217 protein-coding genes, 1 other RNA gene and 1 pseudogene (1 of these 219 running past the window's edge) are annotated in these 223,145 nt (G+C 60.3%); 100 read left to right on the top strand and 119 right to left on the bottom strand.

From position 1 onward, the window contains the following. Nucleotides 1-525 carry the 3' portion of a substrate-binding periplasmic protein gene (locus tag AC1RL4_RS05850; RefSeq protein ID WP_018928738.1) on the top strand. It extends 291 nt beyond the left edge of the window, so only the last 525 of its 816 coding nucleotides appear in the window; its start codon lies beyond the left edge, outside the window; its stop codon occupies nt 523-525. Nucleotides 526-747: 222 nt separating this feature from the next. Next, nucleotides 748-2,610 (top strand): RNA helicase RhlE2, encoded by a 1,863-nt coding sequence (rhlE2, locus tag AC1RL4_RS05845; RefSeq protein WP_204124782.1) that lies wholly within the window; start codon nt 748-750, stop codon nt 2,608-2,610. Nucleotides 2,611-2,752: 142 nt separating this feature from the next. On the opposite strand, the gene AC1RL4_RS05840 is transcribed toward rhlE2, so the two are convergent. After that, on the bottom strand, nt 2,753-3,346 hold the full coding sequence (locus tag AC1RL4_RS05840) for a YceI family protein (RefSeq protein ID WP_018928736.1): 594 nt from the start codon (nt 3,344-3,346) through the stop codon (nt 2,753-2,755). A gap of 32 nt (nt 3,347-3,378) precedes the next feature. Further along, nucleotides 3,379-3,930 carry a cytochrome b gene (locus AC1RL4_RS05835; RefSeq protein ID WP_018928735.1) on the bottom strand — a complete coding sequence of 184 codons (552 nt, stop codon included), beginning with the start codon at nt 3,928-3,930 and terminating at the stop codon, nt 3,379-3,381. A 363-nt stretch (nt 3,931-4,293) separates the two neighbouring features. Here AC1RL4_RS05835 and AC1RL4_RS05830 point away from each other — a divergent pair, with 363 nt between their 5' ends. After that, the gene (locus tag AC1RL4_RS05830; protein WP_019650246.1) at nt 4,294-5,142 is read left to right on the top strand and encodes a YncE family protein; all 849 of its coding nucleotides are present in this window, start codon (nt 4,294-4,296) and stop codon (nt 5,140-5,142) included. Between the two features lie 87 nt (nt 5,143-5,229). On the opposite strand, the gene AC1RL4_RS05825 is transcribed toward AC1RL4_RS05830, so the two are convergent. Next, nucleotides 5,230-7,092: a flavin monoamine oxidase family protein gene (locus AC1RL4_RS05825; protein WP_028939063.1), complete on the bottom strand. Its 1,863-nt coding sequence runs from the start codon at nt 7,090-7,092 to the stop codon at nt 5,230-5,232. Between the two features lie 222 nt (nt 7,093-7,314). Between AC1RL4_RS05825 and AC1RL4_RS05820 the strand changes: the two genes are divergently transcribed. Further along, a complete protein-coding gene (locus tag AC1RL4_RS05820; RefSeq protein WP_018928732.1) occupies nt 7,315-8,721 on the top strand; it encodes an adenosylmethionine--8-amino-7-oxononanoate transaminase in 1,407 nt (468 codons plus the stop codon). Nucleotides 8,722-8,931: 210 nt separating this feature from the next. Next, complete coding sequence (locus AC1RL4_RS05815; protein ID WP_019580639.1) at nt 8,932-9,651, top strand: 16S rRNA (uracil(1498)-N(3))-methyltransferase; 720 nt, start codon at nt 8,932-8,934, stop codon at nt 9,649-9,651. A gap of 42 nt (nt 9,652-9,693) precedes the next feature. On the opposite strand, the gene trhA is transcribed toward AC1RL4_RS05815, so the two are convergent. Beyond that, nucleotides 9,694-10,311: a PAQR family membrane homeostasis protein TrhA gene (gene trhA, locus AC1RL4_RS05810; protein ID WP_018928730.1), complete on the bottom strand. Its 618-nt coding sequence runs from the start codon at nt 10,309-10,311 to the stop codon at nt 9,694-9,696. Between the two features lie 156 nt (nt 10,312-10,467). Between trhA and AC1RL4_RS05805 the strand changes: the two genes are divergently transcribed. Continuing rightward, the gene (locus AC1RL4_RS05805; RefSeq protein ID WP_019580637.1) at nt 10,468-11,382 is read left to right on the top strand and encodes a LysR family transcriptional regulator; all 915 of its coding nucleotides are present in this window, start codon (nt 10,468-10,470) and stop codon (nt 11,380-11,382) included. A gap of 137 nt (nt 11,383-11,519) precedes the next feature. On the opposite strand, the gene madM is transcribed toward AC1RL4_RS05805, so the two are convergent. The 9 genes from madM to mdcA all read right to left on the bottom strand — a co-directional run bounded on the left by madM (nt 11,520) and on the right by mdcA (nt 18,803). Beyond that, a complete protein-coding gene (gene madM / locus AC1RL4_RS05800; protein ID WP_018928728.1) occupies nt 11,520-12,284 on the bottom strand; it encodes a malonate transporter subunit MadM in 765 nt (254 codons plus the stop codon). A gap of 1 nt (nt 12,285) precedes the next feature. Further along, nucleotides 12,286-12,702, bottom strand: a complete 417-nt coding sequence (gene madL, locus AC1RL4_RS05795) for a malonate transporter subunit MadL (RefSeq protein ID WP_230173327.1) — start codon at nt 12,700-12,702, stop codon at nt 12,286-12,288. A 66-nt stretch (nt 12,703-12,768) separates the two neighbouring features. Then, complete coding sequence (mdcH, locus tag AC1RL4_RS05790; protein ID WP_230173325.1) at nt 12,769-13,680, bottom strand: malonate decarboxylase subunit epsilon; 912 nt, start codon at nt 13,678-13,680, stop codon at nt 12,769-12,771. Beyond that, on the bottom strand, nt 13,677-14,297 hold the full coding sequence (locus AC1RL4_RS05785) for a malonate decarboxylase holo-ACP synthase (RefSeq protein ID WP_230173314.1): 621 nt from the start codon (nt 14,295-14,297) through the stop codon (nt 13,677-13,679). Before AC1RL4_RS05785 ends, mdcH begins: the two co-directional genes overlap by 4 nt. Further along, nucleotides 14,291-15,094: a biotin-independent malonate decarboxylase subunit gamma gene (gene mdcE, locus AC1RL4_RS05780; RefSeq protein WP_028939069.1), complete on the bottom strand. Its 804-nt coding sequence runs from the start codon at nt 15,092-15,094 to the stop codon at nt 14,291-14,293. The genes AC1RL4_RS05785 and mdcE overlap by 7 nt, the downstream gene beginning before the upstream one ends. Continuing rightward, the gene (locus tag AC1RL4_RS05775; RefSeq protein ID WP_028939070.1) at nt 15,091-15,954 is read right to left on the bottom strand and encodes a biotin-independent malonate decarboxylase subunit beta; all 864 of its coding nucleotides are present in this window, start codon (nt 15,952-15,954) and stop codon (nt 15,091-15,093) included. The genes mdcE and AC1RL4_RS05775 overlap by 4 nt, the downstream gene beginning before the upstream one ends. Then, on the bottom strand, nt 15,947-16,246 hold the full coding sequence (locus AC1RL4_RS05770) for a malonate decarboxylase subunit delta (RefSeq protein ID WP_007941972.1): 300 nt from the start codon (nt 16,244-16,246) through the stop codon (nt 15,947-15,949). Before AC1RL4_RS05770 ends, AC1RL4_RS05775 begins: the two co-directional genes overlap by 8 nt. Then, entirely contained in the window at nt 16,246-17,133 is an 888-nt protein-coding gene (locus tag AC1RL4_RS05765; protein WP_230173312.1) for a triphosphoribosyl-dephospho-CoA synthase, read from the bottom strand. Before AC1RL4_RS05765 ends, AC1RL4_RS05770 begins: the two co-directional genes overlap by 1 nt. Further along, nucleotides 17,133-18,803, bottom strand: a complete 1,671-nt coding sequence (mdcA, locus tag AC1RL4_RS05760) for a malonate decarboxylase subunit alpha (RefSeq protein ID WP_019580630.1) — start codon at nt 18,801-18,803, stop codon at nt 17,133-17,135. The genes AC1RL4_RS05765 and mdcA overlap by 1 nt, the downstream gene beginning before the upstream one ends. 689 nt (nt 18,804-19,492) lie before the next feature. On the opposite strand from mdcA, the gene AC1RL4_RS05755 reads away from it, so the two are divergent. Then, complete coding sequence (locus AC1RL4_RS05755; RefSeq protein WP_019580627.1) at nt 19,493-19,870, top strand: DUF6124 family protein; 378 nt, start codon at nt 19,493-19,495, stop codon at nt 19,868-19,870. A 154-nt stretch (nt 19,871-20,024) separates the two neighbouring features. Here the strand turns inward: AC1RL4_RS05755 and AC1RL4_RS05750 are convergent, their stop codons facing one another. The 6 genes from AC1RL4_RS05750 to pilG are packed head-to-tail and all read right to left on the bottom strand — an operon-like array spanning nt 20,025 to nt 29,903. Next, the gene (locus AC1RL4_RS05750) at nt 20,025-20,480 is read right to left on the bottom strand and encodes a chemotaxis protein CheW (RefSeq protein WP_028939074.1); all 456 of its coding nucleotides are present in this window, start codon (nt 20,478-20,480) and stop codon (nt 20,025-20,027) included. Continuing rightward, a complete protein-coding gene (locus tag AC1RL4_RS05745; RefSeq protein ID WP_230173309.1) occupies nt 20,473-26,376 on the bottom strand; it encodes an Hpt domain-containing protein in 5,904 nt (1,967 codons plus the stop codon). The genes AC1RL4_RS05750 and AC1RL4_RS05745 overlap by 8 nt, the downstream gene beginning before the upstream one ends. A gap of 36 nt (nt 26,377-26,412) precedes the next feature. Continuing rightward, nucleotides 26,413-28,470: a methyl-accepting chemotaxis protein gene (locus AC1RL4_RS05740; protein WP_018928717.1), complete on the bottom strand. Its 2,058-nt coding sequence runs from the start codon at nt 28,468-28,470 to the stop codon at nt 26,413-26,415. Nucleotides 28,471-28,510: 40 nt separating this feature from the next. After that, a complete protein-coding gene (locus AC1RL4_RS05735; protein WP_019650233.1) occupies nt 28,511-29,065 on the bottom strand; it encodes a chemotaxis protein CheW in 555 nt (184 codons plus the stop codon). A 10-nt stretch (nt 29,066-29,075) separates the two neighbouring features. Then, complete coding sequence (pilH, locus tag AC1RL4_RS05730; protein ID WP_019580623.1) at nt 29,076-29,441, bottom strand: twitching motility response regulator PilH; 366 nt, start codon at nt 29,439-29,441, stop codon at nt 29,076-29,078. A gap of 57 nt (nt 29,442-29,498) precedes the next feature. Next, nucleotides 29,499-29,903: a twitching motility response regulator PilG gene (gene pilG, locus AC1RL4_RS05725; RefSeq protein WP_007897954.1), complete on the bottom strand. Its 405-nt coding sequence runs from the start codon at nt 29,901-29,903 to the stop codon at nt 29,499-29,501. 221 nt (nt 29,904-30,124) lie between these two features. Here pilG and gshB point away from each other — a divergent pair, with 221 nt between their 5' ends. The 7 genes from gshB to AC1RL4_RS05690 all read left to right on the top strand — a co-directional run bounded on the left by gshB (nt 30,125) and on the right by AC1RL4_RS05690 (nt 36,103). After that, the gene (gene gshB / locus AC1RL4_RS05720) at nt 30,125-31,078 is read left to right on the top strand and encodes a glutathione synthase (RefSeq protein ID WP_019580622.1); all 954 of its coding nucleotides are present in this window, start codon (nt 30,125-30,127) and stop codon (nt 31,076-31,078) included. 77 nt (nt 31,079-31,155) lie between these two features. Next, nucleotides 31,156-32,055, top strand: a complete 900-nt coding sequence (locus AC1RL4_RS05715) for an energy transducer TonB (RefSeq protein ID WP_026331823.1) — start codon at nt 31,156-31,158, stop codon at nt 32,053-32,055. A 127-nt stretch (nt 32,056-32,182) separates the two neighbouring features. Then, nucleotides 32,183-32,755 (top strand): YqgE/AlgH family protein, encoded by a 573-nt coding sequence (locus tag AC1RL4_RS05710; protein WP_007939365.1) that lies wholly within the window; start codon nt 32,183-32,185, stop codon nt 32,753-32,755. Then, nucleotides 32,755-33,201: a Holliday junction resolvase RuvX gene (gene ruvX, locus AC1RL4_RS05705; protein ID WP_019580620.1), complete on the top strand. Its 447-nt coding sequence runs from the start codon at nt 32,755-32,757 to the stop codon at nt 33,199-33,201. Before AC1RL4_RS05710 ends, ruvX begins: the two co-directional genes overlap by 1 nt. Nucleotides 33,202-33,299: 98 nt before the next feature. Further along, on the top strand, nt 33,300-33,803 hold the full coding sequence (gene pyrR / locus AC1RL4_RS05700; RefSeq protein ID WP_019580619.1) for a bifunctional pyr operon transcriptional regulator/uracil phosphoribosyltransferase PyrR: 504 nt from the start codon (nt 33,300-33,302) through the stop codon (nt 33,801-33,803). Between the two features lie 27 nt (nt 33,804-33,830). Further along, entirely contained in the window at nt 33,831-34,835 is a 1,005-nt protein-coding gene (locus tag AC1RL4_RS05695; RefSeq protein WP_007939362.1) for an aspartate carbamoyltransferase catalytic subunit, read from the top strand. Next, complete coding sequence (locus tag AC1RL4_RS05690; protein WP_018928710.1) at nt 34,832-36,103, top strand: dihydroorotase; 1,272 nt, start codon at nt 34,832-34,834, stop codon at nt 36,101-36,103. The genes AC1RL4_RS05695 and AC1RL4_RS05690 overlap by 4 nt, the downstream gene beginning before the upstream one ends. A gap of 37 nt (nt 36,104-36,140) precedes the next feature. Here AC1RL4_RS05690 and AC1RL4_RS05685 read toward each other — a convergent pair whose 3' ends face one another. Then, entirely contained in the window at nt 36,141-36,572 is a 432-nt protein-coding gene (locus AC1RL4_RS05685; RefSeq protein WP_019580618.1) for an NINE protein, read from the bottom strand. Between the two features lie 250 nt (nt 36,573-36,822). Here AC1RL4_RS05685 and AC1RL4_RS05680 point away from each other — a divergent pair, with 250 nt between their 5' ends. Beyond that, nucleotides 36,823-37,443: a C40 family peptidase gene (locus AC1RL4_RS05680; RefSeq protein WP_019580617.1), complete on the top strand. Its 621-nt coding sequence runs from the start codon at nt 36,823-36,825 to the stop codon at nt 37,441-37,443. A 155-nt stretch (nt 37,444-37,598) separates the two neighbouring features. Here AC1RL4_RS05680 and AC1RL4_RS05675 read toward each other — a convergent pair whose 3' ends face one another. Next, complete coding sequence (locus tag AC1RL4_RS05675) at nt 37,599-38,633, bottom strand: type IV pilus twitching motility protein PilT (protein ID WP_230173307.1); 1,035 nt, start codon at nt 38,631-38,633, stop codon at nt 37,599-37,601. 195 nt (nt 38,634-38,828) lie between these two features. Between AC1RL4_RS05675 and AC1RL4_RS05670 the strand changes: the two genes are divergently transcribed. The 10 genes from AC1RL4_RS05670 (at nt 38,829) to AC1RL4_RS05625 (ending at nt 45,729) form a co-directional block, all read left to right on the top strand. Continuing rightward, a complete protein-coding gene (locus tag AC1RL4_RS05670) occupies nt 38,829-39,527 on the top strand; it encodes a YggS family pyridoxal phosphate-dependent enzyme (protein WP_019580615.1) in 699 nt (232 codons plus the stop codon). 34 nt (nt 39,528-39,561) lie between these two features. Further along, a complete protein-coding gene (gene proC / locus AC1RL4_RS05665; RefSeq protein WP_028939078.1) occupies nt 39,562-40,380 on the top strand; it encodes a pyrroline-5-carboxylate reductase in 819 nt (272 codons plus the stop codon). Between the two features lie 10 nt (nt 40,381-40,390). Continuing rightward, nucleotides 40,391-40,981 (top strand): YggT family protein, encoded by a 591-nt coding sequence (locus AC1RL4_RS05660; RefSeq protein WP_019580613.1) that lies wholly within the window; start codon nt 40,391-40,393, stop codon nt 40,979-40,981. A 4-nt stretch (nt 40,982-40,985) separates the two neighbouring features. Then, the gene (locus AC1RL4_RS05655) at nt 40,986-41,279 is read left to right on the top strand and encodes a DUF167 domain-containing protein (protein ID WP_028939079.1); all 294 of its coding nucleotides are present in this window, start codon (nt 40,986-40,988) and stop codon (nt 41,277-41,279) included. A 96-nt stretch (nt 41,280-41,375) separates the two neighbouring features. Then, on the top strand, nt 41,376-42,515 hold the full coding sequence (gene metX, locus AC1RL4_RS05650; RefSeq protein WP_019580611.1) for a homoserine O-succinyltransferase MetX: 1,140 nt from the start codon (nt 41,376-41,378) through the stop codon (nt 42,513-42,515). Between the two features lie 7 nt (nt 42,516-42,522). Continuing rightward, nucleotides 42,523-43,143: a methionine biosynthesis protein MetW gene (gene metW / locus AC1RL4_RS05645; protein WP_007939351.1), complete on the top strand. Its 621-nt coding sequence runs from the start codon at nt 42,523-42,525 to the stop codon at nt 43,141-43,143. Between the two features lie 26 nt (nt 43,144-43,169). After that, the gene (locus tag AC1RL4_RS05640; protein ID WP_019580610.1) at nt 43,170-43,604 is read left to right on the top strand and encodes a DUF4426 domain-containing protein; all 435 of its coding nucleotides are present in this window, start codon (nt 43,170-43,172) and stop codon (nt 43,602-43,604) included. After that, nucleotides 43,601-44,197, top strand: a complete 597-nt coding sequence (gene rdgB, locus AC1RL4_RS05635; protein WP_007939349.1) for an RdgB/HAM1 family non-canonical purine NTP pyrophosphatase — start codon at nt 43,601-43,603, stop codon at nt 44,195-44,197. Before AC1RL4_RS05640 ends, rdgB begins: the two co-directional genes overlap by 4 nt. After that, on the top strand, nt 44,194-45,396 hold the full coding sequence (gene hemW / locus AC1RL4_RS05630) for a radical SAM family heme chaperone HemW (RefSeq protein WP_230173305.1): 1,203 nt from the start codon (nt 44,194-44,196) through the stop codon (nt 45,394-45,396). Before rdgB ends, hemW begins: the two co-directional genes overlap by 4 nt. Nucleotides 45,397-45,405: 9 nt before the next feature. Then, entirely contained in the window at nt 45,406-45,729 is a 324-nt protein-coding gene (locus tag AC1RL4_RS05625) for a DUF3392 domain-containing protein (RefSeq protein ID WP_018928699.1), read from the top strand. A 122-nt stretch (nt 45,730-45,851) separates the two neighbouring features. Here AC1RL4_RS05625 and trmB read toward each other — a convergent pair whose 3' ends face one another. From trmB to AC1RL4_RS05605, 4 genes are all read right to left on the bottom strand, one after another. Further along, entirely contained in the window at nt 45,852-46,577 is a 726-nt protein-coding gene (trmB, locus tag AC1RL4_RS05620; RefSeq protein ID WP_018928698.1) for a tRNA (guanosine(46)-N7)-methyltransferase TrmB, read from the bottom strand. A 9-nt stretch (nt 46,578-46,586) separates the two neighbouring features. Then, a complete protein-coding gene (locus AC1RL4_RS05615) occupies nt 46,587-47,381 on the bottom strand; it encodes a thiazole synthase (RefSeq protein WP_007939343.1) in 795 nt (264 codons plus the stop codon). Nucleotides 47,382-47,444: 63 nt separating this feature from the next. Further along, the gene (thiS, locus tag AC1RL4_RS05610; RefSeq protein ID WP_007897898.1) at nt 47,445-47,645 is read right to left on the bottom strand and encodes a sulfur carrier protein ThiS; all 201 of its coding nucleotides are present in this window, start codon (nt 47,643-47,645) and stop codon (nt 47,445-47,447) included. Nucleotides 47,646-47,735: 90 nt separating this feature from the next. Next, the gene (locus AC1RL4_RS05605) at nt 47,736-48,107 is read right to left on the bottom strand and encodes a DUF423 domain-containing protein (RefSeq protein ID WP_019580607.1); all 372 of its coding nucleotides are present in this window, start codon (nt 48,105-48,107) and stop codon (nt 47,736-47,738) included. A gap of 74 nt (nt 48,108-48,181) precedes the next feature. Here AC1RL4_RS05605 and mtgA point away from each other — a divergent pair, with 74 nt between their 5' ends. Next, on the top strand, nt 48,182-48,904 hold the full coding sequence (gene mtgA / locus AC1RL4_RS05600; RefSeq protein WP_019580606.1) for a monofunctional biosynthetic peptidoglycan transglycosylase: 723 nt from the start codon (nt 48,182-48,184) through the stop codon (nt 48,902-48,904). 99 nt (nt 48,905-49,003) lie between these two features. Here the strand turns inward: mtgA and rpoH are convergent, their stop codons facing one another. The 4 genes from rpoH to ftsY form a co-directional block, all read right to left on the bottom strand. After that, nucleotides 49,004-49,858, bottom strand: a complete 855-nt coding sequence (rpoH, locus tag AC1RL4_RS05595) for an RNA polymerase sigma factor RpoH (RefSeq protein WP_007897890.1) — start codon at nt 49,856-49,858, stop codon at nt 49,004-49,006. A gap of 113 nt (nt 49,859-49,971) precedes the next feature. Next, nucleotides 49,972-50,997: a permease-like cell division protein FtsX gene (ftsX, locus tag AC1RL4_RS05590; RefSeq protein WP_018928695.1), complete on the bottom strand. Its 1,026-nt coding sequence runs from the start codon at nt 50,995-50,997 to the stop codon at nt 49,972-49,974. After that, nucleotides 50,994-51,665, bottom strand: a complete 672-nt coding sequence (ftsE, locus tag AC1RL4_RS05585) for a cell division ATP-binding protein FtsE (RefSeq protein WP_018928694.1) — start codon at nt 51,663-51,665, stop codon at nt 50,994-50,996. Before ftsE ends, ftsX begins: the two co-directional genes overlap by 4 nt. Further along, entirely contained in the window at nt 51,662-53,197 is a 1,536-nt protein-coding gene (ftsY, locus tag AC1RL4_RS05580) for a signal recognition particle-docking protein FtsY (protein WP_230173303.1), read from the bottom strand. Before ftsY ends, ftsE begins: the two co-directional genes overlap by 4 nt. A gap of 343 nt (nt 53,198-53,540) precedes the next feature. Between ftsY and AC1RL4_RS05575 the strand changes: the two genes are divergently transcribed. The 5 genes from AC1RL4_RS05575 (at nt 53,541) to AC1RL4_RS05555 (ending at nt 58,914) form a co-directional block, all read left to right on the top strand. Next, entirely contained in the window at nt 53,541-54,896 is a 1,356-nt protein-coding gene (locus AC1RL4_RS05575) for a M16 family metallopeptidase (RefSeq protein WP_096479418.1), read from the top strand. Beyond that, entirely contained in the window at nt 54,889-56,379 is a 1,491-nt protein-coding gene (locus AC1RL4_RS05570; protein WP_230173301.1) for a M16 family metallopeptidase, read from the top strand. The genes AC1RL4_RS05575 and AC1RL4_RS05570 overlap by 8 nt, the downstream gene beginning before the upstream one ends. Continuing rightward, a complete protein-coding gene (gene rsmD, locus AC1RL4_RS05565; RefSeq protein ID WP_018928689.1) occupies nt 56,379-56,990 on the top strand; it encodes a 16S rRNA (guanine(966)-N(2))-methyltransferase RsmD in 612 nt (203 codons plus the stop codon). Before AC1RL4_RS05570 ends, rsmD begins: the two co-directional genes overlap by 1 nt. A 73-nt stretch (nt 56,991-57,063) precedes the next feature. Continuing rightward, nucleotides 57,064-58,074: a hydrolase gene (locus tag AC1RL4_RS05560; protein WP_230173293.1), complete on the top strand. Its 1,011-nt coding sequence runs from the start codon at nt 57,064-57,066 to the stop codon at nt 58,072-58,074. Nucleotides 58,075-58,077: 3 nt separating this feature from the next. After that, a complete protein-coding gene (locus tag AC1RL4_RS05555; protein WP_019580601.1) occupies nt 58,078-58,914 on the top strand; it encodes an AraC family transcriptional regulator in 837 nt (278 codons plus the stop codon). A gap of 54 nt (nt 58,915-58,968) precedes the next feature. Here the strand turns inward: AC1RL4_RS05555 and AC1RL4_RS05550 are convergent, their stop codons facing one another. Together AC1RL4_RS05550 and AC1RL4_RS05545 are read right to left on the bottom strand one after the other, a co-directional pair. Further along, the gene (locus AC1RL4_RS05550; protein WP_230173291.1) at nt 58,969-59,823 is read right to left on the bottom strand and encodes a sulfurtransferase; all 855 of its coding nucleotides are present in this window, start codon (nt 59,821-59,823) and stop codon (nt 58,969-58,971) included. Between the two features lie 33 nt (nt 59,824-59,856). Beyond that, the gene (locus AC1RL4_RS05545) at nt 59,857-60,528 is read right to left on the bottom strand and encodes a TetR/AcrR family transcriptional regulator (RefSeq protein WP_018928685.1); all 672 of its coding nucleotides are present in this window, start codon (nt 60,526-60,528) and stop codon (nt 59,857-59,859) included. Nucleotides 60,529-60,674: 146 nt separating this feature from the next. Here AC1RL4_RS05545 and AC1RL4_RS05540 point away from each other — a divergent pair, with 146 nt between their 5' ends. The 5 genes from AC1RL4_RS05540 (at nt 60,675) to AC1RL4_RS05520 (ending at nt 65,276) form a co-directional block, all read left to right on the top strand. Further along, entirely contained in the window at nt 60,675-62,105 is a 1,431-nt protein-coding gene (locus tag AC1RL4_RS05540; protein WP_230173289.1) for a coniferyl aldehyde dehydrogenase, read from the top strand. Nucleotides 62,106-62,133: 28 nt separating this feature from the next. Beyond that, the gene (locus AC1RL4_RS05535) at nt 62,134-62,679 is read left to right on the top strand and encodes a twin-arginine translocation pathway signal protein (RefSeq protein WP_230173287.1); all 546 of its coding nucleotides are present in this window, start codon (nt 62,134-62,136) and stop codon (nt 62,677-62,679) included. Between the two features lie 42 nt (nt 62,680-62,721). Continuing rightward, on the top strand, nt 62,722-64,317 hold the full coding sequence (locus tag AC1RL4_RS05530) for a GMC family oxidoreductase (RefSeq protein WP_230173285.1): 1,596 nt from the start codon (nt 62,722-62,724) through the stop codon (nt 64,315-64,317). A gap of 115 nt (nt 64,318-64,432) precedes the next feature. Then, nucleotides 64,433-64,912, top strand: coding sequence for a pantetheine-phosphate adenylyltransferase (coaD, locus tag AC1RL4_RS05525; RefSeq protein WP_007939322.1), 480 nt, complete (start codon nt 64,433-64,435; stop codon nt 64,910-64,912). Between the two features lie 112 nt (nt 64,913-65,024). Then, complete coding sequence (locus AC1RL4_RS05520; RefSeq protein WP_003195146.1) at nt 65,025-65,276, top strand: YfhL family 4Fe-4S dicluster ferredoxin; 252 nt, start codon at nt 65,025-65,027, stop codon at nt 65,274-65,276. Between the two features lie 57 nt (nt 65,277-65,333). On the opposite strand, the gene AC1RL4_RS05515 is transcribed toward AC1RL4_RS05520, so the two are convergent. The 3 genes from AC1RL4_RS05515 to AC1RL4_RS05505 are packed head-to-tail and all read right to left on the bottom strand — an operon-like array spanning nt 65,334 to nt 67,367. Continuing rightward, complete coding sequence (locus AC1RL4_RS05515) at nt 65,334-65,657, bottom strand: multidrug transporter (protein WP_019580596.1); 324 nt, start codon at nt 65,655-65,657, stop codon at nt 65,334-65,336. 54 nt (nt 65,658-65,711) lie between these two features. Then, nucleotides 65,712-66,524, bottom strand: coding sequence for a bifunctional DNA-formamidopyrimidine glycosylase/DNA-(apurinic or apyrimidinic site) lyase (mutM, locus tag AC1RL4_RS05510; protein ID WP_018928680.1), 813 nt, complete (start codon nt 66,522-66,524; stop codon nt 65,712-65,714). Nucleotides 66,525-66,554: 30 nt separating this feature from the next. After that, complete coding sequence (locus AC1RL4_RS05505) at nt 66,555-67,367, bottom strand: HDOD domain-containing protein (protein WP_172901221.1); 813 nt, start codon at nt 67,365-67,367, stop codon at nt 66,555-66,557. 232 nt (nt 67,368-67,599) lie between these two features. Here AC1RL4_RS05505 and AC1RL4_RS05500 point away from each other — a divergent pair, with 232 nt between their 5' ends. The 5 genes from AC1RL4_RS05500 (at nt 67,600) to ilvD (ending at nt 74,601) form a co-directional block, all read left to right on the top strand. Beyond that, the gene (locus tag AC1RL4_RS05500) at nt 67,600-68,796 is read left to right on the top strand and encodes a class I SAM-dependent rRNA methyltransferase (protein WP_017341306.1); all 1,197 of its coding nucleotides are present in this window, start codon (nt 67,600-67,602) and stop codon (nt 68,794-68,796) included. A 439-nt stretch (nt 68,797-69,235) separates the two neighbouring features. After that, nucleotides 69,236-70,315: a SagB family peptide dehydrogenase gene (locus AC1RL4_RS05495; protein WP_028939087.1), complete on the top strand. Its 1,080-nt coding sequence runs from the start codon at nt 69,236-69,238 to the stop codon at nt 70,313-70,315. After that, nucleotides 70,312-71,289 carry a diiron oxygenase gene (locus AC1RL4_RS05490; protein WP_028939088.1) on the top strand — a complete coding sequence of 326 codons (978 nt, stop codon included), beginning with the start codon at nt 70,312-70,314 and terminating at the stop codon, nt 71,287-71,289. The genes AC1RL4_RS05495 and AC1RL4_RS05490 overlap by 4 nt, the downstream gene beginning before the upstream one ends. Further along, nucleotides 71,282-72,502, top strand: a complete 1,221-nt coding sequence (locus tag AC1RL4_RS05485; protein ID WP_019580592.1) for a multidrug effflux MFS transporter — start codon at nt 71,282-71,284, stop codon at nt 72,500-72,502. Before AC1RL4_RS05490 ends, AC1RL4_RS05485 begins: the two co-directional genes overlap by 8 nt. Nucleotides 72,503-72,759: 257 nt before the next feature. Further along, nucleotides 72,760-74,601 carry a dihydroxy-acid dehydratase gene (ilvD, locus tag AC1RL4_RS05480; RefSeq protein ID WP_018928674.1) on the top strand — a complete coding sequence of 614 codons (1,842 nt, stop codon included), beginning with the start codon at nt 72,760-72,762 and terminating at the stop codon, nt 74,599-74,601. A gap of 92 nt (nt 74,602-74,693) precedes the next feature. On the opposite strand, the gene AC1RL4_RS05475 is transcribed toward ilvD, so the two are convergent. Then, entirely contained in the window at nt 74,694-75,761 is a 1,068-nt protein-coding gene (locus AC1RL4_RS05475) for an HAD family hydrolase (RefSeq protein ID WP_018928673.1), read from the bottom strand. Nucleotides 75,762-75,999: 238 nt separating this feature from the next. On the opposite strand from AC1RL4_RS05475, the gene AC1RL4_RS05470 reads away from it, so the two are divergent. Continuing rightward, nucleotides 76,000-77,391: an L-cystine transporter gene (locus AC1RL4_RS05470; protein WP_230173284.1), complete on the top strand. Its 1,392-nt coding sequence runs from the start codon at nt 76,000-76,002 to the stop codon at nt 77,389-77,391. Nucleotides 77,392-77,435: 44 nt separating this feature from the next. Here the strand turns inward: AC1RL4_RS05470 and AC1RL4_RS05465 are convergent, their stop codons facing one another. Then, nucleotides 77,436-77,948: a dihydrofolate reductase gene (locus AC1RL4_RS05465; protein ID WP_019580589.1), complete on the bottom strand. Its 513-nt coding sequence runs from the start codon at nt 77,946-77,948 to the stop codon at nt 77,436-77,438. Between the two features lie 96 nt (nt 77,949-78,044). On the opposite strand from AC1RL4_RS05465, the gene AC1RL4_RS05460 reads away from it, so the two are divergent. Both AC1RL4_RS05460 and AC1RL4_RS05455 read left to right on the top strand, forming a co-directional pair. After that, nucleotides 78,045-79,424: a DUF2868 domain-containing protein gene (locus tag AC1RL4_RS05460; RefSeq protein ID WP_258612801.1), complete on the top strand. Its 1,380-nt coding sequence runs from the start codon at nt 78,045-78,047 to the stop codon at nt 79,422-79,424. Further along, a complete protein-coding gene (locus AC1RL4_RS05455; protein WP_096479415.1) occupies nt 79,417-80,793 on the top strand; it encodes a GTPase/DUF3482 domain-containing protein in 1,377 nt (458 codons plus the stop codon). The genes AC1RL4_RS05460 and AC1RL4_RS05455 overlap by 8 nt, the downstream gene beginning before the upstream one ends. A gap of 10 nt (nt 80,794-80,803) precedes the next feature. Here AC1RL4_RS05455 and AC1RL4_RS05450 read toward each other — a convergent pair whose 3' ends face one another. The 7 genes from AC1RL4_RS05450 to AC1RL4_RS05420 form a co-directional block, all read right to left on the bottom strand. Then, entirely contained in the window at nt 80,804-81,229 is a 426-nt protein-coding gene (locus AC1RL4_RS05450; RefSeq protein ID WP_064620988.1) for a hypothetical protein, read from the bottom strand. Between the two features lie 144 nt (nt 81,230-81,373). Continuing rightward, complete coding sequence (locus AC1RL4_RS05445) at nt 81,374-82,507, bottom strand: TIGR03364 family FAD-dependent oxidoreductase (protein ID WP_230173280.1); 1,134 nt, start codon at nt 82,505-82,507, stop codon at nt 81,374-81,376. Between the two features lie 138 nt (nt 82,508-82,645). Continuing rightward, entirely contained in the window at nt 82,646-83,671 is a 1,026-nt protein-coding gene (locus AC1RL4_RS05440) for a putative 2-aminoethylphosphonate ABC transporter substrate-binding protein (RefSeq protein ID WP_064620991.1), read from the bottom strand. A 32-nt stretch (nt 83,672-83,703) separates the two neighbouring features. Then, nucleotides 83,704-85,428, bottom strand: coding sequence for a putative 2-aminoethylphosphonate ABC transporter permease subunit (locus AC1RL4_RS05435; protein WP_230173277.1), 1,725 nt, complete (start codon nt 85,426-85,428; stop codon nt 83,704-83,706). Beyond that, complete coding sequence (locus AC1RL4_RS05430; protein WP_230173275.1) at nt 85,428-86,504, bottom strand: putative 2-aminoethylphosphonate ABC transporter ATP-binding protein; 1,077 nt, start codon at nt 86,502-86,504, stop codon at nt 85,428-85,430. Before AC1RL4_RS05430 ends, AC1RL4_RS05435 begins: the two co-directional genes overlap by 1 nt. Nucleotides 86,505-86,779: 275 nt before the next feature. Beyond that, nucleotides 86,780-87,643, bottom strand: coding sequence for a LysR family transcriptional regulator (locus AC1RL4_RS05425; protein WP_018928662.1), 864 nt, complete (start codon nt 87,641-87,643; stop codon nt 86,780-86,782). A 16-nt stretch (nt 87,644-87,659) separates the two neighbouring features. Further along, on the bottom strand, nt 87,660-89,966 hold the full coding sequence (locus AC1RL4_RS05420) for a heavy metal translocating P-type ATPase (RefSeq protein ID WP_493119239.1): 2,307 nt from the start codon (nt 89,964-89,966) through the stop codon (nt 87,660-87,662). A gap of 84 nt (nt 89,967-90,050) precedes the next feature. On the opposite strand from AC1RL4_RS05420, the gene cadR reads away from it, so the two are divergent. Further along, complete coding sequence (gene cadR / locus AC1RL4_RS05415) at nt 90,051-90,500, top strand: Cd(II)/Pb(II)-responsive transcriptional regulator (protein ID WP_007897786.1); 450 nt, start codon at nt 90,051-90,053, stop codon at nt 90,498-90,500. 125 nt (nt 90,501-90,625) lie between these two features. Here the strand turns inward: cadR and AC1RL4_RS05410 are convergent, their stop codons facing one another. The 3 genes from AC1RL4_RS05410 to AC1RL4_RS05400 form a co-directional block, all read right to left on the bottom strand. Next, the gene (locus tag AC1RL4_RS05410; RefSeq protein ID WP_230173271.1) at nt 90,626-91,597 is read right to left on the bottom strand and encodes a thymidylate synthase; all 972 of its coding nucleotides are present in this window, start codon (nt 91,595-91,597) and stop codon (nt 90,626-90,628) included. Nucleotides 91,598-91,661: 64 nt separating this feature from the next. Next, the gene (gene lgt / locus AC1RL4_RS05405) at nt 91,662-92,471 is read right to left on the bottom strand and encodes a prolipoprotein diacylglyceryl transferase (protein WP_019580577.1); all 810 of its coding nucleotides are present in this window, start codon (nt 92,469-92,471) and stop codon (nt 91,662-91,664) included. Between the two features lie 83 nt (nt 92,472-92,554). Beyond that, on the bottom strand, nt 92,555-93,337 hold the full coding sequence (locus tag AC1RL4_RS05400; RefSeq protein ID WP_019580576.1) for a sulfite exporter TauE/SafE family protein: 783 nt from the start codon (nt 93,335-93,337) through the stop codon (nt 92,555-92,557). Between the two features lie 134 nt (nt 93,338-93,471). Between AC1RL4_RS05400 and AC1RL4_RS05395 the strand changes: the two genes are divergently transcribed. Further along, nucleotides 93,472-94,218: an NRDE family protein gene (locus AC1RL4_RS05395; RefSeq protein WP_019580575.1), complete on the top strand. Its 747-nt coding sequence runs from the start codon at nt 93,472-93,474 to the stop codon at nt 94,216-94,218. 95 nt (nt 94,219-94,313) lie between these two features. On the opposite strand, the gene ptsP is transcribed toward AC1RL4_RS05395, so the two are convergent. Continuing rightward, nucleotides 94,314-96,593 (bottom strand): phosphoenolpyruvate--protein phosphotransferase, encoded by a 2,280-nt coding sequence (ptsP, locus tag AC1RL4_RS05390; protein WP_018928656.1) that lies wholly within the window; start codon nt 96,591-96,593, stop codon nt 94,314-94,316. Nucleotides 96,594-96,615: 22 nt separating this feature from the next. After that, the gene (locus tag AC1RL4_RS05385) at nt 96,616-97,095 is read right to left on the bottom strand and encodes an RNA pyrophosphohydrolase (RefSeq protein WP_007897732.1); all 480 of its coding nucleotides are present in this window, start codon (nt 97,093-97,095) and stop codon (nt 96,616-96,618) included. A 143-nt stretch (nt 97,096-97,238) separates the two neighbouring features. Between AC1RL4_RS05385 and AC1RL4_RS05380 the strand changes: the two genes are divergently transcribed. Beyond that, on the top strand, nt 97,239-97,895 hold the full coding sequence (locus AC1RL4_RS05380) for a histidinol-phosphatase (RefSeq protein WP_018928655.1): 657 nt from the start codon (nt 97,239-97,241) through the stop codon (nt 97,893-97,895). Nucleotides 97,896-98,012: 117 nt separating this feature from the next. Here the strand turns inward: AC1RL4_RS05380 and AC1RL4_RS05375 are convergent, their stop codons facing one another. Continuing rightward, nucleotides 98,013-98,441 (bottom strand): DUF2269 domain-containing protein, encoded by a 429-nt coding sequence (locus tag AC1RL4_RS05375; RefSeq protein ID WP_019580573.1) that lies wholly within the window; start codon nt 98,439-98,441, stop codon nt 98,013-98,015. Nucleotides 98,442-98,480: 39 nt separating this feature from the next. Further along, entirely contained in the window at nt 98,481-99,995 is a 1,515-nt protein-coding gene (gene ilvA / locus AC1RL4_RS05370) for a threonine ammonia-lyase, biosynthetic (RefSeq protein ID WP_028939103.1), read from the bottom strand. 310 nt (nt 99,996-100,305) lie between these two features. On the opposite strand from ilvA, the gene rpiA reads away from it, so the two are divergent. Further along, nucleotides 100,306-100,977, top strand: a complete 672-nt coding sequence (rpiA, locus tag AC1RL4_RS05365; RefSeq protein ID WP_493119234.1) for a ribose-5-phosphate isomerase RpiA — start codon at nt 100,306-100,308, stop codon at nt 100,975-100,977. A 124-nt stretch (nt 100,978-101,101) separates the two neighbouring features. Here rpiA and AC1RL4_RS05360 read toward each other — a convergent pair whose 3' ends face one another. The 4 genes from AC1RL4_RS05360 to AC1RL4_RS05345 all read right to left on the bottom strand — a co-directional run bounded on the left by AC1RL4_RS05360 (nt 101,102) and on the right by AC1RL4_RS05345 (nt 105,295). Continuing rightward, nucleotides 101,102-102,007, bottom strand: a complete 906-nt coding sequence (locus tag AC1RL4_RS05360; RefSeq protein ID WP_028939104.1) for an SdiA-regulated domain-containing protein — start codon at nt 102,005-102,007, stop codon at nt 101,102-101,104. An 87-nt stretch (nt 102,008-102,094) separates the two neighbouring features. After that, on the bottom strand, nt 102,095-103,030 hold the full coding sequence (locus AC1RL4_RS05355; protein ID WP_019580570.1) for an SdiA-regulated domain-containing protein: 936 nt from the start codon (nt 103,028-103,030) through the stop codon (nt 102,095-102,097). Between the two features lie 181 nt (nt 103,031-103,211). Further along, nucleotides 103,212-103,877: a fumarylacetoacetate hydrolase family protein gene (locus AC1RL4_RS05350; protein ID WP_019580569.1), complete on the bottom strand. Its 666-nt coding sequence runs from the start codon at nt 103,875-103,877 to the stop codon at nt 103,212-103,214. Nucleotides 103,878-103,900: 23 nt separating this feature from the next. Next, the gene (locus tag AC1RL4_RS05345; RefSeq protein WP_018928648.1) at nt 103,901-105,295 is read right to left on the bottom strand and encodes an FAD-binding oxidoreductase; all 1,395 of its coding nucleotides are present in this window, start codon (nt 105,293-105,295) and stop codon (nt 103,901-103,903) included. A 204-nt stretch (nt 105,296-105,499) separates the two neighbouring features. Here AC1RL4_RS05345 and serA point away from each other — a divergent pair, with 204 nt between their 5' ends. Continuing rightward, entirely contained in the window at nt 105,500-106,729 is a 1,230-nt protein-coding gene (serA, locus tag AC1RL4_RS05340) for a phosphoglycerate dehydrogenase (RefSeq protein WP_018928647.1), read from the top strand. Between the two features lie 77 nt (nt 106,730-106,806). Here the strand turns inward: serA and AC1RL4_RS05335 are convergent, their stop codons facing one another. After that, nucleotides 106,807-107,232 (bottom strand): DUF4399 domain-containing protein, encoded by a 426-nt coding sequence (locus AC1RL4_RS05335; protein WP_018928646.1) that lies wholly within the window; start codon nt 107,230-107,232, stop codon nt 106,807-106,809. Nucleotides 107,233-107,367: 135 nt separating this feature from the next. On the opposite strand from AC1RL4_RS05335, the gene AC1RL4_RS05330 reads away from it, so the two are divergent. Then, on the top strand, nt 107,368-107,955 hold the full coding sequence (locus tag AC1RL4_RS05330) for a transporter substrate-binding domain-containing protein (RefSeq protein WP_019580568.1): 588 nt from the start codon (nt 107,368-107,370) through the stop codon (nt 107,953-107,955). A 29-nt stretch (nt 107,956-107,984) separates the two neighbouring features. Here the strand turns inward: AC1RL4_RS05330 and AC1RL4_RS05325 are convergent, their stop codons facing one another. Then, a complete protein-coding gene (locus AC1RL4_RS05325) occupies nt 107,985-108,470 on the bottom strand; it encodes a 2-thiouracil desulfurase family protein (RefSeq protein ID WP_028939106.1) in 486 nt (161 codons plus the stop codon). Nucleotides 108,471-108,472: 2 nt separating this feature from the next. Further along, nucleotides 108,473-109,105 (bottom strand): 2OG-Fe(II) oxygenase, encoded by a 633-nt coding sequence (locus AC1RL4_RS05320; protein ID WP_018928643.1) that lies wholly within the window; start codon nt 109,103-109,105, stop codon nt 108,473-108,475. A gap of 133 nt (nt 109,106-109,238) precedes the next feature. Here AC1RL4_RS05320 and AC1RL4_RS05315 point away from each other — a divergent pair, with 133 nt between their 5' ends. Next, nucleotides 109,239-109,991 carry a DUF2059 domain-containing protein gene (locus tag AC1RL4_RS05315; RefSeq protein WP_019580566.1) on the top strand — a complete coding sequence of 251 codons (753 nt, stop codon included), beginning with the start codon at nt 109,239-109,241 and terminating at the stop codon, nt 109,989-109,991. Between the two features lie 43 nt (nt 109,992-110,034). Here AC1RL4_RS05315 and bipL read toward each other — a convergent pair whose 3' ends face one another. Beyond that, nucleotides 110,035-110,982: a phospholipase BipL gene (bipL, locus tag AC1RL4_RS05310; RefSeq protein WP_096479404.1), complete on the bottom strand. Its 948-nt coding sequence runs from the start codon at nt 110,980-110,982 to the stop codon at nt 110,035-110,037. Between the two features lie 97 nt (nt 110,983-111,079). Here bipL and AC1RL4_RS05305 point away from each other — a divergent pair, with 97 nt between their 5' ends. Both AC1RL4_RS05305 and AC1RL4_RS05300 read left to right on the top strand, forming a co-directional pair. Continuing rightward, nucleotides 111,080-111,658: a DUF6436 domain-containing protein gene (locus AC1RL4_RS05305; protein ID WP_096479403.1), complete on the top strand. Its 579-nt coding sequence runs from the start codon at nt 111,080-111,082 to the stop codon at nt 111,656-111,658. A gap of 104 nt (nt 111,659-111,762) precedes the next feature. Continuing rightward, nucleotides 111,763-114,165: a penicillin acylase family protein gene (locus AC1RL4_RS05300; RefSeq protein ID WP_096479402.1), complete on the top strand. Its 2,403-nt coding sequence runs from the start codon at nt 111,763-111,765 to the stop codon at nt 114,163-114,165. A gap of 142 nt (nt 114,166-114,307) precedes the next feature. On the opposite strand, the gene AC1RL4_RS05295 is transcribed toward AC1RL4_RS05300, so the two are convergent. From AC1RL4_RS05295 to AC1RL4_RS05260, 8 genes are all read right to left on the bottom strand, one after another. Beyond that, nucleotides 114,308-115,198, bottom strand: coding sequence for an ABC transporter permease subunit (locus tag AC1RL4_RS05295; protein ID WP_018928638.1), 891 nt, complete (start codon nt 115,196-115,198; stop codon nt 114,308-114,310). Further along, nucleotides 115,195-116,076, bottom strand: coding sequence for an ABC transporter permease subunit (locus AC1RL4_RS05290; protein WP_172901220.1), 882 nt, complete (start codon nt 116,074-116,076; stop codon nt 115,195-115,197). Before AC1RL4_RS05290 ends, AC1RL4_RS05295 begins: the two co-directional genes overlap by 4 nt. A 35-nt stretch (nt 116,077-116,111) precedes the next feature. Next, nucleotides 116,112-117,254, bottom strand: a complete 1,143-nt coding sequence (locus AC1RL4_RS05285; protein WP_018928636.1) for an ABC transporter ATP-binding protein — start codon at nt 117,252-117,254, stop codon at nt 116,112-116,114. 61 nt (nt 117,255-117,315) lie between these two features. Then, nucleotides 117,316-118,413, bottom strand: a complete 1,098-nt coding sequence (locus tag AC1RL4_RS05280) for a polyamine ABC transporter substrate-binding protein (protein ID WP_019580561.1) — start codon at nt 118,411-118,413, stop codon at nt 117,316-117,318. Between the two features lie 238 nt (nt 118,414-118,651). Further along, nucleotides 118,652-119,746 (bottom strand): polyamine ABC transporter substrate-binding protein, encoded by a 1,095-nt coding sequence (locus AC1RL4_RS05275; protein ID WP_019580560.1) that lies wholly within the window; start codon nt 119,744-119,746, stop codon nt 118,652-118,654. 182 nt (nt 119,747-119,928) lie between these two features. Next, complete coding sequence (locus AC1RL4_RS05270; RefSeq protein ID WP_018928633.1) at nt 119,929-121,293, bottom strand: aspartate aminotransferase family protein; 1,365 nt, start codon at nt 121,291-121,293, stop codon at nt 119,929-119,931. 72 nt (nt 121,294-121,365) lie between these two features. Continuing rightward, nucleotides 121,366-122,724, bottom strand: a complete 1,359-nt coding sequence (locus tag AC1RL4_RS05265) for a glutamine synthetase family protein (RefSeq protein WP_018928632.1) — start codon at nt 122,722-122,724, stop codon at nt 121,366-121,368. 38 nt (nt 122,725-122,762) lie between these two features. Next, a complete protein-coding gene (locus tag AC1RL4_RS05260) occupies nt 122,763-123,539 on the bottom strand; it encodes a gamma-glutamyl-gamma-aminobutyrate hydrolase family protein (RefSeq protein ID WP_019580558.1) in 777 nt (258 codons plus the stop codon). 278 nt (nt 123,540-123,817) lie between these two features. Here AC1RL4_RS05260 and AC1RL4_RS05255 point away from each other — a divergent pair, with 278 nt between their 5' ends. Together AC1RL4_RS05255 and AC1RL4_RS05250 are read left to right on the top strand one after the other, a co-directional pair. Further along, entirely contained in the window at nt 123,818-125,194 is a 1,377-nt protein-coding gene (locus AC1RL4_RS05255; RefSeq protein ID WP_018928630.1) for a glutamine synthetase family protein, read from the top strand. Nucleotides 125,195-125,456: 262 nt separating this feature from the next. Beyond that, a complete protein-coding gene (locus AC1RL4_RS05250; RefSeq protein WP_096479401.1) occupies nt 125,457-126,095 on the top strand; it encodes a TetR/AcrR family transcriptional regulator in 639 nt (212 codons plus the stop codon). Nucleotides 126,096-126,230: 135 nt separating this feature from the next. On the opposite strand, the gene AC1RL4_RS05245 is transcribed toward AC1RL4_RS05250, so the two are convergent. The 9 genes from AC1RL4_RS05245 to AC1RL4_RS05205 all read right to left on the bottom strand — a co-directional run bounded on the left by AC1RL4_RS05245 (nt 126,231) and on the right by AC1RL4_RS05205 (nt 135,257). Then, complete coding sequence (locus tag AC1RL4_RS05245) at nt 126,231-126,446, bottom strand: TOBE domain-containing protein (RefSeq protein ID WP_003229256.1); 216 nt, start codon at nt 126,444-126,446, stop codon at nt 126,231-126,233. Between the two features lie 34 nt (nt 126,447-126,480). Next, entirely contained in the window at nt 126,481-127,287 is an 807-nt protein-coding gene (ssuB, locus tag AC1RL4_RS05240) for an aliphatic sulfonates ABC transporter ATP-binding protein (RefSeq protein ID WP_096479400.1), read from the bottom strand. Then, nucleotides 127,284-128,066, bottom strand: coding sequence for an aliphatic sulfonate ABC transporter permease SsuC (gene ssuC / locus AC1RL4_RS05235; protein ID WP_204124161.1), 783 nt, complete (start codon nt 128,064-128,066; stop codon nt 127,284-127,286). The genes ssuB and ssuC overlap by 4 nt, the downstream gene beginning before the upstream one ends. Nucleotides 128,067-128,075: 9 nt before the next feature. Then, nucleotides 128,076-129,224 carry an FMNH2-dependent alkanesulfonate monooxygenase gene (gene ssuD / locus AC1RL4_RS05230; protein WP_018928626.1) on the bottom strand — a complete coding sequence of 383 codons (1,149 nt, stop codon included), beginning with the start codon at nt 129,222-129,224 and terminating at the stop codon, nt 128,076-128,078. 25 nt (nt 129,225-129,249) lie between these two features. Next, a complete protein-coding gene (locus tag AC1RL4_RS05225) occupies nt 129,250-130,215 on the bottom strand; it encodes a sulfonate ABC transporter substrate-binding protein (RefSeq protein WP_018928625.1) in 966 nt (321 codons plus the stop codon). A 101-nt stretch (nt 130,216-130,316) separates the two neighbouring features. Beyond that, the gene (gene ssuE / locus AC1RL4_RS05220) at nt 130,317-130,910 is read right to left on the bottom strand and encodes an NADPH-dependent FMN reductase (RefSeq protein WP_019580553.1); all 594 of its coding nucleotides are present in this window, start codon (nt 130,908-130,910) and stop codon (nt 130,317-130,319) included. 317 nt (nt 130,911-131,227) lie between these two features. After that, nucleotides 131,228-131,866 carry a peroxiredoxin gene (locus tag AC1RL4_RS05215; protein WP_230173267.1) on the bottom strand — a complete coding sequence of 213 codons (639 nt, stop codon included), beginning with the start codon at nt 131,864-131,866 and terminating at the stop codon, nt 131,228-131,230. Between the two features lie 290 nt (nt 131,867-132,156). Further along, complete coding sequence (locus AC1RL4_RS05210; RefSeq protein WP_230173265.1) at nt 132,157-133,527, bottom strand: OprD family porin; 1,371 nt, start codon at nt 133,525-133,527, stop codon at nt 132,157-132,159. 398 nt (nt 133,528-133,925) lie between these two features. After that, nucleotides 133,926-135,257 (bottom strand): OprD family porin, encoded by a 1,332-nt coding sequence (locus tag AC1RL4_RS05205; protein ID WP_019580551.1) that lies wholly within the window; start codon nt 135,255-135,257, stop codon nt 133,926-133,928. 468 nt (nt 135,258-135,725) lie between these two features. On the opposite strand from AC1RL4_RS05205, the pseudogene tauA reads away from it, so the two are divergent. Beyond that, nucleotides 135,726-135,842 (top strand): annotated as a pseudogene (gene tauA / locus AC1RL4_RS05200) (taurine ABC transporter substrate-binding protein); the annotation flags it as partial. A gap of 36 nt (nt 135,843-135,878) precedes the next feature. Here tauA and argA read toward each other — a convergent pair. Continuing rightward, nucleotides 135,879-137,177 carry an amino-acid N-acetyltransferase gene (gene argA / locus AC1RL4_RS05195; RefSeq protein WP_019580550.1) on the bottom strand — a complete coding sequence of 433 codons (1,299 nt, stop codon included), beginning with the start codon at nt 137,175-137,177 and terminating at the stop codon, nt 135,879-135,881. A gap of 135 nt (nt 137,178-137,312) precedes the next feature. After that, nucleotides 137,313-138,470: an acetylornithine deacetylase gene (argE, locus tag AC1RL4_RS05190; protein WP_019580549.1), complete on the bottom strand. Its 1,158-nt coding sequence runs from the start codon at nt 138,468-138,470 to the stop codon at nt 137,313-137,315. A gap of 157 nt (nt 138,471-138,627) precedes the next feature. On the opposite strand from argE, the gene AC1RL4_RS05185 reads away from it, so the two are divergent. Next, nucleotides 138,628-139,995, top strand: coding sequence for a CYTH domain-containing protein (locus AC1RL4_RS05185; protein ID WP_019580548.1), 1,368 nt, complete (start codon nt 138,628-138,630; stop codon nt 139,993-139,995). 120 nt (nt 139,996-140,115) lie between these two features. Here the strand turns inward: AC1RL4_RS05185 and AC1RL4_RS05180 are convergent, their stop codons facing one another. Next, a complete protein-coding gene (locus AC1RL4_RS05180) occupies nt 140,116-140,586 on the bottom strand; it encodes an Lrp/AsnC family transcriptional regulator (protein ID WP_018927598.1) in 471 nt (156 codons plus the stop codon). A 126-nt stretch (nt 140,587-140,712) separates the two neighbouring features. Between AC1RL4_RS05180 and AC1RL4_RS05175 the strand changes: the two genes are divergently transcribed. The 5 genes from AC1RL4_RS05175 (at nt 140,713) to AC1RL4_RS05155 (ending at nt 144,934) form a co-directional block, all read left to right on the top strand. Continuing rightward, nucleotides 140,713-141,051, top strand: a complete 339-nt coding sequence (locus AC1RL4_RS05175) for an ACT-like domain-containing protein (RefSeq protein WP_019580547.1) — start codon at nt 140,713-140,715, stop codon at nt 141,049-141,051. A gap of 102 nt (nt 141,052-141,153) precedes the next feature. Further along, on the top strand, nt 141,154-142,938 hold the full coding sequence (gene tfpB / locus AC1RL4_RS05170; protein ID WP_230173263.1) for a type IV pilus assembly ATPase TfpB: 1,785 nt from the start codon (nt 141,154-141,156) through the stop codon (nt 142,936-142,938). A 243-nt stretch (nt 142,939-143,181) separates the two neighbouring features. Then, nucleotides 143,182-144,096: an SPFH domain-containing protein gene (locus tag AC1RL4_RS05165; protein ID WP_007940374.1), complete on the top strand. Its 915-nt coding sequence runs from the start codon at nt 143,182-143,184 to the stop codon at nt 144,094-144,096. Between the two features lie 11 nt (nt 144,097-144,107). Then, complete coding sequence (locus tag AC1RL4_RS05160) at nt 144,108-144,545, top strand: NfeD family protein (RefSeq protein ID WP_019580545.1); 438 nt, start codon at nt 144,108-144,110, stop codon at nt 144,543-144,545. A 68-nt stretch (nt 144,546-144,613) separates the two neighbouring features. Beyond that, nucleotides 144,614-144,934 carry a DUF2388 domain-containing protein gene (locus AC1RL4_RS05155; RefSeq protein WP_019580544.1) on the top strand — a complete coding sequence of 107 codons (321 nt, stop codon included), beginning with the start codon at nt 144,614-144,616 and terminating at the stop codon, nt 144,932-144,934. 76 nt (nt 144,935-145,010) lie between these two features. On the opposite strand, the gene gcvP is transcribed toward AC1RL4_RS05155, so the two are convergent. Further along, the gene (gcvP, locus tag AC1RL4_RS05150) at nt 145,011-147,884 is read right to left on the bottom strand and encodes an aminomethyl-transferring glycine dehydrogenase (RefSeq protein ID WP_230173261.1); all 2,874 of its coding nucleotides are present in this window, start codon (nt 147,882-147,884) and stop codon (nt 145,011-145,013) included. A 153-nt stretch (nt 147,885-148,037) separates the two neighbouring features. On the opposite strand from gcvP, the gene AC1RL4_RS05145 reads away from it, so the two are divergent. Beyond that, nucleotides 148,038-149,177 carry a DegT/DnrJ/EryC1/StrS family aminotransferase gene (locus AC1RL4_RS05145; RefSeq protein ID WP_026331821.1) on the top strand — a complete coding sequence of 380 codons (1,140 nt, stop codon included), beginning with the start codon at nt 148,038-148,040 and terminating at the stop codon, nt 149,175-149,177. A 47-nt stretch (nt 149,178-149,224) separates the two neighbouring features. On the opposite strand, the gene gcvH is transcribed toward AC1RL4_RS05145, so the two are convergent. From gcvH to AC1RL4_RS05105, 8 genes are all read right to left on the bottom strand, one after another. Further along, a complete protein-coding gene (gene gcvH, locus AC1RL4_RS05140) occupies nt 149,225-149,608 on the bottom strand; it encodes a glycine cleavage system protein GcvH (RefSeq protein WP_018927591.1) in 384 nt (127 codons plus the stop codon). A 50-nt stretch (nt 149,609-149,658) separates the two neighbouring features. Next, nucleotides 149,659-150,741, bottom strand: coding sequence for a glycine cleavage system aminomethyltransferase GcvT (gcvT, locus tag AC1RL4_RS05135; RefSeq protein WP_493119221.1), 1,083 nt, complete (start codon nt 150,739-150,741; stop codon nt 149,659-149,661). Between the two features lie 156 nt (nt 150,742-150,897). Then, nucleotides 150,898-152,514: an ABC transporter permease gene (locus AC1RL4_RS05130; RefSeq protein WP_028939119.1), complete on the bottom strand. Its 1,617-nt coding sequence runs from the start codon at nt 152,512-152,514 to the stop codon at nt 150,898-150,900. Between the two features lie 176 nt (nt 152,515-152,690). Next, nucleotides 152,691-153,695: an extracellular solute-binding protein gene (locus AC1RL4_RS05125; RefSeq protein ID WP_096479394.1), complete on the bottom strand. Its 1,005-nt coding sequence runs from the start codon at nt 153,693-153,695 to the stop codon at nt 152,691-152,693. Nucleotides 153,696-153,826: 131 nt separating this feature from the next. Beyond that, the gene (locus AC1RL4_RS05120; protein WP_167331189.1) at nt 153,827-155,044 is read right to left on the bottom strand and encodes a 2-octaprenyl-3-methyl-6-methoxy-1,4-benzoquinol hydroxylase; all 1,218 of its coding nucleotides are present in this window, start codon (nt 155,042-155,044) and stop codon (nt 153,827-153,829) included. Between the two features lie 115 nt (nt 155,045-155,159). After that, entirely contained in the window at nt 155,160-156,347 is a 1,188-nt protein-coding gene (gene ubiH, locus AC1RL4_RS05115; protein WP_230173259.1) for a 2-octaprenyl-6-methoxyphenyl hydroxylase, read from the bottom strand. Continuing rightward, entirely contained in the window at nt 156,344-157,678 is a 1,335-nt protein-coding gene (pepP, locus tag AC1RL4_RS05110; RefSeq protein WP_018927585.1) for a Xaa-Pro aminopeptidase, read from the bottom strand. Before pepP ends, ubiH begins: the two co-directional genes overlap by 4 nt. A 27-nt stretch (nt 157,679-157,705) precedes the next feature. Beyond that, nucleotides 157,706-158,260, bottom strand: coding sequence for a YecA/YgfB family protein (locus tag AC1RL4_RS05105; protein WP_007940361.1), 555 nt, complete (start codon nt 158,258-158,260; stop codon nt 157,706-157,708). Nucleotides 158,261-158,385: 125 nt separating this feature from the next. Here AC1RL4_RS05105 and AC1RL4_RS05100 point away from each other — a divergent pair, with 125 nt between their 5' ends. The 4 genes from AC1RL4_RS05100 to AC1RL4_RS05085 all read left to right on the top strand — a co-directional run bounded on the left by AC1RL4_RS05100 (nt 158,386) and on the right by AC1RL4_RS05085 (nt 159,811). After that, on the top strand, nt 158,386-158,595 hold the full coding sequence (locus tag AC1RL4_RS05100) for a TIGR02449 family protein (RefSeq protein ID WP_007940359.1): 210 nt from the start codon (nt 158,386-158,388) through the stop codon (nt 158,593-158,595). Then, a complete protein-coding gene (locus AC1RL4_RS05095; RefSeq protein WP_018927584.1) occupies nt 158,592-158,909 on the top strand; it encodes a cell division protein ZapA in 318 nt (105 codons plus the stop codon). Before AC1RL4_RS05100 ends, AC1RL4_RS05095 begins: the two co-directional genes overlap by 4 nt. 30 nt (nt 158,910-158,939) lie before the next feature. Continuing rightward, a non-coding RNA gene (gene ssrS / locus AC1RL4_RS05090) (6S RNA) lies at nt 158,940-159,118 on the top strand. An 87-nt stretch (nt 159,119-159,205) separates the two neighbouring features. Beyond that, complete coding sequence (locus tag AC1RL4_RS05085) at nt 159,206-159,811, top strand: 5-formyltetrahydrofolate cyclo-ligase (protein WP_028939122.1); 606 nt, start codon at nt 159,206-159,208, stop codon at nt 159,809-159,811. Nucleotides 159,812-159,846: 35 nt separating this feature from the next. On the opposite strand, the gene AC1RL4_RS05080 is transcribed toward AC1RL4_RS05085, so the two are convergent. Next, the gene (locus AC1RL4_RS05080) at nt 159,847-159,996 is read right to left on the bottom strand and encodes a hypothetical protein (RefSeq protein ID WP_018927582.1); all 150 of its coding nucleotides are present in this window, start codon (nt 159,994-159,996) and stop codon (nt 159,847-159,849) included. 200 nt (nt 159,997-160,196) lie between these two features. On the opposite strand from AC1RL4_RS05080, the gene AC1RL4_RS05075 reads away from it, so the two are divergent. The 4 genes from AC1RL4_RS05075 to AC1RL4_RS05060 all read left to right on the top strand — a co-directional run bounded on the left by AC1RL4_RS05075 (nt 160,197) and on the right by AC1RL4_RS05060 (nt 165,579). After that, the gene (locus tag AC1RL4_RS05075; protein WP_018927581.1) at nt 160,197-160,646 is read left to right on the top strand and encodes an EVE domain-containing protein; all 450 of its coding nucleotides are present in this window, start codon (nt 160,197-160,199) and stop codon (nt 160,644-160,646) included. 129 nt (nt 160,647-160,775) lie between these two features. Continuing rightward, entirely contained in the window at nt 160,776-161,741 is a 966-nt protein-coding gene (locus AC1RL4_RS05070; RefSeq protein WP_019580536.1) for an HlyD family secretion protein, read from the top strand. Beyond that, nucleotides 161,738-164,461, top strand: a complete 2,724-nt coding sequence (gene rbbA / locus AC1RL4_RS05065; protein ID WP_230173257.1) for a ribosome-associated ATPase/putative transporter RbbA — start codon at nt 161,738-161,740, stop codon at nt 164,459-164,461. The genes AC1RL4_RS05070 and rbbA overlap by 4 nt, the downstream gene beginning before the upstream one ends. Then, complete coding sequence (locus tag AC1RL4_RS05060; RefSeq protein ID WP_019580534.1) at nt 164,461-165,579, top strand: ABC transporter permease; 1,119 nt, start codon at nt 164,461-164,463, stop codon at nt 165,577-165,579. The genes rbbA and AC1RL4_RS05060 overlap by 1 nt, the downstream gene beginning before the upstream one ends. A gap of 60 nt (nt 165,580-165,639) precedes the next feature. On the opposite strand, the gene AC1RL4_RS05055 is transcribed toward AC1RL4_RS05060, so the two are convergent. Continuing rightward, the gene (locus tag AC1RL4_RS05055; protein WP_019580533.1) at nt 165,640-166,047 is read right to left on the bottom strand and encodes a flagellar basal body-associated protein FliL; all 408 of its coding nucleotides are present in this window, start codon (nt 166,045-166,047) and stop codon (nt 165,640-165,642) included. Nucleotides 166,048-166,197: 150 nt separating this feature from the next. Between AC1RL4_RS05055 and AC1RL4_RS05050 the strand changes: the two genes are divergently transcribed. Both AC1RL4_RS05050 and glpT read left to right on the top strand, forming a co-directional pair. Further along, nucleotides 166,198-167,175, top strand: a complete 978-nt coding sequence (locus AC1RL4_RS05050; RefSeq protein WP_019580532.1) for an NADPH:quinone oxidoreductase family protein — start codon at nt 166,198-166,200, stop codon at nt 167,173-167,175. A gap of 203 nt (nt 167,176-167,378) precedes the next feature. Further along, nucleotides 167,379-168,728, top strand: coding sequence for a glycerol-3-phosphate transporter (gene glpT / locus AC1RL4_RS05045; protein ID WP_204124173.1), 1,350 nt, complete (start codon nt 167,379-167,381; stop codon nt 168,726-168,728). Here glpT and AC1RL4_RS05040 read toward each other — a convergent pair. After that, complete coding sequence (locus tag AC1RL4_RS05040) at nt 168,704-169,372, bottom strand: gamma-glutamylcyclotransferase (protein ID WP_019580530.1); 669 nt, start codon at nt 169,370-169,372, stop codon at nt 168,704-168,706. The two genes, glpT and AC1RL4_RS05040, sit on opposite strands and share 25 nt — an antisense overlap. 385 nt (nt 169,373-169,757) lie before the next feature. On the opposite strand from AC1RL4_RS05040, the gene AC1RL4_RS05035 reads away from it, so the two are divergent. After that, on the top strand, nt 169,758-170,201 hold the full coding sequence (locus AC1RL4_RS05035) for a hypothetical protein (protein ID WP_019580529.1): 444 nt from the start codon (nt 169,758-169,760) through the stop codon (nt 170,199-170,201). Between the two features lie 14 nt (nt 170,202-170,215). Here AC1RL4_RS05035 and AC1RL4_RS05030 read toward each other — a convergent pair whose 3' ends face one another. The 5 genes from AC1RL4_RS05030 to AC1RL4_RS05010 form a co-directional block, all read right to left on the bottom strand. Continuing rightward, nucleotides 170,216-171,184 carry a CDP-6-deoxy-delta-3,4-glucoseen reductase gene (locus AC1RL4_RS05030; protein ID WP_019580528.1) on the bottom strand — a complete coding sequence of 323 codons (969 nt, stop codon included), beginning with the start codon at nt 171,182-171,184 and terminating at the stop codon, nt 170,216-170,218. Beyond that, nucleotides 171,184-172,650 (bottom strand): 4-hydroxy-3-polyprenylbenzoate decarboxylase, encoded by a 1,467-nt coding sequence (ubiD, locus tag AC1RL4_RS05025; RefSeq protein WP_019580527.1) that lies wholly within the window; start codon nt 172,648-172,650, stop codon nt 171,184-171,186. Before ubiD ends, AC1RL4_RS05030 begins: the two co-directional genes overlap by 1 nt. Nucleotides 172,651-172,788: 138 nt before the next feature. Continuing rightward, nucleotides 172,789-174,048 carry a transcription termination factor Rho gene (gene rho / locus AC1RL4_RS05020; RefSeq protein WP_007899384.1) on the bottom strand — a complete coding sequence of 420 codons (1,260 nt, stop codon included), beginning with the start codon at nt 174,046-174,048 and terminating at the stop codon, nt 172,789-172,791. Between the two features lie 247 nt (nt 174,049-174,295). Beyond that, on the bottom strand, nt 174,296-174,625 hold the full coding sequence (gene trxA, locus AC1RL4_RS05015; RefSeq protein WP_003206727.1) for a thioredoxin TrxA: 330 nt from the start codon (nt 174,623-174,625) through the stop codon (nt 174,296-174,298). Between the two features lie 120 nt (nt 174,626-174,745). Then, entirely contained in the window at nt 174,746-175,453 is a 708-nt protein-coding gene (locus tag AC1RL4_RS05010; RefSeq protein ID WP_019580526.1) for a FadR/GntR family transcriptional regulator, read from the bottom strand. A 257-nt stretch (nt 175,454-175,710) separates the two neighbouring features. On the opposite strand from AC1RL4_RS05010, the gene AC1RL4_RS05005 reads away from it, so the two are divergent. The 5 genes from AC1RL4_RS05005 to ppx all read left to right on the top strand — a co-directional run bounded on the left by AC1RL4_RS05005 (nt 175,711) and on the right by ppx (nt 180,299). Continuing rightward, a complete protein-coding gene (locus AC1RL4_RS05005; protein ID WP_018927568.1) occupies nt 175,711-176,496 on the top strand; it encodes a transporter substrate-binding domain-containing protein in 786 nt (261 codons plus the stop codon). Nucleotides 176,497-176,518: 22 nt separating this feature from the next. After that, nucleotides 176,519-177,199 carry an amino acid ABC transporter permease gene (locus tag AC1RL4_RS05000; RefSeq protein ID WP_019580523.1) on the top strand — a complete coding sequence of 227 codons (681 nt, stop codon included), beginning with the start codon at nt 176,519-176,521 and terminating at the stop codon, nt 177,197-177,199. Further along, nucleotides 177,196-177,846 carry an amino acid ABC transporter permease gene (locus tag AC1RL4_RS04995; protein ID WP_230173255.1) on the top strand — a complete coding sequence of 217 codons (651 nt, stop codon included), beginning with the start codon at nt 177,196-177,198 and terminating at the stop codon, nt 177,844-177,846. Before AC1RL4_RS05000 ends, AC1RL4_RS04995 begins: the two co-directional genes overlap by 4 nt. Continuing rightward, nucleotides 177,833-178,570: an amino acid ABC transporter ATP-binding protein gene (locus AC1RL4_RS04990; RefSeq protein WP_018927566.1), complete on the top strand. Its 738-nt coding sequence runs from the start codon at nt 177,833-177,835 to the stop codon at nt 178,568-178,570. Before AC1RL4_RS04995 ends, AC1RL4_RS04990 begins: the two co-directional genes overlap by 14 nt. 226 nt (nt 178,571-178,796) lie before the next feature. Further along, complete coding sequence (gene ppx, locus AC1RL4_RS04985; protein ID WP_019580522.1) at nt 178,797-180,299, top strand: exopolyphosphatase; 1,503 nt, start codon at nt 178,797-178,799, stop codon at nt 180,297-180,299. Between the two features lie 181 nt (nt 180,300-180,480). Here ppx and ppk1 read toward each other — a convergent pair whose 3' ends face one another. Continuing rightward, nucleotides 180,481-182,703: a polyphosphate kinase 1 gene (ppk1, locus tag AC1RL4_RS04980; protein ID WP_018927564.1), complete on the bottom strand. Its 2,223-nt coding sequence runs from the start codon at nt 182,701-182,703 to the stop codon at nt 180,481-180,483. A gap of 18 nt (nt 182,704-182,721) precedes the next feature. Beyond that, a complete protein-coding gene (hemB, locus tag AC1RL4_RS04975; protein WP_019580521.1) occupies nt 182,722-183,735 on the bottom strand; it encodes a porphobilinogen synthase in 1,014 nt (337 codons plus the stop codon). 208 nt (nt 183,736-183,943) lie between these two features. Here hemB and AC1RL4_RS04970 point away from each other — a divergent pair, with 208 nt between their 5' ends. Beyond that, on the top strand, nt 183,944-184,576 hold the full coding sequence (locus AC1RL4_RS04970) for a DedA family protein (protein ID WP_018927562.1): 633 nt from the start codon (nt 183,944-183,946) through the stop codon (nt 184,574-184,576). On the opposite strand, the gene AC1RL4_RS04965 is transcribed toward AC1RL4_RS04970, so the two are convergent. Then, nucleotides 184,557-185,792, bottom strand: a complete 1,236-nt coding sequence (locus tag AC1RL4_RS04965) for a sterol desaturase family protein (RefSeq protein ID WP_230173253.1) — start codon at nt 185,790-185,792, stop codon at nt 184,557-184,559. The two genes, AC1RL4_RS04970 and AC1RL4_RS04965, sit on opposite strands and share 20 nt — an antisense overlap. Nucleotides 185,793-185,906: 114 nt before the next feature. Between AC1RL4_RS04965 and elbB the strand changes: the two genes are divergently transcribed. After that, on the top strand, nt 185,907-186,575 hold the full coding sequence (elbB, locus tag AC1RL4_RS04960; protein WP_019580519.1) for an isoprenoid biosynthesis glyoxalase ElbB: 669 nt from the start codon (nt 185,907-185,909) through the stop codon (nt 186,573-186,575). Nucleotides 186,576-186,692: 117 nt separating this feature from the next. Here the strand turns inward: elbB and AC1RL4_RS04955 are convergent, their stop codons facing one another. Further along, entirely contained in the window at nt 186,693-187,145 is a 453-nt protein-coding gene (locus AC1RL4_RS04955) for a YaiI/YqxD family protein (protein ID WP_007941612.1), read from the bottom strand. A 132-nt stretch (nt 187,146-187,277) separates the two neighbouring features. After that, nucleotides 187,278-189,176, bottom strand: a complete 1,899-nt coding sequence (locus tag AC1RL4_RS04950; RefSeq protein ID WP_028939131.1) for an FTR1 family protein — start codon at nt 189,174-189,176, stop codon at nt 187,278-187,280. 339 nt (nt 189,177-189,515) lie between these two features. Here AC1RL4_RS04950 and AC1RL4_RS04945 point away from each other — a divergent pair, with 339 nt between their 5' ends. The 4 genes from AC1RL4_RS04945 to AC1RL4_RS04930 are packed head-to-tail and all read left to right on the top strand — an operon-like array spanning nt 189,516 to nt 192,670. After that, nucleotides 189,516-190,910: a COG3014 family protein gene (locus AC1RL4_RS04945; protein WP_096479385.1), complete on the top strand. Its 1,395-nt coding sequence runs from the start codon at nt 189,516-189,518 to the stop codon at nt 190,908-190,910. Between the two features lie 15 nt (nt 190,911-190,925). Beyond that, nucleotides 190,926-191,297 (top strand): YcfL family putative periplasmic lipoprotein, encoded by a 372-nt coding sequence (locus tag AC1RL4_RS04940; RefSeq protein ID WP_018927555.1) that lies wholly within the window; start codon nt 190,926-190,928, stop codon nt 191,295-191,297. 38 nt (nt 191,298-191,335) lie between these two features. Continuing rightward, nucleotides 191,336-191,923: a penicillin-binding protein activator LpoB gene (gene lpoB / locus AC1RL4_RS04935; RefSeq protein ID WP_007941608.1), complete on the top strand. Its 588-nt coding sequence runs from the start codon at nt 191,336-191,338 to the stop codon at nt 191,921-191,923. 3 nt (nt 191,924-191,926) lie between these two features. Beyond that, the gene (locus tag AC1RL4_RS04930) at nt 191,927-192,670 is read left to right on the top strand and encodes a hypothetical protein (RefSeq protein WP_019650133.1); all 744 of its coding nucleotides are present in this window, start codon (nt 191,927-191,929) and stop codon (nt 192,668-192,670) included. 198 nt (nt 192,671-192,868) lie between these two features. Here the strand turns inward: AC1RL4_RS04930 and AC1RL4_RS04925 are convergent, their stop codons facing one another. From AC1RL4_RS04925 to AC1RL4_RS04915, 3 genes are all read right to left on the bottom strand, one after another. After that, entirely contained in the window at nt 192,869-193,501 is a 633-nt protein-coding gene (locus tag AC1RL4_RS04925; RefSeq protein WP_019580514.1) for a LysE family transporter, read from the bottom strand. Nucleotides 193,502-193,618: 117 nt separating this feature from the next. Then, the gene (locus AC1RL4_RS04920) at nt 193,619-194,209 is read right to left on the bottom strand and encodes a mechanosensitive ion channel family protein (RefSeq protein ID WP_018927552.1); all 591 of its coding nucleotides are present in this window, start codon (nt 194,207-194,209) and stop codon (nt 193,619-193,621) included. Next, nucleotides 194,209-196,119, bottom strand: a complete 1,911-nt coding sequence (locus AC1RL4_RS04915; protein ID WP_019580513.1) for an ATP-binding cassette domain-containing protein — start codon at nt 196,117-196,119, stop codon at nt 194,209-194,211. The genes AC1RL4_RS04920 and AC1RL4_RS04915 overlap by 1 nt, the downstream gene beginning before the upstream one ends. A gap of 50 nt (nt 196,120-196,169) precedes the next feature. Between AC1RL4_RS04915 and AC1RL4_RS04910 the strand changes: the two genes are divergently transcribed. After that, nucleotides 196,170-196,634, top strand: coding sequence for a TIGR02444 family protein (locus tag AC1RL4_RS04910; RefSeq protein WP_019580512.1), 465 nt, complete (start codon nt 196,170-196,172; stop codon nt 196,632-196,634). On the opposite strand, the gene AC1RL4_RS04905 is transcribed toward AC1RL4_RS04910, so the two are convergent. Next, nucleotides 196,631-197,821, bottom strand: a complete 1,191-nt coding sequence (locus tag AC1RL4_RS04905; RefSeq protein WP_096479382.1) for an AlgP family protein — start codon at nt 197,819-197,821, stop codon at nt 196,631-196,633. The genes AC1RL4_RS04910 and AC1RL4_RS04905 overlap by 4 nt on opposite strands. Nucleotides 197,822-198,013: 192 nt before the next feature. Here AC1RL4_RS04905 and AC1RL4_RS04900 point away from each other — a divergent pair, with 192 nt between their 5' ends. Beyond that, nucleotides 198,014-198,679, top strand: coding sequence for an FKBP-type peptidyl-prolyl cis-trans isomerase (locus tag AC1RL4_RS04900; RefSeq protein ID WP_028939135.1), 666 nt, complete (start codon nt 198,014-198,016; stop codon nt 198,677-198,679). A 61-nt stretch (nt 198,680-198,740) separates the two neighbouring features. On the opposite strand, the gene AC1RL4_RS04895 is transcribed toward AC1RL4_RS04900, so the two are convergent. The 7 genes from AC1RL4_RS04895 to AC1RL4_RS04865 form a co-directional block, all read right to left on the bottom strand. Beyond that, nucleotides 198,741-199,211 carry an Rsd/AlgQ family anti-sigma factor gene (locus tag AC1RL4_RS04895; RefSeq protein ID WP_019580509.1) on the bottom strand — a complete coding sequence of 157 codons (471 nt, stop codon included), beginning with the start codon at nt 199,209-199,211 and terminating at the stop codon, nt 198,741-198,743. 180 nt (nt 199,212-199,391) lie between these two features. Further along, a complete protein-coding gene (locus tag AC1RL4_RS04890; protein WP_019580508.1) occupies nt 199,392-199,943 on the bottom strand; it encodes a disulfide bond formation protein B in 552 nt (183 codons plus the stop codon). Nucleotides 199,944-200,306: 363 nt separating this feature from the next. Next, nucleotides 200,307-201,545 (bottom strand): heme biosynthesis protein HemY, encoded by a 1,239-nt coding sequence (locus tag AC1RL4_RS04885; protein WP_230173244.1) that lies wholly within the window; start codon nt 201,543-201,545, stop codon nt 200,307-200,309. Then, a complete protein-coding gene (locus AC1RL4_RS04880) occupies nt 201,542-202,696 on the bottom strand; it encodes a uroporphyrinogen-III C-methyltransferase (RefSeq protein ID WP_019580507.1) in 1,155 nt (384 codons plus the stop codon). The genes AC1RL4_RS04885 and AC1RL4_RS04880 overlap by 4 nt, the downstream gene beginning before the upstream one ends. Before the next feature lie 16 nt (nt 202,697-202,712). Further along, nucleotides 202,713-203,480, bottom strand: coding sequence for a uroporphyrinogen-III synthase (locus AC1RL4_RS04875; RefSeq protein WP_019580506.1), 768 nt, complete (start codon nt 203,478-203,480; stop codon nt 202,713-202,715). Continuing rightward, complete coding sequence (gene hemC, locus AC1RL4_RS04870) at nt 203,477-204,418, bottom strand: hydroxymethylbilane synthase (RefSeq protein ID WP_028939136.1); 942 nt, start codon at nt 204,416-204,418, stop codon at nt 203,477-203,479. Before hemC ends, AC1RL4_RS04875 begins: the two co-directional genes overlap by 4 nt. Nucleotides 204,419-204,554: 136 nt before the next feature. Further along, nucleotides 204,555-205,301 carry a LytR/AlgR family response regulator transcription factor gene (locus AC1RL4_RS04865; RefSeq protein WP_007899317.1) on the bottom strand — a complete coding sequence of 249 codons (747 nt, stop codon included), beginning with the start codon at nt 205,299-205,301 and terminating at the stop codon, nt 204,555-204,557. A 462-nt stretch (nt 205,302-205,763) separates the two neighbouring features. Between AC1RL4_RS04865 and argH the strand changes: the two genes are divergently transcribed. After that, nucleotides 205,764-207,158, top strand: coding sequence for an argininosuccinate lyase (gene argH, locus AC1RL4_RS04860; RefSeq protein ID WP_019580504.1), 1,395 nt, complete (start codon nt 205,764-205,766; stop codon nt 207,156-207,158). Nucleotides 207,159-207,266: 108 nt separating this feature from the next. Here the strand turns inward: argH and AC1RL4_RS04855 are convergent, their stop codons facing one another. Next, nucleotides 207,267-207,926 (bottom strand): glutathione S-transferase family protein, encoded by a 660-nt coding sequence (locus tag AC1RL4_RS04855; RefSeq protein WP_019580503.1) that lies wholly within the window; start codon nt 207,924-207,926, stop codon nt 207,267-207,269. 125 nt (nt 207,927-208,051) lie between these two features. On the opposite strand from AC1RL4_RS04855, the gene AC1RL4_RS04850 reads away from it, so the two are divergent. The 3 genes from AC1RL4_RS04850 to AC1RL4_RS04840 all read left to right on the top strand — a co-directional run bounded on the left by AC1RL4_RS04850 (nt 208,052) and on the right by AC1RL4_RS04840 (nt 211,813). Then, a complete protein-coding gene (locus tag AC1RL4_RS04850; RefSeq protein ID WP_018927538.1) occupies nt 208,052-208,336 on the top strand; it encodes a hypothetical protein in 285 nt (94 codons plus the stop codon). A 177-nt stretch (nt 208,337-208,513) separates the two neighbouring features. Beyond that, nucleotides 208,514-208,759: a TIGR02647 family protein gene (locus AC1RL4_RS04845; RefSeq protein WP_007894898.1), complete on the top strand. Its 246-nt coding sequence runs from the start codon at nt 208,514-208,516 to the stop codon at nt 208,757-208,759. A gap of 207 nt (nt 208,760-208,966) precedes the next feature. Beyond that, nucleotides 208,967-211,813: a class I adenylate cyclase gene (locus AC1RL4_RS04840; protein WP_230173234.1), complete on the top strand. Its 2,847-nt coding sequence runs from the start codon at nt 208,967-208,969 to the stop codon at nt 211,811-211,813. Nucleotides 211,814-211,818: 5 nt separating this feature from the next. Here the strand turns inward: AC1RL4_RS04840 and rnk are convergent, their stop codons facing one another. From rnk to cyaY, 3 genes are all read right to left on the bottom strand, one after another. Next, nucleotides 211,819-212,229, bottom strand: a complete 411-nt coding sequence (gene rnk / locus AC1RL4_RS04835; protein ID WP_019580501.1) for a nucleoside diphosphate kinase regulator — start codon at nt 212,227-212,229, stop codon at nt 211,819-211,821. A 299-nt stretch (nt 212,230-212,528) separates the two neighbouring features. Beyond that, nucleotides 212,529-212,747: a DUF1289 domain-containing protein gene (locus AC1RL4_RS04830; RefSeq protein ID WP_081625749.1), complete on the bottom strand. Its 219-nt coding sequence runs from the start codon at nt 212,745-212,747 to the stop codon at nt 212,529-212,531. A 4-nt stretch (nt 212,748-212,751) separates the two neighbouring features. After that, entirely contained in the window at nt 212,752-213,084 is a 333-nt protein-coding gene (gene cyaY / locus AC1RL4_RS04825; protein ID WP_019580500.1) for an iron donor protein CyaY, read from the bottom strand. A 238-nt stretch (nt 213,085-213,322) separates the two neighbouring features. On the opposite strand from cyaY, the gene lptM reads away from it, so the two are divergent. From lptM to AC1RL4_RS04795, 6 genes are read left to right on the top strand one after another with little or no spacing between them, the layout of a single operon-like run. Then, on the top strand, nt 213,323-213,496 hold the full coding sequence (gene lptM / locus AC1RL4_RS04820) for an LPS translocon maturation chaperone LptM (RefSeq protein WP_007941283.1): 174 nt from the start codon (nt 213,323-213,325) through the stop codon (nt 213,494-213,496). Nucleotides 213,497-213,505: 9 nt separating this feature from the next. Beyond that, the gene (gene lysA / locus AC1RL4_RS04815) at nt 213,506-214,753 is read left to right on the top strand and encodes a diaminopimelate decarboxylase (RefSeq protein WP_019580499.1); all 1,248 of its coding nucleotides are present in this window, start codon (nt 213,506-213,508) and stop codon (nt 214,751-214,753) included. A gap of 4 nt (nt 214,754-214,757) precedes the next feature. Beyond that, nucleotides 214,758-215,588 (top strand): diaminopimelate epimerase, encoded by an 831-nt coding sequence (gene dapF / locus AC1RL4_RS04810; RefSeq protein ID WP_018927533.1) that lies wholly within the window; start codon nt 214,758-214,760, stop codon nt 215,586-215,588. A 13-nt stretch (nt 215,589-215,601) separates the two neighbouring features. Beyond that, nucleotides 215,602-216,327: a DUF484 family protein gene (locus AC1RL4_RS04805; protein ID WP_007941280.1), complete on the top strand. Its 726-nt coding sequence runs from the start codon at nt 215,602-215,604 to the stop codon at nt 216,325-216,327. A gap of 2 nt (nt 216,328-216,329) precedes the next feature. Next, on the top strand, nt 216,330-217,229 hold the full coding sequence (gene xerC, locus AC1RL4_RS04800; RefSeq protein ID WP_019580498.1) for a tyrosine recombinase XerC: 900 nt from the start codon (nt 216,330-216,332) through the stop codon (nt 217,227-217,229). Then, entirely contained in the window at nt 217,226-217,933 is a 708-nt protein-coding gene (locus AC1RL4_RS04795) for an HAD family hydrolase (protein ID WP_019580497.1), read from the top strand. The genes xerC and AC1RL4_RS04795 overlap by 4 nt, the downstream gene beginning before the upstream one ends. 80 nt (nt 217,934-218,013) lie before the next feature. Here the strand turns inward: AC1RL4_RS04795 and sutA are convergent, their stop codons facing one another. From sutA to glnK, 4 genes are all read right to left on the bottom strand, one after another. Continuing rightward, nucleotides 218,014-218,337: a dormancy-specific transcriptional regulator SutA gene (sutA, locus tag AC1RL4_RS04790; RefSeq protein ID WP_007941277.1), complete on the bottom strand. Its 324-nt coding sequence runs from the start codon at nt 218,335-218,337 to the stop codon at nt 218,014-218,016. Between the two features lie 102 nt (nt 218,338-218,439). Further along, nucleotides 218,440-218,865, bottom strand: a complete 426-nt coding sequence (locus AC1RL4_RS04785) for a secondary thiamine-phosphate synthase enzyme YjbQ (RefSeq protein ID WP_018927529.1) — start codon at nt 218,863-218,865, stop codon at nt 218,440-218,442. Between the two features lie 213 nt (nt 218,866-219,078). Then, complete coding sequence (locus tag AC1RL4_RS04780; RefSeq protein ID WP_007941275.1) at nt 219,079-220,416, bottom strand: ammonium transporter; 1,338 nt, start codon at nt 220,414-220,416, stop codon at nt 219,079-219,081. A 35-nt stretch (nt 220,417-220,451) separates the two neighbouring features. Next, nucleotides 220,452-220,790 carry a P-II family nitrogen regulator gene (glnK, locus tag AC1RL4_RS04775; RefSeq protein ID WP_002555808.1) on the bottom strand — a complete coding sequence of 113 codons (339 nt, stop codon included), beginning with the start codon at nt 220,788-220,790 and terminating at the stop codon, nt 220,452-220,454. Between the two features lie 416 nt (nt 220,791-221,206). Here glnK and AC1RL4_RS04770 point away from each other — a divergent pair, with 416 nt between their 5' ends. The 3 genes from AC1RL4_RS04770 (at nt 221,207) to AC1RL4_RS04760 (ending at nt 223,140) form a co-directional block, all read left to right on the top strand. Continuing rightward, complete coding sequence (locus AC1RL4_RS04770; RefSeq protein WP_019580496.1) at nt 221,207-221,473, top strand: accessory factor UbiK family protein; 267 nt, start codon at nt 221,207-221,209, stop codon at nt 221,471-221,473. 397 nt (nt 221,474-221,870) lie between these two features. Next, nucleotides 221,871-222,398, top strand: coding sequence for a BRO-N domain-containing protein (locus AC1RL4_RS04765; protein WP_230173225.1), 528 nt, complete (start codon nt 221,871-221,873; stop codon nt 222,396-222,398). A gap of 205 nt (nt 222,399-222,603) precedes the next feature. Continuing rightward, nucleotides 222,604-223,140, top strand: a complete 537-nt coding sequence (locus tag AC1RL4_RS04760; protein ID WP_230173223.1) for an N-acetyltransferase — start codon at nt 222,604-222,606, stop codon at nt 223,138-223,140. Nucleotides 223,141-223,145: the final 5 nt, after the last annotated feature.

Below are 223,145 nucleotides of genomic sequence, written 5' to 3'. Positions count from 1 at the left end.
CTCTACCCCAGCGAACCGCTCTCGCAAGTCGAATTCGTGATGTTCTACGCCAATGAACGGCCGTTCCCGTTTCGCACCCTGGACGACCTGAAAGGCCTGACCATCGGCACCTCGCCGGGCTACCTGTACAGCAAGGACTTCAGCGAATCGACGTTGTTTACCCGGGAACCGGCGCCTACCCATGAAGCCAACTTCGGCAAACTGGTGCGCGGGCGGATCGACCTGTTGATCACCGATCGCCGGGTCGGCCAGCACTTGCTCGATCAACTGGACATCCGCGACAAAATCACCGAGAACCCGACCGTCATCAGCCAGCAGAGCCAGTACCTGGCGGTGCGCCGCAATGCCGGGATGGATTTGCTGGTGCAGCGTTTCGGCGCCGAGCTCAAGCGTTTCAAGCGCGAACCGGCCTACGCCGAACTGAGCGCCCGCTATGGTGCCGGTCCGGCTGCCGAAGCCCGGGCCGCCAGCGCCACCGCAACCGGCGGAAAAACCGTTGAGCAGCAGGAAAGCGGCGCACAGTGATTGCTCTGTTATACTCCGGCCTTCCCGCCAGGCTCACGCCCGGACGCTCGGACTTGTTCAAGGCATCTCGATCCCGCTACAGCGCAGCTTTTCAGCCCGCGCGAGCGCTCCAGACGAGCCTTCGAGGCCCAGCAGGACCGGACGGGATTGCGTCCTCTTAAACGCCATTCGCGCCAGGCAAGACTCCCATTGGGCCAAGCCCTAACTAAAACAGGATTACTCATGTCCTTTGCTTCCCTCGGTCTCTCCGAGGCTTTAGTCCGCGCCATCGAGGCAGCGGGCTATACCGAGCCTACTCCGGTGCAACAGCGGGCCATTCCCGCCGTGTTGCAAGGTCGCGACCTGATGGTTGCGGCTCAGACAGGTACTGGTAAAACCGGTGGCTTCGCCCTTCCGATTCTGGAGCGGTTGTTTCCCAACGGTCACCCGGACAAATCCCAGCGTCACGGCCCGCGCCAACCCCGCGTACTGGTCCTGACCCCAACCCGCGAACTCGCGGCTCAGGTGCACGAGAGCTTCAAGGTCTATGCCCGTGACCTGAAGTTCGTCAGCGCCTGCATCTTCGGTGGCGTCGGCATGAACCCGCAGGTTCAGGCCATGTCCCGTGGTGTCGACGTGCTGGTGGCCTGCCCAGGTCGCCTGCTCGACCTCGCCGGCCAAGGCAGTGTCGATTTGTCCCACGTGGAAATCCTTGTGCTGGACGAAGCCGACCGCATGCTCGACATGGGCTTTGTCCATGACGTGAAAAAGGTCCTCGCCCGCCTCCCGGCCAAACGGCAGAACCTGTTGTTCTCGGCGACGTTCTCCAAAGACATCACCGACCTCGCCGGCAAGCTGCTGCACAACCCGGAACGCATCGAAGTCACGCCACCGAACACCACGGTCGAGCGGATCGAACAACGCGTATTCCGCCTGGCCGCCAGCCACAAGCGTTCGTTGCTGGCGCACCTGATCACTGCCGGCGCCTGGGAACAGGTGCTGGTATTCACCCGCACCAAGCACGGCGCCAACCGCCTGGCCGAGTACCTGGACAAACACGGCCTCACCGCCGTCGCGATCCACGGCAACAAGAGCCAGAACGCCCGCACCAAAGCCCTGGCCGACTTCAAGGCCGGTGAAGTGCGCATCCTGGTCGCCACCGACATTGCTGCTCGTGGCCTCGACATCGACCAGTTGCCCCACGTGGTCAACTTCGAACTGCCGAACGTCGACGAAGACTACGTGCACCGTATCGGTCGTACCGGCCGTGCCGGTCGTTCGGGCGAGGCGATCTCGCTGGTCGCTCCGGACGAAGAAAAACTGCTGAAAAGCATCGAGCGCATGACCAAGCAGAAAATCGCCGACGGAGACCTGATGGGCTTCGACTCCAGCGCTGTGGAAGCCGAGAAACCGGAAGTTCGCGAGCGTCCGGATGTGCGTAACCCGCGCGCCCCACGTGGCCCGCGCGGCGACGGCCCGAACGGCAGCGGTGGTGGTGGCGGTCGTAAAGACAAAGGCAAGGACAAGGGCGGCAAGGAAAAGCCTGCCGCTGGCCGTGGCGAGCGCCCGGCCCGTGAACACAAGCCACGCGAAGGCACTCCGGCCCGCGAGCAACAGCGCCCGGCTCCTCGCGCCGCCGCCGACCGTGCTCCGGACGAGTTCCTGGACGACGATATCGACAACTTCGGTAACCGCGTTGACTACGTGCCTCAAGCCAAACCGGCTCAGGGCCGTGGCCGTCGTCCGGGCGCACCGGCACAAGGCGCTGGTGCTGGTGCTCCGCGCACTGGTCAGCCACAAGGTCGCCAGAACGGTCCGCGCAACAGCAGCGGCGCAACCACCGGCACCCCACCGGCCAAGCGCAGTGGCCCACGCAACGGCGCTCCACGTGACGGCCAGGCCCGTCGCGAAGAGTCCCGCAACCGCCGTCCGGCCCGTGACGACCAGTCTCGTTCGGAACCGGCCGTGCAGAACCCGCGCAGCCCGGCACCGAAGATCATTCACAAGGAGTCGAAAAGCGATCGCTTCCCGACACCTGAGCAACTGGATCAACTGCCAGGCCGTCCGCGCGGCGAAAAACCAGCGTTGCTGACCCGCAACCGCTGAGTTAGCACCGTTATAAAAAATGCCCTGATCTTGCGATCGGGGCATTTTCATTTCAGCTGAGAACATCCCTGCAGATTTTCTCCGACCATAAAAAACGCCCGCGATCGTGAGATCGGGGGCGTTTTTGTGTCAGGTGCGAAGATTATTTCGCTTTGACACCTTCAAACGTCACGTACAGATCGACCGCGTCGGACGCTGGGCCCAGGTCTTTCTGCTTGCCGAAATCGGAACGCTTGATGCTGGTGGTGCCTTCGAAGCCGGCACGGTAGCCGCCCCATGGATCCTTGCCTTCACCCAGGAACGTGGCTTTGACTACGATTGGCTTGGTCACGCCCAGCAGGGTCAGGTTGCCGGTCACGTCGGCAGTGTCTTTGCCTGCGGCGTTTTTACCGGTAGGTTTGACGCTGGTGGAGACGAACTTGGCGTCGGCGAATTTGCCCACGTTCAGGAAGTCACCGCTGGCGATGTGCTTGTCGCGTTCGGCGTGGTTGGTGAACACGCTGGCGGTGCGCACATTGAACTCGATCTTGCTGTCTTCAGGCTTGGCAGCGTCGAAGCTGAACTTGCCGTCGATATCCTTGAAGGTACCGATGATGTAGCTGTAGCCCAAGTGGCTGATCTTGAAGTCAACGAAGGCGTGCTGGCCTTCTTTGTCGACCACGTAATCGGCCGCCATCACGTTAGCGGACAACAGAGCAGAACCGATTGCCAGAGCGGCGAGCGTCTTTTTCAACATGCTTTCTATTCCTTTGGAGTCGAGGTAGAACATCAGGCTTTGCGCCCCAGCATTCGCGTCAGGGTCGCATCACGATCAATAAAGTGGTGCTTCAATGCTGCCAACGCATGGAAACCGGAAAAAATTACCAGCAGCCAGGCCAGGTACAAATGAATCACACCCGCGGTGTCTGCCTGGTCCGGTAGCCCGGAAACCAGTGCAGGAATTTCAAACAGGCCAAACACCGGAATCCCGACACCGTCTGCGGTGGAAATCAGGTAACCGGCAATCATCACAGCGAACAGACTGAGATAAAGGAAGGAATGGCCGAACTTGGCGCCAAGGCGGGTCATGCGGCTATAGCTTGGCAGGAGCGGCGGCGGTGGGCTGATGAAGCGCCACACTACCCGCAGCAACATCACGGCAAATAACACCAGACCAATGCTCTTGTGCAGATCCGGCGCGTCTTTACGCCAGGTGCTGTAGTAATCGAGACCGACCATCCACAACCCCAACGCAAACAGGCCGAAGACGGCCAACGCCACACCCCAGTGCATAAAGATGCTGACCCAACCGTAGCGGGAAGAAGAGTTACGTAGCTGCATTGCCCAAATCCTGTAAGAACTGCGCCCAAGACTATCGAGTTATCTATCGATTTAAAGCGGAAAATTTCGCTCTGAAATATCGAGAAATACGATCAAGACCTTGGGGCCGAGAGGTTAAGAGAGTGTTAACCAAAGGAAAAAACCTTCACGCACCCTCCTTATATTCATTTAAGAGCCGATACCACTCGTCAGAACTGTCACATTTAACAGTGGCTTTCATTGCAAGTCATTGATGAACTTGAACTTGGACGTCAGTCCAAGCGTCTGAACAGGAGTTCTACCATGAGTCACAATTCGAGTTCATCCCCCGTGATAACACGCAATCAATCCAATTCGATACCCGTAGGGGAAGGACCGCGAGGGATGGCCATCAGCAACGATGGATCACGCGTATTTGTTTGCAATTACATGTCGGACAATGTGTCCGTCATCGACACCCGAATCAAAAAGGTAATCCGTACCATCGCCGTGGAGCAGTACCCCCGAAGCATCGCCCTTGGCCATGAGGGAAAAAGAGCTTACGTGACCAACTACGGTTCAAGTTCGGTTTCGGTTATTGATACCGAAACATACGCGGTGGGTAACATCACGGTGGGTAGACACCCTAGCGGAGTCGTCGTGAGCGGAGACGGGAAATATGCTTACGTCACCGTTCGACAGAATAAAGAGTGGTTGGCAATTATTGATACCCGTCTGTATGCGGTGAGCAGAGTACAAGGCTTACCCTCACCGTCCATAAGTGTGGATATCAGCCCGGACGATTCGCGCCTTTACATTTCCAGCACCAACGCCCCGGCCGCCCCTTATGAGGACGCGCTCACGGTCATCAACAGCAAGACCTTCAAAGTCATCAATATCATCAAAACTGAAAAATATCCTTCAGCCGTCACTGTCAGTCCCGACGGTAGCGAAGTGTATATCGTGGCTCTGGACGCTCGAAAACTGACCGTGTTGGACACCCGCTCATTGACCACCCGGCATTTCGATTTTGTGGCTTGCGAAGGGAAAATAGTGTTCGGCGTAAAAAACGCTTATGCCGTTGATCAAACCGAAAAAGAGATCGTGGAAGTTGATACCGCCACCCATGAGATTGTTCGCAGGGTTCCCATCCCTGGCGCTTTCGATCCGCGCTACATGGTTCTTGATCAACACAACCGCGCCTATATCAGCGACTACCAAAGCGACGAAGTCCATATCGTCGACCTACCTTAGTACCAAAAAAATCAGCTGCCTCCACGGGAGGACAAAGACATAAAAAAAGCGCGGCATCACTGCCGCGCTTTTTTTTGATCCCAAGACTTACTGTGTTTTGGTTTCAGTCGCCACCGGGGCCTTCGCAGCGGTACTCGCCACTGGTTTCTTCACTGGCTCAGCCTTTTTCGCCGTTGCCTTGGCCGGAGCCTTTTTGGCCTCGGTTTTGGCAGCAGGCTTTTTCACTGGTGCTTTGGCCGGTGCTTTCTTCACCGGCTCGGCTTGCGCCGGCACCACTGGCTTCGGAGCCTCAACCGGTGCCGGAGCCGGCGCAACGACTGGTGCGGGTGCCGGAGCAACGGGGGCCACGGGTTCTGGCGCCTTGGCCGGAGCCTTGTCGGAGCCACCACCAAACATCCGCGAGAAGAAGCCAGGCTTGGTCTCTTCAGCTTTCGCTTCAACCTTGGCAGGTTCTGCCTTGTCGGCCGCTTTATCGGACGAACCACCGAACATGTTGCTGAAGAAATTGCCTTTCTTCGCCACTACCGCGCCTGCCGCCGCAGCGGTCGCTGCCGGCACAACCTTCGCCGGTTCAAACGATTTGCCCGCTGCCAGGTCTTCAACCTGACTGGCTGCACGCTGACCGGTGCGCAAGGCGCCTTCCAGGGTGCCTGGGTACAAGGTGTCAGTGTGTTCGCCGGCAAAGGCTACACGTTGCAGCGGACGCTCCCACAGGCGCCAGTATTTGCTGATCTGCCCCGGACCGAAGGCCAGGTAAGCGCCGCCCATCGATGGGTCAGTGCTGTAGCGACGGATTTCATAACCGGTGAACGAACCGCGTGCCTGTGGATAAAAGGTATGCAGACGAATCAGCACCTGATCAGCCATCTGCTTGTCGCCGAAGGCCTGCATCACCCGTGCGTTGTCGCCGGAAATGTTGATCACCACGTTGGCGCCGCCCTTCAAGGCCGGCTCGATCCACAACATGCCCAGACCGGCATTGCTGTAGATCTCGCCGGACATGCGCGCCTTGCTTTCCCATACCGGCGTCTTGAACTTCAGCATGATCTGGTCACGCCAGCCGTAGTTGGTGCCCTTGATGGCGCCCATGTGCTGGGCGTCCAGCGCCGGAGTCATCTGGATCTTGCTCAGTGCGCGCAACGGCACCGCCAGCACGACGTAGTCCGCCTGATAGCCAACGCTGCCGACCTTGACGGTCACGCCGTCCTTGTCCTGGGTGATGGATGAAACCGGGGAACCGGTCTTGATGGTTTTCAGTTGTTTGACGAAGGCCTGGGCCAGCACCGGGCTACCGCCGGGCAGGCGCGAGGCACGCAGGTCACGGTCGGCAACACCACGGTAGACACGGCTCTGTTGAGCGAAGTACAGCAGCGACAGGCGCGAAGGTTCATCGTAACGGGTACGGATCTCCTGATTCACCAACTGACGCGCCGTGGCTGGCAGATTCAGGCGATCGAGCCAGTTGGCCACGTTGATCTGGTCCAGGGCGAACAGCGTGCTGTTGGCGGCCGGGTTTTGCGGGTCTTCGATCGAACGCGCCAGGTCATCCAGGGTCTTTTCGTAGCGTTTCAGCGCGTCGCTGGTGGCCGGCTGTTTAGTCGCCAGATCGGCGGCGCTGAAGTATTCACCGTCGATCAGGTAACCCGGGGTCCGCACGAACTCGGGGGCTGGCGTGGTGCTCAGCTTGAACGTCGAGATGTACTTGTTCAAAACCGGTTGGGTCTTGTCGTTGCCGATCCACTCGCTGGTGGCCATGCCGGAACGACCGCCCAGGGTCGGTTTGGCTTCCAGCAGGGTGACCTGCCAGCCTTTGCTCTGCAGTTCGTACGCCGCGGTGAGGCCCGAAAGCCCGCCGCCGACCACGATCGCTGTTTTATCCTTGGCCAGCGCCGAAACGCTGAACAGTCCTAACATCACCAGCGCACAGGCGCGCAGCCAACCAGCAGACATTCAGAGAACTCCGGAAATACACGAGGAAATAGCGGTTTTACGAGTCAGACGACTCAAAGAGCCGCGAAGAATACGTCAGCCATCAAAACGCCGCCAGCGACGTCTATCGTCCTATACAAAGTAGCTCAATCGACACAATGGGTTGTCCCCGTGACGCGCATTGCATAGGCTTGCGCGATTGTTTACCCGCCTACGTCACGGGTAGCCTCGAGGAGACAGAAAATGGGCCTGAATAAACAGTGGATGGAACGCGATCTCGCCGTGTTATGGCATCCCTGCACCCAGATGAAAGACCACGAACAGCTGCCGCTGATCCCGATCAAGCGCGGTGAAGGCGTGTGGCTGGAAGACTTCGAAGGCAAACGCTACCTCGACGCCGTCAGCTCCTGGTGGGTCAATGTGTTCGGCCACGCCAACCCGCGGATCAACCAGCGCATCAAGGATCAGGTCGATCAGCTGGAACACGTGATCCTCGCCGGTTTCAGCCATCAGCCGGTGATCGAGCTGTCCGAGCGTCTGGTGAAGATGACGCCCGAAGGCCTGACCCGGTGTTTCTACGCCGATAACGGTTCATCGTGCATCGAAGTCGCGCTGAAAATGAGCTTTCACTACTGGCTCAACCGCGGCCAGCCGAACAAGAAACGCTTCGTCACCCTCACCAACGGCTACCACGGCGAGACCATGGCGGCGATGGCAGTGGGCGACGTGCCGCTGTTTACCGAAACCTACAAAGCCCTGCTGATGGACACCATCAAGGTGCCGAGCCCCGATTGCTACCTGCGCCCCGAGGGCATGAGCTGGGAAGAACACTCGCGCAACATGTTCGCCGCCATGGAGCAGACCCTGGCCGATAACCACGATACCGTGGCCGCCGTGATTCTGGAGCCGCTGATTCAGGGCGCCGGCGGCATGCGCATGTATCACCCGGTGTACCTCAAGCTGCTACGCGACGCCTGTGATCGTTATGGCGTACATCTGATCCACGATGAAATCGCCGTCGGCTTCGGTCGTACCGGCACGATGTTCGCCTGCGAACAGGCCGGCATCCGCCCGGACTTCCTCTGCCTGTCCAAGGCCCTGACTGGCGGTTACCTGCCGTTGGCGGCCTGCCTGACCACCGATGAGGTCTACAGCGCGTTCTACGACGACTACCCGACCCTGCGCGCCTTCCTGCATTCCCACAGCTATACCGGCAATCCGCTGGCCTGCGCGGCGGCATTGGCGACGCTGGATATCTTTGAAGAAGACAACGTCATCGAGAACAACAAGGCCCTGGCCCAGCGCATGGCCTCCTCCACCGCGCACCTGGCCGATCACCCGAACGTCTCTGAAGTGCGCCAGACCGGCATGGTGCTGGCGATCGAGATGGTCAAGGACAAGGCCAGCAAGACCGCTTACCCGTGGCAGGAACGTCGCGGTTTGACCGTGTTCCAGCATGCACTGCAACGAGGTGCTTTACTGAGGCCGTTGGGCAGCGTGGTGTATTTCCTGCCGCCTTACGTGATTACCCCGGAGCAGATCGATTTTCTGGCCGAAGTGGCCAGCGAAGGCATCGACATCGCCACCCGTGACAGCGTCAGCGTGGCGGTACCGAAGGACTTTCATCCGGGCTATCGCGATCCGGGTTGAAACCTTGCCCAGATCCCTGTGTGAAAGAGCTTAACTGTGGCGAGGGGGCTTGCCCCCGTTCGGCTGCGAAGCAGTCGTAAATCCGGTTGATACGTTTTCACTGGAATAGCGCAGTTGCAGGTTTTGGGGTCGCTTCGCGGCCCAACGGGGGCAAGCCCCCTCGCCACAAAAGCGACTCGATCCAAATTTCTGATTCAGTAGAGACCCAAGATGAGACTGTCCCGCTTCTTTATCGACGCCCCTTTGAGCACCGGCGAACACGAGTTGCCTGAAGCCCAGGCGCATTACATCAGCCGTGTGCTGCGCATGGCCGAGGGTGATGCGGTGCAACTGTTCGACGGCTCGGGCCACGAGTTTCGCGGCACGCTGGTGGAAGTCGGCAAGAAGCGCGTGGTGGTGCAAATCGATGAAAGCTTTACCGGCCAGGTCGAGTCGTCGCTGGCGGTCCATCTCGGCCAGGGCTTGTCCCGTGGCGAACGGATGGACTGGGCGATTCAGAAAGCCACCGAACTGGGCGTCAGCGAAATCACCCCGATTTTCACCGACCGCTGCGAAGTCCGCCTCAAGGACGAACGCGCCGACAAACGCCTGATGCACTGGCGTCAGGTGGCGATCAGCGCCTGCGAGCAGTGTGGGCGCTCACGGGTGCCGGTGATTCATCCGCCATTGCTGTTGGCTGACTGGTTGAAGCAGACCGCGGCCGAATTGAAACTGGTGCTGCATCCGGTGGCCGAGCCGCTGGTGAGCCACGCCAAACCTGCAAGCCTGGCGTTCCTGATCGGCCCGGAGGGCGGCTTGTCCGACGTTGAAGTCGAACAGGCCAAGGCCGGCGGTTTCCACGCCGCCCGCCTCGGCCCGCGCGTGCTGCGCACCGAAACCGCACCGGTGGTGGCGTTGGCGGTTGCTCAGCAGCTTTGGGGTGACTTCTAGGGCCTTGTGGCGAGGGGGCTTGCCCCCTCGCCACAAAAGCAGTCACAAGACATAGAACCAAATCGCCACAAAGTGCAGCAAACTCCCGGCGATCACGAACAGATGCCAGATCCCATGGGCGTGGCGCAGACGATGGTCGAGGGCAAAAAAGATAATCCCCACGGTGTACAACACCCCGCCCGACGCCAGCAAGGTAAAGCCGACAGGGCCCAATGCCGCCAGTAACGGCTTGACCGCCACCAGCACGATCCAGCCCATCACCGCGTAAATCACGACCGACAGAATCCGTGCTTCCGAGCGCGGTTTGATCTCTTGCAGGATGCCAATCAGCGCCAGCCCCCAGACAATCCCGAACAGCGTCCAGCCCCACGGCCCACGCAGGGTCACCAGGCAGAACGGCGTGTAACTGCCGGCGATCAGCAAGTAGATCGAAAAATGATCGACCTTCTGCATGATCGCTTTCTTGCGCCCACGCACGCTGTGGTACACGGTCGAGGCACTGTAGAGCACCAGCAAGGTAAACGCGTAAATCGCCACACTGACGATCTTCCACGGACTGCCATCCATACTGGCGATCACCAGCAGCCACACGCCCCCGACCAATGCCGCCACCGCCCCAACCAAATGCGTCCAGGCGTTCAATCTTTCCCCGTGATACATGTGTTGCTCACCTCTACGTTCATTACCGCCGCGCGCAAGGCTCAGGCCTCAAGGTTAAAAGCGCAATGTTTCAGAACACAATGCCCCTACGAAAGCCATCAAGCCAAACGTCAGCCAATTGGGCACAATCGGGACATTCGAATAAGAGTCTGGCCCATGTTGATCGATGAAGAGTTGACCCTGAAAAAACTCGAGGTGTTCCTGGCCTTCATGCGCACCGGCAACCTGGCCCGCGCCGCCGTCGAGTTGCAGACCAGCAACGTCAGCGTGCATCGCGCCATCCACTCCCTGGAAAGCGCCCTGCGCTGCCCGCTATTCAAGCACGAAGGCCGCAACCTGACCCCGCTGGAAAGTGCCTATGTGCTGGAAGAGCGGGCGCAGAAGCTGATTCAGGACGTGCTCGAAACCGTGCGTCTGACTCGCGAAGCCGCCGGGTTCTCCGCCGAACGCTTCAAACTCGGCTCGCTGTATTCGCTGACGGTGAAGACTGTGCCGCAGCTGATCATGGGCCTGAAAATCCGCCGCAGCGAACTCAATATCGACCTGATCCTGGGTTCGAACATCGACCTGTTGTACAAGCTCAAGAACATGGAAGTCGACGCGATCCTGGTGTCGCTGGACGACAGCGTCAACGACCCGGACTGCGAGCAGATCCCGCTGTTTTCCGATGACATCTTCCTCGCCACCCCAGCGGACTCGCCCTTTGCCCAGCGGAGCGAAGTCGACCTGGCCGAGGTGCGCGACGAAACATTCATCACCCTGACCCAAGGCTTCGCCACGCACCAGGACGGTATTCGGGTGTTCAAGCAGGCGGGGTTCGAGCCGAAGGTCGCGATGCAGGTCAACGACATCTTCACCCTGCTGAGCATGGTCAGCTCGGGGGTGGGTTATGCGCTGCTGCCGGGGCGGATTGCGGCGGTGTATGAAAACCGGGTGAAGCTGATTCCATTGCAGGAAAAGTACCGGTTGCAGCAGCACATTGGCGTGGTATTTCTCAAGGCCAAAGAACGTGACCCGAATCTGCTGGCGCTGTTGGCGGAATGCCGGATGTATGCCAATCGCCAGGCTTGAGACCGTGTCGAGGCCTTCGCGGGCAAGCCTCGCTCCTACAGGATTTCGGAGTACCGCGGGATTTGGGCACAACACATACCCTGTAGGAGCGAGGCTTGCCCGCGAAGGCGTCATCATAGGCGGTACAACTCTCGAACCTACCCGACAATCCCGCGAACAACGAAGTACAGCAACGAAGGCCCAAGCAAGCATCCAAGCCCGGTATGGAACGTCGCCGTCAGCGCGCCATACGGCACCAGCCGCCGATCCGTCGCCGCCAACCCGGCCGTCACTCCACTCACCGTCCCGGCCAAGCCGCCAAATACCATCGCCGAGCGCGGGTTATCCAGGCCCATCCAGCGCGCCGCCACCGGCGTGCCGACCATCACCAGAATCGCCTTGATCAACCCGGTGGCAATCGACAGCGCCATCACATCGGATGAGGCCCCAATCGCAGCACCCGTCACCGGCCCGACGATGTACGTCACCGCGCCTGCGCCAATGGTGGTCATGCTGATCGCATCGCGATAACCGAACACCCAGGCAATGCTCGCCCCGACAATGAACGGCAGAATCGTGCCCAGCAGCAGCGCGATGACGCCAATCATCCCGGCCTTTTTCGCTTCGGTGGCCTGCACCTCGAACGCCGTGGCAACGATGGCGAAGTCACGCAGCATGGCGCCGCCCATCAAGCCGATGCCGGAAAACAGTGACAGATCCGCCAGGCCTTTTTGCCCGCCGGTCATGGTGCCGCCAACCCAGGCCAGCACCAGGCCGATGACGATGGCAATCGCCGAGCCGTGAATCCGGCCGAAAGTCAGGCGCTTGGACAGAATCACCGACACCCACATGATTACGCCAACAAACGCGAATGCCGTGACCAGACTGTTATTTACCAGGCCTTTCTCAATGAGTTCCCACATATCAGCGACCTCCTACTGGCGTGCCGACCGGTGTTATGTCCACCGGTTCATCGGGCAAGGGTTCGCCTTTGTGGGTTCGGCTGATCAACGCAATGGTGCAGCCGCAGAGCACCACCGAACCGATCGCCGCCAGCACCGCCACCGGGCCGCCGTGCAGGGCGGTGACCACGTTCTGTTGCGCCGCCATGGCAACCACCACCGGAATGTACATGGCGCCCCAGAAGCCGACGCCCAGTTCACAATCCTTGGTCATGCCGCCGCGTTTGTGCATCCACAACCGCGCGCAGATCAGCAGGATCATCGCGATCCCGACCCCGCCGACGTTGGATTTCACACCCAGCAACACGCCGAGCATGTCACCCATGATCACCCCTGCCAGCGTACAGATCGCCAACAGCGCCACACCGTAAATAATCATTGTTGTAGTCCTCAAAGTGCATCGTCGAAATTGTTGTTTTTGTAGTTCGCAACCTGAGTCGGTGATCTAGGGTTGGCGGCTTCCCTCCTCACGCAACAGCGCCTGCAAGGTATCGAGCCGTGCACCGTCGAAGGCAATCACGGTGCCCTGCTCGAACACCCGGCGCGCCAGCCCGGTCAACACCGCACCGGGCGGCAGTTCGATCTGTAGACGTACACCGCGCTCGTAAGCGCTTTGCACCGTACCGCGCCAATCGACGACGCGGCACATGTTGAACGCCAGGTCGTCGCGCAACGCGTCAGTGTTAATAACGGGTCGTGCGCGGCTGCCGCTCAGGTAACCCACGGTTGGCGTTTTCAATTGCACCTTGGCGAAGGCTTCGGCCAGAGTTTTCGCCGGTGTTTCCAGCAGCGGGCAATGGGACGGCACGCTGACCGCCAGACGCTTGGCCAGACCGGCGCCACGGCTGCGCACCAGGTCGGTAACTGCTTTCATCGCCGAATCACTGCCAGCAATCACCACCTGGTTATCGGCGTTGATGTTGGCCAGGTAAACCGGTGTATCAACACAGTGAACCTGCGCCAGCAACCCTTCCACCGTCGCCAGTTCCAGCCCGATGATCGCGGTCATGCCATAGCCCTGAGGATAAGCCTGCTGCATCAGCTCACCGCGCAAGCTGACCAGATGCAGCGCATCACTGAAACTCAAGGCGCCCGCAACCACCGCCGCCGGATAGGCACCGATGGACAGTCCCGCCACGTAATCCGGTGCCATTGATAACTGACGCGAAGCGGCGACGCCGGCAATCAGCAGGCACAGCTGAACCGCCCTTGTCGACTGCAACGCCTCGGCAGAATCAAGCAGCAAGACGTCTTCACCCAGCACCTCGCTCGCCTCAACCAGCGCTTCCCGAGGCCAACGATGGAGCATGCCCGGCTGCTGCGCGCCCTGACCGGGGAACACCAGCAAGCTGCTCACGCTGCTTGCTCCTGCGGGTTCCACGGATCGGACACCAGACACGCTTCATGGGCGTTCTTGAGTAGAACCCGTTGCGACGGGCCAGCCCATTCGCGCAGGGCGACAGCGCCATTCGGCGCCTGCAATTGCATATCCACCAAACACTCGGCGGTGCCGATCAGCATCATCAACACCTGCGCTTGAGATCGGCTCAGCGGCTGCGGAGTACGCAGGATCAAGTCGAGATCGCTGCGTTTATGGAGCGCAGCAAAACCACTGGCCAATTCAAACCCGGCGCTGCCGCTGACACCCCACACCCAACCGCAGGCGTCGAGCATCGGCCGCAGTTGCGCCAGTGCTCGCAGACTCGGCAGGTCGCGAGTCGACTCGACATGGCAGAGCTCTTCCGGCCGTACCCGATGAGAAATCGCAGCAACGGCCATCGACGTTGCATAACGCTGCTCACGCAAGCGCCCACGCACTCCGACCGCGATTTGACCCGGCGCGGTGATCGCGCGCCGAACTACCACCGGCTGACCCGCGCTGATCGACTCGACCACCCACCCAGGCGCATCCGCCGGCAACTGCTCCGGGGTCATCCCCCAAAGCAGGTCGTGGGGCAGAAACCTGTTCACCACTGCGCTCTCAGCAACTGGCGAACCTTGCTCGACGCGGCGCGGTTACTCGCCCCCAGGCGGCTGCTCAGATCGCGACCGCTGGCAGCGACATCGCCAATCGCCTGGTTCAGGCATTCATTCACTCGCGCCAAATCTGCTGCGGTCGGCTGCTCGATCTGCTCCACCGACAAGGTTTCCCAGAGCAACCCCAGGCTGGCAAAGCTATCGATGTCATAAGCCATCGGTGGCACGCTGGCGGCCAACGCCTCCAGCTCTTCGACGCTGCGCAACGTCACCCGCGCCGCCGACGCCTTGCCCATCGCATGCACCATCACCCCCGGATCGCGCAACGCGATCAGCCGGTTGGCCTGATACCCATGAGCCAGAAACGCCCCGGACATCGCCTTGCCCACCAACAAACCGATCACCGCATGGCCGGCCAGTCGGGCGCGGGCATAACTGTCCGCCGCACCGGCCAAGGCCTGATGAATGCCGAGCGCTTCTTCGCGCCGACCGTAAGCCTGGCTCGGCACATCGACGATGGCAATCAACGCCCGTTTGTGCGGTTTATCCCGATCGGCTTCGATCACCTCATCCACCGCTTTGGCCAGCCCCCAACCTTCCAGCAGACCCACCTCGCCATTGCGGGCGCGGACAAAGCGGTTGTCGGGGTCGGCCACCACCGCAATAAACCGCACGGGCTGATCGCCCAGTACACCGTCGGCGACGTTCAACGAAGCCGGCAAACCTTCGACCGATTTCGCGCCAGCGCTCAAGGCGTTGAACCAGTTCAGGCCCCTCAGGGAATACGAACTCATGAACGCTCTCCTTGATACAGATCGCGAACCGTCGCCGGCTCGATTTGCGGTTCGGCGTCCAGGCACGCCAGCCGTTGCAGGAACCATTCGGCCTGGCGGCTGCGGGTTTGCGCCGGCAAACCTTGCTTGAGCAATTCGCCGACCTGCTGCTGAATCTGCGCCACGTCATCGGCGACATAGCGATCCACCAAGCCACTGGCGAACCGTTGCTCGCCGCCGGTCAGGCTCCAGATAAACGGGCGATCACGGGAGTCGTATTCCTCAAGCCCGGCTTCCTGCTCGATCACCTGCGGGCCGTTGAGGCCAAGGCGTGCTTCCTGGGTTACCAGTAAATAGCTGCACAACCCGGCGGCAATCGACATCCCACCAAAACAGCCAACGCTGCCGGCGACCACGCCGATTACCGGTTGGTACTGGCGCAGATCGACAATCGCCGCGTGAATATCGGCAATCGCCGCCAGCCCGAGATTGGCCTCTTGCAAACGCACGCCACCGGTTTCCAGCAGCAACACGGCACGGGTGGGAATGCCTTTGCGGTTGTCCTCGGCGGCCAGCTCCAGCGCACCGGCAATCTTCGCCCCGCCGACTTCACCCAGGCTGCCACCCTGGAACGCGCCTTCGATGGCCGCGATCACCACTGGCAAACCGCCAATGCTGCCCTTGGCGATCACCACCCCGTCATCGGCTTGCGGCACCACGCCCTGGCGCGAGAGCCATGGCGACATGACGCGCTGAAACGGGTCGAGCAATTCGCGGAAGGTGCCGGCATCGAGCAGCGCTTTTGCCCGTTGCCGGGCACCGAGTTCGACGAAGCTCTGCCTTTCAAGGAATGGGTTGAGAAGCGCTGCGCTGTCAGTCATGACCGATCTCCTCAAAGCCCTGTTCCAGACGCAAGCGCACTACGCCGGGGGTGGCGCCGAAATCGTGGATATCGATCGCCATCGCGGGCGGTGTCTGGCCATCGAACATCCGTGCGAACAGATGCTGCCAGCGTTGTTCACTGCCATTGACCGAGGTCTGCACCTGGATCGTCAGCTTGCCCGCCAACCCTGGTTCGATCAGCACTTCCAGATCGCCCGAGCCCACGCAGCCCACCAGCGCCCTGCCCCGTGGCGGCTGCCCGGCGGGGAATTCAAAGGATAAGGTTTCCATCAAAACGCTCCCTGGAAGATGCCGTCGCACGACTCAATGCGGTCGATGAACAGGCAGGCTGCGAGCAAGTCCGCAGCGCCACCGGGCGAGGCATTCAACGCGATTAATTGTTGGTCCAGCTCATGCAAACGACGGCGACCGGCGAGGCTGGCGCTGCCACCCGCGTCGAGCACGGCTTGAGCACCGAGTTGCATGGTGTGCAGGCCGGTTTCGCCGGCGCGGTAGAGCACACAGGTGTCGGCCAGTGTCGTCATGATCGCCAGCAAGGCATCGAGCCGGGCGTTCTGTTCAGCAACGCCTGCGGCGCGGCTGCGTTTGAGTTGCGGCAATGCGCGTTGAATCACCGCCGGGAAACCGAGCTGTGCCTCTTCACGGGCACCGCGAACGCCGTAGCGTTGGGCGACCTGGGCACCGTGGCTTAAAGGACGTGGCGAGTAACGGTCGTCGAGCAAGGCCAGGCGTGCAGCGCGCAAAGCGATAGAGTTTGCGGCACAGGACTCAGGCTCCAGCGCGACGGCCGTGACCAGAAGCCCCAAGGCCCAGATCGCCCCACGATGGGTGTTCACACCGCCCGTAGTAGCGAGCATCACTTGCTCGCCTTCACGACCAATGCACCCGACAGCTTCACGCAGGGGCAGGCCGACTTCACCGAACTCGATGGCCGCGTCCGCCATTGCCTTGAACGCGGGCCACAGGGACAACGCCGAAGCGTGCATCAGCCCGAGGTGCAAATCGGTGTGCGCACCATTGCCGCGACGGTCCACCAGCGCCGGTTTCGGCGACAGGTCCGCTTCGTCGATCAGCGCGTCCACTGCCAGGTCCGCCAGCCGTTCGGGCATCGACAAGGGCTGGGTTAACGTTCTCGGTTGCAGGTTGAATGCGTGCATTACCAGCTCCTGAACTTGGCGGGCGGGTTGTAGAGGCCACCGGACCACTCCACCAGATCGGCCACGCTTTTCGCTGCGAGCAACTCGCGAGTGGCGTCGGTGCGGCGGATGCCGAGGTCTTCGGGCAAGGCGATCAGGCCTTCGCGGCGCATGCGCGCGGTGTCTTTGGGGTTGTGGCGCAAGCCGATGGCGGTCACCCCGGCGACAGCAGCGATCATCGCCTGGCGCTCTTCGAGGGAGCGGGCCTTGTACAAGTAGGCGATGCCTTCTTCGGTGAGCAGGTGGGTGACGTCGTCGCCATAGATCATGATCGGCGCCAGCGGCATGCCGCTTTTCTTCGCCACCTCCACCGCGTCGAGGGTTTCGACGAAGGTCGGTTTGCCGCCCTCCTGGAAGGTCTCGACCATTTGCACCACGAGTTTCTTGCCGCGTTCGAGCATCGGCTCGGCCACGTCGGTGTGGCGCATGTCGAGCCAGGCTGGCGTGCCGTGACGACGACCGCGCGGGTCGTGCCCCATGTTCGGCGCGCCACCGAAACCGGCCAGGCGACCGCGAGTCACCGTGGAGGAATGACCGTCGCCATCGACTTGCAGGGTCGCGCCGATGAACAGGTCCACCGCGTATTGCCCGGCGAGCTGACTGAACATCCGGTTGGAGCGCAGGGAGCCATCGCGACCGGTGAAGAACACGTCAGGCCGGGCGGCGATGTAGTTTTCCATGCCCAGTTCGGTGCCGAAGCAATGCACACTTTCGACCCAGCCACTTTCGATGGCCGGGATCAGGGTTGGGTGCGGATTGAGCGTCCAGTTGCGGCAGATCTTGCCCTTGAGGCCGAGGGACTCGCCGTAGGTCGGCAGGATCAGTTCGATGGCGGCGGTGTTGAAACCGATGCCGTGGTTCAGTGACTGGACGTTGTGTTTTTCGTAGATCCCGCGGATCGCCATCATCGCCATCAACACATGCACAGGCTTGATGTGCCGTGGGTCGCGGGTGAACAACGGCTCGATGTAGAACGGCTTGTCGGCCACTACCACGAAGTCGACCCAGGACGCGGGGATATCCACGCGAGGCAGGTCGCTAACATCGTCCACCAGTTGATTGACCTGAACGATGACGATGCCGTCACTGAAGGCCGCCGGTTCGATCAACGCGGGCGTGTCTTCGGTGCTTGGGCCGGTGTAGATGTTGCCGGCGCGGTCGGCCATGAAACCGGCCGAGAGCACGACGTTGGGGATCAGGTCCACCACCAGCCGCGCATAGAGTTCGATGTAGGTGTGGATCGCGCCGATTTCCAGCAAACCGTCTTCGAGCAACTGGCTGATGCGCAGGCTCTGGGTACCGGCAAACGAGAAATCGAGCTTGCGCGCGATGCCGCGTTCGAACAGATCCAGGTGCTCGGAGCGCCCGACGCTGGGCATGATCATGTGCAAATCATGCAGCTTGCCCGGATCGGCCTTGGCCAGGGAGCGGGAAAGGAAATCCGCCTGCTTCTGGTTATTGCCCTCCAGCACCACACGGTCGCCGGGCAGGATCAACGCCTCCAACGCCGCCACGATCTTGTCGGTGGGCAATACCACACCGTCGGCAAGCCCCTTCACCAATTCGAGACGCCGCTGCTTTTCGCTGCGCCGCCGCGTCCATCGCGAGTCGGGGGATATTGTTGTTGTCATGACCACTCCACGGGTTCGCTGTCGTGGGAGTCACCTTAGGAGTGTTGGGGACGGGGCATCAATCAAGCAGAGTGTAGGATCGTTACGGTCAGGGTAACGATCGATCAGTGATAAGTCCCAAAATGGGACCGAACGGTCCCTTTCTGGGAATCTTCAACCTGGCGCAGAAACCTTGTGGTGAGGGGGCTTGCCCCCGTTCGGCTGCGCAGCAGTCGTAAAACCATTGTTATCGGTGTACCTGATACACCTCGGTTGCAGGTTTTGGGGCTGCTTCGCAACCCAACGGGGGCAAGCCCCCTCGCCACAGGGAGGTCCGACAGCCTGGGGTTTTGTGTTTAAAAGTTTGTCGGCAGGAACGGTGTGAAGCTACACAGTCGTGCGTCGCTGCCTACAGCAATGCCGGAAGCCGCTGACTGGTACGCTTTGGCGTTGATCTTTATCGTTTGGGGGTCGCTGCCAACCGCAGCGACCGGGATTGGAACCCCGTGGTGTTAACGAGGCAAAAGCGCCTTTCATAACGTATGCTTGCGCACCTTTAATGTGTGCACTCCGTTATGGCGGCTGTGCGCGGGAGACCTTAGTGTCTGTCGGGTTTTGTCCGTTTGCCCGGGTTCCAGCCCGCGTACAGCTGCCACCCCTTCGATTGGAACCCGATGGAGCAGCTGAAACTCATTAAATGGAGCTTCACTATGTTCAAAGCTACTCCCAATCCCCCGGAAACCGACACTGATTCCCAAGCATCCCTCGACGCAGAAAAAATGAAGGAAGCCGCCGACCGCGCCCTCTCCCATTACTTCCCTCCGCTCCACGAAAAACCGGCCAAACGCCGCAAACTCCGCCTCTTCAGCGTCTCCCCCGACATCGACACCGAAGCCCTTCTGGCCAACGCCTCCGAAGACCTGCTGTCTATTAGCGCCATTGCTGCCGATCTGGCGGACGATGTGGAAGGCTCACGCCGCTCCGTAGCCTTGGCGCTCAGCCGTTTGGCGGATGGCGTGCAGTTGTTGGTGGAGCGGGTGCTGGATCATCATGAGTCGTTGCAGATGAAGGCTCGGGCCGGGGTTTAACGCACTACCCCCTGTGGCGAGGGGGCTTGCCCCCGTTGGGTTGCGAAGCAGCCCCAAAACCTGCAACCGAGCTGTATCAGGTAAACCGAGAACAATGGTTTTACGACTGCTGCGCAGCCGAACGGGGGCAAGCCCCCTCGCCACAGGGATCCGGTCAGACCAGACCCGCACTTACAAGCAGTTCCTCCAGCGCGAGCAAGTCAGGCACCTTGGCCACTTGCTCCCCCACCTGCACCGCCGCCTTTTCCAGCGAACACAACGGCACGTCGACATAACTCAACTGACTATCGAGCTTGTAAGAACGCGGAATCCCCTGCACCAGCAGCGCAATGAACTTCAACTCAGGCCGCCCGCCGAGGGCGTTGAGGATGACGATCCGCGCCCGCTCGCCGATCACCACTTTGCTGCCACACGCCGACTCAAAACTGAGTAACGGAATCTGCCGTTCCCGCCACGTCACCCGCCCCAGATACCACGGCGGTGTATCGAGATCGAAAGCCCCCGGCTGATAGTCGATGAGTTCAGCGACGGCGACGTTGGGCAGGATCAAGTTGCGGTCGGCCAAAGGCAGTAGCAAGCCGGTAAGGTTGCTGGAGCGGTGCTCATGCATGGGTTTTGCTCCAGCGGGCGATGCTGTCGAGCAGCACCGATTCCTGATACGGCTTGCCGAGGTAGTCGTTGACGCCGATGGCCATGGCGCGGTCGCGGTGTTTTTGACCCGTGCGGGAGGTGATCATGATGATCGGTAGATGCTGTAAGCGTTCGTCGGCGCGCACCTGGGTCGCCACTTCGAAGCCGTCCATGCGTGGCATTTCGATGTCCAGCAGCATCAGGTCGGGCATGTGCTCTTCCAGCAGCAGCATGGCGTCAACACCGTCCTTGGCGGTCAGCACGTTCATGCCGTGACGTTCCAGCAGACGGCTGGTGACCTTGCGCACGGTGACCGAATCATCGACCACCAGCACCAGCAACGGCCGTTGCGCCTCGGGCTCTATGTCCTGGGTCACCGGCCGTTGCGGCACCTGCGCTTGCATCGCGCGGATCGGTGCCAGCAAGTCGAGAATCAGCACCACCCGACCATCACCCAGGATCGTCGCACCGGACAAACCCTGCACCGCGGCGAACTGCGGGCCGAGGCTTTTGACCACGATTTCCCGGGTGCCGGCCATGGCGTCCACCTGCACCGCAACGTGCCGCTCGTTGCACTGCACCAGCAACACCGGCAACGGCAGGTTCTGGCCCAGCAGTTTCGGGCGGGTGCTGGTTTTCAGCAGATCGCCGAGGTAGCACAGCTCATAGCGTTGCCCGGCGTATTCGTAGCTCGGTGGATCGAGCCGGTAGTGCCCTTCGAGTTCGTTGGGCAGCACGCGAACGATGCCGTCGATGGTGTTCAGCGGGATCGCGTATTGATCCTCTCCGCATTGCACCATCAGCGCGCGATTGACCGACACCGTGAACGGCAGGCGAATCCGGAAATGCACGCCCTGCCCCGAAGTCGAGTCGATGCTCATGGTCCCGCCGAGCTGCCGGACTTCCTCGTGAACCACGTCCATGCCCACGCCACGCCCGGAAATCTGGGTGATTTTCTCGGCGGTGGAGAACCCCGGTTGCAGGATGAATTGCAGCACGTCGCGGTCGCTGATGTCGCTGTCCGGGGCGAGCAGCCCGCGCTTGATCGCCTTGCGCCGCACGGCGTCCAGCGGCACGCCGGCGCCGTCGTCGCAGATGTCGAAAATGATGTCGCCGCCCTCTCGCGACAGGTCGAGGGTGATCTTGCCCTGGGCCGGTTTACCGGCCGCGATCCGCACCTCGGCCGACTCCAGCCCATGGTCAACGGCGTTGCGCAGCATGTGTTCCAGCGGCGCGGCCATGCGCTCGAGGACGTTGCGGTCCATCTCGCCTTCGGCGTTGCCAACGATGAACTCCACATCCTTGCCCAGTTCGCTGGAAACCTGACGGACGATGCGCTTCAAACGCGGCAGCATTCGCTCGAACGGCACCATGCGCGTGCGCATCAGGCCTTCCTGCAATTCGGTGTTGATGCGGCCCTGCTGTTGCAGCAGGTTTTCCGCATCCTGATTGCGCCGGTCGAGGGTTTCCTTGAGGTCGAGCAGGTCGGAGGCGGACTCGAACAATGCCCGCGACAGCTGTTGCAGCTGCGAGTGACGGTCCATCTCCAACGGGTCGAACTCTTCATAACCCAGGCGCTCGGCCTCGACTTGCTGACGGCTGAGAATCCGTCCCTGGGTTTCGGTATCGAGGCGGCGCAACTGGTCGCGCATACGCTCGATGGTCGTTTCCATCTCGCTCAGGGCCACCCGTGCATCGTTAACCTGTTGTTCGATACGGCCACGGAAGATCGAAGTCTCCCCGGCCAGGTTGACCAGGTCGTCGAGCAACTCCGCCGAGACCTTGACCGTATCGGCGGCTTCGGGTTGCAGCGTGGCTGGCTCGGCTTTGGGCGCCGCGGGCATCGCCACCGGTGTCGGTGTTTCGGGCACCGCCGGATGGCTGAAATTCTTGATCGCCTCGATCAGCTGATCGGCCGGTGGCAGTGGCTGACCGGCGCGGGTGGCGTCGAGCATCTGCGCCAGTCGGTCATGGCTGCTTTGCAACAGCGCGAACAGCGTCGCGGTCGGTTGCAGCGCGCCAGCGGACAAGCCTTCGTAGAGGAATTCCAGCTCATGGACCAGGTCGCCGATCGGCGCGATCTCCACCATTCGCGCGCCACCCTTGAGGGTATGCAGGTCGCGCAGCAGGGTTTCCACTTCTTGACGATTCGATGGTTCGGCCTGCCAGCGCAACAATGCTGCGCCAGAGTTTTCAATGATGTCGAAACCTTCTTCGAGGAAGATGTCCAGAAGCTCGGGATCATGCCCCGCCGAGTCGTTGCTGGCCGCCGGTTCGATCACCTCGGCACTGCCGGCATTACCCAGACGAAACTCACGAATGGCCTCGATCAATTCGCCCGGATCGCCCAACGGACGGTTGTGCTGCAACTGTTCGAGGAACACGGCCAGTCGGTCATGGCTCTGTTGCAGCAACTGCGCCAGCGCTTCGCTGTGGCTGTAACGGCGGTCCACCAGGCCTTCATAAAGGCTTTCCAGCTCATGGGCCAGATCGCCGACCGGCTCGACCTCGGCCATCCGCGCACCACCCTTGAGGGTGTGCAAATCGCGCTGTAAAGACAGTAGCGGCGCGGCGTTTTCCGGGTCGCTCAACCAGCGTTGCAAGGCCTGGCCGGCGCTTTCAAGGATATCCACCGCTTCCTCAAGAAAGATCGAAACGATTTCGTCGTCCAGATCTACCTCAGTCGCGGCCTGCTCCAGCTCGGCCGTGGCGCGGCCCAGTTCTCGAATGCTCAGGGTGCGGCTGCCATCACTGCGAATCAGGCCCATGGAGGATGGGTCGAGACTCTCATCCAGCAAGTCGCGCAAGGCCCGCACCCGCTGCGGTTGCGCAGTGACTTCCTGGCCGGCAGCCAGTTCATCGAGCATGTTGATCAGCGCTTCGTGGGCACTTTGTGCCTCGTGGAAAAACCTGTCGCTGACCGCCAGGCTGCTTTCTTCCACAGCGCCGTAGAGATCGAGCAAGGCTTCACAGAGCTCGTCCACCGGATGCAGGTCGGCCAGGTGCGCGCCTTCACCGAGAGTGGTCAATTCGTCCAGCAACGCGCTGAGTTCCTGGCGCTCGCCAGGATGCTGCTGCCAGCGCTGCAACAGGCTTTCGGCGTCCAGCAGGATGTCCATGCCCTGGGCGAGGAAGTTGTTGATCAGTTGCGGGTCGCGTTTGATCCGCAGCCCCGTGCCGGGCGCGCTCGACAGGCTTTGCAGATGTTCGGCCAGCAATGTCCGGGTGCGTTCAATCAACGAACGGGCGCCGGGGATTTCGGCCAGCGGGTCGCTCTTGAGCTGTCGCAGCCCCAGGCGGAACAAGCCTTCGGCTTCCAGCAGCAACTCGACTTCGTCCAGATCGAGGGCAATCCGGTGCGCCTTGTACTCCCGGGCCAGTTGATCCAGCGACGCCGCCAGCTCGGCAATCGGCAGCACGCCGGCCATCGACGCGCTGCCCTTGAGGGTGTGCAAGGCTCGCTGCAACTCGTCACTGGCCTGCAGCGGTACGTGCTCGGCGGCCTGATCGAGGAAGCGATTGAGGCTGTTCAAATGGGTTTCGGCTTCGTTGCGGAAGATCTCCAGCAACAGCGGATCGAGCGCCGCGACATCCTGTGCGTCCTCATCGGACAGCGGTTCATCACCCTTGGCGAGGGCATGGGCGCGGGCGGCCAATTGATCGACATCGTTGCGCTGGCGCTGGGCGTTGGCGGCGAACTCGGCCACCAGTTCCGGCAGCAACTTCAGCGCGTCGCCCACCAGTTGCTGCACTGCAGGCAAAGGTGCAACGCTGTGTTCAAGCACGCGGTTGAGCAGGTTTTCCACCGCCCAGGCCAGCTCGCCCAGCACCAACGCGCGGACCATCCGGCCACTGCCCTTGAGGGTGTGGAAGGCGCGGCGTAATTCACTCAAAACCGATGTGCTATCCGGATTGGCCGACCAGCGCGGCAGGTACTCCCGGAGGATTTCCAGAACCTCGTCGGTTTCTTCGAGGAAGACTTCCCGCAGTTCATCGTCCACCGGTTGTTCATCGGCGGGCGGCGGTAACAGACTACCGGGCATCGTCAGTGCCGGCGGGTTGACGGACGACACCGGGCTGGCCAGTACATCGGCCAACGACTGGACGGTTTCGGGGTCGTCCAGCTCCTGCATGTCCTGCATCACCAGGGCTTCACTGGGGCTGAGCACATCCTCAAGCATCGGCACGTGTTGTTCGCAGGGGAAACAGCCGAGTGCGGCCAGGCCTTTTTCCGCAACGTCGAGCAGTTGTTCACCGGGCGCCTCGGGGTCGTCGCTGAGGCGCTCCAGGTAATACTCGATGCTGGTGATGACGTCAGCCAGGCTGTCCAGTTGCTGCCAGCCGGGCTGCCCCGGGTCCACCAATAGATGCTCGCGGATGAAACCGTTACAGGCCTCGACCAGGCTCGCCGCGCGGGCCAACGGAATCATCGCCAGCGCACCGCGCACTTGGGTCAGCAATGCCGGCAACGGCTGCAAATGCTGACGGTCCCAGTCGGCGTCGATGTAGTCGACGATCATGTCCTTGGCCTGCTGCAGGCAGATGCGCGCTTCCTTGATCACGATCTGGTGAATCTGCGTCAGGTCGGTGGTCGGCAGACGGCTGTCTTCCTGGCTTTCCGGCTCCACGGTGCCGACCATGCCGGCCAGGGTCGCTTCGACGTAGAGCAAGGCCCCGGCGACGTCCATGAGGGTCGCGTCGTTAGGTTCGCGCTGGCCCTGGGCGAGGCTCAGCACCACCGCCAGTTGATCGATGATGACCTTGCGCGGCTGGCCGAAACCGAGCACCGCCAGGGTGTCGGCGATTTGCCGCAGGGGCGCCAGCAGGCTTTCGAGGTCCGAGGTGTGCTGGCGGTCGCTGCGCACGAACAGGTCCAGGCGCTCCTTGACCCGCACCAACTCTTCGCACAAAGCCGCCAATACCGAACGCATGGCATCGCGATCAGGGCCGGCCAGCCTCGCCCGTTCTTCATCGACCATCGCACTGTCGGGTAGCGCGTCGTCCAGTGAGTAGCGATCTTTCATGGTCAGCATCTGCCCGGTGGGGTGTTCGGCCTTGGCAATATAGAACAACAAACTCTTGAGCAGCTCTGGCGGTGCCGGTTGATTGATCGCGGGCATGCCTTGCTCGAGCAGACGCTTGAGCTCTTTGTCGGCCTCCTTGAACAGGCTGCGCAACGCGGGGCTGTTGGCGATCGAGCCATTGCGCATGCCTTCGACCAGCGCCGAAGCGACGTGCCATAACGGGCTCAGCGGCGCATTGCCGCACAGCCCTTCAAGGCGTGCAAAAACCCTGGCCAGGTAAGCCAAGTGGGTTTCGTCATCCTGCTCGCGCAGCAAGCCCACCAGCGCCATCTGCAGCATTTGTCGCAACTTGCGCAGCACATTCGGCAAGTCGGACGGCTCCAGCAGCGCCAGGGCTTCTTCGCTCAGGGGCGGCAGTTCCGGGAGTTGCGGGCTGAACAGGCTGGTTTCCGACAACAGGCTTTCACCACGGGCACTGCGCAGGTCGTTGATCAGTGGCAACACCACCAGCGGCAAGTCACGCCGGGCGCCTTGCACCCGGTCGAGGTAAGTCGGCAATTGTCCCAGGGCATGCAGCAGCAAACGAATGGCCTCGTCGCGATGGCTGATGCGGTTCTGCTGCAAGGCGCTGGTCAGTTGCTCGATCTCTTCGGCAAGCAGCGCCGCGCCGTAGAACTCGACCATCTGCAAACTGCCGTGCACCTGATGGACACAGGCCAGGCACTCACTCAGCGCGTGCGTCGCCTGCGGGTCGTCGATCAGGGTCTCGATCGCCTGATGAGCCTGCTTCAGCGTTTCGGCAATCTCGCCTTTGACCCATTCGAGGGCCACATAGTCGTGCCGATCACCCATAACTACTCCAATCAAATGCATACGCCCTGAGGCGGTTCAAGCGTTGTCCGCAGCTTGCGCAGGCTTGGCCGGCAAGGTGAAACCGGACACCGAACGCCGCAGCTGGCTGGCCATTTTCGCCAGGTTGCCAATGCTCTCGGCAGTGGCGGTGGAGCCGGACGAGGTCTGCGTGGTGATCTGCTGGATCACGTTCATCGTCAGGGAAATCTGGCCGGCCGAAGACGTCTGTTGCTGCGCGGCGTTGGAAATACTCTGGATCAATGCCGCGAGGGTCTTCGATACGCCTTCGATTTCTTCCAGGGCCACTCCGGCATCCTGCGCCAGACGCGCGCCGCGCACCACTTCGGTGGTGGTCTGCTCCATGGAAATCACCGCTTCGTTGGTGTCGGTCTGAATGGCCCGCACCAGCGTTTCGATTTGCCGGGTCGCCGCGGACGAGCGCTCGGCCAGCCGCTGTACTTCGTCGGCCACCACCGCAAAACCGCGCCCGGCGTCACCGGCCATGGACGCCTGAATGGCCGCGTTGAGGGCGAGGATGTTGGTCTGATCGGCAATGTCATCAATCAAGCTGACAATGTCGCCGATTTCCTGAGAAGACTCACCGAGGCGCTTGATGCGCTTGGCGGTGTCCTGAATCTGTTCGCGAATATTGTCCATGCCGTGGATGGTGTTGTGCACCACTTCGTTGCCCTTGTTGGCAATTTCCACCGAGCGCTCGGCCACCGCTGAGGATTCGGCGGCATTGGCCGAGACCTGATCGATGGACTCGGCCATGTCGTTGATCGCCATGGAGGCTTCGGAAATCTGCTGCGCCTGATGCTCCGAGGCCTGGGCCAGGTGCATCGCGGTGGCCTGGGTTTCCTGCACGGCGGCGGCGACCTGGCCGGCGGTGAGGTTGATGGTCGCCACCAGATCGCGCAATTGGTCTACGGAATAGTTGATCGAGTCGGCGATGGTCCCGGTGAAGTCTTCGGTCACCGAGGCGGTCACGGTCAGGTCACCGTCGGCCAGGTCTTCAATTTCGTCCAGCAGGCGCATGATCGCGCTCTGATTGCGCTCGTTCTTCTCAGCGGTTTCACGCAACTGACGGTTGGTTTCGCGCACCATCACCAAGCCAATGAGGATGATCGACATCAACGCGAGCAAACCCAGCACGTAGCCGCCGATGGTATCGGTGTTGCGCCCGCCGGCGAGATTTTCGAAACGGCTGGCCAGGTGCGAGGCTTCATCGAGCAGGGTTTGCGACAGGGTAAAAATGTTGCTGGCCGATTCGCGGACCTTGAACAGCTCCGGCGAGGTTTCGAGGATTTCGTCCACCGAGCCCGACACGAATTCAAACAGCTCGGAAATTTCGGTCAACCGGGCACGGGCATCACGGTCTTCGACCTGGCTGATTTTCAGGGCCGCATTGCCTTGAAGCATGCCGTTGAGTACCTGGCCGAAACGCGCCGCGTCGCGACCGAAGGCGTCGGCGGCCTGCTGCGAGTTTTCGTCGCCGGACAGCACGGTGTTCACTGCACCGAGAATGCGCTCGGCCAGCAGCGACTGACGCTGGGCCATCGCCACCTGAGCGGCCGGGGCGCCACGTTGCAGGAGGGTTTCGACGACCTTTTCATACTCGACCTGCAACTGCGGCACGGTTTCGGCCAGGGTCGCGGCGACTTGATGCAACGACAACACAGTCTGTTCGCTGGAGAGAATGGCGTCGGTATTTTTCAGCAGCCGCTCCCAATCCAGCTGCACCGCGCGCATTTCCGGGCGCACGGTGGACGGTGCCGGCGGCAGGCCGGTGGAGGGATCGCCTTTTTTCAGATAGCCCCAACGCAGGGCGAAGTCGTTGCGCGCATCACTGAGCAACTTGAACGCCGCAGCCTTGCCGGCGGCGGCTTCGGTGGCATTCTTGGCAATGCGTTGCGACAGCACGCGCAGCTCACCGGCGTGGCCGATGTACTGTTTGTCGTAATTCGCCTGGGTGTTGAGGTACGCGAAGTTGGCGAACAGCAGCATGATGAAGATGATCAGTGCGATGAACAGCACAATGATCTGCGACCGGCTGCGCGACCCTTCCGGCGTACCTGCGTTTGCTTTAATCATCGGTCCTCGCCTGTCCTGCCCAATTCAACCTACGCCCCGGCTACAGCGCTACATTCATGAAACCTTGCGACTGCGCCAACGCAAACGGGCTGAACACCTGCCAATTCTGCTCACGCTGAAAGCGGCCTTTGACGAACGGCGCAATCGGCCCCTGCAGCTCGTCCATGGGCACCGGCTCCAGGCTGTCCTGGGCAAAGTGCTGCAAGCCGAAGACCTCATCGACCAGCAACCCGGCGAACACGTCGTTATGCTCCACCACCAGTATCCGCCGCTGCTTGCGCGAGGCCGACAGTTCATGGCCGGCCTCATAACCATAAAAGAAGCCGTACACATCCATGATCGGCAGCAGCCGCCCACGCAGGTTCGCTACGCCCTTGACCCAGGGCTTGACCCCCGGCATTTGGGTAACGCGCGGTTCGTGCAGGACTTCGCTGACTTCGCCCATGGGCGCGACGTACCCGTGCTCGCCCAAGCGAAAACCGATGCCGCTCCAGCTGTCCTGTCGAGTCGGCTGGGACGGCAGGTCCGCCGCCAGCAGACGACAACGCTGATCAATCTGCAGCAGCAGTTCGAAGGCCGTCAGCGACTCGGTCATGGCCGGACGATCAACCGGCCAGCACGTTGTTCAGCGTCTTGATCAGGGTGTCTTCATCGACCGGTTTGGTCAGGTAGTCCTTGGCGCCCTGGCGCGTGCCCCAGACTTTGTCGGTTTCCTGATCCTTGGTGGTGATGATGATCACCGGGATGTGTGCGGTTTCCGAGTCTTTGGTCAGCTGACGGGTCGCCTGGAAACCGTTGAGGCCGGGCATGACGATGTCCATCAGCACCGCGTCGGGTTTTTCCTGGCGGGCCAGGGCCACGCCGTCGGCGCCGTTTTCGGCTTTCAACACTTCATGACCGTGCTTTTCGAGCATGCCGGTCAGTTTGTACATTTCGGTCGGCGAATCATCGACGATCAGAATACGTGCCATGGTCTTCCCCATTCTTGTCGACGCAAGGCCCACTGGCCGAGCGTCACTGTGCGTGTCCTACTGCGGCGAAACGACAGCAAAGCCCGGTACGTGGGCCTGAATCGCGTTCAGCAGTTCTTCCTTGCTGAAAGGCTTGGTCAAAAACTGGTCGGAGCCGACGATCCGCCCCTTGGCCTTGTCGAACAACCCGTCCCTGGACGACAGCATAATCACTGGCGTGGACTTGAACGCACTGTTGTTCTTGATCAACGCGCAGGTCTGATAGCCATCCAGACGCGGCATCATGATGTCGACAAAGATGATGCCTGGGTGATTGTCGGCAATCTTGGCCAGGGCATCGAAACCATCGATTGCGGTGATGACTTCACAGCCCACGTTTTTCAACAGCGTTTCGGCGGTGCGACGAATCGTTTTCGAATCATCGATCACCATGACCTTCAAGGCGCTGGAATGCTGTTCCATAGGGGCTCACCGTCGCCTTTGTGAATTATTTTGTCCGTTTGCGGCCCGAAACCCTTGATACTCAAGGGCCAAGACGGCATGGCAGCCTTTTTAGCACAGTCTCCCCGTCCAATCTATCGGGTGACCTGTGCGGTGGTTTTTCCTTGACCGGGAACCCACTCAGCGCCACTCTGACGCCACTTTTTCATCGCACTTTCCACCCCAATTTCGAGGAAAACCCCATGAGCATTCGCGTCGGGATTGTCATGGATCCTATCGCCAGCATCTCCTATAAAAAGGATAGCTCGCTGGCCATGCTGCTGGCCGCGCAAAAGCGTGGCTGGGAACTGTTCTATATGGAACAGCGCGATTTGTATCAGGCCGAGGGCCAGGCGCGCGCGCGGATGCGTCCGCTGAAAGTCTTCGCCGACCCGCACAAGTGGTTCGAGCTGGGCGCCGAATCCGACGCACTGCTGAGCGACCTGGACGTGATTCTGATGCGCAAGGATCCGCCGTTCGACATGGAGTTCGTCTACTCCACTTACCTGCTGGAGCAAGCCGAGAACGCCGGCGTGCTGGTGGTCAACAAGCCGCAAAGCCTGCGTGACTGCAACGAGAAGCTGTTCGCCACGCTGTTCCCGCAGTGCACGCCGCCGACCATCGTCAGCCGTCGCCCGGACGTGTTGCGTGAATTCGCCGACCATCACGGTGACGTGATCCTCAAGCCGCTGGACGGCATGGGCGGTTCGTCGATCTTCCGTCACACCGCGGGCCACCCGAACCTGTCGGTGATCCTCGAAACCCTGACCCTGCATGGCAAGCAGCAGATCATGATCCAGGGCTACCTGCCGGCGATCGTTGATGGCGACAAGCGCATCCTGATGATCGACGGCGAGCCTGTGGATTATTGCCTGGCGCGGATTCCGGCAGCAGGCGAAACCCGTGGCAACCTCGCCGCCGGTGGCCGTGGCGAAGCCCGACCGCTGACCGAGAAAGATCGCTGGATCGCCGCGCAAGTCGGCCCGACCCTGCGCGAGAAGGGCTTGCTGTTCGTCGGTCTCGACGTGATCGGTGAGCACCTGACCGAAATCAACGTCACCAGCCCGACCTGCATTCGCGAGATCGATAATGCGTTCGGCACCGACATTGGTGGCCAGTTGATGGATGCCATCGATCAGAAGCTCAAGGCTCGTTGATCGAGAACAGCCAAGAAACAACCAACATTGCGTTATCATCGCCGGCCTGTAAAAAACGCGATGTTGGTTTTCTTGTCATGACACTCCCGTCCGATCTGCCCGCTGAACTCGCCCATCGTGGCGTGCGCCCGGCCGATCGCCTCGGTTTTACCCTGTTTCTCGCGGCGCTGATTCACCTGGCCTTGCTGTTGGGCGTCGGGTTCACCATGGTCGAACCCAAGCAAATCAGCAAAACCCTGGAAATCACCCTCGCCACCTTCAAAAGCGAAACCAAGCCGAAAAAAGCCGATTTCCTCGCTCAAGAGAATCAGCAAGGCAGCGGCACCCTGGATAAAAAGGCCATTCCCAAGACCACCGAGGTCGCGCCCTTCCAGGACAACAAGGTGCAGACGGTCACTCCGCCGCCAACCGCTAAACCCCAAGTGCAGGAAGCCGCACCCAAGGCCGCCGTGACGACTGTCGCGCCGAAGCCGAAAAAAGCCGCGACCAAGCAGGAAGACGTCAAGACCGAGACCAAGCCCAAGGTCGAAGCACCGACCTTCGACAGCTCACAGCTGTCCAGCGACATCGCCAGCCTGGAAGCAGAACTGGCCAATGAACAACAGCTGTACGCCAAGCGCCCGCGCATCCACCGCTTGAGCGCCGCGTCGACCATGCGCGACAAGGGTGCCTGGTACAAGGATGAATGGCGCAAGAAGGTCGAGCGCATCGGCAACCTCAACTACCCCGACGAGGCCCGACGCAAACAGATTTATGGCAATTTGCGCCTGATGGTCTCGATCAACCGCGACGGCTCGCTGTATGAAGTGTTGGTGCTGGAATCGTCCGGCCAACCGCTACTGGATCAGGCGGCGCAGCGCATCGTACGGCTGGCCGCGCCGTTCGCACCGTTTACCGGGGATCTGTCGGACATCGACCGCCTGGAAATCATCCGCACCTGGAGGTTTGCGCGCGGGGACCGGTTGTCCAGTAATTAGCCGGAAGATTTGCAGTGATTCAGCCAATACCTTCGCAGGCAAGCCCGGATCAAAAAGACACCTGCACAGGCATTTCCTGTGCATCCTCAGCTTGTCAGTTCGCCCCTCCAACGCCACACTAGCGCTCATGAAGAACGTCAGCCCCAGCTACCTCAAGCATCACTTCCTGATCGCCATGCCTCACATGGCCGACCCGAACTTTGCGCACACCTTGACCTACATCGTCGAGCACACGGCCAATGGCGCCATGGGGCTGGTGGTCAACCGTCCGCAGGACCTGAACCTGGCCGATATCCTCGAGCAATTGCGCCCCGATATCGAACCGCCAGTGCTCTGCCAGCACGTACCGATCTTTATCGGCGGCCCGGTGCAAACCGATCGCGGCTTTGTCCTGCACCCGTCGGGAAAAACCTACCAGGCCACCGTTGATCTGGAAGGCGAGTTGTCGCTGTCGACCTCCCAGGACGTGCTGTTCGCCATCGCCGACGGCGTCGGCCCTGCGAAAAGTGTGATCACCCTCGGCTATGCCGGCTGGGAAGCCGGGCAACTGGAAGCCGAACTGGCCGACAACGCCTGGCTGACCTGCCCGTTCGACGCCGACATCCTGTTTAACACCAGCAGCGAGTTACGTCTCGAAGCGGCGGCCAAGCACCTGGGTATCAACCTCAGCCTGCTCACCAGCCAGGCGGGGCACGCCTGATGGCCCTGCGGCTGATTCTGGGTTTCGACTACGGCACCAAGCAGATCGGCGTTGCGGTCGGCCAGGTGATTACCGGCCAGGCCCGCGAGCTGTGCACCTTAAAGGCACAAAATGGCATTCCCGACTGGAATCAGGTCGAAGCCCTGATCAAAGAGTGGAAACCCGACGCCGTGGTGGTCGGCCTGCCGCTGAACATGGACGGCACGCCAAGCGACATGTGCCTGCGGGCCGAAAAATTCGCCCGGCGCCTGAACGGCCGCTACAACCTGCCCTTCTATACTCACGACGAACGCCTGACCACCTTCGAAGCCAAAGGCGAACGCCTGGTCCGTGGCGGCCAGAAGGGCAGTTACCGCGACAACCCGGTCGATGCCATCGCCGCCGCCCTGCTGCTGCAAGGCTGGCTCGACGAAAACACCGCACTGTTCGAATCCTCCAGCAACTGATTCTGAAGAGTCGCTACGGCGGCTCCCTTAGCTACAACCCGAGCCCTACCCACGCGCCATACCCACAAAGCGGGCTCGGGACCAAGAAGGAGCAAACCATGAGCCTGCCTAATCCCGCCGAACTGATCAGCCAGATGGCGATCCGTCTCAAGGCTTACCTGGAAAACCGTGGCATCAGCGAACCGCGTTATATCGGTATTCGGACCGGTGGCATCTGGGTCGCTCAGGCGTTGCTCAAGGAGTTGGGCAGCGACGCGCCGCTGGGCACCCTTGATGTGTCCTTCTACCGCGACGACTTCAGCCAGAGCGGCCTACACCCGCAAGTGCGTCCTTCGGCGCTGCCATTCGAGATCGAAGGCCAGCACCTGGTGCTGATCGACGACGTGTTGATGAGCGGTCGGACCATCCGCGCCGCGATGAACGAACTGTTCGACTACGGTCGCCCGGCCAGCGTGACGCTGGTGTGCCTGCTGGACCTGGACGCCGCTGAGCTGCCGATCCGCCCGAATGTCGTCGGCGCGACCCTGTCACTGGCGGCCCACGAACGGGTGAAGCTGTCCGGTCCGGAACTCAAGCTCGAACTGCAAGACCTCGCCCTTTAATTCGCCCTATTGAGAGTCCCCCTCGCGATGACGCCTCTAGAAACCAAGCGCCCGCTGCAGCTCAATGATCAGGGCCAGCTGCGCCACTTCCTCTCGCTCGACGGTTTGCGCCGCGAGCTGCTGACGGAAATCCTCGACACCGCCGACTCGTTCCTCGAAGTCGGCGCCCGGGCGGTGAAGAAAGTCCCGTTGTTGCGCGGCAAGACCGTGTGCAATGTGTTCTTCGAGAACTCCACCCGCACCCGCACCACCTTCGAACTGGCGGCCCAGCGGCTGTCGGCCGACGTGATCACCCTGAACGTGTCCACGTCGTCGGCGAGCAAGGGCGAAACCCTGCTCGACACCCTGCGCAACCTCGAAGCCATGGCCGCCGACATGTTCGTCGTGCGTCACGGTGATTCTGGCGCGGCGCACTTCATTGCCGAACATGTCTGCCCGCAAGTGGCGATCATCAACGGTGGCGACGGCCGTCACGCGCACCCGACCCAGGGCATGCTCGACATGCTCACCATTCGTCGGCACAAGGGTGGCTTCGAAAACCTCTCGGTGGCCATCGTCGGCGACATCCTGCACTCGCGGGTGGCGCGCTCGAACATGCTGGCCCTGAAAACCCTCGGCTGCCCGGACATCCGCGTGATCGCGCCGAAAACCCTGCTGCCGATCGGCATCGAGCAATACGGTGTGAAGGTCTACACCGACATGACCGAAGGCCTGAAAGACGTCGACGTAGTGATCATGCTGCGCTTGCAGCGTGAGCGCATGACCGGCGGCCTGCTGCCGAGCGAAGGCGAGTTCTACCGCCTGTTCGGCCTGACCACCGCGCGCCTGGCCGGTGCCAAACCCGATGCCATCGTGATGCACCCTGGGCCGATCAACCGTGGGGTGGAAATTGAGTCGGCGGTGGCCGACGGTCCGCACTCGGTGATCCTCAACCAGGTGACCTACGGCATCGCGATTCGTATGGCCGTGCTGTCCATGGCCATGAGCGGGCAAACAGCCCAGCGCCAATTCGAGCAGGAGAACGCCCAGTGAAGCTCAGCATTCTCGGCGCACGCGTTATCGATCCGGCCAGCGGCCTGGATCAAGTGACTGACATCCATGTTGAAGCCTGCAAGATCGTCGCCCTGGGCGCCGCTCCAGCCGGTTTTGTTGCCGTCGACACCATCGACGCCAAGGGCCTGGTGGCCGCCCCGGGTCTGGTTGACCTGAACGTTGCCCTGCGCGAGCCGGGCTACAGCCGCAAAGGCTCGATCGCCAGCGAAACCCGCGCAGCCGCCGCCGGCGGCGTGACCAGCCTGTGCTGCCCGCCGAAAACCAAACCGGTGCTGGACACCTCGGCCGTGGCCGAACTGATCCTCGACCGTGCTCGTGAGGCCGGCAACACCAAAGTTTTCCCGATCGGCGCCCTGAGCAAAGGCCTGGACGGCGAACAACTGGCTGAACTGGTCGCCTTGCGCGATGCCGGCTGCGTGGCCTTCGGCAATGGCCTGGAGAGCTTCCGCAACACCCGCACCCTGTGCCGGGCACTGGAATACGCGGCGACGTTCGACCTGACGGTGATTTTCAACTCGCAGGATCACGACTTGGCCGAAGGTGGCCTGGCCCATGAAGGCCCGACCGCAAGCTTCCTCGGTCTGCCGGGCATTCCGGAAACCGCCGAAACCGTGGCCCTGGCCCGGGATCTGCTGCTGGTCGAGCAAAGCGGCGTACGTGCGCACTTCAGCCAGCTCACCAGCGCGCGCGGCGTAGCGCTGATCGCTCAGGCCCAGGCTCGCGGGCTGAAGGTCACGGCGGACGTGGCGTTGTATCAACTGATCCTTACCGACGAAGCGCTGATCGACTTCAGCAGCCTCTATCACGTCCAGCCGCCGCTGCGCACCCGCGCCGACCGCGATGGCCTGCGGGCAGCGGTGAAGTCCGGTGTGGTATCCGCCATCTCCAGCCATCACCAGCCCCATGAGCGCGACGCCAAGCTGGCACCGTTCGGCGCGACCGAACCGGGCATCAGCAGCGTTGAACTGCTGCTGCCGCTGGCGATGACCTTGGTGGAAGACGGTTTGCTCGACCTGCCGACGCTGTTGGCACGCCTGAGTGCCGGCCCTGCCGAGGCGTTGCGCCTGCCGGCAGGGAAATTGGCAGTAGGTGGCGCGGCAGACATCGTGCTGTTTGACCCGACGGCCTCGACCGTGGCCGGTGAAACCTGGCTGTCCAAGGGCGAAAACTGCCCGTTCATTGGCCACAGCCTGCCGGGCGTAGTGCGTTACACCCTGGTGGATGGGCGGATCAGCCACCAGGCGTAAAACCCTGTGATGAGGGAGCTTGCTCCCTCATCACAACTTACTGGAAGGCGCCTCTGTTCTGCGCGTTACGAATCGAAATCTGATCGTTCAGCGTCCAGAAGTCATACAACACCCCCAGAAAGAACAACCCACCCGTAACCAGGTACAGCAACCCGCTGATCCACTTGCCCTGATACATCCGGTGTACGCCGAATACTCCAAGGAACGTCAGCAGAATCCACGCGACGTTGTATTCGATGGGGCCGGCGGTAAAGCGCAGGTCTGCTTCACGATCCATGGCCGGAATCAGGAACACGTCGATCAACCAGCCAATTCCCAGCAAGCCCAAGGTCAAAAACCAGATCGTCCCGGTCACCGGCCTGCCGTAATAGAAGCGGTGAGCCCCGGTAAAACCGAAAATCCACAGCAGGTAACCGATCACTTTGCTGTGCGTGTCTTGTTGTGAAACGGGTTGTCGATAGGTGTTCATGGATGACCTCGATTCACGCGATAGAGAAATATTCTTGAATTCTTTGTGACTTTTTTACAGGCAGCCGACGTACGGCAGATGCTACCTTCACTCCCGTCAAACCCCTGTACCGCCTGACTTGTGTCCGACAATTGCGCCAAATTGCCGCTTATTTGGTTCCGTTGACCCCAAGGTTGAATCGACCAACGGCCTCGGAAGGGACAAAAAAGCTGTTATAAAGTTGCGCGCTAACCCATACGAGCCTTGCCTAATGCGTCCATTTTTCAAGACATGGCTAACCATTTGCCTATTATTGCCCCTGGCCGCCCACGCCACCAATCGTGAGCAACGTCTTCCGAACGTTAATGGTTACACCCCAAAATCCCATGTTTCTGCTCCTTCGAGCAAAAACCAACAAACAGTTAAGCGTTCCACCCAACTGAGCAGCGCCAACGGCAAGCTGGTCCCGCCGATGGCGACCAAGGAAAGCAGCAACGTGTTGAGCCGCGCGGTAAACGTGCTCGGCACACCTTATCGTTGGGGTGGCAGCAGCCCAAGTAAAGGGTTCGATTGCAGCGGCCTGGTGAAATACGCGTTCAACGACGCCACCTTCGACCTGCCACGCACCTCCAATGCCATGGCCAGCGGTCACGGTGAGAAAGTCGATCGCAACGAACTGAAGCCAGGCGACCTGATCTTCTTCAACATCAAGAGCCGCCGGGTCAATCATGTGGCCATCTACCTGGGCAACGACCGCTTCATCCACGCACCACGCCGTGGCAAGTCGGTCAGCATCGACACCCTGAAGAAGCCGTATTGGGATAACCACTACGTGGTTGCCAAGCGGGTTCTGCCGAAAGAACCGAATCAACTGCGCGTCGTACAGCGCTGATCCGATTGTGGCGAGGGGGCTTGCCCCCGTTGGGCCGCGGAGCGGCCCCAAAACCTGCCAACAAGCGTTACTAGAAAGACCGCATCGCCCGAGTTTGCGACTGCTTCGCAGCCGAACGGGGGCAAGCCCCCTCGCCACAGGTCGCGCTCCAACCCTCAAAAATTATCCGGCGACCGCGCCTTCTCCCGCGCATGCTCGCGGCTGATCACGCCCTTGGTCACCAACTCCTTCAGACACATATCCAGCGTCTGCATCCCCAGCGACCCTCCGGTCTGAATCGACGAGTACATCTGCGCCACCTTGTCTTCACGGATCAAGTTACGGATCGCCGAGGTGCCGAGCATGATTTCGTGTGCGGCAACCCGCCCGCCGCCGACTTTTTTGATCAGTGTCTGGGACACCACCGCCAGCAATGACTCGGAGAGCATCGAGCGCACCATCGATTTCTCGTCACCCGGAAACACGTCCACCACCCGGTCGATGGTTTTCGCCGCCGAGGTGGTGTGCAGCGTGCCGAATACCAGGTGGCCGGTCTCGGCGGCGGTCAATGCCAGCCGAATAGTCTCCAGGTCACGCATTTCCCCCACCAGAATCACGTCCGGGTCTTCACGCAGGGCCGAGCGCAGGGCCGTGGCAAAGCTGCGGGTGTCGCGATGGACTTCACGCTGATTGATCAGGCATTTGCGCGACTCGTGGACGAACTCGATGGGGTCTTCGATGGTAAGGATGTGGTGATGGCGATGGTTGTTCAGGTAATCGATCATCGCTGCCAGCGTGGTGGACTTGCCGGAACCGGTGGGGCCGGTCACCAGCACCAGGCCTCGGGGGGACTCGGTAATCTTGCGAAACACGTCCCCCATACCCAAGTCGTCCATGCTCAGGACCTTCGACGGAATGGTCCGGAACACCGCGCCCGCGCCACGATTCTGGTTGAAGGCGTTGACCCGGAAACGCGCCACGCCGGGCACTTCGAAGGAAAAGTCGGTTTCAAGATGCTTCTCGAAGTCCACCCGCTGGAGGTCGTTCATGATGTCGTAGATCAGCTCATGCACCTCCTTGTGGTCCAGGGCCGGCAAGTTGATGCGTCGCACATCGCCATCGACACGGATCATCGGTGGCAGGCCGGCGGACAGGTGCAGGTCGGACGCGCCTTGTTTGGCGCTGAAAGCCAGCAGCTCAGTGATATCCATAGCGCTCCTCAATTCCAGTAGAATGCCGCGAACCTTCAGACCGCTGGCGCCTAATCCTCGCCTGAAAAGTCGCCGAGCGATGATCAGGCAAGGCAAAAGTCGGCGAAGAAGCGGAGTTGACGTCAGTCAATGAGCATTCTGAGTCGACTTTTAACGCCGCATGATCGAGTGTAGGCACTTTTCAGGCAGGATTTGATGTCCACGATAGCAGACAACATTGCTCAGGTTAGTTCACGCATCCAGGCAGCAGCCAAAGCCGCCCACCGCGATGAGAACAGCATCCAGCTATTGGCCGTGAGCAAAACCAAGCCCGCCGAGGCCCTGCGTGAAGCCTATGCCGCCGGGATCCGCGACTTTGGCGAAAACTACCTGCAGGAAGCCTTGGGCAAACAGCTCGAGTTGGCCGACCTGCCCTTGATCTGGCACTTCATCGGCCCCATTCAATCGAACAAGACTCGTGCTATCGCCGAGCACTTCGACTGGGTGCACTCCGTGGATCGTTTGAAAATCGCACAACGCCTGTCCGAACAGCGCCCTGCCGATTTGCCGCCCTTGAACATCTGCATCCAGGTCAACGTCAGTGGTGAAGCCAGCAAATCCGGCTGCACCCCGGCTGACCTGCCCGCCCTGGCCAATGCCATCAGTGCGCTGCCGCGTTTGAAATTGCGCGGGCTGATGGCGATTCCCGAGCCGACTGAAGATCGCGCCGCCCAGGATGCCGCCTTTGCTGCCGTGCGCGACTTAATCAAAAGCATGCAAGCCAGCCTGAACCTGCCACTCGACACACTTTCCATGGGCATGAGCCACGACCTCGAGTCGGCCATTGCCATGGGCGCCACTTGGGTCCGCATCGGTACGGCCCTGTTTGGCGCCCGCGATTACAGTCGACCATGAACATGGCTGACTCACCTCTCTATAAGGACCTGACATGAGCAAGACTCGTATTGCCTTTATCGGAGCCGGCAACATGGCCGCCAGCCTGATCGGCGGCCTGCGCGCCAAAGGTCTGGACGCCGCGCAGATCCGCGCCAGCGATCCGGGCGAAGAAACCCGTGCCCGCGTGAAAGCCGAACACGGCATCGAAGTGTTTGCCGACAACGCCCAAGCCATAGAGGGCGTGGACGTGGTCGTACTGGCGGTCAAACCCCAGGCGATGAAAGTCGTTTGCGAAGCCATTCGCCCAAGCCTCAAGCCGAACCAGCTGGTGGTGTCGATTGCGGCCGGCATCACCTGCGCCAGCATGAACAACTGGCTGGGTGCCCAGCCGATTGTGCGCTGCATGCCCAACACCCCGGCTCTGCTGCGCCAGGGTGTGAGTGGCTTGTATGCCACGGCCCAAGTGAGCGCCGAGCAACGCCAGCAGGCCCAAGAACTGCTGTCGGCGGTCGGCATTGCTTTGTGGCTGGACGAAGAACAGCAACTGGACGCGGTCACTGCCGTTTCCGGCTCCGGCCCTGCGTATTTCTTCCTGCTGATCGAAGCCATGACCGCTGCTGGCGTAAAGCTCGGCCTGCCACCCGAAATTGCTGCACAACTGACCGTGCAAACCGCGCTGGGCGCTGCACACATGGCAGTCGCCAGCGATGTCGACGCGGCTGAACTGCGTCGCCGCGTGACCTCGCCTGCGGGCACCACCGAAGCGGCGATCAAATCGTTCCAGGCTGGCGGCTTCGAAGCCCTGGTGGAAAAAGCACTCGGCGCCGCCGCGCACCGCTCGGCCGAGATGGCCGAACAACTGGGCAAATAAGGAGCCTTACATGATTGGATTGAACACTGCAGCGATTTACGTGCTGCAAACCCTCGGCAGTCTGTACCTGCTGATCGTGCTGCTGCGGTTCGTGCTGCAACTGGTGCGCGCAAACTTCTACAACCCGCTGTGCCAGTTCGCCGTGAAAGCCACCCAGCCACTGCTCAAGCCACTGCGCCGGATCATCCCGAGCCTGTTCGGCCTGGACATGTCCTCGCTGGTGCTGGCAATCCTCGTGCAACTGGCGTTGATGGCCCTGACCCTGCTGCTGACCTTCGGCACCACCGGTAACCCGCTGCAATTGCTGATCTGGTCGCTGATCGGCGTAACGGCGCTGTTCCTGAATATCTTCTTCTATGCCCTGATCATCAGCGTGATCCTGTCCTGGGTCGCGCCGGGCAGCCACAACCCCGGCGCCGAGCTGGTGAACCAGATCTGCGAGCCGGCCCTGGCGCCGTTCCGCAAGATTCTGCCAAACCTCGGCGGCCTGGATATCTCGCCGATCCTGGCGTTCATGGTGCTCAAGCTGATCGACATGCTGGTGATCAACAACCTCGCGGCCTTGACCATGATGCCGCAAATCCTGCGCCTGCTGATCTGATCCGGTGAGCTACTTTCGCTGGGACGGTGATGACCTGATTCTGGAATGTCACCTGCAACCTGCGGCCCGCAGCGATGATTTCGCCGGGCTGCACGGTGATCGCCTGAAGATCCGCCTGACCGCACCGCCTGTCGAAGGCAAGGCCAACGCGTATCTGATGGCGTTTCTGGCCAAGGCGTTCGGGGTTTCCAAGAGTCAGGTCAGCTTGATCAGCGGAGAGCTGAACCGGCAGAAGCGGGTGCGGATCTGTTCGCCGAAGAAGCTGCCGGATTTGCCGAATCTGGTGCGCCCGGCCTGACCTCAATGTGGCGAGGGAAAATCAGGCCCGGCCTTTGCTTGCCGCTAGCCACAGCGGTCTTTAGACTTACGCCTCATTTCAATGAGAGCAGGGTCGATGCCAGCTGCCTTCCCCCCCGATTCTGTTGGTCTGGTGACGCCGCAAGTGGCGCACTTCAGTGAACCCCTGGCCTTGGCCTGTGGCCGTTCGCTGCCCGCTTATGACCTGATCTATGAAACCTACGGCACGCTGAACGCCACGGCGAGCAATGCCGTGCTGATCTGCCACGCCTTGTCCGGTCACCATCACGCCGCCGGCTTCCACAGCCCCGACGACCGCAAACCCGGTTGGTGGGACAGCTGCATCGGCCCCGGCAAACCGATCGACACCAACAAGTTCTTCGTGGTCAGCCTGAACAATCTTGGCGGTTGCAACGGTTCCACCGGCCCCAGCAGCATCAATCCGGAAACCGGCAAGCCGTTCGGCGCCGATTTCCCGGTATTGACCGTGGAAGACTGGGTACACAGCCAGGCGCGTCTCGCCGACCTGCTCGGCATCGGCCAATGGGCGGCGGTAATCGGCGGCAGTCTGGGCGGCATGCAGGCCTTGCAGTGGACCATCACCTATCCGGATCGCGTGCGGCACTGCCTGGCGATCGCCTCGGCGCCGAAACTGTCGGCTCAGAACATCGCGTTCAACGAAGTCGCACGTCAGGCGATTCTTACCGACCCGGAGTTCCACGGCGGTTCGTTCCAGGAATACGGGGTGATCCCCAAGCGCGGGCTGATGCTGGCGCGAATGGTCGGGCACATCACGTACCTGTCCGATGACTCCATGGGCGAAAAATTCGGTCGCGGCCTGAAGAGCGAAAAGCTCAACTACGACTTCCACAGTGTCGAGTTCCAGGTCGAAAGCTACCTGCGCTATCAAGGCGAGGAGTTTTCCGGACGTTTCGACGCCAACACCTATCTGCTGATGACCAAGGCGCTGGATTACTTCGATCCGGCGGCGAACTTCGACGATGACCTGGCGAAAACCTTCGAAGGCGCGAAAGCCAAGTTCTGCGTGATGTCCTTCACCACCGACTGGCGTTTCTCCCCTGCCCGCTCGCGGGAGCTGGTGGACGCGCTGATGGCGGCCAGGAAAGACGTCTGCTACCTGGAGATCGACGCTCCGCAAGGCCACGATGCCTTCCTGATTCCGATCCCGCGTTACTTGCAGGCCTTCAGCAATTACATGAACCGCATATCGCTTTGAGGAAGACATGAGAGCCGATCTGGAAATCATCCAGGAATGGATCCCCGCCGGCAGCCGCGTGCTCGACCTCGGCTGCGGTGATGGCGAGCTGCTGACCTGGCTGCGTGACCACAAGCAGGTCACCGGCTATGGCCTGGAAAACGACCCGGACAACATTGCCGAGTGCGTCGCCAAAGGCATCAACGTCATCGAGCAGGACCTGGACAAAGGCCTGGGCAACTTTGCCAGCAACAGTTTCGACATCGTGGTCATGACCCAGGCCCTGCAAGCCGTGCATTACCCGGACAAGATCCTCGACGAAATGCTGCGGGTCGGTCGCCAGTGCATCATCACCTTCCCCAACTTCGGTCACTGGCGCTGCCGCTGGTACCTGGCGAGCAAGGGCCGGATGCCGGTTTCGGAATTTCTGCCGTACACCTGGTACAACACGCCAAACATTCACTTCTGCACCTTCGAAGACTTTGAAGCGCTGTGTCGCGAACGTGAAGCCAAGGTCATTGATCGACTTGCCGTGGATCAACAGCATCGACACGGGTGGGCCAGTAAGCTATGGCCTAATCTGTTAGGTGAGATCGGTATCTATCGCGTCAGCAGCCCCGGTCTGCCGGACCACAAGGTCGCGGTCTGAATCACGACACTTCGAGGAGAACGATCATGGGTCGTCTAGCGCTGTTTGTACTTACTGCCTGCCTGAGCGTCACCGCCATGGCCGCCGACGTCATCAAAGGTGAGCGCCAGGAAACCTTTGGCGACGTGACGGTGCACTACAACACCTTCAACTCGACCTTCCTGACACCGGACATTGCCAAAGCGGCTGAGCTGACTCGCAGTAAAAACCTGGGCGTGATCAACATTTCGGTACTCAAGGACGGCAAACCGCAAACGGCGCAAGTCAGCGGGACGGTCAAAGACCTGACCAGCCAAAGCGTCCCGTTGAAGTTCAAACAGATCACCGAAACAGGCGCGGTCTACTACATCGCCCAGTACCCGGTGCCACAGCAGGAAATCCGCACCTTTGAAATCAAGGTGCAGACCGGCGACAAAATCAACACCATCAATTTCAACCAAGAGCTCTTCCCCGGCGAATGATCAATTTCACGCAACTCGTATTGGCCAGCCATAACGCCGGCAAACTCAAGGAACTCCAGGCCATGCTCGGCGAATCGGTGCACTTGCGCTCAATCGGCGAGTTCAGCAGCGTCGAGCCTGAAGAAACCGGCCTGTCGTTCGTCGAAAACGCCATTCTCAAGGCCCGCAACGCCTCGCGCATTTCCGGCCTGCCGGCCTTGGCCGACGATTCGGGGCTGGCGGTGGATTTCCTCGGCGGCGCGCCGGGTATCTATTCGGCCCGTTATGCTGATGGCAAGGGCGATGCGGCGAACAACGCCAAACTGCTCGACGTCATGAAAGACGTGCCACAAGCGGAGCGCGGCGCGCAATTCGTCTGCGTGTTGGCGCTGGTGCGTCATGCCGACGATCCGTTGCCAATCCTCTGCGAAGGCCTGTGGCATGGGCGCATCCTGACCCAGGCCAGCGGTGAGCACGGTTTTGGCTACGATCCGCTGTTCTGGGTGCCAGAACGCGAGTGCTCCAGCGCCGAGCTTAAGCCCAGCGACAAGAACCAGATCAGTCACCGCGCCCGTGCAATGGATCTGCTGCGCCAGCGTCTGGGCTTGAAATGACCATTGAATCATCCGCGTCGCCGCTGATCTTCGGCGGCGCGCAATCGCCTCGGGCCGCTTTGCCTGTGCTGCCGCCCTTGGCGCTGTACATCCACATCCCGTGGTGTGTACGCAAATGCCCTTATTGCGACTTCAACTCCCACACCGCCAGCCCGGTGCTGCCGGAACAAGAGTATGTGGACGCCTTGCTCGCCGACCTCGATCAAGACCTGCATGCGGTCTATGGCCGCGAACTGAGCTCGATCTTCTTTGGTGGCGGTACGCCGAGCCTGTTCAGCGCCGAGGCGTTGGGCCGTTTGCTCAAGGGTGTCGAGCAACGTATTCCGTTTGCCAGCGACATAGAAATCACCCTGGAAGCCAACCCAGGAACGTTCGAGCAGGAGAAATTCCGCGCTTACCGGGCGCTGGGCATCAATCGCCTGTCGATCGGTATCCAGAGCTTTCAGGAAGAAAAACTCAAGGCGCTGGGGCGGATCCACAACGGCGATGAAGCCGTGCGTGCCGCCGACATGGCGCGCCAGGCTGGCTTCGACAACTTCAATCTGGACCTGATGCACGGTTTGCCCGATCAGACGCTGGACGATGCCCTGAGCGACCTGCGCCAGGCCATCGCCCTGAAGCCGACGCACCTGTCCTGGTATCAGCTGACCCTGGAGCCGAACACGGTGTTCTGGAACCAGCCGCCGACGCTGCCGGAAGATGACGCCCTGTGGGACATTCAAGAGGCCGGCCAGGCGCTGTTGGCCGAGCACGGTTACGCGCAGTACGAAGTCTCGGCCTATGCCCAGCCCGGCCGGCTGGCGCGGCATAACCTCAATTACTGGAGTTTCGGCGACTTCATCGGCATCGGCGCCGGTGCCCACGGCAAGCTCAGCCATCCGGACGGGCGCATCGTACGCACCTGGAAGACTCGCCTGCCGAAGGATTACCTCAATCCAGCCAAAAGCTTCAAGGCTGGCGAGAAAGCGCTGACCAACGAAGAACTGCCGTTCGAGTTCCTGATGAACGCCTTGCGCCTGACCGAGGGTGTCGAAGCGCGGTTGTATCCGGAGCGCACCGGGATGCCCCTGGAAAGCCTTGCCGAAGGCCGCCGCGAGGCCGAACAAAGTGGCTTGTTGCAGGTCGAACCGTCACGTCTGGCAGCCACGATGCGCGGACAACTCTTTCTCAATGACTTGCTGCAGACTTTTCTGACATAAGGAAATCGAATGGATCTGGTACTCGACCTGCTCGCCACCGTGTCCCGCTGGAGCCGTAGCAACCTGTCGGAAATCTCTCTGGCGCTGGTGGGCTGCCTGCTGGTGCTGTTTGGCGCCGACCTCAAGGGCTGGGTCGACCAACGCCTGGGCAGCATCGCCGGCGCCTTGCGCATCCCGCTGATGGCCCTGCTGTGCATGGTCGGCAGCGGCGTAGCGCTGATCTATGCCACGCCATGGATCATCAAAGGCCTGAGCCAGTTCAACAACTACAGCCTGGCGCCGGTGTTGTTGGTGGTGCTGGTGCTGATCGGGGTTGTGGCAGACCGTCGCTAAGCCGGGCACAACACAAATCCCGTAGGAGCGAGGCTTGCCCGCGAAGAACGATGACACGGTGTATCAGTTACACCGCGGCGTCCCCTTCGCGGGCAAGCCTCGCTCCTTGGATTTCAGGTCGGTCAGCTCTGTTTTTCGAACTTCAGATCCCACACGCCATGCCCAAGACGTTCGCCGCGGCGTTCGAACTTGGTGATCGGGCGTTCGGCCGGGCGCGGGACGCACTTGCCGTCTTCGGCGAGGTTGCGATAGCCCGGGGCGACGTTCATCACTTCCAGCATGTACTCGGCGTAAGGCTCCCAGTCGGTGGCCATGTGCAACACACCGCCGACCTTCAACTTGCTGCGCACCAGTTCAGCGAACGATGCCTGAACGATACGACGCTTGTGGTGACGGCTCTTGTGCCACGGATCCGGGAAAAACAGCATCAGGCGGTCGAGGCTGTTGTCGGCGATGCAACGGTTGAGCACTTCGATCGCATCGCAATCGTAGACACGCAGGTTGGTCAGGCCCTGAGTCAGCACGCCATTGAGCAGCGCGCCGACACCCGGACGGTGAACTTCAACGCCAATGAAATCCTGCTCCGGCGAAGCCGCGGCCATTTCCAGCAGCGAATGGCCCATGCCGAAACCGATTTCCAACGAGCGCGGCGCCGAACGGCCGAACACCTGATCGAAATCCACCGGCGCATCGGCCAGGGGCAGTACGAACAGCGGAGCGCCCTGCTCCAGGCCGCGTTGCTGGCCTTCGGTCATGCGCCCGGCGCGCATCACGAAACTCTTGATACGGCGGTGTTGGCGCTCTTCGCCTTCTTCCTGCTGGATAGGCGTGTCGTTTGATTCAGTCATCAATGGCTCTTACTTGATCAGACCATCCAGCGGCGAGGAGGCGCTGGCATAGAGTTTTTTCGGCATGCGCCCGGCGAGGTAGGCCAGACGACCTGCCACGATGGCGTGTTTCATGGCTTCAGCCATCATGATCGGCTGCTGGGCATGGGCGATGGCCGAGTTCATCAGCACCGCTTCACAGCCCAGCTCCATGGCGATGGTGGCGTCGGAGGCAGTACCGACACCGGCATCCACCAGCACCGGGATTTTCGCCTCTTCGAGGATGATCTGCAGGTTGTACGGGTTGCAGATCCCCAGGCCCGAGCCGATCAGACCAGCCAGCGGCATGACCGCGATACAGCCAATTTCCGCCAGTTGACGGGCAATGATCGGATCATCGCTGGTGTACACCATCACGTCGAAGCCTTCCTTGACCAGCACTTCGGCGGCCTTGAGGGTTTCGATCACGTTGGGGAACAGGGTTTTCTGATCCGCCAGCACTTCCAGCTTCACCAGGTTGTGGCCGTCGAGCAGCTCACGGGCCAGGCGGCAGGTGCGCACGGCTTCAATGGCGTCGTAGCAACCGGCAGTGTTCGGCAGGAAGGTGTAGCGATCCGGCGACAGGACTTCGAGCAGGTTCGGTTCGCCCGGGTTCTGGCCGAGGTTGGTCCGGCGCACGGCGAAGGTGACGATCTCGGCACCCGAAGCCTCGATGGCCAGGCGGGTTTCTTCCATGTCACGGTACTTGCCGGTGCCTACCAGCAAACGCGACTGGTAAGTACGACCGGCCAGGACGAAGGGCTTGTCGCTACGAACGATGCTCATGGGAAATCCTCTGTTGGGGTGAGGTTCTTGCACAATGATTCTGTGGTCGCTCGGGCCAGACGGCTAGCCGCCGCCGATGGCGTGTACCACTTCGACCGAGTCGCCGTCGTTCAGCGTGGTTTCAGCGTGCTGGCTGCGCGGGACGATATCCAGATTGAGCTCGACCGCCACCCGGCGCCCGGTCAGTTCCAGACGGGTCAGCAGGGCCGCAACGGTTTCACCGTCGGGCAGTTCAAGGGATTCGCCGTTCAACTGAATGCGCATGCCGAATGCCGCCATCATTTTTAGGGGCTGGCATTCTAGCCCGATCAGACTTGGCGACCCAAGCCATTCGTCACGAAATGGACTGCGTGGTCAGCTCAGCCGCCAGGCGGCAAGCCCCAGGCAAACCCAGCCGACCAGAAACGCGAGACCGCCGAACGGTGTAACGATCCCGAGCTTGCTGACGCCGGTCATCGTCAGCAGGTACAGGCTGCCGGAAAACAACACAATGCCGAGAGCAAAAGACGCGCCGGCCCAGGTAATCAGACGACCGGGAATCTGCGTGGCCAGCAGCGCCACACCCAGCAACGCCAGGGTATGCACCAGTTGATAAGTGACGCCCGTGTGGAAAATCGCCAAATACTCAGGCGTCAGGCGGTTTTTCAGGCCGTGGGCAGCGAATGCGCCCAAGGCAACGCCGGTGAATCCGAAGAAAGCGGCAAGCATCAGAAAGCCACGCAGCATGAAGAACTCCAGTCAGACTCGATCAGCAGGGTCTGTATAATGGCCGGCTCAACGGGTTCGGCCAAGCCATCTCTATGCTGCAGTTAATTTTCCGTCGTTTCACAAAGGCCCTGCTCTGGTTCGCGGCCGGCAGTGTTTTGCTGGTTCTGCTGTTTCGGGTGGTGCCGCCACCAGGAACGGCACTGATGGTCGAGCGCAAGATCGAATCCTGGGTCGACGGCGAGCCGATCGATCTGCAACGCACCTGGAAACCCTGGGATGAAATCTCCGACGACCTGAAAGTCGCGGTGATTGCCGGCGAAGACCAGAAGTTTCCCGAGCATTGGGGCTTTGATTTCAGTGCGATTCAGGCGGCGTTTGCACATAACGAGCGCGGCGGCTCGATTCGCGGCGCCAGCACCTTGAGCCAGCAAGTGTCGAAAAACCTGTTTCTGTGGTCTGGCCGCAGCTGGCTGCGTAAAGGCCTGGAAGCCTGGTTTACCGGATTGATCGAAGTGTTCTGGCCCAAGCAGCGGATTCTTGAGGTATACCTCAATAGCGTCGAGTGGGATGAAGGTGTGTTCGGCGCCGAAGCGGCGGCCCGGCATCACTTTGGCGTGGGCGCTGGTTCGCTGTCCCGACAGCAGGCAAGTTTGCTGGCCGCGGTACTGCCGAACCCGCGGGTGTGGAGTGCCAGCCATCCGACTTCTTACGTTGCAAGGCGGGCCGGGTGGATTCGCCAGCAGATGAATCAGCTGGGCGGGGACAGCTATCTGGTCGGCCTCAACGATTCCCGCCGGGCGCCATGGGCTCAATGACACCGAAGATCCCACAAGGTCGACGCTAAACCGGAAATTGGGCAGAAAAAAAAACGCCCCGATCAATGATCGGGGCGTTTTTTATTGCCTTCGCGCGGGTTACGCAGCGATCGACAACTTGAGCTTGTTCATCGCGCTCTTCTCGAGCTGACGAATACGCTCGGCCGACACGTTGTACTTCTGCGCCAGGTCGTGCAGCGTGGCTTTTTCTTCTGCCAGCCAGCGTTGGTAGAGGATGTCGCGGCTGCGGTCGTCCAGCACTTCAAGCGCTTCGTGCAGGTTGTGGTTGGAGTTGTCGCTCCAGTCGGCGTCTTCCAGTTGACGAGCCGGATCGTACCGGTGGTCTTCCAGGTAGTTGGCCGGCGATTGGAAGGCACTGTCGTCGTCCGCTTCCGCGGCCGGGTCGAAGGCCATGTCATGGCCGGTCAGGCGACTTTCCATCTCGCGCACTTCCCGCGGCTCTACACCGAGGCTTTCCGCCACACGATGGACTTCCTCGTTGTTCAGCCAGGCCAGACGTTTCTTCTGGCTGCGCAGGTTGAAGAACAGCTTGCGCTGAGCCTTGGTGGTCGCGACTTTAACGATCCGCCAGTTGCGCAGGATGAACTCGTGGATTTCCGCCTTGATCCAGTGCACCGCAAAGGACACCAGGCGCACACCCATTTCCGGGTTGAAACGCTTGACCGCTTTCATCAGGCCGACGTTGCCTTCCTGGATCAGGTCAGCCTGGGCCAGGCCGTAACCGGAATAGCTACGGGCAATGTGTACGACAAAACGCAGGTGGGCGAGCACCATCTGCCGAGCCGCCCCCAAATCCTGCTCATAATAGAGACTCTCGGCCAGTTCACGCTCCTGCTCCGGCGTCAGCAATGGAATGCTGTTCACCGTGTGCACATAGGCCTCCAGGTTCGCACCCGGGACCAGAGCATATGCAGGCTGCAAAGAATTGGTCATACGAAAAAACCTCCGACTTACATAACTCGTGCAGTTCAGCACTGCGAAAATTGACCGGAAACCAAAAAACAAGTTCCCATAAACGCTGAAAGGTCAATACGAGCAAAATGATATTACTTTGGCGCAAGCTCCCGCAGGTGGCGTGCGACTGCAATCCATGCACCGATATACCCCAACAGCACCGCGCCAAGCAAGAGCGACAGACCGTCGGCAACTGGCACTCCGGCCAGCGCAAAATCACTGCCGTACAAACCGGCCAGTCCAACCACCGCGTCGTTCAGCCAGTTCAGGCCGAACGCCAATACGCCCCAGGAAAGAATCCCCGCACCGAAGCCATAAAGCGCGCCCATGTACAGAAAGGGCCTGCGCACATAACTGTCCGTGCCGCCGACGAGTTTAATCACTTCTATCTCTGTGCGGCGGTTTTCAATATGAAGACGAATGGTATTGCCTATCACCAAAAGTAATGCAGAAACCAAAAGCACGGTCAGACCGAAGACAAAACGGTCGCCCAGCTTGAGGATGGCCGCCAGACGCTCGACCCAGACTAGATCAAGTTGCGCCTGTTGTACCTTCGGCAACTCGGAAAGTTTTTGTCGTAATGCTTCAAGCGCAGGCTTGTCGACCTCTTTCGGAGTCACCAGAACCACGCCTGGCAGCGGGTTTTCCGGCAGTTCCTTAAGGGCTTCGCCCAGACCGGACTGCTGCTGGAACTCTTCCAGCGCCTGATCGCGACCCACGTATTCGGCATCCGCTACGCCCGGCATACCCTTGATCTGCTCACGCAACGACTCACCCTCGGCAGGGCTGGCCTCAAGTTGCAGGTACAGGGAAATCTGCGCCGCACGCTGCCAGGAGCCACCGAGACGCTCGACGTTATTCAGCAAAAGTGACAGGCCCATCGGCAAGCTCAGGGCCACCGCCATCACCATACAGGTGAAAAAACTGCCGATTGGGTGCTTGCCCAAGCGACGCAAGCTGTCCAGCAAACTGGCACGATGACTTTCGATCCAGGCGCGGAACAGCGTGGCGAAATCCGGGCCATCGTCATCGTCGCGTTTTTTCTTCTGCTGTGGTTGCGGATCGGCGGCCTTCGGGGCCACGCGCTCGGAAACCTTGGGGCTACGTGTCGCACTCATACGCCGGCCTCCCCGTCGCCGATCAATCGACCACGCTGCAGGGTCAGCATGCGATGACGCATGCGGGCAATCAGCGCCAGGTCGTGACTGGCGATCAGCACGCTGGTGCCCAGACGGTTGATGTCTTCGAACACGCCCATGATTTCTGCCGCCAGACGCGGGTCGAGGTTACCGGTCGGTTCATCCGCCAGCAGCAAGGCCGGGCGGTGAACGATGGCGCGAGCGATGCCGACGCGCTGTTGCTGGCCGGTAGACAGGTCGCCAGGGTAGAGATCGGTTTTGTCCGAGAGCGCCACGCGCTCCAGGGCCGAGTCCACGCGCTTGACGACTTCGGCCTTGGACAGGCCAAGGATCTGCAACGGCAACGCGACGTTATTGAACACCGTGCGATCGAACAGCAACTGGTGGTTCTGGAACACCACGCCGATCTGTCGGCGCAGGAACGGAATCTGTGCGTTGCTGATGGTGCTCAGGTCTTGCCCGGCCAGCAGCAATTTGCCGGTGGTCGGACGTTCCATGGCCAGCAACAGCCGCAACAAGGTGCTTTTACCGGCGCCGGAATGGCCGGTGACAAACAAGAATTCGCCCCGACGGACTCGAAAGCTCAGCTCATGCAAGCCGACGTGACCGTTCGGGTAGCGTTTACCGACCTGTTCGAAACGAATCATGAACGCTCCCGCTCGGCAAACAATGCCTGGACAAAGGGTTCTGCTTCAAAAGTACGCAAATCGTCGATGCCTTCACCAACGCCGATGTAACGGATCGGCAAGCCAAACTGCTTGGCCAGGGCGAAAATCACCCCACCCTTGGCGGTGCCGTCGAGTTTGGTCAGCGCCAGGCCGGTCAATTCGACGGTCTGGTTGAATTGCTTGGCCTGGTTGATGGCGTTCTGGCCGGTACCGGCATCGAGCACCAACAGCACCTCATGAGGCGCGTCGGCGTCGAGCTTGCCGATCACCCGGCGAACCTTCTTCAACTCTTCCATCAAATTGTCTTTGGTGTGCAGGCGACCGGCGGTGTCGGCGATCAACACATCAATGCCACGGGCCTTGGCGGCCTGCACGGCGTCGAAGATTACCGAGGCCGAGTCGGCGCCGGTGTGCTGGGCGATCACCGGGATCTTGTTGCGCTCGCCCCAGACCTGCAGTTGCTCGACCGCCGCGGCGCGGAAGGTGTCACCAGCGGCGAGCATGACTTTCTTGCCTTCCAGTTGCAGCTTCTTCGCCAGCTTGCCGATGGTGGTGGTTTTGCCGGCACCGTTGACGCCGACCACCAGAATCACGAACGGCTTGTTCTGCGAGGTGATTTTCAGCGGCTGCTCGACCGGTTTGAGCATCGCTGCCAATTCGGCTTGCAGGGATTTGTACAGCGCGTCGGCATCGGCCAGCTCCTTGCGGGCGACTTTCTGAGTCAGGCGCTGAATGATCACCGATGTCGCTTCGACGCCGACATCGGCGGTCAGCAGACGGGTCTCGATGTCTTCGAGCAGTTCGTCATCAATGGTTTTCTTGCCGAGGAACAGGCTGGCCATGCCCTCGCCAATGCTGGCGCTGGTCTTGGACAGGCCTTGCTTGAGACGGGCGAAGAAACCGGCTTTGGTCTCTTCGGTACGCACAGGCTCGACTGGAGTTTCGAGGGGCGCAACCGGTGTGGCGGCAACAGGAGCGATGACGGGTGCAGGCGCAGGCGCAGGCGCTGGAGCAACTGGAGCAACCGGAGCAACCGGAGCAACAAATGCTGGCACTGCAGGCTCTGGAACCACTGGAGCAGGTTCGGCCACGAACACGGGTGGAACGGCTGCCGGTGCAACGACTGCCGGCTCAACCACTGGCGCCCGAACCGGCTCCGGAGCAAACGCAGTCGGGGCCGGAATCGGTGGCGTGATGTGCGGCGCTTGCTCATCTTCAACCAGCGCCACCGGCTCTTCCGCTACCGGCAAAGTCAGCCACGGCGTGGCAACTGGCGTCAGCGGCAATGGGGCCGCGACTTCGGTTTCAGGTACGAGCGCGGCCGCAGGTTGCAGCACCGGCTCGGCAATCGGCGCAGGCTTTTGCTCTATAACCGGTGCCGGGGTTGGCTCAGAAAGTGGCTGTGGCTGTTCGACAACGGGTTCCTGCGGCTTTTTGCGCAGCCATCCGAACAGGCTTTTCTTCTCACCAGCCGCAGCTGGGGTCTTCTTGTCGTCGTTGGAACCAAACATGGAGGACGGCTATCTCACGGTAGCGACGCGCCAATAGGCGCCTCGGCAAATAAAAATTCGATGCTGAACAGACTGCGATTCATCCAGCTTGTTCACGCGCAACATTTTGTCGAGGAGCCAACGGCGCCTCAAAGGTCGACTAATACGAAGGACTGGAACAGCATCGTCGGCGAAAACGCAGAGTTTAGCTGACAAACTCAAAGTTTCTGCCGGTAACCCATGCAACCTGCAAGCCGATCAAAGGCCTGATAGGCGTGGCCGCCAGTAAAACGGATCAGTATCCTAGCACCCTCTCGCCCGCCGACGCTAAGACCAGCGGGCAGCCCAACAGGTTTAAAAACGAATGAATGCTCTAGCCCGCCGCGCTGCAGGCCTGCTGCTCAGCACAGTTTGTCTGCCCCTCTCAGCCTTGGCTGCCGACCCACAACCGACCCACGAATTCACCCTCGACAACGGCCTGAAGGTTGTCGTGCGCGAAGACCATCGCGCACCGGTCGTCGTTTCTCAAATCTGGTACAAGGTCGGCTCGAGCTACGAGACCCCAGGCCAGACTGGGCTGTCCCATGCGCTGGAACACATGATGTTCAAGGGCAGCGAGAAAGTCGGCCCCGGCGAAGCCTCGCTGATCCTGCGCGACCTTGGCGCCGAAGAGAACGCTTTCACCAGCGACGACTTCACCGCGTATTACCAGGTGCTGGCCCGCGACCGCCTGGGCGTGGCCTTCGAACTGGAAGCCGACCGCATGGCCAACCTGCGCCTGCCGGCCGACGAGTTCACCCGCGAAATCGAGGTGATCAAAGAAGAGCGTCGCCTGCGCACCGACGACAAGCCGATGTCCAAGGCCTACGAACGTTTCATGGCCATGGCCTACCCCGCCAGCGGTTACCACACACCGACCATCGGCTGGATGGCCGACCTCGACCGCATGAAAGTCGAAGAACTGCGCCATTGGTACCAGTCCTGGTATGTGCCGAACAACGCCACTCTGGTGGTGGTCGGCGATGTAACCCCGGACGAAGTCAAAACCCTGGCCCAGCGTTACTTCGGCCCGATCGCCAAGCGCGACGTGCCACCGGCGAAAATCCCGCTGGAGCTGGCTGAGCCCGGCGAACGCAAGATCACCCTGCATGTGCAGACCCAATTGCCGAGCCTGATGCTGGCCTTCAACGTGCCGAGCATTGCCACCGCCGAAGACAAACGCTCGGTGAACGCCCTGCGCTTGATTTCCGCCCTGCTCGACGGCGGCTACAGCGGCCGCATCCCGACGCAACTGGAACGCGGCGAAGAGCTCGTGTCCGGTGGGTCGTCGAGCTACGACGCCTATACCCGTGGCGACAGCCTGTTCACCCTGTCGGCTTCGCCGAACACCCAGAAAAAGAAAACCATGGCTCAGGCCGAAGCCGGCTTGTGGAAACTGCTCGAACAACTGAAAACCACCGCGCCATCCACTGAAGAACTGGAGCGGGTACGAGCGCAGGTCATTGCCGGCCTGGTTTTTGAGCGTGACTCGATCACCAGCCAGGCCACCGCCATCGGTCAGCTGGAAACCGTCGGCCTGTCCTGGAAACTGATGGACACCGAACTCGCCGACCTGGAAAGCGTGACCCCGCAAGATATCCAGAAGACCGCCAAGCTGTATTTCACCCGCGAACGTCTCAGCGTCGCCCATGTACTGCCACAGGAGACGACTCATGAGTGAGCGTAAAAAGTCGCGCCTGGCCCTGATCGGCCTGATCGCTGTTGCACTGATCGGGTCTGCCGCCTTCTATCTGTCAAAACCCGACGAGTCCAACGCCAGCGAAGCCCTCGACAAGGCCAAGTCCAGCCAAAAGCTGCAATCGCTGGCCGAACTCGACGGCAAGGCCCCAAGCCATCGCTCGCTGAACGTGCAGACCTGGAATACCGCCGAAGGCGCCAAGGTATTGTTCGTCGAAGCCCGTGAACTGCCGATGTTCGACATGCGCCTGATCTTCGCCGCCGGCAGCAGCCAGGACGGTGATGCACCCGGCCTGGCATTACTGACCAACGCCATGCTCAACGAAGGTGTGGCCGGCAAAGATGTCGGCGCCATCGCTCAGGGCTTCGAAGGATTGGGCGCCGACTTCAGCAACGGCGCGTACAAGGACATGGCGCTTGCCTCCCTGCGCAGCCTCAGTGCCGTGGACAAGCGCGAGCCTGCCTTGAAGCTGTTCGCTGAAGTCGTCGGCAAGCCGACCTTCCCCGCCGACTCGTTTGCGCGCATCAAGAACCAGATGCTCGCCGGCTTCGAATACCAGAAACAGAACCCCGGCAAACTCGCCAGCCTGGAGCTGATGAACCGTTTGTACGGCGAGCATCCGTACGCACACTCCAGCGACGGCACAGCCAAGAGCATTCCACCGATCACCCTGGCGCAGTTGCGAGCCTTCCATCAGAAAGCCTACGCCGCCGGCAACGTGGTGATTGCGCTGGTGGGCGACCTGTCGCGCGCCGAGGCAGAGGCGGTTGCCGCCCAGGTGTCCGCCGACCTGCCCAAGGGCCCGGCCCTGGCGAAAATCGAACAACCGACCGACCCCAAGCCCAGCATCGGCCACATTGAGTTTCCGTCCAAACAGACCAACCTGATGATCGCGCAACTGGGTATCGACCGTGACGATCCGGATTACGCAGCGCTGTCCATGGGCAACCAGATTCTTGGCGGCGGCGGTTTCGGCACCCGGCTGATGAGCGAAGTGCGCGAGAAGCGTGGCCTGGCTTACGGCGTGTATTCGGGTTTCAGCCCGATGCAGGCTCGCGGCCCGTTCATGATCAACCTGCAAACCCGCGCCGAAATGAGCGAAGGCACCCTGAAACTGGTGCAGGATGTGCTCGCCGACTACCTTAAGACCGGCCCCACCGAGAAAGAACTCGACGACGCCAAGCGTGAACTGGCCGGCAGCTTCCCGCTGTCCACCGCCAGCAACGCCGATATCGTCGGTCAGCTCGGCGCCATGGGCTTTTACAACTTGCCGCTGAGCTACCTGGAAGACTTCATGCAACAGTCCCAGAGCCTGACCGTCGAGCAAGTCAAAGCCGCACTGAACAAACACCTGAGCACGGATAAACTAGTCATCGTCAGCGCTGGCCCGTCCGTGCCACAAAAGCCGTTGCCGGCCCCAACTGACAAACCCGCCGAGCAACCGCTCGGGGTCCCGGAGCATTAATGGCCACTCGCCCAAAAAAACCTGTCCATAACGTGCATAACGGTGTGAACCAACTGCGCATCATCGGTGGCGAATGGCGCAGCCGAAAGCTGAGCTTCCCGGATGCTCCGGGCCTGCGCCCGACGCCGGACCGGGTGCGTGAGACCCTGTTCAACTGGCTCGCGCCTTACGTCGCCGGGGCCAAGGTGCTCGATCCGTTTGCCGGCAGCGGCGCGCTGTTCCTGGAAGCCTTGTCCCGTGGCGCGGCCATGGGCCAGGCGCTGGACGCCAGCAACATCGCGGTGTCCAGCCTGAAAGAACATCTGGGCACCCTGCGCTGCACCAACGGCCAGGTACAGACTGCCGACGCCTTGCGTTATCTGGAAACCCAACCGGCCACGGCGTTCGACCTGGTGTTCCTCGACCCGCCGTTCAATCAGAATCTGTTGCCTGTGGTTTGCACTCTGCTCGAAGAACGTCATTGGCTGGCCGACGATGCGTGGGTCTACACTGAAAGCGAAAGCGCACCGTCGATATTGGGTTTGCCAGAAAATTGGCGCCTGCATCGGGAGCAAAAATCGGGACGGGTGTACTACGCGTTGTGGCAACGTATGGCAGGGATCGCCGGCTAGTCCGGCCTGAGAAAACGGTGCGAAGCTCAGTCAGCTAACGCTGCGGGTACGCGCCGCAGCATCGAGAGCAATCGTGTCCCATCTGCCAGAACGTTTCACCCCTGCCTTCACGCCCGCCTACGGCCTGGGTAATCCGCACTTACAAACCTTGTGGGGACCGCTATGGCGCAAAACCACGCATATCGAGCGTGAGCGCGAGCGATTGTGGCTTGAAGATGGCGATTTCCTTGACCTGGACTGGCACGGTCCACACAGCGCGAATGCACCGTTGGTGCTGGTATTGCACGGCCTGACCGGCTCGTCGAATTCGCCTTATGTGGCCGGCATGCAGAAAGCGCTGGGTGTCCAGGGTTGGGCCAGCGTCGCGTTGAACTGGCGAGGTTGCTCCGGCGAGCCCAATCTGTTGCCGCGCAGCTACCATTCCGGGGCCAGTGAAGACTTGGCCGAAACCATCAGGCACCTGCGCACCCAACGCCCCCTCGCGCCGCTGTATGCGGTCGGTTATTCCATGGGCGGTAACGTGTTGCTCAAGCATCTGGGTGAAACCGGCAGCAACAGCGGTGTACTCGGTGCGGTGGCAGTGTCGGTGCCGTTCCGCCTCGATCACTGTGCCGATCGTATCAGCCAGGGTTTTTCCCAGTTCTACCAAGCGCATTTCATGCGAGAGATGGTCGCCTACATCAAGAACAAGCAACGCAGATTCCAGCATGAGGGACATGAGGATGGCCTGGCGGCATTGGAGGCGCTGGGCTCATTGGAAAATTTGCGTACCTTCTGGGACTTCGACGGCCGGGTCACCGCACCGCTCAATGGTTTCGCCGATGCCGCGGACTACTATCGTCGCGCTTCGAGTCGCTATTTCCTTGGAGAGATTCGCACGCCAACCCTGATCATCCAGGCGGCTGACGACCCGTTTGTGTTTCCGCATAGCCTGCCGCAAGCCGACGAATTGTCCGCCAGCACTCAATTCGAGTTGCAGGCCAAGGGCGGGCATGTGGGTTTCGTCGAGGGTTCGTTCAGACAACCGGGTTACTACCTGGAACGGCGCATTCCCCAATGGCTGGCCGCCACAGGGCGCAAGTAAACAGTGGAAGTCGATCAGGGTGAGTCGATCCACTTCTGGCAAACGGCACCGCTGGCCGGGGTCGAGTTGTTGTCTGCGCGCTACATCGAACACCGCTTCGCCCCTCATGTGCATGACGGCTATGTGATCGGCATGATCATGGCCGGCGCCCAGCGTTATCGCTATCGCGGTGCCGAGCATTTGGCGGGTAGCGGCACGCTGGTGCTGATCAACCCGGACGAACTGCACACCGGCCACAAAGGTACGGAGGACGGTTGGTTGTACCGGGCGTTTTATCCCGACAGCGGGCAAATTCTCTCGCTGCTGGAGGAGCTTGAACTGCCGAGCGACACCTTGCCGGTGTTTGGCGCCACGCTGTACCGCGACCCGGATCTGGTGAGGGGGTTCTGCCAACTGCATCGACTGCTGGAAAGTCCGTCCACGGCCCTGCAGCAGCAAACGGTCTGGCGGGAAATGATGTTGTCGCTGTTGCAACGCCACGCAGCCGTCCCGATCGCCGGCAAACCCGGCAAGGAACACCGCGCGGTGACCTTGGCCAAAGAACGGCTGCAATCGCAATTGGCGGCGCCGCCCTCGCTGGAAGAACTGGCGGCGACGGTGAACCTGTCCCCCTTCCACTTCGCCCGGGTGTTCCGCCGCGCCACCGGCATGCCGCCGCACGCCTGGCTGATGCAGCAGCGTATCGCTCGGGCACGGGCGTTGTTACAGGACGGCTGCCTGCCGCTGGAAGTCGCGACGCAACTGGGTTTTGCCGACCAGAGTCATCTGAGCCGGCAATTCAAGCAGGTTTATGGCGTTGGACCGGGAGCGTATCGCAGCGCGCGGCAGTTACCCGGTTGATGACAGCAAAGATCCAAATGTGGGAGCAAGCCAGCCCCCACATCGGCTCTGCGCTTACTCGCCGGTGGCGACGCCTCGCGCGGGGTCGTTGATCCACTCGCTCCACGAACCGGCATACAACGCCCCCAATGGATAACCCGCCAGGCACAGGGCGAACAGGTTGTGGCAGGCCGTCACGCCGGAACCGCAATAGGCGACCAGCTCCGTCGGCGAACGATCACCGAGCTTCGCAGCAAACCGCTGTTTGAGCTGATCGGCGGGCAGAAAACGCCCGTCGCTGCCCAGGTTTTCGGTGAACGCGGCGCATTGTGCGCCGGGAATGTGCCCGGCAATCGGATCGATTGGCTCCACTTCGCCCTTGAAGCGCGGCATGGCGCGGGCGTCGAGTAAGGTCAATGCGGGCTGACCGAGACGTTTCTGGAGCTGTTTGGCGCTGAGCACCAGCGAAGCATCCGGCGTCCCGGTGAAGGTGCCGCGAGTGATCGACGGCGGATCAAGACTCAGGGGTAATCCGGCGGCATGCCAGGCCTTCAGCCCGCCATCGAGAATGAACACACCGTCGCGCTTGCCCAGCCAGGCCAGCAACCACCAGGCCCGCGCCGCGTAGGCGCCAGGACCGTCATCGTACAAAACCACTTCGCTGTCGGCATTGATGCCCCAGGCTTGCAGGCGCTCGATCAGCTTTTCGGGTTCAGGCAACGGATGACGCCCGGTAACGCCCTTGACCACTGCCCCGCTCAGATCACGCTCGAGATCGGCAAAACTCGACCCGGCAATATGCCCTTCGGCATAACTGCGCTGACCGTAATCCGGGTCTTCGAGGGCAAAACGACAATCCAGAATCACCAGCCCCGGGGTCTCCTTTTTCAGGTCCAACGCTTGCGGGCTGATCAGTTGCGCAATGGGCATAACGGGCTCCTGTGATGTTGTCGGTCTTGAATCCTAATGCACTTCTTCCAGCGCCTGGGCCAGTGGCACGTAAAATTCGTCGAACAGCGCATTTACCGCGTCGCGCGATTGATCGGTGACGAACCCGGCCTCAAGCACCAACACCTGATACACGCCGCGCTTTATGGCCTGTTCGCTCAAGTGGTTGGAGTTTTCCCGCGTGGTGCACAGAAACCGCACCCACGACGTGAGGATGATCCAGGCGTTCAGCGTCAGGGACTCGATCTGAACCTTATCCATGTTCAGGATGCCAGCGGCGACGAACCCTTCGTAAATGGCGGTGCCCTGGATCAGGCAGCGCTGGGAAAAGCGCCGGTAACGGGCGGCCAGTTCGGGATCACTGTCGAGCAAGTGCTCGAGGTCGCGATGCAAAAACCGGTAGCGCCACATGGCGGCGAGCAATTCCTTGAGGTAGAAGCGCTTGTCTTCGACCGTCGCGGCGCGGCCCTGGGGTGGGCGCAGGAAGCTGTCCACCAGGCTTTCGTACTCACTGAACAGCACAGCGATGATCGCCTGCTTGTTGGGGAAGTGGTAGTACAGGTTGCCCGGAGAAATCTCCATGTGGGCAGCAATGTGGTTGGTGCTGATGCTGCGCTCGCCCTGCTGATTGAACAGCTCCAGGCTGTTCTGCACGATGCGCTCGCTGGTTTTGATCCGAGGGGCCATGGCTTGAGCTTTAATTCAGAGTGCGGTGACGGGCATCTTACGACCTATCCGTGGGTGGATAAAACAAAGCTGCTTCAGGATGTCATTTGACTTTTTAGAGCACGGACTCTAAAAATCCCCTCATTACAATAAATCCGGAGCCGACCATGCCTGCTGACATCGCCTACCTGAAGAACTTGCAGCAGCCTCTGGACGAGCTCCAAACCCTGTTCGATGCTCAACGCGCCGCGTATGCAGGCAACCCGATGCCACCCGAAGCTCAACGCCAGCAATGGCTAAAGGCATTGCGGGATCTGTTGAGCAATGAGCGCCAGGCCTTGATCGACGCCATCAGCCAGGATTTCAGCCACCGCAGCGCCGACGAAACCCTGCTCGCCGAATTGATGCCCAGCCTGCACGGCATTCACTACGCCAGCCAACACCTCAAAGGCTGGATGAAGGCCTCGAGGCGTAAAGTCGGCATCGCCTTTCAACCCGCGTCGGCCAAAGTCGTTTATCAACCGCTGGGCGTGGTCGGGGTGATCGTGCCGTGGAACTACCCGTTGTACCTGGCCATCGGGCCGTTGGTGGGTGCGTTGTCGGCGGGCAACCGGGTGATGCTCAAACTCAGCGAATCGACCCCCGCCACCGGTTTGCTGCTCAAGGAATTGCTGGGGCGGATATTCCCTCAAGACCTGGTTTGCGTGGTGCTCGGCGAGGCCGACATCGGCGTGGCGTTCTCCCGGTTGCGCTTCGATCACCTGCTGTTCACCGGCGCCACCAGCATCGGCAAACACGTGATGCGCGCAGCCGCCGAGAACCTGACTCCAGTGACCCTCGAACTGGGCGGCAAGTCCCCGGCCATCGTTTCCCGCGATGTGCCGCTCAAGGATGCCGCCGAACGCATCGCTTTCGGCAAGACCCTCAACGCCGGGCAAACCTGTGTCGCCCCGGACTACGTGTTGGTGCCGGAAGACCGCGTCGGCTCCTTCGTCGAAGCCTATCGCCAGGCAATTCGCGGGTTTTATCCGACCCTGGCCGACAATCCGGACTACACCGCCATCATCAATGACCGACAACTGGCGCGGCTCAACGGTTACCTCAGCGACGCTACCAGCAAGGGCGCGCTGCTGATTCCGCTGTTCGATCAGGGCCAGGGCCGGCGCATGGGTCATAGCCTGCTGCTCAACGTCAGCGACGACATGACGGTGATGCAGGACGAAATCTTCGGCCCGCTGCTGCCGATCGTGCCGTACAAGGACCTCGATGAAGCGTTTGCCTACATCAACCAACGGCCTCGTCCGCTGGCGCTGTATTACTTCGGCTACGACAAGCGCGAGCAAAACCGCGTTCTCCACGAAACCCATTCCGGCGGCGTATGCCTCAACGACACCTTGCTGCACGTCGCCCAGGACGACATGCCGTTCGGCGGCATCGGCGCCTCGGGCATGGGCCACTACCACGGCCATGAGGGTTTCCTGACCTTCAGCAAGGCCAAGGGTGTGCTGATCAAACAGCGTTTCAATGCGGCAAAGCTGATCTATCCGCCGTACGGCAAATCCATTCAGAAACTGATCCAGAAGCTGTTTATCCGCTAACGATCAACACCGCCGGGTAATAACAATAATGAGCCCAAGCCTGTCCGACACACCCGCGCTGTCACGGCGCGGCCTGCTTAAATTCAGCCTGGGCGCCAGCGCCTTTCTGGCCACAGCCGGATTCGGCGCGAGCCTCAGCGGCTGCTCGTCGAGCACGGCGGCCAGCGGTTTCGCGACTCTGCGCAGCGGTGACCTGTTGTTTCTGCGGGCACTGATCCCGGTAATGCTCGACGGTGCCGTAATCGTCGAGAAAATGCCGGCCGCCGTCGAAGGCGCCCTCAAAAGCCTGGATTACAGCCTCGATCACCTGTCGCCGGAAATGCTCAAGCTGACCCGACAATTGTTCGATGTGCTGGGGATGAGCATCACTCGCGGCCCACTGACCGGGATCTGGGGCAGCTGGGAAAACGCCAGCGGCGAAGCCATCCGACATTTTCTCGACCGTTGGGAAAACAGCTCGTTGAGCCTGCTGCGCATGGGCCATAGCTCGTTGCTGCAAATGGTGATGATGGCGTGGTACAGCCGGGCGGAGTCGTGGGTGCATTGCGGGTATCCGGGGCCGCCTACGGTTTGAGACCGCAGCGCGCCCAGAACATAACAACAAGAGAACCTGACGATGCCCGTACCCGATCCGTTCCGCGAAGGCCTGGCCCGTGGCTGGAAAACCTACAACGGCGCCCAACTGACCCAGAACCTGACCCTCGAAGCGGATGTGGCGATCATCGGCAGCGGTGCCGGCGGCGGAACCACCGCCGAAATCCTCAGCGCCGCAGGCTACAAGGTCTTGCTCATCGAAGAAGGCCCACTCAAGACCAGCAGCGACTTCAAGATGCTCGAAGATCAGGCCTACACCAGCCTCTATCAGGAAGGCATCGGGCGCATGAGCAAGGACGGTGCGATCACCATCCTCCAGGGCCGGGCGGTGGGCGGTACCACGCTGATCAACTGGACTTCGAGCTTTCGCACCCCGGATCAGACGCTCGAACACTGGGCCAAAGAACATGGCGTCGTAGGCCACGCACCGGCCGAGATGGCGCCCTGGTTCGAGAAAATGGAACAACGCCTGGGCGTCGCCCCGTGGCTAGTGCCGCCCAACGCCAACAACGACGTCATCCGCAAAGGCTGCGAAAAACTCGGCTACGCCTGGCATGTGATCCCGCGCAACGTGCGCGGCTGCTGGAACATCGGCTACTGCGGCATGGGTTGCCCGACCAACGCCAAGCAATCGATGCTGGTCACGACCATCCCGGCGACCCTGGAAAAAGGTGGCGAGCTGCTCTATCTGGCTCGCGCTGAAAAGCTGTCGATCAAGGACGGCAGAGTTACGGGCCTGCACTGTGTGGCGATGGATGAGCGTTGCGTTGCCCCTACCGGACGCACAATCACGGTCAAGGCACGGCATTACGTGCTGGCCGGTGGCGGGATCAACAGCCCGGCGCTGCTATTGCGTTCAGAGGCGCCGGATCCGCATGAGCGACTGGGGAAACGGACGTTCCTGCATTTGGTCAACATGTCCGCCGGGCTGTTCGACGAGGTGATCAACCCGTTCTACGGCGCGCCGCAGTCGATTTATTCCGACCATTTCCAGTGGCAGGACGGCATCACCGGCAAGATGTCCTACAAATTGGAGGTCCCACCGCTGCACCCGGCGCTGGCCACCACCCTGCTCGGTGGCTTCGGCACGGAAAACGCCCGGCACATGGAGAATCTGCCACATACCCACGCGATGCTGGCGTTGCTGCGAGACGGTTTTCACCCGGACAGCCCCGGCGGCAGTGTCGAATTGCGCAGTGACGGCACGCCGGTGCTCGACTATCAGGTTTCACCGTATGCCTGGGACGGGTTGCGCCGGGCGTTCCATAGCATGGCCGAGATCCAGTTCGCCGGTGGCGCCAACGCTGTGATGCCGCTGCATGCCGACGCCCGTTACGTCAGAACCCTCACCGAAGTGCGTGCCTTGATCGATGGATTGAGCCTTGAGCTGTATCGCACGCGCCTGGGCAGTGCTCATGTAATGGGCGGTTGTGCCATGGGTGAAGACCCGAAAAACGCCGTGACCGATAGCCTCGGCCGACATCACCAACTGCACAATCTATCGATTCACGACGGCTCGCTATTTCCCACCAGCATTGGTGCAAACCCACAATTGTCGGTCTACGGACTGACGGCACAACTGGCGAATTCACTGGCCGAGCGTTTGAAAAACCCATGAAAACGAGGAATATTCCCATCGTCTATAGTGCTTTCTTACCCAACAGGCGACTTGGCCGACCGGGAAGGCTGCGATACCATCCGACTCCCCAACGGACTCCCGCCAGGACGACGCGATGAACCGAGTGTTGTACCCAGGTACCTTCGACCCTATTACCAAGGGCCATGGCGATCTGGTCGAACGCGCCTCGCGCCTGTTCGATCACGTGATCATCGCCGTCGCCGCCAGCCCGAAGAAAAACCCGCTGTTTCCCTTGGAACAACGTGTGGAGCTGGCCCGCGAGGTCACCAAACATTTGCCGAACGTTGAAGTCGTCGGCTTCTCGACGCTGCTCGCGCATTTCGCCAAAGAGCAGAACGCCAATGTGTTCCTGCGTGGTTTGCGCGCGGTGTCGGACTTCGAATATGAATTCCAGCTGGCCAATATGAACCGCCAACTGGCACCGGATGTGGAAAGCCTGTTTCTTACCCCGTCCGAGCGTTATTCGTTCATTTCCTCGACACTGGTCCGTGAAATCGCGGCCCTGGGCGGCGATATCACCAAGTTCGTCCACCCGGTGGTGGCCGACGCCCTCACCGAACGCTTCAAAAAGTAGGCGCTGCCGAAGCTGCACTTGATCGCGCCCGCGTGCACTGCGGGCGCCAATGCGGCACAATTGTGCGCATTGGTTTATTGCGCCAGGGCCTGCCGCCCCGGCTGGAGTTAGCATGTCCCTGATCATCACCGACGATTGCATCAACTGCGACGTCTGCGAACCCGAGTGCCCGAACGCCGCCATTTCCCAGGGCGAAGAGATCTACGTGATCGACCCGAACCTGTGCACGCAATGTGTCGGCCACTACGACGAACCGCAGTGCCAGCAGGTCTGCCCTGTGGATTGCATTCCGCTGGACGAGGCCCATCCGGAAACTGAAGAACAGTTGATGGAGAAGTACCGGAAGATTACCGGTAAGGCTTGAAAGCCTGGAAAGATCGTCCGAAGGCTCGAGCGGCGTTCGGACGATCTTTTTTATGCCTCACTCCCGCTGCTCAAACCCTTCCCCGACGCACCCCAGACACCGCACAAACGCCGCTTTCGCCGGGTCGACCACCAGCGCCTGCCCTGCATCGCCAATGCCGCCGCCCAGCGCGGTAAATGGCAGCGACACCACAAACGCCCCAGCACCGATCACTGTCGCCACCACCAGCAACGGTCGGGCAATCAGCAGATCGCCAAGCATGGCGTAGGCCGGTGGATTCTGGATGGTGTAACGCGGGTCGCCGCTGCCGTTCTCAGTAGCCAGCGCGGGCGCAGCGACGCTCAGCAGCAGCGTGACGACAAGGGTTCGAAACAGATTCATGGCACGGTCCTTCGGCTAGGCAGTGAGAACACTGACTATAGACCGTAGCCGATATCAGCTCTGACAGCGCGGACAAAAGACGCTGGCGCGCTGCCCGAGTTTGACTTCCCGCAGCCCCGTGCCACAGACCTTGCAGTGTTCACCACCACGGCCGTATACGAACAGCTCCTGCTGGAAGTACCCCGGCTGGCCGTCGCCGCCGATAAAGTCCCGCAACGTGGTACCGCCCCGTTCGATGGCGAGCGCCAGGATGCGCTTGATCTCGATCGCCAGCTTCAAATAACGCCCCCGGGAAATGCTCTTGGCCTCGCGGCGCGGGTCGATGCCGGCAGCAAACAGCGCTTCGGTTGCGTAGATATTGCCGACGCCAACCACCACCGCGTTATCCATGATGAACGGCTTGACCGCCATGGATCGCCCACGGGACAGCTGGAACAGACGCTCGCCATCGAACAGATCGGTCAACGGCTCCGGCCCCAGGCGAACCAGCAGTTCGTGATTCAGCGGGTCGAGACTCCAGAGCATCGCCCCGAACCGACGCGGGTCGGTGTAACGCAGGGCCAGGCCCGATTCCAGCTCGATGTCCACATGCTCATGCTTGGCCGCCGGCAAGCCGGCTTCCACCAGCCGCAGATTCCCCGACATGCCCAAATGGCTGATCAACGTGCCGACTTCGGCATTGATCAGTAAATACTTGGCCCGCCGTTCCACCAGCACGATGCGCTGGCCCGACAGCCGCACATCCAGGTCTTCGGGGATCGGCCAGCGCAGACGGCGCTCACGCACGATCACCCGGCTGACGCGCTGGCCTTCCAGGTGCGGTGCAATTCCGCGGCGGGTGGTTTCGACTTCCGGCAGTTCTGGCATGAGGCTCTCGAATCAGGCGAGGTTCGACACTCAACGTGTGGCGAGGTCGCGAATTTCTTGTTTCTGGGTTTCGAAATCGTATTCCGATAGACCGATGTAATCGAGCACCAGATGCCCGACATTGTTCCATTCGTGGTCTTCAGACTGGTTGCCCAGCACCCGATAGGAGGCACAAATGTGCTCGGCCATCTTCAGGATTGCCAGCAGGTTTTTCAGCGGTGTATTGCGGCACGACTCATCGCTGAAAATGGCCAGGGCATTGTGATGGTTGGCAATGGCCTGGGTGACATGTTCCGGCAGACGCCAGGACTTGGCGGTGTAATACCCGACCACGGCGTGGTTGGTGTTGTATTGCTTGTTCTCGGTATCCACCACGCGGCATTCGGCGCTGGCGTTGGCATAGGCCTGTTCCAGCACTTTCATGTAATCGGGGAATTTCTTGAGCATCAGCGGAATGCCGCAATCGTGGAACAGGCCCAGCGCATAAGCTTCATCGCCGGCCTGGACACCGACGCGCTTGGCCAGGCTCAGGCAGGTCATCGCCACGTCCTGCGCCGTGTCCCAGAAACGGTTGAGGGTGACGATGGTCTCGTCGTTCAGCTCACCCTTGATCGACTGCGCGTTGATCAGGTTGATGATCGAACGGCTGCCCAACAGGTTTACTGCTCGCTGGATCGCAGTGATCTTGTTGCTCAAGCCGTAATACGGCGAGTTGACAATTTTCAGCAAGGCACCGGATAGGCCCGGGTCCTGGGAGATCAGCTTGGCGATCACCTCCAGGTCCGGGTCGGGCATATATTGCTCCATCTGCAGATCCACCATGATCTGCGGCTGGGCCGGCACACTGATGCCTTGCAGGGACTGTTGAATCTGTTCAGAAGACAGCTCTTGGGACATAAGTACGCACTCCGGGTCAGGCAGGGATTCTACCCCTTAAAAAGATCGATCCGACAGCCAGTCAAACTCAATCCATACGTGTGCGGGCCCGCGATGGCGTCATGCGCGTTTCATCGTCCGTCAAACCCGCCACTCCCTCAACACGCTATACTCCCGCTCTTTTTTCCGGAGCGACGTCATGTCCCTGCCTAGCCTGCGCCTCAAAGCCAACGCCGACCGACGCCTGCGCAACGGTCACTTGTGGGTCTACAGCAACGAAATCGATGTAGCCGCCACCCCATTGCACGGCTTCAAGGCTGGCGATCAGGCGATCCTCGAAGCCGCCGGCGGCAAGCCGCTGGGCATCGTTGCCATGAGCCCGAACAATCTGATCTGCGCCCGCCTGCTGTCGCGCGACATCAAGTTGCCGTTGGACAAGTCGCTGCTGGTGCATCGCCTGAACGTCGCCCTGTCGCTGCGCGATCGCCTGTTCGACAAGCCGTTCTATCGTCTGGTCTACGGCGACTCCGACCTGCTGCCAGGCCTGGTGGTCGACCGTTTCGGCGACATCCTGGTGGTCCAGATCGCTTCGGCGACCATGGAAGCTCACAAAGATGACGTGATCGCGGCGCTGACCCAAGTGCTCAAGCCAAGCGGCATCCTGTTCAAGAACGACTCCGCAGCCCGTGACGCCGAAGGCCTCAACCGTTACGTCGAAACCGTGTTCGGCCTGGTGCCGGAGTGGGTGGCGCTGGAAGAGAACGGCGTGAAGTTCGAAGCGCCGGTCATCCAGGGCCAGAAAACCGGCTGGTTCTATGACCACCGCATGAACCGCGCGCGTCTGGCACCTTATGCCAAAGGTAAACGCGTGCTGGACTTGTACAGCTACATCGGTGGCTGGGGCGTGCAAGCAGCCGCCTTCGGCGCCAGTGAAGTGTTCTGCGTCGATGCGTCGGCCTTCGCCCTCGACGGCGTCGAGCGCAACGCTGCACTGAACGGTTTCGCCGAAAAAATGACCTGCATTGAAGGCGACGTGTTCGAAGCCCTCAAAGAGCTGAAAGCCAGCGAAGAGCGTTTCGACGTCATCGTGGCCGACCCTCCTGCATTCATCAAACGCAAGAAAGACATGAAAAACGGTGAAGGTGCCTACCGTCGCCTGAACGAACAAGCCATGCGCCTGCTCAGCAAGGACGGCATCCTGGTCAGCGCGTCGTGCTCGATGCACCTGCCGGAAGACGATCTGCAGAACATCCTGCTGACCAGCGCCCGTCACCTGGACCGCAACATCCAGATGCTGGAGCGCGGCGGACAAGGCCCGGATCACCCGGTTCACCCAGCCATTGCCGAAACCCGCTACATCAAGAGCATTACCTGCCGTCTGCTGCCAAACAGCTGAGTACGCCGGTTTGACGGGGAGCCGACAGGCTCTCCGTCAGCCATTCTGACGCCGCGACATCTCCTCTCCCACCCCATCGTCTTACTCTTGCAGTCCTACAGACTTGCAGGAAGTTTCCCTGCACATTTGATTTGAAAGAATATAACTTACAAATTTTCTCCAACCCCAAGACCGCTCCGACAAAATTACTGGAATATTCCTACTTGATCTCCCCTTGATAAGAGCCCATTAAAGCCTATGATTGAGTTGTCACCTCGGAGTGACACTCACTATCAAATGACAAGGAGTCAACAACATGAAAGCAATTACTCTGGAAGCTAACAAAATCGCCAACCTGGCTTTTCTGGTTGCACCAAAAGCCCGCTAAGTAAATGAGACGCTGGGGAGTGCCGGCTACCCAGCGTGTTCTATGGCACCCGTCCAGAGCGAACCGCCCACCATGCAGATAAACCCATATCTATTCATACTTCCTCGCACGCCCGGCCAAATAGTCTGGGATTACAAAAATCACAAACAGTTTGAATTAAGTCTTGAATACTCAAGCAGACTTACGCAACTAATCAACAACCCCGAACTGTATAACGACAGCAACATAGTTGACACTCAACTCCTGAACGCAGGAATACTGACAACATCAATACAAGGCACTGTTGAATGGGGTTGGGATGAACTGTCGAAGATATTCCATATCGGTACCAAAAACATCCCCTGCGAACATGTCCCTCAGGATATTCATGAATGGTCTAGACACTACCTGGACCATTGCACCGAAGTGCTGGCCGCTCCTGCGCCGAGCAACCGGCCCACAGAACGCCAGGCGCGGGAGCTGATTGACCTGCCAAAGCCTTCCTGCCTGCCGAAAGGGTCTCTTGCCGACGTCCTGATCGGCCGAAAAACCTGCCGCACCTTCACGGATGCAGCGGTTTCACTGGAAGCTATCGGCACGCTGCTTTACCTGTCCCTTGGCTACTTGCATGAGCGCGAAAACGATGTCGACGAAACCCTTGTCGAAGGTCTCGATGCCCGGCGCAGCAGCCCATCCGGTGGCGGGCTGAATGCCTGCGAAGGCTTTCTACATGTACACAACGTCAGCGGCCTGAAACCCGGGCTCTACGCCTATCACCCCACCGACCACGCCTTGAGTTTCGTCAACCCGACACCTGACTCGCCACTGGGGCAGTTGCTGTGTGGGCAGCACTTCATCAACAACCTGCCCGTGGGCCTGTTCATCACCAGTCGGTTCGACAAGCTGTGGTGGAAATATGAACACTCGCGAGCCTATCGAATGGCCTTCGTGGAAGCGGGGCATATCTCGCAAACATTCCAACTGGTGGCCACTGCACTGGGGTTGAACACCTGGCTGACGGGGGCACTGGCCGATGATCAGGTCGAGGTCTTGCTGGGGATCGAGGACAGCGCGGAACAACCTTTGTTTTTTGTCGGCTGTGGCTACAGCGACGGACAAGTGATGTGCAAGGAATTGAAAGATCTTCTGAGCCGTCGGGAGCCGCAACAATGACCACTCCCATCGTTGCCCCGTTGGAGCAGCCCGTATCCTGGGCTCATCGTTACACCCTGGGCGACTGGAATACCCGTGCGTCAGTGCGCACCAGCGAACACGACTATCTATTACCGCCAGACCTGGAACAGCAACTGGAAACGCGCCACTGGTTTCCTCCAGGCTTCCTGGCTTACCTGACTCACCCGGCCATCCAGGCGGCAGGTCAAACCGTCATCCATCGGTTGTCGGCCAATCATCTGGTGTACTTCCTCGACTACACCACCTTGCTTGAGCACCGCATCGTCAACCGCTCCGTGGAAACCATCATCCATGATGAACTGAACGTCCACATTCCCGCACGAATGAAGACCGCCGCGCTTCAGCTTTATACCGACGAGGGTTATCACGCCCTGTTTTCCAACAGCCTTGCCGAGCAAGTTGCCAGTTTCTACGGGATCAGCCGACGTCCGGTCATGCCCCACCGCATCATGCGATTGAACGCCCTGCTTGACGGCGCCCCTGAAAGATACAGGGCGCTGGCCTGGTTTCTCGTCGGGTTCGTGTCGGAGACGATCATTGCCAAGGAACTGCTCGATGTCTGCCGTAACGACCTGGTCTCCAGCGTCCAGGCAATGCTCAGGGATCATCTGGCGGACGAGGCGCGCCATAGTCGCTATTTCTCTGAAGTGTTCCATTACCTGTGGCTGACGCTGAACAGCCCTCAACGCACGTTTGTCGCCAAAGCGCTGCTGGACATCATCCGGATGTTCTTCGAAGCCGATGAGCGATGGATGCGCGAAAGCCTGCTCAGCGCGGGTCTTGGCGAGACCACCATCACGGAAATTCTTGGCGGACTGACCAGCCCCCAAGCCACCCATCAACGGGTGCGATCCGGTGCTGGCGCAACGCTTCAGGCGTTAAAAAAGGCTGGTTTCTTCGACCTGCCCTCCAACCAGCAACTGTTCATGAAGGCAGGGCTTATCGATGGCTGAAGGACAATCCGCGGCGACCGTCAAACAACGTCGGGGGGCGGTCAGCCTGTTGTTGGCCATGGTGCTGCTTGGCGTGTTCCCGCTGGATGTCCTGCTACCCTCTTTCCCGGCGCTCGCCGAACACTTTCGCAGTACGCCCGCCGATATTACGCTGTCGATCAGTCTGTTTGCCGTCGGCATAGCGGGCTCTCAACTGCTGATCGGGCCGCTGTCGGATGTGATCGGGCGCAAAGGACTGTTGCTCGCTGGAATAACCATCTCGATGCTGGGTGCGGTGGGCTGCACGCTGACCACGGACTATGTTCACTTCCTGTTGTTCCGTGTGATTCAGGCACTCGGCTGCGGGTGTTTCGTGCTGTCACAAGCATTGATCCAGGACCTGTTCGAGGGCGAGGAGCGTGACCGGTTGCGGATCCTGATGGTGACTGCCACCGGCGTTTTCATCTCGGTCTCACCTTTGGCCGGCACGTTCCTGCAAGCCACGCTGGGCTGGCAGGGCAGCTTTGTGGTGTTTATCGCACTGGCTGGAATAGTGCTGCTCAAGGCCTGTTTTTTTCTCGAAAACACTCGGCCTGCGGCAACCGGGGCGCTATCGAATATCTTCCAGCCCTACCGCCGGGTCTTGTGCGATGTCGACTTTCTGTCCTACTGGCTGATTTCCGCCTTTGCTTTCGCCTGCCATTTTTCCTTCATAGTGATTTCGCCGCTGATTTTCATGGATCAACTCCAGCTGTCGGCCTATGACTTCTCGCTGATCCTGCTGGTCTATGGCGGCGCCTACATTGTCGGCGGCACGGTTGCGACGCTGCTGGGTAAACGTATCAGTCCCGGTCATCAAGTCATCAGCGGGCTATGCCTGATCCTGCTGTCCGGCCTGATCATGCTTTACCTCTCAAGCCACTTTACGCTATCCCCGTTTACCGTCCTGGTACCGATGCTCATCTGTACTGCCGGCACTACCATCGCCCGACCGGCCGCCACGTCCAAAGCCATGAGCCTGTTCCCTGAAAATGCGGGAACTTCGGCGTCGGCCGGCAGTACGGTGATTTTCATCTGTGGCGGGTTGATCAGTGCGCTCATCAGCCTGAGCCCGGCCAACCTGCAATCCACGCTGGGATACAGCTTTATCATCCTGAGCAGCGTGGCGCTGGTACTCAACAGTCGTATCCATAGCCGAGCCAAAAGCCCGGGAGCCAGCCCAAGCGTCGAATAATCCTGCCAGTCGTCATCCCACACGCCCCGTCAGCACTGGATCAACGTTTTCCGGCATTCCCTCCTGACGCCAGCGGTGTAGAATCGCGAGATTCATCGCCAGTCATCCCCCGGCGGGTTTATGAGCTCAAGCTGAAGCGCGCGGCGATCCCGCAAAGTTATCGGCAACTTCCGGACACACGGCCATTTCTGAGTGTTCCAGACGTCAATAGAAGCTCACTTCCCTTTTGATACCTGATTTGCCGCCCGGAGTGCTCCATGCCTGATTACCGCTCGAAAACATCCACCCACGGCCGCAACATGGCCGGTGCTCGCGCACTGTGGCGCGCCACGGGGATGAAAGATGACGACTTCAAGAAGCCGATCATCGCCATTGCCAACTCCTTTACCCAGTTCGTACCGGGCCATGTGCACCTGAAGGATCTGGGTCAACTGGTCGCTCGTGAAATCGAACGGGCCGGCGGCGTAGCCAAAGAATTCAACACCATCGCCGTGGATGACGGCATCGCCATGGGCCACGACGGCATGCTCTATTCGCTGCCGAGCCGCGAGATCATCGCCGACTCCGTCGAATACATGGTCAACGCCCACTGCGCCGACGCCATTGTCTGCATTTCCAACTGCGACAAGATCACCCCTGGCATGCTGATGGCCGCCTTGCGCCTGAACATCCCGGTGATCTTCGTGTCCGGCGGCCCGATGGAAGCCGGCAAGACCAAACTGGCCAGCCACGGTCTCGACCTGGTCGACGCCATGGTGATCGCCGCCGACTCCAGCGCCTCTGACGAGAAGGTCGCCGAGTACGAGCGCAGCGCCTGCCCTACTTGCGGCTCCTGCTCCGGCATGTTCACCGCCAACTCGATGAACTGCCTGACCGAAGCCCTGGGTCTCGCATTGCCGGGCAACGGTTCGACCCTGGCCACCCACAGCGACCGCGAACAGCTGTTCCTGCAAGCCGGCCGCACCATCGTCGAGCTGTGCAAGCGTTACTACGGCGAGAACGACGAGTCGGTGTTGCCGCGCAACATCGCCAACTTCAAGGCGTTCGAAAACGCCATGACCCTGGACATCGCCATGGGCGGTTCCACCAACACCATCCTGCACTTGCTGGCCGCGGCCCAGGAAGCCGAGATCGATTTCGACCTGCGCGACATCGACCGCCTCTCCCGCCATGTACCGCAACTGTGCAAGGTCGCGCCGAACATCCAGAAGTACCACATGGAAGACGTGCACCGCGCCGGCGGGATCTTCAGCATCCTCGGCTCCCTGGCCCGTGGCGGCCTGTTGCACACCGACCTGCCGACCGTACACAGCAAGACCATGGCCGAAGGTATCGCCAAGTGGGACATCACCCAGACCAACGACGAAGCGGTGCATCACTTCTTCAAGGCTGGCCCTGCGGGCATCCCGACGCAAACCGCGTTCAGCCAGTCGACCCGCTGGGAAACCCTGGACGACGACCGTGAAAACGGCTGCATCCGCAGTGTCGAACACGCTTACTCGAAAGAAGGCGGCCTGGCCGTTCTGTACGGCAACATCGCGCTGGACGGTTGCGTGGTGAAAACCGCCGGTGTCGACGAGTCGATCCACGTCTTCGAAGGCAACGCGAAGATCTTCGAGAGCCAGGACAGCGCCGTACGCGGCATCCTCGCCGACGAAGTGAAGGCTGGCGACATCGTGATCATTCGTTACGAAGGCCCGAAAGGCGGCCCGGGCATGCAGGAAATGCTCTACCCGACCTCTTACCTGAAATCCAAAGGCCTGGGCAAAGCCTGCGCCCTGCTGACCGACGGCCGTTTCTCCGGCGGCACTTCGGGCCTGTCCATCGGCCACGCTTCGCCAGAAGCCGCTGCCGGTGGCGCGATCGGTCTGGTGCAGGACGGCGACAAGGTCCTGATCGACATTCCGAACCGCTCGATCAACCTGTTGGTCAGCGACGAAGAACTGGCCGCGCGCCGGGTCGAGCAGGACAAGAAAGGCTGGAAGCCGGTGGAAAAGCGTCCACGTAAAGTGACCACCGCTCTAAAAGCCTATGCCCTGTTGGCGACCAGCGCCGACAAGGGTGCCGTGCGTAACAAAGCGATGCTCGACGGGCTGTAATACTTAACCGTCGAACAAAAAAATGCCCCGCCAAGTGCGGGGCATTTTTTTTGATCGTTCCCACGCAGAGCGTGGGAACGAGATCACAGCGCTTATTGAATCTCTTCCGGCTTGACGATCACCCAGTTCTTGTCCGCCGTCACCGCCAACCCTTCTTTCGCCTGGGCCGCTGCGTGCTTGGCCATCATGCCGTTAATCTGGGTCATGTACTTGTCTTTGCGGTTGACCCACAAATGGATGCCGCCCTTGGACACGTCGACGCTGTGGAACAGCATGTAACCGTCGCTGCTCGGCGTATCACCACCCACCAGGACCGGTTTTTTCCATTCATCGATGTAGGTCAGGATCGCCGCTTGCTTGCCGGCCATCCAGGTTGCCGGAGTCCACAGGTACGGGGTCAACTCGAGGCCAAGGTTGGCCTTCTCGTCATACTTGCCCGCAGTGATCTGCTTACGCGCCGTGGTCAGTTCACCAGTCTTGCGGTCCTTGAGCATCGTGGTCACACCGATCACGTTCTGCGGTTTGACGTTGTAGCCGTACTTCGGATCGGCAGCGACCATGCGCACCAATTCTTCGGAGGCAGCGGTCATCACGTAGACCTCGATGCCATTTTCCATCAGCTTGTTGTAGAGCTCGGCCTGGCCGGTGAAGACTTTCGGCGGCTGGACGTCGATGGTCTTGACCACATCGCCGTCGTAATAAGTGCTCGGCACCGGTTTGCCAGACGCCATCAGCTCATCGACGTAGCCCTTGAGCTCTTGAAGCGTGAAGCCGGAAAACACTTGGGCGACCCATGGATAGCAGACCATGTCGTCGATTTCGCAGAGACGATAGTAGTAGCTGAACAGGCTCTCCTTGTGGTCGGCGGTGTCTTTGAACGGGATCAGTTTCAGCGAGGGGTCGAGGCTCTCGCGGGTGATCAGGCCCTTGTTTTCCATGAACGGCAACAATGACTCTTCGAGGTCGTAGCGGTAACTGGTGTTATCCATGTCGAACACCGCGAAGTTACCCTTGTTGGCATTGGCCGCGATCATCGCGTCCAGCGCCTTGGCCTGATCCGCTGGCCAGTGCTTCAGGTCGGTAGCGAACGCCTGGCCGGCAAGGCCAAGACTCAAACCCAATCCAAGTGCAGCAGCAAGAAATTTCGGTGCAAGCTTCATCGGCGTTTCTCCCCGGTTCAAAGAAATCGACGCTAACAAATAAGTGTGACAGTCCTCGCCTGCCCGCGACCGCTTGCATCCTGATTCCGTCAGCGGCATTCCTTATAGCGGCATTGGCTTATTCCAAAAACGACAGTTGACCGCTGTTTTTGATATTAAATTATTACATATCAAGCTGTTAGGCTTACCGGTTCGCAGTCACACACGAAGGTGGCTGGCACAAGTCTATGGAGCCTCTATGAATCTGCCGCTGATTCTCAATCTGCTGGTGTTCCTCGCCTTGCTCTTTGGCCTGGCGCAAACCCGTCACACCACCTGGAGCCTGGCGAAAAAGGTGTTGCTGGCGCTGGTGCTGGGCGTGGTATTCGGTATCGCCCTGCACACGATTTATGGTGCGGGCAACCCGGTGTTGAAAGCTTCGATCGGTTGGTTCGATCTGGTGGGCAACGGTTACGTGCAGTTGCTGCAGATGATCGTGATCCCGCTGGTGTTCGCCTCGATCCTCAGTGCCGTGGCCCGTCTGCACAACGCTTCGTCGCTGGGCAAGATCAGCTTCCTGACCATCGGCACGCTGCTGTTCACCACCGCCATCGCGGCGCTGATCGGTATCGGCCTGACCAACCTGTTCGACCTCACCGCCGAAGGTCTGGTCGCCGGCACCCAGGAAATGGCTCGTCTGCAAACCATCCAGACCGACTATGCGGGCAAGGTCGCCGACCTGAATGTGCCGCAACTGTTGTTGTCGTTCATCCCGCAGAACCCGTTCGCCGACCTCGCTCGCGCCAAACCGACGTCGATCATCAGTGTGGTGATCTTCGCCGCATTCCTTGGGGTCGCGGCGCTGCAACTGCTCAAGGATGATGTCGAGAAAGGTCAGAAAGTGATCAACGCCATCGACACCCTGCAAGCCTGGGTGATGCGTCTGGTGCGCCTGGTGATGAAGCTGACCCCATACGGCGTGTTGGCGCTGATGACCAAAGTGGTCGCCGGCTCCAACCTGCAAGACATCATCAAGCTCGGCAGTTTCGTGGTGGTGTCGTACATCGGCCTGGGCCTGATGTTTGTGATCCATGGCGTGCTGGTGTCGGCCGCCGGGATCAACCCGTTGCGCTTCTTCCGCAAGATCTGGCCAGTGCTGACGTTCGCCTTCACCAGCCGCTCCAGCGCCGCCACCATTCCGCTGAGCATCGAAGCCCAGACCAGCCGTTTGGGTATTCCACAGTCCATCGCCAGTTTCGCTGCCTCGTTTGGCGCGACCATTGGCCAGAACGGCTGTGCCGGTCTGTACCCGGCAATGCTGGCGGTGATGGTTGCGCCAACCGTGGGCATCAACCCGCTGGACCCTTTGTGGATCGCGACGTTGGTGGCGATTGTGACGCTGAGTTCGGCCGGGGTGGCCGGGGTTGGTGGCGGTGCAACCTTCGCCGCGCTGATCGTGTTGCCGGCCATGGGTTTGCCGGTGTCACTGGTGGCGTTGCTGATTTCCGTTGAACCGCTGATCGACATGGGTCGCACGGCGTTGAACGTCAGTGGCTCGATCACCGCTGGGGCGATCACCAGCCAGATCATGCAGCAGACGGATAAAGCGCTGTTGGACGCAGATGAGCATGGGGCGTTGGCTCAGGCTTGATTGGCGCCTGATGGGTCGCTATCGCGGGCTTGCCCGCGATGCGCTCAGGCCTTCTCCCAAACCTCAAAGCTATACGCCGGTTTGTCGCCTTCTGCCGGATTCGGAACATTCGACACCCGCTCCCAATGGACCGGGCCAAACTCTGGAAACCAAGCATCGCCCTCTGGGCTCAGCGCAACGCGAGTCAAATACAGACGATCTGCATACCCCAAAGCTTGCGCATACAACTGCGCCCCCCCAATCAACATCAGCTCATCGACGCCCTGTTCCAGCGCCCACTCTTCAGCCCGACCCACCGCAGCTTCCAGCGACGGGAATACCTCCGCACCTTCCAGCTTCAGATCCGCCTGACGGCTGACCACAATGTTCAACCGCCCCGGCAACGGACGGCCAAGAGAATCCCAGGTTTTGCGCCCCATGATGATCGGCTTACCTAGGGTTTTAGCCTTGAAATACTTGAAATCCCCCGGCAAGTGCCAGGGCATGCTGTTGTTGACGCCGATCACACGGTTTTCACCGAGGGCCGCGATCAAACTGAGGGGAAGAGTTTTTTTCATGCTGGCGAGGATACCAGAGGCTCAACATCTCGCAACGTACCCCGACCAGCGTCACAACAGTTATGCTCATCGCTCAATGAAGCGACGGGATGCCGCGTGACTGAACTGACGCCCCTGCAAAACCTCTGGCTGAGCGAAACCATACGCCTGCGTGAAGAACACGCCGGCCCCCTGGATGATCTGGAAGCCAACCGAGTCGCCCGTAGCGCCGGCGGCGACCTGCCGACGCGCATTCAATGCCGCGCCCGGTGGCTGGCCGAGCGCGACGGGCAGACCCGCGCCCTCAAACACTGGCTGCAAGGCGCGCGACTGGCGTTGATCGTGCTCGCCGTGCTGGCCGTGATCAGTGGCGCCGGCCTGGCGTTTGCCGCGCTGGGCGACGGCCAGACCCCGGTCAATGTGTTTTGGGCCTTGGGCAGCCTGCTGGGGCTGAACCTGATTCTGCTGTTGAGCTGGGCCCTGGGCCTGGTGTTCGCCGGCGAACAGAGCGCCGCCCTCGGACGCTTGTGGTTGTGGCTCAGTGAAAAACTCGCCCGCGATGCCAACGCCGCGCAACTGGCGCCAGCCCTGCTGCTGTTACTGCAACGGCAGAAACTCAATCGGTGGGCGCTGGGTGTGCTGGTCAACGGCTTGTGGTTGTTGGCGATGCTCAGTGCCTTGGTGATGCTGCTGACGCTGATGGCGACCCGGCGCTATGGCTTCGTCTGGGAGACCACCATTCTCGGCGCCGACACCTTCGTCGCCATGACCCAGGCCCTCGGCGCCCTGCCGGCCTTGCTCGGTTTCAGTGTGCCCAGCGTGGAGATGATCCGCGCCAGCGGCGATGCCGCGCTGAACATCGAAAGCGCCCGCCAGGCCTGGGCGGCGTGGCTGGTGGGCGTGCTGCTGGTGTACGGCGTGTTACCGCGTTTGCTGCTCGCATTGTTCTGCCGGTGGCGCTGGAAAACCGGCCAGGCAACCTTGCATCTGGACTTGAACCTGCCCGGTTACGCCCAACTGCGCGAACGGCTCATGCCCACCAGCGAACGCCTGGGTATTAGCGATGCCGCGCCTGAGCAACTTCACCGGGTTGAAAACGCGGCCAGCGACCTGCAAAGCGATGGCGCACTGTTGGTGGCCATCGAGCTGGACGATCAACGCCCCTGGCCACCGCAGCTGCCGAAAAGCGTCAACGACGCCGGCATCCTCGACAGCCGCGAATCCCGGCACAAACTGCTTGAACAGCTGAGTCGCTTTCCCCCGGCCCGCCTGGCCATCGCCTGCGATCCACGGCGTTCGCCGGACCGTGGCAGCCTCGCGCTGATTGCCGAACTGGCTCGCAGCGCCACCGCCACCCGCGTGTGGTTGCTGCAAGCGCCGCCCGGCGAAGCGCTGGATGCCGAACGCCTGGGCGACTGGCACGTTGCGCTGCAACAACTGGACTTGCCATTCGCCGATTGCGCGCCGTTGAGCTGGCTGGAGACGGGTCATGACTGATGCCTGGAAACGGCCATTGAAACTCGCCGTGGTCGGCCACACCAACGTCGGCAAAACCTCGTTACTGCGAACGCTGACGCGGGATGTCGGCTTCGGCGAAGTCTCCCATCGCCCCAGCACCACGCGCCACGTCGAAGGCGCGCGATTGTCGGTAGACGGCGAGCCGTTGCTCGATCTGTTCGACACGCCGGGCCTGGAAGATGCCATCGCCCTGCTCGACTACCTCGAGCGCCTGGAGCGACCCGGTGAACGCCTCGACGGCCCGGCGCGGCTGGCGCGCTTCCTTGAGGGCAGCGAAGCCCGGCAGCGCTTCGAACAGGAAGCCAAGGTGTTGCGACAATTGCTCGCCTCCGACGCCGGCCTCTATGTGATCGACGCTCGGGAGCCAGTGCTGGCCAAGTACCGCGACGAACTGCAAGTGCTGGCCAGTTGCGGCAAACCGCTGCTGCCAGTGCTGAATTTTGTCAGCAGCGCCCAGCAGCGCGAACCGGATTGGCGTGAAGCCCTGGCGCGGTTGGGCTTGCATGCCTTGGTGCGGTTCGACAGCGTCGCGCCGCCGGAAGATGGCGAACGCCGACTGTATGAAAGCCTCGCGCTGCTGCTGGAAAACTCCCGCGAACAATTGGAACGCCTGATCGCCGATCAGCAGGCCCAACGCCTGGCCCGTCAGCAGAGTGCAGCGCAGTTGATTGCCGACTTATTGATCGATTGCGCCGCCTGCCGCCGCAGTGTCGCCAGCGAGGCGGAGCAGGAACAGCAAGCGATCAGCGAACTGCGCAAAGCGGTGCGTCAGCGTGAACAACGTTGCGTCGAAGCCTTGCTCAAGCTCTACGCCTTCCGCCCACAGGACGCGGCGGCCAGTGACCTGCCGCTGCTCGATGGTCGCTGGGGCGATGACCTGTTCAACCCGGAAACCCTGAAACAACTCGGTGTACGGGTCGGCGGTGGCATCGCGGCTGGCGCGGCGGCCGGGGCCGGCGTCGATTTGCTGGTGGGCGGCCTGACCCTCGGCGCGGCGGCACTGGCCGGAGCGATTGCCGGCGGCGCCCTGCAAACCGCCCGCAGTTACGGCAGCCGCCTGCTGGGCAAGATCAAGGGCCAGCGAGAACTGACTGTCGACGACAGCGTGCTGCGGTTGTTGGCCCTGCGTCAGCGACAACTGTTGCAAGCCCTGAACCAGCGCGGGCACGCGGCGATGGACAGCATTCAGGTCGCCACACCACAGGACAAAACCTGGCGCGAAGGCAAACTGCCGGAAGCGCTGAACAAGGCTCGGGCACATCCGCAGTGGTCGTCGCTCAATCCTCATTCGAAGGTGAATCAGGCGGAGCGGCAGGAGCAGGTTGAGGTGTTGGCGCAGCAGCTCTAACCAACGATCGTCAGCGCCAATCCAGTTTCAGAAACTCTTTGGCCAATGCCTTCACACGGCTACGATCGGTCCTGTTCGCTCGCCCGTCATTGTCCACATCCGAGCTCAACACCCACTCAAAAACCCCATCGTTATCCAGATCGCGGACCGCAGCCTTGTAGGCAATCCTCGGTCCGTCATGAAAATGCAGTCGTACCGTCTCAGGCGTACCGTCAGCGGATGGATTCTGCGAGAAGATGCGCAAGTGCCGCTCCTCAGCTTCATCCGCGTTATACCAGGCGCATTTCAAGTACGTTTTGCCAAACGACTTGAGCTGTTGACGATCCGCGTCCGTCGCCTCGCGCTGCAACTGTTCACCTTCAAAGAACTGGAAAACGACGGTATCTGCTGAGCCCTTCCCGCTTCGATCCTGTGCAATCACTTTCAAAAAATGCATCCATGCGCTCCTTTGCGAAAAGGCCAGATTGATGCTTCGACGCGCGTTGATCCATAAACCGATTCCCTATCGTGTGTCAGACAACTCAGCGCAGAGCGCCAGACAACAGACCCACGGCCTTGCGCTTCAAGGCCTTGAGGTCCTTCAACTGCCTCCCAATAAAGTGGCCACGTTACGTTCGGCCATCGCCGGCCCGACGCTCATACCGACACCGGAGTGCATCAGCGCCACGCTCACACCCGGCATCGGCCGCAGAAAGGAGAACGGGCCAGGGCCGCGTGAACCGTAAACACCCTGCCAGCGCTCGACCACTTGCACTTTGCAGCCCAACGTCTGCTCGGCCAGTTCGAGCATCCAGTCGTCCACCTGTTCGGCATTGAACGGTGATGGATCGCTGCCGTAATGGTGGGAGTCGCCGATGATCAACTCACCATACGGTGTCGGGCTGATCAGCAGGTGAATGCCGTTTTCATGCAGATGGGGCGCCTCGCGCAGAATTTGCGCCTGTACCGCCGCAGCTTCCGGCAGATCGGCGAAGGCGCCGTAGTGCACGCAACTCAGACCGGTGAGCAGTGCGTGTTGCAGGTTGAGGTTGATCTGCGGCCGGGCACGGAGCATTTGCAGGCGGCAGATTTGCGGGTTGAGTTCGGCAATCGGCTCGGCCAGCAAGGTTTGATAATCGTGGCCGGAGCAAACGATGATCTGCTCGGCGCTGAAGGTGCCGGCTGTGCTGTGCAAGCGGCCCGACTCAATGTCGCGCACCAGGGTGGAGAAGTGAAACTCGACGCCCAACTCGCGATGCAGATAGTCAATCAACGCAGGAATCGCTTCACGGGAATACAGCTGTTGGTCATCCATGCCGTGCAACGCGGCGCGGTGATGGCTGAATTGACCGCCGTATAAATCCCGCAATGGGTTGCCGCGCAACAGCTCGACACGGTAACCGTGCTCCACGGCACGCCCAGCGCAGAAGGCTTCCAGCAGGTGTTCTTCCGCTTCGGTACGCGCGAACAGGTACGAGCCGTTGCGCTTGAGGTGCAGGCCGGCAAGTTCTGCCCATTGGCCCCAGATGTCGCGGCTGGCCCTGGCCAATTCGAGCATCGGCCCTGGTGGCTGGCCGGTGACCAATGCCTGGCCGAAGTTGCGTACCGAAGCGCCCAACGGCGTGGCGCTGCGTTCAAAGACTTTGACCTTTAGGCCGCGCCTGGCGGCGGCATAGGCGTGGGACAGGCCGAGAATGCCGGCGCCTACGATCAGCATGTCGCTGTGTTGTGTCATGAAGATAATCCCGCTTTTTGTGGCGAAGAAGCTTGCTCCCGCTAGGGCGCGTAGCGGCCCCCCCTCTCTATCTGAAAAGAAGGGGCCTGCTGCGCAGTCCAGCGGGAGCAAGCTCCCTCGCCACAAGGTGTGAGTCAGTTACTTGGCAGCCACTTTCTCGGACTTGCCGTCATAGCGCTTGCGCCATTCGGTGAGGATCTCGTCGCGATTCTTCGAGGCCCAGGCAAAGTCGTTCTTGATCAGGCGCTGCTCATAGTCCGCCGGCAATTCGGTCTGTGGCTTGGCGATACCCGGTTGTGCGAGTACCGCGAAGTTCTCTTTATAAAGCTCCATCGCCGCCGGGCTTGCAGAGAAGTCGGCCAGTTTCTTCGCTGCTTCTTCATGCGCGGTGCCTTTGATCACGGCAGTCGCTTCGATCTCCCAGCCCAGGCCTTCTTTCGGCAGGATGATGTCCAGCGGCGCGCCTTGGCGCTTCAGTTGAACAGCCGGGTATTCGAAGGAAATACCGATCGGGAATTCACCGGCAGCGGCGAGCTTGCACGGCTTGGAACCGGAGTGAACGTACTGGCCGATGTTCTGGTGCAGGTCGTCCATGTACTGCCAGCCCTGCTTCTCGCCGAAGGTTTGCAGCCAGGCGCTGACGTCGAGGAAACCGGTGCCGGACGAGGCCGGGTTGGGCATGACGATCTTGCCTTTGTACTCAGGCTTCGTCAGGTCCTGCCAGCTGACCGGTTTGCTCAGCCCCTGCTTTTCGGCTTCGACAGTGTTGAAGCAAATGGTCGCCGCCCACACGTCCATGCCGACCCAGGCCGGTGGGTTGGCGGCATCACGGTAGTTACCGCCGATCTTGCCCAGGTCTTTCGGCGCGTAGCTTTGCAGCATACCTTGCTGATCGAGGATCGCCAGGCTCGACGCCGCCAGGCCCCACACCGCATCGGCTTGCGGACGGGCTTTTTCGGCCAGTAGCTTGGCGGTGATGATGCCGGTGGAGTCGCGCACCCACTTGATCTCGACGTCCGGGTTGGCCTTCTCGAAGGCTTCTTTGTAGGTCTTCAGTTGTTCGGCTTCGAGGGCGGTGTACACCGTCAACTCGGTTTTCGCAGCGAAGGCGTTCAGGCTGAAAGCGGTGAGGACAGCAGCGGCCAGGGCCAAGGGCTTGAACATGGTGCAATTCCTGTGTGAGTTGAAGGTGTGAATCAAAGACCGGGTGCGGTCTGCCGCCAGGCCTGGGAGCGGCGCAATAAACCGCGCGAGGCCCAGGCCAGCAGCAGGGACACGCCCGCCGAGGTGAACAGAATCAGGGTCGACATCGCCGCCGCACCGCCGACGTTGCCGGCGTCGTCCATGTTCAGCACCGCCACCGCCGCGAGGATGGTGTCGGGGCTGTAGAGGAAGATTGCCGCCGAAACGGTGGTCATGGCCGAGACGAACAGGTAGCGCACGATGTCCAGCAACGCCGGCAGGCAGATCGGCACGGTGACTCGCAGGTAATGCCGATACAGCGGCGCCTTGAGCGACAGCGCGGCGGCTTCGAACTCGGCGTCGAGCTGGCGCAGCGCGGTGGTGGCGGTCATTTGCGCGGTGGTCAAATAGTGAGCAATGGTGCAAACCACCAGCAGCGTCATGCTGCCGTAGAGCACATGCAGCGGATTGCCGCTGAGGTTGAAGAAGAAGACGTAACCCAGGCCCAGCACCAGACCCGGCACCGCCATCGGTACGAAACTGAGCATGCGCAGTGTCAGATTCAGGCCGCGCTGGCCACGGGTTTTCTCCATCAGGTAGGCACCGGTGAAGATCAGCACGCTGCCGATCAACGCCGTGCACAGCGCCATCTTCACGCTGTTGCCGTAGGCCAGCCAGCCACCGCCCGCGGTGTCGTTGAACTGGTAATGGTTGAGCGACAGCGACAGGTTGTACGGCCAGAACTTCACCAGCGACGAGTACACCGCCATGCCGAACACCAGCAGCAACACCGCGCAGATCAGCAGCACGATGGCCAGATAACAACCGTCGCGCAGCCTCGACGGCATTGGCTGAAAGACTTGCGCCCGACCACTCATGGAATCGCCATGACGCCGACGCAGCCAGGCGTCGACACCAAAGCTGAACAGCGCCGGCAGCAGCAGAACCATGCCGATCAGTGCGCCGCGACCGAATTGTTGCTGGCCGACCACCGCTTTGTAGGCTTCCAGCGCCAACACCTGATAGTCGCCACCCACCACCACAGGCACACCGAAGTCAGTGATGGTCAGGGTGAACACCAGACAGAACGCCGCGAATACCGCCTGACGCGTCGCCGGCCAAGTGATGCTGCGAAAGGCTTTCGCCGGGCTCGCGCCCATGCTGGAGGCGGCATCGAATAGTCGCGCATCCGCCAGGGACAGCGCTGACAGCAAAATCATCAAGGCGTGTGGGAAGGTGTAGATGACCTCGCCGAGCACAATGCCCCAGAAACCGTAGATGTTGTCCGAGAGCAGACCGCGCAACAGGCCCTGATTGCCGAACAGATAAACCAGCGCAATCCCCGGCAACATCGACGGCGCCATCAACGGCAGCAGCGACATGCCGCGCCAGATACCTTTGCCAGGAATCAACGTGCGTTGCAGGGCGTAGGCAAACAGGTAGGCCAACGGTACGACAATCGCCGCCACGCTGAGGGAAACCTTCAGGCTGTTACCGAGCAACCAATGGAAATTCGCGCTGGTCAGCAATTCACCGGCAGCCACCAGACCACCGCCCTGCCCGGCCTGCGAACTGAACCCGCGCCAGAAGATCGCCAGCAACGGCATCAACACCGCCACGCCGAGCATCACCAACAACAGCAGCTTGCCGCCGACCACGAACAGCCGGTCGCCGATCTCGGCACGGGAGGTCTGCCGAACCTGCTTGTGCGGTATCGGCAGCGCGACGTTCGCGTTCATCAGGCAAACACCTGCAGGCTGCGCGGCGGCAAGGCGACCATGATCTGTTGCGCACCGAGACGCGGCATCGCTTCCGGCGCCAGTTCCGCCAGCAATGCATGACCCGGCAGCTGATCGAGTTCGAAACTCATGCGGCAACGATTGCCGAGGAAAGTGATCTCGCGAATCTTGGCCGGGAACAGGTTTTCTTCATGCACCAGCGGGTTGACGTTGATCGCCTCGGGACGGCAGAACAAACGGCCCGACGCGGTTTTCGCACTACCATCGGCCAGGCGCATGTGCATCCCGCCGACCAGGGCATGACTGTCGCTGCTACGGCGGAACGGCAGCCAGTTGCCCTGACCGACGAACTCCGCCACAAACGGTGTGGCCGGGCGGTCGTAGATGTCCTGCGGTGTGGCGTACTGCTCGACCTTGCCGTTGTTCATCACGGCGATGCGATCGGCCATCAGCATGGCTTCGTCCTGATTGTGGGTGACCATCAGGGTGGTGATGCCGAGGTTGCGCTGCAATTGGCGCAACTCGGTGCACAGATGCTCGCGGACCCGGGCGTCGAGCGCCGACATCGGTTCATCCAGCAGCAACAAGGAAGGGGCCGGTGCCAGAGCCCGGGCCAGCGCTACGCGTTGCTGCTGACCGCCGGACAACTGGCCGGGGTATTTTTTCTCGCTGCCGGTGAGGCCGACCAGTTCCAGCATCTGACCGACGCGCTGGCGCACTTGATCGCGACCGCTGCCGGCGAGGCCGTAGGCGATGTTCGCTTCGACGGTGAGATTGGGGAACAACGCGTAGGACTGGAAGAGAATGCCGTAGTCCCGGGCCTGAGGCGCCAGGTGGGAAACGTCGCGATCGCCGAGGTACAACTCGCCGCTGTCCTGGCGCTCAAGGCCGGCGATGCAGCGCAGCAGGGTGGTCTTGCCGCAACCCGACGGCCCCAGCAGACACACCAGTTCACCGGCTGCCACGTCGAGGGAAACGTTATCCAGCGCGGTGAACGCACCGAAGCGTTTCTGCACGCCGCGCACTTTCATCGGCGCGCCGGGGTTGGTCAGGGCAGTTGCGATCGAGTGGTTCATGGACAGGCCTCATCAAGCAGATGAGGGTCATCCTAGGTTTGCAATGCGTCCGTCATGTGGCAACGAGGCAAAAACGGCCGATAGTGGTATTCGGGGATTTGGGTTGGAAAAAATCCACGATCTTATGCCGGATGAATTGTGGCGAGGGGGCTTGCCCCCGTTGGGTCGCGGAGCGCCCCCAAAACCTGCGATCGTGTTTCGCCAGACATACCGCATTCAATGATTTTACGACTGCTGCGCAGCCGAACGGGGGCAAGCTCCCTCGCCACAGGGATCTACGCGGGGGCCATTTCCTGCGCCAACCCCAGAAATGCCGCCGGCAGCCGGGCGCCTTTTCGTTCCTTGAGGCAGTACAGGTACTCAGGAATCTGCGGCGCATTCTCGAGGGTCAGCACCCGCAATTGCGGATCGTGCGGCACTTCCTGCCGGGCGATGATGCTGATGCCGATGTTGCGCAACACCGCTTCACGAATCGACTCGCGGCTGCCAATCTCCAGCAGCGGCCCGAAACTCACCCCGGCACTGGCCAGCAACTCTTCGGTCAAGCGCCGGGTGGTCGAGCCCGACTCGCGCATCAACAAGGTATGCCCCGCCAGCGCGCTGAGCGGCACATGGTCATGCACCGCCAGCGGATGATTGCGATGCACCGCCAACACCAGCGGATCGCTGCCGAGCACCCGGCGGATCAGCCGCGCATCGTCGAGCAACTGCGAGGACGCGGCAACATCGACCCGGTAATCCTCCAGCGCTTCGAGCACCTGCTGAGAGTTGCCGATTTCCACCGACACCTCCACCTGCGGCAAGCGTTCGCGAAAGGTCTTCACCAGATCAAGGATGTAATACGGCGCCGTGGCAGCGATGCGCAACGTGCCCTGGACCTGACCGCTGTTACGCAGGAAGAACTCGATATCGGCTTCCTGCTGCAGCAGTGCCTTGACCATCGGCAACAGCCGCGCACCTTCGTCGCTGACGCTGAGGCGGCGGCCGCCACGGTAGAACAGCTCAACCGAATACTGGCTTTCCAGATGCCGGATCTGGGTCGTCACCGTCGGTTGGCTCAGGCCGAGCTTTTTCGCCGCCAGGGTAATGCTGCCCAGCCGGGCCACCATGTAAAACGCCTTCAGCTCGGCACTCAGCACACCCGTCCCTCATCGTCTATTTGCGCAACAGGCGCAAACCGTTGAACACCACCAACAGGCTCACGCCCATGTCGGCGAACACCGCCATCCACATGGTGGCGATCCCGGCGAAGGTTACCCCAAGAAAGATCGCTTTGATGACCAATGCCAGGGCAATGTTCTGTTTGAGGATATTGGAGGTCTGCCGCGACAGGCTGATGAAGGCCGGGATCTTGCGCAGATCATCGTCCATCAGGGCGACATCGGCGGTTTCGATGGCGGTGTCGGTCCCGGCCGCTGCCATGGCGAAACCGATCTCGGCCCGCGCCAGTGCAGGAGCGTCGTTGATGCCGTCGCCGACCATCCCCACCCGATGGCCCTGGGCATACAGCGTTTCGATGGCCTGCAGCTTCTCGCTCGGCAACAGATCGCCTTGCGCCTGATCGATACCCACATGGGCGGCGATGACCTCGGCGGTGTGAACGTTGTCACCGGTCAGCATCAGGGTTTTGATGCCCAGTTCATGCAACTGCTGGATCGCTTCGCGACTGGTCGCTTTCACGGTGTCCGCGACAGCAAACAAGGCCAGCGGACCCGACTTGTCGAGCAACAGCACCACCGACTTGCCCTGTTTCTCCAGAGCAAACAGTTTTTCTTCCAGCGCTGGAGAACACAGGCCCAAGTCTTCCACCAGTCGATGGTTGCCCAGGTGATAGAGCTCACCATTGATCTCACCGCGTACTCCACGCCCCGCCAAGGCTTCGAAGTTATCCACAGTCAGCGGCGCGCGCTGGTTATCCACAACTGCCGCGTTGGCGATGGCCAGCGACACCGGGTGATCCGAGCGACCAGCCAGCGCCGCCGCAAGGGCCGGGGCTGTTTGATCGGCGGTCGGGTCGAGGGACAAATAGTCGGTCTGCACCGGTTTGCCATGCGTGAGGGTGCCGGTCTTGTCGAGGGCCAGGTAGTCGAGTTTGTAGCCGTGCTCCAGGTAGACGCCGCCCTTGACCAGAATCCCTTTGCGCGCCGCTGCCGCGAGGCCGCTGACGATGGTCACCGGAGTGGAAATCACCAAGGCGCATGGGCAGGCGACCACCAGCAACACCAGCGCCCGATAGATCCAGTCGAACCACAGCGCGTCCATGAACAGCGGCGGGATCACCGCTACGGCGAGGGCCAGGATGAATACAGCCGGTGTGTAGATTTTCGAAAAGCTGTCGACAAAGCGCTGGGTCGGCGCCCGCGCGCCCTGGGCCTGTTCGACGGCGTGGATGATCCGCGCGAGGGTCGAGTGATCGGCCGCTGCGGTCACGGTGTATTCCAACGAGCCGGACTGGTTGATGGTGCCGGCAAATACCTTGTCGCCAATGGTTTTCTCGACCGGCAGGCTTTCGCCGGTAATCGGCGCCTGGTTGATGGTCGAACTGCCGGACAACACTTCGCCGTCCAGACCGATCCGCTCACCGGGACGCACCCGCACCCGTGCGCCCAGTTCGATGCTTTTCACCGGTTGTGCGACCCAACTGCCGTCGGCTTGCTGCACCGTGGCTTGCTCGGGCGCCATCTGCATCAGTCCGCCGATGGCGTTGCGCGCCCGGTCCAGAGACCTGGCTTCGATCAACTCGGCGACGGTGAACAGGAACATCACCATCGCCGCTTCCGGCCACTGGCCGATCAGGACCGCACCGGTCACCGCGATGCTCATCAGCGCGTTGATGTTCAGGTTGAGGTTTTTCAGGGCGATCCAGCCCTTTTTATAGGTACCCAGGCCGCCACTGAGGATTGAGATCAGCGCAATCACCGCCACCACCCAAGTGGGCGCCGCGTTAGTGAAGTGGATCACTTCAGCCGCCAACGCACCAACGCCAGACAGCGCCAATGGCCACCAAGGTTTTTTCTCTGGCACAGGTATTGGCGCTTCGACGCCTTGTTCCAGCGGCTCGGCGTGCATGCCGAGGGATTTGATCGCGTCGATGATCGGCATGGTGCTTGGCAGGTCATGGGTCACGCCCAATACCCGATTGATCAGGTTGAACTCCAGTTGCTGCACACCCGCAAGCTTGCCGAGTTTGTTCTGGATCAGCGTCTGTTCGGTCGGGCAGTCCATGGCCTCGATGCGGAAGCTGCTCAGCCGCGCGCCGGCGGTCGGTGTCTCGCTCAACTTGATCAGCGATGGCGCCGCTTTGGAGGAACAGCAGGCATCGCCGTGGCCGCCATGATCATGGCTACCATGGGCATGCTGGGGCGCAGGCTGCAGCTTGTGGCTGTGATCGTGATCGTGATCGTGATCGTGATCGTGATCGTGATCAGCCTCAGGTTTGTGGATGTGAAGAGAATCGCTCATTGGTCGCGTCCATGAAGGTGCCTGTTGCCAAGTAAAGACCCTGTAGCCACTATAGGGTCAAGCACCCTTTTGGAGATCGACGCGATGAAAATAGGAGAACTGGCGAAACTCACCGACTGCGCCGTGGAAACCATCCGCTACTACGAGCGCGAAAACCTGCTGCCGGAACCGGCCCGCAGCGACGGCAATTACCGCGTCTACACCCAGGCCCACGCCGAGCGCCTGACCTTCATCCGCAACTGCCGCACCCTCGACATGACCCTCGAGGAAATCCGTAGCCTGCTGGCCCTGCGCGACAGCCCGCAGGATCAATGCGAAAACGTCAACGCGTTGATCGACGAACATATCCATCATGTGAAAGCACGAATCGACGGTTTGCTGGCGTTGCAGACACAACTGCTCGACCTGCGCCAACGCTGCAGCGAAGGGCCGGATATCGATCAGTGCGGGATTTTGCAGCGGCTGGAGGTGAGTGGCGGGGTTGTGGCGACGGAGGTCGAGCATTCCCATGTTGGCCGAAGCCACGGGCATTAAGAACACCATAAAACCAATGTGGGAGCGGGCTTGCTCGCGAAAGCGGTCTATCAGGCAACATTACTGTCGACTGATACTCCCTCTTCGCGAGCAAGCCCGCTCCCACATTTAGTCGGCGTTAAGGCTTAAACCGCCATCGGCGCGGTCATTGGAGCGTGGTGCTCGTAGCCTTCGAGCGAGAAATCACTCGGTTCGATCAGCTCCAGCCACTCCGGCTGATACAAACCGGTCTTGGCGAACTCCGGCACACGATCGGAGATCTTCAGCTTCGGCATGGCGAACGGCTCGCGCTTGAGCTGTTCGTTGAGCATGTCCAGGTGGTTTTCGTAGACGTGGGCATCGCCGATGAAATAGGTGAACCAGCGCGGCGTGTAACCGGTCAGGCGACCGATCAGGCTCAGCAGCGCGGCGCCTTCGGTGAGGTTGAACGGCGTGCCCAGGCCCAGGTCGTTGGAGCGGATGTAGAGGGTCAGGGAGATTTCCCTGGTCTCGACATTCGGGTGGAACTGGTACAGCAAGTGGCACGGCGGCAGGGCCATCTCATCGAGCTGCGCAACGTTCCAGCCGTGGAACAGAATGCGACGGCTGCCCGGGTCCTTGATGATGGTGTCGACGCACTGGCGAATCTGGTCGATCGCCTTATACAGCACCACATACGCCTGGCCGTCTTCTTCGCCTTCGGCGATCTGCCGATAACCCTGGCTCAGGGTCTGCTCGATGGCGGCCTGGTTGCTGACCGGTATCTGCTTGTACGCCGGCCATTTGCGCCATTGCACGCCGTAGATCTCGCCAAGGTCGTCTTCGCCCTGACGGAACGGGTTGGCCAGCCACTGGGCGTTTTCGTTGGCGTTCTGATCCCAGACCTTACAACCCAGTGCACGGAATTCAGCGGCGTTGTTCACCCCGCGCAGAAAACCGCACATCTCGCCGATGGCCGACTTGAAGGCCATCTTGCGGGTGGTGATCGCCGGGAAACCTTCCTGCAAATCGAAGCGCAGCATCGCACCCGGAAAGCTGATGGTGTTCACGCCGGTGCGGTTGGCCTGTTTGGTGCCGTTCTTGATGACGTGGGCGACCAGATCGAGATATTGCTTCATGAATTACCTGTGTCCTTGAACCCGGAGCCGTCGCCCCGGGGTTCGAATTTTTTGCGCCTGCTTCTTATGCAGCTGCGGGGGCCGCCGGGGCGCGTCGATAAGCCAGCCAGATCAGGAATAGACCGCCGACGATCATCGGTACGCACAGCACCTGGCCCATAGTCAGCCAATTCCACGCCAGATAGCCCAGTTGCGCATCCGGAACGCGGACGAACTCGACGATGAAACGGAAAATGCCATAGAACAGCGCAAACATCCCGGATACCGCCATGGTCGGCCGTGGCTTGCGCGAGAACAGCCAGAGGATCAGGAACAGCGCCACACCTTCCAGCGCAAACTGGTACAACTGCGACGGGTGACGCGGCAACTGCGCCGGATCGCTGAACGGCGGGAAGATCATCGCCCACGGCACGTCGGTCGGCTTGCCCCACAACTCGGCGTTGATGAAGTTACCGATGCGCCCGGCACCCAGGCCGATCGGCACCATCGGCGCGACGAAGTCCATCAGCTGGAAGAACGACTTGTTGTTCTTTTTACCAAACCACAACGCTGCGAGCATCACACCGATGAAGCCACCGTGGAACGACATGCCGCCCTTCCACACCTCGAAGATCAACATCGGGTTGGCCAGGTAAGCGCTCAGATCATAAAACAGCACATAACCCAGGCGGCCGCCGACGATGACGCCCATCGACATCCAGAACACCATGTCGGAGAGTTTCTCCTTGGTCCAGGTCGGGTCGAAGCGGTTCAGCCGACGGGACGCCAGCAGCCACGCGCCGCCGATGCCGACCAGGTACATCAGGCCGTACCAGTGGATTTTCAGCGGACCGATGGCCAGGGCCACCGGGTCGATCTGCGGGTAAGGCAGCATTGCGACTCCTCGTTAGAGTTGAAACCTTCAAAATTCCCGGGCGACGCTGTCACGCCAGGATTAAGCCAGGATTGCGTTACGTGTCAGAGCAGGAAGTTCAAGCCGACGCAAAACAGCAAAGCGGCAAACAGTCTTTTCAGCAAGCGTGGCGACAGCCTGTGGGCCAGTCGCGCACCGAGGCGGGCGAAGACCATGCTGGTCAGGGCGATCCCCAGCAGCGCCGGCAAATAAACAAAACCGAGACTATGGGCCGGCAGCAGTGGATCGTGCCAGCCCAGAATCATGAAACTTAATGCACTTGCCAAGGCGATGGGCAGGCCACAGGCCGACGACGTGGCCACCGCTTGCTGCATCGGCACACTGCGCCAGGTCAGGAATGGCACGGTCAGCGAACCGCCGCCGATCCCGAAAATCGCCGAGGCCCAGCCAATTACACTGCCGGCCACGGTCAGGCCGACTTTACCAGGCACCGTTCGGCTGGCCTTGGGTTTGAAGTCCAAGGCGAGTTGAACAGCGATGATCAACGCGAATACGCCGATGATCTTCTGCAGATTCGGCCCGGAAATCGCTTCGGCGGTCAGCGCGCCGAAACCGGCACCGATCAGAATGCCGAGGGTCATCCAGGCAAAAATCGGCCAACGCACGGCGCCGCGGCGATGATGCTCGCGAACCGCATTGACCGACGTAAAAATGATCGTCGCCAGGGAAGTGCCGACTGCAAGATGCGTCAGGATCGACGCATCAAATCCCTGCAAGGTGAAGCTGAACACCAGCACCGGAACGATAATGATCCCGCCGCCTACCCCGAACAGCCCGGCCAGCACGCCCGCACAGGCGCCCAGCGCCAGATAGAGCAAAAATTCCATGGCCACATCCCCAAGCATCCCAAAACAGGAGCGGCATGGTAACGGATGCATGGCCTCGGGCTCCACTGCGGATGGCGATGGATCGATGAGCGATGTCTGCGTAGAGTGAGCAAAAAACACACAAGGACCACCTTATGTGCCTGATTGTCTTTGCCTGGCGGCCGGGTCATGCCCAGCCGCTGATCGTGGCGGCAAACCGCGACGAATTCTATGCCCGGCCCAGTCTGCCTTTGGCGCAATGGCCGCATGCCCCGCATGTCTACGCCGGGCGTGACCTCGAGGCCGGCGGTACGTGGCTCGGTGTCGGCGCCAATGGGCGCTTCGCCGCACTGACCAACATCCGCGATCCCCTTCAACCGCCGGCCGCCAAGTCGCGAGGCGAACTGGTGGCGCAGTTTCTCAACGGGGAAACGCCCATTGAAGACTATTTAAGCGACGTTATCGGACGTTCGGCTGAATATGCCGGGTTCAATCTGCTGATCGGCAATGCCAACGAGCTCTGGCACTTCAACGCTCGGGAAACCGCGGCGGTCAGGCTCGAACCAGGGATTTATGGGTTATCGAACGCGGGGCTGAATACGCCGTGGCCAAAAGTGCTCAAGGCCAAGGCAGCGTTGAGCGAAGTCCTGGACGACCCACAACCACAGGCGTTATTGGCCTTGCTGAGCGATCCGCAGATCGCACCACTTGCCGAGCTGCCGGACACTGGCGTGGGGCAAGCCACCGAGACGTTGTTGTCGAGCGTGTTTATCAAGAGCCAGGCTTATGGGACGCGGGCGAGCACGGCGTTGATTGTTCAGGCGAATGGGATGCGGCATATGGTCGAGCGGAGTTTCGGGCCGTATGGGGGGCATTTGGGGGAGGTAGAGATCAGGATTTAGAGATGCGGTGTGTTTGCGGACGTCTTCGCGGGCAAGCCTCGCTCCTACAGGACGGTGTAGGAGCGAGGCTTGCCCGCGAAGAGGCCCTCAGCGTTTTAGAGGGTCTTGACCGAAGCCGGATTGATCATCCGCGCCAACCCAAGGTTCTTCAGCGCCAGTTGCAGCGAGCTGTGGATAACTTGCGGGTTGTCGATGGTCATCAGCTCCGCGAGCAGTTCCTTGGCCTTGCTCAGGTTGATCTGACGCAGCATCCACTTCACTTTCGGCAAGTTGGTGGCGTTCATCGACAGGCTGTCGAAGCCCATTGCCATCAACAGCACCGCCGCCGCCGGGTCACCGGCCATTTCGCCGCAGATACTCACCGGCTTGCCTTCGGCATGGGCATCACGCACCACGCTCTGCAAGGCTTGCAACACCGCCGGGTGCAGGTAGTCGTAGAGGTCGGCCACCCGTGGGTTGTTTCGGTCCACAGCCAGCAGGTACTGGGTCAGGTCGTTGGAGCCGACCGACAGGAAGTCCACCTGCCGCGCCAGTTCCTTGGTCTGATACACCGCCGCCGGAATCTCGATCATCACGCCAACCGGCGGCATCGGCACGTCGGTGCCTTCGTCGCGGACTTCGCCCCAGGCCCGGTGGATCAGGTGCAAGGCTTCTTCCAGTTCATGGGTGCCGGAAATCATCGGCAGCAGAATACGCAGGTTGTTCAGGCCTTCGCTGGCCTTGAGCATGGCGCGGGTCTGCACCAGGAAGATTTCCGGGTGGTCGAGGGTCACGCGAATGCCGCGCCAGCCGAGGAACGGGTTGTCTTCCTTGATCGGGAAGTACGACAGCGCCTTGTCACCGCCAATGTCCAGGCTGCGCATGGTCACTGGTTGTGGATGGAACGCAGCGAGTTGCTCGCGATAGATCGCCAGTTGTTCCTTTTCGCTCGGGAAGCGCTGGTTGATCATGAACGGTACTTCGGTGCGGTACAGCCCCACACCCTCGGCACCGCGCTTCTGCGCCCGTGCCACGTCCGCCAGCAGGCCGGTATTGACCCACAACGGCATGCGGTGACCGTCGACCGTGACGCACGGCAAATCGCGCAATGCGTCCAGCCCGAGGGCCAGTTGTTTCTCTTCCTCGACCACGTCGGCGAACTGCTTGCGCAGCACGTCGCTCGGGTTGGTGTAGACCTCGCCGTGGTAGCCGTCGACGATCATCTGGATGCCGTCGACCTTGGAGTACGGCAGGTCGACCAGGCCCATCACTGTCGGAATACCCATGGCCCGCGCCAGAATCGCCACGTGGGAGTTACCGGAACCGAGTACCGACACCAGACCCACCAGCTTGCCTTCCGGCACCTCGCCGAGCATCGCCGGCGTCAGTTCTTCGCTGACCAGAATGGTGTTGTCGGGGTAGACCAGCGTCTGCTGCCGCTCTTCCTGCAAGTAGGCGAGCAAACGGCGGCCGAGGTCTTTGACGTCCGAGGCGCGCTCACGCAGGTAGGCGTCGTCCATCAGTTCGAAACGGTTGACGTGATCGGTAACCACCTGACGCAATGCGCCCTGGGCCCACTGACCGGTCTTGATTACCGTGGTGACTTCGCTGCCGAGCGAGGCATCGTCGAGCATCATCAAGTAGACGTCGAACAGCGCCCGCTCTTCAGGTCGCAGCTGGGTTGCCAGCTTGGCGGACAAGGCACGCATGTCGGCACGCACACCTTCGATGGCCGTCTTGAACAGCCCAAGTTCTGCATCGATGTCGGTAATGGTCTTGTCCGGCACCACGTCCAGATCGGCCGGCGGCAGCATGACGACCGCGGTGCCGACCGCCGCGCCCGGCGAACCCGGTACGCCAACGAACTTTGCTTCCTGGATACCTTTGCCCTGACGGCCCAGGCCACGGATCGAACCGGTGGCCTCAGCGTGGGCGATAACGCCGGCGAGCTGCGCGCTCATGGTCACGAGGAAGGCTTCTTCACCCTCATCAAACTGGCGGCGTTCCTTTTGTTGAATGACCAACACGCCGACGACGCGGCGGTGGTGAATGATCGGCGCCCCGAGGAACGACGCGTAGCGCTCTTCACCGGTCTCGGCGAAGTAACGGTAGCGCGGGTGATCCGCGGCGTTTTCGAGGTTCAGGGGTTCTTCACGCGTGCCGACCAGGCCGACCAGACCTTCGTTGGGTGCCATGCTGACTTTACCGATCGAGCGCTTGTTCAAGCCCTCGGTGGCCATCAGCACGAAGCGGTTGGTCTCTGGATCAAGCAGGTAGACCGAGCAGACCTGGCTGCCCATGGCCTCTTTGACGCGCAACACAATAATCCCCAACGCCGCCTTGAGATCCTTGGCGGAGTTAACTTCCTGGACGATCTTGCGCAGCGTATTGAGCATGGCTCGGGGTCGAACTCCGTCGTCAGTCGCGCGCTAAAAGGCGCGGGGCAAGCTCTTTGAGAGCGCGTCGATACACCTCGCGCTTGAATGTCACCACCTGGCCCAACGGATACCAATAGCTGACCCAGCGCCAGCCATCGAATTCCGGTTTACCGGTCAAATCCATCCGCACCCGCTGCTCGTTGGAGATCAGGCGCAGGAGAAACCATTTCTGCTTCTGGCCGATGCACAGCGGTTGGCTGTGCGTTCTGACCAGACGTTGCGGCAAACGATAACGCAACCAGCCCCGGGTGCAGGCGAGAATTTCAACATCTTCGCGCTCCAGGCCCACTTCTTCGTTCAACTCGCGGTACAAGGCGTCTTCCGGCGTCTCCTGGGGGTTGATCCCGCCCTGTGGAAACTGCCAGGCATCTTGATTGATTCGGCGAGCCCATAGCACCTGGCCAGCATCATTCGTCAGAATGATCCCGACATTGGGGCGGAAACCATCGGGGTCGATCACGGCAACAACCTCGCAAACGCATGTCGCCGCATTGTTCCACAAAGGTTGTGAAAGCAGCAACGAGCCGACCTACCTTATGTGCACTCTTGTGAAAAGTCCGTATTCTGGAGACCTTTCTACAGACTTTTCAGCGAGTAACTGCAATGCGGCTGGCTTTATTCGACTTGGACAACACGCTTCTGGGCGGCGACAGTGACCACGCCTGGGGCGATTATCTGTGCGAACGCGGTTTCCTCGACGCCGTCGCCTACAAGGCACGCAACGACGAGTTCTATCAGGACTACCTGGCCGGCAAGCTGGATCAGGCCGCCTACCTGAACTTCTGCCTGGAAGTCCTCGGCCGCACCGAAATGGCGACACTGGATCAATGGCACCTGGATTACATGCGCGACTGCATCGAACCGCTCGTGCTGCCCAAAGGCCTCGAACTGTTGGCCCAACACCGTGAGGCCGGCGACAAGCTGGTCATCATCACCGCCACCAATCGCTTTGTGACCGGGCCGATTGCCACGCGTTTGGGCGTCGAGACCCTGATCGCCACCGAATGCGAAATGATCGACGGACGGTACAGCGGGCGCAGCACCGATATCCCGTGCTTCCGTGAAGGCAAGGTGACCCGGTTGAATCGTTGGCTGGAAGAAACCGGCCACAGCCTGGAAGACAGTTATTTCTACAGCGACTCGATGAACGACTTGGCGTTGCTGGAGCAAGTGACGAATCCGATCGCGGTCGATCCGGACCCTAACTTGCGGGCCGAGGCCGAGAAACGTGGCTGGCCGGTGATCAGTTTGCGCGATTGATTAAGCCTGTAGCAGCTGCCGAGGTACGAGGCTGCGTTGCGGTCCGCAGGACCGCCCTTCGGGGCCGCTTCGCAGCCCATCGCAGCCTCGTACCTCGCAGCAGCTACAGATTCCGCGCTATACCGGCTTGGCCCCCATCAACCCCGCAATGGCGATCAAGCAGACAAAACTGAACAACGCCAACGCCAACGTAAACTTCCCATTCCCCGCCGCCGGCGCCTTGCGCAGCCGATTGAGCCGCACCACCAGCCAGAACCAGCCCAGCACTGCCACGGTGTACAACACGCTGGACGCCAGCAGCCAGGTCTGCCCCAACGGCCAGCCCACCAGATGCACCATCCACCAGCCGGTGAACGGCATGCTCAACAGCGCCAGGCCCATCAACAACCAGATGAACACCTGCGGTCGCTGCAAGGTACGCGCAGGCGCCGTCGCATCACCGTTACGACGAGTGCGCCAGACCCAGATTGCCAGCCCCAGTGCGCTGATCAACAGCAGCACCGTCGCCACGCCATGCGCGACTTTGAGGGCGGTTAACGTTTCCATTGTTCGATTTCCTTATAGGCTGCCCATCAGCGTAGCCGCTCAGCCGAGAAACAGCTGATAGGCCGGGTTGTCGCTTTCGTCCCAGTACGGGTAGCCGATTTCTTCCAGCGCCGCCGGTACCAGATGACGCTCGTCGTGGGGCACTTGCAGGCCCGCGACCACACGGCCATCCGCCGCGCCGTGGTTGCGGTAGTGGAACATCGAAATGTTCCAGCGCCCACCGAGCTTGTTGAGGAAGTTGAACAACGCACCCGGACGCTCCGGGAACTCGAAGCGCAGCACCACCTCATCGACCACCTGGGCGGCACGCCCGCCAACCATATGGCGAATGTGCAATTTGGCCAGTTCGTTGTCGGTCAGGTCGAGTACCGGGAAACCCTGCTCGGTCAGGCTGGCGAGCAGCGCACTGCGTGGGTCGTTTTCCGGATGGGTCTGCACGCCGACAAAGATGTGCGCTTCGCTGCCGGTGTTGTAGCGGTAGTTGAATTCGGTGATCTGGCGCTTGCCGATGGCTTCGCAGAACGCCTTGAAGCTGCCCGGTTTCTCGGGGATGGTCACGGCGATGATAGCTTCGCGGCCCTCGCCCAGCTCGGCACGCTCGGCGACGTGTCGCAAGCGGTCGAAGTTGACGTTGGCGCCGGAATCGATGGCCACGAAGGTCTGGCCGGTGACGCCACGTTGCTCGACGTATTTCTTGATCCCGGCCACGCCCAAAGCGCCGGCAGGTTCAGTGATCGAGCGGGTATCGTCGTAGATATCCTTGATCGCCGCACAGATTTCATCGGTGCTGACGGTGATCACTTCATCAACGTAGTCTTTGCAGATATCGAAGGTGTGCTGACCGATCTGCGCCACCGCGACGCCATCGGCAAACAGACCCACGGTCGGCAACACCACGCGCTCGCCGGCCGCCATGGCGGCTTGCAGGCAGTTGGAGTCATCCGGTTCGACGCCGATGATCTTGATGTCCGGACGCAGGTATTTCACGTACGCCGCAATCCCGGCGATCAATCCGCCACCGCCCACCGGAACGAAGATCGCATCCAGACGCCCCGGGTGCTGGCGCAGAATCTCCATGGCCACCGTGCCCTGCCCGGCAATGGTGTGGGGATCGTCGTAGGGGTGAATGTAGACGTAGCCTTTTTCGTCGACCAGTTTCAGCGAGTAGGCCAGGGCTTCCGGGAACGAATCGCCGTGCAGTACCACTTTGCCGCCGCGCGAACGCACGCCTTCGACCTTGATCTCCGGGGTGGTCTTGGGCATCACGATGGTCGCCTTCACGCCCAGCACTTTGGCTGCCAGGGCCAGGCCTTGCGCATGGTTGCCCGCCGAAGCGGTGACCACACCACGGGCGCGCTCTTCATCGCTCAGTTGCGTCAGCTTGTTGTAAGCGCCGCGAATCTTGAACGAGAACACCGGCTGCAAGTCTTCACGCTTGAGCCAAATCTCGTTGCCCAGCCGCTCGGAGAGCTGGCGAGCAGTCTGCAATGGGGTTTCTACGGCAACGTCATAAACGCGCGAGGTGAGGATCTTTTTGACGTACTGTTCGAGCATCGGAAAGCATCACTGAACGGGTTGGGCAGGGCCAAGGAGTCTAACCCGGCTTTCGGGCGGGCGACCACACGAATCAAGAGGTTTTAGCCTTTGCAGACATCGCGGATCCATTGTGGCGAGGGGGCTTGCCCCCGTTCGGCTGCGAAGCAGTCGTAAAATCTGTTTATGCGGTATGTCTGAAAGAATGCCAGGGGAGCGCTGCGCACTCCAACGGGGGCAAGCCCCCTCGCCACAGGAGTGTTTCCCCCTGCACTATCGCGAGGCCTATAATGCCGGCCTTTCGTCCCCTCTTCGGCACCTCGGAGCCCGCATGACCCAGGATCAACTCAAACAGGCAGTGGCTCAGGCCGCCGTCGACTTCATCCTCCCGAAACTCGATGACAAGAGCATCGTCGGGGTCGGCACCGGCTCTACCGCCAATTGCTTCATCGACGCCCTGACCAAGCACAAAGGCGCGTTTGACGGCGCAGTGGCCAGTTCCGAAGCCACCGCCGCGCGCCTCAAGGGCCACGGTATTCCGGTGTATGAGCTCAATACCGTCAGCGATCTGGAGTTCTACGTCGACGGCGCCGATGAAAGCGACGAGCACCTGCACCTGATCAAAGGCGGCGGTGCAGCCCTGACCCGCGAGAAGATCGTGGCGGCCGTGGCCAAGACCTTCATCTGCATCGCCGACGCCAGCAAACTGGTGCCGGTGCTCGGTGCGTTCCCATTGCCGGTGGAAGTGATCCCGATGGCTCGCAGCCACGTGGCCCGCGAACTGGTGAAGCTAGGCGGCGACCCGGTTTACCGTGAAGGCGTGCTGACCGATAACGGCAACATCATCCTTGACGTGCACAACATGCAGATCACCAACCCGGTGGAGCTGGAAGCACAGATCAACGCCATCGTCGGCGTGGTCACCAACGGTTTGTTCGCGGCCCGCCCGGCGGACTTGCTGCTGTTGGGCACGAGCGAAGGCGTGAAAACCCTCAAGGCCTGATGCCTTAGCCATCTGTAGGAGCGAAGCTTGCTCGCGAAGAGGCCATAGCATTCAACATCTCAGTTGACTGATATGGCCTCTTCGCGAGCAAGCTGCGCTCCTACAATTGGTTTTGTGGTGTTGGTCAGGGCTGTGCCGGTTTTTTGAAGACGTAGAACAGGTTCGGCTCGCTGACGAGGTACAGGGTGCCGTCGTCATCCATGGCAATGCCTTCTGGCTTGTGCAATCCCTGAAGATCCTTGCTCAGTGACAGGGTGCTCAGCGGTCGCCCGTCCACATCCAGTTCAAGAATCAACCGCGACTCATCAGACAGTGCCAGCAAATGGCCGCTGCGCTCGTCATATTGCAGGCTCGACAGGTCTCGCACGAACATTCCGGCATCGCGCTTGGGATTGTTCACCACGTGCACCGCGTAGGACTTCTCCGGGTTGTAATGGGGAAAGCCCTGCACTTCGTAGACCAGCATCGGGTCGCGCTCCTTGGCGACGAACAAGCGCTTGCCCACCGAGTCATAGGCCAACCCCTCGAAACCCTTGTTGCCGCTCATGTGCACGCCGAGGGTCATCTGCTCGGCGTCCGCGACATCGAGGAACGTCGTGCCCTTGCGCAGATGAATCTTGATCAGCCGTTGCTCACGCTCATCGGTGATCACGTAAGTGTCAGCGCTAATGAACTCGACTGCTTCCGGGTCGCCGAACCCGACCAGCGCCACACGCCGCAGGATTTTGCCTTCCAGGGACAACTCGATCAGCTCGGCGTTTTTGTGGGTGACCGTGAACAGGCTTTTGCGCACGGGATCGAAGGTCAGCGCTGAAACATCGTCGTCCAGACCGTCAATGACTCGCGCCTCGATCGCCACCTGATACTGGTCCAGGCCAATGGGCTGGGCATTCATCGGCTGCCATAGCGCCTGCACATTGAACCCACTGCGCTCGAACAGGCGCTGGTACTGGCCGACGGCAACCAACACGATCAGGGCAATGACCGACAGGATCAGCATCAGGGGTTTGGGGCGGACAAGTCGACGCATTCAGGCAAACTCGGAAACAGGACGGGCGGATGAAACACCACGGCTGCCTGAATTAAAACCCTAATGGCCCGCGACCTTCTACCGCAACTACCGAACCTGTTGCTTTTCGAAGCGGTAGAACAGGTTCGGCTCGCTCACCATGTATAGCGTGCCTGCTTCGTCCATGGTGACGCCTTCGGCACGGGGAATGGTTTTCTTCAGACCATTGAACCCTCCGAGCAAGGTCATGAAACTGACCTGCTCGCCCTTCTCGTCCAGTTCCAGCAATAAGTGAGAGTCGGCGGACAGCACCAGAGTGTGGCCGGTGCGCGGATCGATGGCCAGGGCCGACAGGTTACGAACATCCAGTGCGGCGCTGGAGAGTTTTTGCTTGTCACCCTTCAGGATCTGGCTGCCATCGCTTTTCCAGCTGAACAGCGCAGGTGGACGCTCTTCACCCAGCAGCAGTTGCTGGCGACGGGCATCCCAGACGACGGCTTCGAAGCCTTTATTCTGGTTTTTCGAGGGACCAAGATCGTATTTCGGGAAATTGGCGATGTTCAGCTCGCGCGTATCGGCATCGACCTTGACGATCGAGAGCAGGTGTTCGCGCTCATCGGTAATCGCCAGCAAACCATTGCCCATCACCGTCACCCCTTCCGGGTTGCTCCAACCCACCAGCGGCATTTTGCGCAACACGTCGCCTTGCAACGTCAGCTCGACCAGGAACGGGTTCTTGCCCATCACGGAGAACAGGGTTTTGGTCTGCGGGTCGTAAGACACGTCGGACGCTTCGTCCTTCTCCATGCCCGGCAGCAGTTTGGCGTCGATCACCGCCCGATAGTCCGGCAGCCAGACACTCTCTTTTCGTTCGGCAGGGCTTTCGAAGCGCTCCTTCACCCAGAGCACACCGCGGTCATCCCAATGCATCGCGAACGCAAGGCCATAAGCAGCGACCGCCACCAGTGAAAGCCAGGAATACCAACGCATGACAAAACGCGAGCGGCGGGCAGTTTTCAGCTTGGGCAGCGATTCGATGGCCATTCAGGGATGCGTTCCAGAAATTCAGGCTATGGGTAATAGCACATAGGGACAGGCTCAGATGCCATAAGCCCCGGAATTATCCAGACAAAATGTGAAAAAAACGGGAAATGGCCGGATTGCCCTGCGTGGGCAGCCAAGATCAAAAGATCGCAGCCTGCGGCAGGCTGCGATCTTTTGCTTTTTAGAGAACGCTACTGGTAAAGCGGCTGACACCTGGCAATTCGAGCACCAGTTCGTCACCGACATTCAGCGGGCCAACGCCCACCGGCGTGCCAGTGAGGATCACGTCCCCGGCCTGCAGCGAGAAGCAGCCGGCCATGTACTGGATCATCGGCACGATCGGATTGAGCATGTCCTTGCTGTTGCCATCCTGGCGGACTTCGCCATTGATGGTCAGGCGGATGCCGATGTCGGTCAGGTCGGCAAACGTGCTGCCGGCCACGAATGGTGCAATCACCGCCGCACCGTCGAAGCACTTGGCAATTTCCCACGGCAGGCCCTTGGCTTTAAGCTCGGCCTGCTTGTCGCGCAGGGTCAGGTCCAGGGCCGGGGCGAAGCCGGAGATGGCATCCAGCACTTCTTCGCGGCTCGGCTTGGTCGACAATGGCTTGCCGATCAGCACCGCTATTTCTGCTTCGTAATGCACCGAACCGCGCTCGGTCGGAATGCTGAAGCTGCCTTCCAGTGGCACCACGCAGCTGCCGGGCTTGATGAACAGCAGTGGTTCGGTGGGCACCGGGTTGTCCAGTTCCTTGGCGTGTTCGGCGTAGTTGCGGCCGATGCACACCACTTTCCCCAACGGGAAATGAATACGCGTTCCGTCGACATACTGGTGCTGATAGCTCATTGACCGACTCCTGCCTTGTTGATTCAAACAGCGAAAATCTTGCCCGGGTTCATGATGCCATTCGGGTCGAACACCGCTTTGACGGCTTTCATGTACTCGATCTCAACCGGTGAGCGGCTATAGGTCAAGTAATCACGCTTGGTCATGCCCACGCCGTGTTCGGCGGAAATCGAACCGTTGTACTTCTCGACGGTTTCGAACACCCACTTGTTGACGGTGGCGCACTTGGCGAAGAACTCATCCTTGCTCAGATTGTCCGGCTTGAGGATGTTCAAGTGCAGGTTGCCGTCGCCAATGTGGCCGAACCAGACGATTTCGAAATCCGGGTAATGTTCGCCGACGATCGCGTCGATTTCCTTCAGGAACCCCGGGACTTTCGACACAGTGACCGAAATGTCGTTTTTGTACGGCGTCCAGTGGGAAATGGTTTCGGAGATGTACTCGCGCAGCTTCCAGAGGTTCTGCAACTGGGTTTCGCTCTGGCTCATCACGCCGTCCAGCACCCAGCCCTGTTCTACGCAGTGCTCGAAGGTTTCCAGGGCGTGATTGGCCACTTCATCGGTGGTCGCTTCGAATTCCAGCAATGCATAGAACGGGCAGTCGGATTCGAACGGCGCCGGCACATCGCCGCGTGCCATGACCTTGGCCAGGGCTTTGTCGGAGAAGAATTCAAAGGCAGTCAGGTCAAGTTTGCTCTGGAACGCATGCAATACCGGCATGATCGAATCGAAATCGGCGGTACCGAGCACCATCGCGGTGAGGTTTTTCGGCGCACGGTCCAGACGCATGGTGGCTTCGACGACAAAACCCAGGGTGCCTTCAGCGCCGATGAACAGCTGACGCAGGTCGTAGCCGGTGGCGTTCTTGATCAGGTCTTTGTTCAGTTCCAGCAGATCGCCCTTGCCGGTGACGACTTTCATGCCGGCGACCCAGTTACGGGTCATGCCATAGCGAATTACCTTGATCCCGCCGGCATTGGTGCCGATATTGCCGCCAATCTGGCTGGAACCTGCCGAAGCGAAGTCCACCGGATAGTACAAACCGTGCTCTTCAGCCTTGTTCTGTAATTGTTCGGTAACCACGCCCGGCTGACAAACAACGGTGCGATCGGTGAGGTTCACGTCGAGAATCTGGTTCATGTAGTCGAAGGACACGACCACTTCGCCATTGGCCGCCACTGCTGCGGCAGAAAGCCCGGTACGACCGCCGGACGGCACCAGCGCAACCTTGTGTTCATTGGCCCAACGGACAATGGCCTGGACCTGCTCAATGGTCTTGGGAAACACAATGGCCGTCGGGGCCGGGGCGAAATGTTTGGTCCAATCCTTGCCGTAAGCGTTCAGGGAGTCGGCGTCGGTCAGGACCTTGCCAGGCTCAACCAGGGTCTTCAGCTCATCAATCAGCGCAGGATTGGTCATCGACAGAACTCTCGAACAATTCATGGTCATCCTGAGTACGCTTCACGTCGCAGAATGAGTGTTAGCAGGTCGCATATGCTAGCATACCGACCCCGCAGGATAGTGCCCAAAGGCTGTTCTGCGGCGACGGCTTTCCTGCCGTCCGGGTCAGCTCTGGCTGCTCCCTTCCCTGCCATTTTTTCTCCGGGACACAGGTTTACGCAGATGAGCAAGACTTCTCTCGATAAGAGCAAGATCAAGTTCCTTCTTCTCGAAGGCGTCCACCAATCGGCTGTCGACGTCCTCAAGGCGGCGGGCTACACCAGCATCGAGTACCTCACAGGTTCTCTGCCAGACGCCCAACTGAAGGAAAAGATCGCTGATGCTCACTTCATCGGCATTCGCTCCCGCACTCAACTGACCGAAGAGATCTTCGATCACGCGAAGAAACTGGTGGCTGTCGGCTGTTTCTGCATCGGCACCAACCAGGTCGACCTCAACGCGGCTCGCGAACGCGGTATCGCGGTATTCAACGCGCCGTACTCCAACACTCGCTCCGTTGCCGAGCTGGTGCTGGCCGAGGCGATCCTGTTGCTGCGCGGCATCCCTGAGAAGAACGCTTCCTGCCACCGTGGCGGCTGGATCAAAAGCGCAGCCAACTCCTTCGAAATCCGTGGCAAAAAGCTGGGTATCGTCGGTTACGGCTCGATCGGTACTCAACTGTCGGTCCTGGCTGAAGGTCTGGGCATGCAGGTTTACTTCTACGACACCGTGACCAAGCTGCCACTGGGCAACGCCACCCAGGTCGGCAACCTGCACGAGCTGCTGGGTATGTCCGACATCGTCACCCTGCACGTTCCGGAAACCGCTGCCACCCAGTGGATGATCGGCGAGAAGGAAATCCGCGCCATCAAGAAGGGCGGCATCCTGATCAACGCCGCCCGCGGCACCGTGGTCGAACTGGACGCCCTGGCGGACGCGATCAAGGACAAGCACCTGATCGGCGCGGCCATCGACGTATTCCCGGTGGAGCCGCGCTCCAACGAAGAAGAGTTCGAAAGCCCGCTGCGTGGCCTGGACAACGTGATCCTGACCCCGCACATCGGTGGCTCTACCGCTGAAGCCCAGGCCAACATCGGTCTGGAAGTGGCGGAAAAACTGGTCAAGTACAGCGACAACGGTACGTCGGTATCGTCCGTGAACTTCCCGGAAGTGGCCCTGCCGGCTCACCCTGGCAAGCACCGCCTGCTGCACATCCACGAGAACATTCCGGGTGTGATGAGCGAGATCAACAAGGTCTTCGCCGAAAACGGCATCAACATTTCCGGTCAGTTCCTGCAGACCAACGAGAAAGTCGGCTACGTCGTGATCGACGTCGATGCCGATTACTCGGAAATGGCGCAAGAGAAGCTGCAGCACATCAACGGCACCATTCGTTGCCGCGTGTTGTTCTGATCGCGACTTGAGCGACAAAAAAGGGAGCTCCTCGGAGCTCCCTTTTTTACGGCTACTTTTTCATCGCTGTGGAAAAGTTACTTCACCGTCACGGTGATTTTCTTCGACACAATCGGCGGATCGAACGGCATGTGACCGCTGTCGCCCAGCTCGAGCTGCAAAGTGTGCTTACCCGGAGCCAGTTTGATTTCAGCGTGAGTCTGAGCTTTGCCGAAGTGCATATGATTGGCATCGTTTGGAATCGGAGCACCGGCGGCTGGTAGTTTGTCGACATCGATCAGCAAATGGTGATGGCCAGTATTTTTGGTGACATCGCCTGCTGGTGCCAGCGCGATTTCCTTGACGCCGAAATTCACGGTAAAGGTTTGCGCGACCGTGGCTCCGTCCGCAGGAGATACGATGAACACTTCAGCACCTTTCGGGGCCGGAGTTGCAGCACTGGCCAGCACCGAAACACCCATCAACAGGCCAGCCAATGCTGCTCGTGACATAAAGGTTTTCATTCTCTTCTCCAGTTTTTCCATAAAATTCGCTCGACTATGACAACTTAACGGTCATACGTTGTCGAAGGCTCTCGATAACCATAGCAAAGCGAGCCTGAACAGCGCGTCGCGATAAATGAATTCAAAGGAGTGACCATGCGCTTTTTGCCTGGCCTGATCTGCCTGCTACCCCTTTTGAGCCCTTTGGCTCATGCCGAACTGATGGACGATGTTAACGACCGCGGCGAATTGCGCATTGCTCTTGAGGCTAATACACCGCCCTTCAATTTCAAGGATGACGGCAAACTGACCGGGTTCGAGGTCGAGTTGGGTCAACTGCTGGCCAATGAGCTGGATGTACGGGCCGACTTCGTCGTCACCGATTCCGACGATCTGATGACCGGCGTCGAAAGCGGCAAATACGACGTTGCCATCAATCACATAGCACTGACCCCGGACCTGAAGGATCGTTTCGACTTCAGCGAACCTTACATTCACACCAACGCGCAATTGATCGCGCAGAAAGAAGAGCAACCGCGATCAATCCTGTTGGTGCAGTCGCTGACAGAGGAAAAGCCGAAAGCCGCCCCGGCTGCAAGCCTGGCCATTCCGTTTCAGAAGGGTAACCCGGCGTTCCATGCCAGCCTGGAAAACGCCCTGCAGCGGATCAAGGCTGATGGCCGGCTGGAGGCGCTGGAGCAGAAGTGGTTTGGAGCGGATGCGGGTGTGGCGCCGAAACCTTGATTCGGGTGAATGAGTAACCCTGTGGGCCGTTACTTCAGAATTGCCAGGGCCTGAGCCGCTTGCGGCAACTCCAGCTCGCTGAAGACTTGCACACCATGGCGCTTGAGCAGCGCGGCGGTCACGCCCTCACCGCTGACCTTCACGCCACTGAACGTCCCGTCATAGGTCAGCAGATTCCCGCAAGACGGGCTGTTGGCCTTGAGCACGGCAACCCGGATGCCGTGCTGTTGCACCAGCTCCAGCGCCTGAGAAGCCCCCGAAAGAAACTCGGCACTGACGTCCTCGCCCTCGGTGGTGATGACCGATGCAAGGCCATCAAGCACTTCACCACCCTGCCCGCCGGGAATTTCCGCCGCGGCCCTGGGTGTCGGCAACCCGCCGGCGACTTCCGGACACAACGGCACCACCCGGCCTTCGGCAATCCACTGTTCCAACAGATCGAACGGCCCGCTGGCCCCGCCGTCATAACGGACGCGGTGACCGAGCAAACAGCGGCTTACCAGAATCTTTTGCATGATCAGAACGGCTCGTTGCCACGACGGCGGAACCAGCCCGTCAACGACAGGCGTTCTCGGGTCGCGGGCAGGACTTCGTGAGGGACGTCGCCTGACAGGAACACCACCAGGCATCCACCGGTGGGCACTACATCGTGTTCGACGCCTTCGTCCAGGTACATGCGCAACTGACCGCCATGCTCGGGCAGCCAGGCGTCGTTGAGGTAGATCACCGCCGAGACCATGCGCCGGTCGTCGTCACGGAAACGGTCGACATGCTTGAGGTAGAAAGCGCCGGGCGGGTACAGGGCGAAATGGCTTTCGAAATCTTCCAGGCCCAGGAACAAACCACGATTCATCGCCTCACGCAGGCTGTCCATCAACCCCAGGTAGCTGTCGCAGGACTCGGCCTGGCCAGGTTCGAGCCACTGGATATGGTCGCCGCGAATGCCCTCGCGAATCTCCGAAAACGCCCCGCGCCCCACGGCGGCCGGGGCGAGTTCACCCTCGGCGGCACGTTTACGACACTCGGCCGCCAGCGCCCGGGTCAGGTCCAGGGGCAGGAAAATATTCTGCTGCGACCAGCCGTGTTCGGCCAGGTCGTCGACGATACGTAACAGCAGTGGATGATCAGAGGGTATGTGCATGGCGCGCATAGTATTCCTGTGCCCGCAAATCCGACAGAGCCACGCAGCGGAGGATTGGTCGGATAAGGTACTCAACCTGATACGAATTCTCGACAAGTACGAATGCCGCACGGAGAATAGTCGCCTGCTGACAGGAGTCCCTATGCGTCGCTTGCTTTTCTCACTGTTGATGTTCTGCGTTTTGCCCGCCTGGGCGGACGGCCACGACCAGTTGTACAAGGTCGCCGGTTGGCCAGAACAACGCGCGCATTTCAACGATGCTCTCTCGGCCGCTCAGCAGCGCTATCAGAACAGCTTGCCACCGGCAGTGTTCCAGGCCCTGGTCGACAACAGCAATCAGCGGTTCGCCCCCAAGGCCATGGACCAGCGCGCCGAAGCGCAACTGCGCAAGAAGCTCGCCGACCCGAAACCTGCGCTGACCTTCTTTCAATCGCCCCTGGGCAAGAAAATCGTCGCCGCCGAACTGCTGGCGACCCGTCGCGATCAATTGGCGAAAAACGCCAAGGGCTTGCCGAAGATGCAGGCCAGCGATACCCGTCAACTGATCATCGGCCACCTGGCCCAGGCCCTGCCCGCCCGCGAGGCCGGCGCTGAAGTCAGCCTGGCGATCGCAGGCGTCGCGGCCGATAGCCTGAGCTCGATGATCCCGGGCCTGCTCGGCAACGGTCAGGCTCAAGGCATGTTGAACGGTCAGCGCCAGCGCCTGATGGAACAGATCGGCGCCGACCTGAACAACACGCTGCTGTATGTCTATCGCGACCTGTCGGATGACGAACTGGAAGAGTTTTCGACCTTTGCCGAGTCCTCTGAAGGCAAGGCTTATTACCAAGCGGCATTGGCGGCGATTCGGGCGGGGTTGGCGGTGGGGCAAAGCACGTCCAGTCTGACCCAGTAATTTTTTGGCGTCTGTGAAATGGCCCGCGATGACTGTCGAAATGTCACCGCCGATCCCGACTCATGCGTTTGGTCAAAAACCCGAAATACTCCTGCCGCAACCCCGGCGACTCATTCGCCAGATGATGCCGCGCCTCAGGCAGCATCAACACCTGGGGCCGATCGAACTTGCCTCGTAACACTTCAAGGTTGTGCTCCCAATCCACGGTCATGTCCGCCTGCCCCTGCACGATCAGCGGCCGCCGCGGGCTGCTCGGTGCCGCTTCGATACGCTTGATCCACCGTCCCAGCGCACCGACCCAGGCCGTAGGCAGACGTAGCGGTTGCAGTGGATCGGCTTGCAGGAACGCGAGGAAGTCAGGGTCGTTGGAATTCTCGCTGAAGCGCCGGGCGATGCCTTTGACAAACGGCTTGAGCAGGTAATAACTGAGCCGCGACCAACCCCAGGCTCGCGGCCGCACCAAGGGCGACAGCAGAATCACTTGCCCCTGGGCCGGGCTGCTCGCACCTTGATTGAGTACATGGTCGATCACAATCGCCCCGCCGGTGCTTTGTCCGCACAAGTGCCAGGGCTGCGGAAGGCCCAACGACTGCGCCTCGGCCAGCAGGCCTTGCAGGGCGCTCTGGTACTCGGCGAAGTCCTTGATACTCGCCCGTTCGCCACTGGACAAGCCATGCCCCGGCAGGTCACAGGCGATTACCGCAAACCCCTGGTCCAGCGCCCACTCGATCACATGTCGGTAGAGGCCGGTGTGATCGTAGAAGCCGTGAAATAGAAACAGCGTCGCCTTCGCCCGCTCGGGCCACCAGAGCTGGCTGACCACTTCATAGCCATCGATCTCGAAACGCCCCAAGCCACGGCGCAGGGTCCGCGGTGGAAAATCCAGCCCGTAAAAACGCTGATAGGCCATGGCCTCCGTCGACAGCGGCTGCCACTCGGCCAATGGCCGCAGGCTGGCACGCAAATGATCGGGGTCGAAAGTGGCAGACATGGGCTATTCCAGAGCGCGAAACAGACTTTATGGGCCTGCGATATTCATCTGTCGCGGCAAGCATGGCAAGCTAGCCGACCTTCGAGGATTGAAACCCATGCGCCCGGCCTATCGCACCACACTGCTTGCCAGCCTGCTCGCCCTTGTGTGTGCCAGTGTAATGTGGGCCGCTTATGACTGGTTTCAGGGACGCTACCTGCGAGCCTTCAGTTCGCACACCGCCGTGTTCTCCGGCGACCCGTTGCGCCTGCCCGACGAACTCGCCGGCCCCGGCGCCATTCGCCTGGTGCACTTCTGGGACCCGGCCTGCCCGTGCAATGTCGGCAACCAACAACACCTGACAGAACTGGTTGAGCAATATGTACCGCAGGGTGTCGAGTTCTATACGGTACAAAAGCCCGGCAGTCACGGTCAGTTGCCCGGCACCTTGAGCCGCCTGAAAACCCTCGCGGCCCTGCCTGGCTCCGAACAGATCCCCGCCAGCCCGGCAGTGGCGATCTGGGACCGCGACGGCAAGCTGGCATATTTCGGCCCGTATAGCGAAGGCCTGACCTGCAATTCGAGCAACAGTTTTATCGAGCCCATCCTGCAAGCGCTGAACGCAGGCAGGGCGGTGAACGCCACCCACACGCTGGCGGTGGGTTGCTACTGCCCGTGGCCCGCGGAGGCGAAGTAAGGCATTCCTGACTTTTCCAGGACCGCGATGCCCGGCACAGGAGGTCTGTGCTACACGTTTGCAGCCCGCACGGGTGGCACCCCCCGAAAGAACAAGGAGTCACCATGAAACGCGTCCTGACCGTACTTGCCTTGCTGATCGTCGCGCTCGCCGCCGGGGGCGGCTGGTATGTGTACAGCAAACAACCGACGCGCCAGGGCCAGGTGGCGTTGCAGCATCTGCAAGGTTCAGTGACCGTGCACTACGACGAGCGCGGCGTGCCGCATATCCGCGCCGAAAACGAAACCGACCTCTACCGCACCCTCGGCTACGTGCAGGCCCAGGACCGACTATTCCAGATGGAAGCCGTGCGGCGTCTGGCCCGTGGAGAGCTGGCCGAAGTCCTCGGCCCGAAACTGCTCGACACCGACAAACTGTTTCGCAGCCTGCGCATCCGCGAACGTGCTGACAGTTACGTGGCCGCGCTGGATCGTCAGTCGCCGGCGTGGAAGGCCCTGCAAGCCTATCTGGACGGCATCAATCAATATCAGGACAGCCACGCAGCGCCAGTAGAGTTCGACGTGCTGGGAATCCCCAAGCGCCCTTTCACCGCCGAAGACAGCATCAGCATCGCCGGCTACATGGCCTACAGCTTTGCCGCGGCGTTTCGCACCGAGCCCCTGCTGACTTACGTGCGTGACCAACTGGGCGCCGAGTACCTGAACATCTTCGATCTCGACTGGCAACCCAACGGCGTACTGGCCAAAAGGCGCGCCAGCCCCGCGCCGGTCCTCGCCGCCAGTGACTGGAAAGACCTGAACGCCCTTGCCCGCCTGAGCGAACAGGCGCTGGCCGACCACGGCCTGCCGCAATTCGAAGGCAGCAACGCCTGGGTGATTTCCGGCAACCGCAGCAAAAGCGGCAAGCCGCTGCTTGCCGGTGACCCGCACATACGCTTCTCGGTGCCGTCAGTGTGGTACGAGGCGCACCTGTCGGCGCCAGGCTTCGAGCTTTATGGCTACCACCAGGCGCTGGTGCCGTTTGCATTTCTCGGCCACAACCTGGACTTCGGCTGGAGCCTGACGATGTTCCAGAACGACGATCTGGACCTGATCGCCGAGAAGGTCAACCCGGACAACCCGAACCAGGTCTGGTATCGCGGCAAGTGGGTGGACATGGTCACTACCGAACAACAGATCGCAGTGAAAGGCCAGTCACCGGTCACATTGACGCTGCGCCAGTCGCCCCACGGCCCGATCGTCAACGATGCGCTCGGCACTGCCGCCGGCAAGACGCCGGTTGCCATGTGGTGGGCGTTCCTCGAAACCCCGAATCCGATCCTTGACGGCTTCTACCAGCTCAATCGCGCCGACACCCTGGCCAAGGCCCGCGCCGCGGCCGCCAAGGTTCAGGCTCCAGGATTGAACATCGTCTACGCCAACGCCAAGGGCGACATCGGCTGGTGGGCCTCGGCGTTGCTGCCCAAGCGTCCGGCCGGGGTGAAGCCCGGTTTCATCCTCGATGGCAGCACTCCTCAGGCAGACAAGGAAGGTTTTTACCCGTTCAGTGCCAACCCGCAGGAAGAAAACCCGGCGCGGGGCTACATCGTCTCGGCCAACTTCCAACCGGTGTCGCCGACCGGCATGGAAATTCCCGGCTACTACAACCTCGCCGATCGCGGGCAGCAGCTCAATCGCCAGCTCAGCGACAAGAATGTGAAGTGGGACAACGTGGCCAACCAGAAGCTGCAACTGGGTACCACCACCGCCTACGGGCCGCGCTTGCTGGCACCTTTGCTGCCGGTACTGCGTGAGGTGGTGAGCGATCCGGCCGAACTCAAACTGGTGGAGCAACTGGCGCAGTGGAGCGGCGATTACCCGCTGGACTCCATCAGCGCCACCCTGTTCAACCAGTTCCTGTTCAACCTCGCCGACGCGGCGCTGCGCGATGAGCTGGGCAATGACTTCTTCGAAACGCTGCTCCCGACCCGGGTGATCGATGCCGCGCTGCCGCGTCTGGCGGCCTCCGCCGATTCACCGTGGTGGGACAATCGCAACACCCCCGGCAAGGAAACCCGTGCCGATACGGTCAAGGTGGCCTGGCAAGCGAGCATGGCTCATCTCAAAGCCACCCTTGGCGCCGATTCCGCGCAATGGCAGTGGGGCAAGGCGCACACCCTGACCCACGGCCATCCGCTGGGGATGCAAAAGCCCCTGGACCAGATTTTCAACGTTGGCCCATTCGCGGCACCCGGCACCCACGAAGTACCGAACAACCTCTCGGCCAAGATCGGCCCGGCGCCGTGGCCCGTGACCTACGGCCCGTCGACCCGGCGCCTGATTGACTTCGCCGACCCGGCCCACAGCCTGACCATCAACCCGGTGGGCCAGAGCGGCGTGCCGTTCGACAGCCACTATGCCGACCAGGCCGAGGCGTATATCGAAGGGGTTTATTACCAGGCGAATTTCAATGAGGAAGAAGTGATGGCCAATACCCGCAGCACCTTGAAGCTGTTGCCGGCGCGGTAGATTTTTTCTGGCCGGGCTGACGCCTTCGCCGCAAAATTCTGGGCCATAAAGTCAAAAGATCGCAGCCTGCGACAGCTCCTACGGAATTCACATTCCACTGTAGGAGCTGCCGCAGGCTGCGATCTTTTGATCTGCAGCAGTTTTAAGCCGCTTCCGGTGCCTGCGCCCGACGTACGTCCGGTTGTTTCCAGGAATCGGCAGCGGCTTCCTCGATGGCTTGCTGGATCGCACGCTTGCGGCTTTCTTCGGCGCGACGGCTGAAGAACCAGACCAGGAAGGTCACCAGCGACACCGCCAGCAGAATCAGGCTGGCCACGGCGTTGATCTCAGGCTTCACGCCCAGGCGCACCGCCGAGAACACTTCCATCGGCAGGGTCGTCGACCCTGGCCCCGACACAAAGCTCGCCAGCACCAGATCATCCAGCGACAAGGCGAACGACATCATGCCGCCGGCCGCCAGTGACGGCGCGATCATCGGAATGGTGATCAGGAAGAACACTTTCCATGGCCGCGCACCGAGGTCCATGGCGGCTTCTTCGATCGACAAATCCAATTCACGCAAGCGCGCCGACACCACCACCGCCACATACGCTGCACAGAATGTGGTGTGAGCGATCCAGATGGTGACGATGCCGCGCTCCTGCGGCCAGCCGATCATCTGCGCCATGGCCACGAACAGCAGCAACAGCGACAGACCGGTGATCACTTCCGGCATCACCAGCGGCGCCGTCACCAGGCCACCGAACAGCGTGCGGCCCTTGAAGCGGGTGATGCGGGTCAGCACGAACGCCGCCAGCGTCCCCAATGCCACCGCCGCTATCGCCGTGTAGCAAGCGATTTCCAGCGAGCGCACCACTGAGCCCATCAGTTGCGTGTTGTCGAGCAGGCCGACGTACCACTTGACCGACCAGCCGCCCCACACCGTCACCAGTTTCGAGGCGTTGAACGAGTAGATCACCAGGATCAGCATCGGCGCGTAGATGAACAGCAGACCCAGCACCAGCATCAGGTTCGAGAAACGGAAGCGCTTCATTCTTTACCCTCCATTTCCTTGGCCTGACTACGGTTGAACAGGATGATCGGCACAATCAGGATTGCCAGCATCACCACCGCCAGGGCAGACGCCACCGGCCAGTCGCGGTTGTTGAAGAACTCTTGCCAGAGCACTTTACCGATCATCAGGGTTTCCGGACCGCCGAGCAGTTCCGGGATCACGAACTCCCCCACCACCGGGATGAACACCAGCATGCAGCCTGCGATAATGCCGTTTTTCGACAGCGGCACGGTGATCTTCCAGAAGCTGTTGAAGTTGCTCGAACCGAGGTCCGATGCGGCTTCCAGCAGGCTGTGATCGTGTTTAACCAGGTTGGCGTAGAGCGGCAGGATCATGAACGGCAGGTAGGAGTAAACCACCCCGATATAAACCGCCAGGTTGGTATTGAGGATCTGCAACGGCTCGTCGATCCAGCCCATGCTCATCAGAAAACCATTGAGCAGTCCGTTGTTGCTGAGGATGCCCATCCACGCGTACACGCGGATCAGGATCGCGGTCCAGGTCGGCATCATGATCAGCAGCACCAGCACCGTTTGCAGCTCTTTGCGGGCGGTGGCAATGCCATAGGCCATCGGGTAGCCGATCAGCAGGCAGAGGATGGTGCTGAACAGCGCCATCTTCAGCGAGCCTAGGTAAGCGGCGATGTACAACTCGTCATCGCCCAGCATCGCGTAGTTGGCCAGGTTGAGCAGCACCTGCAGTTTCTGGTCAACGAAGGTGTAGATCTCGGTGTACGGCGGAATGGCCACGTCGGCTTCAGCGAAGCTGATCTTCAGGACGATGAAGAACGGCAGCATGAAGAACATGAACAGCCAGATGAACGGAACCCCGATGACCAGCTGACGGCCACCGGGAATTATTCGATTGAGCCGGCGTTTGAGTTTGCGCATGTTCATGAGCGAAGTACCACGCCGCTGTCGTCTTCCCACCACACGTAAACCTGGTCACCCCAGGTCGGGCGCTGGCCACGGCGCTCGGCGTTGGCGACGAAGGACTGCACCAGCTTGCCGCTCGGCAGTTCAACGTAGAACACCGAATGGCCGCCGAGGTAGGCGATGTCGTGCACCTTGCCGCTGGACCAGTTGTGTTCGCAGGTCGGCATTTCGGCCGTCACCAGCAGTTTTTCCGGACGGATCGCATAGGTAACGGACTTGTCCTGCACCGAGGTGCTGATGCCGTGACCCACGTAAATGTTGCGGTCCAGATCCTTGCAGGTGATCAGTGCATGGCCCTCGGCGTCGTCCACCACTTCACCTTCGAAGATGTTGACGTTGCCGATGAATTCGCAGACCAGGCGGCTGGTCGGGGTTTCGTAGATGTCGATCGGGCTGCCGATCTGGGCGATCCAGCCCAGGTGCATGATCGCGATGCGCTCGGCCATGGTCATGGCCTCTTCCTGATCGTGGGTCACCATGACGCAGGTTACGCCGACGCGTTCGATGATCTCGACCAGTTCCAGCTGCATTTGCGAACGCAGCTTCTTGTCCAGCGCGCCCATCGGTTCGTCGAGCAACAACAGCTTCGGCCGCTTGGCCAACGAACGCGCCAGGGCCACGCGCTGACGCTGACCACCGGACAACTGATGCGGTTTGCGCTTGGCGTACTCGCTCATCTGCACCAGCTTGAGCATCTCGGCCACGCGGGCATCGACCTCGGCCGTCGGGATCTTGTCCTGCTTGAGGCCGAAAGCGATGTTCTGCGCCACGGTCATGTGCGGGAACAATGCGTAGGACTGGAACATCATGTTGATCGGCCGCTCGTACGGCGGCATGTCAGTGATGTCTACGCCATCGAGGAAAATGCGCCCCTCCGTGGGCCGTTCGAAACCTGCCAGCATCCGCAGCAAGGTGGATTTGCCCGAACCCGAGCCGCCGAGCAAGGCGAAGATTTCGCCTTTCTTGATTTCCAGGGACACGTCGTCCACGGCAATCGTCTCGTCGAACTTTTTGGTGACCCGGTCGATTTTGACCAACACCTGTTTAGGTGATTGGTCGCCCTCGAGGGCTTTCTTATAGGCGCCGGAGGCAACTGCCATTTACGAAACTCCCAACAGAATTTGCAGTTCGCTCAACGTGGCGAACCTGGATAGTTTGACGCTATTTGCCCGACTTGACCTTGGTCCAGCTGCGCGTCATCAAACGTTGTATGTTCGGTGGCAACTCGATGGACACATACGTCTTGTCGAGGACCGCCTGTGGTGGATAAACCGATGCGTCGGTACGTATGGACTGCTCCATCAATTTGTCCGACCCGGGGTTTGGGTTGGCATAGCCGACGGTATCGCTGACCTTGGCAATCACTTCAGGCTTGAGCAAATAGTTGATGAAGGCGTGGGCTTCCTTGACGTTGGCCGCATCCTTGGGGATCGCCAGCATGTCGAACCAGAGTGCGCCACCCTCTTTTGGAATCGAGTAGGCGATGTTTATGCCTTTACCGGCTTCAGCCGCGCGTGCCTTGGCCTGGAAAATGTCGCCGGAAAAACCGATCGCAACGCAGATATCGCCGTTGGCCAGGTCCGCGATGTATTTGGATGAGTGGAAGTACGTCACATAAGGTCGCACCGCCAGCAATTTAGCCTCGGCCTTTTTGTAGTCTTCGGGGTTGGTGCTATTGGCGTTCAGGCCCATGTAATTGAGGACCGTGGGCATCATTTCATCGGCGGAGTCGAGGAACGCGACGCCGCAGCTGTGCAGCTTCTTGATGTTTTGCGGCTCGAACACCACATCCCAGGAATCGATCTTGTCGAGGCCCAGCACAGCCTTGATCTTGTCGACGTTGTAACCGATGCCATTGGTGCCCCACAGATACGGCACGGCATATTGGTTACCCGGATCGTTCTGCTCCAGGCGCTTGAGCAACACCGGGTCGAGGTTGGAATAGTTGCCTAGCTTAGACTTGTCGAGCTTCTGGAAAGCGCCAGCCTTGATCTGCTTGCCAAGGAAATGGTTGGACGGCACGACCACGTCGTAACCGGTACGCCCGGCCAGCAATTTGCCTTCCAGGGTTTCGTTGGAATCGAATACGTCGTAAATCGGCTTGATACCGGCGTCTTTCTGAAAGTCGGCCAGGGTGGTCTCACCGATGTAGTCCGACCAGTTATAAATATGCACCGTGCCGGTGGCCTGGGCACTGACGGCAAGCGTCAGCCCGGCGCCGACCAGCAGGGCATTGCGCAACAAAGAAAAAACAGGCAAGTGGAGGTCCTCTAAAATTAGTTGGGCCCAAGTTGCCCCGCGCTACATGACAGCCATGGCTGCCTGACAACAAAACCGGCGCGCAACTTACCCTCGAAAAACCGTTCCAGCAAACTTTATGAAGATCCTGTAGCAGCTGCCGCAAGCTGCATTCAACTGCGAAGCAGTTGTGCTGTCGAAAAGCGGAGGTCCTTCGGACCTCAACGCAGCCTTCGGCAGCTGCTACAGGGTTTATTACTTATTTACCGGATTTGATCTTGGTCCAGCTGCGGGTCAGTTCGCGCTGGGTTGCGGCTGGCAAATCAGCGATCGCATACAGCTTGGCCTGTACTTCAGGAGTCGGATAGATGCCCGGATCCGAAGTGATGTCCTTGCTCACATACTGGGTGGCTTCAGCATTACCGTTAGGGAAACGCACAGCGTTGGTGATGTCAGCCATTACTTTCGGTTGCAGCAGGTAGTTCATGAACTTGTAGGCCCCCTCGACGTTTTCCGCATCCTTGGGGATTGCGACCATGTCGTAGAAGCTGCCAGCGCCTTCTTTTGGAATGGCGTAGCTGACTTTCACCTTGTCACCGGCTTCGGCAGCACGGGACTTGGCTTGCTGGACGTCACCCGAATAGCCGACGGCTACGCAGATGTTGCCGTTGGCCAGGTCCGAGATGTACTTGGACGAATGGAAGTAGGTGATCGAAGGACGAATCTTGAGGAACAGTTCCTCGGCTTTCTTGATGTCTTCTTTCTTCTGGCTGTCGGTTGGCAGACCCAGGTAATGCAGGGCGACCGGCAGCATTTCGGTAGGCGAATCCAGGAAGCTCACACCGCAGCCCTTGAGCTTGGCAATGTTTTCAGGCTTGAGCAGGGTGTCCCAGGAATCGATCGTATCGACGCCCAGCGCAGCCTTGACCTTCGCCGGGTTGTAACCGATACCGATCGAGCCCCACATGTAAGGGAAGGCGTGTTTGTTGTCCGGGTCGCTGACAGAAACCGCTTTAAGCAGCGATTTGTTCAGGTTGCCGTAGTTGGACAGTTTGGACTTGTCCAGCTCCCGGTAGACCCCGGCCTTGATTTGCTTGGCGAGGAAGTTGTTCGACGGTACGACAACGTCGTAACCGGACTTGCCTGCCAGCAACTTGGCTTCCAGGGTTTCGTTACTGTCGAATACGTCGTACACCACCTTGATCCCGGACTCTTTTTCGAAGTTCGCGATGGTGTCCGGTGCGATGTAATCGGACCAGTTGTACACGTGCAGCACTTTATCGTCGGCCTGAACGGCGCCCGCCATCACGCCCATCAGGGACATGGCGAGGAGGGTCTTGCCAGTTATCTTCATACCTAATGCCTTCATGGGTAATGCTCCAGTTTTTCTTTTTAACCACGTGCTCAGCAGCCTGTTACAGGGCATCCGAACAACCGTTAGTCTGGCAAGATCCAAGGCAGGCTTTCAAGGAAAGCCCCATCCTTTGTTTGCACTGAGCGAAGTGCAGACATTGCACCTCGCTCAGAGCCTAGCACTTAGCCCTGCAACGCACTCAGGGTCAGGTCCAGGCACTTGCGCGCCTTGGTCACCAACTCGTCGATTTCAGCCGGTGTAATCACCAGTGGCGGAGCAATGATCATGGTGTCGCCGACCGCGCGCATGATCAGGCCGTTGTCGAAGCAGAACTGCCGGCAGATCATGCCGACGCCCTTGCCTTCGTAACGCTTGCGAGTGGCCTTGTCCTGAACCAGCTCGATAGCCCCCAACAGACCGACCCCACGCACTTCCCCCACCAACGGGTGATCGTTCAGTTCCCGTAGACGCTTCTGCAAATAAGGTGCCGTCTCTGCTCGCACATGCTCGACAATTTTCTCATCGCGCAGGATGCGGATGTTTTCCAGCGCCACCGCCGCGGCCACCGGGTGCCCGGAATAGGTGAAACCGTGGTTGAAATCACCACCTTCGTTGAGCACCTCGACCACATCGTCATGCACGATCAGGCCACCCATCGGGATGTAGCCGGACGTCAGGCCTTTGGCGATGGTCATCATGTGGGGCTTGAGGTCGTAGAAATCGGTACCGAACCACTCACCGGTACGACCGAAACCGCAGATCACCTCGTCGGCCACGAACAGGATGTCGTACTTGGCGAGGATTTCCTTGATGCGCGGCCAGTAGCTGTCTGGCGGAATGATCACGCCGCCGGCGCCCTGGATCGGCTCGGCAATAAAGGCACCGACGTTGTCGACGCCGATTTCCAGAATCTTCTCTTCCAGCTGATTTGCCGCCCAGATACCGAACTCTTGTGGCGTCATGTCACCGCCTTCACCGAACCAGTACGGTTGGGCGATGTGGACGATGCCCGGGATCGGCAAGTCGCCTTGCTCGTGCATATAGGTCATGCCACCCAGGCTCGCACCGGCCACGGTAGAGCCGTGATAGCCGTTCTTGCGACTGATGATGACTTTCTTCTTCGGCTGGCCCTTGATCGCCCAGTAGTGGCGAACCATCCGCAGCATGGTGTCGTTGCCTTCGGAACCGGAACCGGTGAAGAACACATGATTCATGCCTTCAGGCGCGATTTCAGCGATGACCTTGGCCAGCTCCAGCACCGGCGGGTGAGCGGTCTGGAAGAACAGGTTGTAATAAGGCAGTTCGCGCATTTGCTTGGCGGCGGCATCGGCCAGTTCATCGCGACCATAGCCGATCGCGACGCACCACAGACCGGCCATGCCGTCGAGGATCTTGTTGCCTTCGCTGTCCCAGAGGTAAACACCCTTGGCATTGGTGATGATCCGCGGGCCTTTCTCTTTCAGCTGCTTGAAGTCGCTGAACGGGGCCAGGTGGTGATCATTGCTCAGGGTTTGCCATGCACGGGTTTGCGGGTTGTTGCTGGTCATGCGAATTCTCCTTGGATTGCAGTGACGGCGCGACGTCAGAGGGCAATCACGCCCCTTGTCGCGCCCGGCGCATCAGACGGCGAAGAGCAGGAACTCCCGCTCCCACGAACTGATCACGCGCTTGAAGTTTTCATGCTCGGCCCGCTTGACCGCGACGTAGCCTGTGATGAATTTCTTGCCCAGATACTTTTCGATGGTCTTGCTGTTTTCCATGCGATCCAGCGCGTCTTCGATGGTTAATGGCAGGCGCAGATTGCGCCGCTCGTAACCACGCCCTACCACCGGGGCACTCGGGTTATGCCCTTCGAGCATGCCGATCAGGCCGCACAACAGGCTGGCGGCGATGGCCAGGTAAGGGTTGGCGTCGGCACCCGGCAGACGGTTTTCCACCCGACGGTTCTGCGGCCCGGCATCCGGCACCCGCAGGCCCACGGTGCGGTTCTCTTCGCCCCACTCCACGTTCACCGGTGCCGAGGTATCCGGCAGGAAGCGGCGGAACGAATTGACGTTGGGCGCGAACAGCGGCAGCAACTCAGGGATGAATTTCTGCAAACCGCCGATGTGATGGAGGAACAGCTGGCTCATGGTCCCGTCTTCATTGGAGAAGACGTTTTTGCCGGTCTCGATGTCGATGATGCTCTGGTGCAAATGCATGGCACTGCCCGGCTCGCCGGTCATGGGCTTGGCCATGAAGGTCGCCGCCACGTTGTGCTTGAGTGCGGCTTCTCGCATGGTGCGTTTGAACACCAGAATCTGGTCGGCCAGGGACAGGGCATCGCCGTGACGGAAGTTGATTTCCATCTGCGCGGTGCCGTCCTCGTGGATCAACGTGTCGAGATCCAGCTCCTGCAATTCGCACCAGTCGTAGACGTCTTCGAACAATGGGTCGAATTCGTTCGCCGCTTCAATGGAGAACGACTGGCGACCGGTTTCCGGACGACCGGAACGGCCAATCGGCGGTTGCAACGGGTAGTCCGGGTCATCGCTGCGCTTGGTGAGGTAGAACTCCATTTCCGGCGCCACGATCGGCTGCCAGCCGTGGTCGGCGTAGAGTTTCAGTACCTTCTTGAGCACGTTGCGCGGCGACAACTCGATCGGGTTGCCCTGCTTGTCGTAGGTGTCGTGGATCACGATGGCGGTGGGCTCGATGGCCCAGGGCACCAGGAACACGGCGTTCTGGTCGGGGCGGCAGACCATGTCGATGTCGGCCGGGTCGAGCAGTTCGTAATAGATGTCGTCTTCGACATAGTCGCCGGTCACGGTCTGTAACAGAACGCTTTCGGGCAGGCGCATGCCTTTTTCGGCGATGAACTTATTGGTCGGCGAGATCTTGCCCCGGGTGATGCCGGTCAGGTCGCCAATCATGCATTCGACTTCTGTGATCTTGTGGTCTTTCAACCAATCGGTGAGCTGGTCGAGGTTGTTACTCATAAATGCCTCTTAGGCTTGAGTTTCCTGACTTTTATAAGTCAGGCGTTGTTTGACGCATCGGCGTCGCGTTGTAGTGCGCGCTTGCGGCAGGCATCGCCAAATGCCTGGAAAATCGCAAGGTAGTCAGGATTCAAGCTTACCTGCCATTCGGGATGCCATTGCACGCCTAAAGCAAAAGCCTTGCCTTCGATCACAGAGACCGCTTCGATCAGCCCATCGGGCGCCACAGCTTCCACACGAAGGCCCGGCGCCAGCCGCTCGACGCCCTGACCATGAATCGAGTTGACTTGAATCTCGCTCGACAGACCCAGCCCCGCAAGTACACCACCCGGTTGGACGTGCACCGGGTGACTGGGGGCGTACTGCCCTTCGAGCGACAAGCTGTCGTCTTCACGGTGATCCATGAAGGGACCGGCCTCGTGGACCTTCTGATGCAGGCTGCCACCGAACGCCACATTCATTTCCTGGAAGCCGCGGCAGATACCGAGCACGGGAACGCCAGCCTCGACAGCGGCGCGGATCAGCGGGAGAGTGGTGGCATCGCGTGCAGAATCATGAGCAGTGCCTGGCGCGCTGGCCGGGCCGTTGTAGTGAAACGGTTCTATATTAGAAGGAGAGCCTGTAAAAAGAATGCCGTCCAGAGCGTCCAGAATATCGGACGGCGCCAGTTGATCTGCCAGGGATGGAAGAATCAACGGCAGGCCTTTGGCAGCTGAAGCCACGGCGCGTACGTATTTGTCGCCACTGATGTGATAAGCATGCAGACCGATCTGCTTTGAGCAGGCGGTGACGCCGATTAACGGCAGGCGAGACATGAAGCACCCCGGTATTATTGCTGTTATGGGTTTAAATCGAGCTTAGCCTTGTTCATTTTTTTACACAACACCCCCGTAAAAAATACAACACGGCCCGCTCAAGCCCGCGGGCGCCAAGACGTCAGAAGACAAAAATACGCCCCAAAGTGCCTCAAAAAAGCCTTGCGAGCGCTTTTTTAGGGCAAAAAAGGCCTCGCTTGACTTCGGCATGCCGTTCGGGTTGACTGGAATCTGAAAAGATCAATGATTGATATTTTTAACAACAAAGGTGTTGCATCATGTCGGTACCCCCGCGTGCCGTTCAGCTTAACGAAGCGAACGCGTTCCTTAAGGAACATCCTGAGGTTCTGTACGTTGACCTTCTGATTGCGGATATGAATGGTGTGGTGCGCGGCAAGCGCATCGAACGCACCAGCCTCCACAAGGTTTACGAGAAAGGCATCAACCTGCCGGCCTCTCTATTTGCTCTGGATATCAATGGCTCGACGGTGGAAAGCACCGGCCTGGGCCTGGACATCGGCGATGCTGACCGAATCTGCTATCCAATCCCCGACACCCTGTGCAATGAGCCCTGGCAGAAGCGCCCGACTGCGCAACTGCTGATGACCATGCACGAACTCGAAGGTGAACCTTTCTTCGCCGACCCGCGCGAAGTCCTGCGTCAAGTAGTGACCAAGTTCGATGAGATGGGCCTGACCATCTGCGCCGCGTTCGAACTGGAGTTCTACTTGATCGACCAGGAAAACGTGAACGGTCGCCCGCAACCGCCGCGCTCGCCGATCTCCGGCAAACGCCCGCATTCGACCCAGGTCTACCTGATCGACGACCTCGACGAATACGTCGACTGCCTCCAGGACATTCTGGAAGGTGCGAAAGAGCAAGGCATCCCTGCCGATGCGATCGTCAAGGAAAGTGCCCCGGCGCAGTTCGAAGTGAACCTGCACCACGTGGCCGACCCGATCAAGGCCTGCGACTACGCGGTCCTGCTCAAGCGTCTGATCAAAAACATCGCCTACGACCATGAGATGGACACCACCTTCATGGCCAAGCCTTATCCAGGCCAGGCGGGTAATGGTCTGCACGTCCACATCTCGATTCTTGATAAAGATGGCAAAAACATTTTTGCCAGCGAGGATCCCGAGCAGAACGCCGCACTGCGTCACGCGATCGGCGGTGTGCTCGAGACCCTGCCTGCGCAGATGGCTTTCCTCTGCCCGAACGTCAACTCCTACCGTCGTTTCGGCGCACAGTTCTATGTGCCGAACTCGCCGTGCTGGGGTCTGGACAACCGCACCGTGGCGATCCGCGTACCGACCGGTTCCTCCGATGCCGTGCGCATCGAACACCGTGTGGCGGGTGCCGATGCCAACCCGTACCTGCTGATGGCCTCGGTCCTGGCCGGCGTGCACCACGGTCTGGTCAACAAGATCGAGCCGGGCGCGCCCGTGGAAGGCAACAGCTACGAGCAGAACGAGCAAAGCCTGCCGAACAACCTGCGCGATGCACTGCGCGAGCTGGACGACAGCGAAGTCATGGCCAAGTACATCGATCCGAAATACATCGATATCTTCGTCGCCTGTAAAGAGAGCGAGCTGGAGGAGTTCGAACACTCCATCTCCGACCTCGAATACAACTGGTACCTGCATACCGTGTAAACGGTTACCGTAAAAACAACGCCGCCGGCCTTACCGCCTGCGGCGTTTTTTTATGGCCAACCACTAAACATTGTGGCGAGGGGGCTTGCCCCCGTTGGGCTGCGTAGCAGCCCCAGAACAGGCAATCTCGTTGTATCAGGGATACCGCGTTAGCTGGATTGGGGACTGCTGCGCACTCCAACGGGGGCAAGCCCCCTCACCACGGGGTATGGATCATCTCTGCGCTCTGCGTACAATGCCCGCTGCCCTGCAGGAGACTTCAATGACCCGACTCGCCACCCCACGCAAACCCCGCGCACGCAGCCAGGCCCGGATCGATTCGATACTCGATGCCGCCCGCACGCTGCTGGCCGCCGAGGGCGTGGCCAGTCTGTCGATCTACAGCGTCGCTGAACGCGCAGAGATCCCGCCCTCCTCCGTCTACCACTTTTTCGCCAGCGTCCCGGCCCTGCTCGAAGCCCTGACCGCCGACGTCCACGCCGCGTTCCGTGCTTGCCTGCAAGCGCCCATCGACCACCACGCCCTCAACGGCTGGCGCGATTTGTCGCGACTGGTGGAACAACGCATGCTCGACATCTACGGCGAAGACGCCGCCGCCCGCCAGTTGATCCTCGCCCAGCACGGCCTGACCGAAGTCACCCAGGCTGACCGCCAGCACGACATCGAGCTCGGCGACCTGATGCACAAACTGTTCGACCACCACTTCGAACTGCCGAAGCTGCCAACAGATGTCGATGTGTTTGCCCTGGCCATGGAGCTGGGGGATCGAGTGTATGCACGCTCGGTGCAGCAACATGGGCAGATCACGCCGCGCATGGCTGAAGAAGGGATGCGGGTGTTTGATGCGTACCTCGGGCTGTATTTGCCGCCGTATTTGCCCAAGCGTGCTGTTCCAGTCTGATTTTTTTGCTGTATTCACTGGCCCTTTCGCGAGCAAGCCCGCTCCCACATTTGATCTTCACCGAGCTCACTGATTCACGCGCATAAAAAACCCCGAAGGGCTCACACCCTCCGGGGTTGTTGTTGGCGCACGCACTTACAACTTGGCGATCGACACCTCGGTGGATTTCACAAACGCGATCACTTCGCTGCCGACCACCAATTCCAGCTCTTTCACCGAACGAGTGGTAATCACCGAAGTGACGATGCCGGAGGCAGTCTGCACGTCGATTTCCGAGAGGACGTCGCCGAGCACGATTTCCTTGATCGAGCCTTTGAACTGGTTACGAACGTTGATGGCTTTGATAGTCATGATGTTGATTCCTGTCGTTGGATGAGTTTTTACGTTATTGAGCCCAGCGCAATTGCGTGGGCAATGGTGAAACAGGTTCCGGTTCCGGCGGTTGGCCGGGTACCGACAGCACGCGGTTAAGCACTTCGGTTTCCAGCGCCGCCAGCCGATGGGAGCCGCGAACCCGGGGGCGCGGCAATTCCACTGCCAGGTCGAGACCGACTTCGCCCTCTTCAATCAGAATCACCCGATCGGCAATCGCCACCGCCTCACTGACGTCGTGGGTTACCAGCAACACGGTGAAACCGTGCTTCTGCCAGAGCCGTTCAATCAGTTGCTGCATTTCAATACGGGTCAGGGCATCCAGTGCGCCCAGCGGTTCGTCGAGCAACAGCAGGCGCGGTTGATGGATCAGCGCGCGGGCCAGGGCCACGCGTTGCTTCTGGCCACCGGACAGCGCCGCCGGCCATTCGTGGGCGCGGTCCGCCAGGCCGACCGACTCCAACGCGTCCAGCGCTTGCGGCCGCCAGTTGCCCTTGAGCCCGAGACCGACGTTGTCGATGACCTTCTTCCACGGCAGCAACCGCGCTTCCTGGAACATCAGCCGGGTGTCTTCCCGGGCGGCACTCAGCGGCGCGGAGCCAGCAAACAACTCGCCAGCCGTGGGCTTGTCGAGACCGGCGAGCAAGCGCAACAAGGTGCTTTTGCCACAACCGCTGCGCCCGACCACCGCCACAAACTGCCCGGCAGGAATATGCAGGTCGATTTCACGCAGCACTTGCCGCGAACCGAAGGTCTTTTGCAGCTTGCGCACTGCCAGCGGAATTCCGCGCAGCAGGCGTGGAGGTTGTTGAGCCGTCATGCGGCACCTCCCTTGGCAACCTGATAGGCCGGATGCCAGCGCAGCCACACGCGTTCAAGTCCACGGGCCGCGAGATCCGCGAGTTTGCCGAGCACGGCATACAAAAGAATCGCCAGCACCACCACGTCGGTCTGCAAGAACTCCCGGGCATTCATCGCCAAGTAACCGATGCCGGCGCTGGCAGAGATGGTTTCGGCGACGATCAAGGTCAGCCACATGAAGCCCAGGGCAAAACGCACACCGACCAGAATCGAAGGCAGCGCACCCGGCAGGATCACCTGACGGAACAGGCTGAAACCGGACAGGCCATAACTGCGGGACATTTCCACCAGCGCCGGATCGACGTTGCGGATGCCGTGATAAGTGTTGAGGTAGATCGGGAACAACGTGCCCAACGCCACCAGGAAAATCTTCGCCGACTCATCGATGCCGAACCACAGGATCACCAGCGGAATCAGCGCCAGGTGCGGAACGTTGCGGATCATCTGCACCGAACTGTCGAGCAGGCGCTCGCCCCACTTCGACAGGCCGGTGATAAAGCCCAGCGCCAGGCCAATGCCGCCACCAATGGCGAACCCGAGCGCCGCGCGCCAGCCGCTGATAGCCAGGTGAGTCCAGATTTCACCGCTGCGGAACAGGCTCACACCGGCTTCAATCACCGCGATGGGCGCCGGCAGAATCCGCGTCGACAACCAGCCCTCCGACACCGACAACTGCCATACCGCCAGCAACAGAATCGGCAACACCCAGGGTGCGAGGCTGTGGATAGTTTTCTTCATGGCCACGCCTCAGCTCTGGGACGCGGCTTTGGGAAGAATGTCGTTGGCCACCATCTCGCCGAACGGGCTGACGTAACCGGCGCTTTTCGGCAGTTCCGGGCGCTCGATGTCCAGGTGCGGGAACAGCAACTCGGCCACCCGATAGGATTCTTCCAGGTGTGGATAACCGGAGAAGATGAACGTATCGATGCCCAGATCGGCGTATTCCTTCACCCGAGCGGCCACGGTCGGACCATCGCCGACCAGCGCCGTACCGGCCCCGCCGCGCACCAGACCGACACCGGCCCAGAGGTTGGGACTGACTTCCAGGTTGTCGCGACTGCCGCCATGCAAAGCGGCCATGCGTTGCTGGCCGACCGAATCGAAACGCGCCAGAGAAGCCTGGGCGCGGGCAATGGTGTCATCGTCCAGATGAGAGATCAGTCGATCCGCCGCTTGCCACGCCTCGGCGTTGGTTTCGCGAACGATCACATGCAGGCGAATACCGAAACGCACGGTGCGCCCGAGCTTCGCGGCTTTGGCGCGAACCTGTGCGATTTTCTCGGCAACGGCGGCCGGTGGCTCACCCCAGGTCAGGACCATTTCGACCTGCTCCGCCGCCAGATCCTGCGCCGCTTCCGACGAGCCGCCGAAATACAGCGGCGGACGCGGTTGCTGGATCGGCGGATAGAGCAACTTGGCGCCCTTCACGCTGATGTGCTGACCGTCGTAATCGACGGTTTCGCCTTCCAGGACCCGGCGCCAGATGCGGGTGAATTCCACCGAGGCCTGATAGCGCTCTTCGTGACTGAGGAACAGACCGTCGCCGGCCAGTTCTTCCGGATCGCCACCGGTGACCAGGTTGAACAGCGCACGGCCGCCGGACAGACGATCCAGGGTCGCGGCCTGACGCGCCGCCACCGTCGGGGAAATGATCCCGGGGCGCAGGGCGACGAGGAATTTCAAACGCTGGGTCACCGGGATCAGCGAGGCAGCCACCAGCCACGAATCTTCGCAGGAGCGACCGGTGGGAATCAGCACCCCGCCGAAACCCAGACGATCCGCCGCTTGCGCGACTTGTTGCAAGTAACCGTGGTCGACGGCGCGAGCGCCTTCGGCGGTGCCAAGGTAATGGCCGTCGCCGTGGGTAGGCAGGAACCAGAAGATATTGAGGCTCATGGAGTAGTCTCCTTGGGGAATCGGATTACGGCGCTTTGGCGACGGCTGCCGGTGGCGTCCAGATCACGTCCTTGATACTCAAGGGCTTGGGAATCAGCTTGAGTTGGTAGAAGCTGTCGGCGATTTTCTGTTGGGCGGCGACCACCTCAGGGGTCAGGAACAGCGCGCCGTAGCCCTGGCGCTTCACCGAAGTCAGGGTGATGTCCGCCGGCAGGCCGAGCAGTGGCGAAACCTGTCTGGTTACGTCCTCGGGATTGGCCCGGGACCATTCACCGACCGCGCGCACTTCTTCCACCAGGGTTTTGATCACTTGAGGATTTTTCTGCGCATAAGGCTTGGTCGCCAGATAGAACTGATGGTTGTCGACGATGCCTTTGCCATCGCGCAAGGTGCGCGCTTGCAGTTGCTGTTCGGCGGCAGCCTGGTACGGGTCCCAGATCACCCAGGCATCGACACTGCCGCGCTCGAATGCGGCGCGGGCATCGGCGGGCGGCAGGAACACGGTCTGGATATCGGTGTATTTGAGGCCGGCGTCTTCCAGCGCACGCACCAGCAGGTAGTGCACGTTCGAGCCTTTGTTGAGCACGACTTTCTTGCCCTTGAGTTCCTGCACCGATTTGATCGGCGAGCCCTTCGGCACCAGGATCGCTTCGCTGTGGGGCGCTGGCGGTTCATAAGCGACGTAGAGCAGATCGGCGCCCGCGGCCTGAGCGAAAACCGGAGGCGTTTCGCCGGTGACGCCGAAGTCGATGGAGCCGACGTTCAGGCCTTCAAGCAGTTGCGGGCCGCCGGGGAATTCCGTCCATTGCACGTCCACGCCTTGGGCGGCGAGGCGTTTTTCCAGAGTGCCTTTGGCTTTGAGCAGCACCAGGGTGCCGTATTTCTGATAGCCGATTCGCAAAGTCTCGGCTTGGGCTTGAGTAATGACGCCGAAGGACACAGCCGCAGCAAACAGAGCGACCAGACCACGACGCAAAATGACAGGGCGCATGGCGCTCTCCTTTTTGCAGTTGGGTTTTGGCTGCACCTGCTTGCCCGTTAGCGGGCCAGTAAGGTGAGTACTTCAAATTCAGATGTTGCTTGAGGGCTGGCTTAAATGCTCCAGCGAGCACTCAACAAACGTTCGTTCAACAGGTTCGGATCGAGCGGCTTGGGCCGGCGAGCCATGGCGCTGTAGAACAGCTCCAGCGATTCATTCAGTCGTTGTGCAAGCTCGGGAGCCAACTGCGCCTGGGTGCTGCCTTCGCCGTAAGCGATCTGACTGTCTACGGCGAAAATCCCGTGGAGCATTTCCTGGGCCTTCAACGCCGACAGCACTGGCTTGAGCGCGTAATCCACCGCCAACATGTGGGCGATGCTGCCGCCGGTCGCCATTGGCAGAACCACTTTGTGGGCCAGAGCGCGCTCGGGCAGCAAATCCAGTACGGTTTTCAACGCGCCGGAGAACGAGGCTTTGTAAACCGGTGTGGCGATGAGCAGGCCGTCGGCGTTATCAATCTGTTGCAACAGATCGATCACCTTCGGGCTGTCGAAACGGGCATGCAGTAAATCTTCAGCCGGGAAGTCCCGTACCTGGTAACTCACCACTTCCACACCTTGCTCTTGCAACCAGCGTTTGGAGCGCTCCAGCAACACCCCGGAACGGGAGCGTAGGCTGGGGCTGCCACCGAGTGAGACGACCAGCATTCAGACAATTCCTTGAGCGGTGTTGGCGATTCGCAGCTTGCGATCTCGCATCGATGAAATGACCTTAACAGGTGATTTATATATCCATAAATCATATTTATTCATTTAGTTATAGCTTAAATGAATATACTGTTCGTCTTTTTCCAGACAAAAAAACAGGCCGTCGAAACGGCCTGAAAATCCCCTGCTTTGTAAATCTACACAGCCCTTGTAGGAGCGAGCGGTGCGGCGATCCGACTTGCCCGCGAAGGCGTCATCCCTGACGCTAGAAAGACCGAGGCGTTCGCTTCGCGGGCAAGCCTCGCTCCTACAAAGGTTCAGCGATTCGGCTGCGGCGTCAGCCGCAGGTACGGTTTCACCGCACGGTAACCCTTGGGAAAACGTCGCTGGATTTCATCTTCGTCCTTGAGCGACGGCACGATCACCACCTCATCACCGTCCTGCCAATTGGCCGGGGTGGCCACCTTGTAGTTGTCGGTGAGCTGCAGCGAATCGATTACCCGCAGAATCTCATTGAAGTTACGGCCGGTACTCGCCGGGTAAGTGATGGTCAGCCGAATCTTCTTGTTCGGATCGATCACGAACAATGAGCGCACGGTCAAGGTGTCGTTGGCATTCGGATGGATCAGGTCGTAAAGGTCGGACACTTTACGGTCCGCATCGGCGAGGATCGGGAAGTTGACGATGGCGCTCTGGGTTTCGTTGATGTCCTCGATCCACTTGTGATGCGAATCCACCGGGTCCACGGACAGAGCAATGGCTTTGACGCCGCGCTGGGCGAATTCATCCTTGAGCCTGGCGGTGAAGCCCAGCTCGGTGGTGCACACCGGCGTGAAGTCCGCCGGGTGGGAAAACAGCACGCCCCAGCTATCGCCCAGCCATTCATGGAAACGGACGGTGCCGGCGCTGGAATCCTGTTCGAAATCGGGGGCGATATCGCCAAGTCTGAGGCTCATGGTGCTGCTCCTGGTGAGTGCTTGTTGAGCTCAACTGTGCCTGCGTTCCTATTTAATTAAAAAGAATAAATATCAATTTATTTAGATCATAAAGAAATATTAAAGATCTGTTCACTGGACCTGATCCACCATCGGGACGAACATCGATCCCAAGGTTCGAGAAGGCCTTGAGTTGTTGCAAAAAGGGAACTTCAAGGAGGGTTTACGGGGGTGAGCCCGCCTTGAAAACGCAAAAGCCCCGCCCGGCGTAATGCCGGGCGGGGCTTTTTTTGTCGGTTACGCGAGCGCTATTACAACAGCGGGATCGAGTAACTGACGATCAGACGGTTTTCGTCCTGGTCGCGCTGACCCGGAACGTCGTTGCGCCACATGGCGTTTTTCCAGGTGAGGCCCAGGTTTTTCAACGGACCTTCTTGTACTACGTACGCCAGGGTCAGGTCGCGTTCCCACTCGGAACGGCCAGTTGCGTTGACGCTTTTCTGAGCAGCCCCCACTTTACCGGTAGTGTCGATGTCATCACCACGCAGATAAACCATGCCCGCAGTCAGACCTGGGACGCCGACTTTGGCAAAGTCGAACGCGTAGCGAGCTTGCCAGGTACGTTCGCCAGCACGGGCAAACTTGGCGATCTGGCTGTCGGTAGTCAGGTAAGCCGACGAGCCATCACCTTGGTTCAGCCAAGGGAAGTCGCTGTTACCGTTGCTCACCTGGTAACCACCACCGAAGGTGTGACCGGCAACCGAGTACAGGAAAAGACCGCTATACAGGTTGTTGTCGACTTTACCTTTGGTAATGCCGGTGCCGTAGTCGCCTGTTGTGAAATAGGCGGAGTCATGACCGTTGGCGCCATCGTCACGGCTGTTGAAGTAACGGAAGTCAGACTTCAGTACACCCGGACCAATCGACCAGTTGTGAACCAGACCCAGGAAGTGCTGCTTGTAGAAATCTTCCAGGTTGCCGTAGTAGTACTGGGCAGTCAGGTCTTTGGTGATTTTATAGTCGCCGCCGCCATAGATGAACTTGTTGCTGTCACGACCGGCAGCAGTGTGAGCGTTGGCGCCAGCGATCGACAGCTCTTCGTTATTGCTGGAGTTACGGCCCTTGGCGTGCTCGATCTGACCGCCGACCAGTGTCAGGTCTTTGATTTCGTTCGAGGTGATCTGACCGCCCTGGAAGGTTTGCGGCAGCAGACGACCGTCGTTGGTCACGATCACCGGCAGTTTTGGCTGCAGGGTACCCAACTTCAATTCGGTCTGGGAAATCTTGGCTTTGGCAGTCAGGCCCAGGCTGGAGAAGTTATCAACCGCTTTGCCGTTGGACTCACTTGGGAAAACAGTGCCGCCGTAAGAGGTAGGAGTTGCGCCGTTGGTGCCGCCACCCGAATCCAGACGGACGCCCAGCAGGCCGATGGCATCAATACCAAAACCAACGGTGCCTTGGGTGTAGCCCGAGGTGAAACGCAGATCGAAGCCTTGGCCCCACTCTTCGTTTTTGCTCTGAACATTGGAAGCAGTTCTAGCTGCCGAATCACGGTTATCAGTGTTGATGTAGAAGTTGCGCAGCCCCAATGTAGCCTTGCTGTCTTCGATGAAACCGGCGGCGCCTGCCTGCTGCGCCAAAACCCCTACGGCCACAGCCAGGGCCAAGGTGGACTTGTTCATTGTTTCGCTCCTCTCATTTCTAATTCTGGGTTCCTGGTCCTGGTCGAGTGCCCGGATCCAAAGATGCGCAATGAGCGCCGGGTGGTCAGCCCCCCTTGTTTTTGCCGACATGACAAACCAAAAGATTTACCGCGGTATTTTTTAATGCCATTTAGGCATATATATCCATGCCGGGACTCAAGGTATCGGCTCATGAACCAATTCCTTGATCTTCAAAGTCGGGGGGTGCTGAATCCGATACTCGCGTTGCTGCCAATGAGTACCTGATGGATTCATTTTATAGACTTGGGCAAAAAACAAAAAAGAATAAATAATCAATTGAAGCTATTTTTTTGGAATATCAAAAAATACGCAAAAAAAAAGCCCCGCCAACAGGCGGGGCTTTTTTTTGAGGGTTATTACAGGAAGCTGTAGGTGTAGTTGAAGATCAGACGGGTCTGGTCAACATCAGGGTTGTTGGTGACTTCACTGCCACGGTAGACGCCATTACGCAACGTCACGCCGAAACCTTTGAAGCTGCCCTGTTGGATTGTGTAGTCAATCCGCATGTCGCGTTCCCACTCGGACCCATCAGGACCACGGCCATTCGTTGCTTTGATGTCATCGCCATGCAGATAGGCAATCGAGGTTTTCAAGCCCGGCACACCCAGCGCAGCGAAGTCATAGGAGTACTGACCGAAGGTGGTGTTTTCACCGGCACGAACGAAGCCGTTGATCATGGAGTCGGTGAACAGGTAGAAGCTGGCACCACCGTTCCCTTCCAAACGACCATTGCCATCAACCACGCTGCCCTGGTTCAGGTAAACGAAACCGCCGTCATCGCTGACGCGCTGGTGACCGACCAGGAAGGCGTTGCCACCCAGGGTGTAGGTGAACATGGCGCTCCAGGTCTTGTTATCGACCTCGTTCGGCTTGCTGGCATAACCGTTATTGTTGTTGAAATGATAACCGGCATCACCGTTCTTACCGTCTGAGCTGCTGTCGAAATAGCGCAGATCGGTCTTGAAGGACTGGTTGGCATCGATCGGAAAGACGTGGACCAGGCCGAGGAAGTCCTGCTTGTAGTAATCTTTCAGGTTCGAGTGGTAGTACTGCAGGGTGAGGTCTTTGGTGACCTTCCAGTCTGCACCGGCATAACGGAACTGGTTGCTGTCCTGAGTACCGCCAGCCACAGCCAGGCCAGTAGCGTTTGACGAGGCGCGACCCGCCGAGTGTTCCAACTGACCTGCGTTGAAGGTCACGTTGTCGATTTCCTTCGAGGTGATGGTGCCACCCTCAAAGGTCTGTGGCAGCAGGCGGCTGTCATTCGCTACCAGAATCGGCAGGTTAGGCTGCAGAGCGCCACCCAGGTGGGCCTCGGTCTTCGAGAAACGTGCCTTGACGTTAGCCGCCGCGCGGCTCCACTCGTTCACGGCCGAGCCATCGGTATCGCTTGGGAAGAACGTGTTGTTGGCTGGGTGGTGACCCTTGCCACCGTCCAGATGGATACCGACCAAGGCCTGGGCGTCGATACCGAAGCCGACAGTACCTTGGGTGAAACCGGACAGGTAATCGAACTTGAGGCCTTCAGCGGTCTCTCTCTGATCCGCGCCGCCTTCCCGGTTGTCGTTATTGAAATACATGGTCCGGGAACTGACGGAAGCCTTGCTGTCTTCCAGGAAACCCGCTGCGCCTGCCTGCTGCGCCAAAACCCCCACGGCCACAGCCAGGGCTAAGGTGGACTTATTCATGTTTCGCTCCTCTCGTTTTCTAATTTTTGTGTTCTTTGGTCTTGGGTCGAAAGCCCTGGATCCACAGATGCGCGATTAGCGCCAGACCGTGACTACCAAGTCAATCGTAACCATGTATGTCTACGACCAAGGTCTAACGTCGAATATTGAGTCCCTGCCGGCGGCTCATCGAACCGGACATGACGGCATTGGCCCAAAAGCTAATTCCTAAAGGGTATTTACCAGCCTTTTTTTATTCCCATTGGCTTTGGCACATCCCGTACGCGTCAATCCCTATCGAAAAGGCGACGCCATCATGGCTAAACGCGCACTATCTAGTCAATTTGTTACAGTTTGTGTATCGCTATTATTTTTCTTTCGGCTCGGGCGGGACGGCGATTCGAGAAACCATAGGCCATAAAGTCGATTGGCGTCGTTTCGATCGCGGTTCGTAAGTGGTCAGCGCCGCGCAGCAGACCGCGGTGCGTTGGCGGCACGACGAAGACGATTGGAGAGATGGCGAAGTTCTTGCGGGAGCAAGGGAAGGTAGAAACGGTGCTGCCGGATTATTCGCCGTATGTCAGCGCCAAATACGTCACTGAGTGATGATCGTTCCCACGCGTGGGAACGATCATCACTCAGTCAGAGGGCTTTTTCGAAGATCTTCGAATTACGCTGATAGTTGTACAGCGACGCCCGCGCCGACGGCAGGCGATCGACGCTGCTCGGCACGAAACCCCGCTCACGGAACCAGTGGGCGGTCCGGGTGGTGAGCACGAACAAGGTTTTCAGGCCCTGAGCCCGGGCGCGGGTTTCGATGCGTTCCAGCAATTCATCGCCGCGACCGCCATGGCGGTACTCCGGGTTCACCGCCAGGCACGCCAGCTCCCCCGCATCCGAATCGGCAATCTGATACAGCGCCGCGCAGGCGATGATCATGCCTTCACGCTCGACCACACTGAACTGCTCGATCTCGCGCTCCAGCACCTCGCGGGAACGGCGTACCAGAATCCCCTGCTCTTCCAGCGGGCTGATCAAGTCGAGCAAACCGCCGACGTCCTCGATGGCCGCCTCGCGCACAACTTCGAATTGTTCCTGGGCCACCAGCGTACCGCCACCGTCACGGGTGAACAGTTCGGTCAGCAGCGCGCCGTCTTCGGCGTAGCTGACGATATGACTGCGCGCCACACCACCCCGGCATGCCTCAGCGGCCGCATCCAGCAGCTCGGCCTGATAGTTGCTGCCCAGGCGTTGCAGGTGTGCCGGCACTTGTTGCGGACGCAACTCGCGAACCAGACGACCCTGTTCATCCAGCAGACCGAGCTCGGCGCCGAACAGCAGCAACTTGTCTGCGCCCAGGTCGATGGCCGCGCGGGTCGCGACGTCTTCGCAGGCGAGGTTGAAGATTTCGCCGGTCGGCGAGTAACCCAACGGCGACAACAGCACGATGGAGCGTTCGTCCAGCAGGCGATTGATGCCCTTGCGGTCGACCCGGCGCACTTCGCCGGTGTGGTGATAATCGACACCTTCGAGCACGCCGATCGGCCGCGCAGTGACCAGATTGCCGCTGGCCACCCGCAGGCGCGAGCCCTGCATCGGCGACGAGGCCATGTCCATGGACAACCGCGCTTCGATGGCGATGCGCAGTTGGCCGACCGCATCGATCACGCACTCCAGCGTCGCTGCATCGGTGATGCGCATGCCGTGGTGGTAGTGCGGGGTCAGGCCGCGAGCAGCGAGGCGTGTTTCAATTTGCGGACGCGAACCGTGAACCAGCACCAGTCGCACGCCCAGGCTGTGCAGCAGCACCAGGTCGTGGACGATATTGCCGAAGTTCGGGTGCTCCACACCGTCGCCGGGCAGCATGACGACGAAGGTGCAATCGCGGTGGGCGTTGATGTAAGGCGAAGCGTGACGAAGCCAATTGACGTATTCGGGCATGAACCTGGGCCTGTAATAAATAGCAGCCGAAAAAAGAGTAACGCAGTAAACGCACAGCAGGCTGATGGTTATCGTCGGAACAGGCTTGGCGACACGCGCGCTCTCCTCATAAGTACGGGTAGTGACACTGGCAATTTATACGAGCGACGCCGGCGTCAGGCAGTAATGTTCGATCAGTTGACGTAATAGATGCACGGTAGGCTGCAAACGTGACATTTCGAGGTATTCCCCCGGTTGGTGGGCGCAGGCGATGTCGCCGGGGCCCAAGACCAGTGTTTCACAGCCAAGGCGCTGAAGATAAGGCGCTTCTGTGCCGAACGCCACTGCTTCGGCGCGATGGCCGGTGAGCTTTTCGGCGACCCTCACCAATTCCGAGTCTTCGGCCTGCTCGAATGGCGGCACTTCTGGGAACAATGGCGCGTAATCGATCTTCACCTGGTGCCGTGCGGCAATAGGGTTGAGCTTCTGCAAAATCGCCGCGCGCAGGGCACTGGGGTCCATGCCCGGCAGCGGACGCAGGTCAAACTCCAGTGAGCACTGGCCGCAGATACGGTTGGGGTTATCGCCACCGTGAATGCAGCCGAAATTCATCGTCGGCTGCGGCACGCTGAACTGCGGATTACGAAATTCCCGCTGCCATGCCAGACGCAAGCCGCGCAGTTCGCCGATGGCATCGTGCATGGCTTCAAGGGCGCTATGGCCCAGGCTCGGGTCCGAGGAGTGACCGCTCTGACCGAGGATGTCGATGCGCTCCATCATCACGCCTTTGTGCAGACGGATCGGCTTCAGCCCCGTCGGCTCGCCAATCACCGCCGCACGACCTAGTGGCCGCCCGGCTTCGGCCAAGGCACGCGCACCGGACATCGAGCTTTCTTCATCGCAGGTCGCAAGAATCAGCAAGGGTTGCTTGAATGGTTGGTCGAGCAAGGGTTTGACGGCTTCGATGGCCAGGGCAAAAAAGCCCTTCATGTCGCAACTGCCCAGGCCGACCCAACGGCCGTCCACTTCCGTCAGTTTCAGCGGGTCGGTCTGCCACAACGCCGCGTCGTACGGCACCGTATCGCTATGACCGGCCAGCACCAGGCCGCCGGGACCTGTGCCGAAACTGGCCAGCAGGTTGAATTTGCCGGGGCTGACCTGCTGGATGTCGCAGGCAAAACCCAGCTCCCCGAGCCATGTCGCCAACAAGTCGATGACCGGCCGATTGGTTTGATCCAGGCTGGGTTGGGTACAGCTGACAGACGGCGCGGCGATCAGCGCAGCGAACTGATCTCTCATGGACGGCAAAGGCATCGCTGACTCCCAACTCCCGAATTGAAGTCCATCATAGAGCCATCCGGCGACAGGAATAAACCGCCGCGGCGCGTAGGATGAACGAGTCCTGTACACTGCACGACCTTGGCAGCCACACATTCCCCCGGCTGCGCTCCCGATCCTGGATTTTCCGGCCATGCAGAAAGAAACCGAAATCAAACTCCGCGTCAGCCGCGAAACCCTCGCCGCCCTGCGCGAGCACCCGTTACTGAAAAAACGCAATAAAAGTGGCTGGGAACGCCGTGAGTTGATGAACCAGTACTTCGACACGCCCGAGCGCGACCTGGCCCGCGCCAAGGTTGCCCTGCGCCTGCGCCGCGATGGCGAAGAAGTGATTCAGACCCTCAAGACCCGTGGCCAGAGCGTCGCCGGTCTGTCCGAACGTCACGAGTACGACTGGCACCTGCCCAAAGCCAAACTCGACGTGAAAAAACTCGACGGCGAATGCTGGCCCGAGCAGTTGGCCGAACTGGACAAGAAAACCCTGAAAGCCATCTTCACCACCGATTTCGTGCGTGAACGCGCGGAAATCGCCTGGGGCCGTGGCAAGACCAAAGTGGTCATCGAAGCCGCGCTGGACCTGGGCCACGTGGTGGTCGGCAAGCAGAAAGAAGAAATCTGCGAGCTGGAACTGGAACTGCGCGAAGGCGAGCCGGCCGCGCTGCTGGAACTGGCCGCCGAACTGGCCGCGACCCTGCCGCTGATGCCATGCGACATCAGCAAGGCCGAGCGCGGTTATCGCCTGTTCGACGCCAACAGCTACTCGCTGAGCTTGCCGGCGCCGCAGATCACCGCCGAAATGCCACTGGACGATGCGTTCGCCGCCCTGTGCTGGCATTTGCTGGGCAGCAGCCAGCGCCTGGCCGAGCAATATCGCTTCAACGGCCACTGGCGCCTGCTGCAGGACTGGGTCGAAAACCTCGCTGAAATGCGCGCGCTGATCAGCAGCCTCGGTCAGGCCGCGCCGCGTCAGTCGACTCACGATCTGCGGGCCGCGCTGGATGCCTTGCTGGAAGACTGGCGCCCGCTGGTACAAGCCGGCCTGGACGACGAAGACGTGCGCAAAGCCGCGCCGGAGCAGTTCCTCGAAGAGCTGGAAGACCCGCGTTGGGGCCTGTTCTCGCTGAACACTTCGCGCTGGTTGCTGGCCCGTACCTGGGCTGCCGATCGCAACACCCGTGGCAATCGCCAGGGCGCCGCGCAACTGGGCAGCTGGTTGCCACGCCTGCTGGGCGAAGAAGCCAACTCGCTGCAATTACAGCGTTACCAGCAACAGCCGGAAGACCTGGCCGAGCAACTGCCGCGCATCGAGCGCATCCAGGCCTGGCTGCATCATGCCCGTAGCGTGCTGGACATCCCGGAGATGGATCGCCTGTACGGTGAGCTGAAACAGCTTGCCCTGCTGGCTAACGAGCCGATCACCGATGAGTCGCTGGATGCGCGTAAGCAGCAGGCGATTGCGGTGTATCAGAATCGTGCCTGGAAAATGCTATTGCGCATGTAACACCCTGTGGCGAGGGGGCTTGCCCCCGTTCGGCTGAGAAGCAGTCGCAAAGCTTTTGAGGCCGCTTCGCGACCCAACGGGGGCAAGCCCCCTCGCCACAAAAAACCTCTACCGCAACAATCAACGCAACACCGGCAAACTCGTCGTGGATTTGATTTCCGACAAAGCCACGATCGAGTTGACCTCCTGTATCCCCGGCACCATCGACAGTTTCTCGAAGAAGAAACGCTCATAAGCCTCGATGTCTGCCGTGACGATCCGCAACAAGAAATCCACCGACCCCATCAGCACATAACATTCCAGCACTTCGGGGAAACCGCGAATCGCTTCGGTGAACTCAGTGAAGTTCGAGCGCCCGTGGGCGTTGAGTTTGATCTCGGCGAAGATTTGCGTGTTGAGGCCGATTTTCTTGCGGTCAAGCAACGTCACCTGACCGCGAATGATCCCCTCCTCCTTCATCCGCTGAATCCGCCGCCAGCAGGGCGACTGCGAGAGCCCCACCTGTTCGGCGATCTGCGCGCTGGAGAGCGAAGCGTCCTCTTGCAGCAACGCGAGAATCTTGCGGTCGTAGCCATCCAGCTCGCTATGCATAGAAAAACCTGAAATTAATATGATATTGAATTGATCGATTCGATAAATCGTCAATAAGCCCAATCATAGATAAGAAATACCCCACACCGAATGTAAAAATTCCTCCAATGATTTTGGAGCCCGACCATGCCGCCCCTCGAAGCCGTGAACACCGCGCCCGCCCGCGCCGATGTCTGGAACGTCAGCAACGCCCACTGCCGCGTTCAATACCAACTGCTGGCCGAGGCCGAGCCGGATCTGCTGTGCCGCGCGCTCAATCTGTTCGCCTTGCAGTTTCTGACGCCGCAGCAGGTCAACGTGCAGCGCCTGGACGATCTGCTGTCGATCGACATCGTCATGGACGGCCTGAGCTGGCACCGAGCCCAGGTGATCGCGGAAAAACTGCGTAACCTGATCAGCGTCTGCTCGGTGAATCTGCAATCGGCCGATTCGGCGTGGCAGGAGCCGGCGCAGGCAGCGGGCTGACCCCTCCCCTGAAAAAACCCGACACGTGTTGGTCGGGTAGTGGCCCAACGGTCTGCGGGTGCGCAGCTATCCTTTGCGAACGGTTGTTCATAAGGAGCCCGCATGTCCGTTCAACTTGCCACTCAGGACCGCTGGCTGGACCTTAACGATTTGCTGCGTGAACTGGTCGCCCAGGGCTTTGTCAGCCAGGACTCGGCCGAACACGCACTCAACGCCCGCCGCCGTCACGCCACCAATGCTCAGCAACATCCGCTGGAGTTTATCGCCAGCCAACACCTGGACGACCTCAGCCGTCCCGGTAAACACCTCGATCTGGAAAGCCTGACGCTGTGGCTGTCCCAGCAGGCCGGCCAACCTTACTTGCGCATCGACCCACTGAAAATCAACGTCGCCGCCATTACGCCGCTGATGTCCTATGCCTTCGCCCAGCGCCACAAGATTCTGGCGGTGGCCATCGACCGCGATGCCGTCACCGTGGCCAGCGCCCAGCCCTTCGTCAGCGGCTGGGAAGTCGACCTGACCCACGTATTGAAACTGCCGATCAAGCGCGTGGTGGCCAACCCGGTGGATATCCAGCGCTTCAGCGTGGAGTTTTTCCGCCTGGCCAAATCGGTCACCGGCGCCACCAACGCCGATCAGCAGACAAGCAACCTGGGCAACTTCGAACAATTGCTCAACCTCGGCGCCAGCGACCAGGAGCCGGACGCCAACGATGCGCACATCGTCAACATCGTCGATTGGCTGTTCCAGTACGCGTTCCAGCAGCGGGCCAGCGATATCCACATCGAGCCCCGGCGCGAGCAAGGCACGGTGCGCTTTCGCATCGACGGCGTGCTGCACAACGTCTATCAATTTCCGCCGCAAGTGACCATGGCCATCGTCAGCCGCCTGAAAAGCCTGGGGCGGATGAACGTCGCGGAAAAGCGCAAACCCCAGGACGGCCGGGTCAAGACCAAGACCCCGGACGGCGGCGAAGTCGAGCTGCGGTTGTCGACATTACCGACAGCGTTCGGCGAGAAGATGGTCATGCGGATCTTCGACCCGGAAGTGCTGCTCAAGGATTTCGACCAACTGGGCTTCTCCGCCGAGGACCTGCGCCGCTGGCAAGACATGATCCGCCAGCCCAACGGCATCATTCTGGTGACCGGGCCAACCGGCTCGGGCAAGACCACCACGCTGTACACCACCCTCAAGAAACTGGCGACGCCGGAGGTCAACCTCTGCACCATCGAAGACCCGATCGAAATGGTCGAGCCGGCGTTCAATCAGATGCAGGTCCAGCACAACATCGACCTGACCTTTGCCGCCGGCGTGCGCGCGCTGATGCGGCAAGACCCGGACATCATCATGATCGGCGAGATCCGCGATCTCGAAACCGCCGAGATGGCAATTCAGGCGGCACTCACCGGCCACCTGGTGCTGTCGACATTGCACACCAACGATGCGCCGAGCGCCATCAGCCGCCTGCTGGAACTCGGCGTGCCGCATTACCTGATCAAGGCCACGGTGCTCGGGGTCATGGCCCAGCGTCTGGTGCGTACGTTATGCCCTCACTGCAAGGCACCCTTAACGTTGGGCGAAGACGACTGGCAAACCCTGACCCGGCCTTGGCAAGCGCCACTGCCGACCAATGCCCAGCGCGCCATCGGTTGCCTGGAATGCCGCGAAACCGGCTATCGCGGTCGCGCCGGGGTTTACGAAATCATGCTGCTGACGGATGGCATCAAAGCGCTGATCAACCCCGACACCGACTTGCTGGCGGTCCGCCGTCAGGCGTTCAAGGAAGGCATGCGCAGTTTGCGGTTGTCGGGGGCGCAGAAAGTGGCGGCGGGGTTGACCACGATTGAAGAGGTGTTGCGGGTGACACCGCAGAGTGAGCAGAGATAGACAGCCCCTAATGCCGGTAAGTTAAGACACATCCCCTGTGGGAGCGTGGCTTGCCCGCGAAGAATACACCGCGTTTTTCAGGTATTACGCGTCATCGTTCTTCGCGGGCAAGCCACGCTCCCACAGGATTTTCGTCACTCAAATTTCTAGACTTACCGGCATTTGGCCTCTCCAAGTCGCATTCAAACCTTTTGCCCTACACTCTGGTCATCGCAACTCAATCCAGACTGGACAGGGACCGTTATGAGCATTGCACTGATTCTCTTCGTCGCGCTGGTCGTGGCCATTCTTTTCATGGGTTTCAAAGTGGTGCCCCAAGGGTTTGAATGGACGGTCGAACGCTTCGGCCGTTACACCAACACCCTCAAGCCAGGCTTGAGCATCATCATTCCGGTGATGGACCGCATCGGCCGCAAGATCAACGTGATGGAAAGCGTACTGGACATTCCGCCCCAGGAAGTCATCACCGCCGACAACGCCACCGTGCAGATCGACGCCGTGTGCTTCTTCCAGGTAGTCAATACTGCCCAGGCCGCCTATGAGGTGAACAACCTCGAACATGCCGTGCGCAATCTGCTGCAAACCAATATCCGCACCGTGCTCGGGTCCATGGAGCTGGACGCGATGCTCAGCCAGCGCGACAACATCAACGAAAAACTGCTGCGCACCGTCGACGAAGCCACGGCGCCGTGGGGCATCAAGATCACCCGGATCGAGATCAAGGACATCAGCCCTCCCGCCGACCTGATGGCCGCCATGTCCGGCCAGATGAAAGCCGAGCGGATCAAGCGCGCACAGATTCTGGAAGCCGAAGGTTTGCGCGCCTCGGCGATCCTCACCGCCGAAGGCAAGAAGCAGGCGCAGATTCTCGAAGCCGAGGGCAGTCGTCAGGCGGCGTTCCTCGAAGCCGAGGCCCGGGAACGTCAGGCCCAGGCCGAAGCCCAGGCTACCAAAGTGGTGTCCGAAGCCATCGCCGGCGGTAACGTGCAGGCGGTCAACTACTTCGTTGCACAGAAGTACATCGATGCCTTGGGCAAACTGGCCTCGGCCAACAACAGCAAAGTGATCCTGATGCCGCTCGAAGCCGGTTCGATGATTGGTGCAGTCGGCGGCATCGGCGAAATCGTCAAGGCTACCTTCGACGGCAAGAAAGGCTGAGGTCGCCGCCCATGGAACTGTTTTCGTTCTGGAGCTGGCTGGCCCTGGGCACGCTGTTGCTGATCCTTGAGGTGTTCGGTGCCGGCGGTTATCTGCTGTGGATCGGCATGGCAGCTGCCGCCGTCGGCGTGCTGACGTTCCTGATACCGGGTTTGCCCTGGGAATGGCAGGTGCTGTTGTTTGCCGTTTTTTCGATCCTCACCGCCCTGTACTGGTGGAGACGTCAGCGCAGTGTGGTGCGGGCCAGCGATCAGCCGAACCTGAACCTGCGAGGGCAAGAGCTGATCGGCAAGGTGTTCGTGGTCACTGAAGCGATTGTCGATGGCCGTGGCAAGATCAAGGTCGCCGACGGTGTGTGGATGGCCCGAGGGCCTGATGCCGCGCCTGGCAGCCGTGTTCGGGTGATCGGACAACAAGGGGCGATTTTACTGGTGGAGCGGGCCGACTAACGTCACGGAACTCGATTGGGTTATTGGCAATCAAAGGCCGCAGTTAAAACCCAGTGGAGTCACCTTTTATGCGTCTCAAACTTGCTGTCGCTACCGTCGCCGTGTTGTCCCTTCAAGTCGGTTCGGCGATGGCTGATGACAGCTTTTTGCGTAACGTCCTTACTTCCGGTGCCACCACCGGTACGTCCTACCTGACCTCCAGGGATCACAAGCTGATCGTCGCTGCCCAGGACGACGCCGGCAGCTTTGTCGCCAGTGACGGCGCCATTCGCGGCCCCTATCTGGAATCTGCCATGCAGAAAGTCCGCGCTGAAAACCCTGGCCTGCAAGCCACGGACATGGAACTGGCGAACGCCATCCTGGCGAAGAATGCCATCGCCTCGAAGTAAGGTTCGTTGCTGAACAAAAAATGCCGCTCTAAATGAGCGGCATTTTTTTGCCCCTGATTTGTAGGAGCGAGTGATTTCAGCGGTATTCATCCACCGGCACACACGCGCAAAACAGGTTGCGATCGCCGTAGACATTGTCCACACGGTTCACCACCGGCCAGTACTTATGGGCCTTGGTGTGAGCATCCGGCGTCACCGCCTGCTCGATGCTGTACGGCCGCTCCCAGACACCGGTGATGTCGGCCAGGGTATGCGGCGAACGCTTCAGCGGGTTGTCCTCCGCCGTCCAGTTGCCGTTTTGCACCTCGTTGATTTCCGCGCGAATGCTCAGCATCGCATCGATAAAACGGTCCAGTTCCGCCTTCGATTCACTCTCGGTCGGTTCGACCATCAACGTCCCCGGCACCGGGAATGACATGGTCGGCGCATGGAAGCCGTAGTCCATCAGGCGTTTGGCAACGTCTTCTTCGCTGATCCCGGTCAGCGCCTTGAGCGGACGCAAGTCGAGGATGCATTCGTGGGCCACTCGCTCGTTGCGCCCGGTGTAGAGCACCGGAAACGCCCCGGACAAATGCTGCGCCAGGTAATTCGCGGCGAGGATCGCCACCTCACTCGCATCCGCCAGTTGCGGCCCCATCATCGCGATGTACATCCAGCTGATCGGCAGAATACTTGCACTGCCCCAAGGGGCTGCGCTTACCGCTCCGTTCCCCGGCAGCGGGCCATCGATCGGCACCACCGGGTGATTGGCGACAAACGGCGCCAGGTGCGCCCGGACACCAATCGGACCCATCCCCGGTCCGCCACCGCCGTGGGGAATACAGAAAGTCTTGTGCAGGTTCATGTGCGACACGTCGGCACCGATATCTGCCGGCCGCGCCAACCCGACCTGCGCGTTGAGGTTGGCGCCATCCATGTACACCTGACCGCCATGGCGGTGGATAACTTCACAGATCTCGCTGATGCCTTCCTCGTAGACCCCATGGGTCGAAGGATAAGTCGCCATCAGGCAGGCGAGTTTGTCCCCCGCCTCGATGGCCTTTTCTTTCAGGTCTTCCAGATCGACATTACCCGCCTCGTCGCACTCGACGATCACTACCCGCATCCCGGCCATTTGCGCCGAGGCCGGGTTGGTGCCGTGGGCCGAAGACGGGATCAGGCAGATATCCCGCGCGCCCTGATGACGACTCTCGTGATATTTACGGATCGCCAGCAACCCGGCGTATTCGCCCTGGGCGCCCGAGTTGGGCTGCATGCAGATTGCATCGAAACCGGTGATCGCGCAGAGCCAGCGTTCCAGTTCCTCGATCATCAAGGAATAACCCACCACCTGCTCTTTCGGCACGAACGGGTGCAGGTTGGCGAACTGCGGCCAGGTGATCGGGATCATCTCGCTGGTGGCATTGAGCTTCATGGTGCAGGAGCCCAGCGGGATCATCGACTGATTGAGCGCCAGGTCTTTGTTTTCCAGCTGCTTCAAGTAACGCAGCATTTCGGTTTCGCTGTGATGGGCGTTGAACACCGGATGACGCAGATAAGGCGTACTGCGCTGCAATCCTGCAGGAATGCCGGACGCCAGGGTCTCAGCATCCAGCTCGTCGACGTTGAGCCCATGATCGGCACCTAGAAACACATCGAACAGTTTCGCCACGGTGGTTTCGTCACTGGTTTCGTCGAGGCTCAGGCCCAATCGCCCGCGACCGAGAATGCGCAGGTTGATCTGCGCCGCCTGGGCACTTTCAATGATCGCGGTCTGAGTGCCACCGACCTCCAGGGTCAGCGTGTCGAAGAACTGTTGGTTCACACGTGTAACGCCATGGCGTTCCAGACCGGCGGCGAGGATGCAGGTCAGCCGATGGACACGCTGGGCAATATTTTTGAGCCCTTCCGGGCCATGGTAGACCGCATAGAAACTGGCGATATTGGCCAGCAGCACCTGGGCGGTGCAGATATTCGAGTTGGCCTTCTCCCGGCGAATGTGTTGTTCGCGGGTTTGCAGGGCCATGCGCAGGGCGACATTGCCGCGAGCATCTTTCGACACGCCGATGATCCGCCCGGGAATCGCGCGTTTGTACTCGTCGCGGCTGGCAAAAAACGCCGCGTGCGGGCCGCCGTACCCCATGGGCACGCCGAAGCGCTGGGATGAACCGAACACCACATCGGCGCCCAACTCTCCCGGCGGAGTCAGCAACAACAGGCTGAGCAGGTCGGTGGCGACGCAGGCCAAGGCTTGCTGGGCATGCAGATGATCGATCAGCGGACGCAGGTCGCGAATTTCGCCATGGGTGTCGGGATATTGCAGCAACGCGCCGAACACTTGATGCTGCTTCAAGTTATCCACAGCATCGATGACCAGGTCGAAACCGAACCCTTCGGCCCGGGTCTGCACCACGGAAATCGTCTGCGGGTGGCAGTTTTCGTCGACGAAGAACAGATTGCTTCTGGACTTGGCGACACGCTTGGCCAGCGCCATGGCCTCGGCGGCCGCCGTGGCTTCATCCAGCAGCGAAGCGTTGGCCAGTTCCAGACCGGTCAGGTCGATGGTCAGCTGTTGGAAATTCAGCAGCGCTTCGAGCCGGCCTTGGGCAATCTCCGGTTGGTAAGGCGTGTAAGCGGTGTACCAACCGGGATTTTCCAGCACGTTGCGCAGGATGACGGCCGGCGTGAGGGTGCCGTGATACCCCATGCCGATCAGGCTGGTCCAAACCTGGTTCTGCTCGGCGTAGCCGCGCAGTTTGGCCAGTGCGGCTACCTCATCGAGGGCGGGCGGCAGGTCCAGCGGTCGGTTGAGGCGGATTCCCGGCGGCACCGTCTGCTCGATCAACTCGACGCGGCTGCCAAGACCGAGGCTGTCGAGCATCGCCTGCTGCTCGGCGGCATCGGGCCCGAGGTGGCGGCGCAGGAAGGTATTGGGGTCGCGTAACTGGCTCAAGGACGGCAACTGGGACATGACGGGCTCTCTCATGACTGGCGCTCAGCGTCGATGCAACTCGGTCAAACCAGCATAGCAGTCGATACCGGCACGGATGGCGTGGCGCTGTCGGTCAATCCGGATCATTATGCTCGGCGCCTACAAACGTTCGCTGATCGGGTATCCACATTTATGAGCCAACTGTCTTTCCTGCCCTTCTCCAAACCCACCATCGATGAAGCCACGATTGCCGCTGTCGGCGATGTGCTGCGCTCGGGCTGGATTACCAGCGGCCCCAAGGTTCAGGCCTTTGAAGCGCAACTCTCGGAATACTTCGGCGGGCGCCCGGTGCGTACGTTCAATTCCGGCACCTGCACCATGGAGATCGCATTGCGAATTGCCGGCGTCGGACCGGGTGATGAAGTGATCACCACGCCGATTTCCTGGGTGGCCACCGCCAACGTGATTCTGGAAGTTGGCGCCACGCCGGTGTTTGCCGACATCGACCCAGTCACTCGCAATATAGACCTGACGCAGCTTGAAGCAGCGATTACCCCGCGCACCAAAGCCATCATCCCTGTGTTTCTCGCGGGACTGCCCGTGGACATGACGCGCCTTTACGCGATTGCAAAAAAGCATGGTTTGCGAGTGGTGGAAGATGCCGCCCAAGCATTGGGTTCGAGCTGGAACGGCCAGCGAATCGGTGCGACTGGCGATTTCGTGTCCTTCAGTTTCCAGGCGAACAAGAACGTCACCTGTTCAGAGGGCGGTTGCCTGGTATTGAATAATGCCGAGGAAGCACGGCTGGCGGAAAAGTACCGCTTGCAGGGTGTCACCCGCAGCGGTTTCGATGGGCTGGACGTTGATGTGCTGGGCGGCAAGTTCAACATGACCGATGTCGCGGCAGCCATTGGCCTGGGCCAGTTTGCCCACATCGAAGCGATCACCGCTCATCGTCGTGAGCTGGCCAAACATTACTTCGCTTGCTTCGGCGAGGACTTCGAAGCGCAATACGGTGCTCAACTGCCCCCGGCGGATTTCGAGAACAGCAATTGGCATTTGTTCCAACTGGTGCTCCCGGAACGCCAGGATGGCAAACCGGCACGGGCTACTTTCATGGAGCAGATGCAGGCACTGGGAGTGGGTATCGGCTATCACTACCCGCCGATTCACCTGCTGAGTCTTTACCGCGAACGCGGGTTCAAGGAAGGCATGTTCCCGATCGCCGAGCGGGTCGGAAGACTGATCGTCTCGCTGCCGATGTTTACGGCCATGGATAAAGCGGACGTCGAGCGTTCGGTGGCCGCGGTGAAAGCCGTCTTGCGGACTTGATCCGGCCTTTGCAGGAGCTGCCGAAGACAGCTCCTGCAAAGCGGGTATTACTCGCCGATGGCGGCCTTGTAGGCCATCGGGTCGAGCAGCTTGTCCAGCTCAGAGGTATCGCTTGGCTCCAGCTTGAAGAACCAGCTGTCATAAGGCGCGCTGTTGACCAGTTCCGGGCTGTTGGCCAACTCTTCGTTGACCGCAATGACGGTACCGGAGACCGGCGAGTAGATATCCGACGCAGCCTTGACCGACTCGACGACACCCGCCGCCTCACCGGCAGCGAACACTTTGCCGATTTCCGGCAGCTCGACGAACACCACATCACCCAAGGCTTCCTGAGCATGGTCTGAAATACCCACTTTCACGCCGCCATCATGGTCTAGACGGGCCCATTCGTGACTTTCGGCAAAACGCAGGTCGACAGGGATTTCGCTCATGTTCTGTGTCCTCAAGAAAAATGTCGGCAGTCATTGACCGCCAAAAAAGGTTAGATCAAGGTTTTGCCATGGCGTACGAAGGTCGGCTTGACCACTCGAACCGGGTACCACTTGCCACGGATTTCCACTTCGGCACGGTCGGCGGTGGCCGCCGGCACGCGCGCCAGTGCAATCGACTTGCTAAGCGTAGGAGAGAAACTACCACTGGTGATCTCCCCTTCGCCAACTTCGGCGATGCGAACCACCTGATGAGCCCGCAGAACGCCACGTTCCTCAAGGACCAGACCGACCAGTTTGTGCTGCACGCCAGCGGCCTGCTCGGCCTCCAGGGCGGTGCGGCCAAGGAACTGGCGCGTGGCCGGTTCCCAGGCAATGCTCCAGGCCATGTTGGAAGCCAATGGTGAAACGTCTTGATGAATATCCTGACCGTACAGGTTCATGCCGGCTTCGACCCGCAAGGTATCGCGCGCCCCGAGGCCGATCGGGGAAATACCCGCGCCCACCAGATCGTTGAAAAACCCCGGCGCCTGATCGGCCGGCAGCACGATTTCCAGACCGTCCTCACCGGTGTAACCGGTGCGGGCGATGAACCAGTCACCGTCGGCCTGACCTTCGAAATGTTTGAGTTGCTGGATCAACGTAGCTCGGGACTGGGTCACCAGTTCGGCAATCTTGTGCCGGGCGTGAGGCCCTTGAATGGCCAGCATCGCCAGTTCGGAGCGCTCGTTGAGCCGCACATCGAAGTCGCCGAGATGAGCCTGCATCCAGGCCAGGTCCTGATTGCGGGTGGAGGCGTTGACCACCAGCCGATATCCGTCATCAAGGCGATAGACGATCATGTCGTCGACGATACCGCCGTGCTCGTTGAGCATGGCGCTGTACAAGGCACGGCCGGGGCTGTGCAGGCGCTCGACGTCGTTGGCCAGTAAGTATTGCAGCCAGGCCTTGGCCTGGGGGCCGTCGACATCGATCACGGTCATATGGGATACATCGAAAACCCCGCAATCGCGGCGCACCTGATGGTGTTCCTCGACCTGCGAGCCGTAATGCAGAGGCATATCCCAACCGCCAAAATCGACCATCTTCGCGCCGAGGGCGAGATGAAGGTCATACAGAGGCGTGCGCTGTCCCATGGGTTTCTCCTTCCGGGCGTGGCGAAGGTGCGGACAGCCGCTGTATGGGGTGAAATGCCTTGAAATAAAGGCTTTCAGCCGATTTCAGCAACCCGGTCTGAAAGACGGACCGCACCGAATGCCGCGCATTGTAGCCGCAAGGTGTAGGACTGACACCTAGCCGTTTCGATGCGCCGACCTTCTGATTAATCCGATGACCGGCAACAGCCCGACCAGAACCAGGGTCAGTGCCGGCAACGAGGCCCTCGCCCATTCGCCTTCGCTGGTCATTTCAAAGATCCGTACTGCCAGCGTGTCCCAGCCAAACGGGCGCATCAGCAGGGTCGCGGGCATTTCCTTGAGCACGTCGACGAACACCAGCAACGCAGCGCTCAACGTGCCCGGAAGCAGCAGCGGCAGATACACTTTGAAAAACAGTCGTGGCCCACTGACGCCAAGGCTACGTGCCGCTTCGGGCAAAGAGGGCCGTATTCGCGCCAGGCTGCTTTCCAGCGGCCCGTAAGCCACGGCGATGAATCGCACCAGATAGGCCAGCAACAACGCCGACAGACTGCCCAGCAGCAACGGTTTGCCCGCGCCGCCAAGCCAGCCCGACAGCGGAATCACCAGTTCGCGATCCAGATAACTGAACGCCAGCATGATCGACACCGCCAATACCGAGCCTGGCAGTGCGTAGCCGAGGTTGGCCAGGCTGATGCCGGAACGGATCACCCGGGTCGGTGCCAATCGACGGGCAAACGCCAGCAGCAGCGCGACGCTGACGGTGATCAACGCCGCCATGCCGCCCAAGTACAGGGTGTGCACGATCAACCCGGCATAACGTTCGTCCAGATCGAAGCGCCCGCGTTGCCAGAACCACACCAGCAGTTGCAGCACGGGAATGACGAAGGCGCAGGCGAACACCAGACCACACCAGCTCATCGCCGCCAGCGCCTTGACCCCATGCAGGTGATACAGCGCCTTGACCCGCGGCCGTTCGTTGCCCGCCCGGTTGGCTCCCCGGGCGCGACGCTCGCCATACAACACGACCATCACCACCAACAGCAACAGGCTGGCCAGTTGCGCGGCGGTGGGGAGACTGAAAAAGCCGTACCAGGTCTTGTAGATGGCGGTGGTGAACGTATCGAAGTTGAACACCGACACCGCACCGAAATCCGCCAGGGTTTCCATCAGCGCCAACGCCACCCCCGCGCCGATCGCCGGACGCGCCATGGGCAACGCCACTCGCCAGAACGCCTGCCACGGGGATTGCCCAAGGACTCGCGCCGCTTCCATCAGGCCTTTGCCCTGAGCCAGAAATGCAGTGCGCGCCAACAGGTAAACGTAGGGATAGAAAACCAGCACCAGCACCAGAATCACGCCACCGGTGGAACGCACTCGCGGCAGCCTCAGACCACTGCCGAACCATTCGCGCAACAGGGTTTGCACCGGGCCGGCGAAATCCAGCAGGCCAACGAAGACGAATGCCAGCACGTAGGCAGGAATCGCGAACGGCAGCATCAACGCCCAGTCCAGCCACCGCCGCCCCGGGAACTCACAGAGGCTGGTGAGCCAGGCCAGGCTGACGCCCAACAGCGTTACGCCGAAGCCGACGCCAACGACCAGCGTGAGGGTGTTGCCCAGCAGCCGCGGCATTTGCGTGTCCCACAGGTGGGACCAGATCTGCTGATCGATGGTTTGCCAGGAAAGAAGCAGGACGCTCAGGGGCAGCAGGACCAGCGCAGCGATGGCGAAGACCAGGGGATACCAGCGGCGTTGGGCGGGGTGGGCCAAGGACAGTTCTCGTTTAAATGATTGTGCCCACGCTCTGCGTGGGCACACATCTTGTGATGCTCTGCGTCACGCCTCGACGCAGAGCGTCGGTGGATGCATCCCCACGCAGAACGTTGGAACGATCAGGCCGGCAGGGACGCCGCCACTTCATTCGGTGGCGCAGTATATCGACAGACTCAGTTCCAGCCGACCCGATCCATCATCCGAATCGCTTCAGCCTGACGCTTGCCGGCGATTTCCACTGGCAAGGTATCGGCCACGAACTTGCCCCAGCTCGCGACTTCAGCCGAAGGCTGAACGGCAGGGTTGGCCGGGAACTCCTGGTTCACGTCAGCGAAAATCTTCTGCGCTTCAGGCGTGGTCATCCACTCCACCAGCGCCTTGGCGGCTTCCGGGTGCGGTGCATGTTTGGTCAGGCCAATCCCCGACAGGTTGACGTGCACGCCACGGTCGCCCTGATTCGGCCAGAACAGTTTCACCGGCAAGTCCGGCTTCTGCTTGTGCAGACGGCCATAGTAGTAAGTGTTGACGATGCCGACGTCGCACTGACCGGCATTGATCGCTTCCAGCACGGCGATGTCGTCGGAGAACACGTCGGTGGACAGGTTGTTGACCCAGCCCTTGAGGATCTTCTCGGTTTTCTCGGCGCCATGGACTTCGATCATGGTGGCGGTCAGGGACTGGTTGTAGACCTTCTTCGCCGTGCGCAGGCACAGGCGGCCTTCCCACTGTTTATCGGCCAGCGCCTCGTAGGTGGTCAGCTCACCGGGTTTCACCCGGTCGGTGGAGTAGGCGATGGTTCGCGCCCGCAGGCTCAGGCCGGTCCAGGCATGGGAGGATGCGCGGTATTGCAGCGGGATGTTGGCGTCGATCACCTTGGAGGTGAACGGCTGGAGGATGCCCATCTGCTCGGCCTGCCAAAGGTTGCCGGCATCGACGGTCAGCAGCAGGTCGGCAGTGGCGTTTTCGCCCTCGGCCTTGATCCGCTGCATCAGCGGCGCTTCCTTGTCGGTGATGAACTTCACCTGTACGCCGGTTTTCTGGGTGTAGGCATCGAAGACCGGTTTGATCAGCTCATCGATACGCGAGGAGTAAACCACCACCGCGTCGGCAGCCTGGGCGGCGGTGCTGCCTATCAGGGTCAGGGCCAGTGCGGTCAGTAGACGCTTGGGTGCCAACATGGAAGCGGTCTCTCGAATCAGGGAAGTGAGGCCAAATGATAAGGACTCACATTTCGCTTCTCAATCGAACACTGGGTGGAGGAGTTACCAGATGTTGCACAATCGAATGAATGACAATGTGGCGAGGGGCTTCAGGCCTTGGCCAACGCTGGCAAATCCCCAATCAACCCAAGCGCTTCGCGCACGAACAACGCCTTGGCCTCGGGCATCTGGTCGACCATCTTCAACCCGGTATTGCGCAACCAGCGCACCGGCAACGGATCGGCCTGGAACAGCCGTTCGAAGCCTTCCATCGCCGCCATCAACGCCAGGTTGTGGGGCATGCGCCGACGCTCGTAGCGACTGAGCACCTTCACATCCGCCAACCGCTCACCGCGCGCGGCCGCTTGCAGCAGTACTTCGGCCAGCACTGCCGCATCGAGGAAACCGAGGTTCACGCCCTGCCCGGCCAGCGGATGGATGGTGTGGGCCGCGTCGCCGATCAGCGCCAGACCTTCTGCCACGTAACGCTTGGCATGACGCTGACGCAGCGGCACGCACAGACGCGGGTCGGCACTGAGCACCGTGCCGAGGCAGCCTTCGAAGGCCCGCTCCAGCTCCTTGCAGAAGCTTTCGTCGTCCAACGCCATGAGGCGTTCGGCTTCGCTCGGCGTGGTCGACCAGACAATCGAGCACCAATCCTGCTGACCGTCCCGTTCCAGCGGCAGAAACGCCAGCGGGCCGTTGTCGGTGAAACGCTGCCACGCGGTCATTTGATGCGGTTTGGAACAGCGCACACTGGTGACGATCGCGTGGTGCATGTAATCCCATTCGCGGGTCGCAACGCCGGTCAGGCGCCGCACCGCCGAGTTGGCGCCATCCGCCGCGATCACCAACGGTGCCCGCAAGGTGCGGCCATCGGCCAGGGTCAGCAGCCAATCATCACCGGAGCGGCGCATCTGCTCCAGACGCGCATTGGCCAGCATCCCGAGGTCACAGTCGTGCAGCCGATCGAGCAAGGCATCTTGAACCACGCGGTTCTCGACGATATGCCCCAGCACGTCGGCATGTACGCTGGTCGCCGAGAAATGGATTTTCCCGGTGCCGCTGCCGTCCCAGACGTGCATATCGGTGTAAGGACTGCTGCGCCGGTTGGCGATGCCGTCCCACACACCCAGGCGTTCGAGTATTCGCTGGCTGGCCGCCGACAGGGCGCTTACCCGTGGTTCGAACGGCGCTTGGCCATCGAAGGGTTTGACGCTCAGGGGGCTACCGTCCAGCAGCAGGACTTCGAGCCCGCTGTTTTGTAACGCCAGCGCCAGGGCGCTGCCGACCATTCCGGCCCCGACAATCAGCAGATCTGCGCGCATTTCCATGCTTTAGGCCTGTCTCGCTTGCGACTTGAGCCGCAGATAAAGGGTTTTCTCGACGCGCGTCACCAAAGTGCTCGCGTCGTCATGAATATTGACGTGCAAGTGCGCCCGCTTAAACATCGGGACGCGTACCCAGGCCCATGGCCTGCCGGGCGAACCAGCGCTTGGCCGGCGGCAGCAGATCGAGACCGAGCAAGCCGATGTTGCGCCCCAGGGAAACCAGCGGCTGGGTGCTGCCGAACAACCGGGTGACCTGATCGGAGAAGCCCACGGTCAGATTCTGATCCATCCGCTGACGCTCGCGATAAGCCTGCAACGTGGTGAAATCGCCGAGCGCGGTCTCGCTGCTCAGCAAGGTGTCGGCCAAAGCCTGGGCATCGCGCAAGGACAGATTGAAGCCTTGTCCGGCAATCGGGTGCAGGCTGTGCGCGGCGTTGCCGAGGATCGCCAGATGCGGGCGGACTTGTTCCTCGGCTTCGATCAGCGACAACGGATACAAATTGCGGGCGCCAACCTGTTTCAGCGTGCCGAGGCGATAACCGAACACGCCCTGCAACTCGCTGAGAAAGCTGCGGTCATCAAGGGCCGCCAGCCGTTGCGCGTCCATGCCCAGACGGGTCCAGACCAGGGCGCAGCGGTTTTCCGGCAGCGGCAACAAAGCCATTGGGCCGTCGTCAGTGAAGCGTTCGAAGGCCATGCCGTTGTGCGCTTCGCTTGGAGTGATGTTGGCGATCAGCGCGCTCTGGTTGTACGGGCGCGTCTTGACGCCGATCCCCAGCTGTTCACGCAGGCCCGAACGGCCGCCATCGGCCAACACCGCGAGGTCGCATTCCACCAGGGTTTCATCGTTGAGCGTCAGGCGATAGCCGTCGGTCAGCGGTTCCATGGCGGTGACTTCCGCCGGGCAACGCCAACTGATCACGTCCTTGTCCAGACTGTGCCAGAGGCATTGGCCGAGCCAGGCGTTTTCCACCACATAACCCAGTGCTGGAACGCCCTCTTCCATCGCCGACAACCGCGCCGTGGAAAAACGCCCACGGTCGGAGACATGAATCTGCTTGATCGGCTCGGCGCGGCGGGAGATTTCCTGCCACACGCCCAGCCGTTGATAAATCTGCCGGGCGCCGAACGACAACGCCGAAGAGCGAGCGTCATAGCTCGGTTGGTACGTATCGCCAGGGGCAAAGGGTTCGATCAGCACGATCTTCCAGCCACGGGCCTTGGCCCCGGCCTGCAACGCCAACGCAAGGCTGGCGCCAACCAGGCCACCGCCGATGATTGCCAGATTGACTCGACTCATGCCGCTTGTGTCCGTGCGGCGGCCATCAAGGCCTCGATCTCGGCGACCGTTTTCGGCACGCCGCTCGTCAGGATTTCACAACCGGTTTTGGTGACTACCACGTCGTCCTCGATGCGCACGCCAATGCCGCGCCATTTCTTCGCTACGTTCTGGTTGTCCGGGGCAATGTAGATGCCCGGTTCGACCGTCAGCGCCATGCCGACTTCCAGCACGCGCCATTCGCCGCCGACCTTGTACTCGCCGACATCATGCACATCCATGCCCAGCCAGTGGCCGGCGCGGTGCATGTAAAACGCCTTATAGGCTTCGCTGGCGATCAGTTCATCGACTTCGCCCTGCAACAGGCCCAACTTCACAAGGCCCGTGGTAATGACTCGAACCGTGGCTTCGTGCGCCTGATTCCAGTGTTTGTTCGGTGCGATTTCGGCAAACGCCGCTTCCTGGGAAGCCAGCACCAGCTCGTAGATCGCCTTCTGTTCCGGTGAATACTTGCCGTTGACCGGCCAGGTGCGGGTGATGTCGCTGGCATAGCAGTCGATCTCGCAACCGGCGTCGATCAGCACCAGATCGCCGTCTTTGAGCACCGCGTCATTCTGCTGGTAATGCAGGATGCAGCTGTTGCGCCCGGCGGCGACGATCGAACCATAGGCCGGCATCTTCGCCCCGCCCTTGCGGAACTCGTAATCGAGCTCGGCTTCGAGGCTGAACTCATGCAAACCGGCACGACTGGCCTGCATCGCCCGAATATGGGCCTGGGCGGAAATCCGCGCAGCTTCACGCATCACCTTCACTTCTGCCGCCGATTTATACAGGCGCATGTCGTGCAGCAGATGATCCAGGGCAACGAATTCGTTCGGCGGCTGGGCACCGAGATTCGCCTTGGAGCGGATCACGTTGATCCAGTCCATCAGGTGCCGATCGAATTCCGGGTTGCTGCCCATGGCCGAATACACCCGGTCGCGGCCTTCGATCAGGCCCGGCAGGATGTCGTCGATGTCGGTGATGGGGAAAGCGTCGTCGGCGCCGAAGTCGCGGATCGCGCCTTCCTGACCGGCGCGCAGGCCGTCCCACAGCTCGCGCTCGGCATTGCGCTCACGGCAGAACAGGATGTACTCGCCATGTTCGCGACCGGGAATCAAAACGATAACGGCCTGAGGCTCGGGAAAGCCGCTGAGGTACTGGAAGTCGCTGTCCTGACGGTAAACGTGCTCGACGTCACGGTTGCGAATGGCAACCGCGGCGGCGGGCAGAATGGCGATGCTGTTGGGTTCCATCTGCGCCATCAAGGCCTTGCGGCGACGGCTGTATTCCGATTTCGGGATATGAATCATGGGCAGATGGCTTTTCCTGGCTCGCGATTAATGCAACGACGGTTTGGCGGCTGCTTCGTCGGTTTTCTTGGTTTCAGTGAACAGCAGCAACGGTGCGACGCGCAGGTACTCCATGACTTCCATGTAGTCGCTTTCGCCGTCGTCGGACTCTTCCAGGGCGTCTTGCACCTGAGAAATGGCGGCTAGATCCTGCAGCACTTCAGTCGCTTCAGCGCTGAGGGCATATTCGCGACGGGTCAGGCCGAAGCCAGTGAGGAAGCCCTGGCACCACTGGCCTAGCGCGGCTGCACGCTCGGTGAGCGGCGCGTCGTCGCTCGGCAGCAGCAGAACAACGGTCATGTCGTCGCTGGTAAGCTCGCCCTTGACCATCTCTTGCAGGCCGATCAAGGCGTTGCGAACGTTGTCTTGCGGCTCGCCTTCGAGCAGCTCGGCGGCGTCTGCCAGCCAGCTGTCGGCATCGAAACCGGCACCGGCGCAGCTACGGCCGAGCAGCAGGCCGTGCAACTCGGCAGGCGAGACGGGATGGCCGCTGGTACTCAGCAGGGTGGCGAAGGCTTGGTACGGAGAATTCTGAATGGGCATGGGTAGCTAGGCGCCAGACGGCGCTATGTCTAGAATGAAGGCCTTGTATCCTACATCGACAGACTCGCCAAGACTATTAAAGGCTGTCCGCCAGCTACCTCCCATCAGACGAACACGTGGACACAATGGAAGACACCGACCTGCAAGCGCTGATGGCCAGACTCGAGCTGCTGATTACCCGAGTCGAGCAACTAAAGAGTCAAAACGCACTCTTACTAGCTCAAGAAAAGACCTGGCGCGAGGAACGCGCGCACCTCATTGAAAAAAATGAAATCGCCCGGCGTAAGGTCGAATCGATGATTTCGCGCCTCAAGGCCCTGGAGCAAGACTCATGAGTTCAAGCAATAGCGTTACCGTGCAGATCCTCGACAAAGAATATTCGATCATCTGCCCCCAGGAAGAGCGCAGCAACTTGATCAGCGCCGCCCGCTACCTGGACGGCAAGATGCGCGAAATCCGTAGCAGCGGCAAAGTCATCGGCGCCGACCGCATTGCCGTGATGGCTGCGCTGAACATCACGCACGACCTTCTGCACAAGGAAGAACGTCCGGATGTGCAGGCCAGCGGTTCGACCCGCGAACAGGTTCGCGACCTGCTGGACCGCGTCGATCTGGCGCTGTCGACCGATCCGGATGTCACCAAGGGCTGATTCGCCAGGCCGCTTGAGTTATACTCGCATCACTCCCTGGGGTGCTTGCCAGTTGACCACGTCCCTGAGCCGATTCGCACTACCCTGGAGGTTGCACGTTGGGCTGGTGTGCATGTCCGCTAGACGGAAAGCCTTAAAGCCTACTGCATCTTCCACCTTGAACTTTCGGGTTCAAGGGCTAAGTCAGCAGCGGTTCATCCGGGGAGCCTGATTTCAATCCGATGCCGGTTTTCATACCGGCATCGGCATGTTTACGGGTACGCTTTTAGTACTCGCACTTTCTGAAGCCTGAATCCATGACCGAACCTGCGCTGCTGCCCCGACCGCAACTTCGACGCATGCTGCGCAAGGCCCGCCGCGCACTGACCCCCTGTCAGCAACGCGAAGCCGCTCGCGGGCTGTATAAGCAATTGGCCCAGCACCCGCTGTTTCGCCGCGCAAAACACATCTCCCTGTACCTGCCCACCGACGGTGAAATCGACCCGCGCCTGCTGATGCGTGCCGCGCAACGTCGGGGCAAGGCGACGTACCTGCCGGTACTCAGCGCCTGGCCGCGAACCAAAATGGTGTTCCAGCGGATTCGCCCCGGCGAAAAGCTCAAACCCAACCGTTTCCGTATTCCAGAACCACGGGCCAATATCGCCCGGCAACGCAAAGTCTGGGCGCTGGATCTGGTGTTGCTGCCATTGGTGGGGTTTGACGATGTCGGCGGACGCCTGGGGATGGGCGGCGGCTTCTACGACCGAAGCCTGGCGTACCTGGCGCGCCGAAAAAACTGGCGCAAGCCGACGCTGCTGGGCTTGGCCCATGAATGTCAGAAGGTTCAACGATTGGCTCAGGCGAGCTGGGATGTACCGTTGCAGGGCACGGTCACTGACAAGGCGTGGTATTTCGCGGGCTAGACGCCACTGATCTCAGCGGCGTCCAGGCGACAGGTTCAGCGCTTGAACGCCGACGGCTGTTGCTGCGCGATCTCGACGGGAGCATCGGGTTTGTTGTTCCACAGGCTTTGGGCATAGCCGGTGGTCACGACACCAAGGCCGAATAAAATAACCAAAATCCATAGTAAATCCGGTTTGCGTTTCATCGACTGCCCCCCAAAGGCACATCAACACGATGACAGCAGCGGTTTCCGTTGTAGGTGTAGGCCGTGCAGCAGCGTCAAGCTAAGAAGGCCGGCATTTTGCGACAACGTGAACCGACACGCAAACGCTGGCGTCAACCGACTGTCGGTTTGTCATAAAATTGCCTGACCACTTGCCCACCCACCTCGCAAGGAGCAAAAACATGGCTTATTGGCTGATGAAATCCGAGCCCGACGAACTCTCCATCAAAGACCTGGAGAAGCTTGGCCGAGCGCGCTGGGACGGGGTTCGCAATTACCAGGCGCGCAACTTTTTGCGGGCCATGGCAGTGGGCGACGAGTTTTTCTTCTATCACTCCAGCTGCCCTGAGCCAGGGATTGCCGGGGTCGGAAAGATCGTCGAGGCAGCGTATCCGGACCCGACGGCGCTGGAGCCCGAGAGTCATTACTTCGATCCGAAGGCCACTGCCGAGAAAAACGCCTGGAGCGCGATCGATGTCGCTCACGTCGAAACGTTTTCCAAGGTGCTGAAGCTCGATTATCTGAAACAGCAAACGGCGCTGGCCGAAATGCCATTGGTGCAGAAAGGCTCGCGACTGTCGGTGATGCCGGTGACAGCCGAGCAATGGGCGGCGGTGCTTGGCCTGCGCTAAATAATGCACAACCGCCGGTCACGCAGGCTTACCTTGCCAACCGGTCAAGCTTGCCCTTCAGTTGACTAACATCAAGGTGCTCAGGCGCGTTCCTGTCAGACTGGGACGCTATAGACGCAGGATGCCGACATGTCGACGCACAGCCGTTCTTCGCTTTTCTTCGTTTTTTTACTGGGGGCTGTATTGCTGGCCGCCGGAGGGTTTGGTTATTGGCGGTCGACCGTTAACCGACTGCCCCAAGGGTTGTCTGTCGGCAATGGTCGACTTGAAGCCACTGAAGTGCAGATCGCCAGCAAAACACCCGGTCGATTGGCTGAAGTGCTGGTGGACGAAGGCGACAAGGTAACCCAGGGGCAACTGCTGGCCCGCATGGACACCCGTACCCTCGAAGCCCAGCGCAACCAGGCTGAAGCCGAAGTGATACGCGCCCGGGAAAATCTTTCCGCGGCCCAGGCCAATGTGAAACTGCGCCAGAGCGAGCAACTGCTTGCCCAGCAAGAGCTCAAGCGCTCCCAGGCATTGTTCAATCGCGGTTTCGCCAGCGGCCAGATCATCGACCAACAGCAGTCACGCTTCGACACCGCCAACGCGGCTGTTACTGCGGCCCGCGCACAGGTGTCCGCCGTCGGCGCCGCCATTGGCGCTGCACAGGCGCAAGTGGCTCAGTTAAACAGTGAAATCGACGACAGCAGTTTGCGAGCCCCCATCGACGGGATAATTCAGCTTCGCATGGCCGAACCCGGGGAAGTGCTCGGCGCCGGAGGGCGAGTGTTGCTGCTGATTGACCCGAATGACCAATACATGAACCTCTACCTTGCAGCCTCCGTCGCCGGACGCCTGGCGGTCGGCGATGAAGCGCGGATCCTGTTGGACGCCCTGCCTGACCAGCCGTTGCCGGCAAAAATCAGCTTCGTGGCGGCCAAATCGCAGTTCACGCCCAAAGAAGTCGAGACCCGCGATGAACGTCAGAAACTGGTGTTTCGGGTCAAGCTACGCCTGACCCGTCCCAGCGCCGTGCCCCAGGCCAAACCGGGGATGCCCGGCAATGGCTACGTGCGCACCGCTCCCATTGACTGGCCGGCCAATCTTCAATGACCGGCCTGGCACTGCATGCCACCCGCCTTCGGCACCGCTATGGCGAACGGCATGCGCTGACCGACATCACGCTCAGTCTGCCCACCGGTACCCGGTGTGGGTTGATTGGCCCGGATGGCGCCGGCAAATCCAGCCTGCTGGGATTGATCGCCGGCGTGAAGACGCTACAGGAGGGCCAACTGGAAGTGCTCGGCGGTTCGATCCAGGACCGGCGCCACCGCAACAGCCTCTACTCGCGCATCGCGTTCATGCCTCAAGGTCTGGGCGGCAACCTGTACCCTGATCTGTCAATCCGCGAGAACATTCACTTCTTCGCCACGCTGTTCGGGCTGTCCGCGGCCGAAAGCGATCAGCGCATGCACAGCCTGCTACAGGCCACCGATCTACTGCGATTTGCCGAGCGCCCGGCCGGCAAGCTGTCGGGCGGAATGAAACAGAAGCTCGGACTCTGTTGCGCACTGATCCATGAGCCGGATTTGTTGATCCTCGATGAGCCGACCACTGGCGTCGACCCTTTGTCCCGACGGCATTTCTGGGAGTTGATCGATGACGTTCGGCGCCAACGCCCGCAACTGACACTACTGGTCGCCACCGCGTACATGGAAGAGGCCGAGCAGTTCGAACACTGCCTGATGCTCGACGGCGGCAAACTGATCGCCGCCGGTTTGAGCCGCGATCTGGCGGCGGTAACCCCCAGCGGCAAGCTCGATGAAGCCTTCACTCACTTTCAGGGTGACACCGGCCACGACAACCAGCCGCTAGTGATCCCTCCCCGAACCAATGCTACGGCCGACATCGCCATCCAAGCCCATGACCTGACCCTGCGCTTCGGCGATTTCACCGCTGTGGATAAAGTCAGCTTCGCCATCGGCCGCGGCGAGATCTTCGGGTTTCTGGGCTCCAACGGCTGCGGCAAAACCACCACCATGAAAGTGCTTACCGGACTGATTCCGGCCAGCGAAGGCAGTGCCACGCTGCTGGGCAACCCAGTGAACGCCAAGGATCTGGCCACCCGCAAGCGCGTCGGCTTCATGTCTCAGAGCTTCTCGCTCTATGGCGAGCTCAGTGTGCGGCAGAACCTGGACCTGCATGCGCGACTGTTCGATCTGCCCCAGGCCGACAGCACTCAGCGCATCGACGAATTGATCCAGCGCTTCAGCCTGGCCAGCGTCGCCCATCAGCCGTCCGGTGCATTGCCGCTGGGTCTGCGTCAACGATTATCCCTGGCGGTGGCGGTGCTGCATCGCCCGGAAGTGCTGATCCTCGACGAACCTACCTCCGGCGTCGACCCGGCGGCGCGGGACGATTTCTGGCGACTGCTGATCGAACTGTCCCGTGAACAGGACGTGACGATCTTCCTGTCCACCCATTTCATGAACGAAGCCCAGCGTTGCGACCGCATCTCATTGATGCACGCAGGCAAGGTTTTGGCCTGCGACACCCCGGCAGCACTGCAACAGCAGTTCAACGGCCAGACACTTGAGGCCGCATTCGTCACCTGCCTGGAACAGGCCCAGAGCCCGGGCGCGACAGAGGCGCCACCAACGCCCATCGACACAACGCTCGCACCCACCCCATCGATGAAAGACCGTCGCTTCAGCTTTGGGCGACTGCGGGCATTGGCGAGCCGTGAAGGCAAGGAACTGCTGCGCGATAGAGTACGCCTGGCCTTCGCGCTGCTCGGGGCGATGCTCATGATGGTGATTTTCGGCTATGGCATTTCCCTGGACGTGGAGAAACTCGCCTTCGCGGTCTACGACCAGGACCAGACCCCGCAAAGCCGGGCTTATCTGGAGGCCTTCCGCGGCTCCCGTTACTTCGACGAACAACCCCCGATAAGCGATCCGGCGCAGTTGCATCGACGACTGCAGCGCTCGGAAATCAAACTGGCGCTGGAGATTCCCCCCGGATTCGGTCGGGATCTGTTCGCCGGTCGCCAGCCTACGGTGGCGGCCTGGCTCGACGGCGGCATGCCGTTTCGCGCTGAAACCAGCCGCAACTATGTGGAAGCGGTACACCAGGCCAACCTGGAGCAACTGGCGGATCAGTCCAGTCCCGCACCAGCCCGGCAAGCGCCAGCCAAACTGGAAACCCGTTTCCGCTACAACCAGGATGTCGTCAGCGTCAACGCCATCGGCCCTGGAGTGATGGCGCTGATCCTGGCGTTTATCCCGGCCATGCTGACTGCGCTGGGCATTGTGCGGGAGAAGGAACTGGGCTCGATCACCAACTTCTACGCCACACCGCTGACCCGCCTGGAGTTCCTGTTAGGTAAACAGGTGCCGTATCTGGCCGTCAGTCTGATCAATCTCGCCGTGCTGACAGCCATGAACCGCTGGCTGTTCGGCGTGCCTTTCAAGGGCAGCGCATTGACCCTGGCCTTCGGCGGATTGCTCTACGTGCTGGCGACTACCAGCATGGGCCTGTTGATTTCGGCGTTCACCCGAACCCAGATCGCCGCGATTCTCGGCACCATGATCATCACCAGCCTGCCGACCATCCAGTTTTCCGGTTTGATCGTGCCGCGATCGTCCCTCGATGGTGCGGCCGCGGTCATGGGGATACTGTTTCCGGCAGGCTATTTTCTCGATATTGCTGTCGGCACCTTTACCAAGGCGCTGGATATCCGGCAGTTGTGGCCACAATGCCTGGCACTGTTCGGGTTCTTTCTCGGGTTCACCGGGCTCAGCCTGGCCATGCTGAAAAAGCAGGAGGTCTGATGCATAAGCTTGCGCACATCCTGCGTCTTGGCCTCAAGGAACTCACCAGCCTGCGACATGACAGTGTATTGCTGCTGTTCCTGTTCTACGCCTTTACAGTGGCGATCTACATGCCGGCCGCGGGCTCAGTGATCGGCGTGCACAACGCCAGTGTGGCCATGGTCGATGAAGATCACAGCCCCATGTCACGCCAACTGGCCCAGGTTCTGCGGCCGCCGGAATTTCAACCGCCGGTGCCGCTGCCTTATGGTCAGCTGGACGAGGTGCTGGACAACGGGCGGTACACCTTCGTGATCAATGTTCCAGCCAATTTTCAGGCCGATCTGCTGGGCGGCCACCAGCCGGCGGTGCAGGTCAACGTCGACGCCACGGCCATGAGCCAGGCGTTCATGGGGGCAGGCTATATCGGGAGGATTTTCCAGCGCGAGCTGCTGACCTACAGTGGCCAGAGCGATGCGGCGAGCCAGACACCCGTGCGGCTGACAACACGAGCGCTGTTCAATACCAATCTGGAGGGTGGCTGGTTCCTGGCGGTGATTCAGATCGTCAACAACATCACGATCCTGGCCATCATCCTGACGGGCACGGCGCTGCTGCGTGAACGCGAGCACGGCACCCTCGATCATTTGCTGGTGCTGCCACTGACGGCACTGGAAATCATGCTGGCGAAAGTCTGGAGCAACATGCTGGTGGTGGTGTTGTGCACCTGGGTGTCGCTGGAAGTCATTGTCAAAGGCGCTCTTGGCGTGCCGCTGGCCGGCTCCATGAGCTTTTTCTTGCTGGTAACGGCAGTTTATCTGTTCGCCAGCACGGCGCTGGGGATATTCCTCGCGACCCTCGCCCGCTCGACACCGCAGTTCGGCTTGTTGGCGATTCCGGTGATTATCCCGATGTTGCTTCTTTCCGGGGGCAGTACGCCTCTCGACAGCATGCCGCAATGGCTGCAATGGGTGATGCAGGGCTCGCCATCGACGCACTTCGTCAGCCTCAGCGCCGCGATACTGTTTCGCGACGCCGGCATCGGCGTGGTCTGGCCGGACTTGCTGGCATTAAGCGCCATCGGCCTGCTGTTCTTTACCATTGCACTGCTGCGGTTTCGCAAGAGCCTGGCGTCCTGAAGGGCCGAGTCGCCCTTCGCGGGCAAGCCCGCGAAGGGGCCGCCCCAGACAACAAAAGTCTTACTGGATAATGAGGTTGTTGAACAACAGATCCTCAACCACCGGTTTGCCAGTCTCGTCGTTCATCACTTGCTGGGTCTGCTTCAAGGCTTCCTGACGCAGCTTTTCCTTGGCTTCGACGTTGTTCATGGTTTCAGTGGTCTGCTGGGCAAACAACGCCACCAGCTGATTGCGGATCAACGGCTCATTGGCCTTCACCGCCTTGGTCGCCTCGTCACCGGTCACCCGTAGCGCCACATCGGCCTTGTAGACCTTGAGCTTCGGCGTGCCATCCAACCCATAGTTGCCCACGAACGGCGGGCTCAGGGTGATGTAGTTGACCTTCGGGGCTTCACCTTCTTTGGCTTCTTCGGCCATCGCTGCCACAGGCAGAGACAGGGCCAGCATCAACATGATCCACGCTTTCACAATTCGCTCCTTATCCGGTTTGCGGCCTAGCATAACGACCCGCCGCTCAAGCACAAGCTTATGGCTGACTATCAGGGCCGGGCATGCTCGTTGACCCGTTAACTCACACACCTACACTTATCGGCCATCACTCCCAAAGGAATAGCCCTGATGAAAGCCGTGCTGTGCAAAGCCTTCGGCCCTGCCGAATCGCTGGTGCTGGAAGACGTCGCCAGCCCCGCCCCGAAGAAGAACGAAATCCTGCTGGACGTGCACGCCGCCGGGGTGAATTTCCCGGACACGCTGATCATCGAGGGCAAATACCAGTTCAAACCGCCCTTCCCGTTTTCACCGGGTGGCGAAGCGGCTGGCGTGGTCAGCGCTGTGGGGGAAAAGGTCAGCCACCTCAAGGTCGGTGACCGGGTCATGGCCCTGACTGGCTGGGGCAGTTTCGCCGAGCAGGTCGCGGTGCCGGGCTACAACGTGCTGCCGATCCCGCCATCGATGGACTTCAACACTGCTGCCGCTTTCAGCATGACCTACGGCACTTCGATGCACGCCCTCAAGCAACGGGGCAACCTGCAACCCGGCGAAACCTTGCTGGTGCTCGGCGCGTCCGGCGGCGTCGGCCTCGCCGCCGTGGAAATCGGCAAAGCCATGGGCGCCCGGGTGATCGCCGCCGCCAGCAGTGCGGAAAAACTCGCGGTAGCCAAAGCCGCCGGCGCCGATGAGCTGATCAACTACAGCGAAACCAGCCTCAAGGACGAAATCAAACGCCTGACCGACGGCCAGGGCGCCGACGTGATCTACGATCCGGTGGGCGGCGACCTGTTCGACCAGGCCATCCGCGCCATCGCCTGGAACGGCCGTCTATTGGTGGTCGGTTTCGCCAGCGGACGTATCCCCGAACTGCCAGTGAACCTGGCACTGCTCAAAGGTGCCGCAGTGGTCGGCGTGTTCTGGGGCTCGTTTGCCCAGCGCCAACCACAGGACAACGCGGCGAACTTCCAGCAGTTGTTTCACTGGTTCGCCGAAGGCAAGTTGAAGCCGCTGGTGTCGCAGGTGTATCCACTGAGCAATGCGGCGCAGGCGATCAATGATCTTGGCCAGCGCAAGGCAGTGGGGAAGGTGGTCGTGCAGGTTCGCTGATCGTTTTCCAGCCAGGTCGCAGACTGCGACCTGGCTCCGTCATCCCCGTACCGACTCTCATTTATACCTGAGCGACATGTTCATAAAGGAACATGCAATCTCCAACATTTCCGCTGTTTTGCCGATGCGAACCGGTGCTATTTTCGGTAACGAAACTGTAACATTCGCATCCGCAGTCAAAACAAGAAATCTGGAGCTCTTGAATGTTTGCTTTCTTTCGTCCTGCCGCACATCAGGCTCCATTGCCTGAAGAAAAAATAGACAGCACCTACCGACGCCTTCGCTGGCAGATCTTCGCCGGGATTTTCATTGGCTATGCCGGTTACTACCTGCTGCGCAAGAACTTCACCCTGGCGTTCCCGGACCTGATCGCCCAAGGCTATACAAAAGGCCAGCTGGGTGTGGCGATGTCGGCGATTGCAATCGCCTATGGCCTGTCCAAGTTTCTGATGGGCATCGTGTCCGACCGCTCCAACCCGCGTTACTTCCTGCCCTTTGGCCTGGTGGTGTCCGCCGCGGTGATGTTCGTTTTCGGTTTCGCACCTTGGGCCACGTCCAGCGTGACCATGATGTTCATCCTGCTGTTCATCAACGGCTGGGCACAAGGCATGGGGTGGCCGCCGAGCGGGCGAACCATGGTGCATTGGTGGTCGCAGAAAGAGCGTGGCGGTGTGGTTTCGGTCTGGAACACCGCGCATAACGTTGGCGGTGGCTTGATCGGCCCGCTGGCGATTCTGGGCATGGGCTGGTTCAACGACTGGCACAGCAAGTTCTACGTACCGGCTGCCGTGGCGCTGTTGGTCGCCGTGTTTGCCTTCATTGTGATGCGCGATACTCCGCAGTCGACGGGCCTGCCGCCGATTGAGAAGTACAAAAACGATTACCCGGAAGGCTACGACGCCAGTCACGAAGAGGAATTCAGCGCCAAGGACATCTTCGTCAAATACGTGCTGCGCAACAAAATGCTCTGGTTCATCGCACTGGCTAACGTTTTCGTCTACCTGCTGCGCTACGGCATTCTGGACTGGGCGCCGACCTACCTCAAAGAGGTCAAGCACTTCGACTTCGACAAGACGTCGTGGGCTTACTTCCTGTACGAGTGGGCGGGCATTCCCGGCACGCTGCTGTGCGGCTGGATGTCGGACAAGATCTTCCGTGGCAACCGTGGCCTGACCGGCATGGTGTTCATGGCGTTGGTGACCGTTGCGACGATCGTGTATTGGCTGAATCCGCCGGGCAACCCGATGATCGACATGATCTCGCTGTTCGCTATCGGCTTCCTGATCTACGGCCCGGTGATGCTGGTCGGCCTGCAGGCGCTGGAACTGGTGCCGAAGAAGGCCGCGGGTACGGCCGCAGGCTTTACCGGCCTGTTCGGTTACTTGGGTGGTTCCGTCGCGGCCAGCGCCATGATGGGCTACACCGTGGACTATTTCGGCTGGGATGGCGGCTTCATTCTGTTGGTCGTTGCCTGCCTGCTGGCGATGGCGTTCCTGGCACCCACCCTGGGCCACAAAAACGCCGCCAGTCAGGGCCGCGAAGCGCTCGCCTGATCTGCCTTTGATTTGCAGCGCTTGAGCCGCGCCTCCAGATTCCGGTCTGGCATGGCGTGGCTACGCAGGGCGTGGGCGGTCTGCTCGACATACTCGCGAGTGGTGCCATAGCGCCCGCAAGCGTTCTCGAATACCTGGCTCAGCACGTGATCTGGCAGGTTGCCGGCATAGCTGGGCAGGTGCCGCTCCAATACAAATCCCAATGCCTGAACCTGGTTTCCGTTTTCAAGACGGCAGTTGAGCCAGTGTGGACGATAGGAAGGGAATGGCATCTCGCGCTGCCAGAGCGCATAAAGTGAAGCCTCGAGTTGTTCTTCGGGCAAGCGATAGGCGAACCCGCTGCACGAACCACCGCGATCCAGGCCAAATACCAGCCCCGGCACTTCCGGCGTGCCGCGATGCTCGTGGGACCACAGGTACAAACCACGATGGTAGCCATGCACCCGGCCGCGCACTCGCTCAACCGCCACACATTCAGGCCGCCAGATCAGCGAACCATACGCGAATAGCCAGACCGGCCCACCCTTGTGGCGCGCCATGGTCGACTGCATCGAGCTGAGCAATTGTTCGTGTGTAAGCTGCGGCCCCAGATCGAGCCGCGGAGGGTAAGCCAGATTCAAAAAAGCAGATTCGATGGCGCTCATGGCAATGAAATTTCGGCCCAGCAATTATTACAAAATATAAACAACTTTCACTTCATAGAACATATAGCAGTAATACTAAAACGAAAAGTACTAAGCGCCCTATGACCTTGCGCCCCCCATAAAAAATCCAATACTGAAGCTGGAGGGCTTGGCTATATACCCTAATATCATTTAAGAGAATTCTTAAATACCAGAACGAAATATACATAAGCATTCGGCGCGTCTAGGATAAAGCTCACTTAGGAGAAAACACCTACAAACCCTTCGGATTTACCGCCTACCCATTGCAGCTTTACGTCGCGTATAACGGCCACCCAAAGACGCAAACCAAACTGCCTCAAAGGCCTGAATAATGAAAACACCATGGATTTACGGGTTACTTCTAATGCTCACGGCGCAGCACTCGCTGGCCGAGGACACCTCTGCGAAAGACACCGGCTCCTGGTATTTGCAGGCCAGCGTCTATACCAGACACTTCTCCCCCGACTCCGACCACAATAACAATCAGGACCTCATCGGTCTTGAGCGCGAGCAAGCGTCCGGTTGGTTGTTTGGTGGCGCAACTTTTCGCAACTCGTTCAGCCAGCGTTCATATTATGCGTATGCGGGCAAACGCTACGAGAGTGCTGACTATCCCGTGTACATAAAACTCACCGGTGGTCTGTTGCAAGGTTACAGCGGCAAGTCTCAGGACAAGATCCCTCTGAATCACTTCGGGGTCGCGCCGGTGATCATTCCTTCAGTCGGGGCACACTACGGACCATTGGCAGCCGAGCTGGTATTGCTCGGCTTCAATGCCGCCATGGTGACAACCGGGGTGCGCTTCTAGAACGGTTCACGCACCTATGATCGCGGGGCGTAAGCAAATACATCGGCACGCATTTGATGGGCATCCATCCCCGCTTCGACCAAAGCATCGAGCGTGCCATAGACCATGGCTGGAGAGCCGCTGGCATAGACGTGCAGTGCTTTCAGATCAGGGAAATCTTCACACACCGCCTCATGCAACATGCCGCAACGCCCCTGCCAACCACATTGATCGCTGACGACTTTATGCAGGAACAGATTGGGCAGCTTCAGCCATTCATCCCAATGTTCGATCTCATAAAAGTCTTCGGGACGACGTACGCCCCAATACAGGTGCACCGGATGCTTGAAGCCCGTGGCGCGACAATGTTCGATGAGGCTGTGGATCTGGCCCATGCCGGTACCGGCAGCAATCAGTACGAGAGGACCGTTCGGCAGTTCCGCCAGATGGGTGTCGCCGAACGGCATCTCGATCCGCACCATCGGGTTGCGTTGGAGCTGTTCGATCAGGCTCAGCGCGCTGCTTTCGCGCGCCAGCACATGAATTTCCAGGTCGCGGCCGGAATGCGGTGCTGAGGCCAGGGAAAAAGCGGATTTCTCGCCATTCTCACGCTCGATCATCAGGTACTGGCCGGCGTGATAGCGCGGTGGCTTGCCCGCTGGCGCACGCAGACGCACGCGCCAGGTATCGCCACCGACGTCCCTGCATTCAATGACCTGACACGACACGCTGCGCACCGGCAGTTCTCCCAGCGCGAGCACGCCATCCCACAACACGATGCAGTCTTCCAGCGGCTCTGCAATGCAAGTGTAGAACTCGCCATGGTCGCGCACATCGCCAGCCTGTTCGACCCGCCCTTCCACCAGCAACGCGCCGCACACATGGCAATTGCCGTTACGACAGCTTTGCGGGCATTCATAGCCCAGGCGACGCGCGCCATCGAGAATCCGCTCGCCGGGCAGAATCTCAAGCACTGCTCCGGAGGGCTGCAAGGTTACACGCATCAATCTATTCCTAACTGATTCCAGATGGCATCGATCCGTTGGGTAACGGCTTCATCCTTGACGATGACCCGGCCCCACTCGCGGGTGGTTTCGCCTGGCCATTTATGCGTGGCATCGAGCCCCATCTTCGAACCCAGGCCGGAGACCGGCGAGGCGAAGTCCAGGTAGTCGATCGGCGTGTTGTCGATCATCACCGTGTCGCGCTTGGGGTCCATGCGCGTGGTGATGGCCCAGATCACGTCGTTCCAGTCCCGTGCGTTGATATCGTCGTCGGTGACGATAACGAACTTGGTGTACATGAACTGTCGCAAAAACGACCAGACACCGAGCATTACCCGCTTGGCGTGGCCGGGATACGACTTCTTCATGGTCACGATGGCCATGCGGTACGAGCAGCCTTCGGGCGGCAAGTAGAAGTCAGTGATCTCCGGAAATTGCTTCTGCAGGATCGGCACGAACACTTCGTTCAGCGCCACACCGAGAATCGCCGGCTCATCCGGCGGACGGCCGGTGTAGGTGCTGTGGTAGATCGGCTTGATCCGATGGGTGATGCGCTCGACGGTGAACACCGGGAAGCTGTCGACTTCGTTGTAGTAGCCGGTGTGGTCGCCGTACGGACCTTCATCGGCCATTTCGCCCGGATGAATCACGCCTTCGAGGATGATTTCAGCCGTGGCCGGTACTTGCAGGTCGTTGCCGCGGCATTTCACCAGTTCGGTGCGATTGCCCCGCAGCAGACCGGCGAAAGCGTATTCGGAGAGGCTGTCCGGCACCGGTGTCACGGCGCCAAGAATGGTGGCCGGGTCAGCGCCCAGCGCCACGGACACCGGGAACGGCTGGCCGGGGTGTTTTTCGCACCATTCGCGGTAATCCAGCGCGCCGCCACGGTGGCTCAACCAGCGCATGATCACCTTGTTGCGACCGATCACCTGTTGACGGTAGATGCCGAGGTTCTGGCGATCCTTGTTCGGACCTTTGGTGACAGTCAGGCCCCAAGTGATCAGCGGGCCGACATCGCCTGGCCAGCAGGTCTGCACCGGCAACATCGCGAGGTCGACATCGTCGCCTTCGATGACCACTTCCTGGCACACCGCGTCTTTGACGACTTTCGGCGCCATCGAGATGATCTTGCGAAAGATCGGCAGCTTGGACCAGGCGTCCTTCAAACCTTTCGGCGGCTCGGGCTCCTTGAGGAACGCCAGCAACTTGCCGATTTCGCGCAACTCGCTCACCGCCTCTGCACCCATGCCCAGCGCCACGCGCTCAGGCGTACCGAACAGATTGCCGAGCACAGGGATGTCATAACCCGTGGGCTTTTCGAAAAGCAGGGCCGGGCCTTTGGCGCGCAATGTGCGGTCGCAGACCTCGGTCATTTCGAGCACTGGGGACACCGGAACCTGGATGCGCTTGAGTTCGCCGCGCTGTTCCAGGCCGCTGATAAAGTCGCGCAAGTCGCGATACTGCATGCGTGAGCCTCGTTTTGGCCGTGGCGTTCGGGGGTGGCAGTTTAGCGCCGAACCCCTCAGTTCAGAACCACGAACTGCCGTTGATCAAAAATCAGATAGCAAAAAGCCGGGTTTCCCCGGCTTTTTGGCCTGTTCGACTTACTTGCGCTTCATCGACAGGAAGAACTCGTCGTTGGTCTTGGTCTGTTTCAGCTTGTCGACCAGGAACTCGATGGCAGAGACTTCATCCATCGGGTGCAGCAGTTTGCGCAGGATCCACATACGCTGCAGTTCGTCGTCGGCTGTCAGCAACTCTTCGCGGCGAGTACCGGAACGGTTGATGTTGATGGCCGGGAACACACGTTTTTCGGCGATCTTGCGATCCAGAGGCAGTTCCATGTTGCCGGTGCCTTTGAATTCTTCGTAGATCACTTCATCCATCTTCGAACCGGTTTCAACCAGCGCGGTAGCGATGATGGTCAGCGAGCCGCCTTCTTCGATGTTCCGTGCAGCACCGAAGAAACGTTTCGGTTTCTCCAGGGCGTGGGCATCGACACCACCGGTCAGCACCTTGCCGGAGCTCGGGATCACGGTGTTGTAGGCACGCGCCAGACGGGTGATGGAGTCGAGCAGAATCACCACGTCCTTCTTGTGCTCGACCAGGCGCTTGGCCTTCTCGATCACCATTTCGGCAACCTGCACGTGGCGGGTTGGCGGCTCGTCGAACGTCGAGGCAACCACTTCGCCGCGCACGGTGCGCTGCATTTCGGTCACTTCTTCCGGACGCTCGTCGATCAACAGCACGATCAGATGAACTTCAGGATTGTTACGCGCGATGTTTGCCGCGATGTTCTGCAGCATGATCGTTTTACCGGCTTTCGGCGGAGCAACGATCAGGCCGCGCTGGCCTTTGCCGATCGGGGCGCACAGGTCGATGACACGACCGGTCAAGTCTTCGGTGGAACCGTTACCGGCTTCCATCTTCATGCGCACGGTCGGGAACAGCGGGGTCAGGTTCTCGAAGAGAATCTTGTTTTTCGCGTTCTCGGGACGATCGTAGTTGATCGTGTCGACCTTGAGCAGCGCGAAATACCGCTCGCCTTCCTTCGGAGGACGGATCTTGCCAACGATGGTGTCACCGGTGCGCAAGTTGAAGCGACGGATCTGGCTCGGCGAGACGTAGATATCGTCCGGGCCGGCGAGATAGGAAGCGTCAGCGGAGCGCAGGAAGCCGAAGCCGTCCTGGAGAATCTCCAGCACGCCATCACCGGAGATTTCCTCGCCGCTTTTAGCGTGCTTTTTGAGCAGGGAGAAAATCACGTCCTGCTTGCGCGAACGGGCCATATTTTCTATGCCCATCTGTTCGGCCAATTCGAGCAGTTCGGTAATCGGCTTTTGCTTGAGTTCAGTCAGATTCATATAGGAATGACGTAATCATTTATGGAGGGGGGAAATTAAGCTTTTGGCTTAATGAGGCCGCGCCGCAGAGAAGGCGACAGGATCGCGTACTTATTCGAAAAGGAGTGCGTCGGCGACGGCTAGCAGGGGGCAGTGGAGAAACCAGTGCGGGGCCGAATGTACCACCTGAGTTTCGGAGCGTCTAGCCCTCAATAACGAAAAGGCCCCGCATAATGCGGGGCCTTTTCATGACGCTTTATAACAACGCTTAGATGTTGGCGTCGAGGAAAGCGGCCAATTGCGACTTCGACAGCGCACCGACCTTGGTGGCTTCGACGTTGCCGTTCTTGAACAGCATCAGCGTCGGGATACCACGCACGCCATGCTTGGCCGGGGTTTCCTGGTTCTCGTCGATGTTCAGTTTGGCAACGGTCAGCTTGCCTTTGTAGGTCTCGGCAATTTCGTCCAGGACAGGAGCGATCATTTTGCAAGGGCCGCACCACTCAGCCCAGTAGTCGACCAGTACAGCGCCTTCGGCCTTGAGTACGTCGGCCTCGAAGCTAGCGTCGCTAACGTGTTTGATAAGATCGCTGCTCATGGAAGTCTCCAGGTTGTAAGCAAAAAAACGTGGCCCATCATAGCTGCCCTTCCCCCGTTCAGGAAGCCGCAGATGATTGAGTCTCGCTATGGTGGCCCATGAATTTGGGTATAGCTCAAGTCACGAGGTGGCGGGAGCGACGAAGGCAATCCCAGTGCGCAGGGCGGCGTTGCGCACATGCTCCTGCATGGCCTTCTGTGCGGCACCGGACGATCGGCGCGCCAGTGCACGGAGGATTTTACGGTGTTCCTGCCAGGTTTCCATGGCCCGTTCGGCCCGGATGAACGGTAGCTTCTGGCTCTCCAGAAAGATGTCGGCGCTGGCTGTCAGGATGCTCAGCATCGCCTGATTACCGCTGGCCAGGAGGATGCGCCGGTGAAACTCGAAGTCCAGTCGCGCCGCTGCATCGAAGTTGGCGGCACGCAGTTCGTTGCGCATGGCGGCGACGTTGTCTTCCAGGGCATCAAGATCCTCGGTGCTCAGGGTCACGGCCGCCAAACCCGAGGCAAAACCCTCCAGCGCATAGCGCAACTGGAAGATGTCCAGCGGCGATGCCTGGGCCGCGAATGGCCAGCCCGGCACCGCATCGCCCCGGGGCAGATCGACCGGTGACTGCACGAATACGCCCTTGCCCGGCTGGATGCTGATCACGCCCAGCGCACTCAGGGACGACAACGCCTCGCGCAACGACGCCCGGCTGACCCCCAATTGCACCGCCAGGTCCCGTTGCGAGGGCAAGGCATCACCCGCCCCGAAACCTTGCTCGGTGATCAGTTTGCGGATGGCTTGCAGCGCCACTTCAGGTACTGCGCGGGAGATCGAGTTCATGGTTTCTTCAGACGAACCAGGCCAATGAGCGGCTAGTTGTAAAGCTATTCGCGACGTCCGGCAAGTCGTGCCCCATGGGGGTTCGGGAGTTTTCACGGTTGCGCCATCAAGGTGCGAAATGCCACTCAACTGTTCAGACCAGTAAGACCGAGCAACACCAGCAAAACCGTGGCCTGCAACCCCTGAAACCGAATCTTGGCATGGCCCGTGCTCTGTCGATCCGCAGAAATCACTTCCCGCCGATCCGGAGATTTGCCATGACCCAGCGTTACAGCGCCCTCCTCGCCGCCCTGTTTGCCAGCCTGATGCTGAGCCAGGCACCCGCCCACGCCGACGGTCTGGAGGATGTGGTCAAACGCGGCACCCTTAAAGTCGCCGTGCCCCAGGACTTCCCGCCGTTCGGTTCGGTCGGCCCGGACATGAAACCGCGCGGCCTCGACATCGATACCGCCAAACTGCTGGCCGACCAACTCAAGGTCAAACTCGAACTGACCCCGGTCAACAGCACCAACCGCATCCCGTTCCTGACCACCGGCAAGGTCGACCTGGTGATTTCCAGCCTCGGCAAGAACCCTGAACGTGAGAAAGTCATCGATTTCTCCCGCGCCTACGCGCCGTTCTACCTCGCCGTATTCGGTCCGCCAGACGCCGCCATCAAGGGTCTGGACGATCTCAAGGGCAAAACCATCAGCGTCACCCGTGGTGCCATCGAAGACATCGAGCTGACCAAAGTCGCCCCGGAAGGCGTGACCATCAAACGCTTCGAAGACAACAACTCGACCATCGCCGCCTACCTCGCGGGCCAGGTCGACCTGATCGCCAGCGGCAACGTGGTGATGGTAGCCATCAGCGAGAAAAACCCGAAACGCGTACCGGCCCTGAAAGTGAAGCTCAAGGACTCGCCGGTGTACGTCGGCGTGAACAAGAACGAGCCGGCGTTGCTGGACAAGGTCAATCAGATCCTCACCACCGCCAAGGCTGACGGTGCGCTGGAGAAGAACTCGCAAACCTGGCTGAAAGAACCGCTGCCGGCCGATCTCTGATCGTTCGCGCGGGAGACGACTTATGGCTTATCAGTTCGATTTTTTGCCGGTGGTGGAAAACACCGACCTGCTGCTGCGCGGTGCGTTGTTCACCCTTGAGCTGACGGCCGTTGGCGCGGTGTTCGGGGTCGCTCTGGGCATCATCGGCGCACTGGTGCGGGCGTGGAACATCCGCCCGTTCGCCGGCATTTTCGGGGTCTACGTCGAGTTGATCCGCAACACACCCTTTCTGGTGCAGTTGTTTTTCATCTTCTTCGGTTTGCCGTCGCTGGGCCTGCAGATTTCCGAATGGCAGGCGGCGGTGCTGGCGATGGTGATCAACCTGGGCGCCTATTCGACCGAGATCATCCGCGCCGGCATTCAGGCGATCCCCCGCGGGCAGCTGGAAGCCGCGGCCGCCCTGGCGATGAGCCGCTTCGAAGCCTTCCGCCACGTGGTTCTGCTGCCGGCACTGGGCAAAGTCTGGCCGGCCCTGAGCAGCCAGATCATCATCGTCATGCTCGGCTCGGCGGTCTGTTCGCAGATCGCCACCGAAGAGCTGAGTTTCGCCGCCAACTTCATTCAGTCGCGTAACTTTCGCGCCTTTGAAACCTACGCCCTGACCACGCTGCTCTACCTGTGCATGGCGCTGCTGATCCGCCAATTGCTGAACTGGATCGGCCGCCGCTACCTGTCCAAAAGCAGTGCAAGGAGCAGCCAATGAGCGATTTCACCTTCTGGGACATCCTGCGCAACCTGCTCACGGGCCTGCAATGGACGCTGGCATTGTCGCTGGTGGCGTTTATCGGTGGCGGGCTGATCGGTTTGCTGATCATGGTGATGCGGATTTCTAAGAAATCCCTGCCCAGCCACTTCGCCCGCACCTACATCGAATTGTTCCAGGGCACGCCGCTGTTGATGCAGCTGTTTCTGGTGTTCTTCGGTGTGGCCTTGGCCGGTGTGGAAATTTCACCGTCGATGGCGGCGGCGATTGCCTTGACACTGTTCACCAGCGCCTACCTGGCGGAGATCTGGCGCGGTTGCGTCGACTCGATCCCCAATGGCCAGTGGGAAGCCTCATCGAGCCTGGCGCTCAACCCGCTGGAGCAATTGCGTTACGTGATCCTGCCACAAGCGCTGCGCATCGCCGTGGCGCCGACCGTGGGCTTCTCGGTGCAAGTGGTCAAGGGCACCGCCGTCACCTCGATCATCGGCTTCACCGAACTGACCAAGACCGGCGGCATGCTCGCCAACGCGACCTTCGAACCCTTTATGGTCTACGGCCTCGTCGCCCTCGGTTACTTCCTGCTCTGCTACCCCTTGTCCCTCAGTGCGCGCTACCTGGAAAGGAGACTGCATGCCTCTGCTTAGAATTTCCGCCCTGCATAAATATTACGGCGACCACCATGTACTCAAAGGCATCGATCTGAGTATCGAGGAAGGCCAGGTGGTGGCGATCATCGGTCGCAGCGGCTCGGGCAAGTCCACCTTGCTGCGCACCCTCAATGGTCTGGAATCGATCAATGACGGTGTGATCGAAGTCGACGGCGAATACCTCGACGCCGCCCGCGCCGACCTGCGCAGCCTGCGGCAGAAAGTCGGGATGGTGTTCCAGCAGTTCAACCTGTTCCCGCACCTGACCGTCGGCGAAAACGTCATGCTTGCGCCACAAGTGGTGCAGAAAGTGCCGAAAGCCAAAGCCACCGAGCTGGCGCGACAGATGCTGGAACGGGTCGGGCTGGGCGAGAAATTCGACGCCTTCCCGGATCGACTCTCTGGCGGCCAGCAACAGCGGGTGGCGATCGCCCGGGCGCTGGCCATGTCGCCGAAAGTCTTGCTGTGCGACGAAATCACCTCGGCCTTGGACCCGGAACTGGTCAATGAAGTGTTGAGCGTGGTCCGGCAACTGGCCAGGGAGGGTATGACATTGATCATGGTCACCCATGAGATGCGTTTTGCCCGGGAGGTGGGCGACAAATTGGTGTTCATGCACCAGGGCAAGGTGCATGAGGTGGGAGATCCGAAGGTGTTGTTTGCCAATCCGCAGACGGCGGAGCTGGCGAACTTCATTGGGACCGTGGAGGCGGCGGGCTGACACCCCTGTGGCGAGGGGGCTTGCCCCCGTTGGGCTACGAAGTAGCCCCAAAACCTTTCACATCAACTCCAAATAGACCGCGCATGCAGGTTTTACGACTGCTGCGCAGCCGAACGGGGGCAAGCCCCCTCGCCACAGGGTTGGATCAAGGCTTTCAACTCTGCGCGTTGGCGCGAGCGTTTGATCGTGGCAGGATGTCGAGGTTATCGACCGAGACCCCCTGACCATGCCGCTATCCCAAGTCAAGAATCTGTCCCTGATCGCCGCAATCGACCTGGGCTCCAACAGCTTTCACATGGTCGTGGCCAAGGCCCAGAACGGCGAAATCCGGATTCTCGAGCGTCTCGGGGAGAAGGTTCAGCTGGCCGCCGGCATCGACGAAGAGCGTCAACTCAGCGAAGAATCCATGCAACGCGGGCTCGATTGCCTGAAGCGTTTCGCCCAACTGATCAGCGGTATGCCGCCCGGCACCGTGCGGATCGTCGGCACCAACGCCCTGCGCGAAGCCCGTAACCGCGGTGAATTCATCCATCGGGCCGAAGAAATCCTCGGCCATCCGGTAGAAGTCATTTCCGGTCGCGAAGAAGCGCGCCTGATTTACCTCGGCGTCTCCCACACCCTCGCCGACACCCCGGGCAAACGCCTGGTGGCCGACATCGGCGGCGGCAGTACTGAATTCATCATTGGCCAGCGCTTTGAACCGCTGCTGCGCGAAAGCCTGCAAATGGGTTGCGTCAGCTACACCCAACGCTATTTCAAGGACGGCAAGATCACCCCGGCCCGCTACGCCCAGGCGTACACCGCGGCGCGCCTGGAGATCATGAGCATCGAACACGCCCTGCACCGCCTGACCTGGGATGAAGCCATCGGCTCCTCGGGCACCATTCGCGCCATTGGCCTGGCGCTGAAGGCCGGCGGGCATGGCACTGGCGAGGTGAACGCCGAAGGCTTGGCCTGGCTCAAGCGCAAGCTGATCAAACTCGGCGATGTCGAGAAAATCGACTTCGAAGGCATCAAGCCCGACCGCCGGGCGATCTTCCCCGCCGGGCTGGCGATTCTCGAAGCGATCTTCGACGCCCTCGAACTGCAACGCATGGACCACTGTGAGGGCGCCCTGCGCGAAGGCGTGCTCTATGACCTGCTGGGCCGTCATCATCACGAAGATGTCCGTGAGCGCACGCTCAGCTCGCTCATGGAGCGTTACCACGTCGATCTGGAGCAAGCCGCGCGGGTCGAACGCAAGGCGCTGCATGCCTTCGATCAAGTGGCCGCGGACTGGGAGCTGGATGATGGCGTCTGGCGCGAACTGCTGAGCTGGGCAGCCAAGGTCCATGAAGTGGGCCTGGACATCGCTCACTATCAGTACCACAAACACGGCGCCTACCTGATCGAGCACTCGGACCTGGCCGGGTTCTCCCGCGAAGACCAACTGATGCTCGCGCTACTGGTGCGTGGCCACCGTCGTAATATTCCCAAGGACAGGTTTGCCGATTTTGGCGACGACGGCATCAAGCTGATTCGCCTGTGCGTGCTGCTGCGCTTTGCGATTCTGTTCCACCACATCCGTGGCACCCAGGAAATGCCACAGGTCGTGCTGCACGCCAACGGCGACAGCCTGGATGTGTTATTCCCGGAACATTGGCTGGATGACAACCAGTTGACCCAGGCCGACTTCGCCCTGGAAGCCGAATGGCTGACCCGCGTCAGCTTCGTGTTGAACGTTCGCTAAAAAACCGAAAATGGTCGCCGAACACGGTCCTGTAGGAGCCGGCTTGCTGGCGAAGGCGTCCTTGAAATGGATGCATGACTTGAAAGCCATTCGCTGGCAAGCCAGCTCCTACAAGGGACGGTGGTGGAAATGAAAATGGCGATCCACATGGATCGCCATTTTTTATCGCCCAAGGTTTGCGTTAACGCACCGCCAGAATCGGGCTGCCCAACCGCTCCAGCAAGGTGGCCTGGGCGCTGCGCGGGTTCTGGTTGCCGGTCGGCGTGTTGCGGACGTAGCGACCGTCCGACTGCAGGCTCCAGCTGTGGGTGTTGTCGGTAAGATAAAGCTCCAGCTCTTTCTTGACCCGCAAAATCAGCTTCTTGCCCTCGACCGGGAAGCAAGTCTCGACGCGCTTGTCGAGGTTGCGTTCCATCCAGTCGGCACTGGACAGGAACATCTGCTCTTCACCGCCATTGAGGAAGTAGAAAACCCGGGTGTGCTCCAGGAAACGACCGATGATCGAACGTACGTGGATGTTGTGCGATACCCCGGCGATGCCCGGTCGCAGGCAGCACATGCCGCGCACCACCAGATCGATGCGTACCCCGGACTGGCTGGCCTTGTACAACGCGCGGATGACCTTTGGATCGGTCAGCGAGTTGAACTTGGCGATGATGTGCGCCGGTTTGCCGTCGAGGGCGAATTGCGTCTCCCGGGCAATCATGTCGAGCATGCCCTTCTTCAACGTGAACGGCGCGTGCAGCAGTTTTTTCATGCGCAGGGTTTTACCCATGCCGATCAACTGGCTGAACAGTTTGCCGACGTCTTCGCACAAGGCATCGTCAGAGGTCAGCAGGCTGTAGTCGGTGTACAGACGGGCGTTGGCCGCGTGGTAGTTGCCGGTACCCAAGTGAGCGTAGCGAACAATCTCGCCGGCTTCGCGACGCAGAATCAGCATCATCTTGGCGTGGGTCTTGAAGCCGACCACGCCGTAAATCACCACGGCGCCGGCCGCCTGCAGACGGCTGGCCAGCTGCAGGTTGGATTCTTCATCGAACCGCGCGCGCAATTCGATCACCGCCGTCACTTCCTTGCCGTTACGCGCCGCATCCACCAGCGCATCGACGATCTCCGAGTTGGCGCCGCTGCGATACAACGTCTGGCGAACCGCCAACACGTGTGGATCCTTGGCCGCCTGACGCAGCAAGTCGACCACCGGGGTAAAGGACTCGAACGGGTGCAGCAGCAGGATGTCCTGCTTGCTGATCACGCTGAAAATGTTCTCGCTGTTCTGCAGCAGTTTCGGGATCTGCGGGGTGAACGGCGTGTATTGCAGCTCCGGATGACTGTCCAGGCCGGTGATGCTGAACAGCCGGGTCAGGTTGACCGGACCGTTGACCTGATACAGCTCGGTTTCCTGCAGGTTGAACTGCTTGAGCAGGTAATCGGACAGGTGTTTCGGGCAGGTGTCGGCCACTTCCAGCCGCACCGCATCACCGTAGCGACGGGAGAACAACTCGCCGCGCAGGGCGCGGGCCAGGTCTTCCACGTCTTCGGTATCGACCGCGAGGTCGGCGTTCCGGGTCAGGCGGAACTGGTAGCAGCCCTTGACCTTCATGCCCTGGAACAGGTCATCGGCGTGCGCGTGGATCATCGACGACAGGAATACATAGTTGTCACCCGGGCCGCCGACTTCTTCCGGCACCTTGATGATCCGCGGCAGCAGACGCGGCGCCGGGATGATCGCCAGGCCGGAATCGCGACCGAAGGCGTCGATGCCTTCGAGCTCGACGATGAAGTTCAGGCTCTTGTTCACCAGCAACGGGAACGGGTGCGTCGGGTCGAGACCGATCGGGGTGATGATCGGCGCGATCTCGTCGCGGAAATAACGGCGGACCCAAGTCTTGAGCTTGGTAGTCCAGTAACGACGACGGATGAAGCGGACCTGATGTTTTTCCAGTTCCGGCAACAGAATGTCGTTGAGGATCGCGTATTGGCGGTCGACGTGACCGTGCACCAATTCGCTGATGCGGGCCAGGGCCTGATGCGGCTGCAGGCCATCGGCGCCGGCCTGTTCACGGGCGAAGGTGATCTGCTTCTTCAGGCCGGCCACACGAATCTCGAAGAACTCGTCCAGGTTGCTGGAGAAGATCAGCAGAAACTTCAGCCGCTCCAGCAATGGGTAGGACTCATCCAGCGCCTGTTCCAGCACGCGGATGTTGAACTGCAGTTGCGAGAGCTCGCGATGGATGTACAGGCTGCTGTCATCCAGACCGGGAATGGCAATCGCTGGCGCCGCCACAACGGGCTCGGCCACCACCGCAGGTGGAGCGGGCTCCAGCTCCGGCGGAGTTTCAGCGATTTGCTCCACCACAGGTTGAGCGTCTTTTACGGCAACTTCAGTGAGTCCTTCGGTATTCATCGAATGTTCCTGGGAGGGCTATTTTTGCTCTCGTAACAATTGAGCAGCACGGACGGCAAAGTAAGTCAGGATGCCATCTGCGCCTGCACGTTTAAAAGCGGTCAGGGATTCGAGGATAACCCCTTCGCTCAACCAGCCATTCTGGATCGCCGCCATGTGCATGGCGTATTCGCCGCTGACCTGATACACAAAGGTCGGCACTTTGAACGCTTCCTTGACCCGATAAAGAATATCCAGATACGGCATGCCTGGCTTGACCATGACCATGTCTGCGCCTTCTGACAAGTCGGCCGCCACTTCGTGCAGGGCTTCGTTGCTGTTGGCCGGGTCCATCTGATAGGAGGCCTTGTTGGCCTTGCCCAGGTTCAACGCCGAACCCACCGCATCGCGGAACGGGCCGTAGTAGGCACTGGCGTACTTGGCCGAGTAGGCCATGATCCGCACATTAACGTGCCCCGCCAGCTCCAGCGCTTCGCGGATCGCCTGAATGCGGCCGTCCATCATGTCTGACGGAGCCACCACTTGAGCGCCGGCTTCGGCGTGGGACAAAGCCTGCTTAACCAGTGCGTCGACGGTGATGTCGTTCTGCACGTAGCCTTCCTCGTCGAGGATGCCGTCTTGACCATGAGTGGTGAACGGGTCCAGGGCGACGTCGGTGATCACACCCAGCTCCGGGAACTGCGCACGCAGAGCGCGGGTAGCGCGCTGGGCGATGCCGTTGGGGTTCCAGGCTTCGGCGGCATCCAGTGACTTGAGTTCCGGCGGCGTCACCGGGAACAGTGCCAGCGCAGGAATTCCCAGCTCGACCCATTTGGCAGCCTCTTCCAGCAACAGGTCGATGGTCAGGCGTTCGACGCCCGGCATCGACGCCACTGCTTCGCGACGGTTTTCACCGTCCAGCACGAACACCGGCAGGATCAGGTCATCGACGGTCAGTACGTTTTCACGGACCAGACGACGCGAAAAATCATCACGACGGTTGCGACGCAGGCGGGTTGCAGGAAACAAACGGTTGGCGGGGGTAAAGCTCACGGCAGACTCCTGAGCCCGCGCTGGCGGGCGAGCGTGACAGTTATAAGCGGCCATTATGACCAACGTATTACAGTTATGTGCACCCCTGTGACAGGTAGTCGCATTCCATTGTCCTTGTAGGAAATGTTCACGTCGAGACACATTTGGACACTTTCATGAATGTGCACGAAGGGTTAGGCTGCGCGTTCATTTCGCCAGCACCCAGACAATGCTCCAACAATTCCTACATGACTTCGGCTACTTTGCCCTGTTCCTCGGCACGTTTTTCGAAGGCGAAACCATTCTGGTACTCGCAGGCTTCCTCGCGTTCCGTGGGTACATGGACATCAACCTGGTGGTGGTCGTGGCGTTCTTCGGCAGTTATGCCGGCGATCAGCTGTGGTACTTCCTGGGGCGCAAGCACGGGCGCAAATTACTGGCGCGCAAACCGCGTTGGCAATTGATGGGCGATCGGGCGCTGGAACATATCCGCAAGCACCCGGACATCTGGGTGTTGAGCTTCCGTTTTGTCTATGGCTTGCGCACCGTGATGCCGGTGGCGATCGGTCTGTCGGGCTACCCGCCAGGACGCTATCTGCTGCTCAACGGGATTGGCGCGGCGATCTGGGCCGCCGCACTGGCCGCTGCCGCGTATCACTTCGGCGCGGTGCTCGAAGGCATGCTGGGCAGCGTCAAGAAATACGAGCTGTGGGTGCTGGGCGCCCTGCTGGTTCTGGGCTTTGTGCTGTGGCTGCGGCGGCGTTTCAAGAATGCCCGCCTGGCGAAGAAGATCTATGCCGATGAGCAGGCGCTGAAAGCCGAACAGGCCAAGTCCAGCGAACCTACGACGCCCATCGAGTGACGCGGTTTCTACAGCAGTAGAGACCGATGCCGCTGAGCAGGCTGTAGCTGAGCAGCACCACCCAGCCCAACGCGCTGCCCGGCCATAGCCCGACCATCGGCGCCAGCCACACCAGCGGCAGGTTCGACACCAGCCGCAATAGCTCCAGCTTCAACGCCTGCGGGCGATTCTCCAGGGCTGCGCCCAACACGAACAACCCCAACGCCACGGCGCCCCAACCCAACACCAGGGCTGCGGTCGGCAGGCTCTGCTCCAAATTCATCAAGTAACTGCCCAAGGCGATGTAGGCGCAGAACTGCAGCGCCACATACCACTGCTGACGTCCGTCCAGCGGCACCTCGAATTTGCGGAACTGAGCCAGGTCCGGCTTGTTCATCGGGTATTTGGTCGCCACGTCCGCCGGCCGCCAACCGGTGCGCATGAACCAGATCCGCAGCTTGTCCCACCAGCGCTCGGCACGCCGGGCGTCATCCCACAACTGCACGTAGAACTGCACGTTCGCCCACACCGGATTCCAGCTCGCTAGCGGCGTGGTCACGCCGAAGATCACCGGTTCGTTGTCGTCCTCTTCCTGGAACGAGCCGAACAGACGGTCCCAAATAATGAACACCCCGCCGTAGTTGCGATCCATGTAGAGAGCATTCTGTGCATGGTGAGCCCGATGATTGGACGGTGTGACGAAGAACCACTCGAACCAGCCAAGCTTGGGAATATGCCGGGTATGCACCCAGAACTGGTACAGCAGGTTCAACGCCGCAACGCTGACGAACACCAGCAGCGGCACGCCGAGCACGGCCAGGGGCAGGTAGAAAATCCAGCTCAACAGAAACCCGGTGCTGGTCTGGCGCAAGGCTGTGGAGAGGTTGTAGTCCTCGCTCTGGTGATGCACCGAATGCGCGGCCCAGAGGATGTTGCGCTCATGGCCCATCCGGTGCAGCCAGTAGTAGCAGAAGTCGTAGAAGACGAATGCAAACACCCAGACCCAGACACTGTCGGCCGACAGCTCGATCAACGCCAGATGTTCCAGGGCGAAGGCATAAGTGACCAGGCCGACACCTTTGGTCAACAGGCCCGTGGTGGTCGACAATACGCCGGTGCTGAGGCTGTTGATCGCGTCTGCCACGCGGTAATTGCTCAGCCCGCGCCAACGGTCGGCCAACAACTCGACCGCAATCAGCACAAAGAAAAACGGCACCGCATACAGAATGAAGTTCATGACGCGACCTGATCGGAATCGTTCAGCAGAGATTAGGTGTAGCCGCGAATCAACCCTATGGCAACGAGTGACAAATTAGTGGACATTTAACGCCATGAATCTGGAGAAAAGCCCATGAGCAAAAAAATTGCAGTGATCCTTTCCGGCTGTGGCGTGTACGACGGCGCCGAGATCCACGAAAGCGTGATCACCCTGCTGCGGCTGGACCAACGCGGAGCCCTGGTGCAGTGTTTCGCACCCAACATCGCGCAGTTGCATGTGATCAACCACCTGACTGGCGAAGAAATGCCCGAATCGCGCAACGTGCTGGTGGAATCGGCGCGTATCGCCCGGGGCAACATCAAGGATATCCGTGAAGCGGACGTCGAAGATTTCGATGCGCTGATCGTTCCCGGCGGTTTCGGGGCGGCCAAGAACCTGTCGAACTTTGCCGTCGAAGGCGCTGGCTGCAGCGTTCAACCTGACGTCCTGGCGTTGACCGAAGCGTTCGCCGAGGCTGGCAAACCGGTGGGGCTGATCTGCATCTCGCCGGCCCTGGCGGCAAAAATCTACGGCCCGGGCGTGACCTGCACCATCGGCAACGATGCCGATACCGCCGCCGCGATGAACAAGATGGGCGCCACCCACGCCGAGTGCGCAGTGACCGACATCGTCGAAGACAAGGCGCGCAAGCTGGTGAGCACGCCGGCGTACATGCTCGCGCAATCGATCAGCGAAGCCGCTTCCGGCATCAACAAGCTGGTCGACCGCGTACTGGAACTGACCCACGAAAACGACGAGTAACACTCGTGATGATCGTTCCCACGCTCCGCGTGGGAATGCCTCAATGGACGCTCTGCGTCCGCTTTGGGACGCAGAGCGTCCCGGGCTGTATTCCCACGCAGAGCGTGAGAACGATCATTACCTACGCGACAACCGGGTCAGTATCCGGTCCAGCGCATTGGCGAACGCCTGTTTCTCGCGGTCGCCGAACGGCGCCGGGCCGCCGCTCATCTGCCCCTGCTCGCGCAAGTCGGTGAACAGGTTACGCACCGCGAGTCGATCGCCCATGTTCTGCGCATCGAACTCCTTGCCCCGCGGATCCAGCGCCGCAACGCCGTTTTTCACCAGCCGATCCGCCAGCGGCACATCGCTGCAAATCACCAACTCCCCTGGCACCGCGTGTTCCACCAAGTAATCGTCGGCGGCATCCGGGCCGCTGGGCACCACGATCAGTTTCACCAGCGCAAGGCCCGGCTTGATCTGCGGCTGACCGGCCACCAGTACCACTTCGAACTGGCGCTTGAGGGCGAACTTCACCACTAGATCCTTGGCTGCCCGAGGGCAGGCGTCGGCATCGATCCACACGCGCATTGTTTTTACCTCTTCAAAAAAGCTTCGCGGGCAAGCCTCGCTCCTACGGATTTATGTCGTTCGTGGAATATGTGCACGACGCAGACCTGTAGGAGCGAGGCTTGCCCGCGAATATGAGCGCAGCGAATGCTTTTAAGAAGCCGGCAACTGCCGCTTCTCGGCCATCCGGCTGCGACTGTACAGCACGATGATCGCAATGATCGCCACAGCCTGGGCACTCAGCGAATACGCGTCAGCGTGGATCCCCAACCAGTCGAAGTCAAAGAACGGTACCGGCCGCGTGCCGAAAACCCCGGCTTCCTGCAACGCCTTCACGCCATGGCCGGCAAACACCACCGACAACGCGCACAGCAAACCGGCATTGATGCCAAAGAACAGTGCCAGCGGCAGTTTTGCCGAGCCGCGCAGAATCACCCAGGCCAGACCGACCAGCATAACCAGCGCCGTCGCGCCGCCAGCCATTACGGCGTTATGCCCTGCAGGCCCCGCCTGCAACCACAAGGTTTCGTAAAACAGGATCACTTCGAACAGTTCGCGATACACCGAGAAGAACGCCAGGATCGCAAACCCGAAACGCCCACCGCCGCTCACCAGGCTGCTCTTGATGTAATCCTGCCAGGCCGCTGCGTGGCGACGGTCGTGCATCCATACACCGAGCCAGAGCACCATGACACTGGCAAACAGCGCAGTGGCCCCTTCCAGCAGCTCACGCTGGGCCCCGCTGACGTCAATCACATATGCCGCCACCGCCCAGGTCGCCAGCCCGGCCAACAGCGCCAGGCCCCAACCGATGTTGACGCTGCGCACCGCCGATTGCTGCCCGGTATTGCGCAGGAACGCGAGGACCGCCGCGAGCACCAGAATGGCTTCCAGACCTTCGCGCAACAGAATCAACAGACCGGAAATGTAGCTCAGCGACCAGCTCAAGCCATCGCTACCAAGCAGGCCAGCGGATTCTTTCAGCTTGGCCTTGGCCACTTCCAGACGTTGCTCGACCTGGGCCACCGGCAAGCCGTCCTGCAACGACTGACGGTAAGCCATCAGGGACTTTTCGGTGTCTTTGCGCACGTTGGCGTCGACGTTGTCCAAGGAACTTTCGACCAGTTCGAAGCCTTCCAGGTACGCCGCAACCGACAGGTCATAGGCCTGATCGTGCTCGCCGGCGCGGTAGGCGGCGATACTCTTGTCCAGCGTGGCCGCCGTGTATTCAAGCAATTGCCCCGGGCCACGCTTGACCTGCGGCGGTTGCGCTCGTTGCGCGCGGAAGGTCGCGGCCGCTTGCGGACCTTCGGCGGCCTGCACTTCGGCTGGCGTCTGACGCGCCAGGTCGGCGATGTTGTAGATTTTTTCGGATTTTGCCGCGGCAGCATCAGCGCTTAAGCCGGCGATGTAGGTCGCCAGGTCCCAACGCTGACGATCATCCAGCTGATCGGCGAAGGCCGGCATGTCAGTGCCTTCGACGCCCATGCCCAGAGTGTTGTAAAGCGCGTAGAGGCTCAGACGGTCCAGTCGCGCAGCATCGCGCAGATTGGTCGGCGGTGGCGTCATGCCGACACCTGCCGGGCCGTCACCGGTGCCCGTATCGCCATGGCACACCGAGCATTGCTGGGCATACAGCGGCGCACCGCGGGTCGGGTCCGGGGTAATGACCGGAGCCTGGCTGACTTCATAGGTCACCGCCAGTTTTGCCCCCAGTTGCCGCGCCTGACGGGTGACGTCCGCGCCGTCCTTGCGAGCGGCGATCGCGGTGCGCAGACCGTTGACGCCCTGCTCCAGTTCGGAACGTTCGGGTTTGGCCGGCAAATCGGCGATCAACCCTTGCAGCTCCCCCAGGAATGTCTGTTGTTCGAGATACTCAGCCTCATCAATAACCTTGCCTCCCTCGACCGCCGTCGGGTAATCGGCGGCAATGTAATCGAGCAAATGCAAGGCCTTGGGCGCACCCTCTGCGGTTTCGGCCAGCGCATTGAAGCTGCAGAACGCGATCATCGGCAGCACGAGCCACGCCAGAAAACGAGAGGAGCCAGTCATGAATAAATCTCAAATGGAAATACGAAGTAACACATTGTTCACTTCCAATGAGTTTCGCTCAAGCTTTGTTGTGTTCGGGTTTTGCGGGTAACGAGCTGCAGCACACCATTTCATCGGACCCCAGACTTGAAATGAATGATGGCATCAATCAAAAAAACGCCCTCAAAAAGCCATTACATGGCCACCATCCCTGTTTATAATGCCGCGCCCTCGTTATCGCGATACGGCATTTAAGCTCCTCTTTTTATGAGGAATTGGCAGGACGCCAGTCCCCCTGTCGATGGGTCCCAACAGCCCGACCAGCACGCGGCTGCTTACACTCAGGGAAGAAGTACCCCTATGGCCTCCCGCGCCCTTACCTCGATCGCGCTCAGCGCTGTCACCTTGCTCTCCGGCTGTTCGGCTTTTCGCAACTACGATTCCGAACTGGCACAAACCAACCAGCAACTGGCTGCCGGCAACGTCGACGCTGCCTTGACCCTGCTGGAAAAGAACAACACCGGCACCGACAAAGACCTGCTCTATTACTTCGAGAAGGGTGAACTGCTGCGCGCCAAGGGCGACTTGTCCGGCAGCCAGAACGCCTGGACCAGCGCCGATCAGGTGGTGGGCAAGTGGGAAGACGCGGTCAAGCTCGACACCGACAAGTACCTGGCTCAGTTCGGCAGTTTCCTGGTCAACGACAAGGTCCGTCGCTACGAAGGCTACGACTACGAAAAAGTCATGCTGACCACGCAGATGGCCCTCAACCTGCTGGCGGTGAATGACTTCGACGGCGCGCGCACCGCGATCAAGAAAACTCACGAACGTGAAGCGGTGATCGCCGACCTGCGCGACAAGGAATACCTCAAGAGCGAAGAGCAGGCCGAGAAGGAAGGCGTCAAAACCCAGTACAAGGATCTCCAGGGTTATCCGGTGGCCAGCCTCGACGCGCCAGAAGTGGTCAGCCTGAAAAACAGCTACCAGAGTGCGTTCAGTCATTACCTGGCCGGTTTCGTCTATGAAGCCCTGGGCGAGAAAGACCTGGCTGCGCCGGGTTATCGCAAAGCTGCCGAGTTGCGCCCGAACACCCCGCTGCTGGAACAGGCACTCGTGAACCTGGACAAACCCGCCAAGGACGACGACAGCGACATCCTGATCGTCGTGCAAAGCGGCCTGGCGCCGTCCCGCGACTCGATCCGCATTCCGCTGCCATTGCCAATCAGCAACCAGCTGGTGATCACACCGCTGTCGTTCCCGATCATCAAACCGGACACCTCGACCGCGCCCTTCGCCCAGATCGGCGTGGACGGTCAGCAGGTGAACCTGACGCAACTCAACAGCACCACCGCCATGTCCCGCCGCGCGCTGCGTGATGACATGCCGGGCATCATCCTGCGCACCACCGTCCGTGCCGTGACCAAAGGCGTGGCGCAGAAGAAAATCAACGAAACCAACCCGCTGGCAGGCCTGGCGGTCGGCATCTCTTCAGCCGTGCTCGAAGGTGCCGATACCCGTACGTGGCGAACCCTGCCGGACACTACTCAGGTAGTGCGTCTGCGCTTGAAGAAAGGCGAGCACCAAGTCTCCCTGCCGAGCGCCGCGGGTGGTTCGGTGGTCAAGGTCACCGTCGATCAGCGCTATCAGGTCATCAGCCTGCGTGCCGTGGGCAACAAGGTGTTCGCCAGCGGCCTGGCCGCTCATGTGATCCCGAGCGCCAACCCGACCACCGTGGCCAGCCTCAAACAACCTTAAGAACGGAGTCTTTGCATGCGCTTCAAACTCATCACTGTCGTCGCCCTGGCCTTGCTGGCCGGCTGCGCCACCCCGCCACCACCGGAGCCAGGCAGCGCTGCCAGCAAGGTCGTGGCCATGGGCAAGCTCAAGAACATCGTGGTCGGCGCCATGCGCGTGGCCCGGGAAAACGGCTTCATGACGGTCAACGCACAGCTGAGCAACACCAGCTACAACAACAAGACCTTCTACTACCGTTTTGCTTGGCTCGGCCCTGAAGGTTTCCCGGTTGCCGAAGAAGAAACCTGGAAAAGCCAGATGATGTATGGCGAGCAGACCAGTTTCATCCAGGCCATTGCGCCAACCGCCAAAGCCGTGGATTTCCGCCTCGAAATCAAAACGCCTTAAGCCCGACACCTATTCGTTCAGTTCTAGAGAGCATTCCCATGTTTGCACGCTTTTCGTTCATCGCCGTCATCGCCCTCCTGGCCAGCGGTTGCGCCAACACTTCGCCGACGCTGGGCAGCAAAAACATCAGCTACGGCGACACCAAAGCGGTTGAAACCGTGACCAACGAGTTCGGTTCCACCGACCTGCAGATGATCGCCGAATCCATGACCCGCTCCCTGGCACAGTCCGGCATCCTGCAAGGCCGTCCGGTGGTTCAGGTCTACGACGTGAAGAACAAGACCAGCGAGTACATCGATACCCGCGAAATCACCACCAGCATCAAGACCCAGCTGATGAAGTCCGGCGTCGCCCGTTTCGCCAGCGACAACACCGCAATGCAGAGCCAGGTAGACCAGCTCAAGCTGCAAAACCAGAGCGGCCTGTACAAGAAGAGCACCGTGGCCAAGACCGGCAACATGATTGCCGCCCAATACCGTCTTGAAGGTTCGATCAGCTCGATCGTCAAGCGCAGCAGCGACTACAAGGATGTCTTCTACAAATTCAGCCTGCAATTGATCGACGTTGAAAGCGGTCTGGCCGAGTGGATGGACGAAAAAGAGATCCGCAAAACCACGGAGCGTTAATCGATGCGCACATGGATTGGCATGATGGCCCTGGCTTGCGCGTTCAGCGTGCAAGCGGCCCCGAAAGTTGCAGTAGCGGATCTGGCGTACCAGGAGCGCGTGGAGCAATACGTCCACACTGTTTCGGCACAGAGTAACCATAGCCAGAGCTATTACGGCGCCAGTGGTTCATCCAGTTACGAAGAGTACGAAGCCACCAGCAGCTACATCGAGCAAGGCGAGTTGCGCAAATTCACCGGCGACATCAAGGGCGAGATCCTGCGCACCGGCATGTTCCAGCTGGTGCAGGGCACGCCTTACACGGCATCGTCCAAAGGCGACGTGTATGACGTGATCAAGCGCATCAAGGCCGGTAGCTTCAAGGGTGCCGACTATGTGCTGTTCGGCACCGTGTCAGACATCGACTTCACCCGCGACATGAACGAGTTGGCCAATACCGACAGCTATTCGGCGGTGCTGGGGCTGACGCTGGTGGCGGACTTCAGCCTGATCAACACCAAGACCTTCGAGATCACCTCGGCCTTCACGGCGATGGGCGAAGGTCAGGACACCAAACTGGTGAATGGCCGGGACATCCGGGTTTCCCTGAACCGCCCACGGGTAGTGCGTGACGTGTCCAAGGCGTTGGGTGAAGACGTGGCTTCACAACTGAGCCAACAGCTCGGTGGTGGCGGTTACGAGCAGCCGGGGCAGGCACCGTTGCGTAATAACCTGCCGCGGGATACGGCACCGGTGATTCTGCACTGATATATGGCTGGCCACCCTGTGGCGAGGGAGCTTGCTCCCGTTGGGCCGCACAGCGGCCCCAAAACCATTCCGCCGGTCACATCAGGCAAACCGCATCAGCCGGTTTTACGACTGCTGCGCAGCCGAGCGGGAGCAAGCTCCCTCGCCACAAATGAAAAAGGCGACCTCGACGGGTCGCCTTTTTTGTGCCTGAAGCTTTTATGTCGCTGCTTTGCGCAAAGTCGCCATGAATGCCGCCGCGCCGATGAACAGCCCGGCAAAAGTGCGGTTCATGCGTTTCTGCTGCTTGGGCGTGCGCAACAAACGCAGGACCTTGGCCGCCAGCCCGGTGTAGCCGGCCATGACGATCAGGTCGACACAGATCATGGTCACGCCAAGGATCAGGTACTGGGCCACCAGCGGCGCGTGGGGATCGATGAATTGCGGCAGCACCGCGAGCATGAACACCAAGGCCTTGGGGTTGCTGACGTTCACCAGAAAACCGCGGAACATCAGCGCCATCGGCTTGCCGATCTGCCGAATGGCAGCGTCGTCGTTCATCTCATTGGGCAGCGCGCGCCATTGCTTGACCGCGAGGTAGACCAGGTAGGCTACGCCGAACCATTTGATCACATAAAAGGCAGTGGCAGAGGCCGCGAGGATCGCACCGACACCGGCAGCGACAATCGCAATCTGCAACGCCAGGCCCAGTTGCAGGCCCAGGGCGTTCCAGTAACCGCGCCAGAAACCGTAGCGCAGACCGCTGGACATCGACGCAATGGCGCCGGCACCGGGGGAAAGACTGATCACCCAGCAGGCGGCAAAAAATGCCAGCCATGTTTGAAGCAGCATCGCACACCTCGACTCAGACTCGTGACAAACGTCTACGCTAATGCGCCTTACGGCCAATGACTATCGATTTTTTGCAGGACAGAGTGACTGCCGACCAGCGTTGATGGCGGTAGCGTCCTATCGAGCCTGTTTTTCGGACCCGTTTGAAGGGAATACATCAGTACCGCGCCAGCGTCGAACCGAGCGCTGGAAGAACAAGCTGTTGGGCACTTGCACCATGGCACTTCCGGTACCGAGTTCTTCGGCTTCGATCAGCGTGGTGTAGAGCAGATTGATCGCCACCACCCGGCCCTTGACGCCGGGCTTGTCGGTGGTGTCCACCAGCTCGACCACATCGCCGATTCGGAATGGGCCGACGGTGAAGATCAGGATCGCGCACAACAGGTTGGACAGCACGCTCCACATGGCGAAAAACGCCACGGCAGCCACCGCCACGAAACCGGACAACGCGGTCCAGAGCACTGTGGCCGACACCCCAAGGCGTTCCAGCACGAAGATCAGCGCGCTGCCCATGATCAGCCAACGCAAACCACCGCGCAGCGGCATCAAGAACTGCGGCGGGAACGGGTAGCGCTCGCCCAGGCGAGTCAGGCATTTGGCGACGACGCGCTGAGCGACATAGCCGGCCAGCAGGATCAGCAGGATTTGCACGACCAGCCAGAGCGGCTCGACCCACATCGCCGGCAACGGCAGCTTGAAGGCCTCCATCAAGACAGCGCCTCCAGCTCCGCCTGCATGCTTTCGAGCAATTCGAGCGCTTCCATCCAGGCTTCTTCCAGCTCGGCTTCACGCACCTTCAGCCGGGCCTGCTCGGCCAGCAGATCACGCAATTCGTTCTTGCGTGCCGGCTCGTAAATATCGCTGTCGCCGAGGCTGACGTCGATCTTCGCCAGTTTCTCGTGCAGCTTGCCCAACTCGGCTTCGAGCTTGTCGGCCTCGCGCTTATGCGGTGCCAGTTGCTGGCGCAACGCGGCGGCGGCCTGGCGCTGGGCTTTCTTGTCGGTCTTGTCCGGGTTGACCGGGGTGTTGCTGACCGGCACGTTGCGCTGACGGTACTCCACCAGCCAACGGGTGTAGTCTTCCAGGTCGCCGTCGAACTCCTCGACCTTGCCGTCTGCCACCAGATAGAAATTGTCAGTGGTGCTTTTGAGCAAATGACGATCGTGGGAGACCACCAGAACCGCACCACTGAATTCCTGCAAGGCCATGGTCAGCGCCAGGCGCATTTCCAGGTCCAAGTGGTTGGTCGGTTCGTCGAGCAGCAACAGGTTCGGCCGGCCCCAGGCGATCAGTGCCAGGGCCAGTCGCGCTTTTTCGCCACCGGAGAAATTCAACACCGGCTCATCGATGCGCGCCCCCCGGAAGTCGAAACCACCGAGGAAATCACGCAGGGTCTGCTCACGTTCGGTCGGCGCCAGGCGCTGCAAGTGCAGCAACGGGCTGGCCTTGGAATCGAGGGAATCCAGTTGATGCTGGGCGAAGTAGCCAACCACGGTGTTCTCGCCCCGGGTCAGTCGGCCCGCCAATGGTTCGAGCTCACCGGAGAGGTTCTTGATCAGGGTCGATTTACCGGCACCGTTGGGGCCGAGCAAACCGATCCGCGCGCCAGGGGTCAGTTGCAGCTTGACCTTCTCCAGCACGGTTTTGTCGCCGTAACCCAGGCGTGCATCCGACAGGTCGATCAGCGGACTGGAAATCTTCTGCGATTCGCGGAAGACGAAGTCGAACGGTGAGTCGACGTGCGCGGCGGACAGTTCTTCCATCCGCTCCAGCGCCTTGATCCGGCTCTGGGCCTGACGGGCCTTGGTGGCCTGGGCCTTGAAGCGGGCAATGTAGCTTTCCATGTGCGCACGCTGCGCCTGTTGCTTCTCGTACGCCTGCTGTTGCTGTGCCAGACGTTCGGCACGGGCCCGTTCAAACGCGGTGTAACCGCCGCGATAGAGGGTGATCTTGCGTTGATCGACGTGAGCTACGTGATCGACCACGGCATCGAGGAAGTCCCGGTCGTGGGAAATCAGCAATAAAGTGCCGGGGTAGCTTTTGAGCCACTCTTCGAGCCAGATGATGGCGTCGAGGTCCAAGTGGTTGGTCGGTTCGTCGAGCAGCAACAGGTCCGAAGGGCACATCAAAGCCTGCGCCAGATTCAGACGCATCCGCCAGCCACCGGAGAAATCTCCTACTTGCCGGTCCATTTGCTCGTTGGTGAACCCAAGGCCCGCCAATAGCTTGCGAGCCCGGGCATCGGCGGTGTACCCATCGGCGCTGTCGAGTTCCGAGTGCAGGCGGGCCTGAGCGGCGCCGTCATGGGCTGCTTCGGCCGCCGCCAGGTCGCGTTGCACCTGGCGCAGGCGCAGGTCGCCATCGAGCACGTAGTCGACCGCCAGGCGTTCGAGGGTGTCGACCTCCTGGCGCATGTGGGCGATGCGCCAGTCAGCCGGCAGGAAGCAGTCACCCGAGTCCGGGTGCAGCTCGCCCCGAAGCAAGGCGAACAGGCTCGATTTGCCGGCGCCATTGGCACCGATGAGGCCGGCTTTGTGGCCGGCGTGCAGGGTCAGCTCGGCGTCTTCTAGCAGACGTTGCGGGCCACGCTGTAAAGTCAGGTTCTGAAGTCGAATCATAATGGCGGCGGAGTCTACCAGCTTCGCTCGCAACTGGCGCGAGTAGCACTATGTCCTCTGACCTGTGGAGCTTTTCCCTCGACACTTACGCCCGTCCCGGCGTTGAACACGCCTGCCTGCAATTACAGGCAGCGGGTGTGAATGTGTGCCTGCTGCTCTGTGGATTGTGGCTGGGGCAACGTGGAGTCGCCTGCAACGAACAACGCTTGCAGCTGCTAGGCGATGTAGCCGGGCCTTGGGACGCGGATGTCGTGCAACCGTTGCGCACCTTGCGCCAGCAATGGAAAGCCGCTGCCAGCGAGGATGCCGGTCTGGATGATTTACGCGAACAAGTGAAGACACTGGAGATGGAAGCCGAAAGGCATTTGTTGCTGCGACTGGAGCGTTTGGCACAGAGTTGGCCGCAGTGTGAAGCGACCGATCTAACGGCCTGGCTGGAAGGTATGGCAGCAGGCGCTGCCAACCTGAGCCGCGACGCGCTGCATCAGCTGCGCGTCGCGGTAACCGGCACTTAGGAAGCGCTGGTTGGGGTAGTGCTGGTGCTCGACGATGCGGCTGGCGTTGGCGCAGGCGAAGCTGTCGAGGTAGTGGCTACCGGAGCCGGTGAAGCCGATGCAGCCGGGGCAGGAGCCGGGGTTGCTGGCTTGGCAACAGGTGCGGCAGTCGGCTTCGCAGCAACGACTGGCTTTTTCACAGCCGGTTTTGCTGCTGGCTTGGCGGCAGGTTTTGCAGCCGGTTTGGCAGCGGCAGGTTTGGCTGCTGGTTTCGCTACAGCTGGTTTGGCGGCAGTCGCTGGCTTGGCAGCAACGGCAGGTTTCGCAGCAGCAGTTTTGGCAGCCGGCTTAGCGGCGGGTTTGGCTGCAGCTTTTGCAGCAGGTTTCGCCGCCGGTTTTGCAGCAGGCTTGGCTGCAGCGGTTTTAGCCGCGACAGGTTTGGCAGCTGGTTTGGCGGCGGCAGTTTTGGCTGCTGGTTTTGCAGCAGGTTTAGCGGCCGGTTTGGCAGCTGCAGTTTTCGCCACGGCGGGTTTGGCAGCCGTGGTTTTTGCAGCGGGTTTAGCGGCAGCTGTTTTGGCAGCGACTGGCTTAGTGGCAGGTTTGGCAGCTGTCGTTTTAGCTGCTGGTTTCGCAGCGCTGGCAGCGACTGGTTTTTTCGCCGCAGGTTTTGCGGCTGGTTTCGCTGCAGCTTTTACCGGTGCTTTGGCGGCGGTTTTTTTAACAGGAGCCGCAGCAGGCTTGGCCGGTGCTTTTGCAGCAGCCGGTTTGGCAGCGGCTTTCTTCGCAGGTGCCGCGGCTGGCTTGGCCGAACGCAGGGACAACGCCTTGCCGACAGCCTCTTGGACACGACCGACACCCTGGGCCAGTTTCAGGCTTTCTTGAGCGTCGCGTTTGAGTTGCAGGATGTAGCTGCGAGTTTCGGACTGACGAGCCTTGAGGGCGTCGAGCAGGTCCTCAAGTTCTTTCACCGCATCTTTGGCCTTGGCTTGTGCCTTGGCTTTGCCGGCCGCCGCAGCGTCCTGCAATTTGGTGCGGGATTTGTGCAGTTTTTCCTGCGCTTTTCCGCGCTGCTTTTCCAGTTTGGCGAGCAGTTTTTCAGCATCAGCCAAGGCTTGGGAACAAGCGTTTTCCAAGTGCTCGAGCAGGCTGCCCGAGAGTTGTTGGAGTAAGTGCAACGGAGTATTTACTGGCTTCTTGGTGGCCGACATGGTTTACCTCCTGGCTGACGTGAATGCGGCTCATACTAGACCTCTGCTGCAACCGCCGCTAGGGCATGTTGACAGTATCGAAAGCGCTGCGTTGCAACGAAGTAAAAATGTTCTGCGCTTACGCAAAACCAGTTCACCTTCGAGAGCATTCACACTGGCATAATCCTGCGCATCTCAGGTCGGAGAGTGCCTATGTCGCGCTACCTTTTTTTATCGCTGTGCATGTTTTTTTCCGTGGTCCAGGCCGCTGAAAAAACCGCCACAAATGACGCTCACGATCTCGCTTACAGCTTGGGTGCAAGCCTTGGCGAACGCTTGCGCCAGGAGGTTCCGGACCTGCAACTTCAGGCGCTGCTCGAAGGTTTGCAGCAAGCCTACCAAGGTAAGCCGCTGGCGCTGAAAGACGAGCAGATCGAACAGATTCTTGCCGAGCACGAAGCCCAGGTCGCCGAGCAACCCGCCGTCGCGCAAAGCGAAGTTGCCCTCGAAAAAGAGCGGCGCTTTCTCGATGAGGAAAAAACCAAACCCGGCGTCCGTCAATTGGCAGATGGAGTATTGCTGACCGAGCTGGCTCCCGGAACCGGCGCGAAGGCAGGACCGAACGGCAAAGTCCAGGTGCTGTATATCGGTCGCCTACCTGACGGCACCGTGTTCGATCAGAACAGTCAGCCGCAGTGGTTCAGTCTTGATAGTGTGATCAGCGGCTGGCGTAGCGCGCTGCAAAATATGCCGGTCGGCGCGAAATGGCGCCTGGTGATTCCATCAGCGCAAGCCTATGGCGCCGACGGTGCCGGCGACTTGATCGCGCCGTTCACGCCGCTGGTATTCGAAGTCGAATTGCGTGGTGCTACAAGCTGAATGCCGGAAACGAAAAACGGTGCGCATTGCGCACCGTTTTCAGTGTCTAGCCGGGAAAGGGTCAGGCCTGAACCGAACTCTCTTCCTTGTGGGCGGTGTGCAGCACTTCGATCAGGCAATCTTCCAGTTCGAAGCGTTCACGCAGTTGGCTGCCCAGCTTTTCCAGCGCTTCGGCGAAACGCTCGGTGTCGTTGCAGTCACCCTTGTGACAATGATCATTGAACGACAGCGCCATCTCGGTGCTCACGTCGATACGCGGGTTGATCTGCTTCACCAGTTCAAGGCCGCCATCGTCGCCAAAGGCCTTGGCCTCATTGACCAGATGCTCACTCACTTCGAAGTGCCAGGCAGAAACGTAATCGACAAGAATCTCGCAGAACCGACCGTTCAAGGACTTGTCGGCAAAAGCCGGTTTGGCATTTCGCAAGTCGTGGAACGACTTTACCAACTCTTCACGCTCTTGTAGCCAGCGGTCAATGAGCTTATGAACCCCACCCCAGCGTTCCTGAGCATTCTGACAACTATCTAACATGGCGATCTCTCTTCCCTAATGGGTCATGCCGTTCTACGCCTGCCCCCAAGACTCGGCACATCCGGTCTTGGTCAGGCAGAACAGCAACGAGCAACATAATTCCAATGATACGTGCGGGCCAGATTATGCCCGCGCGCCTATGGCTTCAAGGTACGCAGGAGATAAAGTTCATACAAGTGTTTAATCGCCCGCCAATACCCGGTGCGACGACTCGTCGCTGAGCGGTCGCTGACACGCGATCCAGACAAGGCGCAGCAATTGATACCCGCCCAGAATCATCATCGCAACGAAGAACAACAGGCTCCATTCCGGGATACTCAGGTCGAACAGCGTCCAGGAAATTTCCGCGCAGTCGGCGGTTCCCTTGAACAACCGTTGCACGGCACACAACCAGGGTGTACTGGCAAACAGATCAGTCAGGTTGGGCGAGCATGCCGAAAGCTGATGCACCGGATCGCTCTGCAACACAACCTGCCGCCACGCCGTGACGGTACCCGCCACACTGCATAGCAGACCCAGTAGCCAATACAGGAATGACCCCAAGCGACCAGGCCCCTGCACCGAAGCCGTCAGGCAGACACCCGTGAGCAGTGCCAGGCAAACCCGCTGCAACAGGCACAACCCGCAAGGCTTGAGGCCGACCGCATATTCCAGGTAATAGGAAACGCCCAAGGCCAGGGCACCTGCAATGAAAACCATGAAAAACAAGGAGCGTGAGCAGGCCAAAGACATGGCTTTTCCGTAACTGTAGAGACAAGCGGTTACGGTAGAGGAAAGCGCAACAGCCTTTCAAGGCAGGCCAGCACGGACACTTCACCAGAAGTGTAGGGAATTCCCGACAGAGTCGAGAGGATAAGATGTAGTCCGCTGTAGGACTTTGCCAGACAAGGACTACAACGCAAAAACAGTGGCAGACTCGGAGCGAGTTGGATTGCCCTGACGAACGACTTCCCCTATAGCAGCTGGCGCAGCCGGCGTTCGGCTGCGCAGCAGTCGTAATCGATTTAACACGACTCACCTGTTCCGACTGCGGCGCCTGATTTTACGACTGCGGCGCAGCCGAACGCAGTCTCCGGCAGCGGCTACAGGCCGGCATCAAGCATGAGCCGGCACCGGCAGCGGAGCCGACAGCAAGCGCTCGTCCAGCAGGCCCAAGCCCTCCTGGAACAACTGATTACTGCGTTCGGTGTCACCCAATTGCGCCAGCAACCGCGCCAGTTCGGCGCAGGCTTCAGGATTACGCTGTACACGCAGACTGTTTTCCAGATAGTCCCGGGCCTTGCCCCACAGACTGCTTTGCAGACACAAACGGCCCAACGTCAGCAACAGGCTCGGGTCGGCCGGATGATCCTTGAGCCAACCTTCAGCGGTGTGCAGCTGTCTGGCCGGATCGCTACCGCGAACCAGACCGTACAGGCGTGCCAGATGACTGTCGTATTTGCGCTTGAGAGCCGTACGCAGAACCTCTTCGGCTTCGACCTGCGCGCCCAGTTGCCGCAGTTGCTCGGCATAGGCCAGCACCAGCTGCGGTTCCTGCCGCTGAGCCGCGGTGAGCTGCTGCCAGGCACGAGCGAGCGATTGCAAACCGACCGTTCCGTCCTCTTCCCGGTGCGCCGCCAACGAAAGATTCTCACCCCAGGCGCGTTGCTCCAGTTCAGCCAGCTCGGCTGGCGGCAGCACCTTGTCCTTGCGTAATTCCGGCAGCAAGCGAATCACTGCCGACCAGTCGCCCCGCTGCTGATACAGGCGTTGCAACTGGCGCAGGGTCTGGACGTTATGAGGATGACGCTCGTGCATGGCTTGCAGGGTGACTAGAGCGCCGTCGGTGTCGCCGCGGTCGGTCTGCAATTGGGCATGACTCAAGGCAATTGCCAGCTCGGCCTGGGGCTGTCGCTCCAAAGCGCGCTCCAGCAAGTTATCGCTTTCCTGGTAGAGACCTTGTTCGTTCGCGGCGCGGGCAGCCCCCAGGTAGTAGAGCAGCGGCTGACGTTCGGCTTCCGCCGCGCGATACAGGTGACGCTGCGCACTGGCCCAGCGGCCCTCGGCCAAATCCAGCTGGCCGTGCTCGATCGCCACTTGCACCCGTCGACTGCGATTGCGCCGCGACCATGGGTTGACCACCCCACCGGAAGTCGTCACCAGTTCGACCAGCGCCTTGATGCCCCAGAACACCAGCCACAGCACGGCCACCAAGGCCAGGGTTGCCCATAGGCTCGATTCGTAACGGAAGCTCTTGTAGGCGATCAGCACGTAGCCCGAATGCTCGGCAATCGCCAGCCCCAACGCGGCGGCGGCAGTGATGACCACGAACACGATCACATAGAGACGCTTCATGGCGTGGCCTCCTGTGCAGTGTTCGCGGCAGGTTTGGCCAGAGGTTTCACTGAGTCCTCGGCGTTGACGTTGCGTCGCTCAAGGTAAGCCTGGACGGCGCTCAACGTGCCTGTCAGGTCCGGCGTGACCACCGTGACTGGCTGCTTGCTCAACTCGGCCACCTGCTCCAGCATGATCTTGCTCTGAGGGTTGTCCGGGTTGAAGTTACCCTTGAGCACGTCCCGCGCTTCGGTCAGCGCCTGAGTGTAAACCGCAGCCTGACCGTTGAGCGCGGCCCACTGCGCCTGTTCCAGCGCCAGGCTCAGGGCCAGACGCACCTGGCTCAGGCTCTGCCCTGCCAGCAATGGACGGACATTCTTGTCGGCGTTGAAATCGATTCGGATGTAACGCGAGATCTGATCCCACCATTGCGCCCAGCGACTGGCGCCGTCGCCATCGGCCGTCAGGCCCAGCAGGGATTCGCCACGGTCCTTGTACTCGGGCGCCAGTTCGGTGAGGCTGATCACTTGATCGCGCAAGGCACCCAGTCGCAGGAACAACCCGGTGCGATCCGGCTGTTCAGTACTGCGCAGGGCCACCAGGGTTTTGGCCACTTGCTCGCGAGCGGCAAAAGCCCCCGGGTCATTCTGTTCACGGAGTATCTCATCGGCACCCTGCACCAGGGCCTGGGCACTGCTGATGTCCTGCAAGGCCGACAGACGCAGGCTGGCCAGTCGCAGCAAATGCTCAGCCTCGGCCAGGCGCCAATCCTTGCGGCTGGCACCGAGGACGGTTTCCAGGCGTTGATTCAAACGCTGTTGATCGCCCTGAAGTTGAGTGACCAGGCGACTGCGCGCATCGAGCTCTTCGGCGGCAGGCATCTGTTCGAGGCGAGCGGTCAGACGCTGCTCGTTGAGCTTCAGGCTCTGCGCCTGATCGTTCAACGCCTGTACCTGACTCAACTGTTGCAGGTTATTGGCTTGCAGGTGACGCACCTGCCAGACTCCCCAACCGCCTACGGCAACACCGGCAGCGCCCAACAGCAGCGCGACGATTGCCAGCCCATTGCCTCGGCGCGGCTCAGTAGCAGGTGGCCCGGTTACAACCGGTGCTTCTACCGGCGCATCGAGCACCGGCTGGACGTCATCTTTAGGCAAGGCTGTTTTGCTCACGTATCCATCCTTTGCATTAGAAAACGGGTACGGGGTGCTCCCGTAACGCCGTCAGCAAGGCCGCGGCACTGGCGCCACGACAATCCACAACTGTTTGGGCCCCGGCGGCGCGTGCCAGCTCGGCGACCCTGGGGCTTGGAACAAACAACGGCAACCGCGCCATGATCGGCCAGGCATCGCCAGCCAAACGGTGCAGGTGCTCAAAACCCTGTCCACTGCTGACCACCAGCCCATTCAAGCGTTCCGCCTCGATCCGCTCAGGCAACGCTGCCGGTGGGTACTGCGGCAAGCCGCGTCGGTACAACTCCAGATACTCGACACTAGCACCAAGCTCGCGCAAACGCTCAGCCAGCAACTCGCGCCCACCCTCCCCACGCACGATCAACACCCGTGGCTCGGGACGGGCGATAGCCTCGCGCAACCGTGGAAGTTCAAGCAAGGCTTCGCTGTCATCACCGTCGGCCGGGAAGCTCACATCCAGCCCGTTAGCTTCGAGGATCTGTGCCGTCGCCGCGCCGACGCTGAACCACGTCAGAACCGGTGGTTGCGGCCAATGCTGGTGGAGCAGCTCGACAGCGATTCTGGCGGCCGGCTTGCTGACCACGATCACCGCGCAATAGTGATCCAGGTCCTGAATCACTGCGCGCATTGTGGCAGAGGCCGGCATCGGCTCGATGTCCAAAAGCGGCAAGCTGCTACTGAAAACCCCCGCGTCAGCCAACACACGGGCAAGCACCGCTGATTCATCCGCAGGGCGCGTCAGCAGCAGGCGCCAGCCAGTCACTCGTGCCCAGCCTCGCCATAGACTGCTTTGAGAATGGCGTCGGCGCCCTGACTCAGCAGGTCTTCGGCCACTTGCACGCCCAGGGCCTCGGCCTCGCTGCGTGGCGCTCGGGCCTCGGCGCAGAGCAGCAGGCCGCCGTTCGGATCGCCCACCAAGCCACGCAACCAGATCTGCTCGTCTTCAAGCACGGCGTAGCAGGCAATCGGCACCTGGCAGCCGCCATTCAGATGTTTGTTGAGGGCACGTTCAGCGGTCACGCGGATGGCCGTATCCTGATGATGCAGCGGCGCAAGCAGTGCATGAATCTCAGTGTCGGCGCTACGGCACTCGATACCGACCGCGCCCTGGCCACCGGCTGGCAGGCTGTCATCGACACTGATGGCCGAGGTGATGCGGTGTTCGAAGCCCAAACGAATCAAACCCGCCGCGGCGAGGATGATGGCGTCGTATTCGCCGGCATCGAGCTTTGCCAGGCGCGTGTTGACGTTGCCACGCAGGAAGCGGATTTCCAGATCCGGGCGACGGGTCAACAACTGAGCCTGGCGGCGCAGGCTGGAGGTGCCGACGATGCTGCCTGGCGGCAACTCATCCAGGCTGGCGAAGGTATTGGAGACAAATGCATCGCGCGGGTCTTCGCGCTCGCAGATGCAGAACAGACCGAGGCCTTCGGGGAAGTCCATCGGCACGTCTTTCATGGAGTGCACGGCGATGTCGGCTTCGTTTTCCAGCAGCGCGGTTTCCAGCTCCTTGACGAACAGGCCCTTGCCGCCGATTTTCGACAGGGGCGAATCGAGCAGCTTGTCGCCGCGACTGACCATGGGCACCAGTGTCACGAGCAGGCCCGGATGGGCCTGTTCCAGACGAGCCTTGACGTATTCGGCCTGCCATAGGGCCAGAGCACTTTTGCGGGTGGCGATGCGGATTTCGCGAGAGGACATGGATCAATCCGTACTGAATAGATACGGCGGATAATAACAGCTCAGCCAAATCCACTTTGACTTGTATCAGAAACTGCATGGCCTCCCTGGCCCTCAAGGTCCTAAAACAGGGTAGAAATCCGCCCTGAATGGCGGATTAAAGCTGCTGCATCATTTTGCGCACGCCGGCCACATGGCGTCGGCTGACGATCAGGGCGTCGCCGTTCAGGCCTTTGAGAAACAGCTGGAAATGCCCCAGGGGGGTGCGTTGCAGCCGTTCAATGCGTTCGCGGGCGACCAGTGCGTTGCGGTGGATCCGCACGAAACGGTCGCCAAATTCGTCTTCGAGGGCCTTGAGTGGCTCATCCAGCAGCACTTCGCCACCTTCATGGCGCAAGGTCACGTACTTGTGATCGGCAATAAAGTAGACCACCTGGCCCAACGGGATCAGTTCAATACCTTTACGGGTGCGAGCGCTGATATGGCTGCGTGGGCCGCTGCCGGTTTCGGCGGCGGGACGAGTCAAGGCTGCGAGCTGGACGCGATTGGGGCGTTCGGCTTTTTTCAATGCTTCATGTAGCTGTTCTGTGCGCACGGGCTTCACCAGATAGCCCACGGCGCTGGCCTGTAGGGCTTCCACGGCAAATTCATCGGGCCCTGTGCAAAACACCACGGCGGGCGGGGTTTCGCGTTCGCACAATCGTGCCGCCACTTGCAGGCCATCGAGGCCCGGCATGCGAATATCGAGCAGAACGATATCCGGCTTGTGGCTGTCGATCAGTGCCAACGCCTCTTCGCCATTCGTGGCGCTGGGCTCCAGGACGTTGTATCCCTCGAGTTCGCCGACCATTCGGCTCAGGCGCTCGCGGGCCAGGGGTTCGTCATCAACGATCAGGACATTCATATTGCGCTGGATTCCTGCGTGAGTCTCGCACAAAGATAGCGTAGACAGGTGAAGTGACGTCCGTCACCGCGATCCACGCTAAGACTAGCGCGAGGGCCAAAAAGTGCCGCGAGACCGGCGGCTAAATTTTCATCTGCCGGGTGACTGACGGCCCAGGCCCGCGTTGGCGAGGCATCGCCATAGGGTTTGCTGATACACAATATGAACACCCCTCTTCTCTCTATAGTCAGCTGCAGCATCGAGAAGTGCGCTGATCCTACTGTCCAACTGTAGACGGTTGCCGCGACGATATTGCTCAAATGAGAAATATCGTTGCGCAATTTGCGCATCGCTGGCTTCGAGTATGGATCGCCCCATGAGAAAAAAACGTATCGACCAGTGTCAGCGACAGGATTGGCAACCCTGTTATTATCCGCGTCAGCGTTCCACGCCATCTTTCTTCAAGCCGATACGAGCGAATTCATGAGCACTGACAAGACCAATCAGTCCTGGGGCGGCCGCTTCAGTGAACCCGTCGACGCCTTCGTTGCCCGCTTCACCGCCTCCGTCACCTTCGACCAGCGCCTGTATCGCCACGACATCATGGGCTCGATCGCCCACGCCACGATGCTGGCCAAGGTCGGCGTGCTGACCGATGCCGAGCGCGACAGCATCATCGATGGCCTGAAGACCATCCAGGGTGAAATCGAGGCCGGCCAGTTCGACTGGCGCATCGACCTCGAAGACGTGCACATGAACATCGAGGCGCGCCTGACCGACCGCATCGGCGTGACCGGTAAAAAGCTGCACACCGGCCGTAGCCGCAACGACCAGGTCGCCACCGACATTCGTCTGTGGCTGCGTGACGAGATCGACCTGATCCTGGCCGAGATCACCCGCCTGCAAAAAGGCTTGCTGGAGCAGGCCGAGCGCGAAGCCGGCAGCATCATGCCGGGCTTCACTCACCTGCAAACCGCGCAGCCGGTGACCTTCGGGCACCACATGCTGGCCTGGTTCGAAATGCTCAGCCGCGACTACGAACGCCTGGTGGACTGCCGCAAGCGTACCAACCGCATGCCGCTGGGCAGCGCTGCACTGGCTGGCACCACTTACCCGATCGACCGCGAGTACACCGCACAGTTGCTGGGCTTCGACGCTGTTGGCGGCAACTCCCTGGACAACGTGTCCGATCGCGACTTCGCCATCGAGTTCTGCTCGGCCGCGAGCATCGCGATGATGCACTTGTCGCGGTTCTCCGAAGAGCTGGTGCTGTGGACCAGTGCGCAGTTCCAGTTCATCGATCTGCCGGACCGTTTCTGCACCGGCAGCTCGATCATGCCGCAAAAGAAAAACCCGGACGTGCCGGAGCTGGTTCGCGGCAAGACTGGCCGGGTGTTCGGCGCGCTGATGGGCCTGCTGACCCTGATGAAAGGCCAGCCGTTGGCCTACAACAAGGACAACCAGGAAGACAAGGAACCGCTGTTCGACGCCGCCGACACCCTGCGCGACTCGCTGCGGGCCTTTGCCGACATGATCCCGGCGATCAAGCCCAAGCACGCGATGATGCGCGAAGCGGCCCTGCGCGGCTTCTCGACCGCCACCGACCTGGCCGACTACCTGGTACGCCGCGGCTTGCCGTTCCGTGATTGCCACGAGATCGTTGGCCACGCGGTGAAATATGGCGTGGACAGCGGCAAGGACCTGGCGGAAATGAGCCTGGAAGAACTGCGCAAGTTCAGCGACCAGATCGAGCAGGACGTGTTTGCCGTGCTGACCCTGGAAGGTTCGGTGAATGCCCGTGACCATATCGGCGGAACCGCGCCGGCACAGGTCAAGGCTGCCGTGGCTCGCGGTCAGGCATTGCTCGCCAGCCGTTAAAAGCTTCGCGGGCAAGTCGGATCGCCGCACCGCTCGCGCCTACAGGGGACCGTGCTCCCTCAGGCGCGAGACTTGCCCGCGAAGGCATTCTCAAGATCGTTACACAATCTATTTCTTCGACGCGATCATCGCCAGAAACGCGGGCATTGATGCGTCCTTGTCTGCCGCAATTCGCTGCACGTTCGGATTCTGCCCCAGACGCTCCAGCAGCGCCTTGGCCGCCGGCATCTCAGCCAACGGATCGATATCGAACAGCTTCTGCGCCACGGCACAAGCCATCGGCACGCTGTACAGGAAATACAAATCCGCAATGCTGAGACGGTCGCCCGCTACGTAAGGGGCGAACTTGCCGTGCCTGCCCAGTGAGGCGAACCCCAGCAGCAGCTCGGCCTTGGTCTTGTCCTTGATCGCCTCCGGCACTGACATGCCAAAAAACGCTTCGGGGTAGCAGGCGCGCGCCGGCAGTTCGATGTACAACTCGATTTCCTTGGCCAAAGCCAGCGCCTGCGCTCGCTCGAAAGGCTCGCTCGGCAGCAGCGGTGTGCCTTTCTGGCTCTGCTCGAGATACTCGAGAATCACGCTGGTTTCGTTGACGAAACCTTGCTCGACGCCCAGTACCGGAACCTTGCCCCGCGGGCTGATAGCCAGCGCCTCGGGGCTGGTGCCTGGGTAAAACGGCACTTCTTCAAACGACAGTCCCTTCTCCAGCAACGCCAGCTTGACCATGTTGTAATAGTTGCTGACGCAAAATCCATAAAGCTTGAGCATTACATAGCCTCCAGGCCGTGCAGGGGGTTGGCAGCGCCAGTTATAGAACGCCCAGGCACTTCTTGCCAGCAGCATCACAATGCTGAATGCAGGTAAACTGGCCGCCTTTCCTTGAGGAGCCTGCCATGAGCGAGCCAAACGACATCGACAACGACGAAGAAGAATTCGCCGAAACGACGCTGATCGAAGCAATCGAAAACCAGATCGAAAGCGACAACCCGCCAGCGGCCAAGGCAACCTTCAACAAGCTGACCCTGGTGGGTTACGAACGTGAAGAAATCCTCAACCTGATGGCCCATGTGCTGGCCTACGAGATCGACGCCATGCTCGATGAGGACCGTGCATTCGACACCGAATGGTATGAAACGGCGCTGCGCGCACTGCCAGAGTTGCCGCCGGAAAAGCAATAACCCCGCCCCCCCTGTAGGAGCGCGCTCGCTCCTACAGAAACCACCCCCGCGGTCCGTACCACCCTCCGGGGAATGCCTCTCGGGGAGAAAAACCCTGTTGCCAGCACTGGACATGCCTCACCGACGGGTTCACCTTAGGGGCGCTATCGTCTAATTCCTAGAAAGTCTGGAGTCCTTATGTCGCTTACCCCTGAGTTGGTTGCCGAACTGGAAATCCTCGCACTCTTCAACCTGGACAGTTCCCAGGAAGGTTTGAAAATTCATCAGACCGCTGCCCCGAAAGCCATTGCCGCCGCACAAAGACTGTTCGACAAAGAATTGATCACCCAGCCCGATGGCGGTTACCTGACCAGCCTGGGGCGTGACGCCGCACAAAACGTGCAAACCGTTCTCACCATTCTGTCCGTGCGGGAAACAGCCTGAGCATCACTGCATAGCCCACGGAAAGCTCTGTCACGGGATTTCCGCGGGCACACTTGATGACTGGCCCTGTTACCTGCCGTCGCCAAACGATAGAAATCTGACGCCAGGAAAACAAAATCAGCTTAAAAGTCCCGGGGCCGAGGCGCTAAACTGCCCCTCACCCTGAGCCCTCCCACGTCCGAGCCCCGCGAGCCGGATTGAGCTGACATGACCCGCACCCATGAAATCCGCCCCGATCTGGACGAGGGAATCGATCGCAAGGTTCTCAGCCAGCTGCGCGCCCGTTTTCTGAAGCTCAACGAGGGTCGCATGGCCCGTGCCATGGAAGGGTTGTCGACCCGCCAGCAAACGGTGCTGACCCTGCTGCCGCTGTTTTTCCACGTCAATCATCCGCTGTTGCCGGGTTACGTTTCGGGTAGCACCCCGGCCGGCCTGTCGAATTACGAACCCGACATCAACACCCTCGCCGAAGCCCAACGCCTGACCCGCTCGTTTTCCTACAAGCCGCGCCACGGCAGCAATCCGCCGCGCCCCATTCACGGCCTGTTCCTGATGGGCAGCCTCGGCACCCTGGCCCAGGCCGATCAGAGCGACATGGACGTGTGGGTCTGTCATGGGCCGGACCTGAGCGAAAGCGAGCTCGCTGAACTGCGCAAGAAATGCCAGTTGCTGGAAGTCTGGGCCGCCAGCCAGGGCGCCGAGGCGCACTTTTTCCTGATCGACCCGGCCCGCTTCGTGCTTGGCGAGCGCGATACGCAGTTGAGCTCGGAAGACTGTGGCACCACCCAGCACTATCTGCTGCTGGACGAGTTCTATCGAACCGCGATCTGGCTGGCCGGACGCACCCCCATCTGGTGGCTGGTGCCGGTCTACGAAGAGGTTGCGTACGACCGTTACACCCACACGTTGCTTTCCAAACGCTTCATCCGTGCCGACGAAACCCTGGACCTGGGGCATCTGGCGCACATCCCGCCCGGGGAATTCATCGGTGCCGGGCTCTGGCAGTTGTTCAAAGGCATCGAATCGCCCTACAAATCAGTGCTCAAACTGCTGCTGACCGAGGTCTACGCCAGTGAACACCCGAAAGTCCACTGCCTGAGCCTGCGTTTCAAACAGGCGGTGTTTGCCAATCGACTGGACCTCGATGAACTGGACCCGTACATGGTGGTTTACCGGCGCATCGAGGAATACCTCACGGCTCGGGGCGAACCGGAGCGGCTCGAACTGGTACGCCGTGCGCTGTACCTGAAGGTCAATCGCAAGCTCACCGGCAGCAGCGGTCGCACCCAGAGCTGGCAGCGTTCGCTGCTCGAACGTCTGGCCCACGAATGGCATTGGGATCAGCGTCAGTTGGCGTTGCTCGACAGCCGCAGCCAGTGGAAAGTCCGCCAGGTCAGCGCCGAGCGCCGTGCCTTGGTCGGCGAACTGAATTACAGCTACCGCTTCCTGACACAGTTTGCCCGTAACGAGCAGACCGTCAGCCTGATCAACAAGCGCGACCTCAATGTGCTGGGCCGGCGGTTGTACGCGGCCTTCGAGCGCAAGGCCGACAAGGTCGAATGCATCAACCCGGGCATCGCCCCCGATCTGGCCGAAGACACCCTGACGCTGGTGCAGGCCCCGAACAAGAGAGAGCCGGGGCAAACCCAATGGGGTTTGTACAACGGCAGCCTGACCGCTCATGAGTGGGAGCATTTCGCGCCGATCAAGCGCAGCCGCCAGTTACTCGAACTGCTCACCTGGTGTCACCGTAACGGCGTGATCGACAGCAGTACCCGCCTGGCCCTGCACCCCGGCACCAGCGACTTGAGCGAGTTCGAACTGTTCAACCTGCTCGGCAGCCTGCAGCAAAGCATCGCCCTGCCCCTGACCACCGTCGCCGAAGAGCCTTTGCTGCGCGCCAGCGTGCCGAGCGAAATACTGATTCTGGTGAACGTCGGCGTCGATCCGCTCAAGCACCATCGCGACATGAACATCCTGATGACCACCGAGCGCACCGATTCCCTGAGCTACGCCGGCGTGCGGGAAAATCTGGTGTTGACCCTGGATCAGGTCACGCTAAACAGCTGGAACGAGGTGCTGGTCAGCCGTTTTGACGGCCCCCACGCCCTGCTCGACTGCCTGCGCGATTACCTCAATAACCTGCCGGACGGGCCACAGCAACCCAAGCTGCGGGTACGTTGCTTCTGCCACAACCGCGCACAATTCATAGCCCGACGAGTCGAAGAAGTTCTCGATACCGCGCAAAACCTGCTGCTGAGCAAACTCAATCATCGTTACCTGATTCAGGTCCAGCAGCATTACCACGTGCTGGAGCTGGTGCCCGGCCAGGTCAATCACGTTGCCCTCGCCACGCTGCCGGCGCTGTTTGACTACCTCGGCGAAGAGCTGGCGAGCTACAGCCCGCTGCATCTGGACCCGATGGCACTGGAAGACCACGATCTGGCGCTGATCCTGCCCATGGGGCAACCCGACTGCGTTCAGGTGTTCTACCGGATCAACGAACACCAGGCCGATCTGTACGTGCTGGATGAATTCAATGCCCTGTGGCAGCAGCGTTTGCCTTATCACGACGAACAAAGCCTGCTGGTGCCGCTGCAACGTTTCCTGCAATCGATCCAGTACCGGCGCGACGCCTTGCTACCGATGGACGCCGCCCAGCCGCTGAGCCTGGAGACTTTGTATTACCAGTTATTGCCTTCAGGCACCGCGCGGGCGCGTCGGGTCGAAGCCCGACCGGCGCCGCAAACCCCGGTCAACAAACCGTTCTATGACGTGCAGGCGATCGTCGGCAAAGCCGCACCGGGACAGGTGCAAGTCACGTTGTATTGCAATCAGCGGGAATTTTCAGAGCTGGAACACGGCGACCAACTGTTCAGTGTGGTCGCCCGGGAAATCGTCGAACAGCGCCGCGAGACCGAACGCTATCGCTGCTACATCACCGACCTGGACCTGTCGGGCCTGCTCGGTGATGGTCAGAGTTCAAGCAATTTGTATTTGCGCTACAAGGCCGACCTGGAGCGCGCATTGAACGAGGCGCTCGAGCAGGTCTGAGGGGTTCATTCCGGGAAATCGCCGCCGTTGGCAGGCTGCGATTCAACTTCCAGCAGGGTCAGTTTGAGGGTCTTGCCACCCGGTGCCGGCCAGTCGATGTGCTGGCCAACCTTCAGGCCGAGCAACGCACTGCCCACCGGCGCCAGAATGGAAATCCTGCCTTCGTCAGCGTTGGCATCCTTGGGGTAAACCAGAGTCAGGTGATAGTCCTTGCCACTGCTCTCTTCACGGCAGTGCACACGGGAATTCATGGTCACGACATCGGCCGGCACCTCTTCGTGACCGACCAGGGTATCGGCGCGATCCAGTTCGGTTTGCAGCGCGATAACGCCCGGCAGCGAGTCATCCAGGCTGTCGATCAGGCGCTCCAGACGTTGCACGTCCAGACGGGTAAGGGTGATGGAAGGTGCGGTCATGATCAGGGCAGACTCCTTTCTTCTGCACGAAAAAAGCAAAACCCCGCCAGAAAAAGGCGGGGTTTTCACGAGCCTCGATGGGTTGAGGCGTATCTGGACACTATCACAGCTCAATAAATAAACAAGCCGGGGGCGACCACGGCCCAGCGCTGACCATTGTGGCGAGGGAGCGATGTGGCGAGGGGGCTTGCCCCCGTTGGGTCGCGAAGCGGCCCCAAAAAGCTTACGACTGCTGCGCAGCCGAACGGGGGCAAGCCCCCTCGCCACAAAAGCCCTTAAGCCCTTAAGCCCTTAAGCCCTTAAGCCAAGATTTTGCGTTGTACAGCCTGCGCACAAATCACCCGCCGCCGCTCATCATCGGCCGAGCGCCATTCGCGGATATCTTCGACATGCCGAAAACACCCCAGGCAAACCTTCTGCTCATCCAGCCGGCACACACCGCTGCACGGCGAAGGCACTGCCGGGCTGACGTTGCTATAGAGCGGTTTGGGCGGGCGAACGGGCGCAGGCTGGGTCACGATCTCACAGACCTTCGAATTCGAGTTCGACGTCGGCTTGCTGCTTGACGATGCGCTCGAGCATCTCACCCAGTTGCTCGTCGCTCTTGTCACACATCCAGCGCTTGCTCTCTTCGTCGTAGTCGAAGTGGAAGCCACCCGACACCGCCGCCAACCACAATTGCCGCAACGGCTCCTGACGACTGAAGATCAACTGGCTGCCGTTTTCGAACTTGACGGTGAGCACACCGGCCGAGCTCTCCAGATCGATATCCAGGTCACTCTCATCGAAAATATCCTCCAGCGTCTGCTGGGTGGCATCGACCAGGTCGTGAAAACGGGCTTCAGTCAAACTCATTACGGGAACCTCAAAAAGTGTCTACTCACGCTCAAGCGCCGCAAGATACGGGCGAGCCCCGATGATTGCAAAGAATAACCACCAAGGACGAGGTGCGGTACGAAATATCCCTGCGCAACGCAGGACAAGTTACTGCGCCACAGTCAAAGGCCCGCCGGACGGGAGCCGCGTCACATAGGCAAGCTGCCGGGTGGCCGGTATACTCCGGCGCAATTAACGCATTTTCAAGGATTTCGCCATGAAGCGCCTGATCTCTTCCCTTGCTGCGCTCGTCGCGGTTGCCTGCCTGGTATCGGCCTGTGGTCAAAAAGGCCCGCTGTACCTGCCCGATGACAGCCAGGATCCTGCAGAGCAGGCCAAGTCGTCGCAACAGTCTCCGTCGAAAGCACACAAACACGACGTCTACCAATAAGGGAACGCCATGGACGCTTTTAACTACCGTGACGGTGAGCTGTTCGCGGAAGGTGTTGCCCTGTCCGCCATCGCCGAACGCTTTGGTACACCGACCTACGTCTACTCCCGTGCCCATATCGAAGCCCAGTACCTGGCTTACGCCGATGCGCTGGCCGGCACGTCGCACCTGGTCTGCTTTGCGGTCAAGGCCAACTCCAACCTGGGTGTACTGAATGTCCTGGCCCGTTTGGGCGCCGGTTTCGACATCGTTTCCCGTGGCGAACTGGAGCGTGTACTGGCCGCTGGCGGCAGCCCCGAAAAGATCGTGTTCTCCGGTGTCGGCAAGACCCGTGACGACATGCGTCGCGCCCTGGAAGTCGGCGTGCATTGCTTCAACGTCGAATCCACCGATGAGCTCGAACGTCTGCAAGTAGTCGCCGCCGAGCTGGGCGTTCGCGCGCCTATCTCGCTGCGCGTCAACCCGGACGTCGATGCCGGCACGCACCCGTACATTTCCACCGGTCTCAAAGAAAACAAGTTCGGCATCGCCATCGCCGACGCCGAAGACGTGTATGTCCGCGCCGCGCAACTGCCTAACCTGGAAGTGGTCGGCGTCGATTGCCACATCGGTTCGCAACTGACCACCCTGCCGCCCTTCATCGATGCCCTCGACCGCCTGCTGGGCCTGGTCGACCGCCTCGGCGATTGCGGCATCTACCTGCGCCACATCGATCTGGGTGGCGGTCTGGGCGTGCGTTATCGCGATGAAGAGCCGCCATTGGCCGCCGACTACATCAAGGCCGTGCGCGAGCGCCTCGACGGTCGTGACCTGGCGTTGGTGTTTGAGCCAGGCCGCTTCATCGTTGCCAACGCCGGCGTGCTGCTGACCCAGGTCGAGTACCTCAAGCACACCGAACACAAAGACTTCGCCATCGTCGATGCGGCCATGAACGACCTGATCCGCCCGGCGCTGTACCAGGCCTGGATGGACGTTACCGCCGTGCGCCCTCGCGATACCGCGGCGCGTGCCTACGACATCGTCGGCCCGATCTGCGAAACCGGCGACTTCCTGGCCAAGGATCGTCAACTGGCGCTGGAAGAAGGCGACCTGCTGGCCGTGCATTCGGCCGGTGCCTACGGGTTTGTCATGAGTTCCAACTACAACACTCGCGGCCGCGCCGCTGAAGTGTTGGTGGACGGTGGTCAGGCAATCGAAGTGCGTCGCCGCGAGACGGTAGCCGAGTTGTTTGCTGGCGAAAGCCTGCTGCCGGAGTAACCCCATGCTGCTGCGTTTTACCAAGATGCACGGCCTGGGCAATGACTTCATGGTTCTCGACCTGGTCAGCCAGCACGCGCACATTCTGCCCAAGCATGCCAAGCAATGGGGCGATCGGCACACCGGCATCGGGTTCGACCAGTTGCTGATCGTCGAGGCGCCCAGCAACCCGGACGTGGATTTCCGCTATCGGATCTTCAACGCCGACGGCTCCGAAGTGGAACAGTGCGGTAACGGTGCACGCTGCTTCGCCCGCTTCGTGCTCGACAAGCGCCTGACCGCCAAGCGGCAGATTCGCGTCGAGACCAAAAGCGGCATCATCGAACTGGACATCCGCAACGATGGCCAGATCAGCGTCAACATGGGCGCCCCGCGCCTGGTGCCGGCCGAGATTCCGTTCGAAGCCCCAAGCCAGGCCCTGAGCTATCAGGTCGACGTCGACGGCACCATGGTCGAACTGGCTGCGGTGTCCATGGGCAACCCCCATGCCGTGTTGCGGGTCAACGACATCAACAAAGCACCGGTGCATGAACTGGGGCCGAAAATCGAACATCACCCGCGCTTTCCGGCGCGGGTCAATGTCGGTTTTCTCCAGGTCATCGACCGGAACCGCGCGCAGTTGCGCGTCTGGGAACGCGGGGCCGGGGAAACCCAGGCCTGCGGAACCGGCGCTTGTGCTGCCGCGGTGGCCGCGATCAGCCAGGGGTGGATGGATTCGCCGCTATTGATCGACCTGCCCGGCGGGCGCCTGTCCATTGAATGGGCAGGCCCTGGCCAACCGGTCATGATGACCGGCCCGGCAGTACGCGTATACGAAGGACAAGTGCGTCTTTGAGTGAGCGAAATCCATGACCGACAAGCCCCAGGTTCCCGCCCTACAGCCCGACGAATCCCCTTCCGAAAGCCTTGAGGCGGCGGCGATTGCCGCGTACCTGGAGGCTCATCCGGATTTCTTCATCGAGCATGAAGAACTGCTCCCGGCCCTGCGCATTCCGCACCAGCGCGGCGACACCATTTCGCTGGTCGAACGCCAGATGACAATTCTGCGCGATCGCAACATCGAGTTGCGTCATCGTCTCTCGCACTTGATGGACGTGGCCCGCGACAACGATCGCCTGTTCGACAAGACCCGCCGTCTGATTCTCACATTGATGGACGCGACCAGCCTTGAAGACGTGGTGATTGGCGTCGAAGACAGCCTGCGCCAGGACTTTCAGGTGCCCTTCGTCAGCCTGATCCTGCTGGGCGACAACCCGATGCCGGTAGGCCGCTGGGTCACCCACGCCGACGCACAAACGGCCATCGGCGGCCTGCTCTCGGAAGACAAGAGCGTCTGCGGCAGCCTGCGTGAGCATGAACTGGACTTCCTGTTCGGCGAAGAACAGCGCAAGCAGATCGGCTCCACCGCCGTCGTCGCCATCAGCCACCAGGGCATCCACGGTGTTCTGGCCATCGCCAGCCGCGATCCGCAGCACTACAAGAGTTCGGTGGGCACGTTGTTCCTCAGCTACATCGCCGAAGTCATGGGCCGCGTACTGCCACGGGTCAACAACTCCCTGCGCTCGGTACGCTGATCGTGGAACGGCAACTGGACGCTTACTGCGAACACCTGCGCAGTGAGCGGCAAGTGTCGCCGCATACGCTGTACGCCTACCGCCGCGACCTCGACAAAGTGCTTGGCTGGTGCGTCAAACAGAACATCGGCAGCTGGGCCGCACTGGATATCCAGCGGCTGCGCAGCCTGATCGCCCGCCTGCATGCACAAGGCCAATCGTCCCGCAGCCTGGCGCGGCTACTGTCGGCGGTGCGCGGGCTCTATCATTATCTGAACCGCGAAGGCCTGTGCGACCACGACCCGGCCAATGGCCTGGCACCGCCCAAGGGCGAGCGTCGTCTGCCGAAAACCCTCGACACCGACCGTGCGCTGCAACTGCTAGAAGGCGCGGTGGAGGATGATTTCCTGGCCCGTCGGGATCAGGCGATTCTGGAGCTGTTCTATTCCTCCGGCTTGCGGCTTTCGGAGCTGACCGGGCTCAACCTCGATCAGCTGGACCTGGCTGACGGCATGGTCCAGGTCCTCGGTAAAGGCAGCAAGACCCGGCTGTTGCCAGTGGGCCAAAAGGCTCGCGAAGCACTGGAACTGTGGCTGCCGTTGCGGGCCATGACCAACCCGGCGGACGACGCGGTGTTTGTCAGTCAGCAAGGCCGGCGCCTTGGCCCCCGGGCGATTCAGGTGCGGGTCAAGGCCGCCGGCGAGCGCGAGCTGGGGCAGAACCTGCACCCGCACATGTTGCGACACTCTTTCGCCAGCCATTTGCTGGAGTCCTCTCAGGACTTGCGCGCCGTACAGGAACTGCTCGGCCACTCGGACATCAAGACCACCCAGATCTACACCCACCTGGACTTCCAGCACCTGGCGACGGTCTACGACAGCGCCCATCCACGGGCCAAACGCATTAAAGGCGATGATTCATGACCATCCAACTGATCACCTTCGACCTCGACGACACCCTGTGGGACACCGCCCCGGTAATCGCCAGCGCCGAAGCCATATTGCGTGAATGGCTGACCGAGCATGCGCCGAACCTGGGCGCGGTGCCGGTGGAACATTTGTGGTCGATTCGCGAGCGGGTGTTGAGCAACGAGCCGAACCTCAAGCACCGAATCAGTGCGCTGCGTCGGCGGGTGCTTTTTCATGCTCTGGAAGAGGCTGGTTACGACCATGGTCAAGCCTCAGACCTGGCTGATCAAAGTTTTGAAGTGTTTCTGCATGCCCGGCATCAATTGGAAGTATTCCCCGAAGTCGAGCCGACGCTGGAGACACTCGCCAAGCACTACGCCCTCGGTGTAGTGACCAATGGCAACGCCGATGTGCGCCGACTGGGCCTGGCGGATTACTTCAGGTTTGCCCTGTGCGCCGAAGACATCGGCATCGCCAAACCGGATGCGCGACTGTTTCATGAAGCGTTGCAACGTGGCGGCGCGACCGCCGAAACCGCGGTGCATATCGGCGATCATCCTGGCGATGACATTGCCGGAGCACAGCAGGCGGGGTTGCGAGCGATCTGGTTTAACCCGGCGGGCAAAGTGTGGGAAGCCGAGAGGGCGCCGGATGCCGAGATTCGCAGTTTGACCGAGTTGCCGGGGTTGTTGGCTCGCTGGAACTCAGCCGATATTTGAGGTGCTGTGATCCTTTGATTTTCCCCCATGAAAAAGCCCGCAGCGACGGCGGGCTTTTTCAGCAAGCAGGAAGCAGGCGCTTAGATAGGCCGGCTGCCGTACTTGTTATCAGGCTTCTTGGGAGGATCGGCGACCACATTGGCCTCCACTTCCTGCACCTTGCCGCCCCGTGCCAGAAACTCTTCCATGGCCTTGGCCAGGGCATCGCGTTCCTTGTTCTTGGCTTCAACGCTCGGCAGCTCATCGACCGATACCGCTGCCTTGGCTTTGCCTTTGGCAGTGGGAACGGGCACATCAGCACCATCATCGTCAGCAACGTCTTCCGCTGCTGCTTCCAGGCCTTCTTCGGCCTCGTCTTCGTCGCCTACTTCGAGGTCGTCGTTTTCCAGATCATCGTCGCTCATGTTCTACCTCATGACTTGCGAAAAGCAGATTAGTTATAGCCCAGCTTTGCCTTCTGTCGAAGGCCGCCGGAAAAAATTCAACCACCGCTGGTGACCAGCGGTTTATTCCCCTTCACCGTGCACGGTGGCGAGGACTTTACGGGCACCGCCATGATCACGGTGCTCGCCCAGATAAACGCCTTGCCAGGTTCCCAACGCCAGTCGGCCTGCCGAGATCGGCAAACTGAGCTGACAGCCAAGCACGCTGGCCTTGAAGTGCGCCGGGAGGTCGTCCTGGCCTTCGTCGTTATGCTCATAGTCGTCTGTTCCTTGTGGGATCAGACGATTGAAAAATCGTTCGAAGTCGCGACGTACCGCCGGATCGGCGTTCTCGTTGATGGTCAACGACGCCGAGGTATGCTGTAGCCACAAATGCAACAGACCGACCCGACACGCCTTGAGTTCAGGCAAGCCGGCGAGTAACTCGTCCGTTACCAGATGAAAGCCCCGGGGCCGTGCCCGCAGGGTAATCAGAGTCTGTTGCCACATACAGTTCTCCGCACGTTCGGGGCGCATTCTAGCGCGCTCTGGGAAAAAACAAAGGCCCTAATATTCCTTCAATCGTGTAAGCCATTGGCCGCAGAAAAACACCCGTTGTAAACGCCCCTGAACGTGTATGAAAAAACCTTTCAGCCTTTCCTTCACTGACAAAATCAAGACAAAAAAATACCCGGCAAGCCGGGCATTTTTTTGTAGGCGTGCTTACAAGTTGTAGCCGCGTTCGTTGTGCAGCGCCAGATCGATGCCGACTGCCTCTTCTTCCTCGGTGATACGCAGACCGATGACAGCGTCCAGCACCTTGAGGATGATGAAGGTGACGATCGCGGTGTAGATCACCGTGAAGCCCACACCTTTGCACTGAATCCAGACTTGAGCCGCGATGTCGGTGACGGTGCCGAAACCACCCAGGGACGGTGCCGCGAACACACCAGTCAGGATCGCGCCGAGGATACCGCCGATACCGTGCACGCCAAAGGCATCCAGGGAATCGTCATAACCGAGTTTGCGTTTCAGGGTAGTCGCGCAGAAGAAGCACACCACGCCTGCTGCCAGACCGATCACCAGAGCGCCCATCGGGCCCACGGTGCCAGCGGCCGGAGTGATTGCAACCAGACCGGCCACCACACCCGAGGCGATACCCAGTGCACTTGGCTTGCCGTGAGTGATCCACTCGGCAAACATCCAGCCCAGCGCCGCAGCGGCGGTGGCGATCTGAGTCACCAGCATCGCCATGCCTGCAGTGCCGTTGGCTGCGGCAGCGGAACCGGCGTTGAAACCGAACCAGCCGACCCACAACATCGCAGCACCCATCAAGGTGTAACCGAGGTTGTGCGGCGCCATTGGAGTGGTCGGGAAGCCTTTACGCTTGCCCAGTACCAGGCACGCAATCAGACCGGCCACACCGGCGTTGATATGAACCACGGTGCCACCGGCGAAGTCCAGAACACCCCAGTCCCACAATAGGCCGCCGTTGCCGGACCAGACCATGTGCGCAATCGGTGCGTAAACCAGGGTAAACCACACGCCCATGAAAATCAGCATGGCGGAGAACTTCATCCGCTCGGCGAAGGCGCCGACGATCAGTGCCGGGGTAATGATGGCGAAGGTCATCTGGAAGGTGACGAACACTGCCTCAGGGAACAGCGCCGCAGGCCCGGTCAGACTCGCAGGCGTGATACCGGCGAGGAAGGCCTTGTTCAGGCTCCCGAAGAACGAGTTGAAATTGATGACGCCCTGTTCCATGCCGGTGGTGTCGAACGCGACGCTGTAGCCATAAATGACCCACAGAACGCTGATCAGACCGGTAATGGCGAAGCACTGCATCATCACGGAAAGAAGGTTTTTCGACCGAACCATGCCGCCGTAGAACAGCGCGAGGCCGGGAATGGTCATGAACAGCACCAGGGCTGTCGAGGTCATCATCCAGGCGGTGTCGCCGGAGTTGAGGACTGGGGCCGCCACTTCGTCTGCCGCCATGGCCAGGCCGGGCATTACGAGGGACAACAGGGCTCCTAGCCCTGCGATTTTACGCAGAGTCATATTGTTTTCTCCTGGGGCGTTGGGTTTGTGGCGGCTTAGATTGCGTCGGTATCGGTTTCGCCGGTACGGATGCGAATCGCCTGTTCCAGATTGACCACGAAGATCTTGCCGTCACCGATCTTGCCGGTGTTGGCGGCCTTGGTTATCGCCTCGATAACCCGGTCCAGATCCTTGTCGTCAATGGCGACATCGATCTTCACCTTGGGCAGAAAATCGACCACGTACTCCGCGCCGCGATACAGCTCGGTGTGACCCTTCTGCCGACCGAAGCCTTTGACCTCAGTAACGGTAATGCCCTGCACGCCGATCTCGGACAGCGACTCGCGCACGTCGTCCAATTTGAACGGCTTGATGATGGCAGTGACTAGCTTCATGAAAACTCTCTCCCGAATTGGTGGACTTGCCCCAGGAAAACAAACCCGACTCAAGTCTAAGCGCAGTGCCTGGCTTTGTAACGCATCGTCGGCCTTACCTGCCCATCCGACGCCAGCTAACCACTCCGCACGAAACTTCCCCCGTTCCGCTTGGCGCACTGCATTCGTCACAGCGACTGCATCAGTGCATGGGTCACCAGCGACTAAGCAGAAAGCTTGCCATCTATCCAAAACCCATTGATTTCAAGCCCTTGGCCGCTGCCACAGGCCCTTCCAGTCGATTGACGCAACGGTTACGCACAACAACAGTGCGCGACCGCCCACTCGTATGCGCGAAAAGCGTGCATCCCAGCCGCCGAGATTGACTATAGACACTGCGTGGTACACTGCCCGCCATTGTTGACAGGACATTTCCCATGCTCGCGCCCAAAGACTTCCTCGACGCCCTCAGCGGCACCGCCTCCCGCCTCTTCAGCGGCGACACCCCACTGCCGAAAAGCGAAATCGAAAGCCAGTTCAAGGCTTTGTTGCAGAGCGGCTTCAGCAAGCTGGACCTGGTGAGCCGGGAAGAATTCGATAGTCAGATGGTTGTGCTGGCGCGGACCCGGGCGCGGCTGGAAAGCCTTGAGGCTAAAGTGGCGGAGCTGGAAGCGAAGCTCAATCCAGTTGCTGACGCCGAGTAACCTGGTCGTTCCCGTGCTCTGCGTGGAAACGATCATTCAATGTGTCCTGTAGGAGCTGCCGAAGGCTGCGATCTTTTGATCTTAAGCCCTGCAAACATCCCGGCAACGTCCTACAAAGAGCACCACCGCCGTCCGATTGCGCCGCAAAGCCCCGGTTCCTAAGCTCACCTTCTGCTGAATGTTCAGCACTGGGTTTGGCGACCCTGGAAGCTTAAGGCGCACGACAACCATCCGATAGCGGGCTAATTTCCGCCGCATCGAATCATGGCGGCTGTGCGTGGGAGACCTTCGGGTCTGCCGGGTTCCTTTTGCTCCGGTTCGCCAACCCGCGTACAGCTGCCACCCAATTGTTTGGCGACGATTGCAGGCAGCCCTTTAAGCAAAAGGAGCTGTATCAATGAATCGCGATGACGCTTACCTGATCCCCCACGTCTTCACCCGCCACAAACTCCACATCCACGCCCTACTCCTCGAAAACCAGGCCTGGTTCAGCGCCCGCGACCTCGGCCGATTGCTCCGGCTTTTCCTGGACGAACGAGCGTTACGAAAACTCGATCCCGACCAACACCAAACCGTACAACTGCTCATCCACGGCACTGTAGAAAACACACTGCTGATCAGCGAATCCGGCGTCTACGCATTACTGGTCTACCACTACTGCCCCGAATACCGAGGCCTGCGCGAATGGCTGACCCACGACGTGGTCCCAGCCCTCAGAGACGCCCAACATCCCACCTCAATCGAACGCCCGATTCTGAGCCTGCTCAATTGGCCGCAGATGTCGTTGAGTTTGCTGCACTGGAATAACCAGCCGTGGATTCGGTTGCAGGATGTTCCGCACGTACTATCTGGTCAGAATGAATCAAAACGTACAGTCAATGCGCCTTGGTGGAAGCGAGCTTCGCGGATGCTGCAATCGTTTTAACACCAATTTGCACCGCCTATGGACTACGTTTGCTGCGCGCCAGACGTAGTCATTTTCCACAACCATACCCAATTCCACCTGTTGTGCTTCTGACGTCCTTCATTCATCTAAGTACGGTCCTACAGTAGCCAACTCCTGCGCCTGATTACGTGACCACGCCCGCGTCCGTTACCTTCTTCGCCTCGATTTCAACAGTACAAAAGCGATGAGAAGAAAAGGAAAAGGCACAGAACTCCGCAACCAGATATTCAAGTCTGATGCTCGAAATCTCACTTACGAAGCAATGTCCGATGATCCTGACATTCGTGCCGCAGGAATCAACGTCTCAGCACTCAGGCTCGATCCGATCACCGCGACTGCAATCAACTCCTGTCATCTGTGGGAAGCAGTAATCCTGTACCCGTGGGAATGCATTCCGGACTGGAAGCGTAAGGATGCAAGGGGGCTGGATCTGGCTATCTGGTATGAAGAAGAGCTCTGTAGCTTGTGCTATGCGACTCCGCGTGAAAGCACTATCTGCATAAAAATTGTGCTTTTGCAGGGACATACAAGAAACACCCCCGCTTTGCGAGGCTGGATCGCTCCAATTGCATTGCTGGCTACGGAACTTTATGCGCGGATGCTGGGCTGCGATGAGATCGAGGTACAAGAACCCGACCCGGGTGCTATTTCCTATTATCAAAAACTTGGATTCATTTTTGACAAAACCAACCGCCTTGTCTTTTCGCTAGACGACCAATAAGATCA

It is taken from the genome of Pseudomonas sp. GW822-FHT07A10 (assembly GCF_058798795.1).
This window is presented reverse-complemented; position numbering and strand designations above follow the sequence as displayed.

What these genes read in the sequence shown, in the direction of transcription:
- rhlE2 (WP_204124782.1), top strand. Translation starts at nt 748, where the DNA reads ATGTCCTTTGCTTCCCTCGGTCTCTCCGAGGCTTTAGTCCGCGCCATC.
- AC1RL4_RS05840 (WP_018928736.1), bottom strand. Translation starts at nt 3,346, where the DNA reads ATGTTGAAAAAGACGCTCGCCGCTCTGGCAATCGGTTCTGCTCTGTTG.
- AC1RL4_RS05835 (WP_018928735.1), bottom strand. Translation starts at nt 3,930, where the DNA reads ATGCAGCTACGTAACTCTTCTTCCCGCTACGGTTGGGTCAGCATCTTT.
- AC1RL4_RS05830 (WP_019650246.1), top strand. Translation starts at nt 4,294, where the DNA reads ATGGCCATCAGCAACGATGGATCACGCGTATTTGTTTGCAATTACATG.
- AC1RL4_RS05825 (WP_028939063.1), bottom strand. Translation starts at nt 7,092, where the DNA reads ATGTCTGCTGGTTGGCTGCGCGCCTGTGCGCTGGTGATGTTAGGACTG.
- AC1RL4_RS05820 (WP_018928732.1), top strand. Translation starts at nt 7,315, where the DNA reads ATGGGCCTGAATAAACAGTGGATGGAACGCGATCTCGCCGTGTTATGG.
- AC1RL4_RS05815 (WP_019580639.1), top strand. Translation starts at nt 8,932, where the DNA reads ATGAGACTGTCCCGCTTCTTTATCGACGCCCCTTTGAGCACCGGCGAA.
- trhA (WP_018928730.1), bottom strand. Translation starts at nt 10,311, where the DNA reads ATGTATCACGGGGAAAGATTGAACGCCTGGACGCATTTGGTTGGGGCG.
- AC1RL4_RS05805 (WP_019580637.1), top strand. Translation starts at nt 10,468, where the DNA reads ATGTTGATCGATGAAGAGTTGACCCTGAAAAAACTCGAGGTGTTCCTG.
- madM (WP_018928728.1), bottom strand. Translation starts at nt 12,284, where the DNA reads ATGTGGGAACTCATTGAGAAAGGCCTGGTAAATAACAGTCTGGTCACG.
- madL (WP_230173327.1), bottom strand. Translation starts at nt 12,702, where the DNA reads ATGATTATTTACGGTGTGGCGCTGTTGGCGATCTGTACGCTGGCAGGG.
- mdcE (WP_028939069.1), bottom strand. Translation starts at nt 15,094, where the DNA reads ATGAGTTCGTATTCCCTGAGGGGCCTGAACTGGTTCAACGCCTTGAGC.
- AC1RL4_RS05775 (WP_028939070.1), bottom strand. Translation starts at nt 15,954, where the DNA reads ATGACTGACAGCGCAGCGCTTCTCAACCCATTCCTTGAAAGGCAGAGC.
- AC1RL4_RS05770 (WP_007941972.1), bottom strand. Translation starts at nt 16,246, where the DNA reads ATGGAAACCTTATCCTTTGAATTCCCCGCCGGGCAGCCGCCACGGGGC.
- AC1RL4_RS05765 (WP_230173312.1), bottom strand. Translation starts at nt 17,133, where the DNA reads ATGCACGCATTCAACCTGCAACCGAGAACGTTAACCCAGCCCTTGTCG.
- mdcA (WP_019580630.1), bottom strand. Translation starts at nt 18,803, where the DNA reads ATGACAACAACAATATCCCCCGACTCGCGATGGACGCGGCGGCGCAGC.
- AC1RL4_RS05755 (WP_019580627.1), top strand. Translation starts at nt 19,493, where the DNA reads ATGTTCAAAGCTACTCCCAATCCCCCGGAAACCGACACTGATTCCCAA.
- AC1RL4_RS05750 (WP_028939074.1), bottom strand. Translation starts at nt 20,480, where the DNA reads ATGCATGAGCACCGCTCCAGCAACCTTACCGGCTTGCTACTGCCTTTG.
- AC1RL4_RS05745 (WP_230173309.1), bottom strand. Translation starts at nt 26,376, where the DNA reads ATGGGTGATCGGCACGACTATGTGGCCCTCGAATGGGTCAAAGGCGAG.
- AC1RL4_RS05740 (WP_018928717.1), bottom strand. Translation starts at nt 28,470, where the DNA reads ATGATTAAAGCAAACGCAGGTACGCCGGAAGGGTCGCGCAGCCGGTCG.
- AC1RL4_RS05735 (WP_019650233.1), bottom strand. Translation starts at nt 29,065, where the DNA reads ATGACCGAGTCGCTGACGGCCTTCGAACTGCTGCTGCAGATTGATCAG.
- pilH (WP_019580623.1), bottom strand. Translation starts at nt 29,441, where the DNA reads ATGGCACGTATTCTGATCGTCGATGATTCGCCGACCGAAATGTACAAA.
- pilG (WP_007897954.1), bottom strand. Translation starts at nt 29,903, where the DNA reads ATGGAACAGCATTCCAGCGCCTTGAAGGTCATGGTGATCGATGATTCG.
- gshB (WP_019580622.1), top strand. Translation starts at nt 30,125, where the DNA reads ATGAGCATTCGCGTCGGGATTGTCATGGATCCTATCGCCAGCATCTCC.
- AC1RL4_RS05715 (WP_026331823.1), top strand. Translation starts at nt 31,156, where the DNA reads ATGACACTCCCGTCCGATCTGCCCGCTGAACTCGCCCATCGTGGCGTG.
- AC1RL4_RS05710 (WP_007939365.1), top strand. Translation starts at nt 32,183, where the DNA reads ATGAAGAACGTCAGCCCCAGCTACCTCAAGCATCACTTCCTGATCGCC.
- ruvX (WP_019580620.1), top strand. Translation starts at nt 32,755, where the DNA reads ATGGCCCTGCGGCTGATTCTGGGTTTCGACTACGGCACCAAGCAGATC.
- pyrR (WP_019580619.1), top strand. Translation starts at nt 33,300, where the DNA reads ATGAGCCTGCCTAATCCCGCCGAACTGATCAGCCAGATGGCGATCCGT.
- AC1RL4_RS05695 (WP_007939362.1), top strand. Translation starts at nt 33,831, where the DNA reads ATGACGCCTCTAGAAACCAAGCGCCCGCTGCAGCTCAATGATCAGGGC.
- AC1RL4_RS05685 (WP_019580618.1), bottom strand. Translation starts at nt 36,572, where the DNA reads ATGAACACCTATCGACAACCCGTTTCACAACAAGACACGCACAGCAAA.
- AC1RL4_RS05680 (WP_019580617.1), top strand. Translation starts at nt 36,823, where the DNA reads ATGCGTCCATTTTTCAAGACATGGCTAACCATTTGCCTATTATTGCCC.
- AC1RL4_RS05675 (WP_230173307.1), bottom strand. Translation starts at nt 38,633, where the DNA reads ATGGATATCACTGAGCTGCTGGCTTTCAGCGCCAAACAAGGCGCGTCC.
- AC1RL4_RS05670 (WP_019580615.1), top strand. Translation starts at nt 38,829, where the DNA reads ATGTCCACGATAGCAGACAACATTGCTCAGGTTAGTTCACGCATCCAG.
- proC (WP_028939078.1), top strand. Translation starts at nt 39,562, where the DNA reads ATGAGCAAGACTCGTATTGCCTTTATCGGAGCCGGCAACATGGCCGCC.
- AC1RL4_RS05660 (WP_019580613.1), top strand. Translation starts at nt 40,391, where the DNA reads ATGATTGGATTGAACACTGCAGCGATTTACGTGCTGCAAACCCTCGGC.
- metX (WP_019580611.1), top strand. Translation starts at nt 41,376, where the DNA reads ATGCCAGCTGCCTTCCCCCCCGATTCTGTTGGTCTGGTGACGCCGCAA.
- metW (WP_007939351.1), top strand. Translation starts at nt 42,523, where the DNA reads ATGAGAGCCGATCTGGAAATCATCCAGGAATGGATCCCCGCCGGCAGC.
- AC1RL4_RS05640 (WP_019580610.1), top strand. Translation starts at nt 43,170, where the DNA reads ATGGGTCGTCTAGCGCTGTTTGTACTTACTGCCTGCCTGAGCGTCACC.
- rdgB (WP_007939349.1), top strand. Translation starts at nt 43,601, where the DNA reads ATGATCAATTTCACGCAACTCGTATTGGCCAGCCATAACGCCGGCAAA.
- hemW (WP_230173305.1), top strand. Translation starts at nt 44,194, where the DNA reads ATGACCATTGAATCATCCGCGTCGCCGCTGATCTTCGGCGGCGCGCAA.
- AC1RL4_RS05625 (WP_018928699.1), top strand. Translation starts at nt 45,406, where the DNA reads ATGGATCTGGTACTCGACCTGCTCGCCACCGTGTCCCGCTGGAGCCGT.
- trmB (WP_018928698.1), bottom strand. Translation starts at nt 46,577, where the DNA reads ATGACTGAATCAAACGACACGCCTATCCAGCAGGAAGAAGGCGAAGAG.
- AC1RL4_RS05615 (WP_007939343.1), bottom strand. Translation starts at nt 47,381, where the DNA reads ATGAGCATCGTTCGTAGCGACAAGCCCTTCGTCCTGGCCGGTCGTACT.
- thiS (WP_007897898.1), bottom strand. Translation starts at nt 47,645, where the DNA reads ATGCGCATTCAGTTGAACGGCGAATCCCTTGAACTGCCCGACGGTGAA.
- AC1RL4_RS05605 (WP_019580607.1), bottom strand. Translation starts at nt 48,107, where the DNA reads ATGCTGCGTGGCTTTCTGATGCTTGCCGCTTTCTTCGGATTCACCGGC.
- mtgA (WP_019580606.1), top strand. Translation starts at nt 48,182, where the DNA reads ATGCTGCAGTTAATTTTCCGTCGTTTCACAAAGGCCCTGCTCTGGTTC.
- rpoH (WP_007897890.1), bottom strand. Translation starts at nt 49,858, where the DNA reads ATGACCAATTCTTTGCAGCCTGCATATGCTCTGGTCCCGGGTGCGAAC.
- ftsX (WP_018928695.1), bottom strand. Translation starts at nt 50,997, where the DNA reads ATGAGTGCGACACGTAGCCCCAAGGTTTCCGAGCGCGTGGCCCCGAAG.
- ftsE (WP_018928694.1), bottom strand. Translation starts at nt 51,665, where the DNA reads ATGATTCGTTTCGAACAGGTCGGTAAACGCTACCCGAACGGTCACGTC.
- ftsY (WP_230173303.1), bottom strand. Translation starts at nt 53,197, where the DNA reads ATGTTTGGTTCCAACGACGACAAGAAGACCCCAGCTGCGGCTGGTGAG.
- AC1RL4_RS05575 (WP_096479418.1), top strand. Translation starts at nt 53,541, where the DNA reads ATGAATGCTCTAGCCCGCCGCGCTGCAGGCCTGCTGCTCAGCACAGTT.
- AC1RL4_RS05570 (WP_230173301.1), top strand. Translation starts at nt 54,889, where the DNA reads ATGAGTGAGCGTAAAAAGTCGCGCCTGGCCCTGATCGGCCTGATCGCT.
- rsmD (WP_018928689.1), top strand. Translation starts at nt 56,379, where the DNA reads ATGGCCACTCGCCCAAAAAAACCTGTCCATAACGTGCATAACGGTGTG.
- AC1RL4_RS05550 (WP_230173291.1), bottom strand. Translation starts at nt 59,823, where the DNA reads ATGCCCATTGCGCAACTGATCAGCCCGCAAGCGTTGGACCTGAAAAAG.
- AC1RL4_RS05545 (WP_018928685.1), bottom strand. Translation starts at nt 60,528, where the DNA reads ATGGCCCCTCGGATCAAAACCAGCGAGCGCATCGTGCAGAACAGCCTG.
- AC1RL4_RS05540 (WP_230173289.1), top strand. Translation starts at nt 60,675, where the DNA reads ATGCCTGCTGACATCGCCTACCTGAAGAACTTGCAGCAGCCTCTGGAC.
- AC1RL4_RS05535 (WP_230173287.1), top strand. Translation starts at nt 62,134, where the DNA reads ATGAGCCCAAGCCTGTCCGACACACCCGCGCTGTCACGGCGCGGCCTG.
- AC1RL4_RS05530 (WP_230173285.1), top strand. Translation starts at nt 62,722, where the DNA reads ATGCCCGTACCCGATCCGTTCCGCGAAGGCCTGGCCCGTGGCTGGAAA.
- coaD (WP_007939322.1), top strand. Translation starts at nt 64,433, where the DNA reads ATGAACCGAGTGTTGTACCCAGGTACCTTCGACCCTATTACCAAGGGC.
- AC1RL4_RS05520 (WP_003195146.1), top strand. Translation starts at nt 65,025, where the DNA reads ATGTCCCTGATCATCACCGACGATTGCATCAACTGCGACGTCTGCGAA.
- AC1RL4_RS05515 (WP_019580596.1), bottom strand. Translation starts at nt 65,657, where the DNA reads ATGAATCTGTTTCGAACCCTTGTCGTCACGCTGCTGCTGAGCGTCGCT.
- mutM (WP_018928680.1), bottom strand. Translation starts at nt 66,524, where the DNA reads ATGCCAGAACTGCCGGAAGTCGAAACCACCCGCCGCGGAATTGCACCG.
- AC1RL4_RS05500 (WP_017341306.1), top strand. Translation starts at nt 67,600, where the DNA reads ATGTCCCTGCCTAGCCTGCGCCTCAAAGCCAACGCCGACCGACGCCTG.
- AC1RL4_RS05495 (WP_028939087.1), top strand. Translation starts at nt 69,236, where the DNA reads ATGCAGATAAACCCATATCTATTCATACTTCCTCGCACGCCCGGCCAA.
- AC1RL4_RS05490 (WP_028939088.1), top strand. Translation starts at nt 70,312, where the DNA reads ATGACCACTCCCATCGTTGCCCCGTTGGAGCAGCCCGTATCCTGGGCT.
- AC1RL4_RS05485 (WP_019580592.1), top strand. Translation starts at nt 71,282, where the DNA reads ATGGCTGAAGGACAATCCGCGGCGACCGTCAAACAACGTCGGGGGGCG.
- ilvD (WP_018928674.1), top strand. Translation starts at nt 72,760, where the DNA reads ATGCCTGATTACCGCTCGAAAACATCCACCCACGGCCGCAACATGGCC.
- AC1RL4_RS05475 (WP_018928673.1), bottom strand. Translation starts at nt 75,761, where the DNA reads ATGAAGCTTGCACCGAAATTTCTTGCTGCTGCACTTGGATTGGGTTTG.
- AC1RL4_RS05470 (WP_230173284.1), top strand. Translation starts at nt 76,000, where the DNA reads ATGAATCTGCCGCTGATTCTCAATCTGCTGGTGTTCCTCGCCTTGCTC.
- AC1RL4_RS05465 (WP_019580589.1), bottom strand. Translation starts at nt 77,948, where the DNA reads ATGAAAAAAACTCTTCCCCTCAGTTTGATCGCGGCCCTCGGTGAAAAC.
- AC1RL4_RS05455 (WP_096479415.1), top strand. Translation starts at nt 79,417, where the DNA reads ATGACTGATGCCTGGAAACGGCCATTGAAACTCGCCGTGGTCGGCCAC.
- AC1RL4_RS05450 (WP_064620988.1), bottom strand. Translation starts at nt 81,229, where the DNA reads ATGCATTTTTTGAAAGTGATTGCACAGGATCGAAGCGGGAAGGGCTCA.
- AC1RL4_RS05445 (WP_230173280.1), bottom strand. Translation starts at nt 82,507, where the DNA reads ATGACACAACACAGCGACATGCTGATCGTAGGCGCCGGCATTCTCGGC.
- AC1RL4_RS05440 (WP_064620991.1), bottom strand. Translation starts at nt 83,671, where the DNA reads ATGTTCAAGCCCTTGGCCCTGGCCGCTGCTGTCCTCACCGCTTTCAGC.
- AC1RL4_RS05435 (WP_230173277.1), bottom strand. Translation starts at nt 85,428, where the DNA reads ATGAACGCGAACGTCGCGCTGCCGATACCGCACAAGCAGGTTCGGCAG.
- AC1RL4_RS05430 (WP_230173275.1), bottom strand. Translation starts at nt 86,504, where the DNA reads ATGAACCACTCGATCGCAACTGCCCTGACCAACCCCGGCGCGCCGATG.
- AC1RL4_RS05420 (WP_493119239.1), bottom strand. Translation starts at nt 89,966, where the DNA reads ATGAGCGATTCTCTTCACATCCACAAACCTGAGGCTGATCACGATCAC.
- cadR (WP_007897786.1), top strand. Translation starts at nt 90,051, where the DNA reads ATGAAAATAGGAGAACTGGCGAAACTCACCGACTGCGCCGTGGAAACC.
- AC1RL4_RS05410 (WP_230173271.1), bottom strand. Translation starts at nt 91,597, where the DNA reads ATGAAGCAATATCTCGATCTGGTCGCCCACGTCATCAAGAACGGCACC.
- lgt (WP_019580577.1), bottom strand. Translation starts at nt 92,471, where the DNA reads ATGCTGCCTTACCCGCAGATCGACCCGGTGGCCCTGGCCATCGGTCCG.
- AC1RL4_RS05400 (WP_019580576.1), bottom strand. Translation starts at nt 93,337, where the DNA reads ATGGAATTTTTGCTCTATCTGGCGCTGGGCGCCTGTGCGGGCGTGCTG.
- AC1RL4_RS05395 (WP_019580575.1), top strand. Translation starts at nt 93,472, where the DNA reads ATGTGCCTGATTGTCTTTGCCTGGCGGCCGGGTCATGCCCAGCCGCTG.
- ptsP (WP_018928656.1), bottom strand. Translation starts at nt 96,593, where the DNA reads ATGCTCAATACGCTGCGCAAGATCGTCCAGGAAGTTAACTCCGCCAAG.
- AC1RL4_RS05380 (WP_018928655.1), top strand. Translation starts at nt 97,239, where the DNA reads ATGCGGCTGGCTTTATTCGACTTGGACAACACGCTTCTGGGCGGCGAC.
- AC1RL4_RS05375 (WP_019580573.1), bottom strand. Translation starts at nt 98,441, where the DNA reads ATGGAAACGTTAACCGCCCTCAAAGTCGCGCATGGCGTGGCGACGGTG.
- ilvA (WP_028939103.1), bottom strand. Translation starts at nt 99,995, where the DNA reads ATGCTCGAACAGTACGTCAAAAAGATCCTCACCTCGCGCGTTTATGAC.
- rpiA (WP_493119234.1), top strand. Translation starts at nt 100,306, where the DNA reads ATGACCCAGGATCAACTCAAACAGGCAGTGGCTCAGGCCGCCGTCGAC.
- AC1RL4_RS05360 (WP_028939104.1), bottom strand. Translation starts at nt 102,007, where the DNA reads ATGCGTCGACTTGTCCGCCCCAAACCCCTGATGCTGATCCTGTCGGTC.
- AC1RL4_RS05355 (WP_019580570.1), bottom strand. Translation starts at nt 103,030, where the DNA reads ATGGCCATCGAATCGCTGCCCAAGCTGAAAACTGCCCGCCGCTCGCGT.
- AC1RL4_RS05350 (WP_019580569.1), bottom strand. Translation starts at nt 103,877, where the DNA reads ATGAGCTATCAGCACCAGTATGTCGACGGAACGCGTATTCATTTCCCG.
- AC1RL4_RS05345 (WP_018928648.1), bottom strand. Translation starts at nt 105,295, where the DNA reads ATGACCAATCCTGCGCTGATTGATGAGCTGAAGACCCTGGTTGAGCCT.
- serA (WP_018928647.1), top strand. Translation starts at nt 105,500, where the DNA reads ATGAGCAAGACTTCTCTCGATAAGAGCAAGATCAAGTTCCTTCTTCTC.
- AC1RL4_RS05335 (WP_018928646.1), bottom strand. Translation starts at nt 107,232, where the DNA reads ATGAAAACCTTTATGTCACGAGCAGCATTGGCTGGCCTGTTGATGGGT.
- AC1RL4_RS05330 (WP_019580568.1), top strand. Translation starts at nt 107,368, where the DNA reads ATGCGCTTTTTGCCTGGCCTGATCTGCCTGCTACCCCTTTTGAGCCCT.
- AC1RL4_RS05325 (WP_028939106.1), bottom strand. Translation starts at nt 108,470, where the DNA reads ATGCAAAAGATTCTGGTAAGCCGCTGTTTGCTCGGTCACCGCGTCCGT.
- AC1RL4_RS05320 (WP_018928643.1), bottom strand. Translation starts at nt 109,105, where the DNA reads ATGCGCGCCATGCACATACCCTCTGATCATCCACTGCTGTTACGTATC.
- AC1RL4_RS05315 (WP_019580566.1), top strand. Translation starts at nt 109,239, where the DNA reads ATGCGTCGCTTGCTTTTCTCACTGTTGATGTTCTGCGTTTTGCCCGCC.
- bipL (WP_096479404.1), bottom strand. Translation starts at nt 110,982, where the DNA reads ATGTCTGCCACTTTCGACCCCGATCATTTGCGTGCCAGCCTGCGGCCA.
- AC1RL4_RS05305 (WP_096479403.1), top strand. Translation starts at nt 111,080, where the DNA reads ATGCGCCCGGCCTATCGCACCACACTGCTTGCCAGCCTGCTCGCCCTT.
- AC1RL4_RS05300 (WP_096479402.1), top strand. Translation starts at nt 111,763, where the DNA reads ATGAAACGCGTCCTGACCGTACTTGCCTTGCTGATCGTCGCGCTCGCC.
- AC1RL4_RS05295 (WP_018928638.1), bottom strand. Translation starts at nt 115,198, where the DNA reads ATGAAGCGCTTCCGTTTCTCGAACCTGATGCTGGTGCTGGGTCTGCTG.
- AC1RL4_RS05285 (WP_018928636.1), bottom strand. Translation starts at nt 117,254, where the DNA reads ATGGCAGTTGCCTCCGGCGCCTATAAGAAAGCCCTCGAGGGCGACCAA.
- AC1RL4_RS05275 (WP_019580560.1), bottom strand. Translation starts at nt 119,746, where the DNA reads ATGAAGATAACTGGCAAGACCCTCCTCGCCATGTCCCTGATGGGCGTG.
- AC1RL4_RS05270 (WP_018928633.1), bottom strand. Translation starts at nt 121,293, where the DNA reads ATGACCAGCAACAACCCGCAAACCCGTGCATGGCAAACCCTGAGCAAT.
- AC1RL4_RS05265 (WP_018928632.1), bottom strand. Translation starts at nt 122,724, where the DNA reads ATGAGTAACAACCTCGACCAGCTCACCGATTGGTTGAAAGACCACAAG.
- AC1RL4_RS05260 (WP_019580558.1), bottom strand. Translation starts at nt 123,539, where the DNA reads ATGTCTCGCCTGCCGTTAATCGGCGTCACCGCCTGCTCAAAGCAGATC.
- AC1RL4_RS05255 (WP_018928630.1), top strand. Translation starts at nt 123,818, where the DNA reads ATGTCGGTACCCCCGCGTGCCGTTCAGCTTAACGAAGCGAACGCGTTC.
- AC1RL4_RS05250 (WP_096479401.1), top strand. Translation starts at nt 125,457, where the DNA reads ATGACCCGACTCGCCACCCCACGCAAACCCCGCGCACGCAGCCAGGCC.
- AC1RL4_RS05245 (WP_003229256.1), bottom strand. Translation starts at nt 126,446, where the DNA reads ATGACTATCAAAGCCATCAACGTTCGTAACCAGTTCAAAGGCTCGATC.
- ssuB (WP_096479400.1), bottom strand. Translation starts at nt 127,287, where the DNA reads ATGACGGCTCAACAACCTCCACGCCTGCTGCGCGGAATTCCGCTGGCA.
- ssuC (WP_204124161.1), bottom strand. Translation starts at nt 128,066, where the DNA reads ATGAAGAAAACTATCCACAGCCTCGCACCCTGGGTGTTGCCGATTCTG.
- ssuD (WP_018928626.1), bottom strand. Translation starts at nt 129,224, where the DNA reads ATGAGCCTCAATATCTTCTGGTTCCTGCCTACCCACGGCGACGGCCAT.
- AC1RL4_RS05225 (WP_018928625.1), bottom strand. Translation starts at nt 130,215, where the DNA reads ATGCGCCCTGTCATTTTGCGTCGTGGTCTGGTCGCTCTGTTTGCTGCG.
- ssuE (WP_019580553.1), bottom strand. Translation starts at nt 130,910, where the DNA reads ATGCTGGTCGTCTCACTCGGTGGCAGCCCCAGCCTACGCTCCCGTTCC.
- AC1RL4_RS05215 (WP_230173267.1), bottom strand. Translation starts at nt 131,866, where the DNA reads ATGAGCCTCAGACTTGGCGATATCGCCCCCGATTTCGAACAGGATTCC.
- AC1RL4_RS05210 (WP_230173265.1), bottom strand. Translation starts at nt 133,527, where the DNA reads ATGAACAAGTCCACCTTGGCCCTGGCTGTGGCCGTAGGGGTTTTGGCG.
- AC1RL4_RS05205 (WP_019580551.1), bottom strand. Translation starts at nt 135,257, where the DNA reads ATGAATAAGTCCACCTTAGCCCTGGCTGTGGCCGTGGGGGTTTTGGCG.
- argA (WP_019580550.1), bottom strand. Translation starts at nt 137,177, where the DNA reads ATGCCCGAATACGTCAATTGGCTTCGTCACGCTTCGCCTTACATCAAC.
- argE (WP_019580549.1), bottom strand. Translation starts at nt 138,470, where the DNA reads ATGCCTTTGCCGTCCATGAGAGATCAGTTCGCTGCGCTGATCGCCGCG.
- AC1RL4_RS05185 (WP_019580548.1), top strand. Translation starts at nt 138,628, where the DNA reads ATGCAGAAAGAAACCGAAATCAAACTCCGCGTCAGCCGCGAAACCCTC.
- AC1RL4_RS05180 (WP_018927598.1), bottom strand. Translation starts at nt 140,586, where the DNA reads ATGCATAGCGAGCTGGATGGCTACGACCGCAAGATTCTCGCGTTGCTG.
- AC1RL4_RS05175 (WP_019580547.1), top strand. Translation starts at nt 140,713, where the DNA reads ATGCCGCCCCTCGAAGCCGTGAACACCGCGCCCGCCCGCGCCGATGTC.
- tfpB (WP_230173263.1), top strand. Translation starts at nt 141,154, where the DNA reads ATGTCCGTTCAACTTGCCACTCAGGACCGCTGGCTGGACCTTAACGAT.
- AC1RL4_RS05165 (WP_007940374.1), top strand. Translation starts at nt 143,182, where the DNA reads ATGAGCATTGCACTGATTCTCTTCGTCGCGCTGGTCGTGGCCATTCTT.
- AC1RL4_RS05160 (WP_019580545.1), top strand. Translation starts at nt 144,108, where the DNA reads ATGGAACTGTTTTCGTTCTGGAGCTGGCTGGCCCTGGGCACGCTGTTG.
- AC1RL4_RS05155 (WP_019580544.1), top strand. Translation starts at nt 144,614, where the DNA reads ATGCGTCTCAAACTTGCTGTCGCTACCGTCGCCGTGTTGTCCCTTCAA.
- gcvP (WP_230173261.1), bottom strand. Translation starts at nt 147,884, where the DNA reads ATGTCCCAGTTGCCGTCCTTGAGCCAGTTACGCGACCCCAATACCTTC.
- AC1RL4_RS05145 (WP_026331821.1), top strand. Translation starts at nt 148,038, where the DNA reads ATGAGCCAACTGTCTTTCCTGCCCTTCTCCAAACCCACCATCGATGAA.
- gcvH (WP_018927591.1), bottom strand. Translation starts at nt 149,608, where the DNA reads ATGAGCGAAATCCCTGTCGACCTGCGTTTTGCCGAAAGTCACGAATGG.
- gcvT (WP_493119221.1), bottom strand. Translation starts at nt 150,741, where the DNA reads ATGGGACAGCGCACGCCTCTGTATGACCTTCATCTCGCCCTCGGCGCG.
- AC1RL4_RS05125 (WP_096479394.1), bottom strand. Translation starts at nt 153,695, where the DNA reads ATGTTGGCACCCAAGCGTCTACTGACCGCACTGGCCCTGACCCTGATA.
- AC1RL4_RS05120 (WP_167331189.1), bottom strand. Translation starts at nt 155,044, where the DNA reads ATGCGCGCAGATCTGCTGATTGTCGGGGCCGGAATGGTCGGCAGCGCC.
- ubiH (WP_230173259.1), bottom strand. Translation starts at nt 156,347, where the DNA reads ATGAGTCGAGTCAATCTGGCAATCATCGGCGGTGGCCTGGTTGGCGCC.
- pepP (WP_018927585.1), bottom strand. Translation starts at nt 157,678, where the DNA reads ATGATTCATATCCCGAAATCGGAATACAGCCGTCGCCGCAAGGCCTTG.
- AC1RL4_RS05105 (WP_007940361.1), bottom strand. Translation starts at nt 158,260, where the DNA reads ATGCCCATTCAGAATTCTCCGTACCAAGCCTTCGCCACCCTGCTGAGT.
- AC1RL4_RS05100 (WP_007940359.1), top strand. Translation starts at nt 158,386, where the DNA reads ATGGAAGACACCGACCTGCAAGCGCTGATGGCCAGACTCGAGCTGCTG.
- AC1RL4_RS05095 (WP_018927584.1), top strand. Translation starts at nt 158,592, where the DNA reads ATGAGTTCAAGCAATAGCGTTACCGTGCAGATCCTCGACAAAGAATAT.
- AC1RL4_RS05085 (WP_028939122.1), top strand. Translation starts at nt 159,206, where the DNA reads ATGACCGAACCTGCGCTGCTGCCCCGACCGCAACTTCGACGCATGCTG.
- AC1RL4_RS05080 (WP_018927582.1), bottom strand. Translation starts at nt 159,996, where the DNA reads ATGAAACGCAAACCGGATTTACTATGGATTTTGGTTATTTTATTCGGC.
- AC1RL4_RS05075 (WP_018927581.1), top strand. Translation starts at nt 160,197, where the DNA reads ATGGCTTATTGGCTGATGAAATCCGAGCCCGACGAACTCTCCATCAAA.
- AC1RL4_RS05070 (WP_019580536.1), top strand. Translation starts at nt 160,776, where the DNA reads ATGTCGACGCACAGCCGTTCTTCGCTTTTCTTCGTTTTTTTACTGGGG.
- rbbA (WP_230173257.1), top strand. Translation starts at nt 161,738, where the DNA reads ATGACCGGCCTGGCACTGCATGCCACCCGCCTTCGGCACCGCTATGGC.
- AC1RL4_RS05060 (WP_019580534.1), top strand. Translation starts at nt 164,461, where the DNA reads ATGCATAAGCTTGCGCACATCCTGCGTCTTGGCCTCAAGGAACTCACC.
- AC1RL4_RS05050 (WP_019580532.1), top strand. Translation starts at nt 166,198, where the DNA reads ATGAAAGCCGTGCTGTGCAAAGCCTTCGGCCCTGCCGAATCGCTGGTG.
- glpT (WP_204124173.1), top strand. Translation starts at nt 167,379, where the DNA reads ATGTTTGCTTTCTTTCGTCCTGCCGCACATCAGGCTCCATTGCCTGAA.
- AC1RL4_RS05040 (WP_019580530.1), bottom strand. Translation starts at nt 169,372, where the DNA reads ATGAGCGCCATCGAATCTGCTTTTTTGAATCTGGCTTACCCTCCGCGG.
- AC1RL4_RS05035 (WP_019580529.1), top strand. Translation starts at nt 169,758, where the DNA reads ATGCTCACGGCGCAGCACTCGCTGGCCGAGGACACCTCTGCGAAAGAC.
- AC1RL4_RS05030 (WP_019580528.1), bottom strand. Translation starts at nt 171,184, where the DNA reads ATGCGTGTAACCTTGCAGCCCTCCGGAGCAGTGCTTGAGATTCTGCCC.
- ubiD (WP_019580527.1), bottom strand. Translation starts at nt 172,650, where the DNA reads ATGCAGTATCGCGACTTGCGCGACTTTATCAGCGGCCTGGAACAGCGC.
- rho (WP_007899384.1), bottom strand. Translation starts at nt 174,048, where the DNA reads ATGAATCTGACTGAACTCAAGCAAAAGCCGATTACCGAACTGCTCGAA.
- trxA (WP_003206727.1), bottom strand. Translation starts at nt 174,625, where the DNA reads ATGAGCAGCGATCTTATCAAACACGTTAGCGACGCTAGCTTCGAGGCC.
- AC1RL4_RS05010 (WP_019580526.1), bottom strand. Translation starts at nt 175,453, where the DNA reads ATGAACTCGATCTCCCGCGCAGTACCTGAAGTGGCGCTGCAAGCCATC.
- AC1RL4_RS05005 (WP_018927568.1), top strand. Translation starts at nt 175,711, where the DNA reads ATGACCCAGCGTTACAGCGCCCTCCTCGCCGCCCTGTTTGCCAGCCTG.
- AC1RL4_RS05000 (WP_019580523.1), top strand. Translation starts at nt 176,519, where the DNA reads ATGGCTTATCAGTTCGATTTTTTGCCGGTGGTGGAAAACACCGACCTG.
- AC1RL4_RS04995 (WP_230173255.1), top strand. Translation starts at nt 177,196, where the DNA reads ATGAGCGATTTCACCTTCTGGGACATCCTGCGCAACCTGCTCACGGGC.
- AC1RL4_RS04990 (WP_018927566.1), top strand. Translation starts at nt 177,833, where the DNA reads ATGCCTCTGCTTAGAATTTCCGCCCTGCATAAATATTACGGCGACCAC.
- ppx (WP_019580522.1), top strand. Translation starts at nt 178,797, where the DNA reads ATGCCGCTATCCCAAGTCAAGAATCTGTCCCTGATCGCCGCAATCGAC.
- ppk1 (WP_018927564.1), bottom strand. Translation starts at nt 182,703, where the DNA reads ATGAATACCGAAGGACTCACTGAAGTTGCCGTAAAAGACGCTCAACCT.
- AC1RL4_RS04970 (WP_018927562.1), top strand. Translation starts at nt 183,944, where the DNA reads ATGCTCCAACAATTCCTACATGACTTCGGCTACTTTGCCCTGTTCCTC.
- AC1RL4_RS04965 (WP_230173253.1), bottom strand. Translation starts at nt 185,792, where the DNA reads ATGAACTTCATTCTGTATGCGGTGCCGTTTTTCTTTGTGCTGATTGCG.
- elbB (WP_019580519.1), top strand. Translation starts at nt 185,907, where the DNA reads ATGAGCAAAAAAATTGCAGTGATCCTTTCCGGCTGTGGCGTGTACGAC.
- AC1RL4_RS04955 (WP_007941612.1), bottom strand. Translation starts at nt 187,145, where the DNA reads ATGCGCGTGTGGATCGATGCCGACGCCTGCCCTCGGGCAGCCAAGGAT.
- AC1RL4_RS04950 (WP_028939131.1), bottom strand. Translation starts at nt 189,176, where the DNA reads ATGACTGGCTCCTCTCGTTTTCTGGCGTGGCTCGTGCTGCCGATGATC.
- AC1RL4_RS04945 (WP_096479385.1), top strand. Translation starts at nt 189,516, where the DNA reads ATGGCCTCCCGCGCCCTTACCTCGATCGCGCTCAGCGCTGTCACCTTG.
- AC1RL4_RS04940 (WP_018927555.1), top strand. Translation starts at nt 190,926, where the DNA reads ATGCGCTTCAAACTCATCACTGTCGTCGCCCTGGCCTTGCTGGCCGGC.
- lpoB (WP_007941608.1), top strand. Translation starts at nt 191,336, where the DNA reads ATGTTTGCACGCTTTTCGTTCATCGCCGTCATCGCCCTCCTGGCCAGC.
- AC1RL4_RS04930 (WP_019650133.1), top strand. Translation starts at nt 191,927, where the DNA reads ATGCGCACATGGATTGGCATGATGGCCCTGGCTTGCGCGTTCAGCGTG.
- AC1RL4_RS04925 (WP_019580514.1), bottom strand. Translation starts at nt 193,501, where the DNA reads ATGCTGCTTCAAACATGGCTGGCATTTTTTGCCGCCTGCTGGGTGATC.
- AC1RL4_RS04920 (WP_018927552.1), bottom strand. Translation starts at nt 194,209, where the DNA reads ATGGAGGCCTTCAAGCTGCCGTTGCCGGCGATGTGGGTCGAGCCGCTC.
- AC1RL4_RS04915 (WP_019580513.1), bottom strand. Translation starts at nt 196,119, where the DNA reads ATGATTCGACTTCAGAACCTGACTTTACAGCGTGGCCCGCAACGTCTG.
- AC1RL4_RS04910 (WP_019580512.1), top strand. Translation starts at nt 196,170, where the DNA reads ATGTCCTCTGACCTGTGGAGCTTTTCCCTCGACACTTACGCCCGTCCC.
- AC1RL4_RS04905 (WP_096479382.1), bottom strand. Translation starts at nt 197,821, where the DNA reads ATGTCGGCCACCAAGAAGCCAGTAAATACTCCGTTGCACTTACTCCAA.
- AC1RL4_RS04900 (WP_028939135.1), top strand. Translation starts at nt 198,014, where the DNA reads ATGTCGCGCTACCTTTTTTTATCGCTGTGCATGTTTTTTTCCGTGGTC.
- AC1RL4_RS04895 (WP_019580509.1), bottom strand. Translation starts at nt 199,211, where the DNA reads ATGTTAGATAGTTGTCAGAATGCTCAGGAACGCTGGGGTGGGGTTCAT.
- AC1RL4_RS04890 (WP_019580508.1), bottom strand. Translation starts at nt 199,943, where the DNA reads ATGTCTTTGGCCTGCTCACGCTCCTTGTTTTTCATGGTTTTCATTGCA.
- AC1RL4_RS04885 (WP_230173244.1), bottom strand. Translation starts at nt 201,545, where the DNA reads ATGAAGCGTCTCTATGTGATCGTGTTCGTGGTCATCACTGCCGCCGCC.
- hemC (WP_028939136.1), bottom strand. Translation starts at nt 204,418, where the DNA reads ATGTCCTCTCGCGAAATCCGCATCGCCACCCGCAAAAGTGCTCTGGCC.
- AC1RL4_RS04865 (WP_007899317.1), bottom strand. Translation starts at nt 205,301, where the DNA reads ATGAATGTCCTGATCGTTGATGACGAACCCCTGGCCCGCGAGCGCCTG.
- argH (WP_019580504.1), top strand. Translation starts at nt 205,764, where the DNA reads ATGAGCACTGACAAGACCAATCAGTCCTGGGGCGGCCGCTTCAGTGAA.
- AC1RL4_RS04855 (WP_019580503.1), bottom strand. Translation starts at nt 207,926, where the DNA reads ATGCTCAAGCTTTATGGATTTTGCGTCAGCAACTATTACAACATGGTC.
- AC1RL4_RS04850 (WP_018927538.1), top strand. Translation starts at nt 208,052, where the DNA reads ATGAGCGAGCCAAACGACATCGACAACGACGAAGAAGAATTCGCCGAA.
- AC1RL4_RS04845 (WP_007894898.1), top strand. Translation starts at nt 208,514, where the DNA reads ATGTCGCTTACCCCTGAGTTGGTTGCCGAACTGGAAATCCTCGCACTC.
- AC1RL4_RS04840 (WP_230173234.1), top strand. Translation starts at nt 208,967, where the DNA reads ATGACCCGCACCCATGAAATCCGCCCCGATCTGGACGAGGGAATCGAT.
- rnk (WP_019580501.1), bottom strand. Translation starts at nt 212,229, where the DNA reads ATGACCGCACCTTCCATCACCCTTACCCGTCTGGACGTGCAACGTCTG.
- cyaY (WP_019580500.1), bottom strand. Translation starts at nt 213,084, where the DNA reads ATGAGTTTGACTGAAGCCCGTTTTCACGACCTGGTCGATGCCACCCAG.
- lptM (WP_007941283.1), top strand. Translation starts at nt 213,323, where the DNA reads ATGAAGCGCCTGATCTCTTCCCTTGCTGCGCTCGTCGCGGTTGCCTGC.
- lysA (WP_019580499.1), top strand. Translation starts at nt 213,506, where the DNA reads ATGGACGCTTTTAACTACCGTGACGGTGAGCTGTTCGCGGAAGGTGTT.
- dapF (WP_018927533.1), top strand. Translation starts at nt 214,758, where the DNA reads ATGCTGCTGCGTTTTACCAAGATGCACGGCCTGGGCAATGACTTCATG.
- AC1RL4_RS04805 (WP_007941280.1), top strand. Translation starts at nt 215,602, where the DNA reads ATGACCGACAAGCCCCAGGTTCCCGCCCTACAGCCCGACGAATCCCCT.
- AC1RL4_RS04795 (WP_019580497.1), top strand. Translation starts at nt 217,226, where the DNA reads ATGACCATCCAACTGATCACCTTCGACCTCGACGACACCCTGTGGGAC.
- sutA (WP_007941277.1), bottom strand. Translation starts at nt 218,337, where the DNA reads ATGAGCGACGATGATCTGGAAAACGACGACCTCGAAGTAGGCGACGAA.
- AC1RL4_RS04785 (WP_018927529.1), bottom strand. Translation starts at nt 218,865, where the DNA reads ATGTGGCAACAGACTCTGATTACCCTGCGGGCACGGCCCCGGGGCTTT.
- AC1RL4_RS04780 (WP_007941275.1), bottom strand. Translation starts at nt 220,416, where the DNA reads ATGACTCTGCGTAAAATCGCAGGGCTAGGAGCCCTGTTGTCCCTCGTA.
- glnK (WP_002555808.1), bottom strand. Translation starts at nt 220,790, where the DNA reads ATGAAGCTAGTCACTGCCATCATCAAGCCGTTCAAATTGGACGACGTG.
- AC1RL4_RS04770 (WP_019580496.1), top strand. Translation starts at nt 221,207, where the DNA reads ATGCTCGCGCCCAAAGACTTCCTCGACGCCCTCAGCGGCACCGCCTCC.
- AC1RL4_RS04765 (WP_230173225.1), top strand. Translation starts at nt 221,871, where the DNA reads ATGAATCGCGATGACGCTTACCTGATCCCCCACGTCTTCACCCGCCAC.
- AC1RL4_RS04760 (WP_230173223.1), top strand. Translation starts at nt 222,604, where the DNA reads ATGAGAAGAAAAGGAAAAGGCACAGAACTCCGCAACCAGATATTCAAG.